Origin of the sequence: Erwinia psychrophila, assembly GCF_039023475.1 — a bacterium.
Classification (GTDB): domain Bacteria; phylum Pseudomonadota; class Gammaproteobacteria; order Enterobacterales; family Enterobacteriaceae; genus Erwinia.
The window spans coordinates 1-229,427 of sequence record NZ_JBCHVB010000006.1 but is presented as its reverse complement, the minus strand read 5'-3'; the positions used below and the strand labels follow the sequence as shown (position 1 = coordinate 229,427).

The 229,427-nt window shown below is 54.5% G+C and carries 206 protein-coding genes, 6 tRNA genes, 2 other RNA genes and 2 pseudogenes (1 of these 216 running past the window's edge); 126 read left to right on the top strand and 90 right to left on the bottom strand.

All coding sequences use genetic code 11. The annotated features are described in order from the left end of the window. Positions 1–72, top strand: the 3' end of a protein-coding gene (locus AAH446_RS15565) for a hypothetical protein (RefSeq protein ID WP_342907587.1). It extends 162 nt beyond the left edge of the window; 72 of the gene's 234 nt are visible here — the last part of the coding sequence; the start codon falls outside the window, past its left edge; its stop codon occupies positions 70–72. 189 nt (positions 73–261) lie between these two features. Here AAH446_RS15565 and AAH446_RS15560 read toward each other — a convergent pair whose 3' ends face one another. Beyond that, entirely contained in the window at positions 262–1,110 is an 849-nt protein-coding gene (locus AAH446_RS15560; RefSeq protein WP_342907624.1) for a DUF4942 domain-containing protein, read from the bottom strand. A gap of 114 nt (positions 1,111–1,224) precedes the next feature. Further along, entirely contained in the window at positions 1,225–1,554 is a 330-nt protein-coding gene (locus AAH446_RS15555) for a TA system toxin CbtA family protein (protein WP_463322825.1), read from the bottom strand. Positions 1,555–1,793: 239 nt separating this feature from the next. Between AAH446_RS15555 and AAH446_RS15550 the strand changes: the two genes are divergently transcribed. Beyond that, positions 1,794–2,600 carry a hypothetical protein gene (locus tag AAH446_RS15550; protein WP_342907586.1) on the top strand — a complete coding sequence of 269 codons (807 nt, stop codon included), beginning with the start codon at positions 1,794–1,796 and terminating at the stop codon, positions 2,598–2,600. Between the two features lie 16 nt (positions 2,601–2,616). Here AAH446_RS15550 and radC read toward each other — a convergent pair whose 3' ends face one another. From radC to AAH446_RS15520, 6 genes are all read right to left on the bottom strand, one after another. Continuing rightward, positions 2,617–3,084: a RadC family protein gene (gene radC, locus AAH446_RS15545; RefSeq protein WP_342907585.1), complete on the bottom strand. Its 468-nt coding sequence runs from the start codon at positions 3,082–3,084 to the stop codon at positions 2,617–2,619. Positions 3,085–3,290: 206 nt separating this feature from the next. After that, positions 3,291–3,647 (bottom strand): hypothetical protein, encoded by a 357-nt coding sequence (locus AAH446_RS15540; RefSeq protein ID WP_342907584.1) that lies wholly within the window; start codon positions 3,645–3,647, stop codon positions 3,291–3,293. 38 nt (positions 3,648–3,685) lie between these two features. Further along, complete coding sequence (locus AAH446_RS15535; protein WP_342907583.1) at positions 3,686–3,898, bottom strand: hypothetical protein; 213 nt, start codon at positions 3,896–3,898, stop codon at positions 3,686–3,688. A 43-nt stretch (positions 3,899–3,941) separates the two neighbouring features. Beyond that, a complete protein-coding gene (locus tag AAH446_RS15530; protein ID WP_342907582.1) occupies positions 3,942–4,640 on the bottom strand; it encodes a DeoR family transcriptional regulator in 699 nt (232 codons plus the stop codon). 724 nt (positions 4,641–5,364) lie between these two features. Beyond that, complete coding sequence (locus tag AAH446_RS15525; RefSeq protein WP_342907581.1) at positions 5,365–6,489, bottom strand: hypothetical protein; 1,125 nt, start codon at positions 6,487–6,489, stop codon at positions 5,365–5,367. Positions 6,490–6,653: 164 nt separating this feature from the next. Beyond that, entirely contained in the window at positions 6,654–6,890 is a 237-nt protein-coding gene (locus tag AAH446_RS15520; RefSeq protein ID WP_342907580.1) for a helix-turn-helix transcriptional regulator, read from the bottom strand. A 213-nt stretch (positions 6,891–7,103) separates the two neighbouring features. On the opposite strand from AAH446_RS15520, the gene AAH446_RS15515 reads away from it, so the two are divergent. The 10 genes from AAH446_RS15515 to AAH446_RS15470 all read left to right on the top strand — a co-directional run bounded on the left by AAH446_RS15515 (position 7,104) and on the right by AAH446_RS15470 (position 21,635). Beyond that, the gene (locus AAH446_RS15515; protein WP_342907579.1) at positions 7,104–7,838 is read left to right on the top strand and encodes a hypothetical protein; all 735 of its coding nucleotides are present in this window, start codon (positions 7,104–7,106) and stop codon (positions 7,836–7,838) included. Positions 7,839–8,261: 423 nt separating this feature from the next. Next, a complete protein-coding gene (locus AAH446_RS15510) occupies positions 8,262–8,537 on the top strand; it encodes a hypothetical protein (RefSeq protein WP_342907578.1) in 276 nt (91 codons plus the stop codon). A 151-nt stretch (positions 8,538–8,688) separates the two neighbouring features. After that, complete coding sequence (locus AAH446_RS15505; protein WP_342907577.1) at positions 8,689–8,934, top strand: helix-turn-helix domain-containing protein; 246 nt, start codon at positions 8,689–8,691, stop codon at positions 8,932–8,934. Beyond that, a complete protein-coding gene (locus AAH446_RS15500; RefSeq protein WP_342907576.1) occupies positions 8,921–11,800 on the top strand; it encodes an SNF2-related protein in 2,880 nt (959 codons plus the stop codon). The genes AAH446_RS15505 and AAH446_RS15500 overlap by 14 nt, the downstream gene beginning before the upstream one ends. Beyond that, positions 11,800–13,593, top strand: coding sequence for an AIPR family protein (locus AAH446_RS15495; RefSeq protein ID WP_342907575.1), 1,794 nt, complete (start codon positions 11,800–11,802; stop codon positions 13,591–13,593). The genes AAH446_RS15500 and AAH446_RS15495 overlap by 1 nt, the downstream gene beginning before the upstream one ends. A gap of 51 nt (positions 13,594–13,644) precedes the next feature. Continuing rightward, on the top strand, positions 13,645–15,264 hold the full coding sequence (locus tag AAH446_RS15490) for a site-specific DNA-methyltransferase (protein WP_342907574.1): 1,620 nt from the start codon (positions 13,645–13,647) through the stop codon (positions 15,262–15,264). 15 nt (positions 15,265–15,279) lie between these two features. Next, on the top strand, positions 15,280–18,003 hold the full coding sequence (locus AAH446_RS15485) for a DEAD/DEAH box helicase (protein ID WP_342907573.1): 2,724 nt from the start codon (positions 15,280–15,282) through the stop codon (positions 18,001–18,003). Between the two features lie 74 nt (positions 18,004–18,077). Next, on the top strand, positions 18,078–18,221 hold the full coding sequence (locus AAH446_RS15480) for a hypothetical protein (RefSeq protein ID WP_342907572.1): 144 nt from the start codon (positions 18,078–18,080) through the stop codon (positions 18,219–18,221). 19 nt (positions 18,222–18,240) lie between these two features. After that, positions 18,241–19,620: a Shedu immune nuclease family protein gene (locus AAH446_RS15475; protein WP_342907571.1), complete on the top strand. Its 1,380-nt coding sequence runs from the start codon at positions 18,241–18,243 to the stop codon at positions 19,618–19,620. Further along, entirely contained in the window at positions 19,617–21,635 is a 2,019-nt protein-coding gene (locus AAH446_RS15470) for an ATP-binding protein (protein WP_342907570.1), read from the top strand. Before AAH446_RS15475 ends, AAH446_RS15470 begins: the two co-directional genes overlap by 4 nt. Before the next feature lie 316 nt (positions 21,636–21,951). Here AAH446_RS15470 and AAH446_RS15465 read toward each other — a convergent pair whose 3' ends face one another. From AAH446_RS15465 to AAH446_RS15425, 9 genes are all read right to left on the bottom strand, one after another. Continuing rightward, complete coding sequence (locus AAH446_RS15465) at positions 21,952–23,193, bottom strand: integrase domain-containing protein (protein WP_342907569.1); 1,242 nt, start codon at positions 23,191–23,193, stop codon at positions 21,952–21,954. Between the two features lie 694 nt (positions 23,194–23,887). Next, on the bottom strand, positions 23,888–24,214 hold the full coding sequence (locus AAH446_RS15460; protein ID WP_203025665.1) for a four-helix bundle copper-binding protein: 327 nt from the start codon (positions 24,212–24,214) through the stop codon (positions 23,888–23,890). Between the two features lie 239 nt (positions 24,215–24,453). Continuing rightward, positions 24,454–25,020, bottom strand: a complete 567-nt coding sequence (locus AAH446_RS15455) for a diguanylate cyclase (protein WP_342907568.1) — start codon at positions 25,018–25,020, stop codon at positions 24,454–24,456. Between the two features lie 460 nt (positions 25,021–25,480). Beyond that, the gene (locus tag AAH446_RS15450) at positions 25,481–27,811 is read right to left on the bottom strand and encodes a primase-helicase zinc-binding domain-containing protein (RefSeq protein WP_342907567.1); all 2,331 of its coding nucleotides are present in this window, start codon (positions 27,809–27,811) and stop codon (positions 25,481–25,483) included. A gap of 14 nt (positions 27,812–27,825) precedes the next feature. Further along, positions 27,826–28,149, bottom strand: a complete 324-nt coding sequence (locus AAH446_RS15445) for a DUF5375 family protein (RefSeq protein ID WP_342907566.1) — start codon at positions 28,147–28,149, stop codon at positions 27,826–27,828. Then, entirely contained in the window at positions 28,146–28,370 is a 225-nt protein-coding gene (locus AAH446_RS15440) for a hypothetical protein (protein WP_342907565.1), read from the bottom strand. Before AAH446_RS15440 ends, AAH446_RS15445 begins: the two co-directional genes overlap by 4 nt. Continuing rightward, entirely contained in the window at positions 28,367–28,906 is a 540-nt protein-coding gene (locus tag AAH446_RS15435) for a host cell division inhibitor Icd-like protein (protein ID WP_342907564.1), read from the bottom strand. Before AAH446_RS15435 ends, AAH446_RS15440 begins: the two co-directional genes overlap by 4 nt. A gap of 7 nt (positions 28,907–28,913) precedes the next feature. Next, the gene (locus AAH446_RS15430) at positions 28,914–29,132 is read right to left on the bottom strand and encodes a hypothetical protein (RefSeq protein ID WP_342907563.1); all 219 of its coding nucleotides are present in this window, start codon (positions 29,130–29,132) and stop codon (positions 28,914–28,916) included. Beyond that, positions 29,129–29,395 carry a helix-turn-helix transcriptional regulator gene (locus AAH446_RS15425; protein WP_342907562.1) on the bottom strand — a complete coding sequence of 89 codons (267 nt, stop codon included), beginning with the start codon at positions 29,393–29,395 and terminating at the stop codon, positions 29,129–29,131. The genes AAH446_RS15430 and AAH446_RS15425 overlap by 4 nt, the downstream gene beginning before the upstream one ends. Positions 29,396–29,937: 542 nt before the next feature. On the opposite strand from AAH446_RS15425, the gene AAH446_RS15420 reads away from it, so the two are divergent. The 4 genes from AAH446_RS15420 to AAH446_RS15405 all read left to right on the top strand — a co-directional run bounded on the left by AAH446_RS15420 (position 29,938) and on the right by AAH446_RS15405 (position 33,908). Next, positions 29,938–30,681 (top strand): septation initiation protein, encoded by a 744-nt coding sequence (locus AAH446_RS15420; RefSeq protein WP_342907561.1) that lies wholly within the window; start codon positions 29,938–29,940, stop codon positions 30,679–30,681. Positions 30,682–30,771: 90 nt separating this feature from the next. Continuing rightward, positions 30,772–31,047 carry an Ogr/Delta-like zinc finger protein gene (locus AAH446_RS15415; protein WP_024965440.1) on the top strand — a complete coding sequence of 92 codons (276 nt, stop codon included), beginning with the start codon at positions 30,772–30,774 and terminating at the stop codon, positions 31,045–31,047. Positions 31,048–31,064: 17 nt separating this feature from the next. Further along, positions 31,065–31,877 (top strand): hypothetical protein, encoded by an 813-nt coding sequence (locus AAH446_RS15410; RefSeq protein WP_342907560.1) that lies wholly within the window; start codon positions 31,065–31,067, stop codon positions 31,875–31,877. 288 nt (positions 31,878–32,165) lie between these two features. Next, positions 32,166–33,908 (top strand): AIPR family protein, encoded by a 1,743-nt coding sequence (locus tag AAH446_RS15405; RefSeq protein WP_342907559.1) that lies wholly within the window; start codon positions 32,166–32,168, stop codon positions 33,906–33,908. A gap of 64 nt (positions 33,909–33,972) precedes the next feature. On the opposite strand, the gene AAH446_RS15400 is transcribed toward AAH446_RS15405, so the two are convergent. The 3 genes from AAH446_RS15400 to smpB all read right to left on the bottom strand — a co-directional run bounded on the left by AAH446_RS15400 (position 33,973) and on the right by smpB (position 36,257). Further along, positions 33,973–35,178 carry an integrase domain-containing protein gene (locus AAH446_RS15400; protein ID WP_342907558.1) on the bottom strand — a complete coding sequence of 402 codons (1,206 nt, stop codon included), beginning with the start codon at positions 35,176–35,178 and terminating at the stop codon, positions 33,973–33,975. A gap of 183 nt (positions 35,179–35,361) precedes the next feature. Next, positions 35,362–35,725, bottom strand: a transfer-messenger RNA (tmRNA) gene (gene ssrA / locus AAH446_RS15395). Between the two features lie 49 nt (positions 35,726–35,774). Next, a complete protein-coding gene (gene smpB, locus AAH446_RS15390; protein ID WP_024965436.1) occupies positions 35,775–36,257 on the bottom strand; it encodes an SsrA-binding protein SmpB in 483 nt (160 codons plus the stop codon). A gap of 158 nt (positions 36,258–36,415) precedes the next feature. Here smpB and AAH446_RS15385 point away from each other — a divergent pair, with 158 nt between their 5' ends. Together AAH446_RS15385 and AAH446_RS15380 are read left to right on the top strand one after the other, a co-directional pair. Then, positions 36,416–36,850 (top strand): type II toxin-antitoxin system RatA family toxin, encoded by a 435-nt coding sequence (locus tag AAH446_RS15385; RefSeq protein ID WP_342907557.1) that lies wholly within the window; start codon positions 36,416–36,418, stop codon positions 36,848–36,850. Beyond that, a complete protein-coding gene (locus tag AAH446_RS15380; protein ID WP_342907556.1) occupies positions 36,843–37,130 on the top strand; it encodes an RnfH family protein in 288 nt (95 codons plus the stop codon). Before AAH446_RS15385 ends, AAH446_RS15380 begins: the two co-directional genes overlap by 8 nt. A 54-nt stretch (positions 37,131–37,184) precedes the next feature. On the opposite strand, the gene bamE is transcribed toward AAH446_RS15380, so the two are convergent. From bamE to nadK, 3 genes are all read right to left on the bottom strand, one after another. Then, positions 37,185–37,532, bottom strand: a complete 348-nt coding sequence (bamE, locus tag AAH446_RS15375; RefSeq protein WP_342907555.1) for an outer membrane protein assembly factor BamE — start codon at positions 37,530–37,532, stop codon at positions 37,185–37,187. A 295-nt stretch (positions 37,533–37,827) separates the two neighbouring features. After that, positions 37,828–39,489 carry a DNA repair protein RecN gene (recN, locus tag AAH446_RS15370; RefSeq protein WP_342907554.1) on the bottom strand — a complete coding sequence of 554 codons (1,662 nt, stop codon included), beginning with the start codon at positions 39,487–39,489 and terminating at the stop codon, positions 37,828–37,830. A gap of 87 nt (positions 39,490–39,576) precedes the next feature. Further along, complete coding sequence (gene nadK, locus AAH446_RS15365; protein ID WP_342907553.1) at positions 39,577–40,455, bottom strand: NAD(+) kinase; 879 nt, start codon at positions 40,453–40,455, stop codon at positions 39,577–39,579. Between the two features lie 124 nt (positions 40,456–40,579). Between nadK and grpE the strand changes: the two genes are divergently transcribed. Then, positions 40,580–41,161 (top strand): nucleotide exchange factor GrpE, encoded by a 582-nt coding sequence (grpE, locus tag AAH446_RS15360; RefSeq protein WP_342907552.1) that lies wholly within the window; start codon positions 40,580–40,582, stop codon positions 41,159–41,161. Between the two features lie 46 nt (positions 41,162–41,207). On the opposite strand, the gene ung is transcribed toward grpE, so the two are convergent. Next, positions 41,208–41,888 carry a uracil-DNA glycosylase gene (ung, locus tag AAH446_RS15355; RefSeq protein WP_342907551.1) on the bottom strand — a complete coding sequence of 227 codons (681 nt, stop codon included), beginning with the start codon at positions 41,886–41,888 and terminating at the stop codon, positions 41,208–41,210. 280 nt (positions 41,889–42,168) lie between these two features. Between ung and grcA the strand changes: the two genes are divergently transcribed. Next, on the top strand, positions 42,169–42,552 hold the full coding sequence (gene grcA / locus AAH446_RS15350) for an autonomous glycyl radical cofactor GrcA (RefSeq protein ID WP_342907550.1): 384 nt from the start codon (positions 42,169–42,171) through the stop codon (positions 42,550–42,552). Positions 42,553–42,801: 249 nt separating this feature from the next. On the opposite strand, the gene srmB is transcribed toward grcA, so the two are convergent. After that, complete coding sequence (gene srmB / locus AAH446_RS15345) at positions 42,802–44,133, bottom strand: ATP-dependent RNA helicase SrmB (RefSeq protein ID WP_342907549.1); 1,332 nt, start codon at positions 44,131–44,133, stop codon at positions 42,802–42,804. 132 nt (positions 44,134–44,265) lie between these two features. Here srmB and trmN point away from each other — a divergent pair, with 132 nt between their 5' ends. Beyond that, entirely contained in the window at positions 44,266–45,003 is a 738-nt protein-coding gene (gene trmN, locus AAH446_RS15340) for a tRNA(1)(Val) (adenine(37)-N(6))-methyltransferase TrmN (protein ID WP_342907548.1), read from the top strand. Here trmN and nadB read toward each other — a convergent pair whose 3' ends face one another. Beyond that, positions 45,004–46,605 (bottom strand): L-aspartate oxidase, encoded by a 1,602-nt coding sequence (gene nadB / locus AAH446_RS15335; protein ID WP_342907547.1) that lies wholly within the window; start codon positions 46,603–46,605, stop codon positions 45,004–45,006. It abuts the gene before it with no gap. Positions 46,606–47,067: 462 nt separating this feature from the next. Here nadB and rpoE point away from each other — a divergent pair, with 462 nt between their 5' ends. The 12 genes from rpoE to acpS all read left to right on the top strand — a co-directional run bounded on the left by rpoE (position 47,068) and on the right by acpS (position 57,844). Next, positions 47,068–47,643 (top strand): RNA polymerase sigma factor RpoE, encoded by a 576-nt coding sequence (gene rpoE, locus AAH446_RS15330; RefSeq protein ID WP_342907546.1) that lies wholly within the window; start codon positions 47,068–47,070, stop codon positions 47,641–47,643. Between the two features lie 30 nt (positions 47,644–47,673). Then, positions 47,674–48,321, top strand: coding sequence for an anti-sigma-E factor RseA (rseA, locus tag AAH446_RS15325; RefSeq protein WP_342907545.1), 648 nt, complete (start codon positions 47,674–47,676; stop codon positions 48,319–48,321). After that, positions 48,321–49,274, top strand: coding sequence for a sigma-E factor regulatory protein RseB (gene rseB / locus AAH446_RS15320; protein ID WP_342907544.1), 954 nt, complete (start codon positions 48,321–48,323; stop codon positions 49,272–49,274). The genes rseA and rseB overlap by 1 nt, the downstream gene beginning before the upstream one ends. Then, positions 49,271–49,735 carry a SoxR-reducing system protein RseC gene (rseC, locus tag AAH446_RS15315; RefSeq protein WP_342907543.1) on the top strand — a complete coding sequence of 155 codons (465 nt, stop codon included), beginning with the start codon at positions 49,271–49,273 and terminating at the stop codon, positions 49,733–49,735. The genes rseB and rseC overlap by 4 nt, the downstream gene beginning before the upstream one ends. A 247-nt stretch (positions 49,736–49,982) precedes the next feature. Continuing rightward, entirely contained in the window at positions 49,983–51,113 is a 1,131-nt protein-coding gene (locus AAH446_RS15310) for an ABC transporter substrate-binding protein (RefSeq protein ID WP_342907542.1), read from the top strand. Positions 51,114–51,405: 292 nt separating this feature from the next. Further along, positions 51,406–53,205 (top strand): translation elongation factor 4, encoded by a 1,800-nt coding sequence (lepA, locus tag AAH446_RS15305; RefSeq protein ID WP_342907541.1) that lies wholly within the window; start codon positions 51,406–51,408, stop codon positions 53,203–53,205. A 26-nt stretch (positions 53,206–53,231) separates the two neighbouring features. Continuing rightward, on the top strand, positions 53,232–54,200 hold the full coding sequence (gene lepB / locus AAH446_RS15300; RefSeq protein WP_342907540.1) for a signal peptidase I: 969 nt from the start codon (positions 53,232–53,234) through the stop codon (positions 54,198–54,200). A 135-nt stretch (positions 54,201–54,335) separates the two neighbouring features. Then, positions 54,336–55,016 (top strand): ribonuclease III, encoded by a 681-nt coding sequence (gene rnc / locus AAH446_RS15295; RefSeq protein ID WP_342907539.1) that lies wholly within the window; start codon positions 54,336–54,338, stop codon positions 55,014–55,016. Then, the gene (gene era / locus AAH446_RS15290) at positions 55,013–55,918 is read left to right on the top strand and encodes a GTPase Era (RefSeq protein ID WP_342907538.1); all 906 of its coding nucleotides are present in this window, start codon (positions 55,013–55,015) and stop codon (positions 55,916–55,918) included. The genes rnc and era overlap by 4 nt, the downstream gene beginning before the upstream one ends. A gap of 5 nt (positions 55,919–55,923) precedes the next feature. Further along, the gene (gene recO / locus AAH446_RS15285) at positions 55,924–56,658 is read left to right on the top strand and encodes a DNA repair protein RecO (protein WP_342907537.1); all 735 of its coding nucleotides are present in this window, start codon (positions 55,924–55,926) and stop codon (positions 56,656–56,658) included. Between the two features lie 74 nt (positions 56,659–56,732). Further along, a complete protein-coding gene (gene pdxJ / locus AAH446_RS15280) occupies positions 56,733–57,464 on the top strand; it encodes a pyridoxine 5'-phosphate synthase (RefSeq protein WP_342907536.1) in 732 nt (243 codons plus the stop codon). Then, positions 57,464–57,844, top strand: coding sequence for a holo-ACP synthase (gene acpS, locus AAH446_RS15275; protein ID WP_342907535.1), 381 nt, complete (start codon positions 57,464–57,466; stop codon positions 57,842–57,844). Before pdxJ ends, acpS begins: the two co-directional genes overlap by 1 nt. Positions 57,845–57,872: 28 nt before the next feature. Here the strand turns inward: acpS and AAH446_RS15270 are convergent, their stop codons facing one another. The 4 genes from AAH446_RS15270 to AAH446_RS15255 form a co-directional block, all read right to left on the bottom strand. Beyond that, a complete protein-coding gene (locus tag AAH446_RS15270; protein WP_342907534.1) occupies positions 57,873–58,127 on the bottom strand; it encodes a YfhL family 4Fe-4S dicluster ferredoxin in 255 nt (84 codons plus the stop codon). A 108-nt stretch (positions 58,128–58,235) separates the two neighbouring features. Beyond that, on the bottom strand, positions 58,236–59,501 hold the full coding sequence (locus AAH446_RS15265; protein ID WP_342907533.1) for an O-antigen ligase family protein: 1,266 nt from the start codon (positions 59,499–59,501) through the stop codon (positions 58,236–58,238). Positions 59,502–59,509: 8 nt separating this feature from the next. Continuing rightward, complete coding sequence (locus AAH446_RS15260) at positions 59,510–60,529, bottom strand: glycosyltransferase family 8 protein (protein WP_342907532.1); 1,020 nt, start codon at positions 60,527–60,529, stop codon at positions 59,510–59,512. Positions 60,530–60,621: 92 nt separating this feature from the next. After that, positions 60,622–61,461 (bottom strand): MurR/RpiR family transcriptional regulator, encoded by an 840-nt coding sequence (locus tag AAH446_RS15255; protein WP_342907531.1) that lies wholly within the window; start codon positions 61,459–61,461, stop codon positions 60,622–60,624. A 177-nt stretch (positions 61,462–61,638) separates the two neighbouring features. Here AAH446_RS15255 and murQ point away from each other — a divergent pair, with 177 nt between their 5' ends. The 4 genes from murQ to tadA are packed head-to-tail and all read left to right on the top strand — an operon-like array spanning position 61,639 to position 65,116. Next, a complete protein-coding gene (murQ, locus tag AAH446_RS15250) occupies positions 61,639–62,556 on the top strand; it encodes an N-acetylmuramic acid 6-phosphate etherase (protein ID WP_342907622.1) in 918 nt (305 codons plus the stop codon). A 3-nt stretch (positions 62,557–62,559) separates the two neighbouring features. After that, positions 62,560–63,915, top strand: a complete 1,356-nt coding sequence (locus AAH446_RS15245) for a PTS transporter subunit EIIC (RefSeq protein ID WP_342907530.1) — start codon at positions 62,560–62,562, stop codon at positions 63,913–63,915. Positions 63,916–63,918: 3 nt separating this feature from the next. Beyond that, positions 63,919–64,557 carry a phosphatidylglycerophosphatase C gene (yfhb, locus tag AAH446_RS15240; RefSeq protein WP_342907529.1) on the top strand — a complete coding sequence of 213 codons (639 nt, stop codon included), beginning with the start codon at positions 63,919–63,921 and terminating at the stop codon, positions 64,555–64,557. A gap of 40 nt (positions 64,558–64,597) precedes the next feature. Continuing rightward, positions 64,598–65,116 carry a tRNA adenosine(34) deaminase TadA gene (gene tadA, locus AAH446_RS15235; protein ID WP_342907528.1) on the top strand — a complete coding sequence of 173 codons (519 nt, stop codon included), beginning with the start codon at positions 64,598–64,600 and terminating at the stop codon, positions 65,114–65,116. 31 nt (positions 65,117–65,147) lie between these two features. Here the strand turns inward: tadA and mltF are convergent, their stop codons facing one another. Continuing rightward, the gene (mltF, locus tag AAH446_RS15230; RefSeq protein WP_342907527.1) at positions 65,148–66,605 is read right to left on the bottom strand and encodes a membrane-bound lytic murein transglycosylase MltF; all 1,458 of its coding nucleotides are present in this window, start codon (positions 66,603–66,605) and stop codon (positions 65,148–65,150) included. Positions 66,606–66,874: 269 nt separating this feature from the next. Here mltF and purL point away from each other — a divergent pair, with 269 nt between their 5' ends. From purL to glnB, 5 genes are all read left to right on the top strand, one after another. Continuing rightward, complete coding sequence (purL, locus tag AAH446_RS15225) at positions 66,875–70,765, top strand: phosphoribosylformylglycinamidine synthase (protein ID WP_342907526.1); 3,891 nt, start codon at positions 66,875–66,877, stop codon at positions 70,763–70,765. 626 nt (positions 70,766–71,391) lie between these two features. Then, complete coding sequence (locus AAH446_RS15220) at positions 71,392–72,822, top strand: sensor histidine kinase (protein ID WP_342907525.1); 1,431 nt, start codon at positions 71,392–71,394, stop codon at positions 72,820–72,822. After that, the gene (gene qseG, locus AAH446_RS15215; protein ID WP_342907524.1) at positions 72,822–73,565 is read left to right on the top strand and encodes a two-component system QseEF-associated lipoprotein QseG; all 744 of its coding nucleotides are present in this window, start codon (positions 72,822–72,824) and stop codon (positions 73,563–73,565) included. The genes AAH446_RS15220 and qseG overlap by 1 nt, the downstream gene beginning before the upstream one ends. Next, positions 73,562–74,896, top strand: a complete 1,335-nt coding sequence (gene glrR, locus AAH446_RS15210; protein ID WP_342907523.1) for a two-component system response regulator GlrR — start codon at positions 73,562–73,564, stop codon at positions 74,894–74,896. Before qseG ends, glrR begins: the two co-directional genes overlap by 4 nt. A 140-nt stretch (positions 74,897–75,036) precedes the next feature. Then, on the top strand, positions 75,037–75,375 hold the full coding sequence (gene glnB, locus AAH446_RS15205) for a nitrogen regulatory protein P-II (protein WP_024965400.1): 339 nt from the start codon (positions 75,037–75,039) through the stop codon (positions 75,373–75,375). Positions 75,376–75,437: 62 nt separating this feature from the next. Here the strand turns inward: glnB and hmpA are convergent, their stop codons facing one another. Continuing rightward, positions 75,438–76,622: an NO-inducible flavohemoprotein gene (gene hmpA, locus AAH446_RS15200; RefSeq protein ID WP_342907522.1), complete on the bottom strand. Its 1,185-nt coding sequence runs from the start codon at positions 76,620–76,622 to the stop codon at positions 75,438–75,440. A 333-nt stretch (positions 76,623–76,955) separates the two neighbouring features. Here hmpA and glyA point away from each other — a divergent pair, with 333 nt between their 5' ends. Continuing rightward, positions 76,956–78,209 (top strand): serine hydroxymethyltransferase, encoded by a 1,254-nt coding sequence (gene glyA, locus AAH446_RS15195; RefSeq protein WP_342907521.1) that lies wholly within the window; start codon positions 76,956–76,958, stop codon positions 78,207–78,209. Positions 78,210–78,336: 127 nt separating this feature from the next. Further along, positions 78,337–79,491: a 3-phenylpropionate MFS transporter gene (locus tag AAH446_RS15190; RefSeq protein WP_342907520.1), complete on the top strand. Its 1,155-nt coding sequence runs from the start codon at positions 78,337–78,339 to the stop codon at positions 79,489–79,491. Positions 79,492–79,528: 37 nt separating this feature from the next. Here AAH446_RS15190 and csiE read toward each other — a convergent pair whose 3' ends face one another. Then, on the bottom strand, positions 79,529–80,797 hold the full coding sequence (gene csiE / locus AAH446_RS15185) for a stationary phase inducible protein CsiE (protein WP_342907519.1): 1,269 nt from the start codon (positions 80,795–80,797) through the stop codon (positions 79,529–79,531). Positions 80,798–80,934: 137 nt separating this feature from the next. Here csiE and AAH446_RS15180 point away from each other — a divergent pair, with 137 nt between their 5' ends. Together AAH446_RS15180 and AAH446_RS15175 are read left to right on the top strand one after the other, a co-directional pair. Next, positions 80,935–81,582, top strand: coding sequence for a DUF1007 family protein (locus AAH446_RS15180; RefSeq protein ID WP_463322823.1), 648 nt, complete (start codon positions 80,935–80,937; stop codon positions 81,580–81,582). Next, positions 81,573–82,577, top strand: coding sequence for a nickel/cobalt transporter (locus AAH446_RS15175; RefSeq protein ID WP_342907518.1), 1,005 nt, complete (start codon positions 81,573–81,575; stop codon positions 82,575–82,577). Before AAH446_RS15180 ends, AAH446_RS15175 begins: the two co-directional genes overlap by 10 nt. 41 nt (positions 82,578–82,618) lie before the next feature. On the opposite strand, the gene suhB is transcribed toward AAH446_RS15175, so the two are convergent. Beyond that, a complete protein-coding gene (gene suhB, locus AAH446_RS15170) occupies positions 82,619–83,422 on the bottom strand; it encodes an inositol-1-monophosphatase (protein ID WP_342907517.1) in 804 nt (267 codons plus the stop codon). 118 nt (positions 83,423–83,540) lie between these two features. Between suhB and trmJ the strand changes: the two genes are divergently transcribed. From trmJ to sseB, 5 genes are all read left to right on the top strand, one after another. Then, entirely contained in the window at positions 83,541–84,269 is a 729-nt protein-coding gene (trmJ, locus tag AAH446_RS15165; RefSeq protein WP_342907516.1) for a tRNA (cytosine(32)/uridine(32)-2'-O)-methyltransferase TrmJ, read from the top strand. A gap of 173 nt (positions 84,270–84,442) precedes the next feature. Next, positions 84,443–84,940: a Fe-S cluster assembly transcriptional regulator IscR gene (gene iscR / locus AAH446_RS15160; protein ID WP_342907515.1), complete on the top strand. Its 498-nt coding sequence runs from the start codon at positions 84,443–84,445 to the stop codon at positions 84,938–84,940. Between the two features lie 121 nt (positions 84,941–85,061). Next, the gene (locus AAH446_RS15155; protein ID WP_342907514.1) at positions 85,062–86,264 is read left to right on the top strand and encodes an IscS subfamily cysteine desulfurase; all 1,203 of its coding nucleotides are present in this window, start codon (positions 85,062–85,064) and stop codon (positions 86,262–86,264) included. Between the two features lie 166 nt (positions 86,265–86,430). Next, the gene (gene pepB / locus AAH446_RS15150) at positions 86,431–87,714 is read left to right on the top strand and encodes an aminopeptidase PepB (protein ID WP_342907513.1); all 1,284 of its coding nucleotides are present in this window, start codon (positions 86,431–86,433) and stop codon (positions 87,712–87,714) included. 100 nt (positions 87,715–87,814) lie between these two features. Beyond that, entirely contained in the window at positions 87,815–88,597 is a 783-nt protein-coding gene (gene sseB, locus AAH446_RS15145; protein ID WP_342907512.1) for an enhanced serine sensitivity protein SseB, read from the top strand. A gap of 30 nt (positions 88,598–88,627) precedes the next feature. Here the strand turns inward: sseB and sseA are convergent, their stop codons facing one another. Beyond that, the gene (gene sseA / locus AAH446_RS15140) at positions 88,628–89,473 is read right to left on the bottom strand and encodes a 3-mercaptopyruvate sulfurtransferase (RefSeq protein ID WP_342907620.1); all 846 of its coding nucleotides are present in this window, start codon (positions 89,471–89,473) and stop codon (positions 88,628–88,630) included. A 379-nt stretch (positions 89,474–89,852) separates the two neighbouring features. Between sseA and ndk the strand changes: the two genes are divergently transcribed. The 11 genes from ndk (at position 89,853) to AAH446_RS15085 (ending at position 102,767) form a co-directional block, all read left to right on the top strand. Beyond that, positions 89,853–90,284, top strand: coding sequence for a nucleoside-diphosphate kinase (gene ndk, locus AAH446_RS15135; protein ID WP_013203396.1), 432 nt, complete (start codon positions 89,853–89,855; stop codon positions 90,282–90,284). Positions 90,285–90,570: 286 nt separating this feature from the next. Then, a complete protein-coding gene (gene rlmN / locus AAH446_RS15130; protein ID WP_342907511.1) occupies positions 90,571–91,743 on the top strand; it encodes a dual-specificity RNA methyltransferase RlmN in 1,173 nt (390 codons plus the stop codon). A gap of 83 nt (positions 91,744–91,826) precedes the next feature. Continuing rightward, the gene (gene pilW, locus AAH446_RS15125; RefSeq protein WP_342907510.1) at positions 91,827–92,558 is read left to right on the top strand and encodes a type IV pilus biogenesis/stability protein PilW; all 732 of its coding nucleotides are present in this window, start codon (positions 91,827–91,829) and stop codon (positions 92,556–92,558) included. Continuing rightward, positions 92,548–93,516, top strand: a complete 969-nt coding sequence (rodZ, locus tag AAH446_RS15120) for a cytoskeleton protein RodZ (protein WP_342907509.1) — start codon at positions 92,548–92,550, stop codon at positions 93,514–93,516. Before pilW ends, rodZ begins: the two co-directional genes overlap by 11 nt. A 38-nt stretch (positions 93,517–93,554) precedes the next feature. Next, on the top strand, positions 93,555–94,676 hold the full coding sequence (gene ispG, locus AAH446_RS15115) for a flavodoxin-dependent (E)-4-hydroxy-3-methylbut-2-enyl-diphosphate synthase (protein WP_342907508.1): 1,122 nt from the start codon (positions 93,555–93,557) through the stop codon (positions 94,674–94,676). 99 nt (positions 94,677–94,775) lie between these two features. Then, positions 94,776–96,065: a histidine--tRNA ligase gene (gene hisS, locus AAH446_RS15110; RefSeq protein WP_342907507.1), complete on the top strand. Its 1,290-nt coding sequence runs from the start codon at positions 94,776–94,778 to the stop codon at positions 96,063–96,065. A 14-nt stretch (positions 96,066–96,079) separates the two neighbouring features. Further along, positions 96,080–96,700, top strand: coding sequence for a YfgM family protein (locus AAH446_RS15105; RefSeq protein WP_342907506.1), 621 nt, complete (start codon positions 96,080–96,082; stop codon positions 96,698–96,700). A gap of 43 nt (positions 96,701–96,743) precedes the next feature. Further along, positions 96,744–97,925, top strand: a complete 1,182-nt coding sequence (gene bamB / locus AAH446_RS15100) for an outer membrane protein assembly factor BamB (RefSeq protein WP_342907505.1) — start codon at positions 96,744–96,746, stop codon at positions 97,923–97,925. 164 nt (positions 97,926–98,089) lie between these two features. Continuing rightward, complete coding sequence (der, locus tag AAH446_RS15095; RefSeq protein WP_342907504.1) at positions 98,090–99,580, top strand: ribosome biogenesis GTPase Der; 1,491 nt, start codon at positions 98,090–98,092, stop codon at positions 99,578–99,580. 65 nt (positions 99,581–99,645) lie between these two features. After that, positions 99,646–99,873 (top strand): zinc ribbon domain-containing protein, encoded by a 228-nt coding sequence (locus AAH446_RS15090; protein WP_342907503.1) that lies wholly within the window; start codon positions 99,646–99,648, stop codon positions 99,871–99,873. 461 nt (positions 99,874–100,334) lie between these two features. Further along, positions 100,335–102,767 carry a glucose/quinate/shikimate family membrane-bound PQQ-dependent dehydrogenase gene (locus tag AAH446_RS15085; RefSeq protein WP_342907502.1) on the top strand — a complete coding sequence of 811 codons (2,433 nt, stop codon included), beginning with the start codon at positions 100,335–100,337 and terminating at the stop codon, positions 102,765–102,767. A gap of 127 nt (positions 102,768–102,894) precedes the next feature. On the opposite strand, the gene AAH446_RS15080 is transcribed toward AAH446_RS15085, so the two are convergent. The 3 genes from AAH446_RS15080 to xseA all read right to left on the bottom strand — a co-directional run bounded on the left by AAH446_RS15080 (position 102,895) and on the right by xseA (position 105,725). Further along, on the bottom strand, positions 102,895–103,230 hold the full coding sequence (locus tag AAH446_RS15080) for a protealysin inhibitor emfourin (RefSeq protein ID WP_342907501.1): 336 nt from the start codon (positions 103,228–103,230) through the stop codon (positions 102,895–102,897). Next, entirely contained in the window at positions 103,227–104,240 is a 1,014-nt protein-coding gene (locus AAH446_RS15075) for a M4 family metallopeptidase (protein ID WP_342907500.1), read from the bottom strand. The genes AAH446_RS15080 and AAH446_RS15075 overlap by 4 nt, the downstream gene beginning before the upstream one ends. Before the next feature lie 108 nt (positions 104,241–104,348). Further along, the gene (gene xseA, locus AAH446_RS15070) at positions 104,349–105,725 is read right to left on the bottom strand and encodes an exodeoxyribonuclease VII large subunit (protein WP_342907499.1); all 1,377 of its coding nucleotides are present in this window, start codon (positions 105,723–105,725) and stop codon (positions 104,349–104,351) included. A 170-nt stretch (positions 105,726–105,895) separates the two neighbouring features. On the opposite strand from xseA, the gene guaB reads away from it, so the two are divergent. Together guaB and guaA are read left to right on the top strand one after the other, a co-directional pair. Beyond that, complete coding sequence (guaB, locus tag AAH446_RS15065) at positions 105,896–107,362, top strand: IMP dehydrogenase (protein ID WP_342907498.1); 1,467 nt, start codon at positions 105,896–105,898, stop codon at positions 107,360–107,362. 68 nt (positions 107,363–107,430) lie between these two features. Next, positions 107,431–109,011 (top strand): glutamine-hydrolyzing GMP synthase, encoded by a 1,581-nt coding sequence (guaA, locus tag AAH446_RS15060; protein ID WP_342907497.1) that lies wholly within the window; start codon positions 107,431–107,433, stop codon positions 109,009–109,011. Between the two features lie 182 nt (positions 109,012–109,193). On the opposite strand, the gene AAH446_RS15055 is transcribed toward guaA, so the two are convergent. After that, on the bottom strand, positions 109,194–110,102 hold the full coding sequence (locus tag AAH446_RS15055; protein WP_342907496.1) for a LysR substrate-binding domain-containing protein: 909 nt from the start codon (positions 110,100–110,102) through the stop codon (positions 109,194–109,196). 103 nt (positions 110,103–110,205) lie between these two features. Here AAH446_RS15055 and AAH446_RS15050 point away from each other — a divergent pair, with 103 nt between their 5' ends. From AAH446_RS15050 to AAH446_RS15035, 4 genes and pseudogenes are all read left to right on the top strand, one after another. Continuing rightward, positions 110,206–110,526: a nuclear transport factor 2 family protein gene (locus AAH446_RS15050; RefSeq protein WP_342907495.1), complete on the top strand. Its 321-nt coding sequence runs from the start codon at positions 110,206–110,208 to the stop codon at positions 110,524–110,526. Then, a pseudogene (locus AAH446_RS15045) lies at positions 110,526–111,132 on the top strand (SDR family oxidoreductase). Before AAH446_RS15050 ends, AAH446_RS15045 begins: the two are co-directional and overlap by 1 nt. Before the next feature lie 165 nt (positions 111,133–111,297). Then, positions 111,298–111,528, top strand: a complete 231-nt coding sequence (gene vapB, locus AAH446_RS15040) for a type II toxin-antitoxin system VapB family antitoxin (protein WP_342907494.1) — start codon at positions 111,298–111,300, stop codon at positions 111,526–111,528. Continuing rightward, a pseudogene (locus AAH446_RS15035) lies at positions 111,528–111,656 on the top strand (VapC toxin family PIN domain ribonuclease); the annotation flags it as partial. The gene vapB and the pseudogene AAH446_RS15035, both read left to right, overlap by 1 nt. A 2-nt stretch (positions 111,657–111,658) precedes the next feature. Here AAH446_RS15035 and AAH446_RS15030 read toward each other — a convergent pair. The 6 genes from AAH446_RS15030 to AAH446_RS15005 all read right to left on the bottom strand — a co-directional run bounded on the left by AAH446_RS15030 (position 111,659) and on the right by AAH446_RS15005 (position 116,521). Next, positions 111,659–112,159, bottom strand: coding sequence for a GNAT family N-acetyltransferase (locus AAH446_RS15030; RefSeq protein WP_342907493.1), 501 nt, complete (start codon positions 112,157–112,159; stop codon positions 111,659–111,661). A gap of 276 nt (positions 112,160–112,435) precedes the next feature. Then, positions 112,436–112,747 (bottom strand): hypothetical protein, encoded by a 312-nt coding sequence (locus AAH446_RS15025; protein ID WP_342907492.1) that lies wholly within the window; start codon positions 112,745–112,747, stop codon positions 112,436–112,438. 145 nt (positions 112,748–112,892) lie between these two features. After that, positions 112,893–113,102, bottom strand: a complete 210-nt coding sequence (locus AAH446_RS15020) for a YdgH/BhsA/McbA-like domain containing protein (protein WP_342907491.1) — start codon at positions 113,100–113,102, stop codon at positions 112,893–112,895. A gap of 283 nt (positions 113,103–113,385) precedes the next feature. Then, on the bottom strand, positions 113,386–114,675 hold the full coding sequence (locus AAH446_RS15015) for a DUF2254 domain-containing protein (RefSeq protein WP_342907619.1): 1,290 nt from the start codon (positions 114,673–114,675) through the stop codon (positions 113,386–113,388). Positions 114,676–114,785: 110 nt separating this feature from the next. Then, the gene (gene mgtE, locus AAH446_RS15010; RefSeq protein WP_342907490.1) at positions 114,786–116,222 is read right to left on the bottom strand and encodes a magnesium transporter; all 1,437 of its coding nucleotides are present in this window, start codon (positions 116,220–116,222) and stop codon (positions 114,786–114,788) included. Positions 116,223–116,344: 122 nt separating this feature from the next. Next, positions 116,345–116,521, bottom strand: coding sequence for a YfgG family protein (locus AAH446_RS15005; RefSeq protein ID WP_342907489.1), 177 nt, complete (start codon positions 116,519–116,521; stop codon positions 116,345–116,347). Between the two features lie 323 nt (positions 116,522–116,844). Here AAH446_RS15005 and AAH446_RS15000 point away from each other — a divergent pair, with 323 nt between their 5' ends. Then, positions 116,845–119,055 carry a sensor domain-containing phosphodiesterase gene (locus tag AAH446_RS15000; protein ID WP_342907488.1) on the top strand — a complete coding sequence of 737 codons (2,211 nt, stop codon included), beginning with the start codon at positions 116,845–116,847 and terminating at the stop codon, positions 119,053–119,055. On the opposite strand, the gene tehB is transcribed toward AAH446_RS15000, so the two are convergent. The 3 genes from tehB to ppk1 are packed head-to-tail and all read right to left on the bottom strand — an operon-like array spanning position 119,052 to position 123,262. Further along, positions 119,052–119,660, bottom strand: coding sequence for a tellurite resistance methyltransferase TehB (tehB, locus tag AAH446_RS14995; protein WP_342907487.1), 609 nt, complete (start codon positions 119,658–119,660; stop codon positions 119,052–119,054). The genes AAH446_RS15000 and tehB overlap by 4 nt on opposite strands. 2 nt (positions 119,661–119,662) lie before the next feature. Beyond that, the gene (ppx, locus tag AAH446_RS14990; RefSeq protein WP_342907486.1) at positions 119,663–121,195 is read right to left on the bottom strand and encodes an exopolyphosphatase; all 1,533 of its coding nucleotides are present in this window, start codon (positions 121,193–121,195) and stop codon (positions 119,663–119,665) included. Positions 121,196–121,201: 6 nt separating this feature from the next. Continuing rightward, entirely contained in the window at positions 121,202–123,262 is a 2,061-nt protein-coding gene (gene ppk1, locus AAH446_RS14985) for a polyphosphate kinase 1 (RefSeq protein ID WP_342907485.1), read from the bottom strand. Positions 123,263–123,430: 168 nt separating this feature from the next. Here ppk1 and AAH446_RS14980 point away from each other — a divergent pair, with 168 nt between their 5' ends. Genes AAH446_RS14980 through pstB form a run of 3 tightly spaced genes read left to right on the top strand, consistent with a single transcriptional unit; the run spans position 123,431 to position 127,993 of the window. Further along, entirely contained in the window at positions 123,431–125,560 is a 2,130-nt protein-coding gene (locus AAH446_RS14980; protein ID WP_342907484.1) for an ABC transporter permease subunit, read from the top strand. Then, entirely contained in the window at positions 125,557–127,203 is a 1,647-nt protein-coding gene (gene pstA, locus AAH446_RS14975; protein WP_342907483.1) for a phosphate ABC transporter permease PstA, read from the top strand. Before AAH446_RS14980 ends, pstA begins: the two co-directional genes overlap by 4 nt. A 22-nt stretch (positions 127,204–127,225) precedes the next feature. Further along, complete coding sequence (pstB, locus tag AAH446_RS14970; RefSeq protein ID WP_342907482.1) at positions 127,226–127,993, top strand: phosphate ABC transporter ATP-binding protein PstB; 768 nt, start codon at positions 127,226–127,228, stop codon at positions 127,991–127,993. A gap of 59 nt (positions 127,994–128,052) precedes the next feature. Here the strand turns inward: pstB and purN are convergent, their stop codons facing one another. Beyond that, positions 128,053–128,691: a phosphoribosylglycinamide formyltransferase gene (purN, locus tag AAH446_RS14965; RefSeq protein WP_342907481.1), complete on the bottom strand. Its 639-nt coding sequence runs from the start codon at positions 128,689–128,691 to the stop codon at positions 128,053–128,055. Further along, positions 128,688–129,728, bottom strand: a complete 1,041-nt coding sequence (gene purM, locus AAH446_RS14960; RefSeq protein WP_342907480.1) for a phosphoribosylformylglycinamidine cyclo-ligase — start codon at positions 129,726–129,728, stop codon at positions 128,688–128,690. Before purM ends, purN begins: the two co-directional genes overlap by 4 nt. Positions 129,729–129,967: 239 nt before the next feature. Here purM and upp point away from each other — a divergent pair, with 239 nt between their 5' ends. The 3 genes from upp to hda all read left to right on the top strand — a co-directional run bounded on the left by upp (position 129,968) and on the right by hda (position 132,952). Further along, on the top strand, positions 129,968–130,594 hold the full coding sequence (upp, locus tag AAH446_RS14955; protein ID WP_342907479.1) for a uracil phosphoribosyltransferase: 627 nt from the start codon (positions 129,968–129,970) through the stop codon (positions 130,592–130,594). A 289-nt stretch (positions 130,595–130,883) separates the two neighbouring features. Further along, a complete protein-coding gene (gene uraA / locus AAH446_RS14950; RefSeq protein WP_342907478.1) occupies positions 130,884–132,161 on the top strand; it encodes a uracil permease in 1,278 nt (425 codons plus the stop codon). Between the two features lie 89 nt (positions 132,162–132,250). Beyond that, positions 132,251–132,952 (top strand): DnaA inactivator Hda, encoded by a 702-nt coding sequence (gene hda / locus AAH446_RS14945; protein ID WP_342907618.1) that lies wholly within the window; start codon positions 132,251–132,253, stop codon positions 132,950–132,952. A 16-nt stretch (positions 132,953–132,968) separates the two neighbouring features. Here the strand turns inward: hda and arsC are convergent, their stop codons facing one another. Beyond that, a complete protein-coding gene (gene arsC / locus AAH446_RS14940) occupies positions 132,969–133,331 on the bottom strand; it encodes an arsenate reductase (glutaredoxin) (RefSeq protein ID WP_342907477.1) in 363 nt (120 codons plus the stop codon). Positions 133,332–133,341: 10 nt separating this feature from the next. Continuing rightward, entirely contained in the window at positions 133,342–134,802 is a 1,461-nt protein-coding gene (gene bepA / locus AAH446_RS14935) for a beta-barrel assembly-enhancing protease (RefSeq protein WP_342907476.1), read from the bottom strand. Between the two features lie 545 nt (positions 134,803–135,347). On the opposite strand from bepA, the gene AAH446_RS14930 reads away from it, so the two are divergent. Both AAH446_RS14930 and AAH446_RS14925 read left to right on the top strand, forming a co-directional pair. Beyond that, positions 135,348–136,952: a sensor domain-containing diguanylate cyclase gene (locus tag AAH446_RS14930; protein WP_342907475.1), complete on the top strand. Its 1,605-nt coding sequence runs from the start codon at positions 135,348–135,350 to the stop codon at positions 136,950–136,952. A gap of 78 nt (positions 136,953–137,030) precedes the next feature. After that, positions 137,031–138,107, top strand: a complete 1,077-nt coding sequence (locus AAH446_RS14925; RefSeq protein WP_342907474.1) for an AI-2E family transporter — start codon at positions 137,031–137,033, stop codon at positions 138,105–138,107. Positions 138,108–138,141: 34 nt separating this feature from the next. On the opposite strand, the gene bcp is transcribed toward AAH446_RS14925, so the two are convergent. After that, a complete protein-coding gene (gene bcp, locus AAH446_RS14920) occupies positions 138,142–138,609 on the bottom strand; it encodes a thioredoxin-dependent thiol peroxidase (RefSeq protein ID WP_342907473.1) in 468 nt (155 codons plus the stop codon). Continuing rightward, positions 138,587–139,180, bottom strand: a complete 594-nt coding sequence (locus AAH446_RS14915; RefSeq protein WP_342907472.1) for a glycine cleavage system transcriptional repressor — start codon at positions 139,178–139,180, stop codon at positions 138,587–138,589. The genes bcp and AAH446_RS14915 overlap by 23 nt, the downstream gene beginning before the upstream one ends. A gap of 158 nt (positions 139,181–139,338) precedes the next feature. Between AAH446_RS14915 and dapA the strand changes: the two genes are divergently transcribed. From dapA to AAH446_RS14890, 5 genes are all read left to right on the top strand, one after another. After that, entirely contained in the window at positions 139,339–140,217 is an 879-nt protein-coding gene (gene dapA, locus AAH446_RS14910; RefSeq protein ID WP_342907471.1) for a 4-hydroxy-tetrahydrodipicolinate synthase, read from the top strand. A gap of 15 nt (positions 140,218–140,232) precedes the next feature. Continuing rightward, positions 140,233–141,267 carry an outer membrane protein assembly factor BamC gene (bamC, locus tag AAH446_RS14905; protein WP_342907470.1) on the top strand — a complete coding sequence of 345 codons (1,035 nt, stop codon included), beginning with the start codon at positions 140,233–140,235 and terminating at the stop codon, positions 141,265–141,267. 140 nt (positions 141,268–141,407) lie between these two features. Then, a complete protein-coding gene (gene purC / locus AAH446_RS14900) occupies positions 141,408–142,121 on the top strand; it encodes a phosphoribosylaminoimidazolesuccinocarboxamide synthase (protein ID WP_342907469.1) in 714 nt (237 codons plus the stop codon). A gap of 165 nt (positions 142,122–142,286) precedes the next feature. Continuing rightward, positions 142,287–143,150, top strand: coding sequence for a KPN_02809 family neutral zinc metallopeptidase (gene ypfJ, locus AAH446_RS14895; RefSeq protein WP_342907468.1), 864 nt, complete (start codon positions 142,287–142,289; stop codon positions 143,148–143,150). 8 nt (positions 143,151–143,158) lie between these two features. Then, positions 143,159–145,204, top strand: coding sequence for a tRNA(Met) cytidine acetyltransferase TmcA (locus tag AAH446_RS14890; protein WP_463322824.1), 2,046 nt, complete (start codon positions 143,159–143,161; stop codon positions 145,202–145,204). Between the two features lie 15 nt (positions 145,205–145,219). On the opposite strand, the gene AAH446_RS14885 is transcribed toward AAH446_RS14890, so the two are convergent. Genes AAH446_RS14885 through AAH446_RS14875 form a run of 3 tightly spaced genes read right to left on the bottom strand, consistent with a single transcriptional unit; the run spans position 145,220 to position 146,908 of the window. Next, entirely contained in the window at positions 145,220–145,408 is a 189-nt protein-coding gene (locus AAH446_RS14885) for a YpfN family protein (RefSeq protein WP_342907466.1), read from the bottom strand. Positions 145,409–145,418: 10 nt separating this feature from the next. Further along, complete coding sequence (gene dapE, locus AAH446_RS14880; protein WP_342907465.1) at positions 145,419–146,546, bottom strand: succinyl-diaminopimelate desuccinylase; 1,128 nt, start codon at positions 146,544–146,546, stop codon at positions 145,419–145,421. A 2-nt stretch (positions 146,547–146,548) separates the two neighbouring features. Further along, positions 146,549–146,908, bottom strand: coding sequence for an ArsC family reductase (locus AAH446_RS14875; protein ID WP_342907464.1), 360 nt, complete (start codon positions 146,906–146,908; stop codon positions 146,549–146,551). A 140-nt stretch (positions 146,909–147,048) separates the two neighbouring features. Here AAH446_RS14875 and AAH446_RS14870 point away from each other — a divergent pair, with 140 nt between their 5' ends. Continuing rightward, a complete protein-coding gene (locus tag AAH446_RS14870; RefSeq protein ID WP_342907463.1) occupies positions 147,049–147,243 on the top strand; it encodes a hypothetical protein in 195 nt (64 codons plus the stop codon). A gap of 305 nt (positions 147,244–147,548) precedes the next feature. Continuing rightward, positions 147,549–147,611: a protein YpfM gene (ypfM, locus tag AAH446_RS19790; protein ID WP_152540207.1), complete on the top strand. Its 63-nt coding sequence runs from the start codon at positions 147,549–147,551 to the stop codon at positions 147,609–147,611. 96 nt (positions 147,612–147,707) lie between these two features. Here ypfM and acrD read toward each other — a convergent pair whose 3' ends face one another. Continuing rightward, positions 147,708–150,824, bottom strand: a complete 3,117-nt coding sequence (gene acrD / locus AAH446_RS14865) for a multidrug efflux RND transporter permease AcrD (RefSeq protein ID WP_342907462.1) — start codon at positions 150,822–150,824, stop codon at positions 147,708–147,710. Positions 150,825–151,065: 241 nt separating this feature from the next. Beyond that, entirely contained in the window at positions 151,066–152,736 is a 1,671-nt protein-coding gene (narQ, locus tag AAH446_RS14860; RefSeq protein WP_342907461.1) for a nitrate/nitrite two-component system sensor histidine kinase NarQ, read from the bottom strand. Between the two features lie 364 nt (positions 152,737–153,100). Here narQ and ansP point away from each other — a divergent pair, with 364 nt between their 5' ends. The 3 genes from ansP (at position 153,101) to AAH446_RS14845 (ending at position 157,167) form a co-directional block, all read left to right on the top strand. After that, a complete protein-coding gene (gene ansP / locus AAH446_RS14855; protein WP_342907460.1) occupies positions 153,101–154,576 on the top strand; it encodes an L-asparagine permease in 1,476 nt (491 codons plus the stop codon). Between the two features lie 153 nt (positions 154,577–154,729). Beyond that, on the top strand, positions 154,730–155,311 hold the full coding sequence (nudK, locus tag AAH446_RS14850; RefSeq protein ID WP_342907459.1) for a GDP-mannose pyrophosphatase NudK: 582 nt from the start codon (positions 154,730–154,732) through the stop codon (positions 155,309–155,311). Between the two features lie 764 nt (positions 155,312–156,075). After that, positions 156,076–157,167, top strand: coding sequence for a DUF1176 domain-containing protein (locus AAH446_RS14845; RefSeq protein ID WP_342907458.1), 1,092 nt, complete (start codon positions 156,076–156,078; stop codon positions 157,165–157,167). Positions 157,168–157,231: 64 nt separating this feature from the next. Here AAH446_RS14845 and tkt read toward each other — a convergent pair whose 3' ends face one another. Continuing rightward, entirely contained in the window at positions 157,232–159,232 is a 2,001-nt protein-coding gene (tkt, locus tag AAH446_RS14840; protein WP_342907457.1) for a transketolase, read from the bottom strand. 116 nt (positions 159,233–159,348) lie between these two features. Beyond that, positions 159,349–160,299, bottom strand: coding sequence for a transaldolase (tal, locus tag AAH446_RS14835; RefSeq protein ID WP_342907456.1), 951 nt, complete (start codon positions 160,297–160,299; stop codon positions 159,349–159,351). 609 nt (positions 160,300–160,908) lie between these two features. Between tal and maeB the strand changes: the two genes are divergently transcribed. Next, positions 160,909–163,188 carry an NADP-dependent oxaloacetate-decarboxylating malate dehydrogenase gene (gene maeB / locus AAH446_RS14830; RefSeq protein WP_342907455.1) on the top strand — a complete coding sequence of 760 codons (2,280 nt, stop codon included), beginning with the start codon at positions 160,909–160,911 and terminating at the stop codon, positions 163,186–163,188. Between the two features lie 38 nt (positions 163,189–163,226). Here the strand turns inward: maeB and hemF are convergent, their stop codons facing one another. Together hemF and amiA are read right to left on the bottom strand one after the other, a co-directional pair. Continuing rightward, a complete protein-coding gene (gene hemF, locus AAH446_RS14825; protein WP_342907454.1) occupies positions 163,227–164,135 on the bottom strand; it encodes an oxygen-dependent coproporphyrinogen oxidase in 909 nt (302 codons plus the stop codon). Between the two features lie 47 nt (positions 164,136–164,182). Continuing rightward, entirely contained in the window at positions 164,183–165,049 is an 867-nt protein-coding gene (gene amiA, locus AAH446_RS14820) for an N-acetylmuramoyl-L-alanine amidase AmiA (protein ID WP_342907453.1), read from the bottom strand. Between the two features lie 208 nt (positions 165,050–165,257). Between amiA and AAH446_RS14815 the strand changes: the two genes are divergently transcribed. From AAH446_RS14815 to AAH446_RS14800, 4 genes are all read left to right on the top strand, one after another. Further along, complete coding sequence (locus tag AAH446_RS14815) at positions 165,258–165,683, top strand: GNAT family acetyltransferase (protein WP_342907452.1); 426 nt, start codon at positions 165,258–165,260, stop codon at positions 165,681–165,683. A 15-nt stretch (positions 165,684–165,698) separates the two neighbouring features. Further along, the gene (locus tag AAH446_RS14810) at positions 165,699–166,190 is read left to right on the top strand and encodes a DUF2919 domain-containing protein (RefSeq protein WP_342907451.1); all 492 of its coding nucleotides are present in this window, start codon (positions 165,699–165,701) and stop codon (positions 166,188–166,190) included. 65 nt (positions 166,191–166,255) lie between these two features. Next, the gene (locus tag AAH446_RS14805; RefSeq protein ID WP_342907450.1) at positions 166,256–166,870 is read left to right on the top strand and encodes an RpoE-regulated lipoprotein; all 615 of its coding nucleotides are present in this window, start codon (positions 166,256–166,258) and stop codon (positions 166,868–166,870) included. A gap of 611 nt (positions 166,871–167,481) precedes the next feature. After that, the gene (locus AAH446_RS14800; RefSeq protein WP_342907449.1) at positions 167,482–168,066 is read left to right on the top strand and encodes a DUF2913 family protein; all 585 of its coding nucleotides are present in this window, start codon (positions 167,482–167,484) and stop codon (positions 168,064–168,066) included. Positions 168,067–168,116: 50 nt separating this feature from the next. Here the strand turns inward: AAH446_RS14800 and AAH446_RS14795 are convergent, their stop codons facing one another. Further along, positions 168,117–169,331 (bottom strand): zinc-dependent alcohol dehydrogenase, encoded by a 1,215-nt coding sequence (locus AAH446_RS14795; protein ID WP_342907448.1) that lies wholly within the window; start codon positions 169,329–169,331, stop codon positions 168,117–168,119. Between the two features lie 229 nt (positions 169,332–169,560). On the opposite strand from AAH446_RS14795, the gene fdhF reads away from it, so the two are divergent. The 12 genes from fdhF (at position 169,561) to AAH446_RS14735 (ending at position 183,299) form a co-directional block, all read left to right on the top strand. Then, the gene (gene fdhF / locus AAH446_RS14790) at positions 169,561–172,533 is read left to right on the top strand and encodes a formate dehydrogenase subunit alpha (RefSeq protein WP_342907447.1); all 2,973 of its coding nucleotides are present in this window, start codon (positions 169,561–169,563) and stop codon (positions 172,531–172,533) included. After that, positions 172,533–173,015 carry a DUF1641 domain-containing protein gene (locus tag AAH446_RS14785; protein ID WP_342907446.1) on the top strand — a complete coding sequence of 161 codons (483 nt, stop codon included), beginning with the start codon at positions 172,533–172,535 and terminating at the stop codon, positions 173,013–173,015. The genes fdhF and AAH446_RS14785 overlap by 1 nt, the downstream gene beginning before the upstream one ends. Beyond that, a complete protein-coding gene (locus AAH446_RS14780) occupies positions 173,008–174,357 on the top strand; it encodes a cytochrome ubiquinol oxidase subunit I (protein WP_342907445.1) in 1,350 nt (449 codons plus the stop codon). The genes AAH446_RS14785 and AAH446_RS14780 overlap by 8 nt, the downstream gene beginning before the upstream one ends. Positions 174,358–174,359: 2 nt before the next feature. Then, positions 174,360–175,307 carry a cytochrome d ubiquinol oxidase subunit II gene (locus tag AAH446_RS14775; RefSeq protein WP_342907444.1) on the top strand — a complete coding sequence of 316 codons (948 nt, stop codon included), beginning with the start codon at positions 174,360–174,362 and terminating at the stop codon, positions 175,305–175,307. Positions 175,308–175,440: 133 nt separating this feature from the next. Continuing rightward, complete coding sequence (locus AAH446_RS14770; RefSeq protein ID WP_342907443.1) at positions 175,441–176,457, top strand: sulfate ABC transporter substrate-binding protein; 1,017 nt, start codon at positions 175,441–175,443, stop codon at positions 176,455–176,457. Further along, complete coding sequence (gene cysT / locus AAH446_RS14765) at positions 176,457–177,290, top strand: sulfate/thiosulfate ABC transporter permease CysT (protein ID WP_342907442.1); 834 nt, start codon at positions 176,457–176,459, stop codon at positions 177,288–177,290. Before AAH446_RS14770 ends, cysT begins: the two co-directional genes overlap by 1 nt. Next, the gene (gene cysW / locus AAH446_RS14760; protein ID WP_342907441.1) at positions 177,290–178,165 is read left to right on the top strand and encodes a sulfate/thiosulfate ABC transporter permease CysW; all 876 of its coding nucleotides are present in this window, start codon (positions 177,290–177,292) and stop codon (positions 178,163–178,165) included. The genes cysT and cysW overlap by 1 nt, the downstream gene beginning before the upstream one ends. After that, the gene (cysA, locus tag AAH446_RS14755; protein WP_342907440.1) at positions 178,155–179,243 is read left to right on the top strand and encodes a sulfate/thiosulfate ABC transporter ATP-binding protein CysA; all 1,089 of its coding nucleotides are present in this window, start codon (positions 178,155–178,157) and stop codon (positions 179,241–179,243) included. The genes cysW and cysA overlap by 11 nt, the downstream gene beginning before the upstream one ends. A 213-nt stretch (positions 179,244–179,456) precedes the next feature. Then, on the top strand, positions 179,457–180,332 hold the full coding sequence (gene cysM / locus AAH446_RS14750; protein ID WP_342907439.1) for a cysteine synthase CysM: 876 nt from the start codon (positions 179,457–179,459) through the stop codon (positions 180,330–180,332). Between the two features lie 185 nt (positions 180,333–180,517). Beyond that, a complete protein-coding gene (locus AAH446_RS14745) occupies positions 180,518–181,198 on the top strand; it encodes a response regulator transcription factor (RefSeq protein ID WP_342907438.1) in 681 nt (226 codons plus the stop codon). Next, entirely contained in the window at positions 181,195–182,544 is a 1,350-nt protein-coding gene (locus AAH446_RS14740; protein ID WP_342907437.1) for an ATP-binding protein, read from the top strand. The genes AAH446_RS14745 and AAH446_RS14740 overlap by 4 nt, the downstream gene beginning before the upstream one ends. 59 nt (positions 182,545–182,603) lie before the next feature. Further along, positions 182,604–183,299: a GntR family transcriptional regulator gene (locus tag AAH446_RS14735; RefSeq protein WP_342907436.1), complete on the top strand. Its 696-nt coding sequence runs from the start codon at positions 182,604–182,606 to the stop codon at positions 183,297–183,299. Positions 183,300–183,362: 63 nt separating this feature from the next. On the opposite strand, the gene crr is transcribed toward AAH446_RS14735, so the two are convergent. The 5 genes from crr to cysZ all read right to left on the bottom strand — a co-directional run bounded on the left by crr (position 183,363) and on the right by cysZ (position 188,374). Further along, a complete protein-coding gene (gene crr / locus AAH446_RS14730; RefSeq protein WP_342907435.1) occupies positions 183,363–183,866 on the bottom strand; it encodes a PTS glucose transporter subunit IIA in 504 nt (167 codons plus the stop codon). Positions 183,867–183,909: 43 nt separating this feature from the next. Beyond that, complete coding sequence (gene ptsI, locus AAH446_RS14725; RefSeq protein ID WP_342907434.1) at positions 183,910–185,637, bottom strand: phosphoenolpyruvate-protein phosphotransferase PtsI; 1,728 nt, start codon at positions 185,635–185,637, stop codon at positions 183,910–183,912. 225 nt (positions 185,638–185,862) lie between these two features. Continuing rightward, complete coding sequence (gene ptsH / locus AAH446_RS14720; RefSeq protein ID WP_034916267.1) at positions 185,863–186,120, bottom strand: phosphocarrier protein Hpr; 258 nt, start codon at positions 186,118–186,120, stop codon at positions 185,863–185,865. A gap of 393 nt (positions 186,121–186,513) precedes the next feature. Continuing rightward, positions 186,514–187,485: a cysteine synthase A gene (gene cysK / locus AAH446_RS14715; RefSeq protein ID WP_342907433.1), complete on the bottom strand. Its 972-nt coding sequence runs from the start codon at positions 187,483–187,485 to the stop codon at positions 186,514–186,516. 139 nt (positions 187,486–187,624) lie between these two features. After that, entirely contained in the window at positions 187,625–188,374 is a 750-nt protein-coding gene (gene cysZ, locus AAH446_RS14710) for a sulfate transporter CysZ (protein ID WP_342907432.1), read from the bottom strand. Positions 188,375–188,593: 219 nt separating this feature from the next. Between cysZ and zipA the strand changes: the two genes are divergently transcribed. The 3 genes from zipA to AAH446_RS14695 all read left to right on the top strand — a co-directional run bounded on the left by zipA (position 188,594) and on the right by AAH446_RS14695 (position 191,912). Further along, a complete protein-coding gene (gene zipA, locus AAH446_RS14705; protein ID WP_342907431.1) occupies positions 188,594–189,589 on the top strand; it encodes a cell division protein ZipA in 996 nt (331 codons plus the stop codon). A gap of 87 nt (positions 189,590–189,676) precedes the next feature. Then, complete coding sequence (ligA, locus tag AAH446_RS14700) at positions 189,677–191,695, top strand: NAD-dependent DNA ligase LigA (protein ID WP_342907430.1); 2,019 nt, start codon at positions 189,677–189,679, stop codon at positions 191,693–191,695. 1 nt (position 191,696) lies between these two features. Further along, positions 191,697–191,912, top strand: coding sequence for a DUF3820 family protein (locus AAH446_RS14695; protein WP_342907429.1), 216 nt, complete (start codon positions 191,697–191,699; stop codon positions 191,910–191,912). A 2-nt stretch (positions 191,913–191,914) separates the two neighbouring features. On the opposite strand, the gene AAH446_RS14690 is transcribed toward AAH446_RS14695, so the two are convergent. Continuing rightward, positions 191,915–192,937, bottom strand: coding sequence for a bile acid:sodium symporter family protein (locus AAH446_RS14690; protein ID WP_342907428.1), 1,023 nt, complete (start codon positions 192,935–192,937; stop codon positions 191,915–191,917). A gap of 94 nt (positions 192,938–193,031) precedes the next feature. Between AAH446_RS14690 and AAH446_RS14685 the strand changes: the two genes are divergently transcribed. After that, the gene (locus AAH446_RS14685; protein WP_342907427.1) at positions 193,032–193,952 is read left to right on the top strand and encodes a LysR family transcriptional regulator; all 921 of its coding nucleotides are present in this window, start codon (positions 193,032–193,034) and stop codon (positions 193,950–193,952) included. Between the two features lie 355 nt (positions 193,953–194,307). On the opposite strand, the gene AAH446_RS14680 is transcribed toward AAH446_RS14685, so the two are convergent. From AAH446_RS14680 to AAH446_RS14660, 5 genes are all read right to left on the bottom strand, one after another. After that, positions 194,308–194,432: non-coding RNA, RtT sRNA (locus AAH446_RS14680), on the bottom strand. Positions 194,433–194,461: 29 nt separating this feature from the next. Continuing rightward, a tRNA-Lys gene (locus AAH446_RS14675) sits at positions 194,462–194,537 on the bottom strand. Positions 194,538–194,541: 4 nt separating this feature from the next. Then, a tRNA-Val gene (locus AAH446_RS14670) sits at positions 194,542–194,617 on the bottom strand. A gap of 34 nt (positions 194,618–194,651) precedes the next feature. Further along, positions 194,652–194,727 (bottom strand) — tRNA-Val (locus tag AAH446_RS14665). 51 nt (positions 194,728–194,778) lie between these two features. Further along, positions 194,779–194,854, bottom strand: a tRNA-Val gene (locus tag AAH446_RS14660). Between the two features lie 274 nt (positions 194,855–195,128). Between AAH446_RS14660 and gltX the strand changes: the two genes are divergently transcribed. Beyond that, positions 195,129–196,544 (top strand): glutamate--tRNA ligase, encoded by a 1,416-nt coding sequence (gltX, locus tag AAH446_RS14655; protein WP_342907426.1) that lies wholly within the window; start codon positions 195,129–195,131, stop codon positions 196,542–196,544. A gap of 74 nt (positions 196,545–196,618) precedes the next feature. Here gltX and AAH446_RS14650 read toward each other — a convergent pair whose 3' ends face one another. Together AAH446_RS14650 and AAH446_RS14645 are read right to left on the bottom strand one after the other, a co-directional pair. Next, a complete protein-coding gene (locus tag AAH446_RS14650; protein WP_342907617.1) occupies positions 196,619–196,978 on the bottom strand; it encodes a YfeC-like transcriptional regulator in 360 nt (119 codons plus the stop codon). 154 nt (positions 196,979–197,132) lie between these two features. Continuing rightward, positions 197,133–197,921, bottom strand: coding sequence for a formate/nitrite transporter family protein (locus AAH446_RS14645; protein WP_342907425.1), 789 nt, complete (start codon positions 197,919–197,921; stop codon positions 197,133–197,135). A gap of 420 nt (positions 197,922–198,341) precedes the next feature. Here AAH446_RS14645 and AAH446_RS14640 point away from each other — a divergent pair. Both AAH446_RS14640 and AAH446_RS14635 read left to right on the top strand, forming a co-directional pair. Next, positions 198,342–198,417, top strand: a tRNA-Ala gene (locus AAH446_RS14640). Positions 198,418–198,462: 45 nt separating this feature from the next. Further along, positions 198,463–198,538: transfer RNA gene (locus AAH446_RS14635), tRNA-Ala, on the top strand. A 244-nt stretch (positions 198,539–198,782) separates the two neighbouring features. On the opposite strand, the gene AAH446_RS14630 is transcribed toward AAH446_RS14635, so the two are convergent. Then, the gene (locus AAH446_RS14630; RefSeq protein ID WP_342907424.1) at positions 198,783–199,970 is read right to left on the bottom strand and encodes a NupC/NupG family nucleoside CNT transporter; all 1,188 of its coding nucleotides are present in this window, start codon (positions 199,968–199,970) and stop codon (positions 198,783–198,785) included. Positions 199,971–200,333: 363 nt separating this feature from the next. Between AAH446_RS14630 and AAH446_RS14625 the strand changes: the two genes are divergently transcribed. Then, entirely contained in the window at positions 200,334–201,578 is a 1,245-nt protein-coding gene (locus AAH446_RS14625) for an Nramp family divalent metal transporter (protein WP_342907423.1), read from the top strand. A gap of 51 nt (positions 201,579–201,629) precedes the next feature. On the opposite strand, the gene AAH446_RS14620 is transcribed toward AAH446_RS14625, so the two are convergent. Both AAH446_RS14620 and mgrA read right to left on the bottom strand, forming a co-directional pair. Beyond that, complete coding sequence (locus tag AAH446_RS14620) at positions 201,630–201,989, bottom strand: DUF2502 domain-containing protein (RefSeq protein ID WP_342907422.1); 360 nt, start codon at positions 201,987–201,989, stop codon at positions 201,630–201,632. Positions 201,990–202,155: 166 nt separating this feature from the next. Beyond that, entirely contained in the window at positions 202,156–203,145 is a 990-nt protein-coding gene (gene mgrA / locus AAH446_RS14615; RefSeq protein ID WP_342907421.1) for an L-glyceraldehyde 3-phosphate reductase, read from the bottom strand. A 207-nt stretch (positions 203,146–203,352) separates the two neighbouring features. On the opposite strand from mgrA, the gene AAH446_RS14610 reads away from it, so the two are divergent. Continuing rightward, positions 203,353–205,023 (top strand): alpha-keto acid decarboxylase family protein, encoded by a 1,671-nt coding sequence (locus tag AAH446_RS14610; RefSeq protein WP_342907420.1) that lies wholly within the window; start codon positions 203,353–203,355, stop codon positions 205,021–205,023. A gap of 142 nt (positions 205,024–205,165) precedes the next feature. Continuing rightward, positions 205,166–206,131 (top strand): glucokinase, encoded by a 966-nt coding sequence (glk, locus tag AAH446_RS14605; RefSeq protein ID WP_342907419.1) that lies wholly within the window; start codon positions 205,166–205,168, stop codon positions 206,129–206,131. A 34-nt stretch (positions 206,132–206,165) separates the two neighbouring features. On the opposite strand, the gene AAH446_RS14600 is transcribed toward glk, so the two are convergent. The 3 genes from AAH446_RS14600 to AAH446_RS14590 form a co-directional block, all read right to left on the bottom strand. Then, complete coding sequence (locus AAH446_RS14600) at positions 206,166–206,897, bottom strand: LytR/AlgR family response regulator transcription factor (RefSeq protein ID WP_342907418.1); 732 nt, start codon at positions 206,895–206,897, stop codon at positions 206,166–206,168. Further along, on the bottom strand, positions 206,878–208,608 hold the full coding sequence (locus tag AAH446_RS14595) for a sensor histidine kinase (RefSeq protein ID WP_342907616.1): 1,731 nt from the start codon (positions 208,606–208,608) through the stop codon (positions 206,878–206,880). Before AAH446_RS14595 ends, AAH446_RS14600 begins: the two co-directional genes overlap by 20 nt. Positions 208,609–208,805: 197 nt before the next feature. Then, positions 208,806–210,044, bottom strand: coding sequence for a DUF1479 domain-containing protein (locus AAH446_RS14590; protein ID WP_342907417.1), 1,239 nt, complete (start codon positions 210,042–210,044; stop codon positions 208,806–208,808). 120 nt (positions 210,045–210,164) lie between these two features. On the opposite strand from AAH446_RS14590, the gene AAH446_RS14585 reads away from it, so the two are divergent. Both AAH446_RS14585 and alaC read left to right on the top strand, forming a co-directional pair. Next, positions 210,165–210,692: a GNAT family N-acetyltransferase gene (locus tag AAH446_RS14585; RefSeq protein ID WP_342907416.1), complete on the top strand. Its 528-nt coding sequence runs from the start codon at positions 210,165–210,167 to the stop codon at positions 210,690–210,692. 119 nt (positions 210,693–210,811) lie between these two features. Next, positions 210,812–212,047, top strand: coding sequence for an alanine transaminase (alaC, locus tag AAH446_RS14580; RefSeq protein ID WP_342907415.1), 1,236 nt, complete (start codon positions 210,812–210,814; stop codon positions 212,045–212,047). 57 nt (positions 212,048–212,104) lie between these two features. On the opposite strand, the gene ypdK is transcribed toward alaC, so the two are convergent. The 3 genes from ypdK to AAH446_RS14570 all read right to left on the bottom strand — a co-directional run bounded on the left by ypdK (position 212,105) and on the right by AAH446_RS14570 (position 214,986). Beyond that, positions 212,105–212,263, bottom strand: coding sequence for a membrane protein YpdK (gene ypdK / locus AAH446_RS19785; RefSeq protein ID WP_463322822.1), 159 nt, complete (start codon positions 212,261–212,263; stop codon positions 212,105–212,107). 88 nt (positions 212,264–212,351) lie between these two features. Beyond that, positions 212,352–213,374 carry an HlyD family secretion protein gene (locus tag AAH446_RS14575; RefSeq protein WP_342907414.1) on the bottom strand — a complete coding sequence of 341 codons (1,023 nt, stop codon included), beginning with the start codon at positions 213,372–213,374 and terminating at the stop codon, positions 212,352–212,354. A 4-nt stretch (positions 213,375–213,378) separates the two neighbouring features. After that, positions 213,379–214,986 carry an MFS transporter gene (locus AAH446_RS14570; RefSeq protein WP_342907413.1) on the bottom strand — a complete coding sequence of 536 codons (1,608 nt, stop codon included), beginning with the start codon at positions 214,984–214,986 and terminating at the stop codon, positions 213,379–213,381. 168 nt (positions 214,987–215,154) lie between these two features. Between AAH446_RS14570 and AAH446_RS14565 the strand changes: the two genes are divergently transcribed. From AAH446_RS14565 to AAH446_RS14545, 5 genes are all read left to right on the top strand, one after another. Beyond that, entirely contained in the window at positions 215,155–215,937 is a 783-nt protein-coding gene (locus AAH446_RS14565) for an IclR family transcriptional regulator (RefSeq protein WP_342907412.1), read from the top strand. 12 nt (positions 215,938–215,949) lie between these two features. Beyond that, entirely contained in the window at positions 215,950–216,402 is a 453-nt protein-coding gene (locus AAH446_RS14560) for a universal stress protein (protein WP_342907411.1), read from the top strand. A 397-nt stretch (positions 216,403–216,799) separates the two neighbouring features. After that, on the top strand, positions 216,800–217,087 hold the full coding sequence (locus AAH446_RS14555) for a hypothetical protein (protein ID WP_342907410.1): 288 nt from the start codon (positions 216,800–216,802) through the stop codon (positions 217,085–217,087). An 82-nt stretch (positions 217,088–217,169) separates the two neighbouring features. Next, on the top strand, positions 217,170–217,454 hold the full coding sequence (locus AAH446_RS14550; RefSeq protein WP_342907409.1) for a hypothetical protein: 285 nt from the start codon (positions 217,170–217,172) through the stop codon (positions 217,452–217,454). A gap of 323 nt (positions 217,455–217,777) precedes the next feature. Further along, positions 217,778–218,674, top strand: a complete 897-nt coding sequence (locus tag AAH446_RS14545) for an SMP-30/gluconolactonase/LRE family protein (protein ID WP_342907408.1) — start codon at positions 217,778–217,780, stop codon at positions 218,672–218,674. Between the two features lie 185 nt (positions 218,675–218,859). Here the strand turns inward: AAH446_RS14545 and AAH446_RS14540 are convergent, their stop codons facing one another. From AAH446_RS14540 to AAH446_RS14525, 4 genes are all read right to left on the bottom strand, one after another. Beyond that, positions 218,860–220,086 (bottom strand): L-lactate MFS transporter, encoded by a 1,227-nt coding sequence (locus AAH446_RS14540; protein ID WP_342907407.1) that lies wholly within the window; start codon positions 220,084–220,086, stop codon positions 218,860–218,862. Between the two features lie 210 nt (positions 220,087–220,296). Then, on the bottom strand, positions 220,297–221,550 hold the full coding sequence (locus AAH446_RS14535) for a mechanosensitive ion channel family protein (protein ID WP_342907406.1): 1,254 nt from the start codon (positions 221,548–221,550) through the stop codon (positions 220,297–220,299). A gap of 268 nt (positions 221,551–221,818) precedes the next feature. Beyond that, on the bottom strand, positions 221,819–222,031 hold the full coding sequence (locus AAH446_RS14530; RefSeq protein WP_342907405.1) for a hypothetical protein: 213 nt from the start codon (positions 222,029–222,031) through the stop codon (positions 221,819–221,821). A gap of 217 nt (positions 222,032–222,248) precedes the next feature. Further along, positions 222,249–222,941, bottom strand: coding sequence for a YetF domain-containing protein (locus AAH446_RS14525; RefSeq protein ID WP_342907404.1), 693 nt, complete (start codon positions 222,939–222,941; stop codon positions 222,249–222,251). 1,101 nt (positions 222,942–224,042) lie between these two features. Between AAH446_RS14525 and tssB the strand changes: the two genes are divergently transcribed. From tssB to AAH446_RS14500, 5 genes are all read left to right on the top strand, one after another. Next, positions 224,043–224,543 (top strand): type VI secretion system contractile sheath small subunit, encoded by a 501-nt coding sequence (tssB, locus tag AAH446_RS14520; protein WP_342907403.1) that lies wholly within the window; start codon positions 224,043–224,045, stop codon positions 224,541–224,543. A 33-nt stretch (positions 224,544–224,576) separates the two neighbouring features. Continuing rightward, positions 224,577–226,124: a type VI secretion system contractile sheath large subunit gene (tssC, locus tag AAH446_RS14515; RefSeq protein ID WP_342907402.1), complete on the top strand. Its 1,548-nt coding sequence runs from the start codon at positions 224,577–224,579 to the stop codon at positions 226,122–226,124. A gap of 17 nt (positions 226,125–226,141) precedes the next feature. After that, the gene (gene tssK / locus AAH446_RS14510) at positions 226,142–227,482 is read left to right on the top strand and encodes a type VI secretion system baseplate subunit TssK (RefSeq protein ID WP_342907401.1); all 1,341 of its coding nucleotides are present in this window, start codon (positions 226,142–226,144) and stop codon (positions 227,480–227,482) included. After that, positions 227,479–228,168, top strand: a complete 690-nt coding sequence (gene tssL / locus AAH446_RS14505) for a type VI secretion system protein TssL, short form (protein WP_342907400.1) — start codon at positions 227,479–227,481, stop codon at positions 228,166–228,168. The genes tssK and tssL overlap by 4 nt, the downstream gene beginning before the upstream one ends. Beyond that, positions 228,165–229,427: OmpA family protein (locus AAH446_RS14500; RefSeq protein WP_342907399.1), on the top strand; the 1,263-nt coding region annotated here is incomplete at its 3' end. The genes tssL and AAH446_RS14500, both read left to right, overlap by 4 nt.

Sequence of the window (229,427 nt, the reverse complement as noted above, 5' to 3'; positions counted from 1 at the left end):
CCGCTTTATGCTTCGGGCATTTCGCTGCTTTTTATTGGTCTGGTGTTACGCCTGACCGGCAGAGCGCGTTAAGCGATAATGACTTCATCATTAACGGAAGCGTACTAAAAAGCCCGCAGGGATTGTGCCATGCGCTGGCGGAGTCTGAATTGGATTGCTAACCAAATGAATTGAATCGTTAATTTATCAATTCAACTTTTCATTGGTGCCTAAGAGGGTGCCTAAAACATTTTTTCATTTTTTCGGCTCGTTTTTCATCACCTAAAAACGCTGGTTAGTAGAAGGTGGGAGCTGGTCCGGATAATGCTTGGCGATGATATCGTTTATCTTCTCGACTAACTCAGGGCGCTTGAACGTAAGATGCGCAGTGCCCTTCTGAAAGTAGCGGATGGAGAAGTATGAATCGCCATAAGCATCCTTGCCAGGGATATCGCGGATGTGATTCATCAGGTTAATTGAAATATCTGCGCGATTGTCAGGTATCGCTTTGCCATCAAGTAAAAACAGCATCCGCTCCAAGTCTGCTAGTTGGTCGCGACGATATTCCCACGTCAGGCTGTAGCCCCAGCGGTTGTGCGTCACCAGGTTGCTGATGATTATCTTCTTGCCGAAGTAGCAAGGGCTGTTAGTTTTGTAATCCCATGACAGCCCTTTAAACACGTTGATGATACCGCGCTCAAACACATCTGCTTTGCTCTGATGCAACTGTTTAAAGGTGCTGAGAATATTGGCTTCACTGATGGTCGGTAGTTCGCAATCTTCCAGGTTCTGATACCACTGAGTACGGGCCTGCGCGTCCATCAGCGAAAGCATGCCGGATTTAAGCATCAGGTCGCGCCAAAGGCTGCGGTCAATATTGCGGGTGATCACTGGCAACGCTTTCTCCGGCTTTTCCATCAGCCAGCAGTCATAGCGATGCCCTTGCTTCATCGCCCAGTCAGAGGCGTTGCCGCCACCGGTTCCGGCTGTTAGTTGGGAAATGGTCTCGAGCTGCTGAATCAACTGTTCAATCTGCACCAGCGCTGCATCACGCCCGGTAACGATGCGCTCAATATTTGTCGAGTTCATCAGTTCAGAGTGTTCGGTAATCACTTCAGGTTCTGTTTGCATCGCAAAAAATTCCATAAAAGCTAATGCCCCTGCCGGTGATGGCAGGGGCATTATGTGTTGTCAGATAAAGGAGAAAACTGCAGAAAGGTAAATCTGGAAAGCGGTAAGCAGAGTTTAACTGAGATTGCACTGCGTTAATTCGGTTGCGTGACTTGCATTCAGGATATCGGCGGCGGTCAGAAATTCCTCTGGCTCAAAGTATGCACTGCTGCTGGTATCAACGCGGCCCAAGTCATATTTTTCCACCAGGAAATTGATAGCGTCGGCGAGTGTGATCCCTGCATCAATGTGCTGCTGAATAATTGATTCATCGCAGAACGGCGTATCGTTTAACTCCAGTCCGAAATGCTTTTCCCGCAGGTACACTAGGAGTGTTCGCCAGTGCGCTACGGTTGACAGGCAGTACGATGCCGCCTGCCCCGAATGTAATGCTGAGATTAGTATAGTTGTCTCCTAGCGGGTTCTAATAGATAATCTAATTTTAATGCACTGTCACTTTATGCTTTATATTACCCCCTCTTCTGGCAAGGGTAAATATATTCATTTTTTTATTGCCGATGTGATTTCATGAAAAGTTGTTGATGAAAGCCGAGTGTGTTTAATTTTCCGTTTTAAATTAGTAAGTTGAATGGTAAGATTGTTAGTGATACTAGTCTAAATCAAGTTTGTTTCATGAGGTTTACATGAAAAGCTTTATTATTTTAATCATCATTGTTTCCACATTGTGGAGTATTTATGCTTTCCCAGATTATGTTATATTCCCTCAATTAAATACTAATCCTCTTCCCTCACTTTGGAAGATGTTAATTGGGGTTTATAAGTATGGATTTCCCTCATTAACTTGGGTAGTTGCAGCAGTATATATATATGATTTTTTTATGGCGATCATAGATAAAAGCTCGCCTTATATGAAAGAGTTGTATCAAAGTGTCAAGGTCGAACTACTAACATTAACTGCCCTTATGTTCTTTACTGTTGTTATATATACAACCACATTATCAAAGTTATCAAACTTGACTATTGATATCAGCATGGCTGGGTTTGGATTTATGTTTTTTGGTAACGTTGGATTTTTAAAGCTATTTTCTTTTAAAGTAGGTAAGGTGAAATACCTATGGAAAATGGCTACCACATTCTCATTCTTTAGTTTGGCGAGCTCTATCTATTTCTTGAATGTCACTTTAGAGATTGCAAGAGGGGCATTTAATTTAGTTCAATCATTATGGTATCAGATAACTATTCTCTCCTATTCATTATCATTGTACTTCATGTCGAAACATATTATTTTTATTATGGATAAAGGTAGGTTAGAAGCTTCTCCAACTCTTCGTAAACTCTTTTTATCGATGCCAACCAAGAACAGGGTTTATGAGGATGCAGCTATTGCAGCTGAAAAGTGGAATAAAGAAATGCAGAAAGAGCGAGCTAAAGCAAGTGCGTTGATGAGAAAGGGAAGAGGTAAAAAAAAGAAGAAAAAGAGAAGAGGTTAAGTTAATTAAATTTGTTTTATATCCACTTTCGTTCAGCAAATGACACGATCTCTTTGCTACCGACGACGAGATGATCCAGCAGTCGCACCTCTACCAGCGTGAGCGCTTTTTTCAACCGTTCGGTGATATTTCTGTCAGCATCACTCGGTTCAGCAAAACCTGATGGATGATTGTGGGCAAGTATCACCGCTGCCGCATTATGCCGCAGCGCCGCTTTAATCACTTCGCGTGGATAAACCACTGTGCTGTTTATCGTGCCTTGAAACAGCGTCTCATGTGCAAGCAGGCGATTCTGGTTATCAAGCATCAGCACCATAAACAGCTCACGTTCCTGACTGGCTAACTGGAGTCGGAGCCAGTCGCGTGAAAAGGGTGTTGAGGTAAAGGCCACGCCCGGTTCGCGCAGATGATTTTCCAGTAGCGTCAGAGCGCGTTTTATCGTGCGGTGTGATGTGAGTGGGAGAGATAATGCGATATTTTCCATTTTTTTCCTTTCAATAAAAAGAGCAGGCTGATGGTAGCCTGCTCTGTCTGATGGGATGGTTTTTAAAAAATACGGGATGTGAATAATATGGTTAAAATCCCTTAAGGAGGGAAACCTTACGGATGGGAGGTTTATAACGACTGTTAATACGCAGTATTAACACACTCTATGTGTTTTTTCAGAGTGAACGGCAGGAATGGAGCAGGTTACTGATAAGACTGTGACCAGCTACCCCTGCTGGTCACCACTTCCACCTGCGAGGCTTTACAGGGTCCTGAGAAGTCCAGTGTTACCACCTCTCCATATTTCAGGCGCTTTGGTATTTTTGTCATGCCGTTGTTCAGCCCTCTGAAGCGCTGATTTTCCATCCTGCAGTTAGTCCGGTTTACGATGATGTTTTCAATTTCGATATCATCGACCAGTGCGGCCACGCTGACGCTGACATACGGGAGATTTATAAACTGATTTACTCGATTGTACGTTTCTATGCGTATGTCGGGATCTTCATCCTCACAGGCGCACAGCAGCAGAATTGCCAGCACAAGCAATACCTTGTATTTCATTTAAGACCTCATTAATGGGAAGGCGCGGTGTAAACCGCTCAGTGTAATTTATTGCGGATAAGCCGGTGAACTCTGCGGGCTACGCCATACAGCAGCATGATGCACAGCACCAGCGGCCACAGCAGTGCCAGCCCCGCCGCCTCAGCGCGGGTACTGCGGTCAAAACGCGTGTCAGGATCGGGCTTACGTTCCGAGCGGTACAGCACGACGCCGGTGGCAAGCCATATCAGGCTGGTAATCATTAAAAACATAGTGCCTCAGAGTTGTATTGTGTTGTGTGTGGTTTGGCATTGCTCAGGCAGAACGCGGCGTGGCGGTGTCCGTCAGCACCTTCCTGACGTACTGAAAGTGGGGGAGTGAGTTAATGAAGTCCGCATTTGCGAGTAGCTCATCGACGGATCGCCTGCGCAGAAACTTTCTGTGGGTAAGTGACACGCCGGAAATGTCGCTCAGCACGCACACCTGAATCTGCTGGTTATGTTCACCCACCAGATACCAAGAGCTGCCAAAGAAAACTAGCCGGTAGGGGGCAAACCACCGGTACAGTTGCCCTGCGGTGGTGACATCTAACAGCACCCTGTCCACAATGGCCTGCGTGATGCGCCAGAAACTGCCTGGATGAGTAGGTTTACGCTCCGGGGGCACCTGCCAAACGATAAATGGGGACTCAATGCTGTTATCCGTGAGCACCGAAATGAGCTTACTGTCCATTACAGGAAACAGCTGGTCCGTACTGGTGACGCGGGCAAAGTGCAATATGTCCCGATCAGTACGTACCCCTTCATTCAGGCTCGATAAAGACCAGGCTCCCTGTCGGTAAACCAGTGACAGGCAGCTCAGCCGCTCCCTAAAATCCCGTCTGAGCGTTCGTTCTGACACCATAAACTCCTGCGACAGCGCCTGCACTGACAGCTGCTCCCCCATAAACAACCGACTGATAATGAGCGCAAGCCTTGCGGCCATACGATCGTATTTTCTGTCTTCCGCAGACATGATAATTAATTTCCCTGGGCTGAAGGACATTGGGTAGATATCTGCAACCTGATGACGGCTTTATCAGCCGGTTGATCCGGCTGATGCCTGCTGAAATACACACTAGCAGACAGCTGTGCACGGTTGTGGCCGCCCAATAGACAAGCGACGTGTCAGTTAATAACAAACGGCCATACCGTGTCCGGTGATTAAAAAAACAGAGCAATCTGCTGCTGTGATACGCTTTCATAGTGAAACCAGAATTCAAAAATGAGGGGATAATTAACGGCCTGAGCTGACGTATGTAATGAGGCTTACACTGAAGTAATCTGCCGAGCTTCGTATTTGTTATATATGTCTGAATTTTTTTTATTTGCTTAATTCAGAGAGGACGCGCCAGAGCTTCAGAGGGCGGCCGTTATGTCGGTGCGATACTGATAGCACGCAGTTACGAGCTCAGTCCTCTTCAAGCAGACGTGTTGTACGCTTTATGATTTTTTATTCCAGCTGTTGATTTTTTGGTAATAATGGTTTGCGTTAGGCCAGTTCCGTACTTAGCTCAGCCTGGATGCCCTATTTCCTTTCTGCAGCTCAGGTAAAACCGGGCGGGCTTTTAACTCTGCGTATTCTGGGAAATGAGGAAATCATATTTCCCATTACGGAGGGGTATTCGTCTTGACTTTTTTAGGTTTTCAAAAAACTTAAGGCCGCATTTCTGCGGCCATGAGGTAAAATTTCCGGGGTGTTAATACATTGGTGGGTGGGTGAAAAAACGTTTGTACAGATTTCTTGTATCGCGCTCAGAACGCATATTGACATGGAAATATTTCTTCATATACCGCGAGTGCGTCCTGGTAAAGCTATTAATTTGACCTTCAATGTCGGTGGCTCCATTCGCGTCACGGCATGCTACGTCGAGTTGCATCAGCTCATCCAGAAATCCGTCTTTATCACCCGTCAGTAATGCATGAAAACATGAAGCGGCAAGTAATTCTGCATCCAGGAAATCAGTGCAGATACGGGGTGACTCAGAACTGGCTTTCACGGCGGCGCGTAACTTACCCAAATTCAGACGATTCAGTTCTTCAAGCAACAGCACTGTTAATGGCTGCGAAGTGGTGTTGAGTATCAGGTTTTTAGGTCGGGTTATGTCAGCAAAAGGCATTTTTTTCACGCACCACAAGGCCTCTTTTACTGTCGTCCTGCCAAACTTTTCCACAAGTGCTTTCAACAAGGTTTTAATTATCTTATGTGTGCCTCCCTGAGCCTTAAAACCATTGTACGGGTTTCCTTCCTCATATAAAGGAATGTTGTCTTTGACCATCCGGTTAATCAGGCCGGGGCAAATCAAGATGTTTTTGGCATTATTAGCTCCCCCTTTTGAGTTCGGGTAGCGATGACTTAAATCAAGAGGAAATCCTTGGATGAAGCGTTTAATACGCTCACCGTATTCATCAGTAACAAACTCGCCGTTAATCATGTTGTAGGGGTGCTGGTAGTGAGATTTCATAAAATATAACCCTATCATTTCAGAAATATCATTTATGCCTGTGATGCTGCCCAAACCAACCGGATTAGCCTTAAGCATTGCCTCAAGGCTAATCCACCACGAATGGTTATGCAAACTCACGATGTCATCGTCATCTATTATTCGTGTAGCTTTAATTCGGCAATTCGCACTGCAGAACTTACTGTTTCGTGACAGCGCAATGCTGATACCGCAGTAGCCACATATTGCCGTTTTCTTCTCCTCTCTCATTATGACTCTGGCGATCATTCGATCATAATGCTGAGGACACAGACGGTATTTTATTTCACCATGGCTGTTGCCCATGGCAGAGCTGCAGTTATCCCTTTTACAGATAGCCACTATTCATACCCTCTAAACAGTAGGAAGTAATAAAAAACACCTGTAAATCTATTTAAATAGCCTCACCTCCTTATATGTCCTGAATTACGCAGGGATAAACTAGCAAAGCAACAATAATGCCCTAGTGATAAAAAAATGATGCTTCCAGCACGGTTAAATTCACATCAGATGAATTGCAGTCGATCCGATTTGCTGGCGCGTGGACAGAAATTTAATAACCACTCATCAATTTCGGACTCCAGCCACCCTACCGATTGCCTCCCCATGCGCAGTTGCTTAGGAAAATTTGCATCATAACGAGGTGACATCGGATTCAACCAATCGTAAATGGTTGAACGGCTCACGCCAATTTTGCGCATAAGTTGCGTAAGCCGCAGTACTTTAATACTAGATACAGTCACTTAAGCTGGTCCTCTTCAGTCTTTTTGTTCGACATCTAAGGTAATGTTTTTGTAGGCTCGCAACTATGCACCAAGGGTGTGTAATTTTTTACACAGCAATAATTTTCTTCAACTTAATGATTTTGAAGTATTTTTAAGCGTGACGGTGTATGTGAAAAGATCACCTACATGGATTACAATGCTTCATCGACTTCAAATGGGAGACTATGAGCTATGAGCAAATGTGATGAAATATTGTTCAAAAGATTATGTGATGAATTTGATAATAATATCAAAGATTCAAAACCCTTCGTTAAATCCGAAATGATTTGCGAACTCCGTCGCGTTGCTCGTGAATATTCAATTAATGTTTATAGCAGCGAACCATATTCAGATGAGTCATTTGGTGATCAAGGTATTCGTTCTTATGCTTTGGTTGAGACGAAAATTCATGGGGATTTCGATTCATTATTAAGAAGTGCGTTTATCAGTGAGCAACTTGGTAAATATTCTTTTGAAAATTACGATGAACCTAATGAAAGCGTTTCACATTTATTGGATGCGTTGTTTTTGCTAAATTCATGGTTAGGTGTTAAAGTTAAAGAAAGATATAGGGAAGAGACTATTGATATTGAAGTTAATAGAAGATTGAAGGCGAGAGAGGATGGTAGGAACGGTGGTAAAGAACGGGCGAAAAAGTTCTCACCGGTTAAGGTTGAGCTCATTAGATTGCTTTTCGAAAAAGTTCCGAGTCAAGGGTGGGGGAGCATTGGTGAAGCAATTTCGATAATTGAAGTAGAATTGTTTAATTTTATAGAAATTGAAATGGCGAAGGGGCAGAGCCATGCAAACCATCATGAAGCTGACAATTTAATTTTGCTCTGGGATAATCTTAGTGAAACGATACATAGATGGGTAAAGGAAGATGAAATTGTTAAATCAGTATTTGATTCCATTGTACTAACTTGATTTTTAAGTGCTAAATGCTAATTTTATCATTTTCTTAATTAGGAAAGTTATCCTAATTTTCCTCTGGAAGAAAGTTGAGGTAAATGTTAATTGATATTTTATTTGGTATGGGAAATAAAGATTTAATCAGGGAGATCTGCAGAGGAAAATATCAGTTTCAAGTCAAGAATGATGTTTAACCAGGGCGATGTTATCATTAGCACAACTACTGATTAATGGTAGAATAAAAAATATCTTCTAGGGGAACATCGAGCTTAAGTTGTGACGTTTAGCGGCTAAAGGTTAGTGCATCCCTTTTAGTGACACACTAAATGATGAAGAAGTGTTCTCATGGCTTCTGAAGCGGATAACCATGCGCGACTTGATCAACAAATACAAAGTGGCCTGCACCTGACGGAGGATGGTGGCGTCTAGGAGGTGTTTATGGGGGAGATGTCAGACTTTTATTATCGATACCTGACTGGTGAACTTCAATTCCAGGAGAACTTCGGAAAAGCTTGGAGCAAGGCAGACGAAGAGATTCTTTACGACATGATCGATTATGTCTGCACTGTCCGGCTGATTGCCGATGAGCTGAAACGGCACTCGGTAAGTGTCGTTAACAAGCTGGCGAAGTACTTGGACGATGACAGCATCCAGAATCGCATTACTAAAGATTTTTACGATGTCCCTGTTTGTGAACTAGTGCGGTGGCGGTAAAGCCAAGTAGGTTCGCAAAAAGGGGTTTAAACTACCAACTATGACAGCCTTGCTGCGCATAATGTTATTTCAACTTGCAAAATGCTATGCAAATGCATAGATCATGGTATGCTCTTGACCAATATTGCTAATCACCAAAAGAGGCACAGCCATGATCCGCTGCAACCTCGCCCGAATCATGGGCGAACACAAGCTGCGTATTGCCGACGTTGCCAGAGAGACGGGACTCAGCCGTGCTACAGTAACATTGCTCTATAAAGAGACTGCTCAAAAAGTGGATTTGGACACGATAGAAAAAATCTGTCTGTTATTCGGCTGTGGCATTGGCGATCTACTGGAGCTTGAGGTTCAGGGAATTAAAGCCGAAGGAAAGGAATCTCTGGATGCAGATCACTAACCATCAAGCGAAATACTACGCTCACGAGCTCACTATTCGCCATGCAACTGGTGGCGTCGATAGCCTCTCGCAATCATTGTTTGATGCCAGTGTCGATCTTAACCCCCACCAGATCAACGCAGCGCTGTTCGCACTCAGCAACCCCTTAAGTCAGGGCGTTGTACTGGCTGATGAAGTGGGCTTGGGTAAAACCATCGAAGCGGGTCTGGTGATTTCCCAATACTGGGCAGAACGTAGAAGAAAGCTCCTGATTATCTGCCCTGCTTCATTGCGCAGGCAGTGGGCTCAGGAGCTGGCGGATAAATTCAATCTGCCATCACAGATTCTGGATTCAAAGACCTGGAAGAATCTACAAAAAGAAGGCGTTTATAATCCGTTGACTGAAAAGCGGGTTATCATTATGTCTTACCATTACGCTGCTCGGCTTGAAGAGCAGTTGCTTATAGAGCCCTGGGATCTGGTGGTAATTGATGAAGCCCACAAGCTTCGCAATGCTCATCGCACCAGTAATCGCATGGGACAGTTACTCAGAAGAGCACTGGCAGGCCGCAAAAAGCTACTTCTGACCGCAACCCCTCTACAAAACTCACTGATGGAGTTGTACGGCCTCTCAACCTTGATTGATGAGCAGCTCTTTGGTGATGAACGTTCTTTTCGTCAAAGTTATATTCAGGGCCATAGCTCCGTTGCAGAGCTGAAAGGCCGGCTTAAAGGTTTCGTTCACCGCACCCTGCGGCGCGATGTGCTGGAATATGTGCGTTACACCCAGCGCCAAACATTAACGGTGCCTTTCACCCCGACAGCACAAGAAGAAGACCTCTACAACGGCATATCCGCCTTATTAGAGCGTGACGAGAGCTATGCACTGCCTCGCAATCAGCGCCATCTTACGGGGCTTATTCTTCGCAAGCTATTGGCTTCCAGCTCACACGCGGTACTTAACACGCTGGAAACCATCTTAAAGCGCCTTGAGGCACTGAAAGAAAATACCCAAAGCGATATTGATGTTGTCGCCACCTTGGTGGATGACGACGACTTTGAGCAGGAGTATCTGGAAGAAATCGACGAGCTTGAAGCTAACGATGCCGATATTGATCGTGAGTTGCTCGAAGACGAAATCAGCGAAATCAGACTCTATATTGGCAAAGCCAAAGCCATTGAAACCGATAGTAAAGCCACGGCACTTCTTATAGCTTTGAATCAAGGCTTCGAGAAAATGGAGGCCATGGGTGCGCCAAGAAAGGTGATTATCTTCACCGAATCCAAGCGCACGCAAGAATACTTAACCCGTTTTCTGTCTGCTAATGGCTATCAGGATAAAATCGTCACTTTCAGTGGTTCCAACAATCATCCACATGCTACGGAAGTGTATCAACGCTGGTTAGCGGAAAATCAAGACAGTGACAAAATCAGCGGCTCGCCTCAGGTTGACAGACGCTCCGCCTTAATTGATCACTTCAGACATCATGCAGAAGTCATGATTGCCACAGAAGCCGCCGCAGAAGGTGTCAACCTCCAGTTCTGCTCACTGTTGATAAATTACGACTTACCCTGGAATCCGCAAAGGGTTGAACAAAGAATTGGACGTTGCCATCGTTACGGCCAGAAGTTCGATGTGGTTGTTATAAACTTTCTGAATAACTTCAATCTGGCCGATCAGCGCGTGCTGGAACTGCTTACTGAGAAGTTTCATCTCTTTGATGGGGTCTTTGGCGCTTCCGATGAAGTGCTGGGTAGCATTGAATCTGGCGTCGATTTTGAAAAACGTATTCAGGCTATTTACGAAACCTGCCGCAAGCCAGAGGAAATTGATGCTGCCTTTAAACAGTTGCAACGAGAGCTGGAAACAGACATTAACGAGAAGATGAAAGAAACCCGCCAGCTTCTGCTGGAAAACTTTGATGAAGATATTCATGACCTTCTCAAGCTGCGGCTCGATGCCGCTGAACAACGCCTCGATAAAGTGGGCCGTTGGTTCTGGGCGCTGACTCATCACGAATTGCAAAGCCTTGCCGACTTTAATAAAGCCAATCACAGCTTTGAGCTAAAGACTTCGATTCCTCAAATTCCATTTGGGCTCTATCAGCTGCACAAGCGCGTTCCGGTTCAACAATCAGGCAATGAACTATCCCATGCGCACCGCTACCGGTTGTCTGCTCCTCTGGGCGAATGGGTGCTACAGCAGGCGATAAGCCGTGAGCTACCCGCGGCTGAGCTGGTATTCGACTATTCGTCTCATACCGCGAAAGTGTCTGTGATTGAAAGTTTGATAGGTAAGACTGGGACCCTACGCTTACAGAAATTTAGCATTGAATCACTGGAGCATACTGAAGACTACCTGTTGTTTGCAGCTATGGACCAACAAGGTAAAATCCTTCCTGCAGAAGTTGCACAAAAACTGATGCAGCTTCCGGCCTTTGAATATCCAACCAGCCAGAACAATCACGTAGCAGAACCGCCAGCCTCAGAAATAGCACTTGAAGGAATTCTGGCGTCAGAACGCAATAAAGTTGAAAAATCTGTTAATGACCGAAACCTGAGCTTTTTCGAGCAAGAAGTGAACAAGCTGGATGCCTGGGCCGATGACCTGAAAGAAGGACTTGAAGCTTCTATCAAGGAGCTCGATAAACAAATTAAAGAGGTGCGCCGCGAAGCAAAGACCGCAGTTACACTGGAAGAAAAGCTGGTACTACAAAAGCAACAGAAGAATCTGGAAAGTCAGCGCAATAAAAGCCGCCGCGAGCTATTCGACAAGCAAGATGAAGTCGATGAACGCCGCGAAGAGCTGATCGAATCCCTTGAAGGCAAACTGAATAAAAAAACAACGATTGAAAACCTGTTTACCGTGCAATGGAGTGTGAAGTAATGCCAGCAATACAATCCGCAATGCTTAGAGCACTAAAGACAATACTAAATGAACGCTACGTACCGCATTTGCCACCACTATTAGGTGACGCCGATGCCGCTAACAAGCCAGAGAAGCAAACCGCGCGCGCACTTAGCGCGTTCACATTGCATGCGCTCTTTGCAGTAGATCCAAAAGCTGCCGCAAAAGCAGTGGTGGATGATTATAACGATAACGGCGTGGATGCCATTTATTACCACGAGGCAGATAAAACGCTTTATTTCGTCCAATCTAAGCTCAAGGCTGGTGAACAGTTTCAACTAGCAGAAGCCTTGGTTTTTTTGAGCGGTACAAAATTGCTTATTGCCAAGCAATACGACCAATTCAATCAGAACGTTAAAAATCTGTCCGTCGTTTTAGACAGAGCGCTCGATGAATGTGACCAAATCAAACTTCTTATCGCCTATACAGGCGATGGCATATCCATTCAGGCCAGAAATGAAATTCAGCGTGTTATTCAAGCAGAAATCGACGACGGTGAAGAACAACTACAGCTACAAATAATTGACTTTGGCCCTCAGAAAATAGAAGAAGTGCTTCGGCAGGAACAAGCCATTAAATTGGTGAACGATAAAGTTCGTATTCACAAATATCGCTCAGCTGAAGGCCAACGCAAAACTTATTTTGGCATCGTTAAAGTAAGCGACTTAATCAAGCTTCACAACAAACACGGCAAAGGTCTTTACGAAAAAAATATACGCTATTTTATTGGTTCAGGCAGGCGTGGAGTAAATTCAGCCATTAAAGAAACCCTAAAAAATGAACCTCAACATTTTTTACACCTGAACAACGGCATAACCATTGTGGGTAATTCCATTAAACAACGCGCTAAATCCAGAGATAACAAAACAACCCGCGATTTTGAAGTGCTAGGCATGTCGGTAGTGAATGGTGCTCAGACCATTTCCACTGCCGCTCAGTTTATAAGCGAAAATCCTGATGCCGACATCAGCCAAGCCCAGGTGATGTTAACCCTAATCAACACCGGCTCAGATAGATTTCATAAACAGGTGACTAAAGCGCGCAACCTGCAAAATCCGGTAGACTTATCAAATTTTGCCGCACTGGATGATAACCAGGAAAGATTACGCCAGGAAATGGCGCTATACGGTGTGGAGTATCATTACCGCCCACAACGCCAGTTAAGTACAGGCGTGAAAATCATTGAAATCGAGACATTAGCCAAAGCCCTTGCTTGCAGACATAGCGATATTCGTTTCCCTGCAAAATTAAAGTCAGAGCCCAGCACCTTTACCAATGCATCCTCCGCAGACTACGAAGCTTTATTTACACCTGATTTAGCCGGCCATGTAGCGATCAATAGCGTTAACGTCTATCTGGTAATACAGGAGCTGACCTCCACTGCCGACAAAACATCACCTAGCCCAGAGCGCTTAGTGTACCGCCATTGCGGATATGCAATGGCTAGCGTGTTAATGAAACAGTTGAAAACAAAGATTGAAGGTTCTGAGATTTTAAAGGCAGAGGAAATTAAATCACTGATTAGCGCCATATTTGATGAAGTGCGGCAAAAATTTGCAGAGCAGTATCTAATTGATGGCATGGGGAGCGCACACCATGCTTTCTTTAAGCGCATCCCCGATACGGCCAAGCTGATACAGCACGTATGCATTAGCCAACAAAATATGAGTAATGATCCAACCGTAATTACCTTAGCTGGCCGTTTAAATCACCAAGACCCGTATAATCAGGCCTTAAGCAATTACTTAGCGGGTAAGGCCGTGCAGCTATAGCCCGGCTAAGTTCACATTCCGCAGAATTTAAAGTTACAGAAAGAGAGCATTATGAGTAAAACCAAACTCGAACTGACCTGGATAGGAAAAGACAAGCGCCCTAAGCTGGAGCCGCGCATTCTTTTGGAAGACCCGGAGCTTTCTTATCACGCCAGTCACAAAGTGTCCGAAAACGACATTTTTGATAACAAGCTGATATTTGGCGATAACTTACTGGCGCTGAAGGCATTAGAGCAGGAATACATAGGTAAAGTGAAATGCGTATTTATTGACCCGCCTTATAATACTGGTAGCGCATTCGAGCACTATGATGACGGTATTGAGCACTCTTTATGGCTTTCTCTGATGAGGGATAGGTTAGAACAATTCCGGAATTTACTTAGTGAAGATGGTTCTTTATGGATAACCATTGACGACAATGAAGCGCACTACCTAAAAGTCCTATGTGATGAGGTTTTTGGGAGGTCAAATTTTGTTGCAAATTGTTTATGGCAAAAGGTTTATAGTGAGCGCATGGATGCTCGTGGCTTTAGCAATGCGCATGACCATATATTGGTTTATCAAAAAAGTGAGTCCTTTAGAGTCAACCAAATTGCTAAAGAACAAAATAACAAACAGTTTAATTTCTTCGATGAAGATGTGGGGAAATATTACAGAAGAAGATCTCTTAGAAAAGAAGGCTCTGAGTCGTTAAGGAAAGACCGCCCGTCAATGTGGTATGAAATTATCGCGCCAGACGGATCCTCAATATATCCGATTAAACCGGACGGTACAGAGGGGCGGTGGCGCTGGAAAAAGGACAACTTAGAGTCAAGAAAAGATGAACTTGACATAATTGAAAAAGATGGAAAGTGGGAGATCTACGTCAAGCAGTATCTTGAAGATTCTGCTACAAGACCTCCATCCACCTGGTTTCCTAATACGGAAGTCGGACATAATCACGAAGCAAAGCTTGAGGTAAAGGCGTTCAATCCAAAGGATGTATTTACAACCCCAAAACCAGAACGCCTTTTAGAACGAATATTATTCCTTGCCACAAAAGAAAATGATTTAGTGCTCGACTCTTTCGCCGGATCAGGTACCACGGGCGCAGTTGCACACAAGATGGGCCGCCGCTGGATTATGGTTGAGCTGGGAGATCACTGCCACACCCATATTATTCCAAGACTTCAGAAAGTCATTGATGGTAAAGACCAGGGTGGAATATCTAAGTCCGTTAACTGGCAAGGAGGCGGTGGCTTCCGCTACTACAAACTGGCACCTTCATTGATTGAATACGATCGCTTCGGTCAGCCGATCATTAATAAAGCGTTCAATGCTGAAATGCTGGCAGAAGCCGTCTGCAAGCTGGAAGGATTTACCTATGCCCCATCAGATACGGTTTGGTGGCAACACGGCGGTTCCACGGAAACCGACTTCATCTATGTGACCACACAAAACCTTTCGATTGAGCAGTTAGAGCAAATCAGTGAAGAAGTGGGAAGCGACAAAACTTTGCTGGTGATGTGCGGAGCTTTCCGTTGCAAGGCTGATAATTTTGCCAATTTGACCATTAAAAAGCTGCCAAAGGCCTTGCTGAAGCATTGCGAATGGGCGCATGACGATTACAGCCTGAATGTGCAAAATCTGCCGATGACAGCACGCGATCCTGCACAAGACGACCTGTTTTAAGCATTGGAGTAAGAAATGGATACCAGAATTATTAATAGTATTTCAGGTCGCTTGAGCTTACGTGCTCCGCAGCGGGAATCATTAGAGGCATTGGCCAAAGCCATTGACGCAACGAATGACAAACTGCTGGATCCAAAACATGATGTGCCAGCATTGCTCGAAACCTTAAAAGCTGAATTCCCTACACTGGAAGACTTCGAACGCGACTTCCCATCGCTCTGTTTTGCGTTGGCAACCGGCGTGGGGAAAACCCGACTGATGGGTGCTTTTATCAGCTATTTGCATTTAGCGCACGGCATCAAAAACTTTTTTGTGTTGGCGCCCAACCTTACCATCTATGAAAAGCTAATTGCCGATTTTAGCCCCGGCACACCAAAGTATGTATTCAAGGGCATTGCCGAATTCGCAGCGTACCCGCCTGAGGTGATTACTGGTGATAACTACGAGCAACGTGGCGCTCAGGTGATGAGTGATCTTTTCAGTAATGTAAGGATTAATGTATTCAATATTTCCAAAATTAACTCAGAGGTTCGTGGTGGCAAAGCACCGCGCATCAAGCGTTTGTCAGAGTACCTGGGTGATAGTTATTTCAGCCATCTGGCAGGCCTTCCAGACTTGGTTCTGCTAATGGATGAATCACATCGCTACCGTGCAAGTGCTGGTGTAAGAGCATTGAACGAACTCAACCCAATTCTGGGGCTGGAACTAACCGCAACACCTCAGGTTGAAACAGGTAGCAGCACCATTCCTTTTAAGAACGTGGTGGTGGACTATCCCTTAGCTCGCGCTATGGAAGACGGCTTTGTTAAAGAGCCCGCCGTAGTTACACAACGTAACTTCAACCCTAACCAATACAGCAAGGAAGACCTAGAGGAGATCAAGCTCAAGGATGGTATCCGCTTACACGAAGCCACCAAAGTTGAGTTGATTACCTACGCCCATGAGAACGACACCCGTATCGTTAAGCCTTTTATGCTGGTCATTGCCCGCGACACTACTCATGCGAAGGCTTTGAAAGAGAAACTGGAAACGGTATTTGATGGTAAATACGCTGGCAAAGTGATTCAGGTAGATAGCAGCAGCAAAGAAGAAGAAACCGTGCAGGCATTGCTGAATGTTGAAAGTAGCGATGAGCCGACAGAGATTGTTATCCACGTGAACATGTTGAAGGAAGGTTGGGATGTAACCAACCTCTACACTATTGTTCCTCTGCGAGCGGCAAATGCCAAAACCCTAGTAGAGCAAACCATTGGTCGGGGCTTGCGTTTGCCTTACGGGAAGCGAACAGGTGTTGAGCCGGTCGATAGGTTAAGCATTGTCGCCCATGACCGATTCCAAGAAATCGTCGATGAGGCCAACAAAGACGATAGCGTATTAAGAAAACTCAAATTCATCGAATTGGATTATGAAGAAAAACAAGGCAAAGAGAATTTTCAAATCGGCTCCAATATAGACGCACAGATTTTTGGTGGCGACACCAAAGGCAGTGCTGGAACCACCTACAAACCTAAAGCACAAGAGAAGCCGCTCTTTGTCTCGGAGCCTGAAAAAAAGGCAGCCAGCGCTGCGTTGGCGGTTATCAAGCAATATCAGTCCAAACCTGAGCAGGCACCAACGAGTCAGGCCCTTCATTCTGAAGCGGTGCAGCAGCAGATTATTGCAGCAGTAAAAGAGCACCTCACCCAAGGGCAACAATCACTGCTAGAGGATGAAGAGCAAATTGATATTGCCGATGTGGTCGCCAAAACAACGGCGTTGGTTGTCGATAACACTATCGACATTCCACGCATTATCGTTACCCCTAAAGGCACAGTAAATAGTGGCTACCATGCCTTTACCCTTGATATTTCAGGAATCAAAGGCCTCAAGCCGCAAGAGCGTTCACTAGTAAGCCAGAGCCTTCAAACCAATGAGCAAACGGAGATTGGTGAAGGAGACTCTGGTAATTACGAACCAATCAATGAGAACTACATTCTTAAAAAGTTGTTTGACTATGACGACATCCCCTACGACGAGCATGCCGAGCTGCTGTATGACTTAGCTAAGCAAGCCGTTGAGTGCTTGAATGCAGTCAATGATGAAAAGGATGTGGAAAACATTCTTCAAAATCAAAGCGACGCTATCGCAAGGCTTATTCATGCTCAAATGGACAAGCACTTCTATGAAAAAGCCACCGAGTACGAAGTGGAAGTACGTAGCGGGTTCACCACGCTGAAGGAGTGCTCATACACGGCGGCACAAGGGCAGGATGTTAAAAACTATCGCGACACCGTGACCGAAGTGAGCAAGATTAAGCAAATGCTGTTCGGCGGTTTCAAAAAATGCCTTTATCCGATACAGAAGTTCGATTCTGACACCGAACGACGCTTCGCTATAATCCTTGAGCGCGATGCAATTAAATGGTTCAAACCTGCCAAGGGCCAGTTCAAAATGTACTACAAGAAAGGCACCGAACACCCAGAGTATGTGCCTGACTTTATTGTTGAAACCAACGATGGCATTCTGATGGTGGAAACGAAAAGCGCGCAGTATAAAAACGCTGATGGCACCTGGAACGAAGAAGTAACAGAAAAAGCTAAGTCGGGTGTAAAGTGGTGCGCTAACGCCTCCGCTTATCTAAAAGACAACGGCGGTAAAGAGTGGAATTATTTACTGATCCCTCATGACGAAGTTAAAGAAGCAAATACCTTGGGTAGTTATATTTCTAAATTTCAGCAGTCATTAAGCGGGACTAAGTAACAATAGGCCGAGAGATCGCTGTCTTACAGCTGGTGACAAAACGTTGGTATTGTCATCAGCTGGAGTGCTAACCTATGGACAAATTGGAAATCGCCTACAATGCAGAGAAATCCTGGCCTACAGTCATTATCACCAGTGGTGGATGTTACAGGGTCAGGGGCAATTTAGCAGGTTTAAAAGCATCAATTCTCGATTCCGAATTCAAAGGTGAGTTCTGAGGAGGGAAGAGGAGGGAATATGGTTAAGCTTTTATCCGAACATTTCAGCCCTGAAGATCTGAATATTGAGATTGAAGAAGTATTCCCTAACTGCACGGAAGTATTCTATCTTCCGAGTATGAGCGATCTTGAAAAAGCAGGAATAGACTATGCGAATCCTAGTCAGTATAAAAGAAAGATTGCTCTATTTAGGGGTCAGGATGGATTTATCTCGCTTTATCCCATATATACCTTGACAACCCACCCTAACTACTTAAACCAGAAGTATGGCCAAATAAATGAAATAGCTATCGAAGTTAACCTTGACTCGGCACCCTATACCAAAGATGAAGTATATGAATGTTTACAACTTTTGCCGACAGGTTTTATCAAAGACATTCGCTATGGTCTAGGATTGACCAAAGGATATCAGACGATAATTTCCGCGCTTGAAAAGCATACAAGCCATCAATGCCTTATTCTTGACAAGAATAAAACGGGCGGTGCTGATGATGAATATTTTCATGTAAATATGAATGATTATGATGAAATGCGTCGTGCTTGTAACCGCATTACTGAAAGAGCGCGGAAAGTTGCGCGTATTACGAAGGCTGTCGCCACTTACAATCACGTTGCTCATCGATTAGGTGTTGAGCAAAAAACCTTGCCTACTGATAACGATACCATAAGCAAGATGCTTCGGATAAAAATAACGAATGCAGATAAGCAAGCAGCTATGAGCATGGTCACGAAAGACAAATCAGTAGTAAAACATACTGACTCAGCCACTTTGATTAAGTTGAAAAATGATATCGAGTTGGTCTCGCTTGAGCGCTTAATTTCTTCATATGAAGACTTGCTAAGTAAAGAAACAAATGAAGACATCTGGCAGAGGCTTTTCAATCAGAATCCATTTATCTTGACTTTTGCCTTCGGCTATCCGGCAATAAAAATATCAGACCAAGAAAGTATTGGTGGCGAACGCATGACTGGCGATGGTGAAAAAATCACGGTCTATCTGATAAAAAATGGCCTCACAAACAATCTAGCTCTGATTGAAATCAAAAAGCCTTCTTCCGCGTTACTAAAAAAAACAGCCTATAGAGGCTCAGTTTACTGCGCTTCCACAGAACTAACAGGCTCGGTAAAAAAAATACCTGATCAGTGTTCTCAGCTACAGCAAAATATTGCCACGATAAAAAGCAACAACCGACTTTATGACATTGAATCATATGCTGTTAACTGTATTTTAGTGATTGGTACGATGCCCGATGATGAAGACAGGAAGAAGTCTTTTGAGATGTACCGACGTAACTCAAAGAATGTGCAAATTATTACATTTGATGAGCTTTTACTCAAGTTAAAGCAATTGCACGAGTTTCTCGATAATAGCGATGAAAAAGGGGAGGTTGCACCGTGAGCTTACAAACAAATTTAAAGGGGCGCTTACGAAATACTTCGTTGCCTAAGAGCCATGGCCTAATGCCGGTATTTGAGGCAGTAGTTAACTCCATTCATTCTATTGAAGAGATGGGTAATGCCGCTGATGGTAAGATTGTTCTCCACATCAACCGTGCCAGTCAAGGCAGTTTGGATTTAGACGCAAAATCGCAACCTCCAATCATCGGATTTACCATTACAGATAATGGCTGTGGTTTTGACAATACCAACTTTAATTCGTTTGAAACCCTCGATTCAGATCATAAAATTGACAAAGGATGCCGTGGTGTTGGCCGCCTGATGTGGCTGAAAGTATTTAATCTAGTCGAAGTGGAAAGCCATTTTTTTGATGGTGACGATAAGCTTAAAAAACGCTTATTCCGTTTCGATGATAAATCAGGCGTTCACGGTGAAAAGATTGTAGGGGCAACATCTCAAAAACCTGGTACACTTATCAAGCTGAATGGTTTTGATGAGAGTTTTCGCAAGCATGTTCCTTCAAAAAACCATTCTATTGCCAACCAGTTGCTTGAACATGTGCTTTGGTATTTTGTGCGACAGGGAAGTGCGCCCAAGATAATTCTGGAAGATGCGAATGAGGTTTTAGACCTTGATAATTTGCTTGAAGAACATATGCATGCCAGCGCATTTCTCGAAACAATAACAATTCGTGACTATCAATTTGAATTAACTCATATAAAGTTTCGTGCATCTGTTAACAAAAAACATCAACTAGCCCTCTGCGCAGCTAATCGACTGGTTAAAGAAGAGTCTATTCAGGGAAAAATTCCTGGCCTGTACGGAAAAATTTCTGACGTTTCCGGTGATTTTACTTATACCTGCTATGTATCGTCCGACTATCTGAACCAGCATGTGCGCAGCGAGCGAACTTCGTTTGATATTGCTGAAGATGTTGAGGACATGCTCAACGAAGTAAGCTTCAAAGATATCCGGGAAGCCGTGTTAGCTCGGACTAAAGAATACCTGCAAGATGTTCTGATAGAGAACGTGTCGGCTGGTCGCAGACGGGTGGATGATTTCATCAACAATCATGCGCCACGTTATCGCCCCATTGCTAACTATGTTCCAGAAGAATTACTGATCGTTGACCCTGAAAAGTCAGATAAAGAGCTGGAGCTACATCTGCATGCTCAGTGGTATGAAGTGGAACGACAGTTGGTGAGCGAAGGCCACGACATTATGCAGCCTCAGAGTAGAGAGCATGTAGATGAATACAAGGAACGGCTCGGGGAGTACCTACGCAAAGCTGGAGATCTTAAAAAATCAGATCTTGCCAATTACGTTTCGCACCGGAAGGTAATTATAGATTTGCTACAAAAATCTATCGAGCGGCTTGAAGATGGAAAGTATGCCCGTGAAGATATGATTCATGAGATGATCATGCCTATGCGTAAAGATTCCAGCGAGGTTTTCTTGGACTCTTGTAACCTTTGGTTGATTGATGAGCGTCTAGCATTTCATAACTATTTGGCTTCTGATAAAACGCTCAACTCGATGCCAATTACTGGCAATGGTTCAACTAAAGAGCCTGACTTGCTTACCCTGAAAGTGTTTGATAATCCACTTCTTGTTAACGATCAGAACACCTTTCCACTTGCTTCCATTACGGTTGTCGAAATCAAACGTCCCATGCGCAATGATATGCGAGAAGGCGAAGATAAGGACCCAATAGATCAGGCATTAAGCTACCTGGAAAGAATACGCGACGGGAAAGTAACTACCAAATCAGGACGTCCCATTCCCGCAAATAAGGATATTCCCGGTTATTGTTATGTACTTTGTGACCTGACCGAATCGATGCATCGGCGAGCCCGTCGGGCTAACTTGCGGATTACTTCTGATGGAATGGGCTATTTCGGTTACAACGAGCCTTCCCATGCATATATCGAAGTGATTAGCTTTGATCAATTAGTTAAAGCAGCCAGAGAGCGTAACCGCGCATTCTTCGACAAGCTTGGATTGCCTTCCGCTTAACGGATTTAATTGATGAACCTGATGTTTATTGAGTTAAAAGATGCCATGCTCTATATACTCCTGAGCATGGCATTTTATTATAAAACTTCCTTATAAAATTCAACGGCAGCATACTTACATGATAATTTTGTGAGTGCTTTGATGCAGTATTTCCCGAACGATAATAGATAAAGATATGTAGTTATATCGATTGCTATTTAATGCTATGTATTCTAATTAATCATGAGCAATGTATGAGCTCAATTTATGTCCATGGTCATATCAATAAATTTTCCATGACAGAGCATAAATCAGAGTTGGTTGAAGTTTATCAGCATCAACCAACCAGTTGAATTTCTCTTATTCTACCTTTAATAATGCTTCCGCGATCCGCAGCCATCACAAAATCAGCCCACCACTGCATCATTGGACGACGCTGTACCAGATAATCGGTGCGGTTATACGCGCGGCGAACCTCATTTTCATCCACATGGGCAAGTGCTGCCTCAATTACATCAGGCGAAAAGCCTTGTTCATTTAGGGCTGTACTGGCGATAGATCGAAGATTATGCGAAACGGGAACACCACCAAAACCTGCCCGTTTGAGTGAAGCATTAACGGTTTGGCTGTTCATTGGTTGACTTGGTTTGATACGGCTCGGAAAGATAAATTCCCGATTGCCGCTTAACGGCTTCATCATCTCCAGAACAGCCAATGCTTCATCTGACAGTGGAACAGTATGGTCCCGGTTCATTTTCATCCGTGCTGCAGGAATCTTCCACTCTCGCGCTTCCATGTCTACCTCTTCCCAGCGAGCTTCAGCCGCTTCGGCAGGGCGGGTAATAGTAAGAAGTTGCCACATGAACAGGCAGCGTGTGGAAAGGCTAATGCTGGCTGTTTGCATTGTCTGCATCAGTTGAGGTAGCTGATTCGGTCGAATGCTAGGCATGTTCTTCTTCTGTGGCTTTTCGAAGGCTTTGCCAATATTAACGCTTGGTACAGCATCAATTAGACCCGTGTTCTGGGCAAAGATCATCACTTCATTAATTCGCTGGCAAAGGCGACGAACGGTTTCCAGTGCTCCTCTGGCCTGGACTGGTTGAACGGCTTGAACCAGCGTATGGGCTTTAATATTTGTAACGCTGACATCACCAATCGCAGGAAAAACATCTCTTTCCAGAGATCGCCAAATATCCTCTGCATAGTCCTCGGTAACACTGGCTTTCTTCACATTCCACCAACGTTCTGCCACGAGCTGGAAAGTATTAGTTTTGGCTTCAAGTGAACTGCGTAGTTGTTCTTGCTGATGTTCCTGGGGATCGATTTGTTTCGCTAAGAGAGAGCGTGATTCAGATCGATAGCTTCGAGCATCGGCAAGCGTAACTGACGGGTAGGAGCCAATGCTCTTTTTCGCTCGCTTCTTGGTGACAGGGCGGATGTAGCGAAATTGCCAGATTTTACTCCCGCTGGATTTGATCAGTAGCTCAAGGCCATCACCATCATAGAGAACATAGTCCGCTTCCTTGGGTTTGGCAGATTCGATTTCCTTAACAGAGAGAGGTTTGGTTTGTCTTGCCATTGCCGGGTTTCCATAGTTTTAGGCACCTCAAAAACAATAAAGCTTTATGAGGTGCCTAACAAGGTGCCTAAAAAGTTCGGATTTAATTAGTTGGCTTCGGACTTCACGGGACAAATTGCAGGCACAAAAAAGCCCGCAGGGCTTGCGCCATGCGGGCTCTTAGGACTTCATCGAATGGCTCTGGTAACCATCGACCAAGAATTTGGTGGGCTGGCGGAGTCTGAATTTTTTCGGCAATTATATGTTTTTATATGATTTTTATGAATTCAACTTTGATTGGTATACCTAAGCGTATACCAATCGTGTTCATTAAGGCGTTTTCCAGGTAGGTAGAAGGGCTGGTTTTGCTTCTATCGTTTCGCATATTTTTAGCCCTGAAGCTCGCTTGACGTTACGTAAATCGGAAAGGAACGCGAAGTTTAGGCGTATTGAACAGGAAAACCGCTTTTAGTGACGAGAAGTCCAGTCACAAAACTGAAAATGTGAGCTGATGGTAGTCCGCGATGAGCGAAAAACGGGCATTGAGCCATTTAAATAATCTGTGTAAGCATTTGTCATTGAGGGTTGCACTTACGAGCAGATCCATTTCCCGCCTGTCCCTTAAACTCATCCATCTCATCCATCTCATCCTTCTGAATTTCCTCTACAGGATTAAAAAACCCGCCGAAGCGGGTTTGGTAATTTGAATTTTTTCTCAGGCGGCCATCTTTCTGCATTGTTCGGCGCAGTGATGACAAGCTCTGGAACAATCCTGGCAATGGTCATGTTCATGTGTTGCACACTCATCGCCGCATTTCTGACAAACATCAGCGCAAAGTCGGCAGAGCTCTTTAGCTGACTCGCTATTAAGTGCCATGAACTGAGCTGCAAGACGACAGATATTTGCACACTGCATATCCAGTTTTATGCACTCGCGCATCATCTCTACGTTCTCTTCTTCGAGACAAGAAGCTGCACAATTATCACATGCCGCAGCACACAGATAGCAGGCCTCAATGCATTTTTTGTATTCGTCTAACATGATTTCTCCTTAGCTAAGGTTACGTATTAATCATGGAAGAGATAAATGATTATGCAAGTTTGAGATTAGTTAACGGTCTTTTCAGCATTTCTCTTAATTGGCTTACAGTGCATCTTTATAGTTACCCAATGCACCAGCGTCCGCTTATGGTACAGAGCTGATTAACATGCAAGCTAATGTCCACTATGAGCGAACAGTAGACGTTTTAGTTAGTGATGTATCAGATGACAGAGAGCAGCTTAGGTGTCCTGTTCACGCTTTTTTGCTTTTTTGCCACGCCAGTACTCTTCCAGGTAAGGCAGCAATTCAAGCACAAAGATGCCTGTAAGCACAGCCACGATATAGTTACCGGGCAGCGGATCTATTCTTTGTTTGAGTTCAAATCGAGCAGATTCTTCCCCGAAGCCAAACAGTGCCAAAAATTGCGGCCAGTGACGTGAAATCACCAGCAAAAGTGCCATCAGAGGCACCATTTCTAAAAAGCTGTGCACATGTTGCTCAACGGGCGATACCCGCCTTGCGGTCACAGCATAATTGACATCCCATAGAGCTGTAGCCTCATGGCAGAAAAACAGCACAATCATAAACGCAATGACTAACGCATTTATCTCTAGAAAGAGGGCAGCAAGTAAAGGCAGGCCCATCTCAAAAAACATTAAAATGTGAATATAAGTTTCTTTCAGGCCAGTAGTTGTTTCTATATCAGTTGCTCTGTGGCAAAGCCAGTCAGCGAAACCTGCAATAAGCCAGACAGGCAAAACGAAGTAGAGCAACATTAACATCTGTGGATCGGAAGTAGGAGGCATCTTACTGTACCTGTAGAGCTTAAATGAAAAGCATAGACGCATAGCAATGATGAGCAAATAAAAGTAGGAGGAATCCATGGCGGGCGGCCTGTGCTTCGCAAATTAATACAGCAGCAGGTCAGAAACATCCGCTCTTGGCACTTAGCGGAAAAACACACCCTGAGCATTGATCAGCACACCCTGAAGAATAAAACGGGCGAGCAGTGCGCAGCCTGCCTTTTAGCTGCATGGAAGCGTCAGATGGCGTGGAAGGGGTTACTTCAAATTAGTGGAGTGAGCAGAAACCGCGTCACCCCTAAAAAAAGATTTTATAAAAAATCCTTCACACTCTACACCTTTCATTTAATACCTTTTTATTCAATTAGTTATATGGTGAAGCATGGGTGTACAATAGGCTACACTCTACACCACGGGTGTACAATAGGCGTAAAAAAACCGGCTCTCGCCGGTTCCGTATGGTTCAGATGGCTGCCGGGTCATCACATTTTGGCAACCAGTCGGTGTTACTTTCCTCCGTCAGATCCAGATTGGTCTGGATCCCCAGCTTCGTTCGCCGCTTCAGGTAGTTCAGCCCGTATTCCCGTAAAATCCCTTCAAGCGCCAGGCCAAACATTTTCATGCTCAGCGGGTTCCTGTAGCCGTTGGCCTCCATGTAGCACAGGTAAGCGTGATACAGATAGCGGCGTGGCTGTGCGGGCCGGATGCTGGCATTCCCCATATAAAGCGCGTTTGGCTCCGGTGCGGTAAACAGGTAGCCACAAAAGTCCACCATGGGATCGGCATCGCGCTTGATGCGCATTGCCTCGCCGGAGTTCTGCTGCGACTGAAGCAGCGCGCGGGCATTCTGCGGCTGACTGAATCGCTGCATCAGCTGGCGCACGATAACGGCCAGTTCTCCCCGGATTTTCTCTTTCAGCAGCGGATCGCGCTCGCTGGCCGCAACAATTTCCGGGAAATGAAGAATGACCCGGCGGCGTGACACGCCCCCGCTGCGGTCGGTGAAGCGCATCGGGTTGTTGTTCACCGCCAGAATAACCGCCGGGATATGGGTTGAGTAGGCGTCACGGTATTTCGGATCAACGGATACCGCATCGCCGCCGGTGATGGCTTTAATACCCGCGCCATCGCCGCTCCATTTCTCCTGGTCAGGCAGAATAATCAGTGAGTAGCCAATCACTGCCGCGCGTTCACGTGAAGACTCCAGCGTCTCGATGGTTGCAGAGGTGGTATTATCCGTTCCGGCCAGCATGGTGGCGATTTCGGCCATGATACTTTTACCACTGCCACCGGGGCCGGTCACCTCAAGAAACAGCTGCCAGTCATAGCGGTTTGCCAGCACCATAAACAGCGCGGCCAGAATGATGTCGCGCTTCTCTGCGCTACGACCTGCTGCCCGGTCCAGCCACTGCCAGAAGTGTGGCGCGTGGCTTTCCAGCGTCTCGCCCGGCACCGGCGGGGTGAAATCCACATCGCTGACGGTGCGCAGCCAGTAGTCTTTTCTGTGCGGACTGAAGGTGGCGGTGCGGGTGTCCAGCACCCCGTTACGAAAGCCAATCAGACGGCGTGCCGGCTCCGCCTGCTGTGGCACGATAAGTTTCAGCGTGTCGACGATGCCCGCCACCTTTGCCGATGAAAAGCTGGCCCCAACTTTAAGGAACAGGGCCGCCACCTCACGGCGGAACTGATTGCCGGGCATCACCTTCCACGCACCCGACTGGTATCGACTGAGAATTTCACCGCTGGCGTCCACGGCCAGCCGGTCACGGTAATGTTCAGACACGCGCTCCGCCTTGTCGCTGACGCTCATGGCTGAAAATTCCGCCTCGCTCATAGTGGTAAACGGGCTGGTGCGTACTGGCCTGGCCGCATCGTTCAGCGCCCTGCGCGTTTCATCCGCGCCGTTCTGAATAAAGGCATCATTCCAGTCACCGAATACGGGTGGCAGGGCTACCGTGGCGTTGCAGGCTTCTGCGGCCTTACCTGCTTTTGTCTGCCCGTCACCGTTCAGGTCACGGTCTGCGGCAATCAGCAGGGGCAGCGTGGCGTGTTTTTCGCGGACAAGGCCAGCCAGAGAAAGGAGGTTCACGGACGACAGTGCCACCCACACTTTATCGCCGGTCAGGTTATGCACTGTCAGCCCGGTGGCGTATCCTTCTGCCAGCCAGATGCGCTTTGCCGGTTTATCACTGCCGAGAACGTGGCAGGCACCTTTCACCTGACCGCCTTTTAACGTGCGCTTTTCACCGGCGGCGTTAATCAGCTGGACGTTGACCAGATGCCCGGCCATATCATGCAGCGGCACCACCACGTCACCGGGACGGTAGCTGATGGTTGCCACCTTATGCGGCTTCGTCAGTGCCAGGGCATTATGCTGCGGCCAGCCCTTGCGGGACAGGTAGGCGTTACCGGTGACTGCTTTCGCCGTGCTGACCAGCTGCTGCGCCAGCATGGCGGCGGCCTGGTGGGCTGCTTCCGTGTCAGCCGTGTTTGTGCTCAGGGATTCAGGCTGTACCGGTGGCAGCACGCCGCTCAGCTCACTGACGCGTACAGCGGCCTCGCTCAGGGAAATACTGAGCGCCTTTTCCACCAGGGTGAGACCGTCACCGGCCCCGCAGTGGTTACAAATCCATGTACCGCGCCCGTCTTTATCATCAAAGCGAAAGCGGTCGGTGCCCTGACAGACCGGGCACGGCATATGGCGGTTTTTCACCACCGTCAGGCCCAGTGCGGGGAGGATGCGGGGCCACTGGCCCCGTGCGGCGGTGGCTGCTTCTGATACGGTCATTTTCATAATTTTATTCTCCCTCAGTGCAGTACCGGCACGTCTTTAAGACGCCCGCACAGTTCATCCATCACCACCTGTCCCAGAAAGGACAGGCACGGCGCGGCTTTCAGCGGCCCGGCGGCCATCAGGTCAGCCAGCAGCGCACAGGCGATTTCCTGCCCGCGCTGGCGTCCGTGCTGGCGCAGATAAAATCCTTCCAGCCCGGTTTCGATGGCGTGTTCAACACACGCCAGCGTCAGGGAGTGATAGCGGTTCTGCTCATGGCAGAGGGTCAGCCAGGCACAGGCCACCGCGCGGCGGTAAAGCGCGGCTTTTAAAGCGGGTGACAGAGTACGTTCTTTCATGGCTGCACCTCCTCATTCATCCAGCCGTCATGACAGCGTGTCACCACGCCGTCCAGCTGTGCGGTCATCAGGTAAATCAGGGAAGCCAGCTGCGCGCGCTGGTCAGCCGGTGGCGCTTCGTGACAGTCCTGAATCCGGGTCAGGTCAGATACCAGCAGACCAACGTTGCGGATATGGTCGAGGCGAAGAATGTCTTCAGGGGAAATGCTGGCGTGATTCATGCGCGCACCTCCCTGACCGGCAGGCGGGCGGCCAGTGACAGAATGTAATCACGTGCAAGTGTCAGGCGCGCGGCGCGCTCACTGGCAGCTGTGGTGCGAAGCATCTGAATACGGGAATGGCGCTCACAGCGGCGCAGGGCGGCAAAAACAAAGACGAACTGAATATGTGGGGAATGAGTGACTTTAGCCATGATGGCAGTCTCCATTGAGTAGCGGTTATTGCCACCACCGGAGTTCCTACACTCATGGGTGGCAGCCCGAACGGGGGTAGGAATACCGGCCTCAATGGATACCGGCCAGCCCGAAGGCTGCCCCGCCCGGGCCACCATTACGCGGACGGCACAACGGATATATAACCGCTGCCCGAAAAATGGGTGCACTGAGGCATGGACACAAAAAAAGACGCGTGGCGCGTCTGGTGTCGCCATTGAGTAACTCGGGTTCCTACGCCCGGCTGCCGATTTTGCGACAGCAACAAGACTGTACCAGGGAATGACCCCTGCACGCAAGCCGGGGAACAGCAGATTAAGCAGCATTTGCACCTCAGCAGTCGGTGAGGATGATGCCGGCGCGGGAAAACGTCTGCAATTCGGTTTTACCGGGTGGGGTTGTGACACTGCGTTCGTTAAAGCCGGTATCTGTACCCTGAAAGCACTGCGGCTGCCCCGTTTTATCCGTTTCAGTTGCAATCGCCAGTGCTAGCAGCTGCGCATTATTCAAGGACAGGCCGTGCGTCTTTCCGCCGATGGTAAGCACAATCATGACAAACGCTCCTGACCGCGCGCGGCAATGCGATCATTCATCCAGTCGCCAACTTCACTGGCAAGCCACGCCACATTTTTTCCGCCCAGCGAGACCTGCGCCGGAAAGGCATTGCGGCTGATGAGATCGTAAACGGTGGAACGGGATAAGCCACAGATATGCATCACTTCCGGCAGGCGGATAAAGCGTTCCTGAGCGGGCAGCGATGAAGGTAAAACAGGGGCCGCCGGAGCGGATGAAGATGCGGAAACAGTGTTATACATGGCTACCTCTCAGGGTTCCGTAACGAGCCGGGCGGACGTGCCCGGTCTCTGGTAGCTCTTTATTTTGAGTATATTTTACTGCAAAGCAACAAGCTGAATTTGTATGAGTCAGAGAAAAACTGAATACAAATCGCACAGCAAAAAATGGCTGTGACATATAAAGACAAATAAGCACAAATAAGCCGTAGTAAGCTTAAAGCAAGTTTTTTTAACTTATTAATAATTTCAAATTAATCGAAAATAACAATGGAAATATTTTATACAGTCTCCTGATGGGTGAACAATGGTGAACAGAAGGTGAAGAATCACTTTTCGATTGTTCACCCTTTAATTTACTGTATTTATTCTTTTTTTCTTAAGGGTGAAGAAAGGTGAAGGATATATATAAAATTAAAATCAGCATGATGGGTTTACGAAGTCCTTTTCCTGGCTAGCCAGAAGAAGGTCTTTTTGTCTGGTCGCTGAGACAACGGCATCCGGTAGTTCAGCTGTGTCAGCGCCGGCACAATTGACTTCCCGAAACCGAAAAGGCAGGAAACAACATGACCGACACCCACCGCACCCCCGAAGCAGACTTTACCACCGCATTACCCGCCGCTACCCGGCAGGCGCTTGAGAAAGTACAGACCGCTAAATCAGCATGGCTTGCTGCACGCAGGCAACAGACTGAAGCCGCAACGATGGCCGCCACCATCAGACGCCGCCGGGAAGAAACAGAAGCTGAAGCGAAAATCATGAATGAGGAGTGGCGCGAACTGTTCCGGGAAAACCAGGGCAGTATGACGCCGCGCATGAAGAAGCTGCGTACGGATATCGCACTGGCCCGCGAAACGCTGAACGAGTTTGATGAATTGCTGAGCACACTTCAGACCGAAACGGAAACCCTCCCGTGGGCCTCCGGAGACCGGGCAAAAGAATACATTAATGCTCACAAATCATTGATGATGGTTTACTCGCACCATGTATGGGCACAGTTCATGGCGGAGCATGGTGAGGCAATGATGCAGGCCCTCAGTCTTCGGATGCACGCAATGGGGCTTTATCATGCCGGCGGCTATGAGGGCGTGGATGATGCAGAAACCAAAATTAAGCAGTTCATCCGGGGAGACATTACCGAAAAAGCGATGAAGCATGCTCCGTCCGCAGAAGGAGATGCCCTGCTTTCGGGAACAGGGCTCAGTGCTGCATCGCAGGCGCATCACGATGCACGTAATGCGCCCAGCCCGATGACGCGACATACACTGTTCATGAAGCGTGAAATGGACGCGAAGGACACAGCACAATGAGCCAGGACTGCCAGCGCAGCTACTCGCCTGCCAGACACTTTCGTTACCGGCAGCGTTCTGAAAGTCTGATAAGCGCCAGGAGGCCAGTCGATGGCGCTTAAATGCCCGGAATGCGGCACGGTATCGCACACGCGTACCAGCGCCTATGAATCTCCCACCGTCAAGCGAACCTGGTATCAGTGCCGGAATCTGGATTGCTCGTGCACGTTCACCGCGCTGGAGAGCGTGGAGAAAATCATCATGAAACCGCACAAGCCCGTGGCGGCAGAGCCTAAACCGCAGAATGACGTCCCGGTTCGCCAGCCGCAGACGCTGGGCCGCTATGGTTCAGCCAGTACCCGCAAAGACCGCCACGCACAACCCTGACAGAGAGGAAAAGCAGCATGACACAGCAGCAGATGACCGACGAACAGATTCAGGTCGCCGGTAACCGTATTGGTACGGCGCAGGCCAGAGTACAGCGGCCACTTAAGGAAGCCGGATGGCTCCTGCGATTACCCGAGGCTGACGTTATCAGCCACACCACCGAGCTGGTGAAGGGCCTTTCCCCTGACTGGCGTTTACGTATCGAAGACCTCAACGTGAAGATGCTTGCCTGGCTGGAAGCGAGGCAGGCCGAAAATGCCGCCACTGAAAATCTCAGCGAGCTGCGCCAGCGTAAAACAGAGATGGAACAGGCAAGCCGGGACAACCGGGCGCGCTTCCGTGAAATGCTGGGACAGAATGGCGGCAGCGTCACGCCGGATATGAAGGCACTGCGCGCGGAGTATCTGGAACAGCAGGAAACGGCATCAGACCTTGCCGGGCTGATTGCCGAAAAGGAAAAGCAGCTGCCAGTACTGGCAGACGTGACCGGACGCAAGGCTAACGCTTACGTATTCTGTCATGAGGGCATCACGAGTGAGCGCATTGATACGCTTATTGATGACTTCTTTATCATTCATGGCGCCGAGCTGAGCAGCCTGCTCAGGATGAAATACAGCCAGTTTGAACAGAATGGCTCAACCCATGCACCGGGCGTTATTGAAGGCGCGAACGATGCTGACACGCTTTACCGTGAATATGTCCAGAACCTTATTAAGCAATGGACGGGGGTAAACCAGCCGTTGATGTTCCGGGATGACGTGCTGAGCGTGAGCGGTGCGCATCCTTTCCGGGGAGCCAGAACCGATCGCAGCAAGCGTAAAATTTTCTGAGCGGCAAGCGCAGAAACTCACCGAAGCCCGGCCAGTGCCGGGCTTTTTTACGTCCGTTGCGTGAGTGCATGTCTATGCTGCATGAAAACGCATGACTCTCCGCCATCCCGGAACGGCATGAAAGGCCAGCTGCGGCGCGGCACAGAGCTAATCATGCAGGTGCATGAAAACTGCTGCATAAAGCGGGCAGGCGTGGCGGGGGTACGAGCGCGCGCTTACATAGAAAATGCAGTTGATTGCTTAAGTGGTAAACGATAATCTCAAGTTTTTCTTAACTAAGGATTAAGCATGAGTACATGGACACAGGCCTATGAAAGCAGAGAAGATCTGAAATCATATGGGGACAATGGTTTAGCCTTATTTGCATTAGCACTGCACTTTCGAATAGATGACATTGATGGAGTTGCTGCGGAATCTATTACTGATGGGCACGATGATAAAAAATGCGATCTTGTTTATATTAATGAAGAAGAAGAATTTGCCGTTCTCGCCCAATGCTACTTTTCAGGAAAAGATAGACAAGAAGCCCCAGCAAATAAGGCCAGTGACCTCAATATCGCTTTAGCATGGCTTCTGCAAAGAGATTTAAAAGAGGTGCCTGAAAGAATAAACTCCTCGGCAAAACAGATTCGAGATTTAATCAGGCAATCTAAAATAAAAACTTTATATGTTTGGTATGTCCACAACTTGCCAATTTCAAAAAATGTGAGGCAGGAGTTGGTAACGGTTCAGCAAACTGCAAATACTATTTTGAAGCATGATTTCAATCATTCAAAAGTTCAGGTGCATGCTGTAGAGGTTGGTGCAGAAAAAATTACTGAGTGGTACAGTGAATCTCTATCTCCAATCTTGGTTGATGAAATTTTCAACATAAAAGTAAGTGATGGCGGTTATGAAATAAATGGAGGGGAGTGGGCTTCGTTTTGTACTACGATTCAAGGTAAGGATTTAGCGAGGGCTTATAAAAAGCATAAGTTGAATGTTTTCTCTGCAAACGTGAGAGATTATCTTGGCTCAAGATCTACGGATTCTAATATTAACAATGGCATTAAAACTAGCGCAGAAAATTCAGCATCTGACTTCTGGGTTTTCAATAATGGAGTTACAATATTAGTTCATGATTATAAGTACAATGAAAAAGTTCGCAATCTTGAAGTCAGAGGTATGTCAATCGTTAATGGTGCACAAACGACAGGCGCTCTTGGATCTCTTGCTCGTTTACCAACAGAAGATGTTAGAGTTCAGGCAAGATTTATAAAAGTTAGAGATGGAGATGCTGATTTAATTCAAAATATTATTCAATATAATAACAGCCAGAATAAAGTTGAGGCATCTGATTTTAGAAGCACAGATAAAATACAAAAGCGCTTGAAGGTTGAGTTTTCTTCTATTCCAGATGCTGAGTATGAAGGTGGTCGCAGAGGCAGCGCCGAAAGTGTCATACGTAGAAAGCCAAATCTCTTACCATCATACACAGTTGGACAGGCTCTAATGAGTTTTCATGGAGAACCAACTATAGCATATAACCAAAGGTCTGCTATTTGGACAAATGATTCCTATTACTCAAAAATATTTAATGACAGCACGAAAGCATCCCATATTGTTTGTGCATTTTCATTGATGAAATGTATAGTCAATAAGAAAATTCATTTAGGGAAAAAAGAAACATTATCTAAAAACGATGCAGCTCAATTAGAATATTTGAGATACAGGGGGGCGATCCCGCTGCTTTGTTCTGCTATCACTGAATGTCTAGAGAGCTTTCTGGGGCGGCCCATACCTGATCTGTTTAGAGTTTCATTTGGAAATGATGTATCGCCATCCAGTGCTGAGACAATTTGGGAACCGATAGTAGACATTTGCTTGGCTTTAAGTAACCAACTTTTGCCAGCCTTAATTGATGGCGGTTTAAAAAGCCCAACAAAGGTTAGGGAATGTACATCTAATTTTTCACAACTAATTGCTGCTACTGCACAGATGAATCGTCCAGTATATGAATTGTTTGAGAAGAATGTAAAACCAGCTTTCTAAAACAAAAGGCCTCATACGAGGCTTTTTATAAACTACAAGTAATAAAAATGAGTATATGTGATCATCAAAGCTTATTGCGTAGGGCTGGTTTTATTTGTAAGCCCCACCACTCCATCAGTTCTATTCTTTTAATTAAATATGTTGAACGATTGTATGCTCTACGAACTTCATTTTTATCACTATGAGCAAGTGCTGCTTCAATAACGTCAGAATTAAAACCCGCTTCATTTAGCGCTGTACTTGCTATAGAGCGCAACCCATGAGCGACAAGTTTCCCCCCGTAACCAATGCGCTTGAGTGCGGCATTAGCAGTCTGGCTATTCATTGGCATTTTTGGATTATTGCGGCTGGGGAATACATGTTCACGATGAGCACTGATAGGCTTCATCACCTCTAAAATTTCGACCGCCTGGGATGGCAGAGGAATAATGTGTTCTCGTTTAGCCTTCATCCTCTCGGCTGGAATCGTCCAAAGCTTTGTCTCAAGATCGATCTCTACCCATCGAGTACCTGAAGCCTCTGAAGGGCGCACAAGAGTCAGGAGTTGCCATTCGATCAGGCAGCGAGTCGGAATGGACAAATTGGACATCATCAGGGAATGCATAAGTTTCGGCAATTCCTCTGGTCGCAGCGTTGGCATATTCTGCTTTTTAGGCTTCTCAAACGCCATACCGATACCAGACGCAGGATTAGCATCGATTAGCCCGGTATTAACCGCATAAATCATAATCTCGTTAATACGTTGCACCAGACGGCGAACGGTTTCAAGAGCACCACGGGCCTTAATAGGCTCCAAGGCTTCAACCAGCTTACGTGCTTTAATCTCCTGCACGGGGATATCTCCAATAGCAGGGAAAACATCTTTCTCAAGAGAACGCCAGATATCCTTAGCGTAATCCGGTGTAACGCTGGCCTGTTTCAAAGCAAACCAGTTAGCGGCCACGGTTGAGAAAATGCTGTCTAATGCGATCTGCTGCTGTTCTGTGAGCTGTTCGGCTTGCGTCTGTGGGTCAATGCCATTAGCGAGTAAGGAGAGGTAATCAGCACGCACGCGTCTGGCATCTGCTAACGACAGGGCAGGAAAGGCACCCAGGCCCATCATAGTGCGCTGCTTTGTCGCTGGCCTTTGATAGCGGAAACGCCAAAGCTTCTTTCCTGTAGTTTTCACCACCATAAAAAGTCCGTCGCCATCATGCAGCGTCAGATCTTTATCAATGGCTTTGGAACGAAGAACTTCTGTGTTGGTGAGAGGGCGCGTAGTCCTTGCCATACGGGGCTTTCCTGCGTGAATTGGTATACGTTAATGGCATACATCTTACCGTATACCAATACGTATACCAATTATCACCGGATTTGGCTGGATCTCTACGGACTACCACAGACGTAAAAAAGCCCGCGAGGCTGGTTCCAAGCGGGCTTTCAGGACTTACCCGGACGTATCCGGTACATAATGTGGTGGAGCTGGCGGGAGTTGAACCCGCGTCCAGAATTACTACACCGTCGGCACTACATGCTTAGTCCAGTTTTTACATTCGCTGGTTAGCTGCGAACGGACACGCCACTAACAAACTAGCCTGATTGGATTTAACGCTGCAACCCCAGGCAGGGTATTCACGCGATCTCTTTTGTTTTTGACCTCTCTTGATCCCCGTCTTAAGAGCGGAAGCTAGGGAGAGAGGGCTCTAAGCAGGTTATTAAGCTGCTAGTGCGTAGTTTTCGTCGTTTGCGACTATTTTTTTGCGGCTTTTAACGAGGCCAACCGCCCCTCGGCATGCTCCTAGGGCTTCGCAAATCCTGTCGAATCCAGAATCAGCCCCAAGTACTGTTTCGCAGTATATCAGAAAAACCTGCCGCTATGCCAGTGGCTTAGCGGTTAGCGTGCTTCATGATACGTGCTTTGTCTAATTTCCACTCGCGATCCTTGATGTCATCGCGTTTGTCATGCTCTCTTTTCCCTTTCGCCACGCCGATCTTCAGCTTGGCCCAGGCGTTCTTCCAGTAGAGCGACAGCGCGACGATGGTATAACCGTCGCGGTTAGCTTTACCGAATAGCGTATCCAGCTCGCGCTGCTTAAGCAGCAGCTTACGGGTACGTGTCGGATCGCAGACAACGTGCGAAGAAGCCCCTGTCAGCGCCTGAAAGGTGGAACCGAACAGGAAGGCTTCACCATCGCGCAGCAGTATGTAGCTTTCGCTGATATTGGCCTTGCCGGCACGGAGTGATTTAACTTCCCATCCCTGTAGCGACAGCCCCGCTTCGAACTCTTCTTCGATGAAGTATTCATGGCGGGCCCGCTTGTTCATGGCAATGGTAGCAGAACCGGGTTTGTGTGCTTTTTTCTTTGTCATAGTGCTACTTAGTTTACATGAAGCGGTGGTTGATGGCATCCCCTGTAACATCGGGCGCAGGGAAAAGCGCTATTTTAGCAGAACGCTGGCGGCTGAGAATTTTTGTTTACCTGCCTGCGATGTTATTATTTACGTGTTGAAGATTAACAGGAAACATTATGTCTCAGATTAGCCGTTCCGCGCTGGTGCCCTACAGCGCCGAGCAGATGTTCCGGTTGGTAAACGATGTGGATGCCTATCCGGAATTTCTTCCAGGGTGTACCGGCAGCCGGGTGCTGGATTCGAGTGAACAACAGATGACGGCATCCGTGGACGTTTCCAAGGCCGGTATCAGTAAAACTTTTGTGACGCGCAATACGCTGACCAACAACCAGCGCATTCATATGCAGCTGGTAGATGGGCCATTCCGCAAGCTTAGCGGCGGCTGGACGTTTACAGCGCTGAGTGAAGAGGCGTGCAAGGTTGAGCTGAATCTGGATTTCGAATTCAGCAATATGCTGGTAGAAATGGCCTTTGGCCGTATTTTCAAAGAGCTGGCAAGCAGCATGGTGCAGGCGTTTACGCACCGGGCCAAAGAGGTCTACAGTGTCTGATATCGCTGTTGAGGTGGTATATGCCCTGCCGGACAAGCAGTATTTGTACACGGTGAATGTGGAAGAGGGCAGTACCGTTGAACAGGCGATCCGGGCTTCAGGTATCCTGGAGCTGCGCAGCGATATCGATCTTGCCCGTAATAAGGTCGGTATCTTCAGCCGGGCGGTGAAATTGCAGGATGAAGTGCAGGGGGGCGATCGTATCGAAATTTATCGCCCGCTGATAGCCGATCCTAAAGAGCTGCGTCGCCTGCGCGCCGAGCGGGCAGCAAAAAAATAAGGCGCTTTAGGCGCCTTATTGCTGTGACTGAAACCTGCTTTCTGTCAGCCCCGATCAGCCTTTTTTGCCTGTCAGGTTGGGTTTGTTCTCAATATTGGTCAGCGTGCCGCTGCTGTCGAAGGTCAGCGTCAGCGTTTGCTGCGTCACCGGCTCATGGCCAGGCTCCTGGCGGAACACGTAAAACCAGACGTTGCTGCCGAAGGGATCGCGCATCATCGGCGTACCCAGCGTATAGGCCACCTGCTGTTGTGTCATGCCGGTATGTATTTTTGCAACATCAGTAGCGACCAGATAGTTGCCCTGATTGATATCCGGCCGGTAAACCACTCGCTCCAGAGTGGAACATCCAGCGGTCATCATCAGAAGAACCACCGCCGCAGCAGTCAGCGTTTTACAGCGCATAAGTCTCTTTATTCCTTTTCGGGCCAACACCTTGGGCATCTGGCTATTTTATTTGCCTGTCTGAACCCGATAACTCATCGCTATGGATGAGAGAGTGAATTCACCGTTTCACTATCGGTTTCAGGCTGGCTGTAACAATAACGCCAGATGACCCGTTCATCAATGACCGGCACCTGGCTGTATCGGTTTATCGCTACGATAACAGCGTAAGAAGCCGATGATAATAAACCTTTCCGCAGTTTAAAACCTCTGCGAACGAGGGTTATGACCACGAGAGGCCAAAAAAGTGCGGCAATCAGGCCGCTAAAAGCTCTTTTGCGTTGGCAAGCGTATTGCGGGTCACTTCGCTGCCGCCCAACAGGCGGGCCAGCTCCTGCAGGCGGGCGCGCTTGTCCAGCGGACGCATATGCGTTTCGGTCATCGCGCCATCGGTCTCTTTACTGACGTAGAAGTGCTGGTTTCCGCATCCCGCGACCTGTGGCAGGTGAGTTACGCACATCACCTGCGTGGATTCGCCGAGCTGGCGCAGCATCTTGCCGACAACGGCAGCGGTAGGACCGCTGATGCCCACATCCACCTCATCAAAAATCAACGCAGGCGTATCCATTTTACGGGCGGTAATCACCTGAATCGCCAGCGCAATGCGCGAGAGTTCGCCGCCGGAAGCGACCTTAGAGAGCGGCTGTAGCGGCTGCCCTGGGTTAGTGGTGACGCGGAAGTCGATGCGATCAGCGCCCTCGGCGGTCAGGTGCTCGGCGTTAAACTGCACTTCAATGCTCAGCTGACCATGCGGCATGGAGAGGGTGTGCATACTTTCGCTGATCAGCGCGCTCAGCTCCTGGGCAAAATGGTGGCGGCGGGCGTGCAGCTTCTCCGCACAGGCTAGCGCGGTGCGATGATGTGCGGCGACGGCCAGCGCCAGCTCATCCTGATCGCTCTCCTGCTGATCCAGCAGCGTCTGCTCTTCCAGCATCTGCTGATGAAACGCGGGCAGCTCTTCAGGGGAGATATGGTGCTTACGGGCCAGGGCGATCTGACGTGAAAGACGCTGCTCCAGCTCGTAGAGGCGGTTAGGATCGAGGTCGAGGCGTTCGCAGTAGTGGCGAAGCTCGTCGCTGGCTTCACTGATCTGGATGGAGGCCTCTTCCAGCAGCGTGTAAATGCCGTTCAGCTTATCATCCATGCCGATCAGTTCACTGACGTACTGCTGAGCCGTGTGAAGCTGCGTCAGCAACGTAGTCTCTTCACCATCGGCCAGCAGCATCAGCGCCTGCTGACTGGTGGAGAGCAGCTGGCCGCTGTTGGCCAGACGCTTATACTCTTCATCGATGCTTTCATATTCCCCGGCCACGGGCGCAAACTCATTCAGCTCTTTAAGCTGATACTGAAGCAGCTCACGACGGGATTCCCGCTCCTGCGAAAGCTGCTGATGCTGGGCCAGCGCGCGGCAGCTCTGATGCCACTGACGGTAGGCCAGCGCCATTGCCTGACGCAGATCGTTTTCACCCGCATAGGCATCAAGCAGGACTTTCTGATGTTCAGGCTTCAGGAGCATCTGATGGGCGTGCTGTCCATGAATCTGGATTAGCAGCTGGCCCAGGTCGCGGAGCTGAGAGAGGGGAACAGCCGTCCCGTTAATAAAGCCACGGGAGCGTCCATCGCTGTTGATGACGCGGCGCAGCAGGCACTCCTGTCCTTCATCAAGCTCATTGTCAACCAGCCAGCGCAGGGCGGAAGGGGTATCCTTCAGCGAAAAGCGGGCGCAGATATCCGCCCGCGTGGCGCCCTGGCGCACCATATCTGCTTCAGCACGCCCGCCCAGGCAGAGACCTAATGCATCAATAGCAATAGATTTACCGGCGCCGGTTTCGCCAGTGATAGCGGTCATACCGCGCTGAAAATCGATCTCCAGCTCACGAACAATCGCAAAGTTACTGATAGTCAGTTGTGCCAGCATAATTGTTGTTCCTGTACGAAAACACAGATATGGTTTTTCATACAGTATATACTGGTTTTATAACCAGTAAAGATGCTGGGGCGGTTTTTAGAACAATTTTTTTGACCACGCCAGTTTAGAACTTAGCGTGTTGAAATAGTTATAGTTTTGTGGATGTATCAGATTCAGGTGATCTTCATTGCGGCGGATGAGAACATCTTCGCCTTCCTGAATGGGCAGGGCAATCTGACTGTCGCAGCTTACTTCCAGATCGCTGCGCATATGCGAAAAACGCAGGCGAATGGTGCTGCTGCTGTTGATCACCAGCGGACGCGCAGAGAGCGTATGCGGGAACATCGGCACGATGGCAATAGCATCCAGCGAAGGGGTTAAAATCGGCCCACCGGCTGAGAGCGAATAAGCCGTTGAACCGGTTGGCGTAGAAATGATCAGGCCATCTGAGCGTTGAGAGAAGGCGAAGGTTTCGTCGATATAGACCTCGAACTCGATCATATGCGCCACTTTACCCGGATGGAGCACCACCTCATTGATTGCGGTACCAATGCGCGGTTCGTTTCCCCTGCTGCAAACGCTCGCTTCCAGCAGAAAACGGCTCTCGGTAATGTATTTCCCCTCCAGCACATCCGCCAGCTGCTGCTGGGCATTATCGGGATCGAGATCGGTCAGGAAACCCAGGTTGCCGCGGTTGATGCCAATGACTTTAATATCGTAGCGTGCCAGCACGCGGGCGGCTCCAAGCATATTGCCGTCGCCGCCGACCACCACGGCCAGGTCAGCCTGCTGGCCGATTTCAGACAGCGTGCCCGTCTCCACATCGGTAAGTTTCAACTCGCGGGCAATCTGCTGTTCGATAATGACCTGATATCCCTTTGCCGTCAGCCAGCGGTAGAGCATTTCATGCGTTGTCAGCGCGGTAGGATGGCGTGGATGCCCCACAATACCGATACAGTTGAAATGGTTGTTCATGATGCTGGCTTTCCTCATGAGGTAAACTACCCCAGACAATGTGACGGGTTCCCTTGAAACCGCAATTCTGATCCCCATAATAAGCGAACCAGCGAGATGAATGTGCACAAACGCGGAGAAATTCATGAGTAGTAAAGAACAGAACACACCAAACGAGCAAGTCTCAGACGATATTGAGATGGAACAGGCGCAACATCAGGACGCAGAGACAGCGGAAGGCGTGGATCCGCGTGATGAGCGCATTGCCGAACTGGAAGTCCAGCTGGCGCAGTCGCAGGGCGGCGTGCGTGAAGCGCAGATCCGCGCTCAGGCTGAGATTGAAAACATCCGCCGTCGCGCTGAGCTTGATGTGGAAAAAGCGCATAAATTTGCGCTTGAGAAGTTCGCCAACGAACTGCTGCCGGTGATCGACAGCCTTGAGCGCGCGCTTGAAGTGGCGGATAAAAACAACGCCGAGCTGACCGCGATGGTGGAAGGTATCGACCTGACGCTGAAATCCCTGCTGGGCGCCGTTCGCAAGTTCGGCGTTGAAGTGGTTGGCGAGGTTAACGAACCTTTCAACCCGGAACTGCATCAGGCGATGTCGATGATGGAGTCAGAAGAGGTGGCGCCAAATCACGTACTGATGGTGATGCAGCGCGGCTATACGCTTAATGGTCGCCTGCTCCGTCCGGCGATGGTAGCGGTTGCCAAAGCCAAAGCGTAACCATTCGCTCTTAAAAAAAGCACCTTAGGGTGCTTTTTTTTCGCCTTTATGCCGGCAGCTGTGGCTGCCAGTCGATCGGCTTTTCGCCTTGCTCTTCCAGCAGTTCATTTGTTCTGGAGAAGTGCCCACAGCCCAGAAAACCTCTGTGTGCGGAGAGCGGTGAAGGGTGGGGCGCTTTTAAAATATGATGCCGCTGAGGATCAATGATGCTTCCCTTCTTCTGGGCATGCGCTCCCCACAGCAGAAAGACTACGCCTTCCCGGTGCGCATTAATGGCGGCAATCACGTTATCGGTAAAGGTTTCCCAGCCGAAGCGTGCATGGGAATGCGCCTGACCCGCCTCAACCGTTAATACGGTATTAAGCAGCATCACGCCCTGGCGCGCCCAGCTTTCCAGAAAGCCGTGAGCGGGACGTTCAAACCCCGGAATATCCGTAGCCAGTTCTTTATATATATTGGCCAGCGAAGGCGGCACGGCAACGCCGGGCAGAACGGAAAACGACAGGCCATGTGCCTGATGGGGGCCGTGATAAGGATCCTGTCCAAGAATAACGACTTTCACTTCGCCTAATTCCGTGAGGCGAAATGCGTTAAACACATCTTTTTGCGGTGGATAGACAACCTTGCCCGCCGCCCGCTCATTCGCGACCAGCGAAAGCGTTTCGACAAAATAGGGTTTCTTTTTTTCCTCTGCCAGCACGTCGTGCCAGGTCAGCGCATTGACCATGTTCGCCTCCTTTATCTCATAAGATGCGTAGCTTAGCGCGTATCGCGCGGAGTGAGTACTTAAAATATTTTTGAAAATTTACGCAAATAATTAAAAATTTATCTGATAAAAACCCTCCTGAAATCAGAAGGTTGTCATTTTTTGCGCGCCGGGCGCACCTCAGTTATTGATTCTGGTCAAAGTTGCCGCATTTAGAGGCTGTTATACAGTATGAAGCAGATCAATATTGAACTGATAACTCGTGCTGACGCCGGTCAGCCATAACTGCCTGGAGGCAAATATGATTACTGGAATTCAGATTACGAAAGCCGCTAACGCCACGCTAATGAACTCATTCTGGCTGCTGGACGACGAAAAAGCGGAAGCGCGCTGCGTTTGCGCCAAAGCGGGATACAGCGAAGATCAAATTGTGCCCGTTCGCGAACTTGGCGACATTGAGTACCGTGAAATTCCGCTGGAAATGAAACCCGAAGTCCGTGTCGAAGGCGGGCAGCATCTGAACGTGAACGTTTTGCGCCGTGAAACGCTGGAAGATGCGGTTAAACATCCGGAGAAATATCCGCAGCTGACCATCCGTGTTTCTGGCTATGCCGTACGTTTTAACTCGCTTACGCCAGAACAGCAGCGCGACGTCATCGCCCGTACTTTTACTGAAAGCCTGTAAGGATATTCCTCCTTACCCCATTCAGTCTTAACAATAAGAAAACCTGGGTGACGCTGAAATAAGCGTCGTCCGGGTTTTTTATTATGCTCATGAAAAAAAAGGATTTTCCTGAGGTTGTTTGAGCGAGTGACCGTACTGATTGTCGTACAGGGCCATTCCGCATCTCAAATCGTTCAACCCAGGTTTTTCCGCTATAAAAGCCAATAAAAAAACCGCCCTGAGGGGCGGTTTTTATGTAGCGCGGGTTACTTATTCAGCGCTGTCCGTTTTGGCTGCGCTGCTCGGCTTACGACGCTTGCCGATGTTCTTCGCATCACGGTGGCGTTTCTTGACGCGGGGTTTGTTTTCCGCATCGTCTTTCTCTTTCTTCTCTTTGCGCTTCGCCAGCACTTTCTTCGACGGTTTACCGCTCAGCTTTTCGCTCGGCGCACGAGTTGTCGGGCGTAATTCATCAATGGTGCGCGCTTTCAAAGGCTCTTTGATATAGCGGATGATTTTACCCAGCAGCACATTATCGTGTGCCTCAACAAAGGAGATAGCCGTCCCTTTCTTCCCGGCACGACCAGTACGGCCGATGCGGTGGAGATAGGTATCTGACGTACGCGGCAGGTCGAAATTGAAAACGTGGCTGACATCATCGATATCGATGCCGCGGGCGGCAATATCGGTGGCAACCAGCACGTTAACGCGGCCTTCCACGACGCGTTTAATCGCTTCGTTACGCTTAAACTGCTCCAGCTCGCCTTCGAGGTAGCTGGTATTGATGCCTGCCTCACGCAGCCAGCCGCAGAGCTCATGAACGCGTTCGCGTTTGCGCACAAAGACCACCGAGCGGGTCGCTTCAGGCTGCTTAAGAAGATGAATCAACATCGCCGTTTTATGCTTAACATCATCCGCGCGGTAATACCATTGCAGGATTTTTTTCCGCTCGCGACGGGCGGGATCGGCTTCAATTTCGACCGGCTCATTCAGCAGGCGCTCCGAGAAATCCTGGATCGCTTCACCTTCCAGCGTGGCGGAGAAAAGCAGGGTCTGCTTGCGCCAGCGGGTTTCAGCGGCAATGGTTTCAATATCCTGTGCAAAGCCCATGTCCAGCATGCGGTCTGCTTCATCCAGGATCAGCGTTTCTACCGCGCGGCAGTCGAAGTTTTCTTCTTTAATATACTGGAGCAGGCGCCCGGTCGTGGCCACCACCACATCCTGGTTTTCACTGAAAACTTCGGCATGGTTCATATACGCCACGCCGCCGGTAATAGTGGCAATATCCAGATGCGTATGCTTCGCCAGCTCACGCGCCTGGTCGGCAACCTGCATGGCCAGTTCGCGCGTCGGCGTCAGAACCAGAATGCGCGGCGGTCCCGACTTCTTACGCGGGAAGTCGAGCAGATGCTGCAGTGCGGGCAGCAGGTAAGCCGCCGTTTTGCCTGTACCGGTTGGTGCCGAACCCAGAACGTCGCGACCCTCCAGTGCAGGCGGGATCGCAGCGGCCTGGATAGCAGTGGGGCGCGTGAAGCCCTTTTCCTGCAGGGCATCCAGCAGGCTTTCATCAAGTTCGAGTTCGGAAAAAGTGGTTACAGTCATGGTCTACCTCAGTTTGGGGCGCTGATTATAGACAGATTGAACACGATCTTCATCTGTTTGTGTGGCCTTAATGCCTTTTCCTTCAACATACTTTGTCATATGCTAGCGCCGTTTCCCCTTCAGGTCAGTCAAATGTCTTCAAAGAAAGCGGTTCTGCGCGCCAACGGATTTACCTTCAAACAGTTTTTTGTGGCCCACGATCGCTGCGCGATGAAAGTCGGCACGGATGGCGTACTGTTGGGGGCCTGGGCGCCGGTCGCAGGCGCGACGCGGGTACTGGATATCGGCACCGGCAGCGGATTGATCGCTCTGATGCTGGCTCAGCGGACCGGCCAGGCGATCAGGGTGGATGCCGTTGAGCTGGACGAACAGGCGACAGAGCAGGCCCGGGAAAATGCTCAGGCCTCGCCGTGGGCTGAACGCATTCAGATTTATCAGGGGGATATCCGGCAGTGGACACAGCAGTGTGAACATCGTTACAACCTGATCGTCAGCAACCCACCTTACTTTGTTCCCGGCGTGGAATGCGCCAGCCCTGCACGGGCAGCCGCCCGTTATACCGCAGATTTGACGCATGAGATCCTGCTGCAATGCGTGGAGGATCTGATCGCGGAAGAGGGATTCTTCTGTGTCATTCTGCCCGAGCCGGCAGGCAACGCGCTGGTTGAATATGCTGTGCAGCGCGGCTGGCATCTTCGTTCCCGTACCGATATTTCTGACAACGAGTCACGGCCGCCAAATCGCGTATTGCTTGCGCTTTCTCCTCATCCGGGCGAGCAGCTTGTGGACCGGATGACAATCCGCGGGCCAGACCAGCGCTATTCCGAAGCGCACTGTAGCCTGACCCGGGATTTCTATCTGTTTCGCTGATCAGGGCGTCAGAATCGTCGGCCTGGCTTCATCCAGCATCTCCGGGTAGTCGAGCGTGAAATGCAGGCCGCGGCTCTCTTTACGCGCCATGGCGCAGCGGACGATCAGTTCGGCCACCTGCACCAGGTTTCTCAGCTCCAGAAGATTATTGGAAATACGGAAGTGCGCGTAATACTCATCAATCTCCTGCTGGAGCATAGTAATGCGGCGCAGCGCCCGTTCCAGCCGTTTGGTGGTGCGCACAATTCCCACGTAATCCCACATAAACAGGCGCAGCTCATGCCAGTTATGCTGGATCACCACCCGTTCATCTGAATCATCCACCCGGCTTTCATCCCACGCTGGCAGAGCTTCCGCCATCGTCACGGTTTGCAGATACTGATGAATATCCTCCGCCGCCGACCAGCCATAAACCAGGCACTCCAGCAGCGAGTTGGAGGCCAGACGGTTGGCGCCATGCAGACCGGTATAGCTGACCTCGCCGATGGCATAGAGGCCCGTTACGTCGGTACGGCCATGCTGATCAACTGTTACGCCACCGCAGGTGTAATGGGCGGCCGGAACAATCGGGATCGGCTCTCTGGTCAAATCAAATCCCAGCGTTTTCAATTTTTCGTTGATGGTCGGAAAATGAAATTCAATAAACTCAGCCGGCTTGTGGCTGATATCCAGATACATACAGTCGGCGCCGAGACGCTTCATTTCATGGTCGATAGCGCGGGCCACAATATCACGCGGTGCCAGTTCTACCCGTGGGTCGAAATCAGGCATAAAGCGCGTGCCGTCCGGACGTTTAAGCACCGCTCCTTCGCCGCGTAGCGCTTCCGTGAGCAGGAAGTTACGTGCTTCAGGATGAAACAGGCAAGTGGGATGAAACTGGTTAAACTCCAGATTAGCGACACGGCATCCTGCCCGCCACGCCATGGCGATCCCATCACCGGAAGCGACGTCGGGATTGGTGGTGTACTGATAAACTTTGGCTGCGCCGCCGGTCGCGAGTACCACCGACCTGGCCCGGCAGATCTCCACGCTCTCACGTTTGCGGTTCCAGATATAAGCGCCCACTACCCGGCGATCGCCCGGCAGGCCGATTTTATCGGAAACGATAAGGTCAACCGCATTACAGCGTTCAATAAGCTGAATATTAGGATGATTGAGCGCACGACTAACCAGCGTGTTTTCCACGGCGCGGCCTGTCGCATCGGCGCTGTGCAGAATACGGCGATGGCTGTGGCCGCCCTCGCGCGTCAGGTGGTAGCGCGGATCGCTGCTATCCGGCGTCTCCTTATCAAACAGCATGCCATTATCAATCAGCCACTGTACGCAGTGTCGCGCGTTGCTGGCGATGAAAGAGACGGCCTCCCGGTCGCACAGTCCGCCACCGGCAATCAGCGTATCTTCGACATGCGATTCAATACTGTCGGTTTCATCAAACACAGCGGCAATGCCGCCCTGGGCGTAAAAGGTCGATCCTTCGCTTACCGGGCCTTTACTCAGCACCGTTACCTGATGCGTTTCGGCCAGGCGTAGCGCAAGCGATAAACCGGCGGCACCGCTTCCAATGATAAGCACGTCACAGCTGTATTCGGAACTTGAGGTCATGGTGTTTAATTTACTAAACAGGTGGTTTGCTGAGCATATCACTCCTCGCCCTCGGGAAAAACGTCTTTTCGCTTCCTTGCGGACAGGGCGTGGAGGGGAATGCGTCAGGGATGAATGGTTGGCTGTTGCCGGGCAGTAACGGCACGTCTGGTGTTTAATATTGCGAACTGGCCCGAGCTGTGGTGATTTAGAGGTGAAATAACGAGCCTCTTGGGTTACTCTGCGGCGTTGGTAGCAAGCGCCGCGCCCTAAGGCAAAGCGGAGGAAAGCAGGGCTGCTCAGGCCGGTGATAACGACAAAAAAGCACGGGTCTTCTCTTTCTGCCGGGAAATCATAAATATAACGTCGCAATGGAACTTTACTCATGATGATCAATCAAACCAGATGCTTGCTCGAAAAGTATGGGTTGTTGCGGGTAGTTCATAAACGCGTGGAAAAAGATTTGGGGAGACATTACCTCGGATGAGCGAGCAGTTAACGGATCAGGTTCTCGTAGAGCGAGTACAGAAAGGAGATCAGAAGTCGTTTAATTTACTGGTGGTTCGCTACCAGCATAAAGTGGCGAGTCTGGTTTCCCGCTATGTCCCCTCTGGAGACGTGCCAGACGTAGTACAGGAATCCTTTATAAAAGCCTATCGTGCCCTGGAGTCGTTCCGTGGCGATAGCGCGTTTTATACCTGGCTTTACAGAATTGCCGTGAATACGGCCAAAAATTATCTGGTTGCTCAGGGGCGTCGTCCGCCCGCCAGTGACGTTGATGCTATTGACGCTGAAAACTTCGAAAGTGCGGGTGCACTGAAAGAAATTTCGAACCCTGAGAACTTAATGTTGTCGGAAGAGTTAAGACAAATAGTTTTTCGCACTATTGAGACGCTTCCTGAAGACTTACGTATGGCAATTACGCTAAGGGAGCTGGATGGCCTGAGCTATGAAGAGATAGCGGCCATTATGGAATGTCCGGTCGGCACGGTGCGTTCACGTATTTTCCGGGCGCGGGAAGCTATTGATAATAAAATTCAACCACTTATCCAACGCTAGCGATAGCGGACACAGGAAGGGTACTTAGGCATGCAGAAAGAACAACTTTCCGCTTTAATGGATGGTGAGACTTTAGATAATGAAGTGTTATCCGCATTGTCTGAAGACGCCACGCTGCAGAAAAACTGGGAAAGCTATCACCTGATTCGCGATACCCTGCGTGGTGATATGGGCCAGTTTGTCCATGTTGACATTGCTGCCCGCGTTGCGGCAGCGATTGAAAACGAACCTGCCAGACCTGCGCACCTGATTCCTGAAGCGCAGCCGAAGCCGGAACAGTACGCTTCGCTGCCGTTCTGGCACAAAGTGCGCCCCTGGGCGGCTCAGATTACCCAGGTGGGCGTGGCTGCCTGCGTCTCGCTGGCGGTGATCGTCGGCGTACAGCACTATAACCAGCCGCAAAGCGGACAGCCGCAGTCTGACTCGCCGGTCTTCAATACGCTGCCAATGATGGGTCAGGCCTCGCCGGTCAGCCTTGGCGTGCCGTCAGAGAGTTCGCTTAACGGCAATGCGCCGCAGCAGGTGCAGGATCAACGCCGTCGCGTTAATGCGATGCTGCAGGATTATGAACTCCAGCGCCGTCTGCATTCCGATCGGCTTCAGTTCGGGCATAGTCCTGCACAGCAGGCTGCTGTTCAGGTTCCGGGTAACCAGTCGTTAGGAATTCAGTCGCAGTAATGAAGCAATTTTGGTACGCCGTCAGCCTTATGGCTGGCAGCCTGATGTACTCCAGTGTCGCCCCGGCGGAAACCACCTCCGGGGCGCTTCTTCAACAGATGGAGCAGGCCAGCCAGTCCCTCAGTTACGAACTCGCCTATATCAGCGTATCCAGGCTCGGGATTGAGTCAATGCGTTATCGCCACGCGCGCGTGGACGATAAAACCTACGCGCAGCTGCTGCACATGGACGGGCCGCGCCGGGAAATTATCCAGCGCGGCAACGAGGTGAGCTATTTTGAACCTGGCCTGGAGCCCTTTACGCTGGCCGGGGATCATATTGTTGACTCGCTGCCTTCGCTGGTCTTTGCGGATTTCAGACAGCTCTCCGAGAACTATGACTTTGTCGCCGTTGGCCGGACGCGTATTGCCGATCAGCTTTGTGACGTTATTCGCATCGTGGCGCGTGATGGTACCCGCTATAGCTATATCGTCTGGATGGATAATGAGACGAAGCTGCCGCTGCGCGTCGATCTTCTCGACCGCGACGGTGAAACGCTGGAGCAGTATCGCGTCGTCAGCTTCGCCGTTGATGAGGGCGTGAGAAAAATGATGCAGGGTCTGGTTAAAGCGACCTTACCGCCTTCACTTTCCGTTCCACAGGGCGACAAGATAAAACTTGGCTGGCAGGCGGGATGGCTGCCGGTGGGGATGAAAGAGGTGACCCAGAGCCGCAGACAGATCCCTTCCCTGAATAAACCTGTGGAGTCCCGGCTCTATTCGGATGGCCTGTTCAGCTTCTCCATTAACGTTAGCGCAGCGGACAAGAATCACGCTTCGCAGCTGCTGCGTACCGGGCGCCGTACGGTACAGACCGAAATACGTAATAACCGGGAGATTACGGTGGTGGGAGAGTTGCCGCCCGCCACGGCCAAACGTATCGCTGACGGCATTAATCTGGGTAACGCACAATGATGAGAGAATGGGCCACGGTCGTCTCCTGGCAAGATGGGATAGCCACGCTGCACTCGGAAGTCAAAACGTCCTGTAGCAGCTGTTCAGCCCGCAAGGGCTGTGGCAGCCATATGCTGAATAAGCTGGGGCCTAAAAACGCGCACGTCATGAAAATCGCCACGGCTGAGCCGCTTTCTCCCGGGCAGCGTATTGAGCTGGGCATCGCTGAACAAAGCCTGCTCAGCTCCGCGCTGTTGGTCTATATGACCCCGCTGCTGGGGCTCTTTATCCTTGCCGGCCTGTTCCAGATGCTGTTTCACAGCGATCTGGCGGCGGCGGCGGGTGCGCTGCTGGGTGGTATTGGTGGCTTTATTATCGCCAAAGGCGTCTCTGGCTGGCTGAGTAAATCAGCCGCATTCCAGCCGGTTATTCTGAGTATCGCACTTCCGCCTGATGCGCTTCGTGTAGAAACCGGCGCCTGAGGCAGCCTGCCGTCGCTCTGGCGGCAGTAAGACAACACTTTCGTTTCCCTTCTGCTGTTTTTTTGCTCCTACTAGTGAACCGATAAACCGCCCAGCGCGCGGTAGCGTTTTTCCCTTTTGCCGCAGCCATCTACCGGCTGGACAGAAATATCAGGAAATAATCTGACATAGGTTGTGTTAACTGCAGCAACATCGTAGCATCTCCGTGAACTGATAATGATAATCATTTAAATTTATGAGGTTAACAATGCCATCGCTGTTGAAAAAGTCAGGCCTGCTTGTTTGCGGTCTGTTGCTGGCCTGTCAAGTGCTGGCAGCGCCGTTTACCGTTGAAGATGTCAGCGGCCGTCAGGTTGAGATTAAGTCGGAAGTGAAACGCATTATTTTAGGCGAGGGGCGACAAATTTATCTTCTTGCGGCCTTCGACACGGAATCGCCGTTCAGCAGGGTCGTGGGCTGGCGCGACGATTTGCCAAAAGCGGATTTTGACAGCTACCAGAATTACGAGAAAAAATACCCGCAAATTAAAAAGCTTCCCACCTTTGGCGGCGCGAAAGATGGCACCTTCAACGTTGAGCAGGCGCTGACGCTTAAGCCGGATCTTGTACTGATGAATCTGGAATCAAAAGCCGCCACGGATGAAGGGAAACTTATCGAGAAGCTGACCAGGCTCGGTATTCCGGTCGTGTTTATCGACTTCCGCGAGAAGCCGTTTGAGAATGCGGAAAAGAGCATCCGCATTATGGGACAGCTGTTGGGGAAACCTGAGCGGGCTGAAGAGATCCTTGCCTTCCGTCGCGAGCAGATCGGTATCGTCACCGATCGCCTGAAGGATTATCAGGGCACGCGCCCGTCAGTGATGCTCGATCGCGCAGGCGGCTATACCGATGAGTGCTGTATGTCTTTCGGGGATGAAAATTTTGGCCGGATGGTTGAAGTGGCGGGCGGCAGGAATATTGCGAAAGGCCTTATCCCCGGCACTTTTGGTACGCTCAATCCGGAAGAGATTATCAGTGCGAATCCTGATGTGGTGATTGTCACCGGCGCTAACTGGAAAAATTATAATACGGCAAACGGCTGGGTAGGCGTGGGACCCGGCGCCGATCTTAAAGTCGCTGAGCAGCGGCTGACAGCGCTGATGGCCCGGCCCGCTTTCAGGACGTTACCGGTGGCCACCAACGGCAACGCTCATGCGATCTGGCACCAGTTCTATGACAGCCCCTATAACTTCGTGGCCATTCAGGCCATCGCAAAATGGCTGCATCCTGACCTTTTCAGCGATCTCGATCCTGACGCCACTTTCCGCACTTTCCATGAACGATTTTTGCCGCTGGATTATCAGCCGGGCTACTGGCTAACCCTGCCCGCCAGCAACTAATTTGTATTCAATTGTTTAGCTGTAACGATCGTGACGGGCCACTTCGGTGGCCCTTATGCTTTAACGGCCGGTTTTCAGCGCGCTCCCACGGGGGAGGGTGAGGCGTAACGCAGCGAAAAATGCGGTGCGTTACGGCGAATTTGATGCGCGCCAGTACGCGTCAATTCTTTCGTGCCGGGGGCTAACAGTGTAAGATGCGTGCTCATTGATGGCGGGTACATTGCGAGAGTTGTTTATAGCTCTGTTCACCGTGAGAACTAAACCGAACGTTTAAGCGAAAATATTCATATAAATGAAGCATATAAGAAACTTTTCTGTCATCGCTCATATCGACCACGGCAAATCGACGCTCTCTGACCGTCTGATCCAGATTTGTGGTGGCCTCACCGAACGTGAAATGGCGGCCCAGGTGCTGGACTCCATGGATCTGGAACGTGAACGCGGCATTACCATCAAGGCGCAGAGCGTGACGCTCGACTACCACGCGCCGGACGGTGAAACTTACCAGCTCAATTTTATCGACACGCCGGGCCACGTGGACTTCTCCTATGAAGTTTCCCGCTCGCTGGCCGCCTGTGAAGGCGCACTGCTGGTGGTTGACGCCGGGCAGGGCGTGGAAGCACAGACTCTGGCCAACTGTTACACCGCGATGGAAATGGATCTGGAAGTGGTACCGGTGCTGAACAAGATCGATCTGCCCGCTGCCGATCCCGATCGCGTCGCGCAGGAAATCGAAGATATTGTTGGCATTGACGCCACCGATGCGGTGCGCTGCTCGGCAAAAACCGGCGTCGGCGTTCCTGAAGTCCTGGAGCGACTGGTGCGTGATATTCCGCCGCCGGAAGGCGATCCGGAAGGCCCGCTGCAGGCGCTGATTATCGACTCCTGGTTTGATAACTACCTGGGCGTCGTCTCGCTGGTGCGTATTAAAAACGGCACCATGCGTAGAGGCGAAAAAATCAAAGTGATGAGTACCGGCCAGGTCTACAACGCTGACCGTCTGGGTATTTTCACGCCGAAACGCGTCGATCGGGACGTACTGCAGTGTGGTGAAGTAGGCTGGTTAGTCTGCGCCATCAAGGACATTCTGGGCGCGCCGGTAGGGGATACGCTGACGCTTGCGCGCAACCCTGCAGAAAAAGCGCTGCCGGGCTTTAAAAAAGTGAAGCCGCAGGTTTACGCCGGCCTGTTCCCCATCAGTTCCGACGACTATGAAGCCTTCCGCGATGCGCTGGGCAAACTGAGCCTGAACGATGCTTCGCTGTTCTACGAGCCGGAAAGCTCCACCGCGCTGGGCTTCGGTTTCCGCTGCGGCTTCCTGGGTCTGCTGCACATGGAGATCATTCAGGAGCGTCTGGAGCGTGAATACGATCTTGAACTGATCACCACCGCACCAACCGTAGTGTATGAAGTGGTCACTACCGGGGGCGAAACGGTCTATGTTGACAGCCCAGGCAAACTGCCGCCGCTGAACAACATTGAAGAGCTACGCGAGCCGATTGCCGAGTGTCATATGCTGCTGCCGCAGGAGTTCCTGGGTAACGTCATCACGCTCTGTATCGAGAAGCGTGGCGTGCAGACCAACATGGTTTACCACGGTAACCAGGTGGCGCTGACCTATGAAATCCCGATGGCCGAAGTGGTACTCGACTTCTTCGACCGACTGAAATCCACATCCCGCGGCTATGCGTCGCTGGATTACAACTTCAAACGCTTCCAGGCTTCCAACATGGTGCGCGTCGATGTGTTGATCAACTCCGAGCGCGTGGATGCGCTGGCGCTGATTACCCATAACGATAATGCGCCGTACCGTGGTCGCGAGCTGGTTGAGAAGATGAAAGATCTGATCCCGCGCCAGCAGTTCGATATTGCTATTCAGGCGGCGATCGGTAACCACATCATCGCCCGCTCAACCGTTAAGCAGCTGCGTAAAAACGTCCTGGCGAAGTGCTACGGCGGTGACGTCAGTCGTAAGAAGAAGCTGTTGCAGAAACAGAAAGATGGTAAAAAACGCATGAAGCAGGTAGGTAACGTTGAGCTGCCTCAGGAAGCGTTCCTTGCCATTCTGCATGTTGGTAAAGACAGTAAATAAGGCCCGCAGGCTACGAGGGAACTGGAATGGCTAATATGTTCGCCCTGATTCTGGCGATAGCGACACTCGTCACCGGTATTATCTGGTGTGTTGATAAGTTTAAGTGGGCACCAGCCCGCAAAGCCAGGCAGGCTGAAGCGGATGCTCAGGCGGGGGAAATCCCTGCCGGACAGAGCAAAGCGGCAAAGCAACCCGGCTGGGCGGAAACCGCCGCATCGGTTTTCCCGGTGCTGCTGCTGGTTTTCATCGTACGTTCGTTTGTTTATGAGCCGTTCCAGATCCCTTCCGGGTCGATGATGCCTACACTGCTGATTGGCGACTTCATCCTGGTGGAGAAATACGCCTACGGGATTAAAGATCCGATTACTCAGACCACGCTGATCCCGACAGGGCATCCTAAACGTGGTGATATCGCCGTCTTTAAATATCCTGAAAACCCCAGTCTGGACTACATCAAGCGCGTGGTAGGGCTGCCTGGCGACCGGGTCAGTTACGATCCGCAGAGTAAGACCGTCACCATTAATCCAGCCTGTGGCACGGGAACCTCTTGTGATAAAGCGCTGGCGGTGACCTATTCTGACGTTAAGCCAAGCGATTTTATCCAAACCTTCAGCGGCTTTGATGGCAATAAAGAAGGGAACGGTTTCTATCAGGTTCCACAGGGTGACACGATGCGCGGCGGCCTGCGTCTGGCCACGCGTAATGAGACGCTGGGTGACGTGACGCATTCAATCCTGCTGGTGACGCAGGCGCAAAGCCAGGCAAGCGCCTATTATCAGCAGCCGGGGCAGCCGCAGTCTTCATGGGTCGTGCCTGAAGGGATGTACTTCATGATGGGCGACAACCGCGATAACAGCGCGGACAGCCGTTACTGGGGCTTTGTCCCGGAACGCAATCTGGTTGGCAAAGCGACCGCCATCTGGATGAGCTTCGAGAAGCAGGAAGGAGAATGGCCTACCGGCGTTCGCCTCAGCCGTATTGGCGGTATTCACTGATAGCCGCCTTCGGGCGACCTGAGTAAACGGGTGGTTTCCCTGCGGGAGGCCACTGCACACGAAACAGTCTCGTGTTGGCGCGTCCAGCCCTGTTCCGTGTGCAGATTATTTGACGCATTCAGACACTGGTAACACATGAACCCCATAGTCATTAACAGGCTCCAGCAAAAGTTGGGCTACACTTTTACCCATCAGGAACTTTTGCAGCAGGCGCTTACTCACCGCAGTGCCAGCAGTAAGCACAACGAAAGGCTGGAGTTTCTGGGTGATTCTATCCTCAGTTACGTGATTGCCAACGCGCTCTACCATCGTTTTCCCCGCGTTGACGAAGGCGATATGAGCCGGATGCGCGCCACGCTGGTGCGCGGCAATACGCTGGCTGAAATGGCCCGTGAGTTCGACCTTGGCGAATGCCTTCGCCTTGGGCCGGGTGAGCTGAAAAGCGGCGGTTTCCGCCGTGAATCGATCCTGGCAGATACCGTAGAAGCGCTGATCGGCGGCGTTTTCCTGGATAGCGATATCCAGTCGGTGGAGAAGCTGATCCTGAGCTGGTACGCCAGCCGCCTCGATCAGATCAGCCCGGGTGATAAACAGAAAGATCCAAAAACGCGTCTGCAAGAATATTTGCAGGGTCGTCATCTGCCGCTGCCCTCCTATCTGGTGGTGCAGGTGCGTGGCGAAGCGCATGACCAGGAATTCACAATTCACTGCCAGGTAAGCGGCATGGCGGAACCGGTTGTCGGAACCGGCTCAAGCCGCCGTAAAGCTGAGCAGGCAGCCGCCGAACAGGCGCTGATTAAGCTAGGACTTGAATGAGCGAACAAACCCCCCATTGCGGCTTTATTGCTATCGTAGGCCGCCCGAACGTCGGGAAATCCACCTTACTGAACCAGCTTCTGGGTCAGAAGATCTCCATTACCTCGCGCAAGCCGCAAACGACCCGCCACCGCATTATGGGCATCCATACCGAAGGCCCCTATCAGGCTATCTACGTGGACACCCCCGGCCTGCATATGGAAGAGAAGCGGGCGATCAACCGCCTGATGAACCGTGCGGCCAGCAGTTCCATTGGTGACGTGGAGCTGGTGATTTTTGTGGTGGAAGGCACGCGCTGGACCGCTGATGATGAGATGGTGGTTAAAAAGCTGAAGGATGGGAAAGTGCCCGTTTTGCTGGCCATCAATAAAGTGGACAACATTACGGATAAAAGCATCCTGCTGCCGCATATGCAGTTCCTCAGCCAGCAGATGGATTTTATGGATGTGGTGCCTATCTCTGCCGAAAGCGGTAAGAATGTGGATACCATTGCCAGCATCGTGCGTAAACGCCTGCCGGAAGCGGAGCATCACTTCCCGGAAGATCATATTACTGACCGCTCCCAGCGCTTTATGGCATCGGAAATCATTCGTGAAAAGCTGATGCGTTTCCTGGGGGCCGAGCTGCCTTACTCGGTGACGGTTGAGATTGAACAGTTCGTCACCAACGAGCGCGGCGGTTATGATATTCATGGTTTGATTCTGGTTGAGCGTGAAGGCCAGAAGAAAATGGTGATTGGCAACAAGGGCGCCAAGATCAAAACGATCGGCACCGAAGCCCGTAAAGATATGGAAGAGATGTTTGAGGCTAAAGTGCACCTGGAACTCTGGGTGAAAGTGAAGTCGGGCTGGGCGGATGACGAACGTGCTCTGCGCAGCCTGGGCTATACAGACGATCTCTGAGCCTGATGGAGGGGTGGCAGCGCGCGTTTGTCCTGCATGGGCGTCCCTGGAGCGAAACCAGCCTCATGCTCGATCTTTTCTCCGAAAATTACGGGCGAATACGCGTTGTTGCCAAAGGTGCCAGAGGTAAGCGCTCCAGTCTGAAAGGGGCGCTGCAACCTTTTACGCCGCTGCTTGTTCGCTGGGGAGGCAGAGGAGACGTCAAAACTCTGCGCGGCGCTGAGCCGATCTCCCTGGCGCTTCCTCTTTCCGGTATCACCCTCTACTGCGGCCTCTACGTCAACGAACTGCTGTCACGCGTGCTGGAGCAGGAAACCGCCTTCACCGAACTGTTTTTCGATTATCTTTACTGTCTCCAGGCGCTTGCCTCCGCCAGCGGCACGCCGGAGCCGGCGCTGCGCCGCTTTGAGCTGGCGATGCTGGGGCATCTTGGCTACGGTGTGGACTTCCTGCACTGCGCGGGCAGCGGGGAAGATGTGACGGACGGCATGACCTATAGCTACCGTGAAGAAAAAGGCTTTATCGCCAGCCTGGTGATAAATAACAACACCTTCACCGGCCGTCAGCTGCGCGCGCTGGCTGAGCGCACCTTTCCTGATGCGGATACGCTCCGCGCCGCCAAGCGCTTCACCCGGATAGCACTGAAGCCCTATCTGGGTGGTAAACCGCTTAAAAGTCAGGAACTGTTTCGCCAGTTTGTGCCGAAAAAACGTCCGGAAACGCCGCCTGAGCCGGAGTAAGCGCATCAGGGCATTCCAGCGGGCGGGCAGAACATTGTAAACTGGCTTTTCTTCGCAAAATTCTGAGGTTTGTCATGGCTGAGCTATTGTTAGGCGTTAATATCGACCACGTTGCCACCGTCCGTAACGCGCGCGGCACGCACTATCCTGACCCGGTACAGGCTGCGTTTGTCGCTGAGCAGGCAGGCGCTGACGGCATCACCGTCCATCTCAGAGAAGACCGTCGTCACATTACCGACCGCGACGTTCAGCTGCTGCGTCAGACTATCCAGACCCGCATGAACCTTGAGATGGCCGTCACCGATGAGATGGTGGACATCGCCTGTGAAATCAAACCGCATTTCTGCTGCCTGGTGCCTGAAAAGCGCGAAGAGGTGACGACCGAAGGCGGCCTGGACGTGGCGGGCCAGCTGGAAAAAATTACCCTGGCCGCTTCACGCCTGCGGGAGGCGGGGATTCTGGTTTCGCTGTTTATCGATCCTGACCATCAGCAGATAGATGCCGCGATGGCAGCAGGCGCGCCTTATATCGAAATTCATACCGGCGCCTATGCGGAAGCGGAAGAGGGCGCACTGCGTGACGCCGAGTTCCGCCGTATCAGGGATGCTGCCGCTTATGCGCATGATAAAGGACTGAAGGTCAATGCCGGCCACGGTCTGACCTATCACAACGTCCTGCCTGTCGCCGCGCTGCCGCAGATGCACGAGCTGAATATCGGACACGCCATTATCGGCCGTGCGGTAATGAGCGGGATGGCGGAAGCGGTCAGTGATATGAAAGCCCTGCTGCGGGAAGCGCGGCGCTAATGGCAATTCTCGGGCTCGGTACGGATATCGTTGAAATCACCCGGATTGAAGGGGTTATCTCGCGCTCCGGCGACCGGCTGGCGAAGCGTGTCTTAAGTGAGAACGAGTGGCTGCAATATCAGGCTCATCAGCAGCCCGTACGCTTTCTGGCTAAACGCTTTGCGGTAAAAGAGGCAGCAGCCAAAGCCTTTGGCACCGGGATCCGCGGCGGCCTGGCCTTCAATCAGTTTGAAGTTTATAACGATGAGCTGGGCAAGCCCGGGCTGCGTTTTTTTCTCAAGGCCGCCGAAGTAGCAAAGACGCTGGGCGTGGCTTATGTGCACGTCACGCTTGCTGACGAACGTCACTACGCCTGCGCGACGGTTATTATTGAAAACTAGCAAAGGGGCGAAAAGTCTTTCGCCCTTCTTATTCCGCGTGATGCAGTATCACAAACTTCTCCCATAGCGCATCCTCGCTCTCAATATGCGCCGGATCGGTAATGATAGTATTGTCGATAGGACAGACCTGCTGACAGGTCGGGGTCTCATAGTGACCAATACACTCGGTACAGCGGTCTGCATCAATCTGATAAATTGTATCACCCATGGAGATGGCCTGATTCGGGCATTCCGGCTCGCACATATCGCAGTTAATACATTTTTTCGTAATCAGTAACGCCATGATTATCTCATTCAGTGACATGGTGAAAGCGTCCGCATTATACGCTGCTCTTAGTCTGGGATCTTACTCCAGCGCAGGAATTGGCACTCCTGCGCAAATAAATGGATTTTATGAGACAGTATTTGACTGTCTATGGTCAGGCTTTTCCTTAAGCGCTGTGACCATCAGAGCCAGACTGATACAGATAAGCAAAACCGAATTACTTTGAATCAGAACAGAGTCGACCAGGCCGAAAAGGAAGACTGGCGCGATAATAAAAACAACCCCATTAGTTCTTAGCATTTTTCGCGATAGTGAAAATAGAACACCGCTAATAAAGAACGAAAGCAGAGCGAAAACTCCAAAAATACCTTGTAGCGAGAGGACTTCCAGCAGATCGTTATGCACGTGGTAAGCTACATTCTTCCAGGCCTCAGGATTATGTCGCTCATATTTAACAATATAATCACGAGCCTTTTCCGTACGCGCGTCTGAGCTCTGACCAATTATGCCAAAGTTAACGCTATCCCAGCCTGACTTCCAGATTGAAAAGCGTGCGCCAACAGAAGTGTTATTTTTTATCTGGTATTGTGTTATGTCATTTTTGATATCTTTCATCCTGTCCCAAATGGCATAAGGCGTGCCAACGGCAGCCGCTAAAAAAAGTGCCAGACAGCCATAGATAATGAACTTATGTATATTTTTATAATAAAAAAAGAAAAATGAAATATATAATAAAGGTGTAACAATTACCGCTGACCGCGTTCCAGTCAGAATAACCAATGTAATGTTTATTGAGAATATCACAAAGAAAATGACAATTGATAAAGTCGTGCTTTTGAAGCGCTGAAAGGCCAGGTAAAGAGAGGTTATGCAGACGAGTATAATTATGTAGGCGGCAGTAGTCGCCGCATCGGCAGTCAGCTTAATTCTTCTTCCATTGAGAAAGTGAGCATCGATAGCGAGCCAGAGGGTATAAAATAATCCAGCCAGGACGATGATTAATGACAGGTTTAACGTCGCTTTGTTTAACGCGCTGCGTGATTTATAGAAATAAAAAACCATAAATGCTGTTAGCAGCAATCTTTTTCCACCATTCACATAATTCCAGTGTATGTCTTTATAGAATGTGTCTTTAAAATAGTACCCCCAAACAATCCTTGAGAGACCAAATAATACTAAAGAGAGCATAAACCATATTAAGAGTTTGTTATCAATTTTCTCAGCGCGATGTGTCCATGCGTGATGAAGAGTGAAAATGATAGCAACATAGCTTACAATATAAAAAATCTTCTCAGGTAGCCCTTTGAGGAACAGATCTGATACCAGAGCAAAGGCTAAAGCTATAATACAGAGGCTATAGATAAGCTCTTGATGTTTTTTGATTAATTTCATCGAAAATCTCATTTAAAATAACGAAATATTAAATAGGTGAAATACCATCTCAGCCCCTGCATGATGGATTTTTTTGCGAACATAAGCTTGTACATTTTCTTTGCCTGCCAGTCTTTTGCAGGTTTATCGAAACTCACTGAAGACCAGCAGGATGATGCATGAATTCGGCGATAATATTTACAGGCGGCCTGTTCATTCCAGCTTTGCCAGGGCTTGTCTGCCCCTGCATAATGCAGAAAAACCGTCTCATCTGGCGGCAAAGCCAGATAGCCATTTAAGTCATGCTCAATTTTAAAAATAGTATTATATTTTGTTGCAAGAAAACCTGTTTTGCCTTCAAGGACTTTATTCAATGCATCCTGATCTGGGTAGTTAAATGCGTGGCCGTGCTGTTCAAGTACGGACAGCGCCGCAAGGGTAATGTTATTTTTAATCCAGGCATGGGTATTGATTAACATTACGCCGGAGTTAAAATAGTCTTTCCCTTGGAGACCAATTGAATCAGATAACTCATCGGTAAATTTACTGTTTTCCAGCGCAACAAACGCCGTCTCAGATGAAATATCATATTCTTCCCATATTTCTCTGAAAGAGCGAAGGCAAATGATATCAGCATCCAGATAAAGAAGGCTTTTTTCCTCATTAAGGATATGCGGCGCTAATAAACGATAGTAAATAGCCTTCGTAAATAATGACGTTGACGGAAAGTTGGTGAACAGACTGGAGGAAATTTGGTGCACCGTTAAGGAGTGTCCCGTACCGGTTAAAGTTGCAGTCAACTTATCATTAATAGCGCTAACATCTTCGTCCGTGATTAAATGAAAGCTGAATAATTGCTCCGCAGCATTGTCCAGGATCGATTGCATAGCAATACAGGCATGACGTAGGAAGTCGCCATCGACCCCAAAGACAATATGTTTCAGATCAGACTGTGCGGTGAAAGAGGCATTGTCAACTATCACCTGCTTCTTCAGGCTTCTTGCAAGAAATGCTTCGTCGATAATTTCGTTGAAACTCCCTGCGTTCATGTTAAGCATCCAGATAGCCTGTTATGTAAAGCGTGGAAGTATAATCAATCACTTTCATGGTGAGCAATATATTTGCTTGTAATGAATACCCACTACACCAGTTTTTTCACCAGCGCTTCGCTGTGGCGAATATGGGTGGAGGCGCGTTCCGGATCGTGTTGCACCAGCGCCATAAAAAGCAGATCCGTCAGGGTAAATTGCGCGGTAGTGGAGGAGATCGCCGCGCTGCGGGTTGTCTGCTCTTCCGCCACCGTATAGAGGCAGTAGGTGGCGCACTGTTGCAGCGTATTCGGCGTAAAGCCGGTGAAGGCGAGTACGCTGGCACCCGCCCGCTGGGCTTCCTGCGCCGCAAGGTTAATTTCCCTGCGTTCGCCGGTATAAGAGATGGCTAACAGCAGGTCACCGACGCTCAGAGCCTGTACGCTGGCTAACAGGGCATGCATATCCTGTTCTGCAACCGCGCTCATCCCGATTTTCATCAGCTTCCAGGAAAAATCTTTTGCCACCAGGCCTGATGCACCTATACCCACCAGCACTATACGGTTAGCGGTTCTCAGGAGCCGGAGAGTTTCCAGCAGCATCTCTTCGCTGTTGATATCCAGGGTGGCCCGAATGGCGGACTGTTTTTCCGTCAGCAGCTTTTCGCCCACCATTTTCAACGGATCGTCACTGAGGATCAGATTGTGTACGGTAATGGCATCCCTGTCCGCCAGCGACTCGCTGAGGGCCAGCTTCAGCGCCGGGAAGCCTTTATAACCGAGCTTTTGAGCGAATTTCACCACGCTGGACTGACTGACGCCCGACTCCTCAGCGAGCTTTTGTGAACTCAGATGACGGGCGCGATCCGGCTGGGACAGCAAAAAATCAGCCAGCCTGCGCTCGTTTAAAGCCAGGCGAGGATAAAGCTGGCGAATACGTAACAGTGAGCTCATCAGGCAATTTCTCCCGTTGGTGATGCAACATCCTGAATTATCAGGACTGATAATAGCTTGCTGGCGCGACGGCGGTAAACTTAACGCCGCTTTTATCACATTCCATGATGAAAGTCGGTTATTTCCCCTGCCAAATGAATATAATATTCCTCTTGTTACTTTTTTTAAGAATTTTTTATTCAAAAGGCGAAAAGTATGCACCTTGGTTCACTGATTTCTGAAACACGTAACGCCGACACCCTGGATCTGGACAGCCTCACCACGCTCGAAATGGTGACCAGATTCAACGATCAGGACGCGATGGTGGCTGACGCTGTCCGCGCGACGCTGCCGGCAGTGGCAAAAGCCGTTGATGCGGCCGCGCTTTCGCTGTCACAGGGCGGAAGACTTATTTATATGGGTGCCGGCACCAGCGGCCGGCTGGGCGTGCTGGATGCTTCTGAATGTCCTCCCACGTTCGGCGTCCCACATGGCCTTGTGGTGGGGGTGATTGCCGGCGGACCGGGCGCGCTGCTGAAAGCGGTGGAAGGGGCGGAAGATGATGAAAGTCTTGGCGTCAGGGATTTGCAGGCGCTGAACCTGACCCACAGCGACATGGTGGTGGGGCTGGCGGCGTCAGGACGAACGCCTTACGTCATTGGCGCGCTGCGCTTTGCCCGACAAAAGGGCTGCCGTACCGCCGCCATCTCCTGTAATCCTGATTCACCCATCGCCCGGGAGGCGGATATCGCCATCTCGCCCGTCGTCGGGCCGGAGGCGCTGACCGGCTCAACCCGCCTTAAGTCAGGCACCGCGCAGAAGCTTGTGCTCAATATGATCTCGACCAGCGCGATGGTCAAAATCGGTAAGGTTTATCAGAACCTGATGGTGGACATGCAGGCCACTAACGTGAAGCTGATCGATCGTGCCTGCCGGATGGTTTGCCAGGCAACGGGCTGTACGGCAGAAGAAGCGAAACGCGCCCTGAGTCAGACGGACCAGGCCGTCAAGCCCGCCATCCTGATGATACTGAGCGGCATGACGGCGGCACAGGCGCAAAAGCGGCTGGAAAAACATAAAGGGTTTCTGCGGGCGGCGCTTGAAGACAGAGGATAAGCCATGGATAACGCTAAACGTCTGGCAAGTGAATTACTGAAAGGTATCGGTGGGGCCGGGAATATCATCAGGCTGGAAAATTGTATGACCCGCGTAAGGGTGGAAGTCAGCGATGACAGCCAGCTTGATGTGGAAAAAATGCGTTTGCTTGAGGGAATGAAAGGCTACGTCAGGCAGGGAGATCAGCATCAGTTTATTGTCGGCCCTGGCGCGTCGGCAAAAGTGGTGGACGCGATGCGCAGCCTGATGGCGGCACAGCCAGCAGCGGCAGATATCAGCGCCACTAAAGCCGCCACGAAGAAAAAATATAAGGCGCCGATGAGCGACGCGCTCCGCCAGCTGGCGAATGTCTTTATTCCGCTGATCCCGGCATTTATCGCTTCGGGCCTGATTACGGGCATTATTAATATCCTCAGACGGCCCGATATCGTGGGTGACTTTGCCAGCCAGTATCCTAATGCGCTTGGACTGGCTGCCATTTTTGGCAGCGCCATTTTTACCATTATGAATATCCTGGTCGGCGTGAATACCGCTAAAGTTTTCGGCGGGTCCACCGCGCTGGGCGGGGTGATGGCAGGGATTCTCTCCAGTCCGGCGCTGGCGCAGATTACCCTGTTTGGCGAAGCCTTGCAGCCAGGCAGGGGCGGCGTGATCGCCGTGCTGCTGGTGGTAGCCATGATGTGCTGGATCGAAAAAAGGCTGCGCGAATGGCTTCCAGAGTCTGTTGAGCTGATCCTTAACCCGCTTCTGACTACACTGATAACTGCAACGGTCGCAATCGTCGCGCTGCAACCGCTGGGCGGCGTGATCTCCGATGCGATCGCTCATGGCGCATCTCTCGCTATCGATCGCGGCGGCATAGCGGTCGGCGCGGTACTGGCGGGCACTTTTCTGCCGCTGGTATTAACCGGGCTGCATCAGGGTATGGTGCCGATCCACGTTGAACTGGTACAGGCGCATGGCGTTAATGCCCTGCTGCCGATTCTGGCGATGGCGGGTGTGGGGCAGGTGGGTGCCTCGCTGGCCGTACTGCTGAAAACCCGGAACGCCCGGCTGAAAAAACTGGTCCGGGGGGCGTTACCCGTCGGGATTCTGGGGGTGGGCGAACCGCTGATCTTTGGCGTCACCCTGCCGCTGGGCAAACCTTTTATTGCGGCCTGTCTTGGCGGTGCTGTGGGCGGGGCGGTAATCAGTTCTGCCAAAGTGGCAACGGTGATTACCTTTGGTATTTCCGGTTTGCCACTGGCGCTCACTATCATCTCTGGTAAGGTTATGCTTTATCTGGCAGGTTGGCTGACAGCTGTTATCTGCGGTTTTCTGTTTGCCTGGTTTATGGGCTTCAACGACCCCGAGGAGTAATGTTTGACTACTGGTAAGGAACGTCGTGTGGTGTTTTTCGATCTGGACGGCACGCTTCATCAGCAGGATATGTTTGGCACCTTTATGCGTTACCTTCTCTGGCGCCAACCACTGAACCTGCTGCTGGTGCTGCCAGTTCTGCCGATCGTGGGCGCCGGACTGTTAATTAAGGGACGGGCCGCGCGCTGGCCGATGAGCCTGCTGCTATGGTCGATTACCTTTGGACACAGCGAGGCGAGCCTGCGGGCGCGTGAAGCCTCTTTTGCCGCCTGGTTTCGTCAGCGGGTAACCGCTTTTCCGGTTGTTCAGCAGCGGCTGACGGACTATCTCAATAGCTCTGACGCTGACGTCTGGCTGATCACCGGTTCGCCGCAGCCTCTGGTCGAGCAGGTCTACTTCGATTCGGCTTTTCTTCCCCGCGTGAAGCTGATCGCCAGCCAGATGAAACGTGGTTTCGGTGGGCGGGTATTGGCGGTACGCTGCCTGGGTCATGAAAAAGTGGCGCGTCTTGAGGAGCAAATCGGGACGCCGCTGCAGCTCTATAGCGGATACAGCGACAGTAAGCAGGATAACCCGCTGCTCTTTTTCTGCCAGCACCGCTGGCGGGTCACGCCGCGCGGAGATCTGCAACAGCTTGAGTAAACGGGTATACTGCCCCGCGTTTTTTTAGCTGGAGACTCAGGTGAGCACGACCCCTAATGATGAATTCTGGATGCGCCACGCGCTGATGCTGGCTCGCAGGGCCTGGGAAGAAGGTGAAGTACCCGTCGGCGCTGTCCTGGTGCAGGGCGATCGCGTCATAGGCGAAGGCTGGAACCGGCCTATCGGGCATCACGATCCCACGGCGCATGCGGAAATTATGGCGCTGCGGCAGGGCGGTAAAGTGCTTGAAAATTACCGTCTGCTGGACACCACGCTCTATGTCACGCTGGAACCCTGCGTTATGTGTGCGGGTGCCATGGTGCATGGCAGAATAGACCGGCTGGTTTATGGCGCAAAAGATGAGAAAACGGGGGCGGCTGGTTCGCTGCTTGATGTGCTGGGGCATCCCGGCATGAACCATCAGGTGGCTATTGACCAGGGCGTGCTGGCCGGGGAGTGCGCGGCCATGCTCAGCGATTTCTTCCGGCACCGTCGGGCGGAAAAAAAGGCGCTGCGTGATAAACAACGTCAGGCGGCGTCTGATTCAGCTTCCGGATAGTTCAGAAGGGGCGAACCTCGTCCCTTCTGGATCAGTTCAGCGCAATCTCCGGTTTGACGGTAGGATAGCCGTTGCCCAGCTCTGCTTCCAGCGCCGCCTGCTGGGCCAGTTTACGTTCCTGATCCTGTAAATAGCCGACCAGGCTTAGCTGGTAAATCCGGATGTTTTCCACATAGTTATAGGCTTCGTGGCCCCGCGCGTAGCCATACCGGGTTTTGCTGTAATAGCGTTTCTGGCTCAGCATTGGCAGCCGCTGCTTAACGTCTGCCCAGCTGTCGGGATTGCCTTTCTGTCTGGCCGTCAGCGTACGCACATCAAGCATATGCGCATAGCCCATGTTGTAGGCCGCCAGCGCAAACCAGATACGCTCATCTTCAGGAACGGTATCTGGCACTTTCTCCATCATCCGCGTCAGATACTCACTGCCGCCGCGAATGCTCTGCTCGGGATCGGTCCGGTCGGTGACGTCCAGGCTTTCAGCCGTGTTTCGCGTCAGCATCATCATACCGCGCACCCCGGTAGGGGAGGTTGCCTGCGGATTCCAGTGCGACTCCTGGTAAGAGATGGCGGCAAGCAGACGCCAGTCAATCTTACTGGCATATTTTTCGAACAGCGGCCGGATAGCGGGCAATGTACTGTCAATAGCGCGCAAAAAAGTGCGGGTATCGACGTAATCGAACGTCCCAAGATGACCCAGATACTTCTCTTCCAGCCGCGCTAAAATGCCTTCTTCGCCCATCTGATTAAAGTAGTCGAGGAGCGCCGCGTTCAGGCTGTCATCTTCAGTCCGTTGCATATACCAGGTGACCGGCTCTTCATCGGTAATGTCGAAGGCCACCGCCAGCTGTGGATGAATGCGCTGGAGCAGGGCAATAGACAGGGAATCGCCGACCGTGTAGTCGAGCTTGCCATCCGCCACCGCCTCCAGCAGCGCATTAGGGCTCTGATCGGTAGATATCGCCCAGTCGAGATCGGGATACTGATTCTGCTTGATGCTGCGTAGCGTGGAGAGATAGGCGGAGTCAGAGGCCACCGTCAGCCGTCCAGTCAGATCGCCCAGGCTCTTCGGACGCGGCTTGCCCATCCGGTAGACGAGCTGCTGCGAAACGGAATAATAAGTCGGGCCGGTACGAAAACGTGACAGGCGATCGCCGCTATAGAGTAATCCCGCCGCCAGCACGTCAGCTCTGTCATCTTCCAGATCGTCAAACAGCTCGCTCAGGTTCTGACGGACGGTCACTTCCAGCTTAACGCCCAGATAATCGGCGAAACGCTTTGCCAGCTCGTAATCCATACCGGCCGGCGCTTTATTAATTGTGTAGTAGGTCAGCGATGAAGTCAGCGTGCTGATGCGCAGCACTCCCCGCGATTTTATCTGTTCTAACTGGTCCTGCGAGCTACTATACCAGGGGATCGCAGGCCACAGTGCCAGCGAGAGCAGCACGGTGATAAGCCCAATAAACAGATAATTAAATTTCAGGCGTTTCAAATAGTTATCTCTCAATTGCTCTCAGGTTTCTGTCTGTAACGGCAGTATTTGTGATCTTTATTGGATCCTGAGCGTGGGGCATTTTGCGCAACTCATCCCCCCGGTGCAACTGAATTCATGCCGGATTGTGCGATTTTAAGCCAATTCCGCTGGTTGATAAATTCTGCGCAAACGGTTTCGTAACGGGTGGGGATTCTCTATAATACCGCCGCTTTCCCTGTTGCGCCCAAAGAAGCGTCGCCCGGCGCTTCGAAGACGAGAGATCTTTGATGATGGAAATTCTGCGTGGTTCGCCCGCTCTGTCGGCATTTCGTGTTACTAAATTGCTGGCCCGCTTTCAGGACGCTCACCTGCCGGTGAGTGACATTTACGCTGAGTATGTCCATTTTGCCGAGGTCAGCGCGCCCCTTTCCGATGCGGAAAAAGCCCGCCTGGCGCGCCTGCTGAAATATGGCCCCTCTCTCGCCGGACATGCGCCTGAAGGGCGCCTGCTGCTGGTCACGCCCCGCCCAGGCACCCTCTCTCCGTGGTCATCCAAAGCCACCGATATTGCGCACAACTGCGACCTGCCGCAGGTCAAACGCCTTGAGCGTGGCCTGGCCTTTTATGTCAAAGCGCCACAGATGACGGAAGCGCAGTGGGGGGAACTCGCTACCTTGCTGCACGATCGCATGATGGAGGTGGTTCTGACCGACTTCTCGCAGGCAGAGCAGCTGTTTGCGCACCATCAGCCAGCACCGCTGCAAAGCGTGAATCTGCTGGGCGAAGGCCGGGAGGCGCTGGTTGAGGCTAACCGCAAGCTGGGCCTGGCGCTGGCCGATGATGAAATCGACTATCTGCAGGCGGCGTTTGAAAAACTTGGGCGCAACCCGAACGACATTGAGCTTTATATGTTTGCTCAGGCGAACTCAGAGCACTGTCGTCATAAAATCTTCAACGCCGACTGGATCATCGACGGTGAAGCGCAGCCGAAATCGCTGTTCAAAATGATCAAAAATACCTTCGAGAAGACGCCCGATTACGTGCTCTCCGCCTATAAAGATAATGCGGCGGTCATGGAAGGCTCTCAGGTTGGTCGTTTTTATGCTGACGCCGACAAGGGCCAGTATGATTTCCATCAGGAGGAGGCGCATATCCTGATGAAGGTGGAAACCCATAACCATCCCACCGCCATCTCCCCATGGCCGGGCGCGGCAACCGGCTCCGGCGGTGAAATCCGCGATGAAGGCGCAACGGGCCGTGGTGCCAAACCCAAGGCCGGACTGACAGGATTCTCCGTGTCTAACCTGCGTATTCCCGGCTTCGAGCAGCCCTGGGAAGAGGATTTCGGCAAGCCGGATCGTATCGTGACCGCACTCGATATCATGACGGAAGGTCCGCTGGGTGGCGCAGCCTTTAACAATGAGTTCGGGCGTCCAGCCCTGACTGGCTATTTCCGTACCTATGAAGAGCGGGTTAACAGCCATAACGGCGTTGAGCTGCGCGGCTATCATAAGCCCGTGATGCTTGCGGGGGGCCTGGGCAACATCCGTGCCGATCATGTTCAGAAAGGCGAAATTACGCTGGGCGCGAAGCTTATCGTTCTCGGCGGTCCGGCAATGAACATTGGTCTGGGCGGCGGGGCAGCCTCCTCTATGGCGTCCGGTCAGTCCGATGCTGACCTGGATTTTGCCTCCGTGCAGCGCGACAACCCGGAAATGGAGCGTCGCTGCCAGGAAGTAATCGATCGCTGCTGGCAGCTGGGCGAAGAGAACCCGATTCTCTTTATCCACGATGTGGGTGCGGGCGGGCTTTCCAACGCGATGCCCGAGCTGGTGAGCGACGGTCATCGCGGCGGCCGTTTCAACCTGCGTGACATTCTCAATGATGAACCCGGCATGAGTCCGCTTGAGATCTGGTGTAATGAATCTCAGGAGCGCTACGTGCTGGCCGTTTCGCCTGACAAACTGGCGCAGTTTGACGCGCTCTGCAAGCGTGAGCGCGCGCCTTATGCCGTGATTGGCGAAGCGACCGAAGAGATGCATCTGTCTCTCACTGACAGCCACTTCGATAACAAACCTATCGATATGCCGCTTGATGTGCTGCTGGGCAAAACGCCGAAAATGACCCGCGATGTCAGCACGCTGCAGGCAAAAGGTGAGGCGCTGGATCGCGATGGCATTACGCTTGAAGATGCCGTTAAGCGCGTACTGCATCTTCCGGCCGTCGCTGAGAAAACCTTCCTGATTACCATTGGCGACCGCTCGGTAACCGGTATGGTTGCCCGCGATCAGATGGTTGGCCCCTGGCAGATCCCGGTTGCGGACTGTGCCGTCACAACCGCCAGCCTGGACAGCTATTACGGTGAGGCGATGTCGCTGGGTGAACGTGCGCCGGTTGCGCTCCTCGATTTTGCCGCCTCTGGCCGTCTGGCAGTGGGCGAGGCGTTGACCAATATCGCCGCCACGCAGATCGGCTCGCTCAAACGCATCAAGCTTTCCGCTAACTGGATGGCCGCTGCGGGCCATCCGGGTGAGGATGCCGGACTTTATGAGGCCGTGAAGGCCGTGGGTGAAGAACTTTGCCCGGCGCTGGGCATCACTATTCCGGTCGGCAAAGACTCTATGTCGATGAAGACCCGCTGGCAGCAGGGCGCTGAACAGCGTGAGATGACCTCACCGCTGTCGCTGGTGATCACCGCGTTTGCCCGTGTGGAAGATGTACGCCGTACCGTCACGCCGGAACTGAAGCCGCAGGAAGATAACGCGCTGCTGCTGATCGATCTGGGCAAAGGCGTTAACGCGCTCGGCGCAACCGCCCTCTCACAGGTCTACCGTCAGCTCGGTGACAAACCCGCAGACGTTCGCGATGTGCAGCAGCTGGCTGGCTTCTTTAACGCGATGCAGACGCTGGTGGCAGATGACAAGCTGCTGGCCTACCACGACCGCTCTGATGGCGGACTGCTGGTGACGCTGGCTGAGATGGCCTTTGCCGGTCACTGTGGCATTGAAGCGGATATCGCCGCCCTGGGCAGCGATCCCCTTGCCGCGCTGTTTAATGAAGAGCTGGGTGCCGTCATTCAGGTTGCGGCAGCGGATCGGGCAGAAGTTGAAGCGGTATTTGTCGCTAACGGCCTTGCTGACTGCGTGCATTTCCTTGGGCGTGCCCAACGCGGCGATCGTTTTGTGATTACCGCAGGGGATAATGCGGTATACAGCGAAAGCCGTACCACGCTGCGTACCTGGTGGGCGGAAACGACCTGGCAAATGCAGCGCCTGCGTGATAACCCTGCCTGCGCCGATCAGGAACATGAGGCGAAGAAAAACGATCGCGATCCCGGCCTGAACGTGGCATTGACCTTCAAACCTGAAGAGGATATTGCGGCTCCCTTTATCGCAACCGGCGCGCGGCCTAAAGTGGCCGTGCTGCGTGAGCAGGGCGTTAACTCGCATGTTGAGATGGCGGCGGCATTCCACCGCGCCGGATTCGAGGCGGTTGATGTGCATATGAGCGATCTGCTTGCAGGGCGTCGCGGGCTGGAAGATTTTCAGACGCTGGTGGCCTGTGGCGGCTTCTCTTACGGTGACGTACTGGGCGCCGGCGAGGGCTGGGCTAAATCCATCCTGTTTAACGCTCGCGTGCGCCATGAGTTTGAAACCTTTTTCCACCGTCCGCAAACGCTGGCGCTTGGCGTCTGTAACGGCTGTCAGATGATGTCGAACCTGCGCGAGCTGATCCCGGGAAGCGAAGCCTGGCCCCGCTTTGTCCGTAACCAGTCAGAGCGCTTTGAAGCCCGCTTCAGCCTTGTGGAGATCGCCGCCAGCCCCTCACTGATGCTGGATGGCATGCAGGGCTCACGGATGCCCATCGCCGTTTCCCACGGTGAAGGCTTCGTCGAAGTTCGTGATGACGCTCACCTGGCGACGCTTGAAAGCAAAGGTCTGGTCGCACTGCGCTACGTGGATAACTTCGGTAAAGTCACGCAGCAGTATCCGGCCAACCCGAACGGCTCGCCGAACGGTATTACCGCCGTTACCAACGAAAGCGGTCGCGTCACCATTATGATGCCGCACCCGGAGCGGGTATTCCGTACGGTCAGCAACTCATGGCATCCGGAAGGATGGGGTGAAGACAGCCCATGGATGCGCCTGTTCCGCAACGCCCGGAAGCAGCTGGGCTAAGCAGGCTTAAGCGGCAGCCGTTCCCCTGCTGTCGCTGTTCACACTTTTATCAGAAGCAGCCATGCGGCTGCTTTTTTACTGTCAGGCAAACTGTTGCAAATTGCCGACAAAGGCTCATATAGGGTGTCTCCAAATGGAGACATGTAATCTATTGATTTAAATGCTATATAAAAACAGCGTTGTTTAGTGTTGCCTGTTGACGACAGTTATCCTGCCGCTGCAGTGAAGAGGGCGATGAGGTAAAGAACGAATTTATTTAATTTCCTTAAATATCAGATAATTAAATTTTTATTTTCATTATTGGCACGCGGCTTGCTATAATAAACCCAGTGGCTCATTCACTTAGCTATGACAGCCCTGCGCAAGCGGACAAGCGCTTCATAACACATCGAATGACGCACAATACGGTGCCTGCCGTCCACCTAACCGATAACAGTCCACGCTGTGGCTTTATCAGACACCGGACGCAACGTTGAGTTAGGCACCACCTATTTTTCAGGCTGCGCCGCGCAGCCTGTCCGGAATGGCAGATTCTCTGAATCTGCCATTTTTCGTTTCTGCCTGAGCCTTTCCTCCCGCGCCGCACTCAGCTAGCATCAGGACACGATAAAAAGTGAGAGCCTCCTGTGAAAAAATGGCGTTTATTTCCGCGTTCCCTGCGACAGCTGGTGCTGATGGCCTTTCTGCTAGTGCTGCTGCCGCTGCTGGTGCTGGCCTGGCAGGCCTGGGAGAGCTTATCGGCGCTCAGCGACCGGGCGGCGGATACCAACCGGACTACCCTGACCGACGTCCGCCGCAGCGAGGCAATGGCCCGCACCGCCCTGGAGCTTGAACGCAGCTACCGGCAATATTGCGTACTGGATGACCCCATGCTGGCCAACCTATATCAGACGCAGCGAACAAAATATGCCCGGATGCTGGAAGAGCATGCTTCTGTGCTGGCAGATGCGCTGATTTCCCAGCGGTTAAGCCAGTCGCTGGTCAGTCTTAATACCCTTGCCTGTACCAACAGCAGTCCGGTCAGGGCGGCCTCGCAGGCGCTTGAGACCTTTTCAGCCTCCAACGGCCAGCTTGTCCAGTCCACGCGTGAAGTGGCCTTTTCCCGGGGGCTACAGCTACAGCGTGAAATTGCCGAGCGCGGCCAGTATTTTGGCTGGCAGGCGCTGATCCTCTTTCTGCTCAGCGTCGGTCTGGTGCTGCTGTTTACCCGGATGATTATCGGCCCGGTAAAGGCGGTTGAGCGGATGATTAACCGGCTGGGGGAAGGAAAGCGGCTCAGCCACAATCTGGCGGCCAGGGGACCGAGAGAGCTGCGTTCGCTCGGGCAAAGTATTCTCTGGCTGAGCGAACGTCTGGCGTGGCTGGAGTCACAGCGCCATGAGTTTCTGCGACACATTTCCCACGAGCTGAAAACGCCCCTTGCCAGTATGCGGGAGGGGACGGCGCTACTGGCTGACGAAGTCGCCGGGCCGCTCACTGCCGATCAGCAGGATGTGGTTGCGATTCTCGACGAAAGCAGCTGCCATCTGCAGCGGCTGATAGAACAGCTGCTTGATTACAACCGCGAGCTATCCGATGCGCCAGTGGCGCGGGTCCCGGTCGACCTTGAGGCTCTGGTGGAGCGGATTGTCAGTACGCACAGCCTGACCGCCCGTTCCAAATCAGTGCAGACCGACATTACGCTGGCTGAAAAAACCTGCCTGGCGGAACCGATGCTGCTGGCGCGGGCCATCGACAATCTTTATTCGAACGCAATACATTACGGCAGCGAATCCGGTACCATCTGGATCCGCAGCCGCCGTCAGGGTAACAGGTCGGTTATTGAGGTGGAAAACACCGGAACGCCGGTACCTGCTACCGAACAGGCAATGATATTTGAACCCTTTTTCCAGGGCAGCCAGCAACGAAAGGGCGCCGTGAAAGGGAGCGGGCTGGGGCTCAGCATCGCCAGAGATTGTATTCAACGCCTGCAGGGTGATTTGCAGCTGGTTCAAAATGAAGGGGCGGTGGTCTGTTTTCGGATCGAACTCACGTCTGCCGCCGGGAATGACAGATAATGAGAACTGATAATTTTACCGCCGTAAGCGCGGGCGCTGGCCGTATCGCTGCGCTATTTTTCTGCGCCGCACTGCTTGCGGCCTGTACGACCAAAGCGCCGGGGTTAGCCGCCAGCAAGCCGTTAACGCCGCAGGCGGAGCCGGAAGCTAAGGTGATCGATTTTCAGCAGGTTGACTGCGCCCGGATATGGGATCTACAGGGTGACAAGGTGAGCCATAATGCCCTTTACTGGCTGAGAGGCATCGACTGTGCGGGACGTCTTTCTCCCGCTGAAGCGCGGGCGGAAGCGCGCCGCTGGCCGGCGAATGACTGGCAGAACGCTTTCAGGCAGGGTGTGCTGCTGGCCAACGGCAACGTGACGCCCGTGGAGCGACGGCAGTATATGCAGCGGCTGGCGCTGTTCAGTCCGGACTATCCTCCGGCGGTCAGGCCGCTGATCCAGCTCTGGCGTAACGGCCAGTCCGGCCAGCTAGAGCTTGCTGCTGAGCGTATGCGCTATTATCAGCTCCGGCAGAGTAGCGACAGCGAGCTCGATGCGCTTCGCCAGAGCCTGAGTGAGCGGAATGAGGCGCTGAGCATCACGCGCCGCAAGCTGGAGACGCTGACCGATATTGAGCGACAGCTCTCTTCACGGCGCTCGCCTGAGACTTCAGACAGCAGCCATGCGGGCGATCGCGACGGGCAGCCTGACAACGATGTGGCAACGCCTGGCACCACGAAAGAGGAGGCGAGCCAGCCATGATAAAAAAATCAGCCAGCCTGCTTCTGGTGGATGACGATCCCAGCCTGCTCAGGCTGCTGGGAATGCGTCTTGCCAGTGAGGGATTCAGTGTCCTGACGGCCGCAAGCGGCCCTGAGGCGCTGAAAACCTTACTCCGGGAAAAGGTGGATCTGGTGATAAGCGACCTGCGTATGGATGAGATGGACGGGATGGCGCTGTTCAGTGAGATCCAGAAACAGCAGCCGGGTATGCCCGTGATCATCCTTACCGCGCATGGATCTATCCCCGACGCCGTCTGGGCCACGCAGCAGGGCGTATTCAGCTTTCTTACCAAGCCCGTTGACCGGGACGCGCTCTACAGCGCTATCGACCAGGCGCTGGCGCACCGGGCGCCCGCCAGCGACGATGCCTGGCGGGAAAGCATCGTCACCCGCAGTCCGATCATGCTTCGCCTGCTGGAACAGGCGCGGATGGTGGCGCAGTCGGACGTCAGCGTGCTGATCAATGGCCAGAGCGGGACCGGTAAGGAGATTCTGGCTCAGGCCATACATGCTGCCAGCCCGCGGGCAGGAAATCCCTTCGTCGCCATCAACTGCGGTGCGCTTCCCGAGCAGCTGCTTGAATCGGAGCTGTTTGGTCATGCCAGAGGCGCTTTTACCGGGGCCGTCAGCAGCCGGGAGGGGCTTTTTCAGGCGGCGGAGGGCGGTACGCTCTTTCTTGATGAAATCGGCGATATGCCTCAGGCGCTGCAGGTAAAACTGCTGCGGGTACTCCAGGAGCGCAAGGTGCGGCCGCTGGGCAGCAATCAGGATCGGGATATTAACGTCAGGATCATCTCTGCCACCCACCGGGACCTGCCTGAAGCGATGGAGAAACAGACGTTCCGCGAAGATCTTTTCTACCGGCTCAACGTGGTGAATCTTAAAATCCCCACGCTTCAGCAGCGTTCCGAGGATATTCCGCTGCTGGCGAATCATCTGCTGAAGCAGTCAGCGGAGCGTCATAAGCCCTTTGTGCGGCGCTTTTCCACCGATGCGATGAAACGTCTGCTGGCGGCGAGCTGGCCCGGCAATGTGCGACAGCTGGTCAACGTTATCGAACAGTGCGTGGCGCTCACCTCCGCGCCGGTGATTAGCGAAGCGCTGGTGGAGCAGGCGCTGGCAGGCGAAAGCAGCGTATTACCGACCTTTGCCGAGGCCAGAAACCAGTTCGAGCTGAACTATTTACGTAAGCTGCTACAGATGACAAACGGCAACGTGACGCACGCGGCAAGGCTGGCCGGGCGTAACCGGACGGAGTTTTATAAGCTGCTCTCGCGCCATGAACTCGACGCTTCAGATTTTAAAGCGTAATTTTCAGTGCCGCTTCGCTGCCGGGATATGGTAGCGTAGCATCCTGAAAAAGAGACGGGCCGCGCGGCGGGACCTGTCCGCTGCACTTATACTGAACGCAGGATCACCCTCCACGACGGGGGAAATGAAAAGGGTCTGACATGAAAAAGATTGATGCAATTATCAAACCATTCAAGCTTGATGACGTGCGTGAAGCGCTGGCGGAAGTCGGCATCACCGGCATGACCGTCACCGAAGTGAAAGGTTTTGGTCGTCAGAAAGGCCACACGGAACTTTACCGTGGCGCAGAATATATGGTTGATTTTCTGCCTAAGGTGAAAATTGAGATCGTTATTTCTGACGATATCGTGGATACCTGCGTGGATACCATCATGCGCACCGCGCAGACCGGCAAAATCGGCGATGGTAAAATTTTCGTCTTCGACGTGGCGCGAGTGGTGCGGATCCGTACCGGCGAGGAAGACGAAGAGGCTATCTGATCTGCTGACCTGAATCGCCGCATCGCCGTCCCTTATGGACGGCGATGGCGTTTTTGCGCAAATCAGATAACTTTATGCGGCCCGAAGACCTCATAATGGATGCGCGCGTTCTCAATCCCCATCCCGATAAGCTGTTTCGCCACATACTGCATAAATATCACCGGGCCACAGAGATAATAATGCATGGCGGGATCGCTTAACTGGCTCTCCAGCGGCATGAGTTCCATCCATCCCTCGCTGTCGTAGCGGCCTTGATCCTGGGGTAGCGGCTGGTTATACCAGATGTGCTGCGAAAATTTTTCAAGCTTGCTGCCTGACAAAGTCACTTCATCACGGAAGGCGTGTCGCTTACCGTTATCCGCCGCATGGAACCACTGTACGCCTGAGGGATGGCGCTGGGCCGCCAGCACATCAAGCATGGCCAGCACAGGCGTCTGTCCGACGCCGGCAGAAATCAGCGTAACCGGCGTTTGCGGTGACACCTTCAGATAGAAATCGCCCGCCGGTGCCGACAGCAGGATTTCATCCCCCTGCTGAGCGTGCTGATGCAGCCAGCCTGATACGGTGCCGCCTGGCTCATGGCGGACGGCGATGCGATAGTCGCGGCCGTTTGGCGCGCGGGTCAGGGAGTACTGACGAATCTCCTGATTGGCGAAGTTTTTATTCTGCACCCAGACGCCCAGATACTGGCCCGCCTGATAGTCCGCCACCGGCCCGCCGTCCGTCGGCGTCAGCAGGAAACTCTTGATGATGTCGCTCTCTTCTTTGATGTCACTGATGCGAAAAGCACGAGGCGTCCGCCAGCCGCCCGTTTTATTTTCAGCCTCCTGATAAAGCTGCTCTTCACGCTGAATAAATACGCCCGCTAATACGCCATAAGCTTTGCCCCAGGCATCAAGGACTTCCTGTCCCGGGCTGAGCAGTTCATCCAGCGTTGCCAGCAGGTGCGTTCCCACTATCTGATACTGTTCCGGCTGAATAGCAAAGCTGGTGTGCTTCTGTGCAATTTTTTCAACCGCGGGCAGTAGTGCAGGTAAGTTTTCGATATTTCCCGCATAGGCGCAAATCGCGTTAAACAGCGCCTCTCGCTGGTTACCATTACGCTGGTTGCTCATATTGAAAATATCTTTCAGCTCGGGATTATGGGCAAACATCCGGTCATAAAAGTGGGCGGTCAGACGTGGACCTGTTGCCAGCAGGGCAGGGATGGTGGCTTTTACGGTAGCAATCGTTTTGGCGTCAAGCATAGGTGGCTCCTGCAGGAAAAGTTATAAGATGCATTTCAAATGCATCTTATAATTTCCCGGCGCGTTTTGTAAATACACCTTTCAGGGACAGGGGCATTTTTTTGTGACGCGACCGGCTTAACGTGAATAATCTGCATCGCGGTTGTGAAGAAATATCCGGTCGAAAGGGCGGGTTAAAAACGGAATAAACCCTTGCTGCATCGCAAGCCAATCGTTTGCGTAAAAAGCGCGCGTTGTGGCTACCCCTCGGCAGGTAAAACAGTTTACACTGTGGGTCTTCGCCCAAGCGGGCCGTTCAATGCCGATAAAAGTTAGCTGAGTCAGGAGATGCGGATGTTAAAGCGTGATATGAATATTGCTGATTACGATGCCGAGTTATGGCAGGCAATGGAGCAGGAAAAAGTACGTCAGGAAGAGCATATTGAACTGATTGCTTCTGAAAACTACACCAGTCCGCGTGTCATGCAGGCACAGGGATCTCAGCTGACCAACAAGTATGCGGAAGGCTATCCGGGGAAGCGTTACTACGGCGGCTGTGAATATGTCGATATCGTTGAGCAGCTGGCGATTGACCGCGCCAAAGCGCTGTTCGGCGCGGATTATGCCAACGTTCAGCCCCATTCCGGCTCTCAGGCTAACTTCGCCGTCTATACCGCGCTGCTCCAGCCGGGCGACACCATCCTCGGCATGAACCTGGCGCACGGCGGACACCTGACTCACGGTTCACCGGTAAACCTGTCCGGTAAGCTCTATAACGTGGTGCCTTACGGCATCGACGATAGCGGTAAAATCGACTACGACGACCTGGCCGCACAGGCACAGAAGCATAAGCCGAAAATGATTATCGGCGGCTTCTCTGCCTACTCCGGTATCTGCGACTGGGCAAAAATGCGTGAAATTGCAGACAGCATTGGTGCCTGGCTGTTCGTTGATATGGCCCACGTGGCGGGTCTGATCGCCGCAGGCGTCTACCCGAACCCGGTTCCCCATGCGCATATCGTCACCACTACCACCCATAAAACGCTGGCAGGCCCGCGCGGCGGTCTGATCCTGGCGCAGGGTGGCGACGAAGATCTGTACAAGAAGCTGAACTCTGCGGTCTTCCCTGGCGGCCAGGGTGGCCCGCTGATGCACGTCATTGCCGGCAAAGCGGTTGCGCTGAAAGAAGCGATGGAGCCTGAGTTCAAGGTGTACCAGCAGCAGGTCGCGAAAAATGCGAAGGCGATGGTAGAGGTTGTTCTGGAGCGCGGCTACAAAGTGGTTTCGGGCGGCACCCACAACCACCTGTTCCTGATGGATCTGGTCGACAAAAATCTGACCGGCAAAGAAGCTGACGCCGCGCTGGGTCGTGCCAACATCACCGTGAATAAAAACAGCGTCCCTGACGATCCGAAAAGCCCGTTTGTCACTTCCGGCATCCGCATTGGTTCACCTGCCGTCACCCGCCGTGGCTTTAAAGAAGCTGAAGTGCGTGAGCTGGCTGGCTGGATCTGCGATATCCTGGACAACATCGGTGACGAAAGCGTTCAGGAACGCGTTAAGAAGCAGGTGCTGGAAATCTGCGCACGCTTCCCTGTTTACGCCTAAGGCGCTGTAGCCGCTGTCCGTCACTATGGAAAGCGGCAAGGGAAGAGATTAACGGGACAAATGTGTCCCGTTAATTGATCTTAGCTCCGACCTCTGAGAAAGTACGGCTCACTTTGTCGGAGGGATCATGCTTATTCGTTCTGCATACTGGCTCGGTCTGGGCTACTTTACCTACTTTTTCGCCTACGGCGTCTGGCTGCCTTTTATGGCCGTCTGGCTGAAGGGCGTGGGCCTTGAGCCTGAAAAGATAGGCCTGCTGCTGGGCTGCGGAATGATTGCCCGCTTTGCCGGTAGCCTGCTTATCGCCTCCCGCGTTACCCGTCCTTCCCAACTCGTTACCGCCCTCCGCCTGCTGGCGATGCTGTCGCTGTTTTTTGTGCTGGGCTTCTGGATCTCCGCCCTCTGGATATGGCTGCTGCTGGTGATGATTGGCTTTAATCTGTTTTTCTCTCCGCTGGTGCCGCTCAGTGATGCGCTGGCTGCAACCTGGCAGAACCAGATTGGCATGCCTTATGGCCCCGTCAGGCTGTGGGGATCGCTGGCCTTTGTGATCAGCTCGGCGCTGACGGGCGTTCTGGTTAGCGCTTACTCCTCTCAGGCCATTCTCTGGATGCTGTGCCTGGGCGTGTCGGCAATGCTGGCGGGGATGCTGTTGCGTCCGGCGGTGATGCCCGAAGGCAGTGCCAGACAGAGCGACAGGGCGGGCTGGCCGGAGTGGAAACAGCTGCTGCAGGAGAACGCCGTCTGGCGCTTTTTACTCTGCGTGACGCTGATGCAGGGCGCGCATGCGGCTTATTACGGCTTCAGCGCCATCTACTGGCAGGAAGCGGGCTATTCCGCCAGCGTGGTGGGCTACCTCTGGTCGCTCGGCGTGGTGGCCGAAATTATTGTCTTTGCTTCCAGTAACCGGTTATTCAGGCGCTGGGGCGCGCGGGATCTTTTACTGCTTTCGGGCGTCTGCGCTATCCTGCGCTGGGGCGTGCTCGGTTCAACGACCGCCTTACCCTGGCTGATTGTGGCGCAGATCCTTCACTGCGGAAGCTTCACCGTTTGTCACCTTGCGGCGATGCGTTTTATTGCAGCAAGAAGGGGCGCAGAGGTGATTCGTCTGCAGTCCGTTTATTCCGCGCTGGCGATGGGCGGCGGCATCGCGCTCATGACCATAGTGTGCGGCGTACTGTTCCAGCATCTGCAGGGCACTGTTTTCTGGGTTATGGCGCTGCTGGTGGTACCGGCGCTCTTTCTGCGCCCGCGGCCTGCGGCTTCTGAAGCACGGACGTGACGGGCACAGACAACTAAGCGTGACTTCCAGCCTTCTGTCAGGACTCCAGTAGCTTGCGTATACGCTGCTGCTGGTGCGTCTGCAACGGAAGTTCGGCGTGGATCAGCGGAGGAGAGTAGAGCGGCAGAGGCGTGGCGTAAGGGGTGATAACCAGCGCAATGCCTTCAGGCGCGCTGTGAACCTGATACTCGCTGACGTGAAGGTATTTGATGTTAAGCGGCAGCAGCGTTAGCTCCCGCAGCTGTTGTTCAACCTGTTGTTCCAGTTCAGGATCGCTGCTGGTCAGCAGCAGCACCTGCTTTTCCTGTAACGCGCTTTCCTGCATCAGCCAGGCGCCAAATATAATGGCGATTAAGCCCATCTCCGCCGGTGAAAAGGTGAGGTGATACCGCTGTTCAAAATCAGCGACGGCCGCCTGGGTGGTGCGCAGGAGTCTGGGATAGAGGCGGGCAACCTCATCGGTCAGCGTGTTATCAATGCCGATACCAAACAGCGCACGCTCCAGCGCCTGGGCCAGGTGAGTATAGAGCTGGCCGCAGACCGCCTCCTGATTACTGAAGTGCATACCGGAAAGGTGTTGAAAACGTTCCGTCAGTTCGCTGACTGCCTCCAGCAGAGCCTGTTCATGCTGATGCGTGACGGCGGCGGCGGTGGGCGTACAGACCTGGCTGAACAGCAGAGAAAGTAAATAGACTTCGCTGGGCGCCGGCGGCGTTTTACTGCGCTTCTGCCAGTGACGTACCACTTCTTCTGCAACCTGATGCTCCGCTCTGGCGATCAGCCACTGGCACTGCGGCTCAGTAAAGTCCGTACATACCTGGCGGCATAAAGAATATTGCATGAAAAGCTGCAAGAACTGGCAATCTCTGCCGCTATAAGGGCGGTTTAACTGATGACTGCAATGCTGAACCAGCGCGGCAAGATTGCGCTCATCGAAAAGCGCCTTCTCTATTCGTAGCGCCTTCAGCTGTTGCTTAACGGCGCCGGCAAACTGATTAAGCACGAAGTCGGGCGAAAGGCGCAGCGCCCGGCGCAGCCAGTGCAGCAGGCAGAGACGCTGATCCAGTTCCGCACCGTCGATCCGGTAGCTATCTTCTTCTCCCTCAATCAGGAGGAGCCGGTGATAGCGCTGGATTTCTGAGCCCACCTCCGCTATATCTTGCCGGGTAATCGCCTGACTCACCCTGTTAAGCTGACAAAGCGAATCGAGCGTAATGACGGCTTCCGGGAGGTAAAGCAGCAAAAGCAGGTGACAGTGACGCTGTGAACTGGTGAAAACAGCAGGTTCAGGTGAGAGTGAACTCATCGACTGTAATCCCGGTAAAAAGTGACAAAGATAAGAATAGCCCGGCTGATTTGCGAACGGCATAAACAGGCCAGGTTTTTTTATAGCTTTCAGGGTCTGTCACAGAATTTTTGCGCTAACGAAGAAAGGAATTGTAATTGTTACGTTATAACGTGTCTGTTAAGGTGGGCGTGCTGTTACTGAGCACCCTGTTCACCGCTTTTGCCTGGTCTCATCCCCATAGCTTCATCGACATGCAGGCCACGCTCGTGCATAAAGGCGATCGGCTTACCGGTCTGAAAATGCACTGGGTCATGGATGAAATTACCTCAGCCGATCTGCTTTACGATGCCGGTGACGCGAAGCCAGGCTCAGAGACCTGGAAAAAACTGGCGGCGGAGGTGATGGCGAACGTGTTAGGACAGCATTACTTTAGTGAATTCTGGCACCAGGAGAAGCGGGTGAAGTTCGGCAATCTTCCGCCGTTTTACCAGCTTTCCCGCGAGGGCCACCGCGCCGTGCTGGAGTTTGTTTTACCCCTGGCTGAACCTCAGCCGTTAAAAGGGCAGCGCTACGTTTTTTCAACCTTCGACCCGACCTATTTTGTGGATATGTATTACGACTCTGAAAAATCCCTGCACATTCCCGCCGATCTGGCTGACCGGTGTGCCTTTACCTTAACCACGCCGAAGCCGGATGCGTCAATGCAGGCCTATGCGCTGTCGCTGGATAAAGCCGATACGCCATCGGAAGATCTGGCGCTCGGCCAGCAGTTTGCCCAGACGGTAACCCTGGTATGTCAGTAAACGCGCTTTCCGCCGGCAAGGGCCGGCACTGGCGACAGGCGTGGCCGCTGATGCTGCTGACGGTGATTTTTGCACTGGCCGCACTGCTTGCCTGGCACTACTGGCCGCAAATTCTGCTGCAAAGCGTGCTGTGGCAGAAATCTCTTCATCAGCAGATGACGGCGTTACTTCAGCAGGTTGCCGTTCATCCCCATCAGGCCGGCCTTACGCTGATGGGGTTCAGTCTGATCTATGGGGTGCTGCATGCGCTGGGGCCAGGGCACGGTAAAGTCGTGATCGCCACATTCCTGGCTACCCATCCGACCAAAGTCAGAACCAGCCTGCGGTTAACGCTGGCGGCCTCGCTGGTGCAGGGGAGCGTGGCGATTGGGCTGGTGACGGTGATGCTGGTGATACTGAAACTCTCCTCACGCCAGCTTCATCTCAGCAGCTACTGGCTGGAGAAGGGCAGCTATTTGCTGGTAACAGGACTGGGCATCTGGCTCTGCTGGCGGGCAGCAGGCCGGATCGCGCGTGCGCTTTCAGCACCGTCCGCACCGGTATTCCGCAGGATAGTACCCGCCGATCATCAGCATCATGCAGAGTGCGGCTGCGGACATCAGCACGTGCCTGATGCGGCGATGCTCGATAAAGCAGTGAGCCTGAAGACGCAGGTGATAGTGGTCCTGTCCATGGGATTGCGCCCCTGTTCCGGCGCCATCATGATGCTGCTGTTTTCGAAGGTGATCGGCGTATATGGATGGGGTGTTGTTTCGGCGCTGGCGATGGCTGTCGGCACCGCGATCACCGTCTCCGCGATGGCGCTGCTGGTGCAGGTTTCACGCGCGCTGGCGCTGAAGCTGAGCCGTCATGCCCCTGCGGCGGGCTGGCAAAAAGTGGGATTGTCTTGTCTGTCTCTGGCGGGGGGCGTGTTGCTGGCGGCGGCGGGTGTAATGCTGTGGCTGGGCGCTCAACCGGCTATGTCCGGCGGCCTTCGTCCACTGTTTATGCGATAAACAGCGGTCAGGCATGCAGGGCGCATACCTGACCCGGCAACTTAGCGCTTCAGCGCTTCGCTCAGCTCTTCACGCATTGTGGAAAGCATCGCTTTCACTACGCGCGGGTTGCCGGCCACGATATTACCGGAAGTGAGGTAGCCATGAGCACCGACAAAGTCAGTGACCAGACCGCCCGCTTCACGTACCAGCAGTTCGCCAGCCGCAAAATCCCACGGTTTCAGACCGATCTCAAAATAGCCATCCACGCGGCCCGCAGCGGTATATGCCAGATCCAGTGCGGCAGAACCGGTACGACGGAAGTCGGCGCACAGCGTAAACAGTTTGCCCACGATGTTAATATAAGGCGTGGCGTGCTGCTTCAGTTTGAAAGGGAAACCGGTCGCCAGAATGGTGCCGTCGAGATCGCGGGCGGTGCCGCCGCGCAGACGGTAGCCGTTCAGCTGGGCGCCCTGGCCGCGGACTGCGGTAAACAGCTCATTACGCATAGGATCGTAAACCACCGCCACTTCGGTACGGCCTTTAATGCGTACAGCGATAGAAACGGAGAAATGAGGAAGGCGTTTGATAAAGTTGGTGGTGCCATCCAGCGGATCGATAACCCATTGTACATCCTGGTCTTCGCCTGGCAGTTCACCACTTTCTTCTGTAATGATGGTGTGCTGCGGATAAGACTTGCGAATCACCTCAATAATCAGGCGCTCAGCGTCGCGATCAACATTGGTAACGAAGTCGTTGCTGCCTTTCTGGCTGGCCTCGACGGCGTCCGGGGTTTCATAGTTCTTGGCAATTAAATTTCCGGCCTTGCGCGCAGCGCGCACGGCGATGTTGAGCATCGGATGCATCGGTATCTCTCACTGGATGTTAAAGAACGGGAAAACGGCGCGGATTATAGCAGGGAGATCGTCAAATGTCCTGAAAATATGTTAACATCGCCAAATAATCTCTCAGACCAGAATTCCTATGCTGCAAAACATCCGTATCGTGCTGGTGGAAACTTCTCACACCGGCAACATGGGATCCGTCGCCCGCGCGATGAAGACCATGGGCTTAACAAACCTCTACCTGGTTAATCCCCTCGTCAAACCCGACTCGCAGGCAATCGCCCTGGCGGCAGGGGCCAGTGACGTCATTGGCGAAGCGCGCATTGTGGATACCCTTGATGAAGCGCTGACGGGCTGTAGCCTGGTGGTGGGCACCAGCGCGCGCTCCCGTTCTCTGCCGTGGCCGATGCTCGATCCGCGCGAATGCGGTGTCAAAAGCGTCGAAGAGGGTCAGCAGGCTCCGGTAGCGCTGGTCTTTGGTCGTGAACGCGTGGGCCTGACTAACGAAGAGCTGCAAAAGTGTCATTATCATGTGGCTATTGCGGCAAACCCGGATTACAGCTCGCTTAACCTGGCGATGGCCGTCCAGATTATCGCCTATGAAGTGCGCATGGCTTTTCTGCAATCACAGGAAACGGCGCAGCCGGAGTATGCCGAATCACCTTATCCGCTGGTGGACGACCTTGAACGCTTCTATCAGCATATGGAACAGATGATGGTCAGCAGCGGCTTTATCCGCGAAGGCAACCCCGGCCAGGTGATGAGCAAGATGCGTCGCCTTTATACCCGGGCGCGTCCGGAGCGCGATGAGCTGAACATTTTGCGCGGCATGCTCTCCTCGCTGGAAAAGCCGAAAGGCGACAGGTAAGCGCGGGAGCGGCAGAACGGCCTAACGGCGCCCGGAATAGTTGAGTGTTTTACCAGGTTAAATACTTGAGTGTTTTACTAGGTTAAATAGTTGACCAAAACACTCAGGAATGTCAGACTTGCGACCCTCTTACTGATAAACCCTGACAGGGTACTACCGAGGTCGATTACGCCATGAGACTGACATCTAAAGGCCGTTATGCCGTTACCGCTATGCTTGACGTTGCGCTGCATTCTCACGAAGGCCCGGTGCCTTTAGCGGATATTTCTGAGCGTCAGGGCATCTCTCTCTCCTACCTGGAGCAGCTGTTTTCACGCCTGCGCAAAAACGGCCTGGTGGCCAGCGTTCGCGGTCCGGGCGGCGGCTACCTGTTAGGCAAAGAGTCCAGCGCCATTGCCGTTGGCGCGGTGATTACCGCCGTTGATGAGTCCGTTGACGCGACCAAATGCCAGGGGAAAGAAGGGTGCCAGGGCGGCGAGCGCTGCCTGACCCACGTTCTGTGGCGCGATCTCAGCGAGCGCATCAGCGACTTCCTGAATAACATCACGCTGGCCGAACTGGTCAACAACCAGGATATTCTGGAGGTGGCCGACCGCCAGAATCATACCGAGAAAAGTCGCGCGCCAGCTGGCCGCGTGCATGAGACTATTAACGTCAATCTTCGTGCCTGATAGCGTCCGGGTGCGTGCCGTCGTCTTACTGCCTGCGCATAGCGTGGCGGCGGGCGGCGGATAACACGCCGGCGTTCTGAAGGCGTTGAGTGACGTATCAGAACGAAGTACGGAGCAAGCGATGAAATTACCGATCTACCTGGATTACTCTGCCACAACGCCTGCGGATCCGCGCGTTGCAGAAAAGATGATGCAGTATCTGACTAAGGACGGCATTTTCGGTAATCCGGCCTCCCGTTCCCACCGCTTTGGCTGGCAGGCTGAAGAAGCTGTCGATATTGCACGTAATCAGGTAGCTGAGCTGATCGGTGCCGACCCCCGCGAAATCGTTTTTACCTCTGGCGCAACGGAATCCGATAACCTGGCCATCAAAGGCGCTGCGCAGCTTGCGCAGGATAAGGGCCGGCACATCATTACCAGCCAGACCGAGCATAAAGCGGTACTGGATACCTGTCTTCAGCTCGAAAAGGAAGGTTTTGAAGTCACCTATCTTGCGCCGCGGCCTGACGGGATTATCGACCTGCAAACGGTGGAAGCTGCCTTGCGTGATGACACTATCCTGGTCTCCATTATGCAGGTGAATAATGAAACCGGTGTGGTACAGGATATCGCCGCTATCGGTGAGCTTTGCCACGCACGCGGCATCCTTTTTCACGTTGACGCCACGCAGAGCGTCGGCAAGCTGCCGATCGACCTGGCCCATCTTAACGTCGATTTAATGTCGTTTTCCGCCCATAAACTCTACGGCCCTAAAGGGATTGGCGCGCTTTATGTGCGGCGTAAGCCCCGCATCCGCATCGCTGCGCAGATCCACGGCGGCGGCCATGAGCGCGGTATGCGTTCGGGGACCCTTCCCGTGCATCAGATCGTGGGGATGGGAGAAGCCTGTCGCATTGCGAAAGAGGAGATGGCGGAAGAGATGGCCCGTCTGGGCGAACTGCGCCGCCGCTTCTGGCAAGGTATCCGCGATATCGAAGAAGTCTATCTGAACGGCGACTTTACGCAGGGCGCGCCCACTATCCTCAACGTCAGTTTTAATCATGTTGACGGCGAGTCGCTGATTATGGCGCTGAAAGACCTCGCGGTGTCGACCGGTTCGGCCTGCACCTCCGCCAGCCTGGAGCCGTCCTATGTGCTACGGGCGCTGGGCCTGTCGGATGAGCTGGCGCACAGCTCCGTCCGCTTCTCGCTGGGCCGTTTTACCACGGAAGAAGAGATCGATTACGCGGTCGCGCTGTTACATAAAGCGCTGGGACGTCTGCGCGAACTTTCGCCTCAGTGGGCGGAGTATAAGGCGAGCCGGGGCGAGCTGCCGGCGCATTAATGCACAGCAGCCAGAGATTGTCGTTTTACCTGCGGGCCGAATAGAAATTCGGCCCGTTTTACGTTTAATTCTGCGATCGGGTTAGACGAACGCGGAGAAAGAGTTATTGTAGTGACCGACCGTTTTTACGACGGACCAAACTGAACAGTTTATAAGGAGCCATGCGGTGACAACCACGCCAATGACGATCACACTGTCAACGACAGTGGCAGACGAACGCTGGGGCGAGAAAGCGATTCTCACCAGTAACGACAGCGGGATGACAATCCATCTGACCAGCGGCGATGCGCTGACAACCATTCAGCGTGCGGCGCGCAAAATTGATGCCCAGGGCATCCGGCACGTCAGCCTGAGCGGCGACTGGGGCCTGGAAAAAAGCTGGGCTTTCTGGCAGGGATACCGCGGTCCAAAAGGGGAGCGCAAGGTCGAATGGGCGGAGCTGAATGAAGCAGATCGCGCAGAGTTCGACAGCCGCCTGAAAATTATCGACTGGGTACGCCACACCATCAATCTGCCCGCCGAGGAGCTCAGCCCGGAACAGCTGGCCCAGCGCGCCGTCGATCTGCTGAGCGGCCTGGCGGGCGACAGCGTCAGCTACCGCATCACCAAGGGTGAGGATCTGCGTCAGCAGGGTTATATGGGGCTGCACACCGTAGGACGTGGTTCAACGCGCAGTCCGGCGCTGCTGGCGCTTGATTACAACCCGACCGGCGATGCAAATGCGCCCGTGTATGCCTGCCTGGTGGGTAAAGGTATTACCTTCGATACCGGCGGCTACAGCCTGAAGCCAAGCGGCGGAATGGACTCCATGAAGTCTGACATGGGCGGCGCGGCAACCTTAAGCGGCGCGCTGGCGCTGGCGATCGCCCGCGGCCTGAAAAAGCGCGTTAAGCTCTATCTCTGCTGTGCGGACAACATGGTCAGCGGTAACGCTTTCCGCCTGGGCGATATTATCCGTTATCGCAACGGCAAAACGGTGGAAGTGATGAATACCGATGCCGAAGGGCGACTGGTGCTGGCCGATGGCCTGATCGATGCCAGCGAGCAGAATCCGGAGCTGCTGATTGATGCGGCGACCCTGACCGGCGCGGCCAAAACGGCGCTGGGTAATGACTATCACGCGCTGTTCAGCTTTGATGATGCGCTGGCGGCGTCGCTGCTTGAGAGCGCGAAAGGGGAGAATGAACCTTTCTGGCGCCTGCCGCTGGCCGAGTTCCACCGCAGCTATCTGCCTTCTAACTTTGCCGATCTGAATAACATTGCAGCGCCTGCCCATACCGCAGGGGCCAGCTCGGCAGCCGCGTTCCTCTCCTATTTTGTCAAAAACTACCAGCATGGCTGGCTGCACATTGACTGTTCAGCTACCTACCGCAAAGGTGGCGTGGAGCAGTGGTCTGCTGGCGCAACGGGGCTGGGCGTACGTACCGTCGCTAACCTGCTGTTAAAATAACGGCGGTAGCAGGACGATTGCGGCGTCCTTTTGCGCCGTGGATAAGCAAGCGATCCGGCAGAGGCGACCTCTGCCGGATCGCGTTTACTGGATTCAAGTGATGAACGAAACTAATCAGCGCCTGGAAGAGGTGCTTAAGCTGGCCGCCACCGAGCCGGCACACCGGCCCGAATTTTTCTCTCTCTTACTGGATGCGAGCGTCTGGGTTCCGGGCGAAAGCGCCGGGGAGCAGGAAAGCATCACCGCCTCAACCCCTGTCGATTTGCAGCACTGGGAAAAAGAAGGGGGGGGCAGCGTCATTCCTTTCTTTACGTCGCTGTCAGCGATGGAGCAGGCCGTCCCGACCGATCGGCCTTTTGTGGTGATGCCTGTCCGCACCCTGTTTGCAATGACGCAGGGCGAAACGCTGTTTCTTAACCCCAGGCTGCCTTCAGGCAAGGAGTTCTCGCCGCTGGAGATTACCAGCCTGCTGGGTAACGGCGGAAATGCGCTGAGCCAGCAGACCGTTCTGGAAGGCGGCTACTCGCTGCTGCTTTCAGAAATTGCCGAGCCGCCCGCGCAGGTTATCGACTCGCTGACCCAGCTATTTACCAAATTTAAGCAGGTTCGCCGGGCCTATATCGCGCATATCAAAGAATCAGCAGAGCAGCGCCCCAATTTGCTGATAGGGATAGAAGCTGACAGCGATATAGACACTATTATCAAGGCCGCCGGCAGCGTGGCGATGGATACCTTACTGGAAGATGAGCCGGTTGATATCTGTGAAGTCGTGGAAAATGAAAAGGGCATCAGCCACTTTTTCACTGCCCACATTCCGCCTTTCTATGAAAGACGATGGGGCAGCTTCCTTCGTGACTTTAAAGCGGTCAACAAACCGGCCTGATGGCAGGCCGGGAGCCACCTCAGCGTATTGTCAGCCCGTGGCGATGGGGAGATCGTTTCTGCTTCCCCATTCTGACCATGAACCGTCATAGAGGCGAACGTCATGCACGCCCAGGCTGTTCAGGGCCAGAATAACCACCACGGCGGTCACGCCCGAGCCGCAGCTGGCGACGATGGGTCTGGTAAGGTCAACGCCCTGACGCTGGAAAATCGCCTTCAGCGCCTCCGCTGATTTAAGCTCGCCATTTTCGACCAGTTCATTCCAGGGCACGTTCAGGCTGCCGGGAATGCGCCCGCGATGCAGTCCGGCACGGGGTTCATCCACCTCGCCCCTGAAGCGATTAGCCGCTCTGGCATCGACCAGCTGCGCGCCGCCTTCGTGACTGATGAGCAGCACGTCGGTCAGCCGCTGAACGACTGAGGGATCAAAACTCGCTTCGAACACGGCTTCAGGAAGAGTCACTTCACCTTGCTCAAGCGGCAGCCCCGCCGCTTTCCAGGCTTGTAAACCGCCCGCCAGAATCGACACGCGATCCACGCCGAACTGTTTGAGCATCCACCAGGCGCGCGGCGCTGAGAACAGGTTGCCTTCATCGTAGACGATCAGGTGTTTCTCACTGCTGACGCCCAGCTCGCGCATGGCAACCGCAAAATTTTCCGGGCGCGGCAGCATATGAGGAAAGGGGCTGGTGAGGTCGGAAAGCGCTTCGATATCAAAAAAAGGGGCCGAGGGCAGATGCCCGGCCAGGTACTCGGCATGAATATCACGCACTTTTTCCAGGCCCGGCGGAAGCATGCGGGCATCAATCACCTGGATGGCGTCATCAGAAAGATGGTCTGCCAGCCAGTCGGCAGTCACAAAAAAGGAGCTGGTCATAGCGGCCTCGCTGAGAGTGTAGAGGCTATCAGTGTCAATCATCTCAGCGGGCTTCACAAGAGGAGCTGGCTGGGTCAGCCGGGAATAATCCCTCCGGCATGCGCGTTCAGAGACCCGTAAAGGGTGTGCAAACCTGACAACTGGCGAGAAGCAAAGGGGACTTTTACCGGGCGTCAGAAGAGCTTAATCTCTTATGGGTTGCCGGAATGGGTAAAGTTTGGGCTAAAGCCGTGAAGAAAACAGGGGGTTAGCGATCGATTTTTTTAATAAATTGTTGATTCTCCGGTAGGCAAGCCTGGCGATGCCCCCTATAATCGGCGCCATTTTCCGGACCGGGGAACCTTTTCACCGGCTACACTCGACATCAACAGAGGTCCATATGACTATTGAACGTACTTTTTCCATTGTAAAACCAAACGCGGTGGCAAAAAACGTGATTGGTGCCATCTTCAACCGTTTTGAAAGCGCTGGCTTCAAAATCGTTGGCAGCAAAATGCTGCACCTGAGCAAAGAGCAGGCTGAAGGTTTCTACGCTGAACACCAGGGCAAGCCTTTCTTTGACGGCCTGGTTGAATTCATGACCTCCGGCCCGGTTGTGGTCTCCGTTCTGGAAGGCGAAAACGCCGTTCAGCGTCACCGCGATCTGATGGGTGCCACTAACCCAGCTAACGCGCTGGCCGGTACTCTGCGCGCCGACTACGCGGACAGCTTCACCGAAAATGCGACCCACGGTTCAGACTCTGCGGAATCTGCGGCGCGTGAAATCGCCTATTTCTTCGGCGAAGGTGAAGTTTGCCCACGTACCCGCTAAGCCGGTTACGTCAGGCGTGAAGCTGCGCGTTTACAAATTATTTCGGTAACGCGCTTTAACCTGTAGCGACACGCTTGTACAATAATGCGCCCCTGATGAGAGCATACTCAGCAGGGGCGTTTCATTTATAGCCTTTCAGTTCCGGTTTGCAGCAAGAGCGGCTTCCGCCCGGGCAGCCTGAGTGCATGTAAAGTGCATCAGGTGTCTTTCTGCAAAAGGAGAGCTGAGAGGTATAATCTGTCTATCCCCAGCGCCATAACGTGTAATAACGAGGCCAGAGAAAATTATGTCTGAACATATTGTGAATCCGTCTTCTGTCGATCCTGTCGTCATCGCCACACCCCCAAAACAGAAAATCAACCTGCTCGATCTCAACCGCCAACAGATGCGGGAGTTTTTCGCCAGCCTGGGTGAAAAGCCGTTCAGAGCCGATCAGGTGATGAAGTGGATCTACCACTACTGCTGTGACGATTTCGATCAGATGACCGACATTAACAAAGTTTTTCGCGGCAAGCTGAAAGCGCTGGCGGAAATCCGTGCCCCCGAAGTGGCGGAGGAGCAGCGCTCGTCTGACGGAACCATCAAATGGGCGATCACCGTGGGCGGCCAGCAGGTCGAGACGGTCTATATTCCTGAGAAAGATCGCGCAACGCTGTGCGTCTCCTCTCAGGTAGGTTGCGCGCTGGAATGTAAGTTCTGTTCCACCGCTCAGCAGGGCTTCAACCGTAACTTGCGCGTTTCGGAAATTATCGGTCAGGTCTGGCGCGCGGCAAAAATCATCGGCGCCTCTAAGGTAACCGGACAGCGTCCGATCACCAACGTAGTGATGATGGGCATGGGCGAACCGCTGCTCAACCTGAACAACGTTGTGCCCGCGATGGAAATTATGCTGGATGACTTTGGCTTTGGGCTTTCCAAACGCCGCGTCACGCTCTCCACCTCAGGCGTCGTACCCGCTCTGGATAAACTGGGCGATATGATTGATGTGGCGCTGGCGATCTCACTGCACGCGCCAAATGACACAATTCGTGACGAAATTGTCCCGATCAATAAAAAGTATAATATCGAGACGTTTCTGGGCGCTGTCAGCCGCTATATCGCGAAGTCCAATGCGAATCAGGGCCGCGTCACTATCGAGTATGTGATGCTCGATCACGTCAATGACAGCACGGACAACGCGCATGAGCTGGCCGCACTGTTAAAAGATACGCCGTGCAAAATTAACCTGATCCCCTGGAACCCCTTCCCGGGCGCGCCTTATGGTCGCAGTTCGAACAGTCGCATCGATCGCTTCTCTAAAGTGTTGATGGAATATGGATTTACCACTATTGTGCGTAAGACCCGTGGCGATGATATTGATGCCGCTTGTGGCCAGCTGGCCGGTGAAGTCATTGACCGTACCAAGCGCACGCTGCGTAAAAAAATGGCGGGCGAAGCCATTTCTGTGAAAGCGCTCTGAAACTCATGCATCAGCGATAAGTGCGGCTGTTAGCCCTGAAATGATTGGCGTAGTATTCTTTGCCAGTGAGATCGGGAGGCAACATGCACAAGGGAATCGTGCCGGGGTTGATTATTGTTGTGCTGACAGGCTGTGGCCCGTCAGCACAGCGCAGCGAACTGGCGCAGACGCGTCTACAGTTAGGGCTTAGCTATCTGGCGCTTAACGAACTGCCAGCGGCAAAGCGCAACCTTCAGCAGGCGGTACAGCTTGCGCCAGAAGATTACCGTACGCAGCTGGCGATGGCCCGCTATCAGCAACGCGCCGGGCAGAACGAGTCAGCCGGCGAACGCTACCGGATAGCCTATGGACTGGCGCCGCAAAACCGTGACGTTCTCAATAATTACGGTGCGTTTCTCTGCGGTTTAAGGCAGTATGATGCGGCGCAGCGTCAGTTCAGTAAAGCCGCTGAATTATCTGGAAACGATGGGCGCGACGATGCGCTTGAAAACGCCGGCTACTGTTATCTCAATGCGGGAGAGCAGCTGAAAGCAAAAGTCGCACTGCTTGAAGCGACGAAACGCGATCCGGACAAGGGCAAGGCGCTGTTGGCCGAAGCCGAAAGGCGATTTGGAAAGGGAGAGTACGCCTCTGCGCGCCTCCTGTCAGATGTATATCAACACAACTTTGCTGCCTCGGCAGAAAGCTTGTGGTTAAAGATTCGCTTCGCCGCGCTGGCGCAGCATCCGGAGGCCCTGAAGCTGGCCGGAGAAGAGCTGGCGCGAAATTTTCCACAATCGATACAGTACCTGCATTTTTTAGCTAATGAATACTGAAGCCACTGAAGATAAATCCGCAGTAAATTCAACAGGCGAGCGCCTGCGTAGCGCCCGTGAGCAAATGGGCCTCACTCAGCAGAACGTTGCTGAGCGCCTCTGCCTGAAACTTTCCACCGTTCGTGACATTGAAGAGGATAAGTCGCCAGCCGATCTGGCCTCGACCTTCCTGCGGGGTTACATTCGTTCCTATGCGCGTCTGGTTCACGTGCCGGAAGAGGAACTGCTGCCGATGATGGCAAAGCAGGCACCTGTTCGCGCGGCGAAAGTGGAGCCGATGCAGAGTTACTCCCTGGGGAAACGACGCAAAAAACGCGACGGCTGGCTGATGAGTTTCACCTGGCTGGTGCTGTTTGTGGTCGTCGGCCTGACCGGGGCCTGGTGGTGGCAAAATCATAAAGCGGCTCAGGACGATCTGGTCTCCATGGCCGATCAAAATGGCTCCGCGGATGATAACAGCCAGTCCATCTCTCTGACGGATAACAGCGCCGACAGCGTGCCACCGGCAGAAAGCGTGCCGGTTCAGAGCACGCCTTCGCCTGCGGTCGCGCCATCTGACAGCGCGGCTCCTGCCGCCAGCCAGCCCGCACCGACGGAGCCGCAGCCGGCTGCCGTCTCTCCCTCTCAGGCACCCGCAGACACGGCCACCGGCAGCAATGCCAGCGGCCAGATGCCTACCGGTTCAGCCAGCGTCAGCGCGCCGGCGGCCGATGCCAACGCGCTGGTCATGAACTTTACCCAGGATTGCTGGCTTGAAGTTACTGATGCCGCCGGGAAAAAACTCTTCAGCGGGATGCAGCGCAGTGGTGATAAACTCAATCTCACCGGCACGGCTCCCTATCGTCTGAAGATTGGCGCTCCGGGCGCTGTACAGATCCAGTATCAGGGTCAGCCGGTTGACCTGAGTCGTTTTATCCGTAGCAACCAGGTTGCTCGCCTTTCAGTTGGTGCGCAATAACGCATCTTCCCTGTCGCGAGTAATTGTGGAGAAAGAATATGCATAACGAAGCACCCATTACCCGTCGCAAATCAACGCGCATTTACGTCGGCAAGGTGCCTGTGGGCGACGGTGCGCCGATCGCCGTCCAGTCTATGACCAACACGCGCACCACGGACGTGGAGGCGACGGTTAACCAAATCAGAGCGCTTGAGCGCGTCGGCGTGGACATTGTCCGCGTTTCTGTTCCAACCATGGATGCCGCGGAAGCGTTTCGCCTGATCAAACAGCAGGTTAACGTGCCGCTGGTCGCCGATATCCATTTTGACTATCGCATCGCCCTTAAAGTCGCCGAATATGGGGTGGACTGCCTGCGCATTAACCCTGGTAATATCGGTAACGAAGAGCGTATTCGCCAGGTGGTCGATTGCGCCCGCTACAACAACATTCCCATCCGCATCGGGGTCAACGCCGGATCGCTTGAAAAGGATCTTCAGGAAAAATATGGCGAACCGACGCCGCAGGCGCTGCTTGAATCCGCTATGCGTCATGTTGATCACCTGGATCGCCTCAATTTCGATCAGTTTAAAGTCAGCGTAAAAGCGTCCGACGTTTTTCTGGCCGTTGAGTCTTACCGCCTGCTGGCGAAACAGATCGATCAGCCTCTGCATCTCGGGATCACTGAAGCGGGCGGCGCCAGGGCCGGCTCCGTGAAGTCCGCTATCGGACTGGGGCTGCTGCTTTCCGAAGGCATTGGCGACACGCTACGCATTTCGCTGGCGGCCGATCCGGTCGAGGAAGTGAAGGTTGGTTTCGATATCCTGAAATCCCTGCGCATTCGCGCGCGCGGCATTAACTTTATTGCCTGTCCAACCTGTTCCCGTCAGGAATTTGACGTGATCGGCACGGTTAACGCGCTGGAGCAGCGGCTTGAGGACATCATCACCCCTATGGACGTCTCCATTATTGGCTGCGTGGTGAACGGTCCCGGCGAAGCGCTGGTCTCCACCCTTGGCGTGACCGGCAGCAATAAGAAAAGCGGCTTCTATGAAGATGGCGTGCGCCTGCGCGAGCGGCTGGACAACGATGACATGATCGACCAGCTGGAAGCGCGTATACGCGCAAAAGCGGCGATGATGGACGCATCCCGCCGCATTGATGTGCAGCATCTGGAAAAATAATCTGAAGCAGCGTGGGGAGGCCATTCGCCTCCCCGCCAGCATTAACTCTGACGACGCGGGTTTACCCCGGCGTCCATTCCACAGTGTGAGATAAACGTAGTGGCGAAGAATATCCAGGCTATCCGCGGCATGAATGACTACCTGCCAGCGGATACCGTAGTGTGGCAACGTATTGAACAAATTCTCAAGCAGGTGCTGGCCAGCTATGGCTACAGCGAAATCCGCCTGCCGATTGTAGAGCAGACCCCGTTATTCAAACGCGCCATCGGTGAAGTCACCGACGTGGTTGAAAAAGAGATGTATACCTTTGATGACCGCAACGGTGAAAGCCTGACGCTGCGTCCTGAAGGCACGGCTGGCTGCGTACGCGCCGGTATCGAACACGGTCTGCTGTACAATCAGGAACAGCGTCTCTGGTACATCGGTCCGATGTTCCGCTATGAACGTCCTCAGAAAGGGCGTTACCGTCAGTTCTATCAGATGGGCGCAGAAGTGTTCGGCCTGCAGGGCCCTGACGTGGACGCTGAACTGATCATGATGACCGCCCGCTGGTGGAAAGCGCTGGGCATCGCCGATCATGTGCATCTGGAACTGAATTCGATCGGATCTCCTGAAGCCCGCGCCAGCTATCGTGACGCGCTGGTCGCCTTTCTTGAGCAGCACCAGGAGGTGCTGGATGAAGACTGCAAGCGCCGCATGTATACCAATCCGATGCGCGTGCTGGACAGCAAAAACCCCGATGTTCAGAACCTGCTGAACAGCGCGCCCGAGCTGAGTGACTATCTGGACGCCGACTCGCGCGAACATTTTGCAGGGCTCTGTAAGCTGCTGGATGATGCAGGCATCGCCTACACGCTTAACCAGCGGCTGGTGCGCGGTCTGGATTATTACAACCGTACCGTGTTTGAATGGGTGACCAGCAGCCTTGGCTCTCAGGGCACCGTCTGTGGCGGTGGCCGCTATGATGGGCTGGTCGAACAGCTTGGCGGCCGTGCCACGCCAGCGGTCGGTTTTGCCATGGGACTGGAGCGGCTGGTGCTGCTGGTACAGGCGGTAAATCCTGAATTTGAACCGACGCGCATTGTCGATGTCTATGTTATCGCTTCCGGCCAGGGCGTTCAGTCCGCCGCCATGCAGCTGGCGGAGAAACTGCGCGATGAAGAGCCTTCACTGAAGCTGATGACCAACTTCGGCGGCGGTAACTTCAAGAAGCAATTTGCCCGGGCAGATAAGTGGGGCGCCCGCGTTGCGCTGGTGCTGGGAGAAGACGAAGTCGCAAAAGGCGAAGTCGTGATTAAAGATTTGCGCAACGGCGAGCAACAAACGCTGGCGCAGCGTGATGTTGCCGCAACGCTGACTGCGATGCTGCAACAGCCGAACGCGGATTAAAGGAGAAGGTTTGCGTGGAAGTATATAGCAACGAAAACGAACAGGTTGACGCGGTTCGCCGCTTTTTCGCTGAGAACGGTAAAATGCTGGTCGTGGGCGTGATCCTTGGCGTGGGCGCGCTTGCGGGCTGGCGCTACTGGAGCGGCCACCAGGATGGCAGCAACAAGGAGATTTCCGCAGCCTATCAGCAGGTCTCTTCCGCACTGGACGCCAGCAAACCTGCAACGCTCGACGCAGCGGCAAAATTTGCCAGCGAGAATAACAACACCTACGGTGCGCTGGCCTCGCTGGATGTCGCAAAGCGCTATGTGGATGGCGGTCAGCTTGATAAAGCCGCCGCACAGCTTAAAAGCGGTCTGGGAAATACCAAAGACGCCAATTTAGAGGCGGTGATGAACCTGCGCCTGGCGCGCATCCAGCTTCAGCAGAAGAAGCCGGATGAGGTGCTGAAAACCCTCGAGACCATTAAAGGTGAAGGCTGGACGGCCATAGTGGCAGACGTGCGCGGCGAAGCACTGCTCAGCAAAGGCGATGCGAAAGGCGCCCGCGATGCCTGGAGCAAGGGCATCGCTTCTGATGCTTCTCCTGCGCTGAAAGAAATGCTGCAAATGAAAATGAATAATCTGCCGGCCTGATCCCGGCAGTTAAAATTGCCTCAACGGGCTTAAGAGGGATTTCATGGAATTGCGTAAAATACTTCTGCCGGGACTGATTTCAGTTACCTTACTTAGCGGATGTTCATGGTTCAGCGGTGAAGAAGACGTCGTTAAAATGTCGCCGCTGCCGAAGGTGGAAAACCAGTTTACGCCAGAAAAAGTCTGGAGTACGTCCGTGGGCGATGGCGTGGGTGAGTTCTATTCTAACCTGCACCCGGCCTGGGCTGACAACACCGTTTACGCGGCTGACCGCCATGGCCTCGTTAAAGCGCTCAACTCGGGCGACGGCAGTAAAAAGTGGGAAGTGGATCTGGCAGAAAAAACCGGCTTCTTCTCCAGAAACCGTTCGGCTCTGCTCTCCGGCGGTGTGACCGCGGACGGCGCGCACGTCTACCTCGGCAGCGAGCGTGCCCAGGTTTATGCCCTTAACAGCAGCGATGGCTCCATCGCCTGGCAGACGAAAGCCGCAGGCGAAGTCCTTTCCCGCCCGGTTGTCAGCGACGGCCTGGTGCTGGTCCATACCAGCAACGGTATGTTGCAGGGGCTCGATCAGAACAGCGGTGCCATCAAATGGTCGGTGAATCTTGATGTACCAGCGCTCTCTCTGCGCGGTGAATCAGCGCCTGCCACCGCGTTCGGCGCTGCGATTGTCGGCGGCGATAATGGCCGGGTCAGCGCGGTGATCATGAATCAGGGTCAGATTATCTGGCAGCAGCGTATCTCCCAGCCAACGGGCGCGACGGAAATCGATCGTTTGGCCGATGTGGATATGACCCCGATCGTGGACAATGGCGTGGTCTATGCCCTGGCCTATAACGGTAATCTCAGCGCGCTGGATCTGCGCTCAGGCCAGATTTTGTGGAAGCGTGAAATTGGCTCGGTAAAAGATATGGTCGTGGATGCGGGTCGCATCTATCTGGTCGATCAGGACGATCGTGTGATTGCGCTGAGTACGGAAGGTGGTGTCACCATCTGGCGTCAGAGCGATCTGCTGCACCGTATCCTGACTTCACCGGTGCTCTATAATGGTTACCTGGTGGTTGGCGACAGTGAAGGCTATCTGCACTGGATCAATACCACCGACGGACGCTTTGTTGCGCAGCAGGAAGTGGACAGCTCCGGCTTCCAGACTGAACCTGTGGTGGCCAGTGATAAGCTGTTAATTCAGGCGAAGGGCGGCGAAGTTTACGCGTTTACCCGCTAACCCCGTCACCTTACTGCCAGCAGATAACGGCTCCTGATTCGTCAGGGGCCGTTTCGTTTTTCTCAGGGCGTGGTATCCTTTACGCCGTTAGCCTGACCTGTGGCCGTTTTTCTGGCTGCCGCAGCATGTGGATCAGGCGTTTATTTTTGTCATGAGGCTTCAATATGGTACCTGTGGTCGCGCTGGTCGGGCGTCCCAATGTGGGGAAATCCACCCTTTTTAACCGCTTAACCCGCACGCGAGATGCGCTGGTCGCGGATTTCCCGGGCCTGACGCGTGACCGTAAATACGGTCGCGCCGAGGTTGAAGGGCGGGAGTTTATTTGCATCGATACCGGCGGTATTGATGGCAACGAAGAGGGCGTGGAGACGCGCATGGCCGCGCAGTCCCTGTTGGCGATCGAAGAAGCTGACGTGGTGCTGTTTATGGTCGATGCCCGTGCCGGCTTGATGCCAGCCGATCAGGCGATCGCCCAGCATCTGCGCAGCCGTCAGAAACCGACTTTTCTGGTGGCGAATAAAACCGACGGCATGGATCCCGATTCCGCCGTCGTGGATTTTTATTCGCTCGGCCTGGGAGAGATCCATCCTATCGCCGCTTCTCACGGGCGCGGCGTCACCAGCCTGCTTGAGATGGTTCTGCTGCCCTGGATGGATGATGTCGCACCCGAGGCGGAGCTGACCGAAGAAGAAGAAAACGAAGCTTACTGGGCGGCGCTGGCCGCGCAGGAGAGCGGCGAACTGCCGGAAGAGGAAGAGGACGACTTTAACCCGCTCGATCTGCCGATTAAGCTGGCGATTGTCGGACGTCCTAACGTCGGCAAGTCAACGCTGACTAACCGCATTCTGGGTGAAGACCGCGTGGTGGTGTATGACATGCCGGGCACCACCCGCGACAGCATTTATATTCCGATGGAGCGTGATGGCCGCGAATATGTGCTGATCGATACCGCTGGCGTGCGCAAGCGCGGCAAGGTGACTGAGACCGTTGAGAAGTTCTCGGTGATCAAGACGCTTCAGGCGATCGAAGATGCCAACGTGGTAATGCTGGTCATTGACGCGCATGAAGGCATCTCCGATCAGGATCTGTCGCTGCTGGGCTTTATCCTTAACAGTGGCCGTTCGCTGGTGATTGTGGTCAATAAGTGGGATGGCCTGTCGCAGGAAGTGCGTGAAGAAGTGAAAGAGGCGCTGGACTACCGTCTGGGCTTTATCGACTTCGCCCGTGTGCACTTTATTTCCGCGCTGCACGGCAGCGGCGTCGGCAATCTGTTTGAGTCGGTCACCGAGGCTTATGACTGCTCGACGCGCCGCGTGAATACCTCCATGCTGACCCGCATCATGAATATGGCGGCCGATGACCATCAGCCGCCGTTGGTTCAGGGACGCCGCGTTAAGCTGAAGTATGCCCACGCCGGGGGATATAACCCACCGATTGTGGTAATACACGGAAACCAGGTGAAAGACCTGTCGGATTCCTACAAGCGCTATCTGATGAACTATTTCCGTCGTTCGCTGGAAATTATGGGCACGCCGATCCGCATCCAGTTTAAGGAAGGCGATAACCCGTTCGCCGGTAAGCGTAATATGCTGACGCCAAATCAGCAGCGCAAGCGCAAGCGTCTGATCAGCCATCTCAAGAAAAATAAACGTTAATCCGCAAGGGGCCGCACCGGCCCCTTTTGTTTTATACTGATCGACAGAAGACACAGGAGAGCGCTATGAATGAGCATTGCCCCGAATGCCAGCATGTGTTGATTGCCGGTGAGGATCGTTTCCATTGCGAAGGGTGCCAGCGCAGCTTTGGCATGCAGGCCGTTTGCCCCGATTGCCGTCAGCCGGTGCAGGTTCTTAAAGCCTGCGGCGCCGTGGATTATTTCTGCACGAACGGCCACGGGCTGATCTCTAAACAACGCGTAGAATTTGTCCCGCTGGTTGAAACACTTTAGCGCCTTCCTGAACAGAGCCGCGTAAGGCGGCATTTTGCATGATCTCCCATTTCTCCGCTATATCGCTATTCTCATCAGCTATGTCCGGCTGCTTTCTTTGCGCATCATGGCGCTGATGCTATCCGTTGTACCTTGTAAAACCGTTAATCCCGTTGCGTTCACCTGCCTGAATTAACACGGATTACTAAAGCGACACCTCAGGTTTGTTAAGTTTATGTATATTAAAATATGTACCGTATGGTACAATTTTGGCGTTGATTGTAAGCTGCAGCCCCCTCGGAAGGGCGACTACAGCGGCTTCAGCGAACAATGGACGGGAACTGACCCGTAATGATTTGTTAATGAAAATAAGTGACTGAAGAATAATATTCATTTTGCTTTACGCCGCTTTATGCGTGACGGACAGGGATCGGAAATGAATATTGTGCTAAAGCTCTATTTAGTTCAGGAGTATTTTTACCATGTCTCAAATGAATGCCCGGTCCTCTAAATGGCTGGGCCTGTGGTGCGTTGCGCTGGGGCTGGTGCTGCTGGCAACCGGCCTTTACTTTGTGATTGGCGGCGGGAAACTGGTTTCGCTGGGCGGTAGCTGGTATTTCGTTATTGCCGGGATTGTCACCGTCCTGTCCGCTATCCAGCTATTCCGTCGCAAATCCTCTGCCGTCCTCCTTTTCGCCGCGGTGTTTGTCGGCTCGGCCATCTGGGCCCTTGCGGAGGTTGGCCTGGATTTCTGGCCGCTGGTTTCACGTCTGATGACGCTGGCCGGCCTGCTGGTGGTGGTGGTGCTGACGTTGCCTGCGCTGCGTAAGCATGAAGGGAAAACCTCTGGCGCTAAACCCGCCTTTGCGACTGCCGCTGTTGTGGCTGCCGGCATGGTGGTGACTCTTGTGCAGATGTTCCAGCCCCATTCACCGGTAACGAACGGTACTGAGCTGCCGCTGAAGCCGGTTGATAAAGCGGCCGAGCAAAAAAACTGGGATAACTATGGCAATACGCCGGGCGGCAGCCGCTTCGTCGCGCTGGACCAGATTACGCGCGATAACGTAAAAGATCTGAAGGTTGCCTGGACCTACCGTACGGGGGATATTCCTGAAAGCCCCACCGGCAACGGTGCTGAAGATCAGCAAACGCCGTTGCAGATTGGTGACGTTCTCTATCTCTGCACGCCGCACAACAACATTATTGCGGTCAACGCGGATACCGGCAAAGAGATCTGGAAGCACGAAGTCAACGCGCAGGCCGAAGTCTGGAACCGCTGCCGCGGGCTCGCTTACTTTGATGCCACCAAACCTTTGACGCAACCGAGCGTGCCTGGCTCCACGCCCGTCTCGCCGGTTTCTTTAGCAGCGGGTGATACCTGCCAGCGCCGTCTTCTGATGAACACCATTGATGCGCGGCTGATTGCGGTTAACGCTGATAATGGCGAACTGTGCCAGAACTTTGGCAACAATGGCGAAGTCGATCTGAAAAAAGGCCTTGGCGATGCTCAGGATCCTAAGTATCAGCTGACTTCCGCACCTACGCTGGCGGGCACTACCGTGGTGGTCGGTGGTCGCGTAGCGGATAACGTCCAGACCGATATGCCGGGTGGGGTTATCCGTGGTTTTGACGTAATGACCGGTGAAATGCGCTGGGCGTTCGATAGCGGTAACGAAGACCCGAATGCTAAATTGCAGGATGGTCAGCACTATGCCCGCAGTACGCCGAACTCCTGGGCGCCAATGTCCTACGATCCCGCAATGAATACTGTGTTTATCCCGATGGGAAGTTCATCAGTAGACCTGTGGGGCGCGGACCGTAAGCCACTGGATCATAAATATGGTGCCTCCATCCTGGCGGTGGATGCCACGACGGGCCACGAGAAGTGGGTCTACCAGACCGTGCATAACGATCTGTGGGACTTTGACCTGCCGATGCAGCCAAGCCTGATCGACTTTCCTCAGAAAGACGGCTCCACCACGCCAGCCGTGGTCATCGGGACGAAAGCGGGGCAGATCTATGTCCTCGATCGCCTGACCGGTAAGCCGCTGACGGAAGTGAAAGAAGTCCCTGTTAAAAGAGGCAACATTCCGGGCGAGCAATACTCTGCAACGCAGCCGAAATCAGTAGGTATGCCGCAGATCGGTGCCCAGACCCTGACCGAATCAGATATGTGGGGCGCTACGCCGTTCGATCAGCTGGCCTGTCGCATCGCCTTTAAATCGATGCGTTATGACGGTCTTTATACCGTGCCGGGCACCGACAGGGCGCTCAGCTTCCCGGGCTCGCTGGGAGGAATGAACTGGGGCAGCCTCTCTACCGATCCGAACAATAACTATATCTTCGTCAACGATATGCGTCTTGGTCTGTGGGTAGAGATGATCCCGGCAAACACCGACGCTATTTCACGCGGCAGCAACGGCGGTGAAGCGATCAACACCGGCATGGGCGCCGTACCACTTAAGGGAACACCTTATGCGGTGAATAAAAACCGCTTTATGTCGCCGCTGGGCATCCCTTGCCAGAAGCCGCCGTTTGGCACGCTCTCTGCAATTGATATGAAAACGCAGAAGCTGGTCTGGCAGGTTCCGGTAGGCACCGTGCAGGACACCGGACCATTTGGCATCAAGATGCATGCACAGATGCCGGTAGGTATGCCGACATTGGGCGGCACGCTTGCCACGCAGGGCGGTCTGGTCTTTATCGCCGGAACGCAGGACTACTATCTGCGCGCCTTTGATACCTCAACGGGTAAAGAAGTCTGGAAAGCGCGTCTGCCGGTCGGCAGCCAGGGCGGCCCAATGAGCTACAAGTCGCCGAAAACGGGTAAACAGTACATCGTGATTTCAGCGGGCGGTGCACGTCAGTCGCCGGATCGTGGTGATTATGTGATCGCGTTCGCGCTGGATAAGTAATACGCTAACCTGATGCAGTAATAAAATCCCCCGTCATTTATGGCGGGGGATTTTTTTTGGCGAGGACGGAGCGTCTGGCCGATAAGAAGTAATATCATCATTTGAAAATTTTGCTGGTGGGGGAGCGCTATTGCCCCTCCTGCCAGAGCTGTAGCAGTTCCGGCGGCGCTAAATCTTCTGGTATCAGCAGGACAATACTGCCTGCGTGATGCGAGGTGGCGTAGCTGATCTCAATGCGGAAATAGCGCTGGTCGCCACGTCCGGCAGGGTTTTCTTCACCCGGCGGCTCGCCAAGCGGCAGCGCCTGGCGAAGCACGCTACAGACATGCTCACGCTGAGGTGGGCTTAGCTGCGCCAGTGCAATACGGCGCGGCCCGGACAGTTTAGGGATATACGCGAAGCCGCCTTCCCGTGCCATATCGATGACGGCATCATCGCTCAGTTCAGGAAGCCTGTTTTTCATGACACGCCAACCTCTTTCCAGGCGTCTTCAATAGCCTGGCCGACCGACTTGTCAAAGCGCTGCTGCCCGTGACGCACCGTGAACTGGGCGAAGGTTTTAAAGTCGGCGTTTTGGGGCAGGGCACGGTCACAAAGCGCATCATACCAGGCGTAACCCGCCTGCTCCCACGCATAACCGCCGAGCGCCTGAGCGGCCAGATAAAATGCCCGGTTAGGAATGCCGGAATTGAGGTGGACGCCGCCATTGTCGTCGCGGGTCTGAATATAGCCCTGCATATCGGCAGGCTGTGGGTCTTTGCCCAGCAGTGGATCGTCATAGGCCGTACCCGGCGCAGACATAGAGCGTAACCCTTTCCCGTTAATGCCTTCCGCCAGCAGTCCTTCACCGATAATCCAGTCTGCCCGATCTGCCGTCTGCTTGAGGTGAAACTGTTTCACCAGCGAGCCGAAGACGTCAGAGAGGGATTCGTTCAGCGCGCCCGCCTGTTCGAAATAGATCAGTCCCGCTTCGGTTTCCGTCACGCCGTGCGCCAGCTCGTGGGCGATAATGTCCAGCGCGATAGTGAAGCGGTTAAAAATTTCACCGTCACCGTCGCCGAACACCATTTGCTGTCCGTTCCAGAAGGCGTTCTGATAATCCTTGCCGTAATGTACAGTGCCCTTCAGCGTCAGCCCCTGATTATCCAGCGAGTTGCGCTGGTAGGCCTGCCAGAAGAAGTCATAGGTGACGCCCAGATAATCATAGGCCTCGCCGGTAGCGGGATCGTCATTGCCCGGCTGACCTTCGCTGCGCACCAGCTTGCCGGGCAGATTCTGCGTCTGTTCCGCATCGTAGATCTCCCGCTCAACCGTGCCAGCTTTACTGGTCTGCGCGCCGTCGGGACGGGGGAAGTTTTCAGCCATCAGCGTTTGAACGTGCATCAGGGTATGACGTGCATAACTCTGTTGCCGATCTGAACCGTTATCGATGATTTTACGCAGAATATAGGGAGGAATAACGCCATAGTGCATACCTGGCTCCTTGGTCGACAGTGTGTGTCTGAAAAGTATAGTCGCCAGGAAATAGAGGTGCGGTGACCACGCGCGCAAGTCGGGACTTTCTGGCGTGGCCTTCTGAGGTCAGGAGGCTTTTTTGCTTTTGCGGGGTTTCTTTTGTGGCGTGATGGCGGTGACTTCGCTTTCCACCCAGCCGTCATCCAGCCGGGTCTTCAGCAGATCGCCCGGCTGTAGCTGGCGGGTCTGCTTAATCACCTCTCCCTCAGAGGAGGTTGTCACGCTGAAACCGCGCGCCAGCGTCGCCAGCGGACTGACGCCTTCAAGCTGCGCAGCAAGCGTGGCGAAACGCTGCTTATCGCCGTTAAGCTGCTGCTGCACCGCCTGCTGAAGACGATACTGCCACTGCTGGAACTGCTGCTGGAGGCGATGAATGCGGTTCTGCGGCTGGAAGGCGCTCAGGCGCTGTGTAACCTGATCTAAGCGACGGTCCGCCTGGCGCAGGTGGATTTGCATCACATCGTCCAGGCGGCGCTGTAGCCTCATCAGCGCGGTCTGCTGGCGTGCCAGACGCAGCTGCGGGTGCTGCTGCTGAAGCTGATGGTGCAGACGGGAAAACTGGCGGTTTTTCTGCGCAAGAAAATAGTCCATTGCCATTTCCAGCCTTTGCTGCTGGCTTTGTAGCTGGCGCAGCAGCTCAATCTGATTCCGGCTGACCAGCTCCGCTGCGGCAGAAGGCGTCGGCGCACGAAGATCGGCGACGAAATCGGCGATGGTCACATCCGTCTCATGGCCCACGGCGCTGACGATGGGAATGCGGCTGGCGTAAATGGCGCGCGCCACGCGCTCATCGTTAAAGCTCCACAAATCTTCAAGGGAGCCACCGCCGCGTCCAACAATCAGCACATCACACTCACCGCGTCGGTTGGCCACTTCTATCGCCCGCACGATGCTCGCTGGCGCCTCCGCACCCTGAACAGGCGTGGGATAGATAACGACGGGCAGCGAGGGATCGCGGCGATGCAGCACGCGCAGGACATCATGCAATGCCGCGCCGGTGGAGGAGGTGATAACGCCAACCTGGTGCGCGGGATCGGGCAGCGGCTGTTTATGCTGCTGTTCAAACAAGCCTTCCGCCGCCAGCTTCTGTTTGAGCTGCTCGAACTGCTGTTGCAACAGGCCTTCACCTGCGGGCTGCATGCTTTCGGCAATTAACTGATAATCACCGCGCGGTTCGTACAGGGTAATGGTCGCCCTGACCAGAATCTGCTGGCCGTTTTGCGGCCGGAAGGTGACCCGCCGGTTGCTGTTGCGAAACATCGCACAACGGACCTGCGCCTCATCGTCTTTCAGGGTGAAGTACCAGTGCCCGGAGGAGGGCTGGGAAAAGTTTGAGATCTCGGCACTCAGCCAGACCTGACCCATCTCCATCTCCAGCAGCTTACGCACTGTGGTATTGAGACGGCTGACGGTAAAAATATTGGCGGACGGCGGTAGCGACATGTGATGAAGATCAAACTTTAAATCAGGAGGTTAATCATCCGATACTACATGCCTCATGCAGGGGATCAAGAGTTTTTCATAAATAATGCTGGAGGCAATCGATTACGCCCTGTATAATGCCGCGGCAATATTTTACAAGTTCTCATTCACCCTGAGGTTGAGATATTGCCATGCTAAGAATCGCTAAAGAAGCCCTGACATTTGACGACGTTCTGCTCGTTCCCGCTCATTCGACTGTATTGCCCAACACGGCCGACCTCAGCACCCAGCTTACCAAAAACATCCGTCTGAACATCCCCATGCTCTCCGCCGCTATGGATACCGTGACCGAAGCGGGCCTCGCTATTGCGCTGGCGCAGGAAGGCGGCCTTGGCTTTATCCATAAAAATATGTCCGTTGAGCGCCAGGCGGAAGAAGTGCGCAGAGTTAAAAAACATGAAAGCGGCGTGGTCACCGATCCACAGACCGTTCTGCCGACCACGGCGCTGAGCGACGTCAAAGCGCTGACCGAGCGTAACGGCTTTGCCGGCTACCCGGTAGTGAACGACGACAACGAGCTGGTGGGGATCATCACCGGCCGTGACGTGCGCTTTGTGACCGATATGAGCCTGCCGGTGACGGCGGTGATGACGCCGAAAGAGCGCCTGGTCACCGTCCGCGAAGGCGAAGCACGGGAAGTCGTTCTGCAAAAAATGCATGAAAAGCGCGTGGAAAAAGCGCTGGTGGTGGATGACAGCTTCCACCTGCTTGGCATGATCACCGTGAAAGATTTCCAGAAAGCCGAACGTAAACCTAACGCCTGTAAGGATGCACATGGCCGCCTGCGCGTGGGTGCTGCCGTCGGTGCCGGTGCGGGCAACGAAGAGCGCGTTGACGCACTGGTTGCGGCGGGCGTTGACGTTCTGCTGATTGACTCTTCTCACGGCCACTCCGAGGGCGTGCTGACACGCATTCGCGAAACCCGTGCTAAATATCCGGACCTTGAAATCGTCGGCGGCAACGTGGCGACCGGCGCAGGCGCACTGGCGCTGGTAGAAGCGGGCGTTAGCGCGGTGAAAGTGGGTATCGGCCCAGGCTCCATCTGTACCACGCGTATCGTCACCGGCGTTGGCGTTCCACAGATCACCGCCGTTTCTGACGCGGTGGCCGCGCTGGAAGGCACCGGCATTCCTGTTATTGCCGACGGCGGCATTCGTTTCTCCGGCGACATCGCGAAAGCGATTGCGGCTGGCGCCTCCTGCGTAATGGTCGGTTCAATGCTGGCCGGTACCGAAGAATCTCCGGGCGAAATCGAACTCTATCAGGGCCGCTCTTTCAAATCCTACCGTGGCATGGGTTCACTGGGTGCGATGTCTAAAGGCTCATCTGACCGTTACTTCCAGACCGATAACGCGGCCGACAAACTGGTGCCGGAAGGGATCGAAGGCCGCGTCGCCTATAAGGGCCGCCTGAAAGAGATCGTGCACCAGCAGATGGGGGGACTGCGCTCCTGTATGGGCCTGACCGGCTGCCCGACCATTGATGACCTGCGTACCAAAGCGGAATTTGTCCGCATCAGCGGTGCCGGCATCAATGAGAGCCACGTGCACGATGTGACCATCACCAAAGAGTCACCGAACTACCGCATGGGATCGTAATCCCGTAAGATTTCCCGCCCGGCTTCAGCCGGGCGCTTTTATTAAGTCACCGTTCTGGAAACCCCTCAATGACGACGGAAAATATCCATAAGCACCGCATTCTGATTCTCGATTTCGGATCTCAATATACCCAGCTGGTGGCACGTCGCGTGCGCGAACTGGGCGTCTACTGTGAACTCTGGGCCTGGGACGTTACCGAAGAACAGATCCGCCAGTTCAACCCGAACGGCATTATTCTTTCCGGCGGTCCGGAAAGCACCACTGAGCTGAACAGCCCGCGTGCCCCTGAATATGTCTTCACCGCTGGCGTTCCCGTACTGGGCGTCTGCTACGGTATGCAGACCATGGCGCTTCAGCTGGGCGGCAAGGTGAATGGCTCAAACGAGCGTGAGTTTGGCTATGCTCAGGTCGAAGTAGGTGTGGAGAGCGCGCTGACCCGCGGCATTGAAGACTCCCTCAGTGCGTCAGGCAAACCGCTGCTGGATGTCTGGATGAGCCACGGCGATAAGGTCACGGCAATCCCGTCTGACTTCGTGACCGTTGCCAGCACCGAAACCTGCCCGTTCGCCATTATGGCTAACGAAGAGAAGCGTTTTTACGGCGTCCAGTTCCACCCGGAAGTAACGCATACCCGCCAGGGCCTGCGTCTTCTGGAGCGCTTTATCCGCGATATCTGCCAGTGCGAAGCGCTGTGGACTCCTGCCAAAATCATCGAAGATGCCGTTGAGCGTCTGCGCGAGCAGGTTGGTAACGATAAGGTCATCCTTGGCCTTTCCGGCGGCGTAGACTCTTCCGTCACCGCGATGCTGCTGCACCGCGCCATTGGCGACCGCCTGACCTGCGTTTTTGTCGATAACGGGCTGCTGCGTCTGAATGAAGCTGAACAGGTGCTGGATATGTTCGGCGACCACTTTGGCCTGAACATTGTCCACGTGGCGGCGGAAGACCGTTTCCTGGATGCGCTGGCCGGTATCGACGAGCCGGAAGCGAAGCGTAAAACCATTGGCCGCGTTTTCGTGGAAGTGTTTGACGAGCAGGCGACCCGTCTGACCGACGTCTCCTGGCTGGCGCAGGGCACGATTTACCCTGACGTGATCGAATCCGCCGCGTCTGCGACCGGTAAAGCGCACGTCATTAAGTCCCACCACAACGTGGGCGGCCTGCCTAAAGAGATGAAGCTGGGTCTGGTTGAGCCGCTGAAAGAGCTGTTCAAGGATGAAGTACGTAAAATCGGCCTGGAGCTGGGTCTGCCTTACGATATGCTTTATCGCCATCCGTTCCCTGGTCCGGGTCTGGGCGTGCGCGTGCTGGGCGAAGTGAAGAAAGAGTACTGCGACCTGCTGCGCCGTGCCGATGCGATCTTTATTGAAGAGCTGCACAAAGCCGATCTCTACAACAAAGTCAGCCAGGCATTTACCGTGTTCCTGCCGGTTCGTTCCGTCGGCGTAATGGGCGATGGCCGTAAATATGACTGGGTCGTCTCGCTGCGCGCGGTTGAAACCATCGACTTTATGACCGCGCACTGGGCGCACCTGCCTTATGAGTTCCTGGGCCGCGTCTCTAACCGCATCATCAATGAAATCGACGGCATTTCCCGCGTGGTGTATGACATCTCCGGTAAGCCACCGGCGACGATTGAGTGGGAATGATTTTAAACCCTTGAGTTTGCTTTAAATCTCAATGGGTTTATTTCTTCCCTAATCATTTTTCATGGCACGCACCCAGCGTGCCATGAAAATTTCCAATAACCCTTTGGTTATGCAATTCCTGCCTGATATCAAATCAACACATATCCCTGATGCGTTGTAACTTTATTCGATCCTTGCTGAGTTCAGCCGCGGAAAGATTCAGCCGCTAACTCGCGCGCCAGGTCGAGAAAAGCCCTTAATCCGGCGGAGAGATTACGGCGACCAGCATAGTAGAGGCAGACTCCAGCAAAAGGCGTCGTCCACTCCTCCAGCACCCGAATCAGCGCACCTGCCTCAATGTCGGCGAGAACGTCCTGCTCCATGAAGAAGCCGATACCAATACCCTCTATTACCGCAGCCCGCGCCAGGCTTGCCTCATCAAGGAGTAACGGACCGCAAACGTCGATCGGAATGGCCTCTCCCTCCTTCTCAAAACGCCACCGGAAAAGTGATCCATCCGGCAACCGGATACGGATGCAACGGTGGTTCAGAAGCTCAAATGGGGTGCCGGGCTTCTCATTGTCCCGGAAATAGCCCGGCGACCCGACGATGGCGTATCGCTGCGTACGGCTGAGCGAGACGGCGATCATATCGTTAGGGACGAGGCTTGCAACGCGCACACCAAGATCAAACCCCTCCGCGACGATATCGACCAGGCGTCCGTTGGTAACGAGATCAACCTGCATATCAGGATAGCGGCGCAGAAATTCGAATATGAGCGGCGAGAGGATTTCTCGTGCTGCAAATGGCGGGACATTGATCCGTATTGTTCCCGAAGGCGTCTCGCGCTGTGAACGTACCGTATCCAGCGCACCGTGAATGTTTTGTAGCGCAGGCCCAACATGTTCCACGAAAAGTTTGCCAGCCTCGGTTAACGACACGCTGCGCGTCGTGCGATTGAAAAGGCGGACGCCAAGGCCCGCTTCAAGCTTCCCGATAGTATGGCTGAGCGCGGTGGTGGAGAGCCCGAGGTCAATTGCTGCGGCACGAAAAGTCCCTCGCCGGGCGATGGCGATGACAGCTTCCAGTTCGTTAAGGCTGGCGCGTTTCATTATCCTGATCCATGCATTAAGGCATCCCCGATTATCCCTCTTGTTTGGACAATTGTGGAGTTCTATCTTTAATCTGAACGCAACGATAACGAGGAGCAGCAAGATGAAGATGCCCGAAATTGTGAGAGCTTACTTCGACGCCGACAGCAGAGATGACCCCGATACGTTGACTGCGCTGTTTGCCGCTGACGCCGTGGTCCGGGATGAAGGCGGCCGGTATGATGGCGTTGTCAGGATCCGCAGTTGGTGGGCGGCAGCCAGGGAAAAATATTGTCCTGTCGCGGAACCCATTGAGGTGACGGAAGCGGGTGAGCGCGTATCTGTCCGGGCGAAAGTCAGCGGTAACTTCCCAAACAGTCCCGCCTTGATTAATTTCATTTTCACCGTCAAAAACGACAAGATCGTTCTACTGGAGATCAAGTGATCAGCGAATTTCTGACGTTAAAAGGCAAGCGCGCCCTCATCACTTCAGGAACGAAAGGGGCTGGCGCCGCGACCGTTGAACTGTGCCGTGAGCCTGGCGCACAGATCCTCACCACGGCGCGCTCCCGTCCAGAAAATTTGCCCGAAGAACTCTTTGTGGCGGCCGATCTTACGACAGTAGAGGGCTGTGAAACTGTTATTCAGACTACACGTGAGCGACTGGGCGGCATGGACATCATTATCCATATGCCTTGCGGCTCTGGTGCGCCGGTAGAGGGATTTGAGGCGCTCACCGGCGCTTTTCACCGACAGCAAGTCGCTGTCGAAAGAGATTACTCCCCAGAGTGTGCGGGTGATGCGCGTGTCGCCGGGATGGATCGAGACTGAAGCAGCGATGCATTATGCCGGATGCCTGGCCGCCCAGGCAGGGACCGACTACGAGGGAGGTAAGAAGCTGATTATGGCGGAGCTGGGCGGTATTCCAACAGGACGTCCGGTACAGCCAGCGGAAGTCGCCAGCCTCATTGCCTTCATCGCATCGGACCGGGCTGCCGCGCTAACGGGAACAGAATATGTTATCGACGGCGGTACGGTGCCGTCGGTGTGATGGGCCTGGCTAACTACGGCGGTCGGCGGGACCCCTGTCAACGCACACTGGTGTCGTTGCATTATTAAGTCAATTTCCGGGTGTCATTATCTTCTATATCCCACAGACATATCCCATGCTGAATCAGGTCGGTAACCCAACTAAACTTTGTTAAAGAAGACGATAGTGGAAAAAACGACGGTCTTTAAAAGTAACCGGAGTCAGGCAGTACGCCTGCCAAAAGCGGTGGCTTTACCGGAAGATGTCAAATATGTCGATATTGTCGCGGTGGGACGGACGCGTATTATTACCCCGGCGGGTGAAAGCTGGGATAGCTGGTTTGATGGTGAGGGTGTGACGACTGATTTTATGGCGTCGCGTGAACAACCCGGTGAACTGGACAGGGAAGCGTTCTGATGATCAAGTACATGCTGGATACCAATATTTGTCTCTATACAATCAAAAATAAGCCCCAGATAGTGCGCGAAGCGTTTAATCAACATTCCGGGCAAATGTGCATCAGTCCTGTCACGCTGATGGCGCTCACTTAAATATGCGGCGAATCTTTAGCCATCAGCAGAACGTCCTCATACCGGCCATTTCTGAAGGCGGCACCTCTCTTTAAGCCCTCCTCGCGGAAACCGAACTTCTTATAAAGACCAATGGCGACTTCATTATCATGGAAGACTTCCAGTTCGATTTTTCTTACGGCCAGCCAGTCGAAGGCGTAAGTGAGTCCAAATTTCATCAGCGCTGAACCAACACCTTTCCCGGCAAAAGTGGAATCAACGCCGATGCCGAAGCTGACCACATGACTTATCCGGGCATTCTGCTGGGTATAAATTGTCAGTTCGCCGGCAACGATACCGTCAACCAGCGCCACAAAACGCAGCTTGCCCTGTTGGCCGCAGGCAGAAAGTTTCTCTTTCCAGTATTCAAGTGAAGGGTAGGGGAGCTGTAAGGTGTTTGCCTGCACCTGGCTTTGACTGTAAATACGCTGGTAATGTTCGGCATCAGAAGGCTCTGCGCCGCGAATTTTCACCTGCATCAAATCACTCCTTTTCAGTGGCATAAGCCGTTTTCTCTTTATCCTGATAATGCATCTCATCGCACCCGGTGACAAGGTTATCTGGCAAGCCCGGATGTGCTGGTAAATAAGAGCGGGACAGCTGTCTGTTCCGTCAGGCCGTTTCCTGGGCTGCTGATAGAAATAGTGGTTGGCAAACGGCTGTGGTTAACGGCGTGAAGAAGCTAATAATCCATATAGTTACAACATACTAAAGTATGCAAAAAAGGCCGCCCTCAGTTTGCGACCTGTGAAGGTTTACAGCGCTGACACGGACTCAACAACGTGCTGAAAAACATAAGGATCGGAAAGCAGTTCAAACTGACCGTCATCAGGCCAGGTGACGGCAACCTGGTACTGCTCCCCGGCAAACGCTTTAACTGCGGTCAGGTCTTCCCAGTAGGTTGCCAGAAAGAAATGTTCCCATTCATCCTGCGTCTCCCTGCGAACAAAAGCGCCCTGATTGCCTGGCGTACTCAGGGCGTGTTCGACACCCGTCTTTTGCAGGTGGCTGGCAAAGCCTTCCGCATGTTTTAGTGGAACGCAGCCGTGCCATGTTCTGACGATCATTAATCCATCCTCCTGTTATAAAAGAGAATTAACTCTAACACGATCAGTAGAAGCCTGGGGTTATCGGTGCGGTGTTTCTTGCGTACCGTAAGCAATAAAAAAGGCTGCCACAGGGCAGCCTCAGAGCTTAGCGTAAACGCCTGGCTTATTTAGTCAGTTCAGCAGAAACGTAGGCACGGTTATCAACGCGGGCACCGGTGATTTTGTACGATGCGCCTGCCTGCGTAGCCTGCTCGGCGATCTGCGCTTCGGCAGCTTCCAGAGTGGAAGCGGAAGCGGTAACGCTCTGGGCGAAGCTGCCGAAAGAGATCAGTGAAAGGGTAGCAACTGCAACGAAAGTTTTGATGGTTTTCATGGTCATTTCCTGAGTAAGTTTGCGTAGTTGTAAGGCGTTCTGCCTTGATGTGTTAGATAATAGGCCTGAACATGATTGATTAAAAGGTGATCTATTTGCTTAACTAACTCAGAAAATTTGAACAATATTTCGCGGTGTGTGGCTTTATGAATGGTGGGGTGGCGGGGAAACTGAATATGCCGTCAGCCAGTGCAGCAACGCTCTGGCTGAACGGTGTAGAAGCGCCAAAAGCGCAGGCTGGCGCGTTATCTATTAGCGGTATGCGGCTGGGGAAGAACCCGGCTTAACCGGTTTGCTGGATGGCGGCATCCACTTTCACTACGGGAAAGAGGTTGCCGTAGATTTCACTGATAAGTTTCTTATCCGAATCAATATAGTTCTCCCGCTCAATGTATTGCAGCGCTTCTTCCGCGTGTGCCGTGGCCGTCTTGAGGTAGAGATCTGGCCAGCCCCGGGCGAGCATCGCCAGCGATTTAACTACCCTGATCTGTACTTCCCGCATAGCGGCACCGTCTCGCGCTACGGGCGAGAAGAAATCATCAAACAGGCTGCTGGTACAGAGAGGCGCAATATGAATCATTGGGTAGCGCACGTCGGTTTTCTGCTCCAGATGACGCCCATACTCTGACAATATCCTCACGGCACGGCCAATCACATCAATGGCGGTGCCGGGATCGTTCACTGCCGGAGAAAGTGCTCGGCAGGCGATTTCAGCCATTACGCATAAGCAGAATCTGGGGTCCTGACTGAATGAACGGGCATCGGCGATGCTGTATGCGGAGAGTAACTGCTGGCAGAGTTCAGGCGTTGCGTTCCCGGTCACATACATCGCCGGCAGGGACGAATGCATAAAGCTGCCGGGCTGGGCGACAAGGTAAATGTGCTCAGGGCTGTCCGCGAGCGAAGCCGCCAGGCTGCCGATATCAATGTGTTCGACGTAGCCGGTTTTCTCAGGATAGATAGCTTTGGTGCCGGCAGGCTGGGTGCCATGCTCAAGCCAGGGGTAGCCTCCGAGAAAGGGGTCCTGCGCACGGGTGATAAACGTTTTTATCGCCGCATTTTCCACGGTAGCGGTCGTCTCGCCCACCCTGCCAAGCGACGTGAGATGCTGTATCCAGCGTAACAGCGTAATCACGATCAGCGCGATCACCACCAGGGTCACGGCAAATAAGATCACCCGCCCCTGGCTGCCATAAGCCCCCATGTTAAGCGCGATAATGCCGACAAGGCTGAAGAGGAAAGAGCCGATAAAGGTGGCGAGCACGTTCTGAGTCGTTACATCCTCCACAACCAGACGGGTGGCGCGCGGCGTGACGTTGGTGGTGGCAGAACCGTAAGCCGAAACCATGATGCTCAGGGAAAAGGTCGTGACGGCCAGCATACTGGATGCGAGTATATTAAGAATGTGGTCAACGGTTTCAGCGCCGATCTTTATGGAGACGGAGAGAGGGATCATCGATTTAAAGACAATCGACACCAGCGCTGTAATCACCGCGGCGATGGCGAAAAGCGCAGCCCGGAACCAGAGTTTCCTGAAAGTTTGACCCAGCAGCCATTGCCAGCGAGAGATCATCATTATTCCCTTTTTTATTTTCTACAGAAAGCGCGAGGACGCTGCCCGGCAGGCGGCGTCCTGTTGTCAGAAGCTGGCGCTATACAATCCCCGCGCTGCGCCGGACGTTATCAGTGCAGCAGGAAAATCGTCGCCAGGCCTAAAAAGATGAAGAAGCCGCCGGTATCCGTCAGTGCGGTGATCAGCACGCTGGAGCCGACCGCGGGATCGCGCTTCATTTTGATCATGAAAAGCGGGATCAGGACGCCCATCAGCGCAGCCAGTAGAAGATTGAGCACCATCGCCAGCATCATTACGCCGCCCAGGTTGATATTGCCGTACATCGCCCAGGTAACGCCGCCCATTATCCCTCCCCAGAAGAGCCCGTTGATTAACGCCACGCCCAGTTCACGACCGATCAGAAATTTGAAATTACCCGGCTCCACCTGGTGCAGCGCCAGCGCCCTGACGATCATCGTGATGGTCTGATTGCCGGTATTGCCGCCAATCCCCGCCACAATAGGCATCAGCGTGGCCAGCGCGACCAACTGTGAAATGGTGTCTTCAAACAGGCCGATGACCCTGGAGGCGACAAAGGCGGTACAGAGGTTAAGGGCAAGCCAGGTCCAGCGGGTACGCACGGCTTTTCTGACCGGCGCGAAGACATCCTCATCGGGGTTAACGCCACCCATCTTACGGATATTGCTGTCGTTGACTTCGTTAACCAGATCCATCACATCTTCGATAGTGACGCGCCCCATCAGCTTCCCCTTTGCATCAATAACCGCAGCGGAGATCAGGTTATAACGCTCAAACGCCCCAGCCGCATCTTCGGCCTTATCATCAATCAGAAAGGTAGTAGGATGCGGGTTCATCACTTTCATGACGGGCGTATCAGGCTTATTGAGGAGGATGGCGGTCAGCGGCAGTTCGCCCAGCAGCCTGTTTTTTTTATCGGTGATAAAAAGCTTATCGGTGCCGTCGGGGATCGATTTTTTCCGTTGCAGAAACCGTTGTACGGCCGCGAGGGTCACGTCTGCCCGCACGGTGATCAGCTTGAAGTCCATGATGCGGCCAACGCGGTCGCGGTCAAAATGGACGGTTTCCAGCACGCGCGAACGCTGCGCCGGATCGAGCGAGGTCAGCAGGCGACCGGTTAAATCACGTGAAAGGTATTTGGCAAGATAGACCTGATCGTCAATATCCAGCGGGGCGATGGCCCGCAGCAGATCGCGATCGCTCATCTCCTCTATCAGGCTTTCCCAGACGCTCTCCGAGGCCTCAACCAGCACCATCCCGCGGCGTTCGGTGCTAATCAGTTGCCACAGCGCCAGACGTTCATCTTCGGGCAGCGCTTCAAGTAAGTCCGCAAGGTCGGCGGCGTGAAGCAGCGGAATATATTGTCTGATCTCTTCCGCCTGCTCTTCATGCGCGCTCGCCTCGGCTGCCGATTCTTTGAGCGGGCGTTTAAGCAAGATATCGACGAGGTCATTATCGTTCAGCAGAAGATTGAGGATACGGTTACGGATTTCAGACAGTTGCTGAGCATGAGATAAAGCGACAGACATAAAAATTCCCTTGGGCCTGACAAAAAACGGGCTGAGCAATAAGTATTGCTTAAAACGGGCATAAGTGGCGATTAAGTCACAATTTTTCAGGCAATGTTACGCGGGGAAACCGGCAGAGGGTACTACCTGGTGACGGCGGCCGGTACGGGGGCGTCCTGTTTTTTTTGCTGATGATGTTCAATCGCGCCGGGGACAACAAAGATTAAGCGGGCAGCCAGGATAATGAAGCTGACGAGCAGAACGATACGGGTCATCTGGCTGGTTTTTTTACGTTTAAAGAGTGGCATAGCGCTGTTCACGCGGTGTTCCTGAGGTAAGCCCGTAGGCAGTAGCGCAATTTACGCACAGCCGCGGGGTAAGGTCAACGGTATTGGCGGCTTAAGCGAAAATGAGGCGGTGAATCTGTAGTCTGACAGGTAAACCCTCACATTTCTCTAAGCGGTCTTCCTGTTAAGCGTAAAAGCGTCAGGATCTTTGTTCCAGATCAATTCTGGACGCGCAATTATGCATACTATGGCGCAAAAACGGTTAACCGACCTGCCCGAGGCCCGCTTCAGGAACGCAATTTACCATCGGATCACATGAAAATCACCGCCTGGCTTAAACGCTTTAGCAAGAGCACATGGGGGCTTCCTCTCTTCCTGCCTCTCGCCATGATGCCTTCTCCATCCTGCTTTCCGTCCGGCTCTGGATGCCTGAAGGTTACGTATACCTGATCTATCTGCCGCTGGCGATGATGGTCGCGATGCTGCTTATTTATGACTGGCGCGCCTTTCCGGGGATTCTGGTGGCGCTGCTCGGTTACTACTTCCATCGCTATCCGCCGGGGGCGGCGGCGGTGATTGTGGGTATCTATCTGCTTGTTTTGTTCATCTGCTGGGGCGGATACAAAATGCAGATGGGGCGCCGCTGGTGCGCGGATGACGGTGAACTGAAACTGATGCCGGCTCGCCTTTTCTGGCTGGCTTTTTTGATCCCGACCCTGCTGACGCTCTTTTTGCAGCTGATGGCTGCCGTAGGTCTGCTGCCGCTCAGCCACTCGATATTTTTCCGCAATGCTTTCTCACTCTCTATGCTGCTCAACTATCAGGCCGTGCTGCTCTCCTGCCTGACCATGATTCAGCTCTGCTATTTTGTGATCCGCTGCCTGCGTAACCCCACATTCTCCCGGCTACTTTATGCCCGGATGAGAAGGCAGCTTGCGCCTGACGTCAGGCTACATGAATTTATCGTGTGGGGCTGTCTGGTCATTTTTTTACTGGGCCTGCTGCTTCAGTTTGATGACCGGGAGGAAAACCTGCTGGCGACGGATTATGGTTTGCCGCTGCTGCTGCCGCTTATGCTCTGGTCCGCCCTGCGTTTCGGCTATCTTTTTACCTCAGTCAGCTGGGCGCTGCTGCTTCTGCTGCTTTATCAGCTACGCGATCGCTTTCTCAGTCCGGTAACCGATCCCTATCATCTGGCCGTTATGTCAGCAAACCTGCTGGTATTCACCCTGACAATTTTACTGATGGCGGCTGTCAGCACGCGCCAGCGTTATGCCCTCAGCAAAGCGAAAAGGGTAGCGCTAATCGATCCGGTGATGGGCTTGCCCAACCTTCGCGCCCTGAATCAGGATCTGGCGTGCGCTGCCCAGTCCACGCTCTGCTTTCTGAGCATTCCCGATCTTGACCGCCTCAGCAGAACCTATGGTCTGCAAATGCGCATTCAGTATGAGCGCAGCCTGGCGGGGCATCTGATGCCCGATCTTTTACCGGGAGAGAAGGTCTATCAGCTGCCGGGCATTGATGTAGTGATAAGGCTGGATTACGAAGGGCACCTGGCGAGGATCGAAAAAATAGCGGCCCGGCTCAAAGATTACCATCTGACCTGGGACGGGCTGCCGATCCATCCGGCGGTCGGAATGAGTTACTGTAGCGTACGGCCTCCGCTTAATCATCTGCATGAGCTGCTCGGCGAGCTGAGCGCCATGGCTGAGTACGCGCTCAGAAGCGGGCAGGTGGAGAGTCTGCAGCAGAAGAGCCCAAGGCTGGTGCAGCGACGCATCAGTGAGAAGATTGCGCTGCTGAATGAGATCCAGAGCGCATTGCGCCACGATGGCTTCCAGCTGATGACGCAGGAAATCCGCGGCATTCGCGGAGACGTTTATTATGAAATTCTGCTGCGTATGGTAGACAGCGATGGCGTCCTGATTAAACCCGAGGGTTTTATTCCCATCGTCAACGAATTCGGGCTGACCTGGGAGCTTGACCGCTGGGTGATCCAGCATAGCCTGGCCTTTATCGATCGCCATCGTGAAACGCTGCCGGGTATCAGGATCGCCATTAATCTGTTTGCCGCCAGCCTCTGTCGCCCGCAGCTGGTCAGGGAGATAGAAGAGTATCTGCAGGCGTACAATATTGAACCCTGGCAGCTTATCATTGAGGTTGAAGAATCTCCCCTGCTGACAGACTCCCGCTGGGGAAGTAGCGCGATCGTCCAGCTGCGCAAGCTTGGCTGTCGGGTCGCGATTGATGATTTCGGCAGCGGCCACGCCAGCTATACCCGGCTGAAAGCGCTCCAGGTCGATATGCTGAAAATAGACGGGGAGTTTGTCCGCAATATGCTCAGTAACAGCCTGGATTACCAGATTATCGAATCGATCTGTGTGATCGCCCGGCTTAAGCGGATGCAGGTCATCGCCAAAAGCGTGGAGACAAGCGAAGCGGAGACGCTTTTACGGCAACTCGGCGTGGATTACCTGCAGGGATTCCACATCAGTAAACCCTGCACGCCTGGCGAGCTGGTGACGCTGAAGGAAAAGGAGGCCGGGGCCTCCTCCACGGTCAGCTAGGCTTTGATCTGCTCTTTCTGCGCCAGCAGCGTGGCAAAGCGCAGAGGGATGCGGTTGCCATGCTCGTCGGTGCGATGCAGCTGTCCGACGTGCTCGTTGTATTTAATGATATGCCATTTACGATAGTAATCACTCAGTTCACCGGACTTAAAGGCAAAGGGAAAGCCCTGATCGCAGGGGTAATCCTCAGTGTCCATCGCCGCGACAATCAGGTTATACCCGCCTCTTACCGTACTTGCCTGCATATCGGCTATCAGCTGCGGGATGGTTTCCGGATGCAGAAACATCATCACTACCGTGGAGAGCACAAAATCCCAGGCGCCGTTAAAGCGCAGCGTATTGAGATCCTTCTGCGCCGTCTGGATCCGGGGCAGATTTTCATCCGCCACAATCTGATCCAGCCGCGCCAGGCTGGCGGGATTCAGATCCCACGCCGTCACGTCAAAGCCTTTCAGGTTGAGGTAGAGCGAGTTCCGTCCGTTACCGCAGCCTAAATCGAGCGCCCGCCCAGGTGGGATCAGCGAAACCGCCTCAACCACTTCGGAGTGCGTGGCGGTAAGCTGATACTTTTCGGTGTAGTAGTTATCGGGTAATAAAGCGGTCATAGTTATCCGTTAGGTTCTTCCTGAATCATCAGCTGCCAGCCGGTTACCTCTTTCCAGTAGCCCTGTTCGCGCTCAAGATCGAGCTGAACCAGCGTGTTCTGGCTGAAATAATCCTGCGGAAAAGTGAGCGTCCAGTGGCCGTCATCGGTTTCCAGCTTCAGCGTCTCGGGACGGGAAGTCGCCTGGCGCTGATTATTCAGCAGCGCGCCCAGCCGGAGAAGAAAGATAAGCGGCAGAAACTGTTTTTTCTTGAACAGCGTCAGGCGCGGCATATCATCGGTCTTCACGCCCTTGCGGTGATAACGTACCAGCGTCGCGAGCAGCGTTTGTTGATCCTGATTAAAACCCGGCATATTGGTGTTTTGCAGGATATAGGATGAGTGCCGCTGAAGGCCGCTGTGGTTAATGGTTAAGCCCACCTCATGCAGCATAGCGGCCCATTTCAGCAGGGCAGCGAGCTGAGGATTCGCCTGCTTTGGGTTCTGGTCCCGCCACTGAAGATAGAGCTGCTCGGTGGTGTCGAGAACGCGCTTTGCCTGATCGCTGTCGATGGCGTAGTGATTCGCCAGGCTCTGTGCGGTGCGGCTGCGGATATCCTGATGACGGAAGCGGCCCTCCATCTCATAGAGCACGCCTTCCCGCAGTGCGCCATCGGAAAGACGCAGTTCGCGAATGGCGAGCGCGTCAAAGACGCCGCAGAGGATCGCCAGGCCCGGCACAAAGACTGCTTTCCGCTCCTCAGAAAGCCCCGGCAGGCTGAGCGAGTCAAAGGATTTAAAGCGGATCGTCTCGTCGTAAAGCTTTTCCAGCCGCTCCGGGGTGATCAGCTTCTCTTTTTCGCCCATCGCCAGCAGCACTTCGCAGGCGGCCTTGATGGTGCCTGAGGCGCCAAGCGCGTACTGCCAGCCCTGGAGGCGGTACTGCCAGGCGAGCGTTTCCAGCTTCTGGGTCGCCGCAAGGCGCGCCCGCCGGAAATTCTCTTTACTGATGACGCCCGCCGGGAAATAGATATTGCCAAAGCTGACGCAGCCCATACGCCGGCTTTCGACCAGCTTAGGATCGAAGTCTTCACCGATCACCAGCTCGGTCGAGCCGCCGCCGATGTCGATAACCAGCTTGCGCCCTTTTTCCGGCTGGGTATGCGCCACGCCCATAAAGATCAGGCGCGCTTCCTCATGACCGGAAATGACCTCAATCGGGTAAGGGATCACATCGGCCGCCCGGCGCAGAAAATCCTCGGCGTTCACCGCCTGGCGCAGGGTGTGGGTGCCCACAATGGTGACGTTCGCCGGGCTGAACCCCTGCAAACGCTCGGCAAAAAGCGCCAGACAGCTCAGTCCGCGCTGGATCGCGTCCTCGCCCAGCACGTTATTATGATCCAGGCCGTCGGCCAGATGGACCCGCTGCTTTAACCTGCCTAGTACCTGCATGGCACCGTCCACCACGCGGGCAATCACCATATGAAAACTGTTCGAGCCTAAATCGATTGCCGCGAACTCCTGCGGTTTGGGCGTATTTTTCTGGGTTATTGGCATAGTGAGTTAATCAGGTTGTTCCAGCGTTTTAATGTAATCGTAAATAGCCAGCTGCGCGCGCACCTTGCGGCGATTGCCGCGCGGAACATACCGGTTACTCAGCTCTTTGTCTACGAAGCGGGCCTTAAGCGTATCACTTAAGAGGATGGCAATAATATCCAGCACGCGCTGTTTCAGAATTGGGTCAAGGATGGAGACCGCCACTTCGATACGATAATCAATATTGCGCGTCATCCAGTCGGCGGAGGAGAGGAACACTTTTTTATCGCCGCCGTTCTCAAAAATATAGACGCGATCGTGCTCAAGATAGCGATCCACAATGCTGATGACGCGAATATTGTCGCTGATGCCTTCCAGATTGGGGATAAGCGAGCACATGCCGCGCACCAGCAGATTCACCTTCACGCCCACGCTTGAGGCGGTATAGAGACGATCGACCAGCCCCTTATCCACCAGATTATTGATCTTAAGCGTGATCGCCGCCGGGATCCCGTTCTGCGCGTTAGCGATCTCATTATCAATAAACTGATAAAGCATCTGGCGTGAGTTCTGCGGCGACACCATCAGGTGTTCGAAGCTGACCGGACGATAGGGGTTTTCAATGAAGTTAAACACGCGGCGGACTTCATTGGTGATGCGCGCATCGGCGGTCAGCAGGGAATAGTCGGTATAGATGCGGGCGGTTTTTTCGTTAAAGTTCCCGGTGCCGATATGGGCGTAGCGCGCCACTTCCCCGTTCTCACGGCGCGATATCAGAAACAGCTTGGCGTGGATCTTCAGGCCCGGCGCCGAGAAAATGACGTGGACGCCCGCTTCGGTCAGCCGCTTCGCCCAGTGAATGTTCGCCTCTTCATCAAAACGCGCCTGCAGCTCCACCACCACGGTCACTTTTTTACCGTTATAGGCCGCATGGATCATCGCATCGATAATGCGGGAGTTCTTGGCTACGCGGTAAATATTGATCTTGATGGCCAGCACGGCGGGGTCGAAGGAAGCCTGACGCAGCAGTTCCAGAACGTGCTCAAACGTGTGGTAAGGATAGTAGAGCAGCACGTCGCGGTTACGGATGGCATCAAAGCCGTTGCGAAAGCGATCGAACCAGATATGGCGCAGCTGGGGCAGCGGTTTGTTCACCAGGTTCGCCTTGCCCACGTTCGGAAAGCTGATGAAGTCCTTAAAATTATGGTAGCGGCCGCCGGGCACGATAGAGTCGTAGTTGGAGATATTCAGTTTCTTACGCAGCATCTCCACCATCGCATCCGGCATGTCGCGCTGGTAGACGAAGCGTACCGGCTCTGCCGTCAGGCGCTGCTTCAGGCTGGACGACATCAGTTCAAGCAGGCTCGACTCCATCTCCGTAACCAGATCGTACTCCGCATCGCGCGTCATCTTCATCGAATAGGCGTTCAGGGCGTCATAGTCAAAGAAGCCGCGGAAGATATCGCCCAGGCAGTAACGCAGGATGTTATCAAGTAAGATCATCGGCTTACGGCGGCGCGGTGTTTCCGGTGGCAGATTAACGAAGCGCGGCACTTTATCCGACGGGATTTCGAGCAGCGCATAGTTTATCTCTTCGCCGCGAATGATCTCGACCGCCAGATAGGTGTAATCATCCTTCAGAAATTCGATCAGGTCGGTGTCGTGGTTAATCAGAATGGGCGTAATATGCTGGCGAAGTTCATGCTTGAAATAGTGCCGTAGCCAGCTTTGCTGGTTTGGCGAAAGCTGGCGCTCGTTGATCAAAAAGATCTGATTGCGTGCCATCTCCAGCAGAAGATCGTTATAAAGTCCGTCAAACTCCTGGTCAGCCTTCAACACCCGCGCCTGAATTTTTTTTAGCAGATGGCGTGGGGGAGAGGAGGTGCCCTGTTCTTCTCCGATAATGATGCGGCGTTTTAAATCGGCGAAGCGGACTTTATAAAATTCTTCGAGGTTATTGGAGTAAATTCCCAGGAAACGCATGCGCTCAATCAGCGGATTCGTTTTGTCTGCCGCCTCCTGTAATACGCGTTCGTTAAAGGACAACCAGCTTAACTCTTTTTCTATATATAGCTTTTCCTGACCCATTTTTACTCCGTATGCTGATTCAGGACCTGATTCGCCTGTGACCGGTCATTGTCTCACCTCATTATGGCGAGAGTATGGCAACAAAGTCCAACGGACATTGTTGATTGTCTTATTAATCACATACGGGCAACATAGCGGCTTCTGGCATAACGGATAGCGACCTGAAGTATGAGCCCAACCCCCATTCCCGCGCAGTTTAACGACGGCCGCCGCCGGTTTATCGATCGGCTGACGCGGCGTGTGGTAATGGCGTGCGGGCTGGCGATCCTGCTGGTTATGCTGCTGCTGTTTGTCTGGCTGATCTGGGTTGTCGTGCCGCTGTTTGCCTCGCCCGCCATCAGCAGCAGCCAGACGATCGCCCTCAGCCAGACGCGACCTGCCATCGCGATGGGTATGGATGCCGGACAGCAGTGGGGATGGCGCATTGATAACCACGGAGAGGGCAGCTTTATTCCTCTCGCGGGCCAGCCTTCTTCAGCGCCGCTAACTTTGGTCGGAAGCATCACGGATGCTGCGATAACGCCCGATAACCGTAGCATACTGCTGAACAGCGCAGCGGGCATGTTGCTGGTGGAACCCGATTTTCACGGTACTGAACCACGCTGGAAGTTCCCGCTGGGTGACAGACCGCTGGCGGCCCCGGCCCTGCGTTCGGCGCCGTTAAGCCTTGCCCGTCCCGATGCGCAAAAATGGCTGGTGGCACAGGCTAACCCTGAGCGTATCACGGTTCAGCAATTCCAGCTTTCCCGCTCACCTTTAAGTTTCAGCGTGAACGCCAGCGGCGTGACGCAGCTGCTGCTGACACCTGACGGCAGGCTGCTTTTTGCCCTGTCGGCAAACACGTTACGCGTATGGCGAATAACCCCTGAGGGGCTGTCGCTGCGTGACACGCATACGCTGACCCAGTCACCGAAAACGATGGGCCTGCTCAGCGGCGGCAGCTCGCTGCTGATCGCGGATGAAAAGGGCATCGCCCAGTGGTTCGATATCGCCACGGAAACCGGCCCGCACCTGCGGCAGATTCGCTATTTTACCGGCTCCTCCGGCGGACCTCAGCTGTTCAGCGAGGCGCACCGCCGCGTCTTTGCCACGCTAAGCGAGGCGGGCGCGCTGTCGCTCTTTGCCAGTAAACAGCAGGGCGCGATTTTCTCACATCAGCTGGCGCCTGGCGTACTGAATGCCGTTTTTGCGCCACGCGGCGACGGGCTGCTGGTTGAACGGCAGGGCCACTGGGAGCATTTAGGGCTTGCTAATCCCTGGCCAGATATCAGCTGGCAAAGCCTCTGGCAAAAGGTATGGTACGAGCACTATCCTGCGCCGGATTATGTCTGGCAGTCCACCTCGGCGAACGACGATTATCAGGGGAAATTCAGCCTGGTGCCGGTGGTGGTGGGCACGCTGAAAGCGGCCGCGCTGGCGATGCTGTTCGCCACGCCGCTGGCGCTGGCCGCGGCGATGTATACCGCCTGGTTTATGGCACCAGGGCTGCGCCGCTGGGTTAAACCGGCCATTGAGATGATGGGCGCGTTGCCCAGCGTGGTGATCGGTCTGATCGCCGGATTGTGGCTGGCGCCACAGCTGGCGGACCGGCTGCTGGGCGTGCTGCTGCTTCCGCTGGCGCTGGCTGGCGTACTGCTTTTCTGCGGCTGGGCCTCACAGCGGCTGCCGCCGATCTGGCGCAGACGTCTTTGCGCGGAGGGACGTGAAATCTGGCTGCTGCTGCCGCTGCTATTGCTGGTGGCGCTCTTTTGCCTGTGGCTGCTGCCGTCGATTGAGCACCTTCTTTTCAGCGAGCGGCTGGCCGACCGGCTGGGCGATTACCAGCAGCGCAATCTGCTGATCGCTGGCGTGGCGATGGGCTTTGCGCTGGTGCCGCTGATCTTTACCCTGGCGGAAGATGCGATCTTCAGCGTTCCCGCTTCGCTGGGACAGGGATCGCTGGCGCTGGGCGCCACGCCCTGGCAGACGCTGACGCGGGTCGTACTGCCCGGCGCCTCTGCCGGGATCTTTGCCGCGCTGATGATCGGTTTTGGCCGGGCGCTGGGAGAAACGATGATTGTGCTGATGGCAACCGGTAACACCCCCGTCACTGAAGGCGGCCTGTTTGAGGGCGTGCGCAGCCTGGCGGCTAACGTGGCGATTGAGATGCCGGAAGCGGCCGCCGGTAGCGGGCACTACCGCGTTCTGTTTTTAAGCGCGCTGGTACTGCTGATCTTCACGCTTATCGTCAACACGCTGGCCGAACTAATCCGCCAGCGGCTGCGCCGACGTTATGGTCAGCAGGAGGGACAGGGATGAGCGCAGCCAGCAAAAACGATCGCTGGCGCTGGCTGACGGGCGGAGCCGTTGCGGTCAGCCTGCTCGCCTTTACGCTGCTGATAGCCCTGCTGGGCTGGCAGGGGCTGCGCTATTTCTGGCCGCATCCCGTCACGCTTTTTACCCTTCAGCAACCGGTCGGTTCGACACAGCTACTGGGGGAAATCGTCCAGTCGCAGGTCGTCTCGCGGGAGCGGCTGGCAGCCAGCGGCATGCCTGACGCGGAGGCGCTGCCGGATGAGGTTAAGCGCTATCTGATCAAAACCGGCAACCGGGATTTTGCCAAATCCGATTTTCACAGCGTGCTCAGCAGCCGCATTATTCAGCGGGAGCGGCCTGCGGGCGCGATCGTCCTGCAAAGACGCGTGGGCGGCATGGCCTACGGCTGGTTTGATGGCCTGCTGGAGAAGGGGCAGCCGCTGGTGGCGAAAGATCTGGCGCTGACGCTCCAGGATCGCATTAAACAGACCCGTGAGCGGCAGGCGGAGGCCGACAGGCTGCGCCAGGTCAGCATGGCTCGCCTTAACAGCGAGATGCGCAAGCTGGCGTTACAGCGCCAGCAGTTACAGAGCGCGGGGGAATACAGCGCTCAGGCAGAATCGATTTACCAGGCGGACAACGCGGAACTACAGCGCCAGTTTACCCAGCGCGCCCAGCAATTGCAGGAGCTGGGCGGTGAAATCGAGCGTACGGTACTGGTTCTGCGCGACGTCAATGGACAGCAACATCAGATCCCGCTTAACCAGATCCTGGCCGCCTGGTCACCCAACACTATGAGCTACGGCGAAAAGTGGCAGCACTTTGCCCGACAGCTCTGGCATTTTGTCAGCAACTCACCCGGCGACAGCCTTGGGAACAGCGGCGTATTTCCGGCCATTTTCGGCACGGTGCTGATGGTGCTGCTGATGTCGATCGTCGTGATGCCGCTGGGCGTTATTGCCGCCATCTGGCTGCATGAATATGCCGGGAACGGCCTGATAACCCGGCTAGTGCGCATTGCCGTGGTGAATCTGGCGGGCGTGCCTTCCATCGTTTACGGCGTCTTTGGCCTGGGCTTTTTTGTCTGGCTGATAGGCGGAAGCCTGGACAAGCTCTTCTTTTCCTCCTCCTTACCTGCGCCAACCTTTGGCACGCCGGGGCTGCTCTGGGCGTCGCTGACGCTGGCGCTGCTGACGCTGCCGGTAGTGATTGTCGCCACCGAAGAGGGGCTGTCGCGCATTCCCCCGTCGCTGCGGCAGGGTTCACTGGCGCTCGGCGCGACGTGGGCGGAAACGCTGTGGCACGTCACGCTGCCGCTGGCGGTACCGGCGATGCTCACCGGCCTGATCCTGGCCGTTGCACGGGCGGCGGGCGAAACGGCGCCGCTGATGCTGGTGGGCGTGGTGAAAATGGTGCCGGAGCTGCCGGTAGATGCCGTCTTCCCCTATCTGCATCTTGACCGTAAATTTATGCACCTTGGGTTCCAGATTTACGATCTGGCCTTTCAGAGCCCGGACGCCCAGGCGGATCGGCCACTGGTCTTCGCCACCGCGCTGCTGCTGGTCCTGATTATTTTGTCGCTCAATCTGCTGGCGATGGGGCTTCGCCACCGCCTGCGCGAGCGTTATCGCGCCCTGATGAACTGAACCTGACTGTGAGAGAACTGTAATGCCTGACGATCTGGAAAGAGCCCTGGTGCTGGAAAACCTTTCGCTGTGGTATGGCGATAAACAGGCGCTGAACGGTATCAGCATGGCGGTGCCGAAAAACCGGGTCACCGCCCTGATTGGCCCTTCCGGCTGCGGCAAATCGACGCTGCTGCGCTGCGTTAACCGCATGAACGATCTGATCGATGGCTGCCGGACGGAGGGCAATATTTTGCTGAATGGTGAATCAATCCTCAATCCGCGCCAGGATCTGGCCGCGCTTCGCCGCCGGGTCGGCATGGTTTTCCAGCGCCCGAATCCCTTTCCAAAAACGATTTATGAAAACGTGGTCTACGGGCTGCGCTTGCAGGGCGTACGCGATCGTCGCGTGCTGGATGAGACGGTGGAGCGGGCGCTGCGCGCGGCGGCGCTGTGGGGCGAGGTGAAAGATAACCTCTGGCAGAATGCGCTGACCCTTTCCAGCGGCCAGCAGCAGCGGCTGGTGATCGCCAGAGCGATTGCCATTGAGCCGGAAGTGCTGCTGCTCGACGAACCGACCTCAGCGCTGGACCCAATCTCCACGCTGGTGATAGAAGAGTTGATGAGTACGCTGAAGCAACACTTCACGCTGATTCTGGTGACGCACAATATGCAGCAGGCGGCGCGGGTTTCTGATTACACGGCGTTTATGCATCAGGGAAGCGTGGTGGAGTTTGATGAAACGGATGCGATCTTTACCACGCCGAAGCAGCGGCGTACTGAGGATTACATTACCGGGCGCTACGGCTGAAAAAAGGGTGAATCAGCGATTCACCCTTAGCGGAGAGCCTGTCAGCGTCGTGGCCGGGATCACTCCCAGGCATGGCCTTCAGGCGGCAGCTTTATTCCATCCAGCCAGGCCGCATCGTCACGCATGGCCAGACGGCCTTCCAGGAACCATCCCACCACCAGCGGATAGATAGCGTGCTCCTGATGCTGAACGCGCGCATTGACCTCATCTTCCGTATCGTCAGCAAATACCGGCACTTTCGCCTGAAGGATCACCGGTCCGCCATCAAGCTGGTCGGTGACAAAGTGCACCGATGTGCCGTGCTCTTCGTCACCGTTCTCGATCGCCTGACGGTGCGTGTGCAGACCGGGATACTTCGGCAGCAGGGAAGGGTGGATATTCAGCATCCGGCCAGCATAGCGTGCAACAAAGGCAGGGCTGAGAATGCGCATATAGCCCGCCAGCACCACCAGGTCGGGCGCGTAAGCGTCGATCTCCTGCATCAGCTGGCGATCGAAGGCTTCACGATCGGCGAACTGCGAGGCCGCCAGCGCGTGGGCGGGAACGCCCGCCTCACGCGCCCGCGTCAGGCCATAAGCGTCCGCCTTATTGCTGAACACGGCGGCGACGCTGCCGGGGATGCGTCCCTGCTGACAGGCGCTCAGGAGCGCCCCAAGGTTGCTTCCCTGACCGGAGATCAGCACCACCAGCCGCTTCATGCGTTGATGACCACACGTTCTTCGGCGCTGGATGCTTTGATCGTGCCGATTTTCCAGGCGGTTTCGCCCGCGTCCTGCATCAGCTGGATCGCTTTATCCGCTTCGCTGGCGCCAAGCGCAATGACCATGCCGACGCCGCAGTTAAAGGTACGGTACATTTCAAAGCGGCTGACGTTGCCCGCCTGCTGCATCCAGCTGAAGACGGCCGGCCACTGCCAGCTCGACTCGGAAAGCACCGCCTGGGTATTTTCCGGCAGCACGCGGGGAATATTCTCCCAGAAGCCGCCGCCGGTCAGGTGACAGATGGCGTGAACGTCGACCTGCTCAATCAGGCTGAGGATATTTTTTACGTAGATGCGGGTTGGGGCGAGCAGGTGATCCGCCAGCGGTTTCCCTTCCAGCTGGGTGGTTTCCGGATCGGTCTGGCTGACCTCCAGAATCTTACGCACCAGTGAGTAACCGTTGGAGTGAGGGCCGCTGGAGCCGAGGGCAATCAGTACGTCGCCATCCTGAACCTTACTGCCGTCAATGATTTCTGATTTTTCCACCACGCCGACGCAGAAGCCCGCCACGTCATAATCTTCGCCGTGATACATCCCCGGCATTTCTGCGGTCTCGCCGCCAACCAGCGCGCAGCCGGACTGCGAGCAGCCTTCCGCAATGCCGGTAATCACGCTGGCGGCGATATCCACATCCAGCTTGCCGGTCGCATAGTAGTCGAGGAAGAAAAGCGGTTCGGCTCCCTGTACTACCAGGTCATTGACGCACATCGCAACCAGATCGATACCGATGGTATCGTGACGTTTCAAATCCATGGCGAGACGCAGCTTGGTGCCGACGCCATCTGTGCCGGAGACCAGCACGGGCTCGCGGTATTTTTGCGGCAGCGCACAAAGCGCGCCGAAACCGCCCAGTCCGCCCATCACTTCCGGACGACGGGTCTTTTTCACCACGCCCTTAATACGATCGACTAACGCATTGCCCGCGTCGATGTCTACGCCGGCGTCTTTGTAGCTGAGAGAGGTTTTGTCGGTCACTGCGAAATCCCCACGCGGTTTGCGGTTGGTGGTTAGTATAAAGCGCGGCAATTCTATCAGCGCAGGCAAACGTTTGCGAGTGCCTTCTTTGACGCATTGCGGATTGCTGAATTTTAGCCAATTCTTATTAAATAGTGCAGGATTTTGCAGAAGTTGCATTAAGTGATATGGCGTAGCGCAGAAAGGGCGCTATAATCTCGCGATTTTTTTTTGCAGCTTAACACTCCGGGAGTAAAAGAATGAAGATCGTGGAAGTCAAACACCCGCTGGTCAAACATAAACTGGGCCTGATGCGTGAACATGACGTAAGCACCAAGCGTTTTCGTGAACTTGCCTCTGAAGTGGGAAGCCTGCTGACTTATGAAGCGACCTCCGATCTGGAAACCGAGACGGTAACCATCGAAGGCTGGAACGGCCCTGTCTCTATTGAGCAGATTAAGGGTAAAAAGATTACCGTAGTGCCGATCCTGCGTGCGGGCCTGGGCATGATGGAAGGCGTGCTGGAGCACGTACCGAGCGCCCGTATCAGCGTGGTTGGCGTCTACCGCGATGAAGAGACGCTGGAGCCGGTGCCTTACTTCCAGAAGCTGGTTTCCAATATTGAAGAGCGTATGGCACTGGTAGTGGACCCGATGCTCGCCACCGGCGGTTCGATGATCGCCACTATCGACCTGCTGAAAAAAGCGGGCTGCACCAGTATCAAGGTGCTGGTGCTGGTCGCGGCACCGGAAGGGATCGCCGCGCTGGAGAAGGCGCATCCGGACGTAGAGCTCTACACCGCCTCGGTGGATCAGGGTCTGAATGAGAAGGGCTATATCATTCCGGGCCTTGGCGACGCGGGCGATAAGATCTTCGGTACCAAATAAGCATGATCCAGCCTGTCTTACTTGCCCTTTTGAATCCCGGTAGCGCCCGGACAGGATGCTTTAGCATTTTGAACGTCTGCAATACGGTCCGCAGGGCGAGCAACGCGAATAATCCTCACGGACTTTGCGTACGCTGCGCTTCCTGTGTGCTGTCAGGGGCCAGACTGACGGCGACGATAACGGCTGGACTAAAACCGCTAATCCGTCTTTACGGGTTAAACAGGTAAATGATTACGTCTTAAGCCGACCGCAGCGTCGGCTTTTTATTGGGTAAAATAAAGAGGATATTATGACGCGTCGCGCTATTGGCGTTAGCGAGCGGCCACCGCTGCTGCAAACCATTCCACTCAGCTTCCAGCATCTGTTTGCCATGTTCGGCGCGACGGTGCTGGTGCCTATCCTGTTCCATATTAATCCCGCCACCGTACTGCTGTTCAACGGCATCGGCACGCTGCTCTATCTGTTTATCTGCAAAGGGAAAATTCCGGCCTATCTCGGCTCCAGCTTTGCCTTTATCTCACCCGTGCTGCTGCTGCTGCCGCTGGGCTATGAGGTCGCGCTGGGCGGGTTCATCCTTTGCGGCGTGCTGTTCTGCCTGGTGGCTTTAATCGTTAAGAAAGCCGGAACGGGCTGGCTGGACGTGATGTTTCCCCCGGCGGCGATGGGCGCCATCGTGGCGGTGATCGGCCTGGAGCTGGCGGGCGTGGCGGCGAATATGGCCGGGCTGCTGCCGGCAAATGGCGCGGCGGTCGATGGCACAACCATTACCATTTCGATGGTGACGCTGGCCGTTACGGTGTTTGGATCGGTGCTGTTCCGCGGCTTCCTGGCCATTATTCCTATCCTGGTCGGCGTGCTGGCGGGCTACGCGCTCTCCTGGCTGATGGGCATTGTGGACTGGGCCCCGGTCGTCGCTGCACCCTGGTTCGCCTTACCCACCTTTTATACGCCGCGCTTTGAATGGTATGCAATGCTGACCATCCTTCCCGCCGCGCTGGTGGTCATTGCCGAGCATGTCGGGCACCTTGTGGTGACGGCTAATATCGTCAAGAAAGATCTGCTGAAAGATCCAGGGCTGCACCGGTCGATGTTCGCTAACGGGATCTCTACCATCTTTTCCGGCTTTTTCGGTTCCACACCCAACACCACCTACGGCGAGAATATCGGGGTGATGGCCATTACCCGTGTCTACAGTACCTGGGTGATTGGCGGCGCGGCAATCCTGGCGATCCTGCTTTCCTGTGTGGGCAAGCTCGCGGCGGCGATCCAGGCGGTTCCTGTACCGGTTATGGGCGGCGTGTCGCTGCTGCTGTATGGCGTGATTGGTGCCTCAGGTATTCGCGTGCTGATTGAGTCCAAAGTGGACTACAACAAAGCGCAAAACCTGATTCTCACCTCGGTGATCCTGATTATTGGCGTCAGCGGCGCGACGGTGCATATTGGTGCGGCGGAGCTGAAAGGCATGGCGCTGGCCACCATCGTCGGGATTTCGCTCAGCCTGATCTTTAAGCTGATTAGCCTGATCCGGCCGGAAGAAACCATTCTCGATCCGCAGGATCGCGACTGATCGCCGGGCAGATCCGGCCTTCGTTTATTAACCCAATCAAGGTGTGATAAACTTCCGCCGGATTTTGCCCGATCACTACTGAGGTGCTTCTGAACACTCCGGCACAGCTGTCACTGCCACTTTATTTGCCCGATGACGAAACCTTCGCCAGCTTCTGGCCGGGAGAGAATCCTTCGCTCGTTGCGGCCCTGAGAAACGCGCTGTTTCAGGAGCACGGCAGCTATTTTTATGTCTGGTCCCGCGAAGGCGGCGGCCGCAGCCACCTTCTGCATGCCGCCTGCGCTGAACTTTCCGCGCTCGGCGAGGCGGTGGGCTACGTGCCGCTCGACAAGCGGACCTGGTTCGTACCCGAAGTGCTTGACGGTATGGAACAGCTGGCGCTGATCTGCATCGATAATATTGAGTGCATCGCCGGGGATGAAATGTGGGAAATGGCGATCTTCGATCTCTATAACCGCATTCTTGAAACGGGCAAAACCCGCCTGCTGATCACCGGAGATCGTCCTCCCCGCCAGCTTAATCTGAAGCTGGCCGATCTCGCCTCCCGGCTGGACTGGGGCCAGATCTACCGGCTGCAGCCGCTCTCGGACGATGACAAACTTCAGGCGCTCCAGCTTCGCGCCAGGCTGCGCGGATTTGAGCTGCCGGAAGATGTGGGGCGCTTTCTGCTGAAAAGGCTCGACCGGGAGATGCGTACGCTGTTTGAGACGCTGGATAAACTCGATCGCGCCTCGATCAGCGCCCAGCGTAAGCTGACCATTCCTTTTGTCAAAGAGGCGCTGGATCTGTAGCCCGACGGGCTGCGCGCTATGCGTCCTGAAGGATCGTGAGTACCTGCTCCGGCGGACGGCCCAGCCGGGCTTTACCTTTAGCGACCACTACTGGACGCTCTATCAGCGCGGGATGGGTAGCCATCGCCGCCAGCAGCGTGGCCTCGCTGACGCTGTTATCACCTAAATTCAGGGAGCGATAAAGCGGCTCTTTGGTGCGCATCATCTCCCTGGCTGAGCTAAACCCCAGCTTTTCCACTAAATCCTGCAGCGTTGCCGCATCGGGCGGCGTCTCCAGATAAAGCACAATCTCCGGCTCCACGCCTTTTTCCCTCAGCAGAGCGAGAGTCTCACGACTTTTTGAGCAGCGCGGGTTGTGATAGATCCTGACGGTAGTCATACCGGTTCCTTTATGATTTCTGATACTGACGGAAGCGTGCCTGAAGCTGACGCAGCTGATCGATGCGAGCGTCGTAGCGGGCCTGCTTCAGGCTGCGAAGCGGTACGTCGGCGCTGGCGTTAATCAGACTGCGGATCGCCTGATCGAGCTGACCATTAAGCGCAAGGCCTTCAGCTCTGGCGGCCTGTTCCTCATCGCTCAGCCCCTGGGCCGCTGAAGCCTGCGCCAGCAAGTCCCAGCCGTTAGGATCTTCCTTGTGGGCCCAGGTGTAGCGGTAAAGCAGCTTGCTCGCTTCGGCAGGCTGCTTCGCGACCAGCAAGGCGTTAGCCAGGTTGAGCTGAACGACCGGGCTATTAGCCGCTCCGCGCGCGGCCTTAAGCATGGTGATAGCCCGCTGGGGCTGGTTCAGGCCGATGTCGATATCGGTCATGATATCCAGATACCAGACGTTGCCGGGCTGGGCAGCCAGCAGGGGCGCGATAATTTTCCTGGCGTTGGCGAAGCTTTTCGCCTCCAGAAACTGGACCGCTTTGCCGTACTGCGCGGCGGCCTGTTCGCGGGTATTGCCTTTACTCAGCTGGTTCAGCAGATCGTCCGTCAGCTGATTTTGCCCGGTGGAATACATGCCCAGCGCCCGGACCTTCGCCATGTAAAAGTCCTGAGAGGACTGCACCACCACCGGCTTCATCTGGTTGGCGCGGTTGCGGGCGTCGGACAGACGGCTGTCGGGCAGGGGGTGGGTCAGCAGAATTTCCGGCGGTTTGGATGAAAAGCGGGACTGGTCGGCCAGCTTTTGCAGAAAGTTGGGCATCGCCTCGGGGTCGAAGCCGGCACGTTGCAGCACCTGGATGCCGATGCGGTCAGCTTCCTGCTCATTTTGCTGGGTAAAGCTGATGATCCCCTGCTGGGCGCCTGCCAGCGTGCCGCTCAGCGCCGCCATACCGGCCTGCGGGCTGGCCATCGCCAGCAGGATTGAGCCCAGCGCGCCTACCCAGGTCAGGGGCGCGTTGCGCTGCTGTTCTTCCATCGCGCGGGCCAGATGTCGCTGCGTGACGTGGGAAATTTCGTGCGCGATGACCGAGGCTAGCTGGCTTTCATTGTCGGCGTAGCGAAACAGGGCTGAGTGAAGCACCACGTTGCCGCCGAAGAAGGCGAAGGCGTTAATCTGATCGTTGCGGATCAGAAAAAAGTGGAACGGGGTTTTGACCGACCAGGCGTGATTCACCAGGCGCATCCCCAGCTGATTGATGTAATCATTCAGCAGCGGATCGTTAATCAGCGGGGCGCTACCGCGCAGCTGACGCACGTAAAAATCCCCCATCGCCAGCTCCTGATTGACCGAGAGCGTGCTGCCCGCCGTGGTGCCGATATCGGGCAGATTATCGCTGATGTCAGCCAACGCTGGCAGAGTAGGGAGCGTTAGCGTGGCGATCAGCGAGGCCAGCGCGCACTGCTTCAACCGGTTTAGCATACTGAATCCCATCCTGATGAACTCCTCGTTTGACCCGCAACTTGCCTGAATGTTCTGCCTGGGTTTCTGAGCCCGTCACCCTGCACGGTATCTTAACCAGTGGCGATAAGGAAGGAAACGGCCCGCAGCAGGAATAAAGCGGCAAAAGGTGACAGGCGGCATTGGCTCACGACAGTAATCGATAGCAGGATGGAATATCGGGCTTGGCAACAAAGCTAACGTGTTCAAACAGGCCGCCTGTGAGCGTCTGCTCTCTGACAGAATCCGCGTTCTGCAGAATATGGTTCAGTGCTTACCGGAGCAGGGGACCATCACCCATCAGTGTGTGGCCGATCGCTTCGACGGGCCCTATCCCTTTTATGATGCCAACGGATTGATAGATTAAATCAAATTATTATTGGTTTTCCGCCCCGCAAATTATTCCCAAAATGACTGGGACGTGTACAATCCAGCACGTTCGAACCAGGAGCACCGCACACTTGTATTAAACGCGCATAAAAAATAACAAGGCGCTACATTATGAAAAAACGCACCGGAGTGAGTCTATGCTGAGGCTAAAACGCCCCAGGATGGACTTGCGTTCGCTTATCACGCTTTTAGCCGTGGCCAGCATCGTCATTACGCTGGCGAACTCCCTTTATGCCACCTGGCGGGTGCAGCGTGAAGTGCTGATCGGTAATACGCTTGAGGCCAACCGTGTCTATGCTACCAAGCTGGCCTCCACGACGGAAATGTTCTTCCAGCTGGCGCAATCCCAGCTCGCCTGGAGCGCAAAGTTGCTGGAGGGGGGCCTCGACGATGATGCATTGACCCACGGAGAAGTGCAGCGCCTGGATAATCAAACCAACAGCTTTAATTCGGTACTAATTGTTGATGCCAAAGGCTTGGTGAAGGCGGTCTCGCCGGAGTCGCTGATGCTGAAAGGGATGCAGCTCACCAGCAGCAGCACTCAGGAGGCGTTGAAAGCGCGTAAGCCGCTGATCGGCAGGCCCGCCATGTCTGCAGCCAACAATCTGGTGGTCTTCGTTTCCTCGCCGGTCTGGTCGAAAACCGGCCGCTATCTGGGCTTTGTGGGGGGGACCATCTACCTGAAGAAAAAAAGCATTCTGAACGAGCTTTTAGGCGAGCAGTTTTATCGTGACGGCTCGTCGCTTTTTGTGATGGATGATGAAAACCGGGTGCTTTATCATCAGAACAGTAAGCTGATTGGGCAAAAAATCGCGCCGATCGTTTCTGAACGGCTGAAGCAAAAAAGCAGCAACGGCTACCAGCAGGTTGGCGAAATCAATGGTGAGCCGATGCTGGCGGGCTTTGCCACGGTGCCCACGCCGGGCTGGACCGTCGTGGCGCTGAAGCCAACGAAAACCACGCTGGCTCCGCTCAGTAATCTGCTGATGAAAGTGCTCCAGCACTCCGTTCCTTTTGCCCTGCTGACGCTGCTCTGCGCATGGATTCTGGCGCGGCTGATTGCGCTGCCGCTCTGGCAGCTGGCGCGTAAGGCGAGCCGGATGGATGCGCCTGGCGTGTCGGGAGAAATTAGCAGCATTCGCGCCTGGTACTATGAGGCTTTGCAGATTAAGCGGACCATGCTGGCTGGCATCGGTCTGTTGCAGGACAAAATCGGTCAGCTAAAATTTGAAGTACAAACCGATCCCTTAACCTCACTCCTGAACCGCCGGGGACTCAGCGCCGTGCTGGAATACTTTCTCGCCACGCGGCAGCCCTTCGCCGTGCTGGCGCTTGATATAGACCATTTTAAGCGCGTGAATGATACCTGGGGACACAACGTGGGCGACGAGGTGATCAAAAGCGTCGCGCAGCAGTTAAGCACCAGCTCCCGGCAGACGGACGTGGTCTGCCGTAACGGTGGTGAGGAGTTTCTGATGATTCTGCCCGGCGCGCAGCGGGATATTGCCGTGACCATCGCGGAGCGCGTACGGCAGAAAGTAGCGCAGCACGAGCTGGAAACCGTTGGCAACATTACGATTTCGGTAGGCGTGGCGTTCTGGGACGCAAAAGGCGAACCGATGGAGCGGGTGTTTAAGCAGGCCGATGACGCACTTTACCAGGCAAAAAATGCCGGACGTAATCGTGTGGTGACCTGCCCGCCAGCTGCCGCTGAAAAGAACAGGGTATCCCATTCCGGCTGACCGGATGACCGGCCGCATTTGCCCGCCGCCGGTCACTATCAGGTAAATTCTCCCCCTTAGTACGCAAGGATGATCGATATGCTGGAACTCTTATTACAGTGGTATCGCCGACGTTTCAGCGATCCTCAGGCGATTGCGTTGCTGGCGATCCTGCTTGCCGCCTTTACCATCTTATTTTTCTTTAACGGCCTGCTGGCGCCGCTGCTGGTGGCGCTGGTTGTCGCTTATCTGCTGGAGTGGCCGACGGTCAGGTTAGAGCGGCTGGGCTGTTCGCGGACCTGGGCGACCGCCATTGTGCTGACCCTGTTTGCCTCGGTGCTGCTGGTGATGGTGCTGATCGTGGCACCCGTCGCCTGGCAACAGGGCATCAGTCTGATCCACGAACTGCCCTCTATGCTGACCCGACTCTATAAGACAGCCACGCGGCTGCCGGAGCGTTTCCCGACCCTGATGGACGTGGGCATCGTGGATATCGTGGTGGAAAACCTGCGCAGCCGCCTGAGCGGGCTGGGCGATCAGCTGGTGAAATATTCCCTCGCCTCGCTGGTGGGGCTGATGACGCTGGCGATCTATCTCGTGCTGGTGCCGCTGATGGTCTTTTTCCTGCTGAAGGATAAAGCGCAGATGCTGGCGGCTATCAGCCGCGTGCTGCCGCGCGATCGGGGGCTGGCGGGCGAGGTCTGGCTGGAGATGAATCAGCAGGTTTCCAACTATATCCGTGGCAAAGTGCTGGAGATGATCGTAGTGGGCATCGCCAGTTGGATAGGCTTTCTGGCTATCGGCATGAATTATGCGCTGCTGCTGGCCGTGCTGGTGGGGTTCTCGGTACTGATCCCCTACGTGGGCGCGCTGGCGGTGACGGTGCCGGTGATCGGCGTGGGGCTGGCGCAGTGGGGGCTGGGCGGCGATTTCTGGACGATGATCGTTATTTATCTGATTATTCAGGCGCTGGATGGCAACGTGCTGGTGCCGGTCCTCTTTTCTGAAGCGGTTAACCTGCATCCGCTGGTGATCATTCTCTCGGTGGTGATTTTCGGCGGGCTGTGGGGCTTCTGGGGCGTCTTTTTCGCCATTCCGCTGGCAACGCTGATTAAAGCGGTGGTCCATGCGTGGCCAGACGAGCTTTATACGGAAAGAAAGAAACCGGAAGAATAACAGAGGGCGGAGGCGACTCCGCCCGGACAGCGGATCAGAGCGCTTTCAGATAATCCATCACGATATCGTGGTGGGTGGCGGTTTTGAAGTCGTCGAAGACCTTTTCAACTTTGCCATCCGTACCAATCAGAAAGCTGATGCGGTGGATGCCGTCATAGGTTTTCCCCATAAAAGATTTTTCGCCCCAGATGCCAAACTGCTCGCAGACTTTATGATCTTCATCCGAGAGTAAGGTGAAGTTGAGCAGCTCTTTCTCAACGAAGCGAGAGAGCTTTTCGGGTTTATCGGTGCTGACGCCTAACACCTCGACATTCGCTTTTTTCAGCTCGTCCATGCTGTCACGCAAACCGCACGCCTGAACGGTGCAGCCTGGCGTCATCGCTTTTGGATAGAAGTAAACCAAAACGCGCTGTCCCTGGAAGTCGGTTAAATTAACCTGTTCGCCATCCTGGTCGGGCAAGCTAAATTTCGGTGCAACATCACCGGCTTTCAGTGGATTCATCACTACTCTCCGTTTTCTCATCATGCTGTGGATACGTCACCACGCTAATAGTGCCTTGCGCATGGAGTTCTGTACATAGCCTGTTAAATGCCTGTTCGATAAATGAGGCATCGTGGCTGGCCGGACTGTGGGCAGTAATTTGAATATAGAGCAGAGGCGGCTGATTTTCTTGCGCGGGCTGGGTTCGGGAGACCAGCTCAGCAATATTCATCTGGTGGGAATCAAACAGGTCGGTGAAGCGTTCAATAATATGCGCCGAATCGGTCACTTCAACCTGGACCCAGACCGTGGCGGGCATTGGCGGGCGTTTACAAAAGGTAGTGCGCTTCATCACAATCAGCAGCTCAAGTTCGGCGCCTTTCAGCGGCAGAGTGGATTCGATTAAGGTGATGGCGTTCCAGCTGCCGGACAGCAGCATAATGAAGGTGAATTCCTCACCCAGCATGGCGAGACGGCTATCTTCAATATTACAGCCGCAGCTGCTGACATGACGGGTAATGGTATTAACGATCCCCGGGCGGTCGACGCCGAGTGCGGTGATAACAAGATGATGTTGCTCTGACTGCGGCAAAATAATGCTTCCTGTCCGTCATGATGATTAGCAATTGTGATAACTCTAAGGTAAACATAAAAAATACCCTATGCCAAGGGGGCTTAGGCCCTTGTCTGCTTGCTTTTCACCAGACGTAAACCTTACCATGAAGAACTTGTTTGGGGAGGGGATGGCTAATGTTCACGGGAAGTATTGTTGCGCTCGTCACGCCGATGGATGACAAAGGGTATGTCTGCCGCGCGAGTTTAAAAAAACTGATTGATTATCATGTTGCCAGCGGAACGGCGGCAATCGTCTCGGTCGGGACTACGGGTGAATCAGCTACCTTAAGCCATGAAGAGCATGGCGACGTGGTGATGATGACGCTGGAGCTGGCCGATGGCCGTATCCCGGTGATTGCCGGCACGGGCGCTAACGCCACCGCTGAAGGGATCTCACTGACTAAACGCTTCGAAAACAGCGGCGTGGTGGGTTGCCTTACCGTCACCCCTTACTATAATCGCCCGACTCAGGAAGGCCTTTATCAGCACTTTAAGGCCATTGCGGAAAGTACCGCCCTGCCGCAAATGCTCTATAACGTCCCGTCCCGCACCGGTTGTGATATGCTGCCGGAAACCGTTGGCCGGCTGGCTAAGATCAAAAATATTATCGGAATTAAAGAGGCCACCGGGAACTTATCGCGGGTTAGTCAGATCCAAGAGCTGGTTGATGAAGATTTTGTGCTGGTCAGCGGCGATGACGCTACGTCACTGGACTTCATGCAGCTGGGCGGGCAGGGCGTCATCTCCGTGACGGCAAACATCGCCGCGCGGGAAATGGTCGAACTGTGCCGGCTGGCTCAACAGGGCAATTTCCTGGAGGCGCGACGTCTTAACCAGCGTCTGATGCATCTGCATCAGAAGTTATTTATCGAGCCTAATCCTGTCCCGGTAAAATGGGCGGCTAAACAGTTAGGATTAATTGCAACCGATACGCTGCGTCTACCCATGACGCCGATGACTGATGCCGGTCGTCCGGTTGTTGAGCAGGCACTGAAAAACGCAGGTCTGCTTTAAATTTAGGGAGAAGTAATGGCTTACTCAGTACAAAAGTCCACGGTAGCAAAAGTGGTGGGGCTTTCTTTGGTGATGCTGCTGGCGGCCTGTTCCAGCGATCAGCGCTATAAGCGCCAGGTTAGCGGCGATGAATCCTATCTGGAAGCGGCTGATATAAGCGATTTGCGCGCGCCGGCGGGGATGATTCTGCCGCTGCAAAATGGGGAATATGACGTTCCTTCCGTCAACAGCAAAGGCGCCATCGGCAAGCAGCTGGACATTCGTCCACCGGCACAGCCTCTGGCGCTGGTGAACGGTGCCCGCACGCAGTTTGCCGGCAACTCTGGCGTGCTGCTACTTGATAACAGCCGCAATGCGGGGCTGTGGGCGCAGGTGGTGGACGTGGTGCAGGCGCAGAATTACCCGATCGCCAGCAAAACGGATGCCAGCCAGACGCTGACTACCGACTGGGTAGAGTGGAGCCGCGCTGATGAAGATCATCAGTACCGGGGACGCTATCAGATCAGCGTGCAGCAGCAGGGCTATCAGCAGGCGCTGACGGTGAAACTGCTGGAGCTTGAGCAGCAGAATAAAACGGTGACCTCGCCGGTTCAGCAGCAGCGCTACACCGCGCAGATGCTGAATGTGCTGAGTGCCGGTCTGGATAAAATTGAAACCAGCCGTCAAAATGCAGCAGCGCAGCGCAGCGCCACGCAGATGGACGTTCAGAGCGGCGCTGATGATACCGGCCTGCCTAACCTGATTGTCCGTGCGCCGTTCAACACCGTATGGGAACGCCTGCCGGCGGCGCTCAAGCGTGTGGGCATGGAGGCAACCGACCGTAACCGTTCTCAGGGTAGCCTGAACGTGACCTATAAGGCGCCGGGTGAAAGCACCTGGAACGAACTTGGCGCGAAAGATCCTGAGCTTCCTAACGGAGACTATAAGCTCCAGGTGGGCGATCTTGAGAACCGCAGCAGCCTGCAGTTCCTCGATCCTAAAGGACATTCGCTGACCCAGTCGCAAAACGATGCGCTGGTGGCCGTATTCCAGGCCGCGTTCAGCCAGTAACCCTCAGGCCGGACTTGTCCGGCCTTTTTTATTCCCCGGCGCGTAAACGATTGCTTCGTTTTTTTCGCCGCAAAGATTAGACTGTTGCACGATAATTTTGGGTTGATGACCCGGTAGATTTCACGTTTGGAGTTTAACAGATGAAAAAGCAAGCTGAGTTGTATCGCGGCAAAGCGAAGACCGTTTACAGTACCGAAAACCCGGATCTGTTGGTGCTCGAGTTCCGCAATGATACGTCAGCACTGGACGGTGAGCGTATCGAACAGTTTGATCGTAAAGGAATGATTAATAATAAATTTAATTATTTCATTATGACCAGACTGCAGGAAGCCGGCATTCCGACCCAGATGGAGGCGCTGCTTTCCGATAACGAAGCGCTGGTGAAAAAGCTCGATATGGTGCCGGTTGAATGCGTGGTGCGTAACCGTGCGGCAGGCTCGCTGGTGAAGCGTCTTGGCGTGGAAGAGGGGATGGAGCTTAATCCACCGCTGTTCGATCTGTTCCTGAAGGATGATGCCCGCCACGATCCGATGATCAACGAATCCTATTGTGAAACCTTTGGCTGGGTCAGCAAAGAACATCTGGCGCGTATGCGTGAGCTGACCTTCAAAGCAAACGAGGTGCTCAGCAAACTGTTTGCGGATGCCGGTCTGATTCTGGTGGACTTCAAGCTGGAGTTTGGCCTGTTCAACGGCGAAGTGGTGCTGGGCGATGAGTTCTCCCCGGATGGCGCGCGCCTGTGGGATAAGGCCACCCTCGAAAAAATGGATAAGGACCGCTACCGTCAGAGCCTTGGCGGTCTGATTGAAGCCTACGAAGAAGTGGCAAACCGTCTCGGCGTGAAGCTGGACTGATTATCGCGGCTGCGGCGCCCTGCCGCAGCCTTATTTCCGCCCGCCGCCCGGCCTCTCTGTACCCCCGCTCATATTTTCTCCCTGGCCTTTCAGGCTGGTGTTAGCCCCCCCGTCCGACTAGAATCAATGCATCAACCAGCAGGTGACAATAACAAGGAGTAATTTATGCGTTGGCAAGGGCGCCGTGAGAGCGATAACGTGGACGATCGCCGTAATCAATCCGGTCCGACAATAGGCGGCGGACGCATGCGGATACCGCGTGGAAAGGGAGGGATAATCCTGCTGATTATCGTCATGATTGCGGGCTACTACGGTTATGATCTTTCGCCGTTGCTGACCGGCGAAACCCGCTCAGTCTCGCAGTCTCAGCAGCAGCAGGGCATCGATCCCCGGCAGGATGAGGCGGCCCAGTTTACCTCGGTGATTCTGGCCACCACTGAAGACACCTGGCAGAAAATTTTTCAGCAGATGGGTAAGACCTATACGCCGCCGAAGCTGGTGATGTATCGCGGCGCAACCCGGACAGGCTGCGGCACCGGCCAGTCGGTCATGGGACCTTTCTACTGTCCGGCTGACAGCACTGTCTATATCGATCTCTCTTTTTATGACGAAATGAAAACTAACCTGGGCGCGGACGGTGATTTTGCGCAGGGGTATGTTATTGCCCATGAGGTGGGACATCACGTGCAGCGTCTGCTGGGGATTGAACCAAAAGTCCGCCAGATGCAGCAGGGTGCCAGCCAGACGCAGGTTAACCAGCTGTCGGTGAAAATGGAGCTACAGGCGGACTGTTTTGCCGGCGTGTGGGGCCACTACATGCAGCAGGAAAACGTGCTGGAAGTGGGCGACCTGCAGGAAGCCCTGAACGCGGCGCAGGCGATCGGCGATGACCGGCTGCAGCAGAAAAGCCAGGGGCGTGTGGTGCCAGACAGCTTCACGCATGGCACCTCGCAGCAGCGTTACAGCTGGTTTAAAAAGGGATTTGACGGCGGTAACCCCGGCCAGTGTGACACCTTCGCAGGCCGCTGATGACGCAAATTACCACGCTGCCTGATCAGACTGAAACCCTCAGACAGCAGGGGATGCGACGGCTGGTGGTGGTGAGCGGCGAGGCGGAGTGGTGTCTGACGCAGGCGCGGCAGTTTATGGCCTGGCTGCCGGGAGACTGGCTCTGGCTGGGCGACGCGCCGCAAAGCCCGCTGAACTGCGCGCCCCAGGCGGCCGCTACGCTGCTGGGCCGTGAATTCCTTCATGCCGTGTTTGATGCCCGTACCGGTTTCCATGCGGAGGCGCTGGCGGCGCTGGCCGGGACGCTGAAGGCCGGTAGCTGGCTGCTGATGCTGGTTCCCGCATGGGAGGAATGGGCCAGTCAGCCCGATACCGATGCGCTGCGCTGGAGCGGACAGCCAGCGGCGACAGCCACACCACACTTTACCCGCCGTTTGCAGCGCCTTATCCGGCAGGATAAGGATGTTGCCGTGCTACAGCAGCATCAACCTTTCAGCCTGCCTGCGATTACGGCTCATGCTGACTGGCAGCCTGATGATACATCTCAGCAGCAGGCGCTGCTGGCCCGGCTGCTTAAAAGCGAGCCCGCGACCTACGTGCTTATCGCACCGCGCGGACGGGGCAAATCCGCGCTCGCCGGCCTGCTGGCGGCCCGCTGGCCAGGAGGTGCGCTGATAACCGCACCGGCGAAAGTTTCCACGGAGGTGCTGGCACACTTTGCCGGCGAAAAATTCAGCTTTATTGCACCAGATCGTCTGCTGGGCCTGCCGCCGGAAGAGCGGCCACAGGACATTGACTGGCTGCTTATTGATGAGGCGGCGGCGATCCCGGCCCCGCTGCTGCACCAGATGGTCTCCCTTTTTCCCCGCGTGTTGCTAACCACCACGCTGCAGGGCTATGAGGGCACCGGGCGCGGCTTCCTGCTTAAATTCATCGCCAGCCTGCCGGGCGCTATCCAGCTCAGGCTTGATCGCCCCCTGCGCTGGTCAGCAGAAGATCCGCTGGAGCGTTTTGTCGGCGCAGCGCTTCTGTTTGATGAAGAGATGCCCTCAGTAACTGATGTCCCGGTCAGCTATGCCACGCCTGTTCAGCAGGAGTGGCAGACGAATCCCGGACGGCTTGAGGCGATTTACCGGCTTCTCACCAGCGCCCATTACCGGACTTCACCGCTGGATCTGCGGCGCATGATGGATGCGCCGGGTATGCATTTTAGCGCTGCGCTACAGGATGATCGGGTGGTAGGCGCGATGTGGCTGGTGGAAGAGGGCGGCCTGAGCGAAGCGCTCTCTGAGGCGGTCTGGGCCGGATTACGACGGCCGAGAGGGAATCTGCTGGCCCAGTCGCTTGCCGCCCACGGCGGTTTCCCTGAGGCGCCATGCCTCGTTTCTCGCCGCATCAGTCGGATCGCTGTGGCGCCCGCGCTACGCAGGCAGGGAACCGGCCGGGAACTGGTGCTGCAAAGCCAGCAGGCTGCCGCAGGGCTGGATTTCCTTTCGGTCAGCTTTGGCTATACGGAGGCGCTCTGGCACTTCTGGCGGGCTTGTGGGTTTCAGCTGGTGCGGCTTGGCAGTAAAACGGAGGCGAGCAGCGGCTGTCATACCGCGATGGCCCTGCTCCCGGTCAGCGAACGGGGAAAAGCGCTGGCCGGACGGGCATCGCGTCGGCTTGTCCGCGACTGGCCCTGGCTGCGGATGCTGGTGGGTGACAAAACCGTCCGGGCATCTGTGGATTTACTGTTGCAGCAAAGCAGCCTGATGCGCGATGAACCACTGGATGAAGATGACTGGCGGGAACTGGCTGGCTTTGCCTGGGCGCACCGGCCATTTGAAGCGAGCATTGGCGCGCTGGGGCGGCTGTCGGTGCATTTTAGCGGAGAGATACCTTTGCTGCGCGCGGCCTTGTCTGAGCGGCTGACGGCAGCGATGCTCTGTCAGCGCTTCGCGCTTTCTGGTCGTAAGGCGCTACTGGCTGGCTGGCGACAGGAAACGCAGCGGGCGCTGACTGCGCTCGATCCGCAGCGCGATGAGGCGTGGCGGGCGTATATTATGGCGTTAGAGGCAGGAAGCGGGGGCTGAACCCCCGCAGCAAGGCTATTTCTTTTTCGGCCAGTCGTCCTCGTCATCCCACTTATCGTTGAAATCACGATGCGGCGGCAGTTCCGGCTTGTTATCCAGGAACTTTTTATGGTCGATGCGCTTCAGATCTTTATAAACGTTCATCAGTACGCCGACCATAACGACGATAATCAGTATCCACCAGTACTCTTTGAACCATTCCATACGTTCACCCTTACGCGATCAGCTGTTCCATAATACGCTGGTACATGCGGCTGAGCAGCTGCAAATCAGCCGCCTTAACGCACTCATTGATTTTATGAATGGTGGCGTTAACCGGCCCCAGTTCCACGACCTGCGCTCCCATGCGCGCGATAAAACGACCATCGGAAGTACCGCCGGTGGTCTGAAGCTGCGGTTTAATTTCATTATAGTGCTGAACCGCATTGACCACCGCATCCACCAGCTTACCCGTTGAGGTCAGGAAGGGCTGGCCGGAAACCTTCCACTCCAGCGTATAGCGAAGCTGGTGACGATCCAGCAGATCCCTGACACGCTGCCTGATCATCTCGTCGGTCAGTTCGGTACTGAAGCGGAAGTTAAACTGCACAAAAAAATCGCCCGGAATGACGTTGTTGCTGCCCGTTCCCGCCTGTACGTTGGCGATCTGCATACTTGTCGGTGGGAAAAAGGCATTCCCCTGATCCCAGACGGTTTCCACCAGCTCATTCAGCGCGGGCATGGCGCGATGCACCGGATTATCTGCCAGATGAGGATAGGCCACATGTCCCTGAACGCCATGCAGCGTCAGGTTGGCGGTCATGGAACCCCGGCGGCCATTTTTCACCACGTCGCCGACATTTTCCGTGCTGGAAGGTTCGCCCACCAGGCAGTAGTCCAGCCGCTCATTGCGCGCCATCAGGGCTTCGACAACTTTTACCGTGCCGTTGGTCGCGCTGGCCTCTTCGTCCGAGGTGATCAGGAAGGCCAGCCGGCCCTGATGATTGGGATGCGTCGCGACGAAACGCTCAGCCGCCACGATCATGGCCGCCAGCGAACCTTTCATGTCCGCCGCGCCGCGTCCGAACAGCATACCGTCACGAATGGTGGGCTCAAAAGGCGGATTGATCCAGCGGGTAGCGTCGCCGGTTGGCACAACGTCCGTGTGACCGGCAAAGGCCAGCGTTTCGCCCTTACCGCGCCAGGCCCAAAAGTTCAGGGTGTCGCCGATATGCATGGGCTCTATCGTAAAGCCGATCGCCTGGAGTCGCGCGATCAAAATGGCCTGACAACAGGCATCATCCGGACTGAGGGAAGGGCGACGAATAAGCTGCTGCGTCAGCTCAATGACCGGACAGAACATAATCAGGATTTCTCCGAAATAAAGGGCTGATAAGTGGTTTCACTGAAGCCCAGCAGCATAGAGCCGTCGGCGCGGCAGAGCAACGGACGTTTGATGATGGCAGGCTGCGCGAGCATCAGTTCTGACGCGCTTGACGCATCCGTTATCGCATTCCGCGCCTCTTCGCTGAGCTTGCGCCAGGTGGTGCCCCGCGTGTTAAGAAGAGGCTCCCAGCCCAGCGTATCGGTAAAACGCTGCAGCAGCGCCGCATCCAGCCCGTCGGTACGATAATCATGAAACTGATAAGCAACGCCGTTTGCTTCCAGATACTTACGCGCCTTCCTGATGGTGTCACAGTTTTTGATGCCGTACATCGTCAGCATAACGGGTTCCCTTCTGTTTTTTATGGGTTTCAACTATATTCGATACTGTTCAGGCGGTTAGTCTACAACGGATGCGCCTGTGAGGCAGCAGGGAAGGCGAGGATATTACCCAGAGAATAACGTAATAAAAGGAGAACCCCGTGAACTATATGCAAGCGTCTTCCGCTCATACGGTAGATGAAACCCAGTCAACCATTGTGATCGCCAGGAAGAAGAACAGTCGCTGCGAAACGTTCAACCAGATCGTCGAGGCAGTCCTGCGAGATCACCCCGATGCCAAAACTCACATTGACAGTGAAAGTGGCGGCTACGATAAAGTCATTGTCCTGAAATAGTTCAGCGACATCAGGGGGATAGCCAGCCCCCTGAGGCTTTTACTTCCTCATTTTACCGACGATCCGCTGACGAATAATCCCGAAAGCGTGGCGAAAACCCCTCATCTTCCTGCCCCCCTCAGGCCTGCTTCTCTACTGCATCCCTTATCCGCTTGCGCCTGATACCCCCTTTCTGCGGCAAAAATGTGGCCTGCCACACAAATCCATATCTTGATGGTCATTTGAGGTGGGTTTCCTTAGCGAAAGATATTCACTTTGCATTAGGATTAATCCTATAATGGCTGCACAGCAAAGAGAGGTATATCATGATTGACACAGAACTGGGGAACTGGAAGGACTTTATTGAAGCGATGTTAGCCCGTAAGTAACACATTCAAAAAAAGAAAAGCTCGGCGACACAATCAACAAGCTTGACCTGCAGCAGACCAAATTGACAAAGGCAGCCAACCGGCTGCCTTTATTCATTATGCGATCGGCTTCGCCTTTAAGGGGAAGCGCTGACGCACCAGCACGAAGAAAAGCGGCACGAAGAAAATGGCCAGTATCGTCGCGGAGATCATCCCGCCCATCACGCCTGTGCCGACGGCGTGCTGGCTGCCGGAGCCGGCGCCGCTACCGATAACCATTGGCAGTACCCCAAAAATAAACGCCAGCGACGTCATCAGGATAGGGCGCAAGCGCTGTCGTGAGGCTTCCAGCGTCGCTTCACGCAGATCCCGCCCCTGACGGTTAATTTCACTGGCGAATTCCACGATCAAGATGGCGTTTTTGGCCGACAGCCCGATAACGGTCAGCAGGCCTACCTGGAAATAGACGTCGTTTTCCAGTCCCCGTAGCCAGGTCGCGACCAGCGCCCCCGCCACGCCCAGCGGCACTACCAGCATCACCGAGAAGGGAATGGACCAGCTTTCATAAAGCGCGGCGAGGCAGAGGAAAACCACCAGCAGCGAAATAGCATAGAGCGCTGGCGCCTGATCGCCGGACATGCGTTCCTGGAAGGAGGCGCCTGTCCACTGCAGGCCAAAGCCGGTAGGGAGCTGGCTGACCAGTTTTTCCATCACATCCATGGCCGTGCCGGTACTGACACCGGAAGCGGACTCGCCAACGATCTCAACGGAAGAATAGCCGTTATAGCGTTCCAGCCGGGGCGAGCCGGTCTCCCAGGAGGTAGAGGCGAAAGCGGTGAAGGGCACCATGCCGCCGCTGTTGTTGCGCACATACCATTTACTGATGTCATCCGGCAGCATACGGTAACGCGCGGCGGCCTGAACGTAGACCTTTTTCACCCGGCCCTGGTCGAGAAAGTCGTTAACGTACGTCGATCCCCAGCCGGTTTGCAGCGTGTTATTAATATCGTCTATTGAGACACCCAGCGCCTGCGCTTTATGCTGATCGACGTTAATACGCAGCTGCGGCGTATCATCAAGCCCGTTGTGCCGCACCCGCGCCAGCGCCGGTTCGTTGTCGACGGCGGCCAGCAGCTGATTTCTCGCCGCCATCAGCGCATCGTGGCCCATCCCGGCATGATCCTCCAGTTGCAAGTTAAATCCCGAGGAGCTTCCCATACCCGAGATGGCAGGCGGACTGCTGGCGATAACCCTGGCTTCCCTGATGCGGCTGAAGGCTTTCGTCGCCCGCTCAATAATTGCGAAAGAGGTGTTTTCCGCTCCCTCGCGCGCCTGCCAGGGTTTGAGGCGGATAAACATGCGGGCGACGTTCTGCCCATTCCCACCCGGGCCAGCGCCAATGGTGGAAAAAACTGACAGCACATTGTCCTTCTCCTGCGTCAGGTAATAGCGCTCAACGCGGTTGACCACTTTATTGGTCTGCTGCAAGGTTGAGCCGGGAGGAAGCTGGATCTGCGTGGTGAATACGCCGCGATCCTCCAGCGGCAGGAAGGAGGTCGGCAGATGCCAAAATAGCAGTGCCATGCCGCCGATGATTGCCATATAAAGCAGCAGCCAGCGTCCCGTCTTAGCCAGGATCCGCCCGACGCCGCGCTCGTAGCGGTCGGCGTTACGGTTAAACATGCGGTTAAACCAGCCAAAAAATCCCCGTTTGCCGTGATGCTCGCCTTTTGCCAGCGGCTTAAGCAGGGTGGCACAAAGCGCCGGAGTGAGGACCATGGCCACCAGCACTGACAGAACCATGGCGGACACAATGGTGATAGAGAACTGACGATAGATGGCGCCCGTGGTGCCGCCAAAGAACGCCATTGGGATAAATACCGCCGACAGCACCAGCGCGATCCCCACCAGCGCGCCCTGAATCTGGCCCATCGATTTCCGCGTCGCTTCCCGCGGCGAAAGCCCCTCCTCGCTCATAATACGCTCGACGTTTTCCACCACGACGATGGCATCATCAACCAGTAAGCCAATTGCCAGCACCATAGCGAACATGGTCAGGGTGTTGATACTGAAGCCGCACAGTGAAAGCACCGTAAAGGTTCCAAGCAACACCACCGGGACGGCAATGGTCGGGATCAGGGTGGCGCGGAAATTCTGCAGAAACAGGTACATCACTACAAACACCAAAACAACCGCTTCAAGCAGCGTCTTGACGACGTCCTCAATTGAGGCTTTTACAAAGGGGGTCGTCTCGTAGGCAATTTCTGCCTTCAGGCCGGGAGGGAAATAGCGCGACAGCTCATCAATACGCGCGCGCACCAGCTCATCGGTTTGTAATTCGTTAGCGCCAGACGCCAGCTTGACGCCCAGTCCGGAAGCCGGCTGGCCGTTATACTGGCTGAGAAAATCATATTTCTCCGCGCCCAGCTCGACGCGGGCCACTTCCCCCAGCTTTACCTCTGAGCCATCCTGATTCACCCTGAGGGTGATATTGCTGAACTGCTCAGGGGTAGTCAGTAAAGACTGAGAATTAATGGTGGCGTTAAGTGCCTGGCGATCGACGGCGGGCAGCCCGCCAAGCTGGCCTACAGCCACCTGGCTGTTCTGGGAGCGGATTGCGCTGACGATATCTTCGGTGGTCAGCGCATAGTTAATCATCTTATTGGGATCGAGCCAGATCCGCATGGCGTACTGAGAACCGTAGGCATCCACCTGGCCCACGCCGTCGATACGGCTAAGGGGATCCTGAACGTGGCTGGCGACATAGTCACTGATATCCTGCTTATCCATGCTGCCGTCCGTCGAGACGAAAGCGACCATCAGAATATTGGTATCACCCGTTTTGGTCACGGTAACGCCCTGAGACTGTACATCCTGGGGAAGCTTGCGCAGCGCGGTTTGCAGCTGGTTCTGTACCTGCTGACGCGCCTCATCCGGATCGGTGCCCGCCACGAACGTCAGCGTGATGGTAGCCCGCCCGGTATTGCTGCTCTGGGAGGACATATACATCAGGTTATCGATGCCGGTCATGTTCTGTTCGATGATCTGGGTGACGGTGTTTTCCAGCGTTTCGGCAGAAGCTCCGGGGTAGTTAGCGCTGATACGCACGTTAGGCGGGGCGAGATCGGGATACTGCTCAATGGGAAGGGAGAAAATGGCCAGCGTGCCGGTAAGGCAAAGTAAAATCGCTATCACCCAGGCAAAAATGGGGCGATCGATAAAGAAATTCGCCATCGACGATAAACTCCTGGCTTAATCAGTGTGAAAAAGTAAGGCGCTTGCCGTTTGCCCGGGGCGCAAGAGAAAGTGTATTAGCTGCAAAGTTGTGTCGTTTATGCATTTCACGTCGACAGATCTCCACTCTACCCGCTGCTCTGTGAAGAATCGTGGAGGAAATAAGGAGAAAATGTAAATTATCATGCCGGATAACCCTGCTGGCTCAGCTGGCGGGCAAATATTTTCCAACGCTTATTCCTCAGTGGTCAGAAAAAATCAGCGAAACCCTGGTCCCGCCCGTTTCAATCTGGCTGACAGTCAGATTTCCGTTAAGGCTGGATGCCCGCTCCTGCATAATCGACAGGCCGTAATGGCCGGGAGGGCTTTCAGGATCGGCCAGGCCCTTACCGTTATCGCATATTTCAATCCGGTTCTCTCCCTGCTCATTAAGGCTACAGCGAACGGCGATCTGCGTCGCGCTGGCATGGCGTATGGCATTCAGCAGCGCTTCGCGCACAATTTGCAGGACGTGCACCTGCTTTTGCGCCTCTAAATGCTGACCGGTAAGCTGGCCCTCCAGCAGGATGGTGGCGCTGGTCTGCTGGCGAAGCGGAGCGATAACCTGCTCCAGAGCGGTGGGCAAATCCGCCGGTTCAATGGAGAGGCGGAAGGTGGTCAGCAGCTCTCTGAGCTGCCGGTTTGCCTCACTGAGCGCCTGGTCGATTTCAGTGACGATCGCTCTGGCGGGGGCGGCATTCTCATCAACGACCCGCTTCAGGCGGGCCAGCTGGATCCGCAGATAGGCCAGCGACTGCGCCAGGGAGTCATGCAATTCGCGGGCGATAGTGGCGCGCTCCTCCATCAGCAGCAGGTGCTGAACTTTATGCTGTGCGCGCTCAAGCTGAAGCGAGCGCGCCAGCAGCGTGGCGAATCCCTGCATCAGCTGCGGTTCACTGCGCAGCGCCTGCCAGCGCAGCTCTCCGGCCTGAGCGCCAACGGAAGGATCGAGCTGCAGGCGCTGCCAGGCCAGCTTCTCATCCGGCTGCCCCACGGTCACTTCCCACTGGGGCGGCGCCGTGAGCGAAATAGCGCAGAGCGCTTCGTGCTGAAGCATCCGCTCCAGCACCTGCGGATAGGCCTGCGCGCTGTTCATATGGCTGCTGAGCATTTCGGAGCAGCGATAAAGCAGCGCCAGCCGCCGGTTAGCCTGACGGAGATCCTGGGTTTTCTCTTTTACCGCTTCCTCAAGATGGTGGTAATGCTTTTCCAGCTCTGAGGACATATGGGTAAAGGCGCGGGCCAGCACCCCAAGTTCATTTTCCAGGCCGGTATCCAGCGGCCCGGGATGGAAGTTAGCCTGCTCAATTTCGTGGCTGGCCATCACCAGTTTATTGAGCGGCAGCACCACCTGACGTCTGACCCTGCGCAGCGTCCAGACAACCAGCGCGGCGATGGCGATAAAACCCAGCACGCTGGTACCGGCAACCAGCAACATTTTCAGCTCCGCCCAGTGCTGAAGCGCCAGCACGAAGCGGTCGATTTGCGCCACGTAATGGGAAACATTCTGCCGGTAATCCAGGGTTTTTCCCGCTTCAAGGTCGGGCCGGAGCTTTTGCCAGGCGTGCAGCAGCGCATGATAACGTTCGCGGACGCTGGTGGGCACATAGCGACGGTCGAGCGCGCGCAGCGCAGGCGCATCAAGCGACTGATGGTAAAGCTGAATGTTCTTTGCCAGATCGGGCGAGTTGGTGGTGGCATCCCAGGCGAGGCGATAGGACTGCATACGCAGCGATCCGGCGATATTCACCGCTTCGGCATCGCGCAGGCTGGCCGAAAGCGTCAGCATCGCCAGGCCGGTAGAGAACACGGAAAGCAGGGCAATCGCGAACAGGGCGCGGGCCAGGCTGCTGGTCACAGAACGCGTCATCATCTTTTATCCCTCAGGCAACAGGCTGGCGAGTATAACGCTAAAAGGCCGTCAGGATACTGACCTGAGCGGGTTATCTCTTGCCGGCGACCACGCTGAAGCGACCGTGCGATCCCGCCAGGATTTTTCGCTTTTAAGAGTGATTTAACAAAAGGTTGCGATTTTCTCATAACAGTTTTTGCGTCAGAAAGAGAGAACGGTTAGGATGCATCGCCGCAATTTTCCCCCGTTCGCCAGGCATATAATTACAGAAAGGGGAGCGTTGCCCGGACGTTTGTGCTGAAGCGCAATCGTTTGGTTGGCTATCTAACTGAGGCTGCCCAGGAGGGGGGCCGTATCACTTTGGACAGGATAATCAGGACAGAAAATGAAAGCGGATAAAAACGCGGTGAGCGATAAGCGCGCGGCAAGAAGACGTTGGTTAAATTCTCATGATTCCGGCTATCAAAAAGCGATGGATAATCGTCACGTTCAGATGATTGCTATCGGCGGCGCGATAGGGACAGGGCTGTTTCTCGGGGCGGGCGGCCGCCTGCAAATGGCGGGACCGGCGCTGGCTATCGTCTATTTAGTGTGTGGTATTTTTTCTTTCTTTATTCTCCGCGCGTTAGGTGAGCTGGTGCTTCATCGTCCTTCCAGCGGCAGCTTCGTCTCTTATGCCCGCGAGTTTCTTGGCGAGAAGGCCTCCTACGTGGCGGGCTGGATGTACTTCGTCAACTGGGCCATGACCGGTATCGTCGACATTACCGCCGTGGCGCTCTATATGCATTACTGGGGCGCGTTTGGCGACGTGCCGCAGTGGGTCTTCGCGCTGGGCGCCCTGGCGATTGTCGGTACCATGAATATGGTGGGAGTAAAGTGGTTCGCTGAAATGGAGTTCTGGTTTGCGCTGATTAAGGTGCTGGCCATTGCCATTTTCCTCGTGGTGGGCGTGGTCTTCCTCGGAAGCGGCAAGCCGCTCGATGGCAATACGACTGGCTTCCATCTGATCAGTGATAATGGCGGCTTCTTCCCGCATGGATTGCTACCGGCGCTGGTACTGGTGCAGGGCGTGGTGTTCGCCTTCGCCTCCATCGAGCTGGTCGGGACGGCGGCGGGGGAGTGTAAAGACCCGAAAACCATGCTGCCGAAGGCCATCAATAGCGTTATCTGGCGCATCGGCCTGTTCTATGTCGGATCGGTAGTGCTGCTGGTACTGCTGCTGCCGTGGAACGCCTATCAGGCCGGAGAGAGTCCGTTTGTTACCTTCTTCTCCAGACTGGGCGTGCCTTATGCGGGCAGCATCATGAATATCGTGGTGCTGAGCGCGGCCCTTTCCAGCCTCAACTCGGGGCTTTACTGCACCGGCCGCATTCTGCGCTCCATGTCGATGGGCGGCTCGGCGCCGAAGTTCATGTCAAAGATGAGCGGACAGCAGGTGCCTTACATGGGCATTCTGGTCACTATTGGCGTCTACATCATCGGCGTCTGGCTGAACTATATTGTGCCGTCGCGTGTTTTTGAAATCGTGCTCAACATGGCGTCGCTGGGCATCATTACCTCTTGGGCGTTTATCATGGTATGCCAGATGCGCCTGCGCAAAGCGATCAAAGAAGGAAAGGCGGAGGATGTCAGCTTCAAGCTGCCGGGTGCGCCCTTTACCTCCTGGCTGACGCTGCTGTTTCTGGCCAGCGTCATTGTGCTGATGGCCTTCGACTATCCGAACGGCACCTACACCATTGCGTCAGTGCCGCTGATTGCGCTGCTCCTGATTCTGGGCTGGTTCGGGGTGCGCAAGCGCGTGAACGCCGTGGCGCAGACGGAGCATGACGACCAGCCCTCGCTGGAAAAATTGCCTGACTGACACGCTTTGCAGTCATTCACCGGGGCGGCCTGAAAGGGCCGCCTTTTTTCGTTGCGGGCCGCGGTGAAGGGGCGGGCTTGCCGCCAGTTTCGGATAGTTTTCCCCCGACGCACGCTTTATGATGACAGGCTCCTGAAACGCACCGGAGCCTGTATGTCAGCCAAAATCGAAGTCATTAAAAACAAAATCCTGTCGGAAAACTGGTTCGTTCTGCGTAACTTCACCTACGATCTCACCACCAGGGATGGCGCAACCCTTCGCCACCGGCGTGAGGTTTACGATCGGGGTAACGGGGCGACAATCCTGCTCTATAACCGGGAAAAAAACAGCATCATCCTGACCCGTCAGTTCCGTATTGCCACCTGGGTCAACGGCAATGAAAACGGCATGCTGATCGAAGCCTGTGCTGGCCTGCTGGATGATGACTCGCCGGAGGAGTGCATCCGCAAGGAGGCGATAGAGGAGACGGGCTATGCGGTTGGCAAAGTAGAAAAGCTTTATGAGATGTATATGTCGCCAGGCGGGGTCACGGAGCTTATTCACTTCTTTGCCGCCGAATATGATGAAGGCCTGCGTGCAAATGCCGGCGGCGGCGTTGAGGATGAGGATATTGACGTAATGGAAATTCCATTCCCTCAGGCCTGGGCCATGATCAAATCGGGCCATATTAAGGATGGAAAAACCGTTATGCTGATGCAGCACGCGCTAATTGAAGGGTGGCTGAGCCTGGCCTGACGCTTCAGCCAATCGCTCTGCTGCCGGGAGTTGCATCTCTTTATATTCGATTTTTATATTGACCGAAGAGGGTGTTTATATCTGAATGGGAAAGATAATAGTAGTTCTGAGCTTAATATTTTATACTGGCTGAAGCATTATCTAATGAAGGCTTATTCTTGAGGTTATAATATTGCTGTAACCTCATGCTTGTATAAAAGCAATAAAAACCTTTTTTCAGGAAGACGGTCATCACCGAAAACCCTGTTTATCTATTTTTTGATTATCCGTGATGGACGCCACCAGCCGCTTGCCTTCCGGCGGATATCCACCGACTAACGCATTGCAGCACTATGAGAACATGTTGCCTGTTGGTGTGAAGTGACAGGCTATTAGCAGCATGCTAAAGCCGCCTGCCGTTTAAATGTCATTTACCTGATTTGTTTCATAATAATAGTGATCTTTGTCACGTTATCACCGCTATAATTGTATTCCGGGGGCCGTTCAGGCTCGGGCTATTGCATTCACAGAATAATGACATCTGCGAAGGTTAATCAGTACGAATGAAATAAACTTATTCGTCTGCTTTGTCCGATTAATCTCATTGAGTCGGGATGAAAGAGCCGGGATGATGCCTTGCATAAAAGCGGCTTACATTCACGCCCGACGCCGCTTTTTGCGCACGCCGCAGTCTGTCCAGAGGCTCTCCATTGATAAATTCCTGCTTATGGGAGACCATTGCGTTATTCTTAGTACTCTATGTCATCCGGGGAATCAGGTTATCAATGTCTTACTGGAATAAATTGGCCCCTCTTTTCTTGTTGTTATTCTCTGCGTCTTTGTACGCCGATCCCCTGCAGAAAACGTTCTCTGACTGGCAAGTTACCTGTAACAATCAGAACTACTGCGTCGCGCGAAATTTTCCGGGAGATAATAACCTGGTGATGACTATCCGTCGTCATGCGGGCAGCGACGATCGGCCGCTGCTCAGTATTGATTATGGTAATCGCTATACCGGTGAGCTGAAGGGCGCGCCGCTGAAAGATAACCTGTTGCTCGACGGACAGCGGCTAAAGCTGGACCTTAAGCACTGGGAGGTCAGGCCACACCATCTCACCACCACGCACGCCATTTCCATTGATGAATTTCTGATGCAGGTGATGGAGGCGGATAATATTCAGCTCCTTTATCGTCCAGGCGCGGTCATCTCATTAGAGGGGATGAAGGCGGCGCTGCTGTTAATGGATGATGTCCAGGGCAGGATCAACGGCATGAGTGCCTGGGTCAGGCGGGGCGAACGCGGGGCTTATGACGTGCCCCCCGAGCCCGCCATCCCCCTGATTGCCGCGCCGCGCCGCCCGCCGCTGGCGCTGACCCGAGAGGAGACCACGGGCCTTATCGATTACGGCACCTGGCGTATTAATACCGATGAATGCTCGCTGGATCCCCAGCGTCGTGTGGTCAGCGTCGCACCGCTGTCGGATGAGAAGGCGCTGCTGCTGGTCAGCTGCGAGATGGGGGCCTATAACGTTATCGATCTGGCTTTTGAGGTGACCCGCACGCTGCCCTATGTGGCAAAAGGCGTCACGCTTACGCTGCCTTTCTTGCCGCCGGGCCGCACGGAAAAGCAGCTTGATCTGGTGAACGCGGAATATGATGTCAGCCGCGGTCAGCTGCTGACCTACAGCAAGGGAAGGGGGATCGGGGACTGCGGCCTGGCGACGCGCTGGCAGTATACCGGGCGCGAGTTCGTACTGGCGGAGTATGTGGAAGAGAGCACCTGTGATGCCTGGCACGGCAGCGACGACTGGCCCAGGCTCTGGACCAGCAAAAAGATGCCGCCGGAACCCACGACAAGCGTGGAAATGACGCCATAAAAAAACGCCCCTGAGGGCGTTTTTTTTGCCCGGGCTGAAGCGCCGGGCGTTAAGCGGAGAGCGATCAGTGAGGCTTAAGCAGCTTCTCGGCATGGCTGGCAATATTTTCAACCGTGAAACCGAATTCGTTAAACAGTTTCGCCGCCGGAGCCGACTCACCAAAGGTGGTCATACCGACGATGGAGCCGTTCAGACCGACATACTTGTACCAGTAATCAGCAATTCCTGCTTCCACCGCTACGCGGGCCGTTACGGTAGAAGGCAGCACTGATTCGCGATAGCTGACATCCTGCTTATCGAACAGATCGGTTGACGGCATAGAAACTACGCGAACTTTATGCCCGTTTGCCGTCAGTTTATCCGCCGCGCCCAGGGTGATTTCCACTTCTGAACCTGTCGCAATCAGAATCACTTCCGGCGTGCCTTCACAATCTTTCAGCACGTAAGCGCCGCGGGAGATATTCTCCAGCTGTGCTTTCGTGCGCTCAGGCTGCGCCAGATTCTGACGGGAAAGGATCAGCGCGGTAGGACCGTGATGGCGTTCAACGGCATGTTTCCAGGCCACCGCCGTTTCCACCTGGTCACAGGGGCGCCAGACGCTCATGTTTGGCGTGACGCGCAGGCTGGCAATCTGCTCAACCGGCTGGTGCGTAGGGCCATCTTCGCCCAGACCAATTGAATCATGGGTATAAACCATAATCTGGCGCGCTTTCATCAGCGCGGCCATACGCACGGCATTACGGGCATATTCCACAAACATCAGGAAGGTAGCCGTATAAGGCACAAAGCCGCCATGGTGAGCAATACCGTTGGCAATGGCCGTCATACCGAATTCACGCACGCCATAATGGATATAGTTACCGGCGTGATCCTCGTTGAGCGGTTTGGAGCCTGACCAGATAGTCAGGTTGCTCGGCGCGAGATCGGCGGAGCCGCCCAGCAGCTCAGGCAGGATTTTGCCGAAGCTTTCCAGCGTATTCTGCGAGGCTTTACGGCTGGCAATTTTCTGCGGATTAGCCTGCAGCTCCTCGATGAATTTCTGGGTTTCCTGCTCCCAGCTTTCCGGCATACCGCCATCCATACGGCGGGCATACTCTTTCGCCAGCTCCGGATAAGCAGCCTTATAGGCGGCAAACTTCTCGTTCCAGGCTTTCTCGTATTGCTGACCCGCTTCTTTCGCGTCCCACTGGGCATAAATGTCCTGAGGAATTTCGAATGGCGGGTAGTTCCAGCCCAGCTGCTTACGTGTCAACGCGATCTCATCTTCACCCAGCGGCGCGCCGTGTGACTCTTCTTTGCCCGCTTTATTTGGCGAGCCGAAACCGATAGTGGTACGGCAGATGAGCAGGGACGGTTTATCCGTCACGCTCTGGGCTTCTTTAATTGCCCGCGACACCGCTTCCGCATCGTGCCCGTCAATTTCATTCACGACGTGCCAGTTATAGGCTTCGAAACGCTTCGCCGTATCATCGGTGAACCAGCCTTCCGTCTCGCCATCAATTGAAATGCCGTTATGGTCATAGAAGCCGATCAGTTTACCCAGGCCCAGCGTACCGGCCAGCGAACAGACTTCGTGAGAAATCCCTTCCATCAGGCAGCCATCGCCCATAAAGACGTAGGTATGGTGATCGATAACGTCATGACCCGGACGGTTAAACTGCGCGGCCAGCGTGCGTTCCGCAATCGCCAGACCCACGGCGTTAGCCAGACCCTGACCCAGCGGGCCGGTCGTGGTTTCCACGCCCGGGGTATAACCGATTTCCGGGTGGCCTGGCGTTTTAGAGTGCAGCTGGCGGAAATTCTTCAGCTCTTCAATAGGCAGGTCGTAGCCGGTAAGGTGCAGAAGGCTGTAAAGCAGCATCGAGCCGTGACCGTTGGAGAGAATAAAGCGATCGCGATCGGCCCAGGCCGGGTTAGTTGGGTTGTGATGCATAAAGTCGCGCCACAGCACTTCAGCAATATCTGCCATGCCCATAGGGGCGCCCGGATGTCCGGAATTTGCTTTCTGGACGGCGTCCATGCTTAGCGCACGAATTGCGTTTGCCAGTTCTCTACGTGAAGACATCTTTTTCTCCCTGAGTTTTAGTGGGATAAAACGGGCGGGGTACGTACAACGACGTAACAGCCCGCTTTTGGTGTCGTACGCAAAAGCGGGTCATTCTCCGCCCATTTAGGAATGGGTTACAGTCTGGCAGCCAGGACATTTTCCAGGTTCTGCTGATCAACCGCGAACTGACGGATACCTTCGGCCAGTTTCTCAACCGCCATTGGATCCTGATTATGTTCCCAGCGGAATTCAGATTCTGAAAGAGGGGCCGGGTGGTGGAAGCCCTGCGTGGAAGGCACCAGCTTACGTTCTACCGGCGCGTCGCTCGCCTGCAGCTGCTTCAGCAGGTCAGGGGAAATGGTCAGACGGTCACAGCCTGCCAGCGCCAGGATCTGTTCCGTTTTACGGAAGCTGGCACCCATGATCACCGTGTTATAACGATGCTGCTTGTAGTACTCGTAGATATTACGCACGGAAACCACGCCCGGATCTTCATCCACAATATAAGGGTCGAGCGGCTTACGGGTGTTGTACCAGTCGTAGATGCGTCCGACAAACGGGGAGATCAGGAATACGCCCGCTTCGGCGCAGGCGCGGGCCTGGGCGAAGGAGAAGAGCAGCGTCAGGTTACAGTTGATGCCATTTTTTTCCAGCTCTTCCGCCGCGCGGATACCTTCCCAGGTGGAAGCGAGTTTGATCAGGATGCGCGAGCGGTCAATGCCGTTGTCCTCATACATTCTGACCAGCTTTTCCGCTTTGGTGACGCACATGCCGCGGTCAAAGGAGAGGCGGGCGTCCACTTCAGTAGAGACGCGGCCCGGCACGCTTTTCAGTATTTCCATGCCCAGATTGACGGCAACTTTGTCGCTGGCATTAATAATCTGCGTTTCTTTACTGCCACCCTGCTTTTTCGCGTAGTCGATGGCGTCGGTGATCAGGTGCTTGTAGGAATCGAGGCCGGAGGCTTTCAGGATCAGAGACGGGTTGGTGGTAGCATCTTCGGGGTGGTAGTTACGAATGGATTCGATATCGCCACTGTCAGCCACCACGGTGGTGTATTGTTTCAGTGCTTCTAGCTGGTTCATCTCATGGCTCCTTGATATGCAATCTGCAAAGCAAATATAACCGTGGCGGTCACTCTGGCCCGGAGGCTGTCAGGAACGGGGTTAGCTCGCCCAACGCGTTGGGGGCTGAAAGCCGGCAACGCCAACCGCCCGACGCCTGTCGGGAGAGGTTCATCAGTGACGTCAAAGCTGGCCGACACGGTAGTCTGTTCTCAGGCCAAACATTGCATCAGACGTCCTGTAATGGGAATGCGTTTTCTCTGATTGTTGCAATGGGTTCGCCCAATGATTGGATCGTGCAACGCAAAAATTGCGGCACCTGAAAGTGTAGCAGCTCTTCAGCATTCCGGTGCGCACCGCCGCAAAGCAGCCGGCGGCGATCACTATTTTTACCCGGTTTTCGCGTCGTCGTGTTTGCTCTTTCGGGCGCATTTGTCCGTTTACTGCCCGAAAAGGGCATTTTCTGTTTTTCCTTATGCTGGCGGTCACTTCCTTTATTGCCGGTGGGGAAATTATTGCGTAACAGTCGCTTAACTCCTCGTTTTATGGCCCGCTTCAAGTTTTTGCTGACCCCCAGGCTTCTATACTGCCTTGTTTTCCTCTCCTGAAAAAAACGAAAGGATCCTGATAATGGACGAACAGCTTAAGCAGAGTGCGCTCGATTTTCATCAGTACCCCGTTCCTGGCAAAATTCAGGTCTCTCCCACCAAACCTCTGGCGACGCAGCGCGATCTGGCGCTGGCCTATTCGCCCGGCGTGGCGGCACCTTGTCTTGAGATTGCTGCCGATCCCCTTGCTGCGCATAAATATACCGCCCGGGGGAATCTGGTTGCGGTAATCTCCAACGGAACGGCGGTGCTGGGGCTGGGCAATATTGGCGCGCTGGCGGGCAAGCCGGTCATGGAGGGGAAAGGCGTTCTGTTTAAAAAATTTGCCGGTATCGACGTCTTTGATATCGAAGTGAATGAGATGGACCCGGACAAGCTTATCGATATTATCGCCGCGCTGGAGCCCACTTTTGGCGGCATCAACCTGGAAGATATTAAAGCCCCGGAATGTTTCTATATTGAAAAGGCGCTGCGCGAGCGCATGAACATTCCGGTATTTCATGACGATCAGCACGGCACCGCGATTATCTGTACCGCTGCCGTGCTGAATGGCCTGCGGGTGGTCAGCAAAAATATCGCGGAAGTTCGCCTGGTGGTTTCCGGCGCGGGTGCTTCGGCTATTGCCTGTATGAATCTGCTGGTGGCGTCAGGCATGCAGCGGCATAACATTACCGTCTGCGATTCTAAAGGAGTGATTTATCAGGGCCGTGAAGAAAATATGGCCGTGACCAAAGCGGCCTATGCCATCAAAGACAGCGGGAAGCGCACGCTGGATGAGGTTATTGCTGACGCCGATATTTTCCTGGGCTGCTCCGGACCAAAAGCGATGACGCCTGCCATGGTCAAAAAGATGGCCCGCGATCCGCTTATCCTCGCGCTGGCGAATCCGGAACCTGAAATCCTGCCTCCGCTGGCGAAGGAGGTGCGTCCGGATGCCATTATCTGCACCGGTCGCTCTGACTATCCTAATCAGGTCAATAATGTCCTCTGCTTTCCGTTCATCTTTCGCGGGGCGCTTGACGTGGGGGCCACGGCGATCAATGAGGAGATGAAGCTGGCTGCCGTTCGCGCGATTGCCGAGCTGGCGCTGGCAGAGCAGAACGACGTGGTGGCAACGGCGTATGGCGATGAGGAGCTTGCCTTCGGGCCTGACTACCTGATCCCGAAACCCTTTGACCCACGGCTGATTGTGCAGATTGCGCCCGCCGTGGCGAAAGCGGCCATGGACTCCGGCGTGGCGACGCGCCCGATTGAGGATCTTGCGGCCTATCGCGAAAAGCTCAGCGAGTTCGTCTATAAAACCAATCTCTTTATGAAACCGATCTTTTCCCAGGCGCGTAAAGAGCCGAAGCGCGTGGTGCTGGCGGAAGGGGAAGAGGCGAGAGTGCTGCACGCCACTCAGGAACTGGTCAGCCTGGGTCTGGCGAAGCCGGTGCTGATAGGCCGCCCCGGCGTTATTGAGATGCGGCTGAAAAAGCTGGGGCTGAAAATTGAAGCCGGCCGCGATTTTGAGGTCGTCAATAACGAGTCCGATCCGCGTTTCAAAGCCTACTGGGGGGACTATTATCAGATTATGAAGCGACGTGGCGTCACTCCGGCGCAGGCGCAGCGGGCGGTGATTGGCAACCCAACGCTGATCGGCGCAATCATGGTGCAGCGGGGCGAAGCGGACGCGCTTATCTGCGGCACCGTCGGGGATTATAAAGAGCACTTTGAGGTGGTGGAAAAAGTGTTTGGCTTCCGTAAAGGTGCGACGGTTGCCGGGGCGATGAATGCACTGCTGCTGCCGAGCGGCAACACCTTCATTGCGGATACCTATGTTAATGAAGATCCCTCCCCGGAGGCGCTGGCCGAACTGACGATCATGGCAGCGGAAACCGTTCGCCGCTTCGGCATTGAGCCTAAAGTAGCGCTGCTGTCCCACTCCAGCTTCGGCAGCTCTGACGCTCCGGCGGCCAGTAAAATGCGTGACGTGCTGGCGCGGGTGAAAGCGCGCGCGCCGGAGCTGGAAATTGATGGCGAAATGCACGGCGATGCCGCGCTGGACGAGAGTATCCGCCAGGATTTGATGCCTGACAGCCCGCTGAAAGGGTCGGCCAACGTGCTGATTATGCCGAACGTCGAGGCCGCGAGGATCAGCTACAATCTGCTGCGCGTTTCCTGTTCAGAAGGCGTAACCGTAGGCCCTGTACTGATGGGTATCGCCAAACCGGTTCACGTGCTCACCCCCATCGCCTCGGTCAGGCGCATCGTGAATATGGTGGCGCTGGCGGTCGTTGAGGCCCAGACGGCGCCGCTGTAGGCCGGAACGGGGCCGGAATGCCTCTCCGGCCCTGCGGCTTAAATCCAGGCTTTCACCGGCAGGAAGTCGCTGTAGAGTGCGGCTTCCGGCGTTCCCGGCTGCGGCTGATAATCATATTCCCAGCGCACCAGCGGCGGCATTGACATCAGAATCGATTCGGTACGCCCGCCGGTTTGCAGCCCGAACAGCGTGCCGCGATCCCATACCAGATTGAACTCCACATAGCGCCCCCGGCGATAAAGCTGGAATTCCCGCTCACGCTCTCCCCACGGCAGCGCTTTTCGGCGTTCGACGATCGGCAGATAGGCATCAAGGAAACCGTCGCCAACGGCCTGCATAAAGCGGAAGCTGGTAGGAAAATCGGGCGTATTAAGATCGTCAAAAAAGAGCCCGCCAATGCCGCGCTGCTCGTTGCGGTGGCGGATAAAAAAGTAATCGTCGCACCACTTTTTATAGGTGGGATAAACCTCTTCACCGAAGGGCTGACAGAGGTTGAAAGCAGTCTGGTGCCAGTGAACCGCATCTTCTTCGAAACCGTAATAGGGCGTCATATCGAAGCCGCCGCCGAACCACCAGACCGGCTCTGCCCCTGGCTTTTCAGCAATAAAAAAGCGGACATTGGCGTGGCTGGTTGGCACGTAGGGATTTTCAGGATGGATCACCAGAGAGACGCCGAGCGCTTCAAAGCTGCGTCCTGCCAGCTCCGGACGGTGGGCTGTGGCTGACGCCGGCATTTTGTCGCCATGCACGTGAGAAAAGTTTACGCCGGCCTGTTCGAAAAGGTTTCCCTTACGCAGCACCCTGCTGCGCCCGCCGCCGCCGCCTTCGCGCGTCCAGCTATCCTCTTCAAATGCGCTGCCGCCGTCAGCCTGAGCCAGCTGCTGGCAAATGCGATCCTGTAAATCCAGCAGATATTGCTTAACCTGGGCGATGTGGGGTGCGTTCATAACTCAACCTGACTGAAAAAAATGACGCGCGCAGTATACGTCATATTTTAGCGGGCCGGGCGGCGACTGTGCGTATCGAACCCGGCAAAGTAACTGATAATGCCATCCACAATGGCACTGGCAATCTTCTGGCGAAAGGCGGAGGTGCCCAGCAGACGCTCTTCTGCCGGGTTGGTGATAAACGAGGTTTCCACCAGCACCGACGGGATAGAGGGGGATTTCAGTACGGCAAAGGCGGCCTGTTCCGTGTGCTGGCTGTGAAGATGATGAACCGGGCGAATCTGATTAATAATGTGTTTACCCAACGTCAGGCTGTTGTTAATGGTGTCCGTCTGGACAAGATCGAACAGCACCTGCTGGAGGTAGCGATCTTTCTGCGCGACTTTTACGCCGCCGATAGCGTCAGCGGCGTTTTCCCGCTTTGACAGATAGCGCGCCATACGGCTGCTGGCCCCGCGGTTGGAGAGCGCAAACACCGAGGCGCCGTTAGCCTGAGGGCTGGTGAAGCCATCGGCATGAATCGACATAAACAGGTCGGCACCGTGGTGATGAGCAATCTCGACCCGCTCGCCCAATGGGATAAAATTATCGTCCTCCCGCGTCAGGCGGGCTTCGATAGTGGGATGCGCGCTAAGCAACTTGCGGATATGATTGGCGATCTCCAGTACCACATGTTTCTCTTCCGACCCCTTTTCACCGACCGCGCCTGGATCTATTCCCCCGTGGCCGGGGTCGATCATCACTATTTTTTTGCCGTTCGCTGAAGGCGCTTTCCTGCGGGAGTGTTTAACCTTCAGTTCAGCCTGTTCCGGTTTGGCTCTGGCAGGCGCGGTAGCCATCAGCGCCAGCCCCACGCCGGAGAGCAGCAGACGGCGACGGGCGATAAGCGGCGTCATGGAACCAAAATTTTTCATTACAACATCCTGAGGGAGTAAGTTCCCTTTTGTTATATCGTAACAATACGCCAGCGGCGAGCAGGTAACTATTTCAGCGTTTTACTTTTTATTTCAGCAGACTAATAAGATTTCACGACTTTTTTTGCCTTTAAACCGCTCTGAGGGTTGCACCGGCGAAAGAAAGCGTAATAATCAGCAAATTGTGGTTAACATCCGGGACAACGCCGTGGAAATTCGCGTCTTCAGCCAGGACGATTTAGAAGAAGTTATTACCCTGTGGGAGCGCTGCGATCTGCTGCGCCCGTGGAACGATCCCGAACTCGACATTGAGCGCAAGCTCAGTCACGACCCCGATCTTTTTCTGGTGGCGGTGGTAGGCGGCGAAATTGTCGGCACGCTGATGGGCGGCTACGACGGGCATCGCGGTTCGGCCTATTATCTCGGCATCCATCCCGATTATCAGGGCCGCGGCTTCGCCAATGCGCTGATTAACCGGCTGGAGAAAAAGCTTATCGCCCGGGGCTGCCCAAAAATTAACATCATGCTGCGTGAAGATAATGATGCTGTTCTGGGCTTCTATGAGAAGCTGGACTACGAAATTCAGGACAGTATGCTGCTGGGCAAACGCCTGATTGAAGATCGCGAATATTGATATGAAGAACGGGGAATGGCCGTCCGCCGCTTTTTGCCCAAAGCCGGTACAATGAACCTGACTTACTCCCCTGACGATTACGATAGCAAAGGTCAGCTGAAGCTCCCGCCGGGCTTCTGGGCCGTTTTGCTCCTTCAGGCACGAACCTGGGTGCTGTTTGTGGCGGCGGGCGCATCCCGACAGCAGGGGAGCGCCCTGCTTGCGCTGTTCTATCCTGACGCCCACGCTTTCTGGCTTGGTCTGGGGCTGGGCATACCAGCCGCCCTGGGACTGCTGCTGACCGGCTACCGGCAGCGCTTCCCCCGGCTCTGGCGGGCCTGGCGGCAGGTGCTCTGCCTGTCGCTGACAGCAACCTTAATTTTGCAGGGCGTCACTCTCTGGAGCGCGACGGCAGACGTTTCTCCGCTCGTCATTATTTTTACCGGTTTCGACCTGCTGGCGTTGTTATATCTCGGCCTGAATGCGCATCTGCGGGACTGTTTTAATCCGGAACTGAACGACGGGTAAAACTTTTCAGCATTCTGGTACTCCAACCGGATTGATCGTCTTTGGTTATTTTGACAGGAGTTGCAATGAAAACTGTTCGTCCGGCGCTGATCGCCGCTGCGTTACTGCTGACCGGCTGCGCAAGTTCAGGCTCCGCCCCGGAACCCGACAGCGGGGTTACCTGGTGGAATCCGCTGACCTACTCCTGGTCAAGCCTTTCTCCGCTGCGCTGGTTTGACGCCAGCCTGACGGTAACGGAAAGCGGCGTAGGGGACGTTAATGGCAGCACGGCAATGAACCTGGAAGCCGTCAGCAACGGCCTGAAAGGGGAATATCGCCTGCGTAAAGGCATGCGTGGCCAAAACGGTGAGGTCGTGAGCTTTTTCCAGGCCATGAATGACGGTCAGGTCAAAATGGAAATCACCGGCGACGCGACCGTCAGCCGCATTGACGTTATGGATGACCAGGTTGAGGCCGATGGCAACAAGATCGGTACAGCCTTCAGCGAGCTTTACAGTAAAGCGTATGGCGCCTGCCGGAAAGGCACCGGCAGCGATAGCGAAGGCCTGGAGTGTAAAGCGCCCGGCAGTCAGCATATCAGCTACCTGTTTAGCGGTGAATGGCACGGTCCCGAAGGCCTTATTCCACCGGACGATACCCTGAAAAGCTGGACCATCAGTAAAATCATCTGGCGGCGATAAGCCTTATTAACGGCGCCCTCTGGGCGCTGCGGCTTTCTCTCCCGGTTTTTCAGCGAACCAACACACCGGGAGAGATAAGCCTGGGCGACGAACACCCTGGCTGAAGTCAGGAATTGCTAGTTCTTCTTGCTCTGCGCCTCTATGGCTATGTAGCTTCCCATTCACGCGACCCGATAACCTAATTCCTCCCTTGTCGTGGGCCTTTCCTTACCAGATCGTTCCTGATTTTTACTGACGGAAGTGAAGCGTGAATAAGGTAATTCTGCTAAAAATTAAAGCGAAAAGTTAATATCTGTACGGGTTTTGATTTGTTATATGAATAAGAAGGTGACAGCCCTAATTATTTAATAATAAAACCGTTTTTTCCTTCCTTTTTCATTTTTGTAGACCATGGTCTAATGGGATTCTTCTTAATAATAATGTCGCACTGATATTTTTATTTGAATAAGTTTCGGTTGGGTTATGCTATTGCATTATCAATATCGCAATTAAAAATCTCGTTATTATTAATAACGGGCGCGCCCTGGCGGGTTCAATTGGCGAGTGGTTCAGCCGGACATCCCTTTACATCGCGGGGCGTTTCCCGGCGCGGCTTACAGAGTCCTGTTTACATGAAGCGAAACCGTATTAACCCTGATATCCTCAATTTCTCCTGGTCGCTGCTGGTCGCTTTGTCTTTATATGAGCAGAACGGGAAAAAATCTCCTCTTCAGCAGCATATGTTTATTATGCGCTGGCTGGAAACCGCGCTGAAAAAAAAGCTGCTGCCAAAATCCGTTGCCGGCGAACTTAACTGGTTTATTGACGAAGGACGGCGGCTGGGCTTTCGGGCCGGGCTGCGCGCGAAGGCAGAATATCTCTGGCATACCGGCACCGAAGATCAGGACACGCTCAGCGATCTTAGCCGGTTTACCCATTTCTTTGAAGCGATGAAAATGCTTGGCTGGCGTGATGTGCTGGTAACGGACCAGGAGTGGGCGTTACTGTCGGCAACTAATGCTTCTATCCCCACCGTCTGGCTGCGTAATACCGCTTTGCGCTCCTCGTTTGACCTTTACGGAAATATGTCAGCGCCGCTGGAGATAAAACTGAATAAAGGCTTTGAGGGGATCTTCCTGCTTGCCGACGACGCCGATCTGGATCTGGTGATATCAGGCGTGGAAAATAATCTGATGGTGATGCGCATTTCCTGCTGACCCTATGCGAAAGCAGGCGCCTCATAAGCTGAGGCACCTGAAAAAGAAAGTCAGCGCTGCGGCTCAAGCTCGGTTTTAATCCAGCCAGGCTCGCGTTTATCAAAAGCCTGATAGGCAGCAATCACATCGCTTATTGGTTCGACCTTCGTCAGAACCTTTACCGGATCGATGGCCCCGGTTCGTACCAGTTCGAGTAAACCGGGAATAATCGTGTGATGATTGCAGTTACCCATTTTCATGGTCAGATTTTTATTCATCGCCTTACCTATTGGGAAGGTTTCTGCCTCCGGTGGGTAAACGCCGATGATACTTAGCCTGCCCGCCTTTTTCAGCGATGCAATCGCCCATTCAAGCGCCTGAGACGGCGCATCCCCCGGCACCCAGTTTCCGGACTGCGGATGCGTTTCGGGAGCCACTTCCGCCACTTCCCGCTGGAATTTTTCCGCCTTCTGCTCTGCTTCCTCAGCGGCGGGACCGCTATGCGCATGCTGGCTGTCCACGCCTACGGCATCGATGGCGCAGTCTGCGCCAATACCGCCAGTCAGACGGCTGAGGGTTTCTACCGGATCTTCTTTCTCAAAATTAACGGTAAAAGCGCCCTGCTGACGGGCCATGGCAAGCCTGTCTTCATGGCAGTCCACGGCGATAACCCGCGCGGCCCCTTTCAGAAATGCGCTGGCGATGGTGAACTGGCCGACAGGTCCGCAGCCGAACACCACCACCACATCCCCTTTTGTGACTTCGCCTGCCTCAGCGCCGAACCAGGCGGTCGGAAAGATATCGCTGATCATCAGCGCCTGCTCATCGCTGACGTTATCCGGGATTTTCACCAGCGTATTGGCGGCAAAAGGGATGCGTGCTTTTTCGGCCTGCAGGCCGTTAACCGGACCGGTTGCCGCCGGCCCGCCAAAAAAGCAGGTTCCCGCCTCAGGCCCGTTGGGGTTCGCGTTGTCACACTGTGCCGTATTGCCGGACCGGCAGGGTGGACAATAGCCACATGACACCGTTGAGCAGACCACCACGCGATCGCCAACTGAAAAGTTTCGTACGTCATCGCCCAGCGCTTCGATAATGCCCACGCCTTCGTGACCGAGGATAGTGCCGGCTTTCATCTTGCTGAAGGTGCCCCGGACGAAATGCAGATCGGTGCCGCAAATTGCTGAGGAAGTCAGGCGGATAACGGCATCGCCGGGTGTCTGGATTGTCGGTTCAGCGACGTCATCAAGGCGGATATCCCCAACGGCGTGCCAGACAAGTGCTTTCATGAGTTCTCCTGGTTACCAGATAAATTTAAAACAGTGCGTAAGAGGTTTTGCTCTCAGCAGTATAGAAAAGGCTGGCTGCCTTACACGTTTCGTTACGCGTTTCTGCCTTGCACTTTCGTGACAACCCAACAAACAGCGTCCAGGCTGAAAGACGTAACTTTACAAAAATAACAGGGACGGAACCTTCAGCCTGGACGCTTTTTTGCAATGTCGTGGCAGAGAGAACGTAATGACCAGAGAGAAATGCACGCTGCTTTTTAACGGCGAATCCCTGACGGGCAGCGCCGGTCAACCGCTGATTGATTTTCTGACCGCGCAGGGAAAAATCCTGCCGCACGTTTGCTACCATCCATCGCTTCCACCGCTGCAAACCTGTGACGTTTGCTGGGTGAAGGTTGATGGTGAACTGGTACGCGGATGTACGCTTAAGGCGGAAGAGGGCATGGAGATATCCAGCGAGGGCACGGCCGCGAAGGCCGCGCAGCAGGAAGGGATGGATCGCGTACTCAATCGCCATGAGCTTTACTGCACGGTGTGTGAACATAACAGCGGCGACTGTACGCTTCATAACACCGTAGCCGATATGCATATCCCTATTCAGTACTATCCCTACGAGCGTAAACCGACAGAGAAAGATCACAGTAACCCTTTTTATACCTACGATCCTGACCAGTGCATTCTGTGTGGCCGCTGCGTGGAGGCCTGTCAGAGCGTGGAGGTTAACGAAACGCTTTCTATCGACTATCGTAGCGATCATCCCCGAGTGCTCTGGGACGGCGGTGAACAGATAGCGGGATCCAGCTGCGTCAGCTGTGGACACTGCGTCACTGTCTGCCCCTGCAATGCGCTGCTGGAAAAAACCATGCAGCCCGACGCCGGGCCACTGACCGCGATGCCGGCCGATCTGAAAAGGCCGCTGATCGATTTTGTTAAAACGCTGGAAAACAGCATAGGGGCAGAGCCCATTACCGGAATTTCGGTGATGGATATGGCGATGCGCCAGCATGAAATCAAAAAAACAAAAACGGTATGTACCTACTGCGGCGTGGGATGCAGTTTTGAAATGTGGACGCGCGATCGCCATATTCTGAAGGTTCAGCCCGTCGCCGACGCGCCCGCCAACGGTATTTCAACCTGCGTGAAGGGCAAGTTCGGCTGGGATTTTGTCAACAGCCCGCAGCGTCTGACCACGCCGTTGATCCGTGAGAATGGACGCTTCCGCCCGGCCAGCTGGGATGAAGCGCTCGATCTTGTCGCCACGCGCTTACGCGGCATCAGCGAACAGCACGGGGGGGACAGCATCGGGTTTATCGGCTCCAGCAAGGCCAGCAATGAAGAAGCCTACCTGACGCAGAAAATTGCCCGGCTGATTTTTGGCACCAACAACGTCGATAACTCCTCCCGCTATTGCCAGAATCCGGCCACGGAAGGTCTTTTCCGCACCGTCGGCTACGGCGGAGACGCAGGCAGTATTGAAGATTTGCAGAAAGCCGCGCTGATTGTCATCGTTGGCAGTAATATTTCCGAAAACCATCCGGTTATCGCATCGCGCATCAAACACGCCCATAAATATCAGGGGCAAAAGCTGCTGGTCGTCGATCCCCGGCGTCATGAAATGGCGGAGCGGGCCGATCGCTATCTGCGCATTAAGCCCGGAAGCGACCTCGTCTGGGCTTCGGCAATGTCCCGCTATATGTTCGATCATGGCTATGCCGATGAGGCTTTTCTGGCGGAAAAGGTAAACCAGCTTGAGGCGTATCGTGAATCACTGGCGCCTTTTACCCTGGAATATGCCAGTGAGCTTACCGGCCTCAGCGTGGAGGAACTGGCTGAGGCGGGCGAAATGATAGGTCGCTCGCCCAGCGTCTGCCTTCTCTGGGCAATGGGGATCACCCAGCACAGCCATGGCGCTGATACCAGCACCGCCCTCTCTAACCTGCTGCTGGTGACCGGAAACTACGGGCGTCCCGGCACCGGCGGCTATCCGATGCGCGGGCATAATAACGTCCAGGGCGCCAGCGACTTCGGCTGTCTGAGCAACGTCTATCCCGGCTATGAAAAAGTCACCGATCCGGCCATGCGGGAGAAGTGGGCAAAGGCCTGGGGCGTGGATGCGCAGGCGCTCTCTGACCAGGCCGGCGCGGACAATTTCAAAATGGTGCAGGACGCCTGGTCCGGTAAGCTGAAGGCGATGTTTGTTATCGGCGAGGAAACGGCGTTTTCCGATGCGGACTCCACTAAAGTACACGAGGCCTTTACCGGTCTGGACTTTATGGTGGTGCAGGATATTTTTATGAGCCGGACCGCCGAATTTGCCGACGTGGTGCTGCCAGGCTGCCCCAGCGTGGAAAAAGAGGGATCGTTCGTCAATACAGAACGCCGGATTCAGCGCTTTTACGAGGTGATGCCGCCGCTGGGAGAAAGCCGGCCCGACTGGGCCATCCTCACCGATCTCGCTGCCCGTCTGGGCCATCCCTGGTACTACACGCATCCCAGTCAGATCATGGCCGAAGCAGCGGGTATTTCCGCCATTTTTGCGGGCGTCAGCTATGATCGACTTAGCGGCTGGCAGTCGCAGCAGTGGCCCGTTAACGCGGATGGCAGCGACACGCCGCTGCTTTACACCGACAGGTTCAAGTTCCCGGACGGTAAAGCGAAGCTCCATCCGCTGCGCTGGCAGGCTCCGGAAGAGGAAGCGGATGCGGAATTCGATCTGCTGCTGAATAATGGCCGGATGCTTGAACATTTCCAGTCCACTAATCAGAGCGGCCGGGGCGGAAGACTGCTGTCACTGTCGCCCGACTGGTTTGTGGAGATAGGTCCGGATCTGGCCGCAGAGCGCGATCTCCATGAGGGGGACTGGGTTGCGCTGACGTCACGCAGAGGGACGCTGGAGGTGCCCGTGCTGGTTACGGAAAGAGCGCAGGGCAACGTGCTGTTCATCCCTATCCATCACGGCAAGCCCGGCGTTAACGGGTTGACCGGCGATCATCACGATCCCGATGTGAACACGCCCGCTTACAAAGAGATCGCCATTTCCATGAAGAAGCTTGGTCGATCGCTGAAGCGCAGTCCGCTGCCGCCGCACAATTTCCGCAACGGCAGCCGTACGCCCCTCATGCATCTTCCCGTCGAGGAAAAATGGCAGCAGGAAGGTTATACCCTGCCGCCTGAACACACCGACCATCCGGAGAAATTTTGATGGCTGAACGTATGAATTACGAGGTGCCGCCCACCCGTACCGAACCCAATGCAGGCGAGGCGTTAAACACCCTGCTGGAGAATCTCCATAAGCACGGCTTTATCAGGCTGGCAAACGATCTGGTTTGCGCCAATACCGATATTGCGAAGGTACTGGTCAGCGGGCTCAACCGGCCCGGATCGCAGTCTGCGATCCAGAATATTTCGCTGCTATTAATGGCGCTGTCACGCGTCCCTCCTGAGCGTTTTAATCAGCTGCTGATGGCGTTAACCGATGGCGTCAATGCGCTAAGCCAGGCGACGCAGGATGAACAGAAACAGAAGGCGCCAGGCATTACCGGCATTATTCGCCTGCTGAGGGACGATGAGTTCTGGCAGGGTATTTCGCCACTGTTATCGGGGCTGCGCGCCTTCAGCACCTCAATGGAGAAAAGCCCCGATAAACCCATTTCACGCTACAGCGGTAAAGAAAGCCATGCCTGATGCAGAGTTGACGCTGCTGCTGTCACGCTGGCAGTTTGCCGTGACCATCGGCCTGCATATCGTGCTCGCCGCCTTTGCGCTGGGGCTCTCCACCTTCCTCGCTTTTCTGGAAGGTGCGTGGCTTATCCGCAAAGACCGGCGTTACCTGGATGTTTATCGCTTCTGGCTGAAAGTGTTTTCACTGACCATTGCGGTGGGGGCCGTCAGCGGGGTGGTAATGGAGTTTCAGTTTGGCACGAACTGGGGGCCTTTTGCCCGGAAGGCGGGGGGCATTCTGGGCCCGCTGATGCTCTATGAAGTGCTGGTCGCGTTCTTTATGGAAGCAGCGCTGGCGGGCGTGATGATCTTTGGCATGGATCGCATCGGCCCTAAAAAACATTTTGCGGTGACCTGTCTGGTGGCGGTCGGTGGACTGATCAGCGCCTTCTGGATCCTGGCGGCCAATTCCTGGATGCAAACGCCCGTGGGATTTTTCCGCGATGAGGCCGGTAATTTCCATCCTGACAGCTGGCTGACCATTTTAAGCTCGCCGTCATTTCCATGGCGACTGACTCATATGGTGCTCGCCGCGCTGTTGGCTACCGTCTTTATTGTGGCGGGGGTCGGCGCATGGCGCCTGCGTAAAAACAGGCAGCCGGCGGAGGCCAGGCTGATGGTTTCTCTCTCTATGTGGATGGCAATTATCCTGATGCCGCTGCAAATCGCTGTCGGCGATCTGCATGGTGAGAATACGCTTCAATATCAGCCACAAAAACTGGCCGCGATGGAGGGGAGCTGGCACAGGCCGCCAGCGGGCGAGGGGGAGCCGCTGCGGCTTTTTGCGATCCCCGATCAGGCGGCGCAACGTAACTATGCCGAGCTGGCGATCCCGCAGGTTGGTTCGCTCTATCTGAAGCATAACCTTCATGGACAGATTAAGCCGCTCAGCGAGTTTCCCAAAGATGAAATCCCCGAAGTGCTGCCGGTTTTCTACGCTTTCAGGGTTATGGTCGGGCTGGGCCTGCTGATGCTGGCTACCAGCGGAGCCGCGCTCATTATGCGGCTGCGTAAAAAACTCTACAGCTCAGAGATGTTGCTGAAGCTGCTGATAGTAATGTCGCCTGCGGGCTTTATCGCCATGCTTGCCGGTTGGGTTGTGACCGAAACGGGCCGTCAGCCCTGGACCGTCTGGGGATTATTGCGCACGGAAGAGAGCGTTTCCGCGCTGCCTGCCGCCTGGGTTATCGCCTCCGGCACGGCTATTTTGGTGGTTTATCTCATCGCTTTCGCCGCCGGGCTGCGCTACTTCATGCGCTATGTCGCGCAGGAACATCACTTCGCTGCAAAAGAAGGGGAGGCGTAACCATGCCCGATTTAATCAACCTCTCCGCCGCCGTGCTGGCTTTTTCACTGATAATGTACGTGCTGCTGGACGGTACCGATTTGGGCGTTGGCATGCTGTTCGCCTGGTTTCCTGAGGGGCGGGATCGCTACCATCTTTCCGCGACGATCCTGCCGGTATGGGACGCCAATGAGACCTGGCTTGTTCTGATGGCGGGCGGGCTGCTCGCGCTTTTCCCGGCCGCTTACGCCCAGCTTCTGACCGGGCTCTATCTGCCGCTCTTTGCCATGCTGCTGGCGCTGGTCGCCCGCGCCGTTGCGCTGGAGTATCGTAGCCAGGCGTCAACGCGTATGCAGCGGCGGCTGGATGTCCTTTTTATTATCGGATCGGTTCTCGCCAGCTTCCTGCAGGGGGCGCTGGCGGGCAGCATTCTGAGCGGTATTTCCTTCGGCAGCCCTTTCTCGTGGCTCACGCCATTCACTGTGTTAAGCGGCATCGCCACGATGGCGGCTTATCTTCTGGCGGGTTGCTGCTGGATACGCTGGCGGGTGGAAGGCGAAGTGGCAGAACGGTGCAGTCAGCTTGCCAGCCTCTTCCTGGTGCTGATGATTGTGCTGGTTATCGGTCTCTGTCTGCTTCTGCCCGGGCGCTTTCTGCTGGCCTGGCAGACGCCGCTGGGCAAAGCATTGCTGCTGCTGTCGGGACTGTTGATTATGGCGATCCCGCTTCTACTTCGCCGGGAGAAGCTCATCCTGCCGCTGCTGGCGGTGCTGCTGCTGCTGGTCTGCCTTTCGGGACTGGCGCTGGTGGCGATTTATCCCTGGCTTATTCCTGATGTTCTCAGCCTGGAAGAGGCGGCAGCGCTGCCCGCAACCCAGCATTTTGTGCTGGTGGGGCTGGGGCTGGTTATTCCGCTGACCCTGATTTACAACAGCTGGGCATTCTGGGTGTTGCGGGGGAGGATGAAGTGAGCTGCCGCAGGCTTATAGCGTTTTAAACTTCCAAATCACCAAACGGTATATAAAACCGTTACAGCTTTGCACGTCGTTATCCATAAACTGAACACTCTTCGGGCGTGAGCCGGTTTGGATTTCAGGGTGCATAATGGCGTTATTAACGGTGAAAAAAAAGGTAAGTGGAGTCGCTTTCTTGCTGCTGCTGGCCGGATCGGCGCAGGCCACCGAGCTGCTTAACAGCTCCTACGACGTTTCGCGGGAGCTCTTTGTCGCCCTTAACGCCCCGTTCATTAAGCAATGGGATGCTCAACACGGCGATGACAAGCTGACGATCAAACAGTCTCACGCCGGCTCTTCACGTCAGGCGCTGGCCATTTTGCAGGGGCTTAAGGCCGATGTGGTGACCTATAACCAGGTGACTGACGTCCAGATCCTGCACGATCGCGGTCAACTCATTCCGGCTGACTGGCAGCAGCGTTTGCCCAACAGCAGCTCTCCATTCTACTCCACCATGGCGTTCCTGGTACGCAAGGGTAACCCTAAAAACATTCACGACTGGCGTGACCTGGTTAAAAGCGACGTGAAGCTGGTTTTCCCTAACCCGAAAACCTCAGGCAACGGCCGCTACACCTATCTCGCCGCCTGGGGCGCAGCGGAGAAAGCCAACGGTCAGGATAAGGCTAAGACGCGACAGTTTATGGCCCAGTTCCTGAAGAACGTGCAGGTATTTGATACCGGCGGCCGCGGCGCCACAACCAGCTTCGTTGAACGCGGGCTGGGCGACGTGCTGATCAGCTTTGAGTCAGAAGTGAATAATATCCGCAACCAGTATGCGAAAGAAGGCTATGAAGTTATCGTGCCGGAAACCGATATCCTGGCGGAGTTCCCGGTGGCCTGGGTAGACAAAAACGTTGAGAAAAACGGCACCGAAAAAGCGGCAAAAGCGTACCTCAACTATCTCTACAGCCCGGCGGCGCAAAAAATCATTACGAGTTATTACTACAGGGTGAACAATCCTGAGCTGATGGCTCAGCAGCAGGATCGCTTCCCCAGGACCTCCCTTTTCCTTGTTAATGATGTCTTTGGCGGCTGGCCACAGGCGATGAAAACCCACTTTGCCAGCGGCGGTGAGCTGGACAAACTGTTAGCCAGCGGACGTCAGTAATGTTGTTGAGTAAAACGAAACGTGTCCTGCCCGGCTTTGGGCTGAGCCTCGGCAGCAGCCTGTTTTTCACCTGTCTGATCCTGCTGCTGCCGATTAGCGCGCTGTTAATGCAGCTTTCACAGATGACGCTGGCGCAGTACTGGGAAGTGGTGACCGCGCCGCAGATGATGGCGGCTTATGAAGTGACGCTGCTTGCCGCCGGTGCGGCCTCCCTGTTTAACGCTTTCTTCGGCATGCTGATGGCGTGGATCCTGACGCGCTACCGTTTTCCCGGACGGGCGCTGCTGGACGGGCTGATGGATCTGCCTTTTGCGCTGCCGACGGCGGTGGCGGGCCTGACGCTGGCTGGGCTGTTTTCCGTTAACGGCTGGTACGGTCAGTGGCTGGCGCAGTTTGATATTAAGGTCTCTTATACCTGGCTCGGCATCGCGGTGGCGATGGCGTTTACCAGCATTCCGTTTGTGGTGCGCACCGTGCAGCCTGTTCTGGAAGAGCTGGGACCGGAATATGAAGAGGCGGCGGAAACGCTGGGCGCTACGCCCTGGCAATCTTTTCGCCGCGTGGTGCTGCCTGAGGTAGCGCCGGCGCTGCTGGCGGGTACGGCACTCTCATTTACCCGCAGCCTCGGTGAATTTGGCGCGGTGATTTTTATCGCGGGCAATATCGCGTGGAAAACGGAGGTCACCTCCCTGATGATCTTTGTGAAGCTGCAGGAGTTTGACTATCCGGCAGCCAGCGCGATCGCCTCGGTGATCCTGGCCGCATCGCTGCTGCTGCTGTTTGCAATTAATACCCTACAGAGCCGCTTTGGCCGTCGTATTGGAGGTCATTAATGGCGGATGTAACGGCTTTTAACGGCGCCCGTCGCCAGCCGGTTAACTGGAGTAAATGGATTCTGATCGCCCTGGGCATGCTGATCTCGCTCGGCCTGCTGGTGGTGCCGCTGATCGCCATTTTCGCCAGCGCCTTTTCGGAGGGGCTGCTTGCCAGCCTCAGCAATATCAAAGATGGCGACATGCTGCACGCTATCTGGCTGACGGTGCTGATGGCGCTGATTACCGTACCGGTTAACCTGGTGTTCGGTACGCTGCTCGCCTGGCTGGTGACGCGTTTCGACTTCCCTGGCCGCCAGCTGCTGCTGACGCTGTTTGATATTCCTTTTGCCGTCTCGCCGGTAGTGGCGGGGCTGATGTATCTGCTGTTCTGGGGCGTTAACGGCCCGGCGGGCGGCTGGCTGGATGCTCAGGGCATACAGCTGATGTTTTCCTGGCCCGGCATGGCGCTGGTCACCATTTTTGTCACCTGTCCTTTTGTCGTCCGTGAGCTGGTGCCGGTGATGCTGAGCCAGGGCAGCAACGAGGATGAGGCGGCGGTGCTGCTTGGCGCATCGGGCTGGAAAATGTTCTGGCGCGTCACGCTACCGAATATTCGCTGGGCGCTGCTTTACGGACTGGTGCTGACCAACGCCCGCGCTATTGGTGAGTTCGGCGCGGTCTCAGTGGTGTCGGGATCGATACGCGGCGAAACTTATACGCTGCCGTTACAGGTTGAGTTACTCCATCAGGATTACAATACCGTTGGCGCATTTACCGCCGCCGCGCTGCTAACCCTGATGGCAATAGTCACGCTGTTTGTGAAAAGCGCAGTGCAGTGGCGGTTAGAACACCAGCACAAGCGTCTTGAACAGGAGGGGAATCATGAGCATTGAAATCAGTAACATTAACAAATCCTTTGGCCGTACTAAGGTACTGAACGATATTTCTCTGGATATCCCTTCCGGTCAGATGGTCGCGCTGCTTGGCCCTTCAGGATCGGGCAAAACCACGCTGCTGCGTATTATCGCCGGGCTGGAGAACCAGAACAGCGGCCGCCTCAGCTTTCACGGGAAAGACGTGACCCAGCTGCACGCCCGCGATCGTCAGGTTGGCTTTGTTTTCCAGCATTATGCGCTGTTCCGCCACATGACCGTTTTTGACAATATCGCCTTTGGCCTGACCGTGCTGCCCCGCCGTGAACGTCCACCGGTGGCCGTGATCAAACAGAAAGTGACGCAGCTGCTGGAAATGGTACAGCTGGGTCATCTGGCCAACCGCTTCCCGGCACAGCTCTCGGGCGGGCAGAAGCAGCGTGTGGCGCTGGCGCGCGCGCTGGCCGTAGAGCCACAGATATTGCTGCTGGATGAACCTTTTGGCGCCCTCGATGCCCAGGTACGTAAAGAGCTGCGTCGCTGGCTGCGTCAGCTTCACGAAGAGCTGAAGTTTACCAGCGTGTTCGTGACGCACGACCAGGAAGAGGCGATGGAAGTTGCCGATCGGGTCGTGGTTATGAGCGCGGGGAACATTGAACAGGTTGGTACGCCGGACGAGGTATTCCACGAGCCTGCAACCCGCTTTGTGCTGGAGTTCCTGGGAGAAGTAAACCGCTTTGATGCCGAGGTCCACGGCTCTCAGTTCCACGTCGGTGCACATCACTGGCCGCTGGGATACGCGCCTGCGCATCAGGGAGCCGTCGAGCTTTTCCTGCGTCCCTGGGAAATTGACGTAAGCCGCCAGAGTAGTCTGGAAACGCCTCTGCCGGTAGAAGTGCTGGAAGTCAGCCCTCGCGGTCACTACTGGCAGATCGTAGCGCAGCCCGCTGGCTGGGGCGATGAGCCTGTCACGGTGATTGTTGAGGGGACGAAAACCGCGCCCGTCCGCGGCGAGCGGCTGTTCCTGGGGCTACAGCAGGCCCGCCTCTACAAAGGCGAAACGCCGTTACGTCAGGTTGCCTTTGCGCAGAGCGCCTGATATTTTCGCTGCTAACGACGCCAGGCGTGCCTGGCCTCAGACCTGAGACAAACCCTGAACGGGGCAGAAAGTTAAGCGGCCTGCGCGACAGATGTTTTGCGCAGGCTGCTGGCTAAAACGCTTTGCCGCGCTGACCGGCTCAATAGCCGTTTCAAAGACTTTGTCAATTAACTGACCTTTAGCCAGCCATCCTGGCGCCTCCGGGAAAAAATCGTGACAACGCTTGAAGATACCATCGGTAATACTCCGCTGATTAAATTACAGCGCCTCGCGCCAGCGGGCAGCGAAATCTGGCTGAAGCTTGAGGGAAACAATCCCGCAGGCTCCGTGAAAGATCGTGCCGCGCTGTCGATGATCCAGCAGGCGGAAGGGCGGGGCGAAATCCGGCCAGGCGACCGGTTAATCGAGGCCACCAGCGGCAATACCGGCATTGCGCTGGCGATGATTGCCGCCATGAAGGGCTACAGGCTCAGATTGCTGATGCCGGAAAATATGAGCACGGAACGTCAGGCTGCTATGCGTGCCTACGGCGCGGAGCTGATTCTGGTCAGCCGTGAACAGGGAATGGAAGGCGCGCGCGATATGGCGCTGGCGATGGCCGTTCGGGGCGAAGGAAAGGTGCTCGATCAGTTCAATAATCCCGACAATCCCCTTGGGCACTATATGACCACCGGGCCGGAAATCTGGCAGCAGACGGCGGGACGGCTGACCCATTTTGTCTCAAGCATGGGCACCACCGGCACCATAACCGGCGTCGGTCGCTTTCTGAAAGAGCAGGGCGACAGCGTCGAAATCGTCGGGCTTCAGCCCTGCGAAGGCAGCAGCATTCCCGGGATCCGCCGCTGGTCCAGCGCCTATCTTCCCGGCATCTACCGGCCAGAACTGGTCGATCGCGTGATCGATATGTCGCAGCAGGAAGCGGAAGAGACCATGCGCAGCCTGGCGCAGCGGGAAGGCATATTCTGCGGCGTCAGCTCCGGCGGCGCCGTGGCGGGCGCGCTGCAAATTGCGCGGGCGCAGCCGGGAAGCATCGTGGTGGCGATCGTTTGCGATCGTGGCGATCGCTACCTTTCAACCGGCGTATATTAATCCTGTGCCGGCCCTGTCCGGCACGCTACTTCTTTTTCATCCCACCTCCCCGGATTTTCCCTTCTACCGGCAATCTGTTCGCTTTACTCTTTCTCCGGCAGCGGCACTGTAAGGATTGGGTAAAAATGGCTGCTATTGTGCCGCTGACGGGCGAAAATAGCGCCTGAATCACAGAGAGAGTCGGTATGAAAATTTTACTGGTCGATGACGATCTTGAGCTGGGCACCATGCTCAGCCAGTATCTGATTACTGAAGGGTTTGACGCCACGCTGGTCCTGAGCGGGAAAGCCGGTATTGAGGGCGCAATGTCTGGCCGCTACAGCGCGATGATCCTCGACATCATGCTGCCCGATATGAGCGGCATCGATGTGCTGCGCCAGGTGCGTCAGCAGGGCCGCCTGCCGGTTATCATGCTGACGGCGAAGGGAGACAATATCGACCGTGTTATCGGGCTGGAAATGGGCGCGGATGACTACGTGCCCAAGCCCTGCTACCCCCGGGAGCTGGTCGCCAGGCTTCGCGCCGTGCTGCGCCGGGTGGAAGAGCGCCCGGTCCCCGTGGACAGCATTGCGCTGGTCCGCTGGGGCGAACTGACGCTGAATCCGGCCACGCGCATCAGCGAATGGCAAGAGCAGCCCTTTGTGCTGACGGCGTCTGAATTTAACCTGCTCGATTTGCTGCTGCGTTCGCCCGATCGCGTCGTCTCCAAGGATGAGCTTTCAGAGCAGGGCCTCGGGCGCCCACGGGAAGCCTACGATCGCAGCGTGGACGTGCATATCAGCAACATTCGCCAGAAGCTGGCAGCGCTCACCGGCGATACCATTACCATTGAAACGGTGCGCAGCATCGGTTACCGCATCCGATGACCGCCGGCTTTCGTGGGTTACTGTTCTGGAAAATTCTGCTGGGTTTCTGGCTGACTTTTCTGATCATGAGCCAGCTTTTGTGGCTTGGTTTTACCTTCTACGGCAAGCATCATGAACCGCCTGAAAACCTAACCGCAAGGCGCATTGTTAATCTCCAGATGAGTTCGGCGGCGTCGGTGCTCAAAAATGACGGCCCGGCCGCGCTTGATGCCATGATGGCTGACTGGCCAGCCAGCGACCGTCGCTTTATCACCGTTGCAGCCGTTGATGCATCGCCCGATGAGCGGCCGCATAGCGCTTCTGCCAGCCTGGGTAGCGGTGAGCTTCCGGCGTCGGTAGTGGCATGGGTAAGCGGCGCTGACGGCAGGCAGTACCGGCTAACCTACGACGTCGGGCGCTTACTGGAAGAGAGCAAAATGCGGCGCGGCCCACAGCGTCACTTTCTTAACGTGCCCGAACCTATGCTGGTGATGGCGGGTTTCGGCGGTCTTCTGTTCAGCCTTTTTCTTGCCTGGAATCTGACGAGGCCGATGCGGCAGCTGCGCAACGGGTTTGATCGGGTAGCTAAAGGTGACCTCTCCGTGCGGCTTTTCCCCCAGATGCGCCGCCGGCATGATGAACTCTCGGCCATGGCGCAGGATTTTGATGCGATGGTTGAACGGCTCTCGGTACTGGTACGCGCGCGGGAAGAGCTGCTGCACGATGTTTCGCACGAGCTGCGTTCGCCGCTGGCGCGGTTGCAGCTGGCGACTGGCCTGGCGCGACAGACGCCAGCCTCGGTGAGCCAGTCGCTGGACAGGATTGATGAAGAGGCGCGGCGGCTCGATAAAATGATCGGGGAGCTGCTGACGCTCTCCCGTGCCGGGCAGGCGATCATACCGGGTGAGCGCTATTTCGATCTGCTCGGCCTGCTGGAAGCGGTTGCCAACGATGCGCGTTATGAAGCGCAGGTCCCGGGCGTGGATATCCTGCTGGATGCCGATATGAGCGCTGACTATACGGTGAAAGGGGATGCCGGGCTAATCCGCTCAGCGGTGGAAAATGTGGTGCGCAACGCGCTGCGTTTTTCGCTGCATGGACAGCAGGTGAAAATCAGCCTGCGTCAGGATAACGACTGGCTGATCCTGACCGTCAGCGACCGGGGACCGGGCGTCGATCCGGGAAAGCTGTCGAGCATTTTCGATCCTTTTGTCCGCGTCAATTCCCCGCTTTCCGGCAAGGGCTACGGTCTCGGTCTTTCTATTGTCCGAAAAGTTGTGCTGGCGCATAAAGGCGAGGTCGCGGCCCGGAATGGCCGGAGAGGAGGGCTGGTGCTGACGATTCGTCTGCCACACTGGGTAGTTTAGTGGCCCCACAGGGTGATATGATGGCGAGGTAATCGTTTGCAGTGATGTTGAGGTAAGGGATGAGTAAAGTTGCTACCAGTAAGCAACAGGAAGTACAGCGTATCGTCGAGGCACTCTCCATTGCCATTGCGCAACATCGTCTGAAGCCGGGCGTGCGCCTGATTGAAGCGCAAATTGTTGAGGTGCTGAACGCCAATCGTAACCACGTCCAGGCAGCCCTTCAGCGCATGGCGCTTCAGCATATTGTGACCATCGAACCTAACCGCGGCGCGATGGTTGCCCAGCCGGAAGCCCGGGAGGCGCGGGAAATTTTCGCCGCCCGCCGGGCGATTGAAAGCGAAATCATCGCCGCCATCACCCCCGAAAAAATAGCCGCGCATGCCGGGGCGCTCGAACAGCATCAGCAGCGTGAAAAAGCCGCGCTGGCCCGCAACGATCGCCGTGAACTGGTACCGCTCTTCAGCCAGTATCACCTCCTGCTGGCGGAGATCGCGGATAACAAAGTGCTGGGTGAAATCCTCGCAAACCTGATGGTACGTAGTTCCCTGATTGTGGCCCTTTACCAGCGTAACAATGTGCCTTCCTGCCAGTGTCAGGAGCACGGCGCTATCGTAGACGCGCTGAAAGCGGGGGAGAATAGCCGTGCGCAGCGACAAATGGTGGCCCATCTTGATGCGCTGGAACAGCAGCTCGATCTCAGCGATGCCTCCTCAGACTCCCTGAGCCTCAATCAGGCCCTTCAGTACCCGTCCTGAACATAGAACCATAAAAAAAGCCCCCCGATCGCTCAGGAGGCTTTTTGGAAGGTCTGTACCCGCTTACTTCTTGATGCGGATAACCGGCGTCTCGCCAACGGTAACGCTTCCTGTCAGCTTAACCAGCTCCTTGATCTCATCCATATTGGAGATGACCACGGGCGTCAGCGTCGATTTAGCTTTCTCTTCCAGCAGCGGCAGATCGAATTCGATGACCACGTCACCTTTCTTCACTTTCTGCCCTTCTTCTGCAATACGCTTGAAGCCTTCGCCTTTCAGCTCAACCGTATCAATGCCGAAGTGGACAAACAGCTCAATGCCGCTGTCAGACTCGATGGAAAACGCGTGATTAGTCTCGAAAATTTTACCGATGGTGCCATCGACCGGCGCTACCATTTTATTGCCAGTAGGTTTGATAGCGATACCATCGCCGACGATTTTCTCTGCAAACACCACATCCGGCACGTCTTCGATATTGACGATTTCACCGGACAGCGGCGCTATGATCTCGATGGCGCCAGTTGTGCTATCTGACTTATCGCCAAAAAGTTTTGAAAACAAACCCATGATCTTCTCCTAAGCAGTAATATTGGGCCAGCGTCTCCAGGCCTCAGCAGAGTGTTTTTTCTTCAATGAACTTGTTGACCAGGTTCATCAACTCGTCCGCTGTCGGTTGAGCCAGAGCCTGCTCTGCTAACGCCTTCGCATCTTCAAAATTCGTGTTACGAATGATTTTCTTAATGCGCGGGATAGAAATGGCACTCATGCTGAATTCATCCAGCCCCATTCCCAATAAGAGTAGTGTAGCACGTTCATCGCCTGCCAGCTCACCACACATGCCAGTCCATTTACCTTCAGCATGAGATGCATCAATGACCTGCTTGATAAGCGTCAGGACGGAAGGGGTCATCGGGTTGTACAGATGGGAGATCAAATCGTTACCGCGATCGACCGCCAGCGTGTACTGCGTCAGGTCGTTAGTCCCGATACTGAAGAAATCCACTTCTTTCGCCAGGTGATGAGCAATCGCTGCTGAAGCTGGCGTTTCCACCATAATTCCCACTTCAATGCTTTCATCAAAGGCTTTGCCTTCTTCACGCAGCTGGGCTTTCAGCGTTTCCAGTTCTGCTTTCAGCGTACGCACTTCTTCCACGGAGATGATCATCGGGAACATGATACGCAGCTTGCCGAAGGCGGAAGCGCGCAGAATCGCGCGAAGCTGGGCATGCAGGATTTCCGGACGGTCCATAGCGATACGGATGGCGCGCCAGCCAAGGAACGGGTTCTCTTCCTTCGGCAGGTTCATATACGGCAGATCTTTATCGCCACCGATATCCATCGTACGCACAATCACCGCCTGAGCGCCGACGGCTTCCGCAACGGCTTTATAGGCCTGGAACTGTTCTTCTTCAGACGGCAGCGAATCGCGGTCCATAAAGAGGAATTCGGTACGGTAGAGGCCGACGCCTTCCGCGCCGTTGCGCTCTCCGCCAGCAACGTCACGCACGGTACCGATGTTGGCGCAGACTTCCACCTGATGGCCGTCAAGCGTGATGGCAGGGAGGTCTTTCAGCTTGGCAAGATCGTTTTTCTCGGTCACGTACTGATGATGAATCGCCTTAAGCGCTTCAATCTCTTCCGGCGTCGGGTTAACGTAAATTTTATTGTTCACGCCGTCCAGAATCAGGTAGTCGCCGTTTTTCACCAGCGAGGTCACGTTACCGGTGCCCACGATAGCAGGCAGTTCAAGCGAGCGCGCCATGATGGAGGTGTGCGAGGTACGGCCGCCTAAATCGGTGATAAAGCCCAGCACCTTGTCGAGGTTCAGCTGAGCGGTTTCTGACGGCGTCAGATCCTTTGCAACCAGCAGCACTTCATCAGCGATAGCGCTGAGGTCGACAATGTGCAGACCGAGAATGTTTTGCAGTAAACGCTTACCGATATCGCGCACGTCGGCGGCACGCTCTTTCAGGTATTCATCGTCCAGCTCTTCAAGCGCTTTCGCCTGGCCTTCGATGACTGAGTAAGCGGCGGCGTCTGCAGAGGCCAAATCCTCTTTAATCAGGGCTATGATTTCCTGCTCAAGCTCTTCATCTTCCAGCAGCATAATATGCCCTTCGAAGATGGCTTCTTTTTCTTCACCGAAGGTTTCTCCGGCTTTGATTTTGATCGCTTCCAGCTGCGTGGCGGCCTTGCTACGACCATCAAGAAAGCGCTGAACTTCCTGCTCCACCTGGTCGGCAGAAATTTTTTTCCGGTTGATAACTATCTCATCTTCTTTCAGCAAAAGCGCTTTGCCAAAGGCGATACCCGGTGATGCTAAAATTCCTGAAATCATAACCCTACCTTTTTAATATCTGATCATCACCTGAGGCGATCGATCCGGAAACTGTCGGCTCATCTACGCCGTGAGCCGGGTAGATCAGGCCTGCATATCGACGTTTATTGCTAATGTCTGTGATCGGTGAGGTACTTTACGAAAGCAACAACGCGGACGTGCTGTCCGCGATCAATATGTTTGCACTAATTTTGCCGGATACACCGACATGCACGACCGATATGCTTACTCGAGTTCGGCCATCAGCTTAACCAGGTGCTCAACGGCTTTCTGCTCGTCTTCACCTTCAGCAGACAGCGTTACCACAGTACCCTGCGTCAGGCCGAGAGTCTGCAACTTAAACAGGCTTTTAGCGCTGGCGGATTTGCCGTTAGAGGTCACGGTGATTTCAGAGGCGAACGCTTTAGCTTCTTTAACGAACTGAGCTGCAGGACGGGTATGAAGGCCGTTAGGCGCGGTGATGGTAACTTCTTGCTGGAACATTATGTTTCCCCAACTTAATTTGATGTGATGTTATTGGCCTAAAGTCTAGCCTGGAGGCATAACTTTAGCCTGGATATGTCGCGCTGGCCTGCGTACGAGAACGCGCCAAAAAATGCGCTGGTAAGGGCTGGGAGTGGGCGTTGCTAAATTGACGCCTCAAGCTACGGCACTCCTGTCCCATTATGCCGCTAATCTGGCCGCTGCGCCAAATCTGTAAATCGATTCAGCTTGATCCAGTTCACGCGGCCATTAATTTTGCGGATCGAAATAATTGGTTGCTTAGATACCAGACACGCGAGGGTAAAATCAATCTACCGCGAGGCAAAACTTTGATGTACTCCACAAAAAAGCACCCATTTGGGTGCTTTTTTAGACAAATACGCACCAGCGGTATCACTGCTGTAGTTCTTTCTCGGTAAACAAGTCAGCGAACAGGGCAGTACTAAGGTAGCGCTCACCGGAAGAAGGCAGAACGACCACAATGGTCTTATTGGCGAAGGCTTCTTCTTCCTGAAGCTTGATAGCTGCCGCAACGGCGGCGCCAGAAGAGATACCCGCCAGGATGCCTTCCTCTTCCATCAAGCGACGGGCGGTTGAAATCGCTTCGTCATTAGTGATCGCCACGACGCGGTCAATCAGGCTCAGCTCAAGGTTGTCAGGAATAAAGCCTGCGCCGATACCCTGAATTTTGTGCGGGCCTGGCTTGATCTCTTCACCGGCCAGCGCCTGCGCAATGACCGGGGAGTCCGTAGGCTCAACCGCGACCGTAATCAGATCCTTTTTGCCTTTGGTATTCTTGATATAGCGGCTGACGCCGGTCAGCGTACCGCCCGTGCCGACGCCGGAGATAAACACATCCACTTCGCCATCGGTGTCTTCCCAGATTTCCGGGCCAGTGGTTTTCTCATGGATTTCCGGGTTAGCCGGATTGCTGAACTGCTGTAACAGAACGGAGTTATCGGGATTGGCTGCGACAATCTCTTCCGCTTTGGCGATGGCACCTTTCATCCCTTTCGGGCCTTCGGTCAAAATCAGATTTGCGCCAAGCGCTTTTAACAGCTTGCGGCGTTCCACGCTCATCGTTTCTGGCATGGTCAGGGTCAGCTTATAACCGCGGGCGGCAGCCACATAGGCCAGCGCAATGCCGGTATTGCCGCTGGTCGGCTCAACCAGTTCCATGCCGGGTTTCAGAATGCCGCGCTTCTCCGCATCCCAAATCATATTGGCACCGATACGGCACTTCACGCTGAAACTGGGGTTGCGGGACTCCACTTTTGCCAGAATGCGCCCGTTACCGATGCGGTTCAGTCGAACCAGCGGCGTATGACCGATTGTTAACGAGTTGTCTTCATAAATCTTACTCATAGCCCGTCCTTAACTGTATGAAATTTGGGAAACCCTGAGAGCATACCCGGTTCATTTCCTCAAGGAAGTGAAGAAATCGTATATAGATATGTTATGCAGCAATAAGGGCGAAGTAAAAGGCATAAGCGCCTGACACCCATCATGACCGCGGGCGATAGCGGTCGACCCACATGGCCGTGGCCCCACAAACGGCGACCGGCATAATGGCAAGATTCAGAATAGGCACCATGGTAAACAGGCTGACCAGCGCCCCAAACTGCAAGTTGTCCGTTTTGTTCCGCTTCAGCGCCGAGCGCATCTGCGCAAAACTGACTTTGTGATTATCAAAGGGATAATCGCAGTACTGGATCGCCAGCATCCAGGCGCTGAACAGGAACCAGAGCACGGGAGCCACCGTCTGGCCGAAGCCGGGAATAAAATAGAGCACCAGCAGCACCAGCGCGCGGGGAAGATACCAGGCAAACTTTTGCCATTCACGTTTCATAATGCGGGGAACGTCTTTTACCATACCGGCCCAGCCGCCGTCCGGCAGCGGCACGCCGGTCAGTTTGGCTTCAAGCTGTTCCGCCAGCAGACCGCAAAACGGTGCGGCTATCCAGTTGGCCAGCGTCGAAAAAAAATAGCTGAAGACCAGCAGGATAGAGATGACCGTCAGCGGCCAGAGCAGATAGCTCAGCCACTGTAGCCAGTCGGGTACATGGGACATCAGCGCGGGCAGCCACTGCCCCAGCTGCCAGAATAACCAGATAAAGGCACCGCCCATCAGCAGGACATTTATCAGCAGTGGCATAATGACGAAACGGCGGATGCCGGGTAGGGTAACCAGCTTCCATCCCCGGGCAAAATAGTGGATACCGCTGCCTGAAGCATCAGAGTTTGGTGTTGCCATGAACAGATTCTCTCCTAAGTGTCACTGCGTCACGCGGTGGTTATCCGACTTTTAACGTAAACCGGACGCGTTTTGAATGAAAAAACAGCAAAAAACCGTGTTGTTACACGCTTATTTGTCAGAAAATAGTGCACGGACTTGCACTTGTTATCCAGGGCAAATACAGTTAGAGGATAAAGTTTGCCGCGGTGGCAAGGTATTGGAACAACAGAGAATACAATGATGCAGGATTTGCGTCTGATATTAATCGTTGTTGGCGCGATCGCCATAATAGCGCTTCTGCTTCACGGCCTGTGGACCAGCCGTAAAGAGCGCTCATCCGTTTTTCGCGATCGCCCCCACAAGCGTTTAAAACAGGATAGAGAAGAACCCCTTGATGACGCCGATGATGGCGTGGGCGAAGTGCGCGTACAGCAGTCTCGTGCGGATGTGGAAGAGGATGAAGGTCCCGCTTTTGGTGCCGCCCATCCTGATGACACGCCGCCGCGCCCGTCCAGACCTCGTGTTCAGCCGGAGCCGGTTCGCCATCAGGCGCCGCTGAACGAGTCACCGGAACTTGATCCGCTTTTCGGGGGTGAATTGCCCTCTGCGCCGGAACCTGAACCGGAAGCCGCGCCTGAACCCGTTCAGCGGCCGCAGCCGCAGGCACCACAGCCGCCAAAAGTGGTAGAGCGTGCATCAGCGCCGGAAGCCGCGCCGCAGCGCAGTGAGCCTCGCTTTGCACCGGAACCGGAAAGGGCAGAAGCAGCAGAAGCGCCGGCCGTGGAGCCAGCGCCAGCGCCTAAAGATCGACCAAAAGAAACCGTGCTGGTCCTGCACGTCGGCGCTCACGCAGGCGGCGAACTGAACGGCGAAGCGCTGCTGCAGGGCGTACTTCAGGCGGGCTTCCAGTTTGGCGAAATGAATATCTTCCATCGCCACCTCAGCCCAGCCGGCAGCGGTCCGGTGCTGTTCAGCCTGGCGAATATGGTTAAACCCGGTTCCTTCAATCCGGACAACATGGCCGATTTCTCAACGCCAGGCGTCTCCATATTTATGATGGTGCCTTCTTACGGGGATCCGAATCAGAACTTTAAGCTGATGCTGCAGTCCGCCCAGCGCATTGCTGACGATGTGGGTGGCGTGGTCCTTGATGATGAGCGCCGTATGATGACGCCGCAGAAGCTGGAAACGTACAAAAACCGCATCCGTGATGTGATTGAGGCTAACGCCTGATTCAGCCGGAAGGCGGGCAGGAAGCCTGAATTATCCGTATTCTGAAACCCCCGCTCGCCGGGGGTTTTTTATCGCTATGGTGCCGCTATGCAATCCTTACAAGACAAAATTATCTCTCTGCAAACCACCCTTCGCCATCATGAATATCAGTATCACGTACTGGACGCACCCGAAGTGCCTGATGCGGAATATGACCGTTTGATGCAGGAGCTGAAAGCGCTGGAAGCCGACCATCCGGAGCTGATCACGCCGGACTCCCCCACGCAGCGCGTTGGGGCTGCGCCGCTGAGCGCGTTTGAGCAGGTTCGCCACGAAGTGCCGATGCTTTCGCTGGATAACGCCTTCGATGAACAGAGCTATCTGGCATTTAACAAGCGCGTGCAGGATCGCCTGAAAAGTACGGATGAAATCACCTTCTGCTGTGAGCTGAAGCTGGACGGGCTGGCCGTCAGCCTGCTTTATGAGAACGGCCTGCTGGTCCGGGCGGCCACGCGCGGAGATGGCACCACAGGTGAAAATATTACCGCTAACGTGCGCACTATACGCGCGATCCCTCTCCGCCTGCAGGGCGAAAATATTCCCGCCAGAGTAGAGGTTCGCGGTGAGGTTTTCATGCCCCAGGCGGGCTTTGAAGCGCTGAATGAAGAAGCCCGCCGCACCGGCAGTAAAGTCTTTGCCAATCCCCGCAACGCGGCGGCAGGTTCGCTGCGGCAGCTCGATCCGCGGATTACGGCAAAGCGTCCGCTGACGTTCTTCTGCTATGGCTTCGGGCTGCTTGAAGGGGGCGAAATGCCGCGTACCCATCATGCCCGCCTCCAGCAGTTTAAGGCCTGGGGACTGCCCGTCAGCGATCGTATCCGGCTCTGCCATACCCCGGAAGAGGTGCTGGCTTTTTACCGCCAGGTTGAGGCCGATCGCGCCACGCTGGGGTTTGATATTGACGGCGTGGTGATCAAGGTTGATTCGCAGGATCTGCAGGACCGGCTTGGCTTTGTGGCCCGCGCGCCGCGCTGGGCTGTCGCTTTCAAGTTCCCGGCTCAGGAACAGATGACCTGGGTACGTGATGTCGAGTTTCAGGTTGGGCGGACCGGGGCGATTACGCCGGTGGCCAGACTGGAGCCGGTTCAGGTCGCCGGCGTGATGGTCAGCAATGCCACGCTGCATAACGCCGATGAGATTGACCGGCTTGGGCTGCGCATTGGCGATCGTGTGGTTATCCGCCGCGCCGGCGACGTCATCCCGCAGGTAGTCGGCGTGGTGGAGTCAGAACGCCCGGCAGACGCGCGTCAGGTGGAGTTCCCGACGGCCTGTCCGGTATGTGGTTCAGACGTGGAGCGCGTGGAAGGTGAGGTGGTGGCGCGCTGTACCGGCGGTCTGATTTGTGGCGCGCAGCGTAAAGGCGCCCTGAAGCATTTTGTTTCGCGACGCGCGATGGATGTTGATGGCCTTGGCGACAAGATTATCGACCAGCTGGTGGAAAAAGAGTATGTCAAAACGCCGGCGGATCTCTTTACGCTTACCGCGGGCAAGCTGACCGGCCTTGACCGCATGGGACCCAAGTCGGCGCAGAACATTGTTAATGCGCTGGAGAAAGCGAAACAGACGACGCTGGCACGTTTTCTTTATGCGCTGGGTATCAGTGAAGTCGGCGAAGCCACTGCGGCGAATCTGGCTGCCCATTTCGGCTCCCTGGAGAAGATTATTGCTGCCGATCTGGAGGCGCTGATCGCGGTGCAGGATGTAGGTAAAGTAGTTGCCAGCCATATCCGTAATTTTATGGATGAAGAGAGCAATCTTGAGGTTATCCGTCAGCTGATTGAGATGGCAGGTATTCACTGGCCGACGGTGGAAGTGGTGAAGCCGGAAGAGATAGACAGCCCCTTTGCGGGTAAAACCGTCGTACTGACCGGCTCGCTGACGCTCTTATCGCGGGATGAAGCGAAAGACCGGCTGACGGCGCTGGGCGCTAAGGTAAGCGGCAGCGTATCGAAGAAAACGGACCTGGTGATAGCGGGCGAAGCCGCCGGGTCGAAGCTGGTGAAGGCGCAGGATCTGGGGATTGAGATCATTGATGAAGCAGAGATGATCCGCCTGCTGGGAGAGTGAAATGGAAAAGGAACACCTGATTGAGATTGCCAATACGCTAATGCCCTTCGGCAAGTATAAGGGCTGCCGGCTTATCGATCTGCCGGAGCCCTATCTGCTCTGGTTCGCCCGCAAAGATGAGTTTCCGCAGGGGCATCTGGGGGAGCTGATGCAGCTCACCCTGGCGATCAAAGTTGAAGGACTTGAGGGGCTGGTGAAGCCCCTCAAAAAAGCGTGATTTTATTTCTGCGATGGCGTACTGGTGGTCGTTTTACCTTCCTCTGACGCTTCTGCTGCCAGCTTCAGTCCCGCGTTTTTATAACGCTGGGCCAGCATAGAACAGACCATCAGCTGTACCTGATGAAAGATCATCAGCGGCAATACGATAATGCCCACGGCCGCTGATGGAAAAAGAATGTTCGCCATCGGGACGCCGTTCGCCAGGCTTTTCTTGGACCCGCAGAAAAGAATGGTGATCTCATCGGCACGGTTAAAGCCAAACAGGCGGGATGCCAGCAGATTAATCAGCAGCACAATAAAGAGGAGCCCCAGACTTCCTGCCACGATATACAAAAGTGTTCCCGCGCCCACCCGGCTCCAGATACCGTTCACCACCGCTTCACTGAAGGCCGAATAGACAACCAGCAGGATGGAAGCCTGGTCCGTCTTGCCGATCAGCCCACGATGCCTTTCCACCCAGCCCGCAATCCAGCGGCGGGAAAGGTGCCCGAGCACGAAGGGCAGCAGCAGCTGCAACATGATTTTTCCAATCTGCTCCAGGCCACCATTGGCGGCATCGCTGTGGATATCCATCACCAGGCCGACCAGCAGCGGGGAGATAAACACGCCCAGCAGGCTGGATGCCGAAGCGCTGCACACGGCGGCGGCAACGTTACCCCCAGCCAGCGATGTCAGGGCGATGGCGGACTGTACCGTGGCGGGCAGGATGCACAGATAAAGAAAACCGGTGTAGATATCGGCACTGACCGGCAGGGGATGCCACCAGGCAAACAGCAGGCCGATAGCGGGGAAAAGCACAAAGGTGCTGAACATCACCCAGAGGTGAAGCCGCCAGTGGCCGCCGCCAGCAATAATTTTTTCACGGGAGAGTTTTGCCCCATGCATAAAAAAGAGCAGGGCGATGGCGGCCATGGTCAGCCATTCAAAAAACGCCACGAAATGGCCGCGTGCGGGCAAAAAGGTCGCCAGCAACACGACCAGTATTAGCTTAACCATCATGGGGTCGAGGCGAAGAAAGCGCATTGTTAATATCCGGCTAAAAAATCGATGGCCTATTGTGCGCCGGGCGTGTTTAGAAATAAAATTGATTTATTGAATTTATATATGAATGAATCAAATGAATTACACGCTTCGCCAACTTCGCGTATTTGTCGCCGTCGCCCGTCAGGGCAGCTTCAGTCAGGCAGGGCAGCTGATTGGGCTGAGCCAGTCGGCGGTCAGTCACAGCATCAAAGAGCTGGAGAGTGAAATGGGGATCCGGCTGCTTGACCGCACTACGCGGGAGGTGCTCCTCACTGAAGCGGGCGAGCAGCTGGCGAGCAGGCTTGAGCGTATGCTGGAAGAGCTGAATACAACTCTGCTTGATGTCCGCAGCTACGGGCAGCAGCGAAGCGGCACGGTAAGAGTGGCCGCCAGCCAGACTATCTCGGCGCATCTGATGCCGCAGTGCCTCGCCGCCAGTCAGCTCCACTTTCCGGAAATTAAAATCATGCTGCGCGATCGACCACAGCAGTGGGTTCTGCAAAGCATCCGCAATGCGGAAGTCGATTTTGGCATTGTTATTGGCCCGCTGGCGGCGGAGGACTTGCAGTGTGAGGCGATTCTGGATGAGCCCTTTTTACTGCTCTGCCGTCAAGACGATCCGCTGGCCTCGGCGCGAACAATACGCTGGCAAATGCTGAATCATCGCCCGCTGGTTTTGCAGGATTACGCGTCGGGCAGTCGTGTTCTGATTGATGAAGCGCTGCGTTTGCAGCAGGTGCAGGCGGAGATCGTGCAGGAAATAGGGCATCCGGCAACCCTTTATCCGATGGTGGAAGCGGGGATCGGCATCAGCATTCTGCCCGCGCTGGCGCTGCCGCTGCCGCAGGGAAGGCCGCTGCTGGTCAGGCGAATGGAGCCGGAAATCAACCGCACTATTATGCTGGTGCGGCGTAAAAACCGATCTCTTACGCCTGCGGCGGAGGTTATCTGGCAGGAAGTGCGGCAGCAGGCGGCTCTGCTGACGCAGCAGCGGCAGATTTCACCCGATTTCTAAATGTAGAGTTCCAGTGCGTTAACCGTAGTTGGGCGGTTAACGCCGTCGGCCATTATCCCCTGTGAGACTGCTTTTTAGGCTTCCTGTTTTTCCTGCGTCTTTTGCGCCTGCTGCTGTTCAACCTGGGCGATCTGCGCCTGAATCATCTGGATCTGGCCCTCAATCAGCTGCTGTTGCGCTGATGATGGTTGACATTATTTTCTCCGTTAAATCAGTCCGGTAGGGTTATCGGATAGAGGGCGGGACGCTTGATGAGGAGTAACAGAAAATAATACAAGGGGAAGGAGATGCAAGCAGGTCTGAACCCTGCCGATTTTGCATAGCAAAAAGGCGCCTTTAGGGCGCCTTTCTACATTGGTGGGTCGTACAGGATAACCCGGCTAAAGCCTCGCCCTTCGGGTCGTTGCCTGCGGCAACGCTGTCTCCCTTTGGTCGACTCGACCTGCTGCAGGTCCGAATCCTGCCGATTTTGCATAGCAAAAAAGCGCCTTTAGGGCGCCTTTCTACATTGGTGGGTCGTGCAGGATTCGAACCTGCGACCAATTGATTAAAAGTCAACTGCTCTACCAACTGAGCTAACGACCCGAAGTGGTGGGTGATGACGGGCTCGAACCGCCGACCCCCTCCGTGTAAAGGAGATGCTCTACCAACTGAGCTAATCACCCACTTCGGTACTTCATTAAGAGCTGTTGTGCAGAATGGTGGGTGATGACGGGCTCGAACCGCCGACCCCCTCCGTGTAAAGGAGATGCTCTACCAACTGAGCTAATCACCCATTCTGTACACTCTTGGGTACTGCTTACACTGCGGAGCCACTTGTTTAGAGTGGTGGGTGATGACGGGCTCGAACCGCCGACCCCCTCCGTGTAAAGGAGATGCTCTACCAACTGAGCTAATCACCCCCGCTGTGTGGAGTCGCATTATAGGGATCGCTGGAAATGAGTCAACGCTTTTTAAAACGAAAACGATCGTTCGTCTTAATTTTAAACAAGATGTTGGGGTTTTGCGCAGAAACGCGGAAGGCGCGCCGGGTTTTCCGGCAAAGGCAACAGGTAAGCGGGGGAATGCCGTTGAGGATTCGTCCCCAGGTGATAGAATGTTGCCCACTTTGTTCAGGTCTTTATCAGACCTCCCCCGGCGATGGCCGAATCTGATAGCGTAATAAGGCAGCTGTTAATGAAAATCAAAACCCGCTTCGCACCCAGCCCGACTGGCTACCTGCACGTTGGTGGCGCCCGTACCGCGCTGTACTCCTGGCTGTTTGCCCGCAATCAAGGCGGCGAGTTTGTGCTGCGTATAGAAGATACCGATCTGGAGCGTTCCACCCAGCAAGCTATCGACGCCATCATGGACGGTATGAACTGGCTGAGCCTGGACTGGGATGAAGGTCCCTGGTATCAGACGAAGCGCTTCGATCGTTATAACGCGGTCATTGATGAAATGCTGGAAGCGGGCACGGCCTATAAATGCTACTGCTCAAAAGAGCGTCTGGAAGCGCTGCGTGAAGCGCAGATGGCCAATAATGAAAAGCCCCGTTATGACGGTCACTGCCGTGACAGCCATGAACACCATGCTGATGATGAACCTTGCGTGGTTCGCTTCCGTAATCCGCAGGAAGGTTCTGTAATTTTCGATGACCAGATCCGTGGGCCGATTGAATTCAGCAACCAGGAGCTTGACGATCTGATCATCCGCCGTACGGATGGTTCACCGACCTATAATTTTTGTGTCGTGATCGATGACTGGGATATGGAAATCACCCATGTCATCCGCGGTGAAGACCATATCAACAATACGCCTCGCCAGATTAATATCCTGAAAGCGATAGGCGCTCAGGTGCCCGTTTACGCGCACGTTTCAATGATCCTGGGCGACGACGGCAAAAAGCTTTCCAAACGCCACGGTGCCGTTGGCGTCATGCAGTATCGCGACGATGGCTATTTACCGGAAGCGCTGCTGAATTATCTGGTGCGTCTGGGATGGTCACATGGCGATCAGGAGATTTTCAGCATTGATGAAATGAAAAAACTTTTCGATCTGAATGCCGTCAGCAAGTCCGCCAGCGCATTCAATACCGAAAAGCTTCTGTGGCTGAACCATCACTACATCAATACGCTGGCGCCGGAATATGTGGCGACGCAGCTGCAATGGCATATCGAGCAGGAAAAAATTGATACCCGCACCGGTCCTGAGCTGGCGCAGCTGGTCAGGCTGCTGGGTGAACGTTGCAAAACGCTGAAAGAGATGGCTGCCTCATGCCGTTATTTCTATGAAGAGTTCGACGAGTTCGATGCGGATGCGGCGAAAAAACATCTCCGTCCCGTTGCCCGCCAGCCGCTGGAAGTAGTGCGGGATAAACTTAACGGTATTACCGACTGGACGGCTGAGAACGTTCATACCGCTATTCAGGCCTCAGCCGATGAGCTGGAAGTCGGAATGGGCAAAGTGGGCATGCCGCTGCGCGTTGCGGTGACCGGTGCAGGGCAGTCACCTGGACTCGACGTGACCGTCCATGCGATTGGCAAAAGCCGTTCGGTGGCGCGAATTGAGAAAGCGCTGGGTTATATTGCGGCGCGTGAAGCACAGCAGTAAACCTGACTTTCTTTCTCTTCTCTAAAAACAATGCCAGTCAGTAAATGACTGGCATTGTCCCTCAGGGCCAGTTTTTACTTTTCGCCTCGGGTGATGTCCAGCCGCGTCAGTAGCCCTTGTATACCTTCACGTAACAGCAATGAGTACAACTTTTCCTGTTCGTCGGCGCTCATCTGCTGAAGAGAGGTCATAAGCAGAGCGGGGAGTGAATTCTGTGTGACCCGATAGGTGGCGATGGGCTCGGCGGCATGCCGGGTAGACTTAAGAAAAGCCTTCACGCGTTCATCAATAAAGATCATTCGCGCTTTTCCGCCCTGTACGCCGGGCTTGGGGGCGGTCGTCCATTGTTCTTTCTTGACCCATTTATTAATGGTCTGACGACTGAAACCCGTTTCCTGCGCCAGTTCTTCTGGCGTTAACCATTCCTTTTTCATCATGCAATTCCTTTTTGCCGTTGTACGTAACACGAACATATTACAGCAAATTGTTGACTGAACAACTAACAGGAACCAGTAACAGGAAGGGCGAAGAAAGGAATAATGCGCGGTGGGGAAAGAACCCTCTGCCTGAACGACAGAGGGAAAACGATTAGCGTGACGCCGGAGCTACCTGCACCTGAGGCCGGTAGGCCATATAGTAGGCCAGGCCAACAAATACAGCACCGCCCACGGTATTGCCTAAGAAGACGGCAACAAAGTTTGGCAGATATTGCATCCAGGTCAGCTCACCCGCGAAAATCGCCGCAGGGATAATGAACATATTTGCCACGACGTGCTGGAAGCCGATCGCCACAAACGCCATAACCGGGAACCACATACCGAAGATTTTGCCCATCATATCTTTACTGGCGAAGGCCAGCCATACCGCGAGGCAAACCAGCCAGTTGCAGCCGACGCCGGAGATAAATGAGTGCAGGAAATCAGCGTTAACTTTCGCTGACGCAATAGCAACGGTTTTCTTCAGATAGTCGCCTTCGGTCATGCCCAGCATGTGGCCAAAGAACCAGGCAACGGCAATGCTGCCAAGGAAGTTAGCGATGGTGATCCAGAACCAGTTACGCAGGACGCTTAAGCCGCTGATCTGGCGGGCGAACCAGGCTACTGGCATCGTCATCATATTGCCGGTGAGCAGCTCACCGCCGGCCAGGATCGTCAGAATAATCCCTACCGGGAACACCGCCGCGCCCAGCAGGCCGCCGAAGGAGCCCCAGTCAGCAGGCAGTTTATTGATAACGTGCAGATCCAACAGGAAGCCGGTGGCGATGAAAGCGCCCGCCATAAAACCAAGGATAAGCAGAGTGGAAATAGAGTGTAGACTTTTTGCGACGCCTGACTGAATAGCGATCGCTGCGATTTCTTTAGGTGAATGCAAGGACATAGTAGCTCTGTTTCTGGTGTAGTAATTGTTAAAATAAAATGGCCGACTTCACCGCACGGAACAGACACGCATCCAGCGCTGGCAAGGGTCGGCCTTCAAAAGCGCGGGCAGTTTTGCACGAGAAATTAACAAAAACAAGTTTAATTAGCGCACTAATTAACTGCTTATTTACAACATTGCCTGGCACGTATGGTGGGTGTAGCCACATTGTTGTGAAATTTATGTCACAGCGCCATTTTATTCCCCTTAAGCGCTCTCCTCAGGGGATTTCTGCTAACGAAAAAATCCGCTAAAGAGCTATTTCTTCAGCGCACTGGCGGCTTTTTCAGCGGTTGACCGCAGATTGGCAATTTGCCGTTGACACCAGCGGCGCCGTTTCATATTATCCCCGCCGTCAAGACGACAAAGGTTTTTCGGCTCGGGGGTATAGCTCAGCTGGGAGAGCGCTTGCATGGCATGCAAGAGGTCAGCGGTTCGATCCCGCTTATCTCCACCAAATTTTCACCAGACGATTTGGCGCGAAAAACCGGTTTTTTGTTGTGGGGGTATAGCTCAGCTGGGAGAGCGCTTGCATGGCATGCAAGAGGTCAGCGGTTCGATCCCGCTTATCTCCACCAATCACTTCTTCTGTTCATTCGCCGTCCGGCAAAATTAATTATCCTTTTTAAACGCTGTCCTGTTCCTGCTGCATTCACTGTGCCTTCTGTCGCGCTAATTCTGAAAGTGCGTGCGTTAGCTGTCTGCGTCGGTCTGTATTGGCGTCCTTCAGCCTGAGACGAGCAGCTTCTGGTCGCCACGGGCATAAAAAAGGCGAACCTCATGAGGTTCGCCTTAGACGCTATATGTGACCGGGGAAGGGGATTAGCCCAGTACCAGGCCCGCAATAGATGCAGAGAGTACGCTGACCAGCGTGGCGCCGTACAGCAGCTTAAGCCCGAAGCGGGAAACAACGTTACCCTGCTCTTCGTTCACGCCCTTAATCGCACCGGCAACGATACCGATTGAGGAGAAGTTAGCGAAGGAAACCAGGAAGACAGAGAGAATGCCTTCCGCACGCGGTGAGAGCGTTCCGGCAATTTTTTGCAGGTCCATCATCGCCACAAACTCATTTGAAACCAGCTTGGTGGCCATGATGCTGCCAACCTGCAACGCTTCTGCGGAAGGGACGCCCATCATCCAGGCAAACGGATAGAAGACATAACCCAGCACGCCCTGGAAGCTGATGCCGAACAGGGTATCAAACAGCGCGTTCACCGCAGAGATAATCGCGATAAAGCCGATCAGCATGGCGGCGACAATGACCGCAACCTTGAAACCTGCCAGGATATATTCGCCCAGCATCTCAAAGAAGCTCTGTCCTTTTTTAATGTTGTCCAGCTTCAGATCGTCCTCATGCTCGATGCGATAAGGATTAAGCAGTGAGAGAACGATAAAGGTACTGAACATGTTCAGCACCAGCGCGGCGACCACATATTTCGGCTGCAGCATCGTCATATAGGCGCCGACAATAGACATAGAAACGGTGGACATGGCGGTCGCGGCCATGGTGTACATGCGACGTTCGGACATTTTGCCGAGAATATCTTTATAGGCGATAAAGTTTTCTGACTGTCCCAAAATCAGCGAGCTTACCGCGTTAAAAGATTCCAGCTTACCCATACCGTTGATTTTTGACAGTACTGTTCCGATTAAGCGAATGACAACAGGCAGAATGCGGAAATGCTGTAAAATACCAATCAGTGCGGAGATAAAGACGATAGGGCAGAGGACATTGAGCCAGAAGAAGGCAAGTCCTTTATCACTCATATTGCCGAAGACGAAGTTTGTGCCCTGGGCGGCAAAACCAAGCAGCTTGTCAAACAGACCCGCAAATCCCTGTACGAATCCAAGGCCCACTTCCGAGTTCAGGAAGAACCAGGCGAGAAGAACCTCAATGACCAGAAGCTGTATGATAAAACGTACGCGAATGTTTTTGCGATCCTTGCTGACCAGTAAGGCCAACAGGGTGATCACCACCAGCGCCAAAGCAAAATGCAAAATGCGGGACATGATTGCTCCAAATTTGAAGGCTGTTATATTTCGCTGCACATTCTATGTAACAAAGAGCGGAAAAACGAGATCTATGCCTCAATATAACAATTACCTATCGGCTCAGGCCTCAGATTTCACGATTTGCTCACATCCTGTCAAAGTTTAAACATCTCTTCTCCCTTGTAGACGCTTATTTTATCACCTAAAGTGAAAAAGGTTGCCGGGTTTACGGGCGTGACGTACCGTATCTCATAATATAGCCTTTGCTATACTTGTTAGCTTTAGCTATCACAACGATAGCTACCATCCATTCAGGCGAACTTGATAATCATTCTCATTTAAAAGAGAATGGGTCAGACAGTTACGATCAGGGGTATCACTATGTTTGAAGGCCGTGCCACGGAAGCAAGGGTCCGCGGTTCACGTAAAATTAAGCTCTCGCTAATGGGGCCAGCCTTCATTGCGGCTATCGGCTATATCGATCCCGGCAACTTTGCTACCAATATTCAGGCCGGGGCCTCTTATGGCTATAAGCTGCTGTGGGTGGTGGTCTGGGCGAATGTGATGGCGATGGTCATCCAGCTGATGTCCGCCAAACTGGGTATTGCCACCGGCAAAAACCTGGCTGAGCACATACGTGACCGCTTCCCGCGTCCTGCCGTCTGGTTTTACTGGGTGCAGGCGGAGATTATTGCGATGGCGACCGATCTGGCTGAGTTTATCGGCGCGGCGATCGGTTTCAAGCTTATCTTCGGCGTAAGCCTGCTGCAGGGTGCTGTGCTGACCGGCGTGGTGACCTTCCTGATCCTGATGCTGCAAAGCCGGGGGCAGAAACCGCTTGAGCTGGTTATTGGTGGCCTGCTGCTATTTGTGGCCGCCGCCTACGTAATTGAACTTTTCTTCTCACAGCCCAAGGTGGTCGATCTGCTGCAGGGAATGGCGGTGCCTTCGCTGCCGGGGCCTGATGCGGTCCTGCTGGCCGCTGGCGTGCTGGGTGCGACCATTATGCCGCATGTGATTTATCTGCACTCCTCGCTGACCCAGAGTTCAGCTAGCGGCTCGCGTGCGGAGCGCTACTCCTCGACCAAGCTGGATGTGGCGATAGCCATGACCATCGCCGGCTTTGTCAATCTGGCGATGATGGCGACGGCGGCTGCGGCCTTTCACTTCAGCGGTCATAGTGGCATAGCCGATCTGAACGAGGCCTGGATAACCCTGGATCCGCTATTGGGCCGGGCGGCAGCGCTGGTCTTTGGGCTGAGCCTGCTGGCGGCGGGCCTCTCTTCAACGGTGGTCGGGACGATGGCAGGCCAGGTCGTGATGCAGGGCTTCATCCACATCCATATTCCGCTTCTGGTGCGCCGGGTGATCACCATGCTGCCTTCCTTTATTGTGATTATGGCCGGCTGGGAGCCAACGCGTATCCTGGTTATGAGCCAGGTCTTACTGAGTTTTGGCATTGCGCTGGCGCTGGTGCCGCTGCTGGTCTTTACCGGAAACGCTGAGCTGATGGGCGATATGGTCAACTCAAGGCTGATGCAAACGGTGGGGAAAGTTATCGTAGTGGTGGTGGTGGCGCTTAACTTTTATCTGCTGGTCGCGATGGCGATGGGCATGTCGATATAGCCCTGTTTCTGCTGCGTAAAAAAGCCGACTCTGCGTCGGCTTTTTTGATTGTCAGTGATGATGACCGCGATGGTGATGACGCTCCCGTTCATGATGGTGCCATGCCCGCTTACGTTCCCGCTGGTGCCATCTGCGCTCGCGCTCCCATTCATGCTGGCGACGCATCTCCTGATGACGCTGCCACTGTTCATGACGCCACCAGCGGCCCTGATTGTACCGGTAGTGATTGCGCCAGTAGCGGGCATCGCGCCAGTGACCACCGTCCCAGTAGCGACCATGATGATCCCGATCGCCCAGATGCAGGGTGATACCGGGAGCCAGAGTGATCCTTGCGCTGTCGGCCTGTGCTGTGTGCATCGCCAACGGGGTGAAGCTTGCCAGCAATGCGGCAATAAATAATAAAGCTTTCATTGGATCTCCTTATCAGCGGCACTGCTGTACCGCTGTGGGATCGAGATTATAAAGAGATCGCTGCCGTTTCGCCTGGCGGAGTCTGAAAAGCGCGCTGCGGGAAGGGCCGGAAGGAGATTTGAGATTTATCCGTAAGATGCCCGCCGCAGAAGGCGGCGGGCATTGTTCAGGCAAGGATCGCGTCGATGCGATCCAGCTCAGCCTGGCTGAATTCGCGGTTGGCGAGCATCCCGGTAGCATCATCGATCTGGCTGGTTTTACTGGCGCCAATCAGCACTGACGTCACGCGATCGCCGCGCAGGATCCAGGCCAGCGCCATCTGGGAAAGTTTCTGTCCGCGCTGCTGCGCCAGTTCGTTAAGCTGACGTACCTTCTCCATTTTCTCTGCGGTCAGCTGATCGCCGCTGAGGAACTTGCTGCCGCTGGCCGCCCGGGAGTCTTCCGGGATGCCATTCAGATAGCGATCGGTCAGCACGCCGCCCGCCAGCGGTGAGAAGCCGATGCAGCCTACGCCTTCTTCCGTCAGCACATCCAGCAGCCCTTCCTCAGGCGTCCGTTCGAACATGGAGTATTTCGGCTGGTGAATAAGACAAGGAGTGCCCAGCTCTTTGAGAATAGTGATAGCTTCCTGCGCACGCTGTGCCGGATAGTTTGAAAGCGCAATGTAGAGCGCCTTGCCCTGGCGAACAATATGGTCCAGCGCCATCATGGTCTCTTCCAGCGGCGTTTCCGGATCCGGACGATGATGATAAAAAATATCCACGTAGTCCAGATTCATGCGTTTCAGGCTCTGGTTCAGGCTGGCAATCAGATACTTACGCGAACCCCAGTCGCCATAGGGTCCGTCCCACATGGTATAGCCCGCTTTTGAAGAGATAATCAGCTCATCACGGTAGGGCAGAAAATCTTCGCGCAGGATACGGCCAAAATTCTCTTCTGCCGATCCGGGTGGCGGACCGTAATTATTGGCCAGATCGAAATGAGTGATACCGTTATCAAAAGCGTGGCGGAGCAGGTCGCGACTGGTATCCACCCGGGTGCTGTCGCCAAAGTTGTGCCACAGCCCCAGTGAAATGGCGGGGAGCTTGAGCCCGCTTCGCCCACATCTTCGGTAAGGCATGCGCTGATAACGTTTTGTATCTGCCTGATAAATCATAGATAAATCCTGTGCAGTAGGGAGGGGGGAGTAAAGGAAGCATAGCAGTGTATACGGTTACACAGAATGGATTCGGGCGGAGGATCTCAACTTGAAGAAAATTCTGAAGCGTAACGTTGCCTTGCCAGTAGCGGGAAAGCAGGTCACTAACGCAGTGAAAAATATCGGCAATACTTTACTCACTATTTCCAGAGTGAGGAACAGGCTATGTCGCTTATTACCGTTGGAGAATATCTGCTTTCGCGTCTGGAAGACGCCGGTATCGGCCATCTGTTTGGCGTGCCCGGCGACTACAACTTGCAGTTTCTTGACCGGGTAATCGATCGTGCCGACATCGGCTGGGTGGGGTGTGCCAACGAACTGAATGCCGCCTATGCGGCCGATGGCTACGCCCGCTGTAATGGCGCAGCGGCGCTGCTTACCACCTTTGGCGTTGGGGAGCTGAGTGCGCTGAACGGCGTGGCCGGGAGCTTTGCGGAGTATCTGCCCGTCATCCATATTGTCGGTGCGCCACCTTCAGCGGCGGCTGAGGAGGGCCTGCTGCTGCACCATACGCTGGGAGATGGCGATTATAGCCACTTTATACGCATGTACCAGGAGGTCACGGTCGCGCAGGCTACCCTTACCGCCGAAAATGCGGCCAGAGAAATTGACCGGCTGCTGGAAACGGCGCTGCAGTTACGCCGTCCCGTTTACCTCTCCCTGCCCAGCGATGTGGCTGAAGCGATGATCCCTTCGCCTGACGCCCCCTTTACACCCGCACGGGACGGAGATACCTCTTCAGCCGGTGCGTTTGCGGCCGCCGTTGAAGAGATCCTCTCCTCTGTACACAGCGTGTCGCTGCTGGCGGATTTTCTGGCCGACCGGGCCGGGCAGAAAGCACCACTGTGCCAGTTACTGACCGAGGTGCCGATGCCGTTTGCCACGCTCCTGATGGGGAAAGGCGTACTCTGTGAGCAGTTGCCCGGCTTCGCGGGCACCTACGCTGGCACCGCCAGCGCAGGAGCAACCCAGGCGATGATCGAGAACGCGGAGGCGATTATTACCGTGGGCGTGCTCTACACCGATACCATTACCGCAGGCTTCACGCATCAAATCGCAAGTGATAAAAACATCGATATAGGTTTGCATAGCAGCCGGATAGGGAAGAGGGTTTTCCCCAGCCTGCCTATGGCTGAAGCAGTGAAAATCCTTCACCGGCGTGCCCGACGTCACGTCAGCCGGTGGCCGCAAATCCTTATTGATCCTCCTCCCCTGGTTCATGAAGTTTCCGATACGCTGACGCAAAACACCTTCTGGGAAGCGCTCCAGGATTTTCTGCGCCCTGGCGATATCGTGCTGGCCGACCAGGGTACGGCGGCCTTTGGCGCGGCTGCGCTATGTCTGCCAGACCGGGTTACGTTTATCAGCCAGCCGCTGTGGGGATCGATTGGATTTACCTTGCCCGCCGCTTACGGTGCGATGAAAGCCGCCCCCGAACGGAGAGTCATCTTGCTAATCGGTGATGGCTCAGCGCAGCTGACGGTACAGGAGATGGGGTCGATGCTGCGCGATAAGCTGAAACCGGTCATATTTATCCTGAATAATGGTGGGTATACCGTCGAACGTGCTATTCACGGTGAACATCAACGCTACAATGATATAGCCGACTGGGACTGGAGCCGGTTACCGCATGCGTTGAGTCAGGATGGCCAGGCACAAAGCTGGCGCGTCACTCAGGGCGTGCAGCTGGTTGAGGTAATGAAGGTAATCGGGCAGACTTCCCGCTTCTCGCTGGTCGACGTCGTGCTGCCGCCGCTGGATGTGCCGCCGTTGCTTCGTGCCGTGACCCGAGCGCTCAGTCAGCGTAACGGCGGCCACCAGGAGAAATCAGATTGATGCCCGTGTGCAAGCGGGGTCCGGGCAGGTAAGGTAAGCGGTTGCAGCGTGACTGACTCAATCCGGCCCGAGGATGGGCGTTGTTGTTTGAGTGGAGGAAATTTATAGTGTGTTTAAATGACGTAAGCGGAGCAAAACAATAATGACTACGTATGCTTTGGTAGGTGATGTCGGCGGCACTAACGCGCGCCTGGCACTGTGTGATGTTGAGAACGGTGCCGTTTCACACGCCAAAACGTTCTCCACAGCAGATTACGACAGCCTTGAAGCGGTGATCCGTTTCTACCTTGATGAGCAAAAGCAGGCGGTTACCGATGGCTGTATTGCCATCGCCTGTCCGATCACCGAGGACTGGGTAGAAATGACCAACCATGACTGGGCATTTTCCACCAGCAAAATGAAGGCGAACCTGGGCTTCGACCATCTGGAGATCATCAACGATTTTACCGCCGTATCGATGGCCATTCCGATGCTTTCGGAAGATGACATCATGCAGTTTGGCGGTTCCGCACCGGTGAAAGATAAACCTGTCGCCGTTTACGGTGCGGGAACCGGGCTGGGCGTTGCACATCTCGTCCACGTTGATAAGCGCTGGGTCAGCCTGCCGGGTGAAGGCGGACACGTCGATTTAGCCGCTAACAGTGACGAAGAAGATATGATCCTGGAAGTGCTGCGGGCGGAGCTGGGCCATGTCTCAGCCGAGCGCGTGCTTTCGGGCGCCGGGCTGGTCAATTTGTACCGCGCCATTGTCAAATCCGATAACCGGGTGCCGGAAAATCTGAAGCCGAAAGATGTGTCGCAGCGAGCGCTGGATGACAGCTGTACCGACTGCCGCCGGGCGCTGGCGCTGTTCTGCGTCATGATGGGCCGTTTTGGCGGGAATCTCGCGTTAACCATGGCCACGTTTGGCGGCGTTTATATCGCGGGCGGCATCGTTCCGCGTTTCCTTGAGTTCTTTAAAGCGTCCGGCTTCCGTGCGGCGTTTGAGGATAAGGGGCGTTTCAGGGATTATGTGCAGAATATACCCGTCTATCTGATCACGCACGATAAGCCGGGCTTGCTGGGCGCCGGCGCCCATCTGCGTCAGACGCTGGGCAGCGTGCTCTGATCCTCTTTCTTCAGGGCCGTAGAGGCCCTGAAGGCTACAGCCTCATCAGCTGCCGGAACGCTTTTACCTTACTGCGGCTGACCGGCACCTGAAACGCCAGGTCGCGCAGCTTAAGCATATAGGTGTTGTTGAACCAGGGCTCAATCTCACGGATCTTACTGAGGTTTACACAGTAGGAGCGGTGGCAGCGAAAGAAGCCCTCTTCAGGCAGCCGGCTGCAAAATTCAGTGATATTCATCGACATCACATACTCTTCCCGCCGGGTATAGACAAACGTCATCTTCTCGTGCGCCTCGATATAGTAGATATCGTCGATATCGGTCACGATAATGCGCTCATCTTTTACCAGATTCACGGTATGCGTAGTGGGGCGCGGCGCTTCCGGATTGCTCAGCATCTGCGCCTGCTGTAGGGTGTTTTCCAGCTTGCGTAACATAGTGACGATACGCATCTCATGATAAGGCTTAAGAATATAGTCGAACGCTTCCAGCTCAAAAGCTTCAACGGCGTGTTCTTTACAGGCGGTGATAAAGACGATCAGCGGTTTGTGTGAAAATTTGCTGATGTTCTGAGCCAGCAGTACGCCATCCAGCGAGGGAATGTTGATATCAAGAAATATCACATCCACCTGGTGGGTTTGCAGATATTTCAGGACGTCCAGACCGTCATCAAAGGTCGCATCGATAGCGATCTGGCTATGCTGCCGGATTAACCAGCTCAGCTCCTGCTGTGCCAGAAACTCATCTTCAACGATGATGGCTTTCATGATGATTTTCCCGATTAGTCGTGTGGCTGGCGGTTAAGGCGACGCGCTGGTTTTCCGGCAGCAGCGTCCCGTCTTTACTGATGCAGAAGGTAATCTCCGTGCCCGGTGACAGACGCTGGATATGCAACCCTTCGCCGTAGCGCAGCTTCACGCGATGGTGAACGTTGAGCAGGCCAATTTTATTGCCCGGCATTTCATTATTTTTGACTCTGACCATCACCTCTTCACTGATGCCATTTCCGGTATCCCGCACCGAAATCCTGACGCGATCGCCCTGGTCCTGCAGGCTCAGGGTCACCACGCCTTTTCCCCGGCAGGGATGAATGCCGTGCACGATAGCATTTTCAATCAGCGGCTGGATTAGCAGGCTTGGCAGGCAGCAGTTAATCTCCTCATCAATATCGTAAATGACCGTCAGCTTATCGCCGAAGCGGGCCTGTTCAATGGCGATATAGTCTTTGATCTGGTAGAGCTCTTTTTTGATATCAATAATCTCATCATCGTTCAGCTCCAGGTTATAGCGAAGATAGCGCGACAGGTTAGTGATTAGCTGGCGCGCCGTGTCCGGATTAATGCGGATGGATGAGGAGATGGCGTTCAGGGCATTAAACAGGAAGTGGGGGTTAATTTTGCTCTGTAGCGCCCGCAGCTCCGCTTTATTCGCCATTTCCCGCAGCTGCTCGGCGCGGGAAACCTCAAGCTGCGTCGAAATAATTTGCGACAGACCAACGGCCATCTCCCTCAGAGACCAGGTGATGCGGTGCGCGTGGCGATAATAAATTTTCAGCGTGCCGGTGACTTCGCCCTTTTCCCACAGGGGAATCACGATCATCGAATGAATTTCCGGCGTACGGTGCGCCTCATCATTATTTTTAATGATGATTTCCCCGTTCGCGATCGCTTTCGCCGTCGTGGGACTGATCGCATCATCGCCGTAGAGATAGTTATCTTCACCCACGCCGACATAGGCGAGGATCTGGCTCTTATTGGTCATCGCCACCGCATCCGCGTTGATATCCTGGCGGATGATCGAACAGACCTGTCTCAGCGAGTCACTGTTGATCTGACGAAACAGCGGCAGGGTTTTGTTGGCTATTTCCAGCGCCAGCTTGGCCTGGCGCGCGGCGACCGCCTCTTTCTCGCCCTCCACGCTCTGCACAAGCAGGACGATCAGCCCGATGCTGGCCGCCCCCAGAATCATCGGCAGCGCAATTTCACTGATGATCTCCACGCCCAGCCGGGTCGGCTCCGCCCAGACCAGAATCAGCACCATCGTCAGCGTTTCGCAAAGCATGCCGCCGATGATGCCCATGCTCCAGCGCTTCTCTTTCACCACTTTAAGGTTGATCCAGCCGGAGACGCAGCCGGCCGTCACGCTGGTAATCAGGCAGGGAATGGAGGTGACGCCGTGAATATCAATCAGAAAACGGTGCACCCCGGCGATGACGCCGGTCGCGATGCCCACCCAGGGACCAAACAGGATGCCGCCGGAAATAATGGCGATGGTGCGCACGTTAACCAGCGAACCTTCAACGTTAATACCGCTCCAGGTGCCAAACAGGGCGAACAGCGAAAATATCGCCGTCACCGCCATCAGCTCCTGACGGGAGTGCTCATCCTTTTGCAAAAGCTGCCGGAAATGGCGGGTGCGGGTCAGAAAAAACAGGCAGATCAGCATTAGCGCTGCACGATCTAATACGGCAAGCAGCATCTCAAACATCGGGTGCACGGGCGCCTCGGTGACGGCTAAATGAGAGTGACATCATAAGGAAACCGCGCCGGATGTGCCAGGCGTGCCGTAACTGAACGGGCCTTAATCCCGTCTGGATCAATTTTGCTGGTTACTGCCGGGGCAGGAAAGACGCCGGACAGGAGATCCGGCGCGTTAAGCAGATAAAAAGCGTAGGTTCAGCGCATCTGTGACTTGCCGAGCGGCGTCAGCATCGTTTCGGTGGCGCGACCGTCAAAATCCACCTCAAAATCATCCGCGGCGAAATCCGGCGGCGAGCGGCCCTCGACAAAAGCAGGCCACTGACGCTGGAGATAAGCCGCATTTTTCTCACACCAGGGCGCGCTGGAAATATACATGACGTTGCTGTCCGTTTCGCCCAGATGTTCATTCTCCACGGCATGGACCACATCGCAGTGCCAGAACACCGCATCCCCCGCTTCCATCTCGGGAATTGCGGAAATCCCACTCAGTAAAAGGGGATGCCATTCTTCACTGATGGAGAGCGCGCGACCCGGTGCCGCACCGCATAAATCATCCTCCGGGACATCATCCTGAAGCGCGCGCAGCAGTATCCAGGCCATCGCGTCAGCCACGGGCAGCAGATTTAACGTACCGCCATGCTTGTGCTGCGGCGTGAGCGCGGTCCAGCCCTGAAAGGTGCGGAACATGGAGCAGACGGCGGGAGAGGGGAACTCACGAACTTCCGTCCGCATTTCGCCATCAAACGGGTTGTAGCGCTGCCATTCACCGCTGAAGACATGACGATAAACGTGACGAAAATTCTCGTCCACCCAGCGCTCCAGCGAACCGCCGTCAACGTGCGGCGAGAGTCCCAGCGAGCCGGCGCCCGGCTGACGGCGGCGGATGCGGTCGGCATAGCTGACGATACGCGTGGGATCGAAATGCTGTTTACCCTGGCTTTCCGTCTGCCAGAGCGAGTTGAGAAAAACCTGCACCGCATTCATGCGCTCATGCTGGCGAGCGGCCACCTGGGGACGGGACCAGTAGATGCCGTAAATCTGTGGTTTTCCCTGTTTCAGATCGCCAAAATAGTTATCTTTTGCGGCACCCTTAAGGCGCCCGGCAAAATCATTGCGCTCAAGGTAATCGCCAATTTCCTGATTCCAGGCTTCCGCCTCACGCTGCGGAAAAACACCCTGAACGGTGCAGCATCCGCGCTGGCGGATTAGCGCTTTCTGCGCTTCGCTGATGCGCTGCTGAAGAATATCGTCCGCCTTAATCTGCGGGACAGGATTGTTTCCCTGCTGCTGCTCATGATTGATTTGCTGAATTTGCTGACGAATATGTGCATCTACCTGTTGAAATACTTCGCGATACTGCGGCAGGCTTTCCCGTAGCTGACGTTTAATATCGCGGACGGTTTGCGGAATATTTTCATTTTTGAGGGCGGGCATTGTAGTTCTCCTGTAACAATATCGTTATGTTTATGTGGGTACAGGAAGGATTACAGCGCGTAAAAGCGGTAACAAAAAGGGGCGGAAATTTTCAACTAATTCCCCTTTTATGAGGAGACTATGCAACTTGTAACGGAACGACTGAGGCTGACCCGCCTGAAACCCGAGGACTGGCAGCTGTTTCATCAGGTCCATACCGATGAAACCACGATGAAATATATCAGCGCGGTACCGCAGCTGGCCGATATTCGTCAGCGCTTCTCTGACCGTCTGGCACCCTGGCAGCGCACCAGTTTTCATATGCTCTGCCTGACGATCCGGCTGAAAGAGAGCGGGGAGGAGGTTGGCATGATTGGGGCGAATCCCGAATGGGCGCCTTACCGCCAGGCGGAGGTAGGCTACTCGCTGCTTAAAGCCCATTTCGGCAAAGGGTACGGCAGCGAGGCCGTGGCCGCATTAGCCAGCTATCTGCTTGGCGAGTGCGAGTTTCATAAGCTCAAGGCGCAGGTGGTCGAGGGCAACTGGGCCTCAAGGCGCGTGCTGGAGAAAAACGGTTTTCAGCTTGAAGGAACGCTGCGGGATAATTATCTGCTTCGCGGCCAGTGGGTGAACGACTGGGTGTTTGGCCGGCTGACGTCAGACCGCTAAAACTTATTTTGCGGGAGCTATCGACAGTGGCCCAGCCCCTAAGCTATGGTCATTCTTAGACCAGTTACTGGTCAGCGTCGCTCGGACGGTCCGGGCGCTAACGTAAATCAGAGGACTCTATGGCTGACTCCAGCGCTTCACGTCGTTTTTCCCGCATTGAACGTCTTCCCCCCTATGTGTTCAATATTACCGCTGAACTGAAAATGGCCGCACGCCGGCGGGGCGAAGATATTATTGATTTCAGTATGGGCAATCCTGATGGCCCGACTCCGCCGCATATCGTTGAAAAACTATGCACCGTCGCCCAGCGGGAAGACACGCACGGCTACTCCACCTCTCGCGGCATTCCCCGCCTGCGTCGCGCCATTTCCCGCTGGTACGCTGACCGCTATCAGGTCGATATCGACCCCGATTCAGAAGCTATTGTCACTATAGGCTCTAAAGAGGGCCTGGCGCACCTGATGTTAGCAACGCTGGATCACGGCGACACGGTGCTGGTGCCCAATCCCAGCTACCCGATCCATATCTACGGTGCGGTGATCGCCGGGGCGCAGGTTCGCTCCGTGCCCCTGGTTGAGGGCGTGGATTTTTTCAACGAGCTGGAGCGGGCGATCCGCGAAAGCTATCCCAAGCCGAAGATGATGGTGCTGGGCTTCCCCTCAAACCCGACCTCGCAGTGCGTGGAGCTGGACTTTTTTGAACGCGTAATAGCGCTGGCGAAGCAGTACAACGTGCTGGTTATTCACGATCTCGCCTATGCCGACATCGTTTATGACGGCTGGAAAGCGCCTTCAATTATGCAGGTGCCCGGCGCCCGCGATGTGGCCGTGGAGTTTTTCACGCTGTCCAAAAGCTATAACATGGCTGGCTGGCGCATCGGCTTTATGGTGGGCAATAAAGAGCTGGTGGCTGCGCTTGCCCGCATCAAAAGCTATCACGACTACGGCACCTTCACGCCGCTTCAGGTGGCGGCCATCGCCGCGCTGGAGGGCGACCAGCAGTGTGTCCGGGATATTGCTGAGCAGTATAAGCGCCGCCGTGATGTGCTGGTGAAAGGATTGCATGAGGCGGGCTGGATGGTCGATGTCCCGAAAGCTTCCATGTACGTCTGGGCAAAAATACCCGCTCGTTATGCCGGCATGGGATCGCTGGAGTTTGCCAAACATCTGCTTCAGGAAGCGAAGGTCTGCGTTTCGCCGGGCATTGGTTTTGGTGACTATGGCGACACGCACGTACGCTTTGCGCTGATTGAAAACAGCGATCGTATTCGCCAGGCCATCAGGGGAATTAAAGCGATGTTTCGCGCCGACGGGATCTTGCCGGGAACGGTAAAAGAGAGCGAAGAAGAGGTCTGAAGGTAAGTCACGACGGGGCAGGTCATCAGACCTGCCCCGGCAAAATAAGTTTTGGCCCTACAGCATCAGATAGAAGGTGCCGGCCCAAATTAGCAGAATAAAAGAAATTCCCATCAAAGCATATTTCACAACCAACGCTCCTGAGCGGCCACAACCGGAACGGCGCGCCGCAGACAGATTAACCGCGAAAGAAGATCCTTCGCAGTCTGGTGCCATGGTCATCCATGGCAGGATCGGCCGCTAATTTACCTGCTATTTTCGCTAAAATAAAGGCGATTCTTCTGTCCGGGAAGCCGTTTCAGCGTTATTCAATCGTTGGCACCACCGACATGCCAACCCGCAGGCGAGCCAGTTCGGGCTGGCCGGGCTCCAGCATGATTTTCACCGGCAAACGCTGGGTCACCTTGGTGTAGTTGCCCGTTGCGTTATCGGCGGTGATGGCGGCGAAGGTGGAGCCGGTGGCGGGCGCAATGCTGTCCACATGGCCGCGCAGCGTCACGCCCGGCAGCGCATCAACCTCAACCGATACCTTCTCTCCGGGCCTGATCTGAGCCAGCTGCGTTTCCAGAAAGTTGGCGATGACATAGGTCCGCTCCAGCGGCACCACCGCCAGCAGGCGCGTTCCTGCGGCCACCCAGGCGCCCTGACGAACAGCGCGCTGGCCTACAGAACCGTCGATCGGCGCGGTAATGGTGGTATAGGAAAGATTAAGGCGGGCCTGATCGACGCTGGCGCTGGAGGCAGCGACATCCGCCCGGGCCTCCTTCAGGCCTGCCTGGAGAATGCCTACCTCTTTGTGGGCGACAAGCGCGGCCGCCTGGCTCTGGCGCAGCTGTGCCGCGGCTTCCTGCATAGAGGCCGTGGTCCTCTGCTGCTCGTCGGCGGTGGCGGTACCCGATTTAAGCAGGCGGCGATAGCGTCCGGCATTCTGCTCCGCGTAGCGTAGCGTCGCCTCACTGGCGCTGACCGCGGCTTCGCTCTGGGCAATGGTAGCCTGTTGCTGCTCAAGCTGGGCCTGGATGCTGCTCAGTTTCGCCTGGCTGATTTGCAGGTTCGCTTCGGCCGTTTCCAGCGCCACGCGATAATCGCGATCGTCGATGGTCGCCAGCGTATCACCCGCCCTGACGGCCTGATTATCACTGACGTTTACCCTGTTGATATAGCCTGACACTTTTGGCGATACCAGCGTGTAATCGGCCGTCACGACCGCATCATTGGTTCGCGCCTGATGGTGGCGCATTGCTGACCAGATAAAAAAGGCGATCCCGAGCAGGAGCGCTAAAAGTAAAGCCAGCGTGAGGGTTCTTTTTGCAGGTGTGAAGCTCATATTATTATCTCGTTGCTTGCGTAACGGGTTGAAGAAGAGTTTGCGGCGGATAAACGCGTTTTGGTAGCCAGGCGGTCAGCAGAATAACCAGCAGCGCAAAGCCAATAATGGCCATGTAAGCGTCGCTGATGCTGAGTATCATCGCCTGCTGTTTCAGCAGGGTGGCAAAATGGTGGAGGCTGTCGGCCGAACTGACCGAACCATCCGGCAGCAGCGGCTGTAGCGGACCCGCCTGCGAGCTGCTTTCCGCCGTCATCAGCCATGGCCGGTTGCCGAGCTGATCGACCAGCGCATGGGAATGAAACTGTTCACGATGCGACAGGAAGTTTTCCACCAGGGTTCCTGCCGCCACGCTGGAGAACCCGCGTACGGTATTGAACATCGCCGACGCCCAGGGACCTTCCGGCGGGAGCACCACGCTGGTTGCGCTCATCAGCACGGGCAGGATCATCATCGGCTGTCCCCACGCCTGAAGCGCCTGGATTAGCCAGAAATTCTGACGCGCCCAGTCGCCGGTCAGCTGCATGCCAAGCAGGCAGGAAAGGCTTAACAACAGCGCGCCCACCGTCAGCATCCAGCGGGCGTCAATCCAGCGCAGATTAAGCAACGCGGCGAGAAAAGGCGCGATAATCAGCTGAGGCAGCCCTATCGCCAGCGCCAGCGGAGCGAACTGTACGGTACGAAACCCTTCAACCTGGCCAAACCAGGTAGCCGGAAGGGAAGAACCGGAAAGGCCGATGAGCAGCACGCCAGCCAGCACCAGCAGGCCATGAGTCAGGTTGCGCCGCGCCAGCATTTGCAGCTTGAACAGCGGCAGCGGGTGAAACCATTCATTAATAAAGAAGACGACCAGCAGCGCTGCGGCCGCAAGCAGCATGGCGACAATCAGCGGTGACTGTAGCCAGTCGTGCCGCTCACCCTGGGTCAGCGCCAGTATCAGCAGCGCGATCCCGCTGCATCCTGTCAGCATGCCGAACAGATCGATTTGCCGGAAGCGCTCAAAGCGGGTCGGATCCTGCGGAATACCCCAGCTTATCAGCCCGATGGCGAGCAGAATGGGGGGAATGACCTGCCAGAAAACAAACTGCCAGCCCACCCAGTCCGTCCAGAAGGCGGCCAGCGAAGCCGCCATATTAGGACCAAAAGTCGCGGTGAGCGCATAGGCCGCCAGCCCGTAGAGCTTGACGTTGGGCGGCAGGAAACGTAGCGCAACCGTCATCAGCAGCGGCGGCAGCGCGCCGCCGAACACGCCCTGTATCACGCGTAGTGCGATAAAAATAGCGGGCGTAGGCGCGAAGGGCTGGATCGCGCCGACCAGCGCAAAGCCCACCGCGACCGCCAGCGCGAAGCGCCGCAGGGAGAAAGTGACAGCGAGCCAGGGCGAGATCATCATCGCCGCCACTTCGGCGGCCTGATAGGCTGAGGTTATCCAGCTGGCCTGATCGAAATCGAAGCCGATCGCGGCACGCACGTCGGCCAGTGCAAGATCGGTTACGCGGTCATTTAATCCCGAAGTCAGCGCCGCGATCAGTACACCCACCAGCCCAAGCGCCAGGCGCAGGGTAAAAGGGTGGAGAACAGGAGCGGGAGCCGGAGCCGGTTGAACATTCATAGAAGGTATTCCAGACAGGGAGGCTGTAAATATGCGATGCACTGTATTGCATTGTGATACATTTACGGCGGATATTACCCTGTGGCTGGCGGTATTGCAATGTGGTACCGCCTGCCAGACCGGGTAAAAAGTGCTAAAGTAGCGACATCCAGCAAGGAAGGAACGCCTATGTCTGACTCCTCAACCCTACGCGACGATGAACGTACTGGCGGCATCCAGGTCATCGCACGCGCAGCGAAAATATTAAATGCGCTTGGCGAGTGCCCCAACGGCATGAGCCTGGGCGAAATTGCTCAGGAGGTCGCTTTACCGCGATCCACTGTGCAGCGTATTGTCGGCGCGCTGGATTCGGTGCAGCTGGTTCGGGTACAGGGCGCAGGAGGCGTACGGCTTGGCCCGGCGCTGCTTCGCCTGATCGCAACGGTACACACCGACGTGGTCGCCATTGCCCAGCCCTGGCTCCAGTCACTGAGTGATGCCACGGGTGAAACCGTCTCTCTGGCACGCGCCAGCGGGCTTCAGCTGGCTATCGTGCACTGCGTGGTGGCCGACCGGGAGCTTCGTGTCGTGCCGCGCATCGGCATGAATTTACCGCTTTACAGCACCTCGGGCGGCAAAGCGCTGATGGCGCTGGACAGCGATGAGGAAGCCCGGGCGCTGGTTGGGGACGCCTATGAGGCGATGACCGATCTGACTATCAAGACGTTTCCGGAACTGCTGGCAAGCCTGAAAGCGATCAGGCGTACCGGGATCTCTTACGATCGGGGGGAAACGCTGGAAGGGATCTCCACCATGGCGGTGGCGATTGATACCATTCTGGGACGCTATTCCATCAGTCTTCTGGTTCCCTCAACCCGCTTTCAGAAGCATGAGACGCGCTTTCGTGACGCGATTCTGAAATGCAAAGAGGGACTGGTTGATGAGATTGGTAAAGCGGCCCTTCGTGACTGAGAGGAGAGGGAAATGAGTACGCTTTTAGTGGCGGTAGATAACTCCACGATCGCCCGTAAGGTTACCCAGCTCGCCTGCGAGCAGGCTTGTGCACAGGATGCGGAGGTGGTCGTTTTGTGCTGCGTCGATGCCAGTTATGCCGGTCCGGGTAGTACCTGGGTCATTGAAGCAGGGGAAGATCCGGGCGATTTTGGCTGCGCGCTGGATGAGCAGAATACGGCAGAAGCCGCGGTGCGCCTGGCGTTATCGGTGCTTCATCAGCGCGGCGTGCGGGCGACCGGACGCGTGGTCGCTGGCGAATCTGCGCAGACTATCGTCGCCCAGGCGAACGAGGTTGGCGCAACGATGATTGTGATGGGGCGTCGCCACCTCTCTTCCTTCAACCGTCTGCTGAAAGGCTCGGTCAGCGCCGCCGTCATTGAGCGGGCCAGCTGTCCGGTTCTGGTGGATGTGAGGGCGGAATAACGGCTGCCGTACCGGGCGGGCTCAGACGTCTTCCCGGGCCACAACGTCGCCAGGCAAGATGACCGATGTTTTTATCGCTCTGCTCGCACTTCCGGCTAATTATCGCCCGGGCGTTATGGGTATGATCGCCGCGTTACGTTAATAAAACGCAAAAAAAAGCCCGCTCGCCGCGGGCATAACATATTGTTATTTGAAATTATATCCTGGTGTGGTGCAGACAAATCGTGTTGTCTGACTGCATAGTCGCACTCCTGTTCTGATATTGCCAGACGGCTTTCTGAATTGAATCAATCGGTAAAAAGATGCAATTTCAGCGTAAAGTCTGTGCAAATCTGTTTTTTCCGATGGTGTGGCGCGTCTGAGTTGTTATTATCCTGCACCGGAGGAGACCCTGAATATGAAAAAAAGAATGACCGGCCTTGTGGCGCTGGCTGCCCTGTTATTAGCAGGTTGCACATCTGGTAAGCCTGGGGCATATGAAAAGGTGGATGAAGATCCGGCGGTAAATACAGTCCAGTATCGTTTTGATCCCGACAGCGTAAATAAAACGGCGATGGAAGAAGCGGCCGCGCGCTACTGCGAAGAGCGGGGATTTGATAAGGCTGAGCGAATTAGCCCTCATGAAAGCCGGCTACCGGGGCTGATGAAGGTCTGGTACCAGTGTAATTACAGTATTAAAAGTTAGAAATAAAAAGGCGGGAGATATCCCGCCTGAAAAGTCATACTTATTTATTTTTATATTGCTGTGTGCAGGCTTTGCCCGCCAGATGCTGACTTATTGTCAGCGTCTTATCTACCCCGCCTCTATCACGAAGCAGCTGCGTCAGGGCTGTTTGCGTACCCCGTTTACCGAAAAGTCAGCTTCGCAGGATCGTTACGCTTTTAGCCATGCTGCCGCCCGCTTCATTCGGGGTAAAATTCTTTTACCGGTGCCGCTGATGCCATCCTGCGCCGTGGTGCCCACCATGATATCCACCACCGTGATAGCCGCTGCCGCGGTGGCCATCATGAATAACGCAGCCGTTCAGCAGCACCATTACGCTCAGTACTGACGCATATTTTATGAGTCTTTTCATTATGAGTACGCCTTCACTTTCTTAATGGGGGCAACTTTACAGAAAAAAAGTGGAGGAATAATGCGTGTTATGTAGAGTTATTCATGAAGTTATTTCAAAATAATTCAATACACAAAATCGCCAGCCTCAGGGCGCTATCATAAATAAGATAATGATGAAAAAAAAGCTTTATTCTGAAGAATGTTCTTAAATAAAAGGAATGGGACATTGAACGCTAATAAGAATCACTTTCACTTTAGCCGCAGCAGATTGGCAATAATGGCGTAGACTAAGACGTATGTTTCATTAAAGGAGTCATTATGCGCTATCAGGTTAAAAACGTATTGGCAGCCCAGGCGGAACTGGGAGAGTGTCCGGTCTGGTCAGTTAGCGAGCAGGTGCTCTGGTTTGTTGATATCCTGGCGCCCGCACTGCATCGTTTCGATCCCAATACGGGTGAGCACCGGGTGTTGCCGGTGGCCGAACACATAGGCTGTTTTGGTCTTACGGATGAGGGAGGCTTCGTAGCGGCATTGCGTAGCGGCGTCTGTATGCTTGATGCCGAAGGCAAGATTACCCAGCGCATTGCGCCAAACCCCGGTGATGCCCCGCGCAGCCGGTTTAACGATGGCCGGGTGGATCGTCGTGGTCGCTTCTGGTGTGGCAGCCTCTGGGAGCCGCAGGATCGCAATGGCGCGCTGCTTTGCAGGCTGGATGCGGCGCTTAACCTGACGGTGCAGCAGCGGGACATCATGATTTCCAACGGGCTCGCCTTTTCACCGGACGACCGCTGGATGTATCACTCCGATACGCCGAATGGCGTGCTCTATCGCTACCCTATTGACGATAACGGTGAGATTGGTGAGCGCGAAGTGCTGCAACGCTTTGTGCAGGCGGAAGGTGGCCTGCCGGATGGCGCAGCGGTAGACAGCGAGGGATTTTACTGGTCGGCGATGTTTGACGGCTCGCGCGTTATCCGCCTCAATCCTGCAAACGGTGAAATCGTTGATGAAATTCCCCTACCGGTTCGCTGGCCAACCATGGTGGCGTTTGGCGGCGAGGATTTGAAAACGCTCTACATCACCAGTTCCCGTGAGGATCGTACGCCTGAAGAACTGGCGGCCTGGCCTCAGTCTGGCGACGTGTTTGCTGTCCGTGTGGAGGTGGCCGGCTTACCGGAGCCCGTGTTCAGCGCAAAGCACCAGCGCCAGCCCTGAACCGCAGCGACATGCAGGCTTATTGATGATCACTTCCCGGCATCCTGCGCAGATCGACGGGCCTGTCGCTAAGAGATAAATAATAATCCCGCGCCGGTTAGGGCGCGGGATATCTTACTTTTCTCTCTTTTAGCGTGTTCTTATCAGCGGGCTCTCCCGCCTGTCAACCTTGTCGCCTGGCCAGCTCAGGCGTGCTGCATTGTTTTTTCGCTTTTCCGCTCTACGTACGGCGGACGGATAGTGGCCGACATAATCAGTGAGATAACCAGCAGCGCAATAATCAGGCTGAAGGTGATGGTGAAGCCGCCAAACAGTGAAGCGATCAGGGAACCCATCACGCTGCCAATCCCGAAGCCCAGGTAGATCAGGCCGTAGTTTTTGGTCAGGTTATTCAGGCCAAAAAAGTCGCTGACCAGCGAAGGGTAGACGGTGATGGTGCCGCCGAAGCTGAAGGCCACACAGGCGATGGAAATAAAGAAAGTGGTTTCGTTCATCTGGGTAAAGAGCAGAATGCTCATGCCCACCAGAGAGACGCTCTGCGCCAGCGTAATAACCCGGATGCGCGCCATCTTGTCGGAGAGCACGCCGAGAATGAGCCGGCCACTAAGGTTGGCAATGGCGATAATGGTGACGGCATTGGCTGCGGTCTGAGCTGACAGGTTAACCAGACCTTCTCCGATATCCTTGGCGACGCCTATTACATACAGGCCGCTCATGCAGGCGGTCAGAAACATCAGCGCCAGCATCCAGTACTGGGGAAGGCGAATCGCCTCCGCCAGCGAAAAATCGCGTGCCTGGCTGACTGAGCCTGGTTTAGCTTGCTGCTGCTGTGGGGCATCTTTCATCAGTAGCGCGCCGGCAATGATCATAACCATTGCCAGACCGCCCCAGATCATAAAGGTTGTTTCGAGGCTGTTCTCGCTGAGCAGGTAGCTACAGATAAACTTGAACCCCAGGCTGCCCAGTCCGTAGGCGCCGATGGCGCAGGCGGAAATGACCCCTTTGCGTTCGGGAAACCATTTGACGCAGTTTGAAAGCGTCATCAGATAACCCGCGCCGTCTGCCAGCCCGACCAGCACACCCGCGCTGAGATAGAGCATAAACAAGTTTTCAGAGTGAGCGGTAAGAAAGAAACCGACGGCCATCAGCACGCCCGCCCCGATCGTCACATTACGGACACCAAACCGTTCCTGAAGCTTTCCTGCCAGCGAAGAGGCTATCGCCAGCCCCAGGCTGAGCAGACCAAAGGAAAAGGCAACCTGGCTCACCGGAGCATCGAGCTTATGGGAAAGCTGACCGTTAAACAGGCTCCACGTATACACGGAGCCAAGGGCGAACTGGGTAATGATTGTACCGATCAGGGTAAGCCAGCGGGTGCGGTTAAGGCTGGGGCTGAGAGGTTGTGTGCTCATGGGATGCTCCCGGAGAAGGTTAAGAGATTAAGCACATACTATGTCCGGGCTTTTACGGGCGGGGAAATTAAGGCATGAACTGCCGCCAGTGCGGAATGAACTGCCGCTGAGGAGGTATGAATGACAGAAGGAAAAACGATTAACGCTGCCGGTGTGATGAGAGGCTAAGCAGAGAGAAGGGGACCGCCATCACTGACGGTCCGGCAAAGTTTACCGGTCTGAAACGGCGATATGCATATTGCGCATGTCATTTCCGGTTGGCGTCTGGTGGACGCGCAGGCCAAACTCCGGCAGTACGGCAAAGATATGGTCGAAGATATCGGACTGAATCTTCTCATACTCCAGCCAGGCGGTGGTATTGGTAAAGGCGTAGATCTCGACCGGCAGACCGTCCGGGCCGGGCGCCAGTTGACGAACCATCAGCGTCATCTCTTTATGGATCTGAGGATGCGCCTGTAACCAGGCTTCCAGCCAGGCGCGAAACGTGCCGATATTGGTCATATGACGACCGTTTAGCGGCGTGCTCATATCGCACCCGAGTTGCGCATTATAGTCAGCCACTTCCTGCATTTTACCTTCAAGATAAGGCGTCAGCAGCTGCGCGCGTTTCAGCGCGGCAATATCCTCATCAGAAAGAAAATGGATGCTGGTGGTATCAATATTGATGCTGCGCTTGATGCGGCGTCCGCCTGATTCAGACATGCCGCGCCAGTTTTTAAAGGAGTCTGAGATCAGCGCATAGGTGGGGATAGTGGTAATGGTTTTATCCCAGTTGCGCACTTTAACGGTCGTCAGGCCGATATCGATGACGTCGCCGTCCGCGCCATATTTGGGCATATCCAGCCAGTCGCCCAGCTTCAGCATATTATTGGCCGAAAGCTGGATACCGGCGACCAGGCCGAGGATGGGATCTTTGAAGACCAGCATCAGCACTGCGGTCATGGCGCCGAGGCCGGTTAGCAGCACCAGCGGCGACTTGCCGATCAGCACTGAGATAATCATCAGCGTAATCAGCAGAGCGGCAATCAGCTTCAGGCTCTGAAAAATCCCCCGCAGCGGAAGCTGATTAGCGAGTGCACTTTTATCGGAGAGTTCAAGGAACACATCCAGCAGGGAAAAGAACATCAGCAGCGTGAAGATCATCATCCACACCTGACTGACCACCATTAGCAGACTATAAAGAGGCTCAATGCCGGTCAGGAACAGCTCAACCTGTAATTGCAGCAGAATACCCTGTACCAGCAGCGCAAAACGGCTGAACAGATTTCTGTCGATAATCGACTTCGGCCACTGACGCGATGACTTATTGGCATAGCGGCGCAGGAACGGCAGCACGGCATGATGCAGCAGGGCGTGTACGATCAGTGAGATAACCAGAATAATGCCGATAATGGCAAGCTGGGCAATAAGCGGAGCGTAAGGGAGATTAAAGGCGGTGAGCCATTCGATAAGCAACTGGTGCATCAGAAATTATTCCATTTTATGTAAGCTAATCCGAGGTGCGATACCTGCCTCCTCCTGAGGAGATACGCACATCATTATCCATTTATACCGACCTTAATGGCAGGGACGTCTGGCAGGCGCAGCATAACGCGCACCGGGCCGGCAGATCAAATTTGCCCCAGCGCAGCGACAGCCGGCACCCGAAAAGCGCGCCACAAAACAGCGACAAGCCGGGCTTGCCCGGTTTTGCCTGATGCAAAATGCCGCACTTACCCGTACGGAGTTTCGGTTACTTCTGAATATAGCTGCGGATCGCTTCCGCAATCGCTTTATTACCGTGACGCTCGTCGCGATGTTCCGTCTCGTCGGCCACTTTTTCCAGATACTTATTCAGCTTGCCGCCGGTCGGCACGTTGCCATAGGCGATCAGCATTTGCACGATATGCCGGAGAGCCAGTAACTCCACGGTAAGGCGCTCGACGATAGGATCTTTATCTGACATGGGAACTTCGCTCCGTTCATAGTGATTATCCGACAGCTTAAACGGGCCGTCAGAAAACAATCCGTGGAATAAAGCGAAATTAGTGAGGTAATTTCAGGCAGGCACCAGTTTCTCACATTAAGCAGGAAAAGGGACAAGGATAGCCGGTAACGCAGCGGGGGCGTTCTAAGGCAGCAGCGGATCGGGCTATAACAGATCCACTGCCGCCTCTGTCACATTAGCGTGGCCGCGTGGAAGAGAGCGCAACTGACCAGCTTTCCCCCTCGCATCTCGGACAGATAAGCGTGCAGCCAGCCGCGATTTTCTGCGTTTGCCCACAGTGGTTACAGGCATAAATACCGGCAACAGGCACCCGTGAATAATTTTCCCGGTGAGGCGGCGGCAGAACGGAAAGGCCGGGCCGGACATCATGATGGTCATACAGGAAGGTGCTTATCTGGCCATCAAGTTCAATAAGCGCCAGCCGGACCTGACCGAGGTGCTCCACACCATCCTGGCGAAGCTCCATAAAAAACTCATCCTCGGAAATATTGAGCCCCCTGAGGCTTTTCAGCTCATACAACCCATCCTGGATAAGCGTGATCACCTCGCCCTCCACCCAGTTAGAAAAGCGCGGGCTGCGGGCCATGATAAAAGTGGTGAACCGGTAAAGCAGCAGTAAAACGACAAATACCATGGCGACCGGCAGGACAGGCACATCATCATAGAAGGTGACATCCCCGGAGGCTGAACCCAGCGTAAGAATGATGACCAGTTCAAACAGTGAAAGCTGCCTGATCCCCCGCCTGCCGGATATCTTCAGAAAAGCAAAAACGATAACGTAAGCGAAAAGAACGCGTACGGCGACTTCGCCTAAAAACGACAACGGGAGATCGTTAAGGAAAAAACGATGCCAGTCAAAATTGAACATGGAAAATGCTCCGGTTTGCGCCCTGCGTGGGCTAAAAGCAGTAGCGCAGAATAGAATCAGGCCGGAGAACTGTCAACGGGCCTTACGCCAGCAACAGTCCTGCGAAACCAGCAAGATAACGTTAATGTGGATGATAAATAAGATAGTGCATTTTGCTACTTGTGGGCCTCCACAGGCAATCTCTGGCGGAGAATCAAAAAAAGGACTCTTATGGAAAATAATATTAACCGCCAGGCCGGGCAGGGAGCCTGGTAGTATTAACAGCATTGCGGCTCAGCTTTTAAGCGCAGATAGAAAATGCACAGCGGCTGCTAATCAGAAAATGCCAGATAATCCACGGATAATGAGATAAAAAAGATCGTTCTACTATTAGCTTTCAGTGTACTGATGAGTGCACAAGCCGCAAAGGCTGCACGCGGACGCCAGCCCTGTTCAGGCGCTAAAGGTGAACGGATGTTGTTCCAGCTCTTGCTCACTCCCCGGTACTGAGTATGCGTGATGCTGGTGTGAGGCATGCGTAAAGGCCTGTTGTGTCATTTCCTTTTGTTTGACGAAAATAAATAAGTCTCATTTAAGTGAATAATAAAAATGGTGAAGGCCTGGATATGGCGTCAGTTTTCACCTACTCAGTTACGTCGTGCCTCTTGTTGTCGATAAAAATAAAAAAGAACAGACATTTCACTAAATGGATGGGATTTTGTATAAATTTAATCCTCAGGTTAAATTGATCAATTGCCGCACGCCCTTATCCCATAAGGCTTGAGGGGTAATTACAGAAAATTCTTATAAATCAGCTAGATGATCTGTCGATGTTAAATTCTTTTTCCGTAAATTTATGTTACAAAGTTTCATTTCCAATGACACATCTAATGTTTTTACACTCCGCCTATAGGTGCTTGTCCGAAATTTGTCAACTTTCAGACAAATACCCAAAAAACAGTGTCAGCATGCTGGTGAATGGAATGCGCTCGCTTTTGGCTCCGGTATTTTGGTTCCCAATGGATGGTGTGAACCGGGAGATTTTTCTGGCTGGGTTTGCCTTTCTTATTAATTTCTCACTGGCAGTGACCGCTTCTATAACTTCATAGAACAGGGACAGCCATGTCTAACTCTTCCTTTCAGTCCGAAATTCCCAAAGCACGTATTAATTTAAAACTTGATTTGCATACGGGGGGCGCGAGCAAGAAAACAGAACTCCCCCTGAAATTACTGGTGGCGGGCGACTTCAGTAATGGTCAGGAGTCTGCGCAACTGGCTGAGCGTAAAAAAGTTAATTTGAATAAAAATAACTTTGACGCAGTGCTTTCCGAATATTCACCAAAAGTACATCTGACCGTTAAAAATACGCTTGCTGATGACGGTAGCGAAGACAATATCAGTCTGACCTTCCAGAGCATGAAGGATTTCACTCCGGAACAGGTCTCCCGGCAAATACCTCAGTTGAAGGCCATGCTTTCCATGCGCAATTTACTTCGTGATTTAAAGGCTAACCTGCTGGACAACCAGGCTTTCCGAAAAGAACTGGAAAAAATCCTGCTCGATCCGGCGCTAAGCGCAGAACTCAGAGCCGAACTTTCAGCCCTGGCACCGAAACAGCCCTAACGGTCACGATGATTTAACGGATAAATAAGGAAGATGTTGATGTCTGTAAAAAATGAGAATGCCGCGGGTGGCGAGAGTGTGGTGCTGGAACGTTCTGCCGCAGGTGGGGTTTATGCGTCCCTGTTTGAAAAAATCAATCTGAAGCCGGTGTCCGGACTGAGCGCGCTGGACATCTGGCAGGACGAGCAGGCGATGTCGGATGCGACCGCGGATGAACGTTTAACGGCCGGCATGCAGGTGTTCCTGGAGTGCCTGACAAAATCGGGTTCAAAAGTTGAAAAACTCGACAAAAACCTGATTGACCATCATATCGCTGAGCTGGACTACCAGATTAGCCGTCAGCTGGATGCGGTGATGCACCATGAAGCCTTTCAGGCGGTAGAAAGTCTGTGGCGCGGCGTGAAATCGCTGGTCGACAAAACTGATTTCCGCCAGAACGTAAAGGTTGAACTGCTGGATATGTCCAAAGAAGACCTGCGCCAGGACTTTGAAGACAGCCCGGAAATTATCCAGAGTGGACTGTATAAACATACATACATTGATGAGTATGATACACCGGGTGGAGAGCCGATTGCCGCGCTGATTTCCGCTTACGAATTTGATGCCTCTGCGCAGGATGTTGCCCTGCTGCGCAATATCTCTAAAGTGTCTGCTGCTGCGCATATGCCGTTTATCGGTTCCGCAGGCCCGAAATTTTTCCTTAAAGAGTCGATGGAGGACGTGGCGGCCATCAGGGATATTGGCAACTACTTTGACCGCTCCGAGTACATCAAGTGGAAATCCTTCCGCGAGACGGATGACTCCCGCTATATCGGCCTGGTAATGCCGCGTGTACTGGGGCGCCTGCCGTATGGCCCGGACACCGTACCGGTACGCAGCTTCAACTACGTCGAAAAGGTGAAAGGCCCGGATCACGACAAATACCTCTGGACCAGTGCCTCGTTTGCCTTTGCGACCAACATGGTGCGCAGCTTTATCAACAACGGCTGGTGTGTGCAAATTCGCGGGCCGCAGGCGGGTGGCGCGGTGCAGGATCTGCCGATTCATCTGTATGACCTCGGCACCGGTAACCAGGTGAAAATTCCGTCGGAAGTGATGATCCCGGAAACCCGCGAGTTTGAATTCGCTAACCTTGGTTTTATCCCGCTGTCGTACTACAAGAACCGCGATTACGCCTGCTTCTTCTCGGCGAACTCCACCCAGAAACCGGCCCTGTACGATACCGCCGACGCGACGGCCAACAGCCGCATCAATGCCCGTCTGCCCTATATCTTCCTGCTGTCGCGTATCGCGCACTACCTGAAGCTTATCCAGCGTGAAAACATCGGCACCACCAAAGACCGTCGTCTGCTGGAGCTGGAGCTCAACACCTGGGTGCGCAGTCTGGTCACCGAAATGACCGATCCGGGCGATGAGCTGCAGGCGTCTCACCCGCTGCGCGATGCGAAAGTGGTTGTGGAAGATATCGAAGACAACCCGGGCTTCTTCCGCGTGAAGCTGTACGCCGTGCCGCACTTCCAGGTGGAAGGGATGGACGTCAACCTGTCACTGGTTTCCCAGATGCCGAAGGCGAAAGCGTAAGCTAAGGCAGGAAGCCAATGAAAACGGAACAACCGTTATGGGGCAGGGGTGTTATGGTCTCTCCCCAGCACTTCCAGCAACAGGTCGCGTATGCGGCCTGGTCTGCGGAATGCATCGCCCGACTGGGCCTCTCCCATCCCTGGGGGATGATTGATGCCACTTTCGAACCGGATGCACTGAAACTGGGCCGTCTGCAGGCCCGTCATCTGCACATCCGTTTCCCCGACGGCACGCTTATCGACACGGATAATGCCGACGACCTGCCGCCAGTGCTGGCGCTTGAGGGCGAATCACAGGACGTGGTGGTGGTTCTGGCCCTTCCGCTGCTTCGGGCGAATGGCGGCAACTGTCTTAAACCCGATGAGGCGGCCGAACGCCCTGTTCGCTATCGCCAGCGCTGGCGGGATGTCCGCAATACCTTCGGGGAAGATACCCGTCAGATTGCAGTGATGCGCCCGGAGCTGATGCTGCGTTTCGCCCATCAGGACAACAGTGATTACCTGACCTGTCCGGTCGCCCGTCTGCAGCAGGATTCACAGGGGGGCTGGGCACTCGATGAAACCTATCTTCCGCCACTGCTGGCTCTGCAGGGCAGCCGCTGGCTGGTGACCCAGCTGGAACAGCTGATGACGCAGCTGCGTGCCCGTCTGATTCGCCTGATGGACATGCGTCGTGAAAGTAACGAGCGCATGGCCGATTTTGCCGTGGCTGATGTGTCTCTGTTCTGGCTGCTCAATGCTCTGAACAGCGCAGAACCTGTGCTCGGACAGTTTCAGCGCCACCCGCAAAGTCCACCGGAGCGTCTGTATCCTGAACTGGCACGCCTTGCCGGCAGTCTGCTGACCTTCTCACTGGAACACCAGGTGAGTGCTATTCCTGTCTGGCAGCATGAGCAACTGAATAACGTCTTTCCACCGCTCTTTGACTTACTGGGCGACCTGCTGGAAGCCAGCCTGCCGTCGCGGGTGGTGGCGATTGAGCTTGAGCACGATGCCCGGCTTCACTTCTGGCAGGCCCGTCTGCATGACCCACGCCTGCGCGAAGGGGCGGATTACTACCTCTCCGTGCGTTCACCGATGCCGGTGGCACAGCTACAGGAACAGTTCCCACGCCAGTGCAAGGTCGGTAGTCCCGATCATGTCAGGAGTATCGTCAATTCTTCACGGGTGGGTGTGCCGCTGACGCCGCTGCGTCATGTGCCGGCCGCCATTCCACTGCGTCTGGAAAACCAGTATTTCAGCCTCGATGTCTCTCATCCTCTGGCCACCGAAATGCTCCAGGGTGGGACCTGTATGTTTTACGTTCCGGGCATGCTCGGCGAGCCTGAACTTGAACTCTTTGCGGTACTGAGAACATGAGTGAGCGCAAATGCGGCGCGGCCGCATCCATTGATATTGATGCCCTGCTGCAGGACACCTGGCTGCAGGTGATCAGCCTGCGTCACGGTCCGACGTTTCAGGATGGAGAAGGGCGCACGTTGTGGGAGCGCTGCATTGCTGATGTCGAACGTGTGCAGCGTGAGCTGAAAGCGAGCGAACTCGATGAAGCCAGCTGCCAGCATATTCTCACTGCACAGTGTGCGCTGCTTGATGAAGCCGTCAAAGGTCGCGGTGTGGAGGATGATGCCTGCGTGCAGTGGTATGACATTCCCCTGCAGGGGCACTTCCTCGGCACCATGGATGCCGGTGATACGCTGTGCGATCGGATGCGCGGTGTGCTGCGTGTACCGGCGCCTGACCATGCTGTCGTGACCTGCTTCCAGCGGGTCATGATGCTGGGGTTCCTCGGCAGTTTCCGCTCGCTGAACGATCCGGAGCGCCAGAAACTCGTCAACGCGCTCAGTGAACATGTCACGCCGTTCAGCTATCCGCAGACTCACCCGGTACTGGCAGAAAGCCGTACCGGAAGAGGAATGGGCGGCTGGCTGGCGTCATGGCCCGTGCGAATTGGCCTGAGCGTGGTGGTGGTTGCCGCGCTGTGGTGGGGACTGAGCCACTGGCTGGATCAGACACTGCTGACCCTGCTACCGGGAGCCGTGAAATGAGTCCTGCACAACAGCGCGGGCTTGCGCTGTGGGCCGCCCTGCTGAGTGCAGTGGTCTGCCTGGGGTTCCTGGAGGTCACCCGACTGGTTTCTTTGCTCCTTCTGCTTACTGTTCTGGGGCTTATCCTGGCGTTCTGGACTGTCGCCAGTCGTCGTGCGGAACATGACGTCACCCTGCGTCTGGACGACCTCCCGGAAGCTACTTACCGTCAACCCGTGGTGCTGGTCTGTGGCGATCTGCCGTTGGCATGTATGCAGCAGTCACCGGTGTTTACGGTCACGCAGGGATGCTGGATCCGCGTGGAGGATCATCAGGATCTGGAACAGGCAGCCCGCCAGGTGCTGTGGTTGCGACTTGACTGGGGCCGCCAGCTGTCGGTGATGGTCAGCGTCTGTCCGCAGAAACACGCCGACAGCGAAGCGCTTACTAGTCGTCTGCTTGCCCTGCGCTGGCAAATCAGCCAGCTGCATAAAGAAACGGGTCATTCTGTACCGCTGGTTCTGAATGGTCAGGTTGGCAGCGCGATGACGAATGATCTGCTCTGGCAAGCGGCTATCCCGGGGGAAGGGGTGAGAGTCTGGCGTGAGTCTTCAGCGCCGAGTTCAATCGCTGCATGGGTCACCACCGGTGGGTCGCCTGCGATGCAGCAACAGGTGCTGATGAACAGCATGATGAGCTGGTTCCATCAGCACGTCCAGGCTGTCTTTATGGATGAAAATCCCGATATTCCCGTCATTGCACCTACCGCGGTACTGTGGGGAATGGGACCGATCCTTGCCGGAAGTCTGGCCACATCTGCCTGGACGGTGTGGCTTTCCCGTCACACTGCGATGCAGCAGGTGGCGGGCTGGCAGCCGGTGGGGACGGAAAGTACGGTTATATCCCCCTTCCCGGATTTTATCCTGCCGCTGTTGCCCGAAGGGCGAGGCCTGACGCCGCGTGGGCGTACCTGGCGTTGTGCGCTCGGGATTTTCACGCTGGCGGCCATTGCTGCGCTGCTCAGTAGTGGCTGGAACAATCGCCAGCTGCTGCAGCGTGTGAGCTTCGATATTGCCCGCTATGACCTTACCCCGATGCAAGATTCCGGACCAAAAGCCGGCGCCGTTGTCGTCCTGCGTGACGATGCGGCAGAGCTGGATGGCTGGGCTCGTCAGGGGGAGCCGGTGGGCATGAGCCTGGGACTCTGGCATGGCGGCCAGCTGCATATACCCGTGCTGGATGCGATCCGTACTTATGTTCCGCCACCACCACCGCCGCCA

What these genes read in the sequence shown, in the direction of transcription:
- upp (WP_342907479.1), top strand. Translation starts at nt 129,968, where the DNA reads ATGAAGATCGTGGAAGTCAAACACCCGCTGGTCAAACATAAACTGGGC.
- AAH446_RS15050 (WP_342907495.1), top strand. Translation starts at nt 110,206, where the DNA reads ATGAAGATGCCCGAAATTGTGAGAGCTTACTTCGACGCCGACAGCAGA.
- glrR (WP_342907523.1), top strand. Translation starts at nt 73,562, where the DNA reads ATGATAAAAAAATCAGCCAGCCTGCTTCTGGTGGATGACGATCCCAGC.
- AAH446_RS15425 (WP_342907562.1), bottom strand. Translation starts at nt 29,395, where the DNA reads ATGTATAACACTGTTTCCGCATCTTCATCCGCTCCGGCGGCCCCTGTT.
- trmJ (WP_342907516.1), top strand. Translation starts at nt 83,541, where the DNA reads ATGCTGCAAAACATCCGTATCGTGCTGGTGGAAACTTCTCACACCGGC.
- grcA (WP_342907550.1), top strand. Translation starts at nt 42,169, where the DNA reads ATGATTACTGGAATTCAGATTACGAAAGCCGCTAACGCCACGCTAATG.
- AAH446_RS14695 (WP_342907429.1), top strand. Translation starts at nt 191,697, where the DNA reads ATGGAAAAGGAACACCTGATTGAGATTGCCAATACGCTAATGCCCTTC.
- trmN (WP_342907548.1), top strand. Translation starts at nt 44,266, where the DNA reads ATGTCTTCAAAGAAAGCGGTTCTGCGCGCCAACGGATTTACCTTCAAA.
- AAH446_RS14930 (WP_342907475.1), top strand. Translation starts at nt 135,348, where the DNA reads ATGCTGAGGCTAAAACGCCCCAGGATGGACTTGCGTTCGCTTATCACG.
- tssL (WP_342907400.1), top strand. Translation starts at nt 227,479, where the DNA reads ATGAGTGAGCGCAAATGCGGCGCGGCCGCATCCATTGATATTGATGCC.
- AAH446_RS15190 (WP_342907520.1), top strand. Translation starts at nt 78,337, where the DNA reads ATGCTTATTCGTTCTGCATACTGGCTCGGTCTGGGCTACTTTACCTAC.
- acpS (WP_342907535.1), top strand. Translation starts at nt 57,464, where the DNA reads ATGGCAATTCTCGGGCTCGGTACGGATATCGTTGAAATCACCCGGATT.
- dapA (WP_342907471.1), top strand. Translation starts at nt 139,339, where the DNA reads ATGTTCACGGGAAGTATTGTTGCGCTCGTCACGCCGATGGATGACAAA.
- AAH446_RS14735 (WP_342907436.1), top strand. Translation starts at nt 182,604, where the DNA reads ATGAGTAAAGTTGCTACCAGTAAGCAACAGGAAGTACAGCGTATCGTC.
- purL (WP_342907526.1), top strand. Translation starts at nt 66,875, where the DNA reads ATGATGGAAATTCTGCGTGGTTCGCCCGCTCTGTCGGCATTTCGTGTT.
- recO (WP_342907537.1), top strand. Translation starts at nt 55,924, where the DNA reads ATGGAGGGGTGGCAGCGCGCGTTTGTCCTGCATGGGCGTCCCTGGAGC.
- AAH446_RS14685 (WP_342907427.1), top strand. Translation starts at nt 193,032, where the DNA reads ATGAATTACACGCTTCGCCAACTTCGCGTATTTGTCGCCGTCGCCCGT.
- guaB (WP_342907498.1), top strand. Translation starts at nt 105,896, where the DNA reads ATGCTAAGAATCGCTAAAGAAGCCCTGACATTTGACGACGTTCTGCTC.
- AAH446_RS15020 (WP_342907491.1), bottom strand. Translation starts at nt 113,102, where the DNA reads ATGAAAACCATCAAAACTTTCGTTGCAGTTGCTACCCTTTCACTGATC.
- ansP (WP_342907460.1), top strand. Translation starts at nt 153,101, where the DNA reads ATGAAAGCGGATAAAAACGCGGTGAGCGATAAGCGCGCGGCAAGAAGA.
- AAH446_RS15245 (WP_342907530.1), top strand. Translation starts at nt 62,560, where the DNA reads ATGGATAACGCTAAACGTCTGGCAAGTGAATTACTGAAAGGTATCGGT.
- AAH446_RS15450 (WP_342907567.1), bottom strand. Translation starts at nt 27,811, where the DNA reads ATGAAAATGACCGTATCAGAAGCAGCCACCGCCGCACGGGGCCAGTGG.
- bamB (WP_342907505.1), top strand. Translation starts at nt 96,744, where the DNA reads ATGGAATTGCGTAAAATACTTCTGCCGGGACTGATTTCAGTTACCTTA.
- purN (WP_342907481.1), bottom strand. Translation starts at nt 128,691, where the DNA reads ATGAAGCGGCTGGTGGTGCTGATCTCCGGTCAGGGAAGCAACCTTGGG.
- AAH446_RS14645 (WP_342907425.1), bottom strand. Translation starts at nt 197,921, where the DNA reads ATGTCCTTGCATTCACCTAAAGAAATCGCAGCGATCGCTATTCAGTCA.
- guaA (WP_342907497.1), top strand. Translation starts at nt 107,431, where the DNA reads ATGACGACGGAAAATATCCATAAGCACCGCATTCTGATTCTCGATTTC.
- AAH446_RS14625 (WP_342907423.1), top strand. Translation starts at nt 200,334, where the DNA reads ATGTTTGAAGGCCGTGCCACGGAAGCAAGGGTCCGCGGTTCACGTAAA.
- AAH446_RS15475 (WP_342907571.1), top strand. Translation starts at nt 18,241, where the DNA reads ATGGTTAAGCTTTTATCCGAACATTTCAGCCCTGAAGATCTGAATATT.
- grpE (WP_342907552.1), top strand. Translation starts at nt 40,580, where the DNA reads ATGAGTAGTAAAGAACAGAACACACCAAACGAGCAAGTCTCAGACGAT.
- AAH446_RS14885 (WP_342907466.1), bottom strand. Translation starts at nt 145,408, where the DNA reads ATGGAATGGTTCAAAGAGTACTGGTGGATACTGATTATCGTCGTTATG.
- pilW (WP_342907510.1), top strand. Translation starts at nt 91,827, where the DNA reads ATGCACAAGGGAATCGTGCCGGGGTTGATTATTGTTGTGCTGACAGGC.
- AAH446_RS15030 (WP_342907493.1), bottom strand. Translation starts at nt 112,159, where the DNA reads ATGCAGGTGAAAATTCGCGGCGCAGAGCCTTCTGATGCCGAACATTAC.
- AAH446_RS15460 (WP_203025665.1), bottom strand. Translation starts at nt 24,214, where the DNA reads ATGTTAGACGAATACAAAAAATGCATTGAGGCCTGCTATCTGTGTGCT.
- pstB (WP_342907482.1), top strand. Translation starts at nt 127,226, where the DNA reads ATGCCTGACGATCTGGAAAGAGCCCTGGTGCTGGAAAACCTTTCGCTG.
- gltX (WP_342907426.1), top strand. Translation starts at nt 195,129, where the DNA reads ATGAAAATCAAAACCCGCTTCGCACCCAGCCCGACTGGCTACCTGCAC.
- AAH446_RS14620 (WP_342907422.1), bottom strand. Translation starts at nt 201,989, where the DNA reads ATGAAAGCTTTATTATTTATTGCCGCATTGCTGGCAAGCTTCACCCCG.
- AAH446_RS15495 (WP_342907575.1), top strand. Translation starts at nt 11,800, where the DNA reads ATGCCAGCAATACAATCCGCAATGCTTAGAGCACTAAAGACAATACTA.
- cysW (WP_342907441.1), top strand. Translation starts at nt 177,290, where the DNA reads ATGGCGGATGTAACGGCTTTTAACGGCGCCCGTCGCCAGCCGGTTAAC.
- AAH446_RS15510 (WP_342907578.1), top strand. Translation starts at nt 8,262, where the DNA reads ATGGGGGAGATGTCAGACTTTTATTATCGATACCTGACTGGTGAACTT.
- AAH446_RS14560 (WP_342907411.1), top strand. Translation starts at nt 215,950, where the DNA reads ATGAGTACGCTTTTAGTGGCGGTAGATAACTCCACGATCGCCCGTAAG.
- AAH446_RS15085 (WP_342907502.1), top strand. Translation starts at nt 100,335, where the DNA reads ATGTCTCAAATGAATGCCCGGTCCTCTAAATGGCTGGGCCTGTGGTGC.
- tssK (WP_342907401.1), top strand. Translation starts at nt 226,142, where the DNA reads ATGAAAACGGAACAACCGTTATGGGGCAGGGGTGTTATGGTCTCTCCC.
- AAH446_RS15090 (WP_342907503.1), top strand. Translation starts at nt 99,646, where the DNA reads ATGAATGAGCATTGCCCCGAATGCCAGCATGTGTTGATTGCCGGTGAG.
- rseC (WP_342907543.1), top strand. Translation starts at nt 49,271, where the DNA reads ATGATGAGAGAATGGGCCACGGTCGTCTCCTGGCAAGATGGGATAGCC.
- tkt (WP_342907457.1), bottom strand. Translation starts at nt 159,232, where the DNA reads ATGTCTTCACGTAGAGAACTGGCAAACGCAATTCGTGCGCTAAGCATG.
- AAH446_RS14590 (WP_342907417.1), bottom strand. Translation starts at nt 210,044, where the DNA reads ATGCCCGCCCTCAAAAATGAAAATATTCCGCAAACCGTCCGCGATATT.
- alaC (WP_342907415.1), top strand. Translation starts at nt 210,812, where the DNA reads ATGGCTGACTCCAGCGCTTCACGTCGTTTTTCCCGCATTGAACGTCTT.
- glnB (WP_024965400.1), top strand. Translation starts at nt 75,037, where the DNA reads ATGAAAAAGATTGATGCAATTATCAAACCATTCAAGCTTGATGACGTG.
- AAH446_RS15025 (WP_342907492.1), bottom strand. Translation starts at nt 112,747, where the DNA reads ATGATCGTCAGAACATGGCACGGCTGCGTTCCACTAAAACATGCGGAA.
- ispG (WP_342907508.1), top strand. Translation starts at nt 93,555, where the DNA reads ATGCATAACGAAGCACCCATTACCCGTCGCAAATCAACGCGCATTTAC.
- csiE (WP_342907519.1), bottom strand. Translation starts at nt 80,797, where the DNA reads ATGAGTTCACTCTCACCTGAACCTGCTGTTTTCACCAGTTCACAGCGT.
- AAH446_RS14780 (WP_342907445.1), top strand. Translation starts at nt 173,008, where the DNA reads ATGCCTGATGCAGAGTTGACGCTGCTGCTGTCACGCTGGCAGTTTGCC.
- glyA (WP_342907521.1), top strand. Translation starts at nt 76,956, where the DNA reads ATGTTAAAGCGTGATATGAATATTGCTGATTACGATGCCGAGTTATGG.
- ndk (WP_013203396.1), top strand. Translation starts at nt 89,853, where the DNA reads ATGACTATTGAACGTACTTTTTCCATTGTAAAACCAAACGCGGTGGCA.
- glk (WP_342907419.1), top strand. Translation starts at nt 205,166, where the DNA reads ATGACTACGTATGCTTTGGTAGGTGATGTCGGCGGCACTAACGCGCGC.
- AAH446_RS14525 (WP_342907404.1), bottom strand. Translation starts at nt 222,941, where the DNA reads ATGTTCAATTTTGACTGGCATCGTTTTTTCCTTAACGATCTCCCGTTG.
- AAH446_RS14535 (WP_342907406.1), bottom strand. Translation starts at nt 221,550, where the DNA reads ATGCACCAGTTGCTTATCGAATGGCTCACCGCCTTTAATCTCCCTTAC.
- AAH446_RS15505 (WP_342907577.1), top strand. Translation starts at nt 8,689, where the DNA reads ATGATCCGCTGCAACCTCGCCCGAATCATGGGCGAACACAAGCTGCGT.
- AAH446_RS15535 (WP_342907583.1), bottom strand. Translation starts at nt 3,898, where the DNA reads ATGTTTTTAATGATTACCAGCCTGATATGGCTTGCCACCGGCGTCGTG.
- suhB (WP_342907517.1), bottom strand. Translation starts at nt 83,422, where the DNA reads ATGCATCCGATGCTCAACATCGCCGTGCGCGCTGCGCGCAAGGCCGGA.
- AAH446_RS14530 (WP_342907405.1), bottom strand. Translation starts at nt 222,031, where the DNA reads ATGTCAGATAAAGATCCTATCGTCGAGCGCCTTACCGTGGAGTTACTG.
- sseB (WP_342907512.1), top strand. Translation starts at nt 87,815, where the DNA reads ATGAACGAAACTAATCAGCGCCTGGAAGAGGTGCTTAAGCTGGCCGCC.
- cysK (WP_342907433.1), bottom strand. Translation starts at nt 187,485, where the DNA reads ATGAGTAAGATTTATGAAGACAACTCGTTAACAATCGGTCATACGCCG.
- AAH446_RS15560 (WP_342907624.1), bottom strand. Translation starts at nt 1,110, where the DNA reads ATGCAAACAGAACCTGAAGTGATTACCGAACACTCTGAACTGATGAAC.
- lepB (WP_342907540.1), top strand. Translation starts at nt 53,232, where the DNA reads ATGGCTAATATGTTCGCCCTGATTCTGGCGATAGCGACACTCGTCACC.
- ypdK (WP_463322822.1), bottom strand. Translation starts at nt 212,263, where the DNA reads ATGGCACCAGACTGCGAAGGATCTTCTTTCGCGGTTAATCTGTCTGCG.
- uraA (WP_342907478.1), top strand. Translation starts at nt 130,884, where the DNA reads ATGACGCGTCGCGCTATTGGCGTTAGCGAGCGGCCACCGCTGCTGCAA.
- AAH446_RS14775 (WP_342907444.1), top strand. Translation starts at nt 174,360, where the DNA reads ATGCCCGATTTAATCAACCTCTCCGCCGCCGTGCTGGCTTTTTCACTG.
- hmpA (WP_342907522.1), bottom strand. Translation starts at nt 76,622, where the DNA reads ATGCTTGACGCCAAAACGATTGCTACCGTAAAAGCCACCATCCCTGCC.
- ptsI (WP_342907434.1), bottom strand. Translation starts at nt 185,637, where the DNA reads ATGATTTCAGGAATTTTAGCATCACCGGGTATCGCCTTTGGCAAAGCG.
- AAH446_RS15465 (WP_342907569.1), bottom strand. Translation starts at nt 23,193, where the DNA reads ATGGCAAGACAAACCAAACCTCTCTCTGTTAAGGAAATCGAATCTGCC.
- AAH446_RS15515 (WP_342907579.1), top strand. Translation starts at nt 7,104, where the DNA reads ATGAGCAAATGTGATGAAATATTGTTCAAAAGATTATGTGATGAATTT.
- AAH446_RS15540 (WP_342907584.1), bottom strand. Translation starts at nt 3,647, where the DNA reads ATGAAATACAAGGTATTGCTTGTGCTGGCAATTCTGCTGCTGTGCGCC.
- AAH446_RS14585 (WP_342907416.1), top strand. Translation starts at nt 210,165, where the DNA reads ATGCAACTTGTAACGGAACGACTGAGGCTGACCCGCCTGAAACCCGAG.
- AAH446_RS14980 (WP_342907484.1), top strand. Translation starts at nt 123,431, where the DNA reads ATGAGCCCAACCCCCATTCCCGCGCAGTTTAACGACGGCCGCCGCCGG.
- purC (WP_342907469.1), top strand. Translation starts at nt 141,408, where the DNA reads ATGAAAAAGCAAGCTGAGTTGTATCGCGGCAAAGCGAAGACCGTTTAC.
- AAH446_RS14800 (WP_342907449.1), top strand. Translation starts at nt 167,482, where the DNA reads ATGAAGCGAAACCGTATTAACCCTGATATCCTCAATTTCTCCTGGTCG.
- AAH446_RS14810 (WP_342907451.1), top strand. Translation starts at nt 165,699, where the DNA reads ATGGCCGTCCGCCGCTTTTTGCCCAAAGCCGGTACAATGAACCTGACT.
- AAH446_RS15385 (WP_342907557.1), top strand. Translation starts at nt 36,416, where the DNA reads ATGTCTCAGATTAGCCGTTCCGCGCTGGTGCCCTACAGCGCCGAGCAG.
- AAH446_RS14650 (WP_342907617.1), bottom strand. Translation starts at nt 196,978, where the DNA reads ATGAAAAAGGAATGGTTAACGCCAGAAGAACTGGCGCAGGAAACGGGT.
- sseA (WP_342907620.1), bottom strand. Translation starts at nt 89,473, where the DNA reads ATGACCAGCTCCTTTTTTGTGACTGCCGACTGGCTGGCAGACCATCTT.
- AAH446_RS14570 (WP_342907413.1), bottom strand. Translation starts at nt 214,986, where the DNA reads ATGAATGTTCAACCGGCTCCGGCTCCCGCTCCTGTTCTCCACCCTTTT.
- rnc (WP_342907539.1), top strand. Translation starts at nt 54,336, where the DNA reads ATGAACCCCATAGTCATTAACAGGCTCCAGCAAAAGTTGGGCTACACT.
- AAH446_RS15015 (WP_342907619.1), bottom strand. Translation starts at nt 114,675, where the DNA reads ATGATCTCTCGCTGGCAATGGCTGCTGGGTCAAACTTTCAGGAAACTC.
- bamE (WP_342907555.1), bottom strand. Translation starts at nt 37,532, where the DNA reads ATGCGCTGTAAAACGCTGACTGCTGCGGCGGTGGTTCTTCTGATGATG.
- AAH446_RS15485 (WP_342907573.1), top strand. Translation starts at nt 15,280, where the DNA reads ATGGATACCAGAATTATTAATAGTATTTCAGGTCGCTTGAGCTTACGT.
- AAH446_RS15255 (WP_342907531.1), bottom strand. Translation starts at nt 61,461, where the DNA reads ATGAGCTCACTGTTACGTATTCGCCAGCTTTATCCTCGCCTGGCTTTA.
- AAH446_RS14565 (WP_342907412.1), top strand. Translation starts at nt 215,155, where the DNA reads ATGTCTGACTCCTCAACCCTACGCGACGATGAACGTACTGGCGGCATC.
- AAH446_RS14550 (WP_342907409.1), top strand. Translation starts at nt 217,170, where the DNA reads ATGCTGACTTATTGTCAGCGTCTTATCTACCCCGCCTCTATCACGAAG.
- tssB (WP_342907403.1), top strand. Translation starts at nt 224,043, where the DNA reads ATGTCTAACTCTTCCTTTCAGTCCGAAATTCCCAAAGCACGTATTAAT.
- AAH446_RS14595 (WP_342907616.1), bottom strand. Translation starts at nt 208,608, where the DNA reads ATGCTGCTTGCCGTATTAGATCGTGCAGCGCTAATGCTGATCTGCCTG.
- ppx (WP_342907486.1), bottom strand. Translation starts at nt 121,195, where the DNA reads ATGCCAATAACCCAGAAAAATACGCCCAAACCGCAGGAGTTCGCGGCA.
- ligA (WP_342907430.1), top strand. Translation starts at nt 189,677, where the DNA reads ATGCAATCCTTACAAGACAAAATTATCTCTCTGCAAACCACCCTTCGC.
- AAH446_RS15405 (WP_342907559.1), top strand. Translation starts at nt 32,166, where the DNA reads ATGAGTACATGGACACAGGCCTATGAAAGCAGAGAAGATCTGAAATCA.
- smpB (WP_024965436.1), bottom strand. Translation starts at nt 36,257, where the DNA reads ATGACAAAGAAAAAAGCACACAAACCCGGTTCTGCTACCATTGCCATG.
- AAH446_RS14745 (WP_342907438.1), top strand. Translation starts at nt 180,518, where the DNA reads ATGAAAATTTTACTGGTCGATGACGATCTTGAGCTGGGCACCATGCTC.
- AAH446_RS14740 (WP_342907437.1), top strand. Translation starts at nt 181,195, where the DNA reads ATGACCGCCGGCTTTCGTGGGTTACTGTTCTGGAAAATTCTGCTGGGT.
- rseA (WP_342907545.1), top strand. Translation starts at nt 47,674, where the DNA reads ATGCAGAAAGAACAACTTTCCGCTTTAATGGATGGTGAGACTTTAGAT.
- bamC (WP_342907470.1), top strand. Translation starts at nt 140,233, where the DNA reads ATGGCTTACTCAGTACAAAAGTCCACGGTAGCAAAAGTGGTGGGGCTT.
- AAH446_RS14795 (WP_342907448.1), bottom strand. Translation starts at nt 169,331, where the DNA reads ATGAAAGCACTTGTCTGGCACGCCGTTGGGGATATCCGCCTTGATGAC.
- acrD (WP_342907462.1), bottom strand. Translation starts at nt 150,824, where the DNA reads ATGGCGAATTTCTTTATCGATCGCCCCATTTTTGCCTGGGTGATAGCG.
- AAH446_RS14610 (WP_342907420.1), top strand. Translation starts at nt 203,353, where the DNA reads ATGTCGCTTATTACCGTTGGAGAATATCTGCTTTCGCGTCTGGAAGAC.
- der (WP_342907504.1), top strand. Translation starts at nt 98,090, where the DNA reads ATGGTACCTGTGGTCGCGCTGGTCGGGCGTCCCAATGTGGGGAAATCC.
- AAH446_RS14540 (WP_342907407.1), bottom strand. Translation starts at nt 220,086, where the DNA reads ATGAGCACACAACCTCTCAGCCCCAGCCTTAACCGCACCCGCTGGCTT.
- AAH446_RS14690 (WP_342907428.1), bottom strand. Translation starts at nt 192,937, where the DNA reads ATGCGCTTTCTTCGCCTCGACCCCATGATGGTTAAGCTAATACTGGTC.
- AAH446_RS15270 (WP_342907534.1), bottom strand. Translation starts at nt 58,127, where the DNA reads ATGGCGTTACTGATTACGAAAAAATGTATTAACTGCGATATGTGCGAG.
- AAH446_RS15550 (WP_342907586.1), top strand. Translation starts at nt 1,794, where the DNA reads ATGAAAAGCTTTATTATTTTAATCATCATTGTTTCCACATTGTGGAGT.
- recN (WP_342907554.1), bottom strand. Translation starts at nt 39,489, where the DNA reads ATGCTGGCACAACTGACTATCAGTAACTTTGCGATTGTTCGTGAGCTG.
- AAH446_RS14785 (WP_342907446.1), top strand. Translation starts at nt 172,533, where the DNA reads ATGGCTGAACGTATGAATTACGAGGTGCCGCCCACCCGTACCGAACCC.
- srmB (WP_342907549.1), bottom strand. Translation starts at nt 44,133, where the DNA reads ATGACTGTAACCACTTTTTCCGAACTCGAACTTGATGAAAGCCTGCTG.
- AAH446_RS15440 (WP_342907565.1), bottom strand. Translation starts at nt 28,370, where the DNA reads ATGAATCACGCCAGCATTTCCCCTGAAGACATTCTTCGCCTCGACCAT.
- rpoE (WP_342907546.1), top strand. Translation starts at nt 47,068, where the DNA reads ATGAGCGAGCAGTTAACGGATCAGGTTCTCGTAGAGCGAGTACAGAAA.
- bcp (WP_342907473.1), bottom strand. Translation starts at nt 138,609, where the DNA reads ATGAATCCACTGAAAGCCGGTGATGTTGCACCGAAATTTAGCTTGCCC.
- mgtE (WP_342907490.1), bottom strand. Translation starts at nt 116,222, where the DNA reads ATGTCTGTCGCTTTATCTCATGCTCAGCAACTGTCTGAAATCCGTAAC.
- AAH446_RS15410 (WP_342907560.1), top strand. Translation starts at nt 31,065, where the DNA reads ATGACACAGCAGCAGATGACCGACGAACAGATTCAGGTCGCCGGTAAC.
- pdxJ (WP_342907536.1), top strand. Translation starts at nt 56,733, where the DNA reads ATGGCTGAGCTATTGTTAGGCGTTAATATCGACCACGTTGCCACCGTC.
- tal (WP_342907456.1), bottom strand. Translation starts at nt 160,299, where the DNA reads ATGAACCAGCTAGAAGCACTGAAACAATACACCACCGTGGTGGCTGAC.
- radC (WP_342907585.1), bottom strand. Translation starts at nt 3,084, where the DNA reads ATGGAAAATATCGCATTATCTCTCCCACTCACATCACACCGCACGATA.
- ppk1 (WP_342907485.1), bottom strand. Translation starts at nt 123,262, where the DNA reads ATGGGTCAGGAAAAGCTATATATAGAAAAAGAGTTAAGCTGGTTGTCC.
- rlmN (WP_342907511.1), top strand. Translation starts at nt 90,571, where the DNA reads ATGTCTGAACATATTGTGAATCCGTCTTCTGTCGATCCTGTCGTCATC.
- lepA (WP_342907541.1), top strand. Translation starts at nt 51,406, where the DNA reads ATGAAGCATATAAGAAACTTTTCTGTCATCGCTCATATCGACCACGGC.
- arsC (WP_342907477.1), bottom strand. Translation starts at nt 133,331, where the DNA reads ATGACTACCGTCAGGATCTATCACAACCCGCGCTGCTCAAAAAGTCGT.
- AAH446_RS15000 (WP_342907488.1), top strand. Translation starts at nt 116,845, where the DNA reads ATGGGGGCTTCCTCTCTTCCTGCCTCTCGCCATGATGCCTTCTCCATC.
- AAH446_RS14555 (WP_342907410.1), top strand. Translation starts at nt 216,800, where the DNA reads ATGAAAAAAAGAATGACCGGCCTTGTGGCGCTGGCTGCCCTGTTATTA.
- AAH446_RS14805 (WP_342907450.1), top strand. Translation starts at nt 166,256, where the DNA reads ATGAAAACTGTTCGTCCGGCGCTGATCGCCGCTGCGTTACTGCTGACC.
- cysT (WP_342907442.1), top strand. Translation starts at nt 176,457, where the DNA reads ATGTTGTTGAGTAAAACGAAACGTGTCCTGCCCGGCTTTGGGCTGAGC.
- AAH446_RS15445 (WP_342907566.1), bottom strand. Translation starts at nt 28,149, where the DNA reads ATGAAAGAACGTACTCTGTCACCCGCTTTAAAAGCCGCGCTTTACCGC.
- AAH446_RS15055 (WP_342907496.1), bottom strand. Translation starts at nt 110,102, where the DNA reads ATGAAACGCGCCAGCCTTAACGAACTGGAAGCTGTCATCGCCATCGCC.
- dapE (WP_342907465.1), bottom strand. Translation starts at nt 146,546, where the DNA reads ATGTTCTGTCCGGTCATTGAGCTGACGCAGCAGCTTATTCGTCGCCCT.
- ung (WP_342907551.1), bottom strand. Translation starts at nt 41,888, where the DNA reads ATGGTCAATGCGCTGACCTGGCACGACGTGCTGGCAGAGGAAAAAAAG.
- AAH446_RS15260 (WP_342907532.1), bottom strand. Translation starts at nt 60,529, where the DNA reads ATGAACGCAGGGAGTTTCAACGAAATTATCGACGAAGCATTTCTTGCA.
- iscR (WP_342907515.1), top strand. Translation starts at nt 84,443, where the DNA reads ATGAGACTGACATCTAAAGGCCGTTATGCCGTTACCGCTATGCTTGAC.
- AAH446_RS15155 (WP_342907514.1), top strand. Translation starts at nt 85,062, where the DNA reads ATGAAATTACCGATCTACCTGGATTACTCTGCCACAACGCCTGCGGAT.
- cysZ (WP_342907432.1), bottom strand. Translation starts at nt 188,374, where the DNA reads ATGGCAACACCAAACTCTGATGCTTCAGGCAGCGGTATCCACTATTTT.
- AAH446_RS14575 (WP_342907414.1), bottom strand. Translation starts at nt 213,374, where the DNA reads ATGAGCTTCACACCTGCAAAAAGAACCCTCACGCTGGCTTTACTTTTA.
- ptsH (WP_034916267.1), bottom strand. Translation starts at nt 186,120, where the DNA reads ATGTTCCAGCAAGAAGTTACCATCACCGCGCCTAACGGCCTTCATACC.
- rodZ (WP_342907509.1), top strand. Translation starts at nt 92,548, where the DNA reads ATGAATACTGAAGCCACTGAAGATAAATCCGCAGTAAATTCAACAGGC.
- AAH446_RS15500 (WP_342907576.1), top strand. Translation starts at nt 8,921, where the DNA reads ATGCAGATCACTAACCATCAAGCGAAATACTACGCTCACGAGCTCACT.
- AAH446_RS15480 (WP_342907572.1), top strand. Translation starts at nt 18,078, where the DNA reads ATGGACAAATTGGAAATCGCCTACAATGCAGAGAAATCCTGGCCTACA.
- AAH446_RS15420 (WP_342907561.1), top strand. Translation starts at nt 29,938, where the DNA reads ATGACCGACACCCACCGCACCCCCGAAGCAGACTTTACCACCGCATTA.
- AAH446_RS14925 (WP_342907474.1), top strand. Translation starts at nt 137,031, where the DNA reads ATGCTGGAACTCTTATTACAGTGGTATCGCCGACGTTTCAGCGATCCT.
- era (WP_342907538.1), top strand. Translation starts at nt 55,013, where the DNA reads ATGAGCGAACAAACCCCCCATTGCGGCTTTATTGCTATCGTAGGCCGC.
- AAH446_RS15175 (WP_342907518.1), top strand. Translation starts at nt 81,573, where the DNA reads ATGTCAGTAAACGCGCTTTCCGCCGGCAAGGGCCGGCACTGGCGACAG.
- tssC (WP_342907402.1), top strand. Translation starts at nt 224,577, where the DNA reads ATGTTGATGTCTGTAAAAAATGAGAATGCCGCGGGTGGCGAGAGTGTG.
- AAH446_RS14630 (WP_342907424.1), bottom strand. Translation starts at nt 199,970, where the DNA reads ATGTCCCGCATTTTGCATTTTGCTTTGGCGCTGGTGGTGATCACCCTG.
- AAH446_RS15435 (WP_342907564.1), bottom strand. Translation starts at nt 28,906, where the DNA reads ATGCTGCTTAATCTGCTGTTCCCCGGCTTGCGTGCAGGGGTCATTCCC.
- AAH446_RS14845 (WP_342907458.1), top strand. Translation starts at nt 156,076, where the DNA reads ATGTCTTACTGGAATAAATTGGCCCCTCTTTTCTTGTTGTTATTCTCT.
- AAH446_RS15400 (WP_342907558.1), bottom strand. Translation starts at nt 35,178, where the DNA reads ATGGCAAGGACTACGCGCCCTCTCACCAACACAGAAGTTCTTCGTTCC.
- AAH446_RS14600 (WP_342907418.1), bottom strand. Translation starts at nt 206,897, where the DNA reads ATGAAAGCCATCATCGTTGAAGATGAGTTTCTGGCACAGCAGGAGCTG.
- hemF (WP_342907454.1), bottom strand. Translation starts at nt 164,135, where the DNA reads ATGAACGCACCCCACATCGCCCAGGTTAAGCAATATCTGCTGGATTTA.
- xseA (WP_342907499.1), bottom strand. Translation starts at nt 105,725, where the DNA reads ATGTCGCTACCGCCGTCCGCCAATATTTTTACCGTCAGCCGTCTCAAT.
- AAH446_RS15530 (WP_342907582.1), bottom strand. Translation starts at nt 4,640, where the DNA reads ATGTCTGCGGAAGACAGAAAATACGATCGTATGGCCGCAAGGCTTGCG.
- tehB (WP_342907487.1), bottom strand. Translation starts at nt 119,660, where the DNA reads ATGACCGCTTTATTACCCGATAACTACTACACCGAAAAGTATCAGCTT.
- nudK (WP_342907459.1), top strand. Translation starts at nt 154,730, where the DNA reads ATGTCAGCCAAAATCGAAGTCATTAAAAACAAAATCCTGTCGGAAAAC.
- AAH446_RS15430 (WP_342907563.1), bottom strand. Translation starts at nt 29,132, where the DNA reads ATGATTGTGCTTACCATCGGCGGAAAGACGCACGGCCTGTCCTTGAAT.
- AAH446_RS15310 (WP_342907542.1), top strand. Translation starts at nt 49,983, where the DNA reads ATGCCATCGCTGTTGAAAAAGTCAGGCCTGCTTGTTTGCGGTCTGTTG.
- AAH446_RS14770 (WP_342907443.1), top strand. Translation starts at nt 175,441, where the DNA reads ATGGCGTTATTAACGGTGAAAAAAAAGGTAAGTGGAGTCGCTTTCTTG.
- pstA (WP_342907483.1), top strand. Translation starts at nt 125,557, where the DNA reads ATGAGCGCAGCCAGCAAAAACGATCGCTGGCGCTGGCTGACGGGCGGA.
- bepA (WP_342907476.1), bottom strand. Translation starts at nt 134,802, where the DNA reads ATGCTAAACCGGTTGAAGCAGTGCGCGCTGGCCTCGCTGATCGCCACG.
- AAH446_RS15490 (WP_342907574.1), top strand. Translation starts at nt 13,645, where the DNA reads ATGAGTAAAACCAAACTCGAACTGACCTGGATAGGAAAAGACAAGCGC.
- AAH446_RS15080 (WP_342907501.1), bottom strand. Translation starts at nt 103,230, where the DNA reads ATGAAAAACAGGCTTCCTGAACTGAGCGATGATGCCGTCATCGATATG.
- nadK (WP_342907553.1), bottom strand. Translation starts at nt 40,455, where the DNA reads ATGAACAACCATTTCAACTGTATCGGTATTGTGGGGCATCCACGCCAT.
- nadB (WP_342907547.1), bottom strand. Translation starts at nt 46,605, where the DNA reads ATGACCTCAAGTTCCGAATACAGCTGTGACGTGCTTATCATTGGAAGC.
- rseB (WP_342907544.1), top strand. Translation starts at nt 48,321, where the DNA reads ATGAAGCAATTTTGGTACGCCGTCAGCCTTATGGCTGGCAGCCTGATG.
- fdhF (WP_342907447.1), top strand. Translation starts at nt 169,561, where the DNA reads ATGACCAGAGAGAAATGCACGCTGCTTTTTAACGGCGAATCCCTGACG.
- mgrA (WP_342907421.1), bottom strand. Translation starts at nt 203,145, where the DNA reads ATGATTTATCAGGCAGATACAAAACGTTATCAGCGCATGCCTTACCGA.
- amiA (WP_342907453.1), bottom strand. Translation starts at nt 165,049, where the DNA reads ATGAAAAATTTTGGTTCCATGACGCCGCTTATCGCCCGTCGCCGTCTG.
- zipA (WP_342907431.1), top strand. Translation starts at nt 188,594, where the DNA reads ATGATGCAGGATTTGCGTCTGATATTAATCGTTGTTGGCGCGATCGCC.
- AAH446_RS15415 (WP_024965440.1), top strand. Translation starts at nt 30,772, where the DNA reads ATGGCGCTTAAATGCCCGGAATGCGGCACGGTATCGCACACGCGTACC.
- maeB (WP_342907455.1), top strand. Translation starts at nt 160,909, where the DNA reads ATGGACGAACAGCTTAAGCAGAGTGCGCTCGATTTTCATCAGTACCCC.
- qseG (WP_342907524.1), top strand. Translation starts at nt 72,822, where the DNA reads ATGAGAACTGATAATTTTACCGCCGTAAGCGCGGGCGCTGGCCGTATC.
- AAH446_RS15455 (WP_342907568.1), bottom strand. Translation starts at nt 25,020, where the DNA reads ATGCCTCCTACTTCCGATCCACAGATGTTAATGTTGCTCTACTTCGTT.
- AAH446_RS15265 (WP_342907533.1), bottom strand. Translation starts at nt 59,501, where the DNA reads ATGAAATTAATCAAAAAACATCAAGAGCTTATCTATAGCCTCTGTATT.
- crr (WP_342907435.1), bottom strand. Translation starts at nt 183,866, where the DNA reads ATGGGTTTGTTTTCAAAACTTTTTGGCGATAAGTCAGATAGCACAACT.
- AAH446_RS15075 (WP_342907500.1), bottom strand. Translation starts at nt 104,240, where the DNA reads ATGCACTATGGCGTTATTCCTCCCTATATTCTGCGTAAAATCATCGAT.
- cysA (WP_342907440.1), top strand. Translation starts at nt 178,155, where the DNA reads ATGAGCATTGAAATCAGTAACATTAACAAATCCTTTGGCCGTACTAAG.
- AAH446_RS14545 (WP_342907408.1), top strand. Translation starts at nt 217,778, where the DNA reads ATGCGCTATCAGGTTAAAAACGTATTGGCAGCCCAGGCGGAACTGGGA.
- ypfJ (WP_342907468.1), top strand. Translation starts at nt 142,287, where the DNA reads ATGCGTTGGCAAGGGCGCCGTGAGAGCGATAACGTGGACGATCGCCGT.
- AAH446_RS14875 (WP_342907464.1), bottom strand. Translation starts at nt 146,908, where the DNA reads ATGCTGACGATGTACGGCATCAAAAACTGTGACACCATCAGGAAGGCG.
- narQ (WP_342907461.1), bottom strand. Translation starts at nt 152,736, where the DNA reads ATGATGACGCGTTCTGTGACCAGCAGCCTGGCCCGCGCCCTGTTCGCG.